Annotated in this window: 213 protein-coding genes, 9 tRNA genes and 3 riboswitches (1 of these 225 cut by a window edge); of the genes, 124 read left to right on the top strand and 98 right to left on the bottom strand. The window is 62.7% G+C overall.

What is annotated here, in order from left to right:
- Positions 1-91: 91 nt before the first annotated feature.
- Positions 92-310 (top strand): DUF1127 domain-containing protein, encoded by a 219-nt coding sequence (locus VWY34_RS08975; protein ID WP_340545031.1) that lies wholly within the window; start codon positions 92-94, stop codon positions 308-310.
- Between the two features lie 335 nt (positions 311-645).
- Here the strand turns inward: VWY34_RS08975 and VWY34_RS08970 are convergent, their stop codons facing one another.
- On the bottom strand, positions 646-3006 hold the full coding sequence (locus tag VWY34_RS08970; RefSeq protein ID WP_340545030.1) for an ATP-dependent helicase: 2361 nt from the start codon (positions 3004-3006) through the stop codon (positions 646-648).
- A 230-nt stretch (positions 3007-3236) separates the two neighbouring features.
- Here VWY34_RS08970 and VWY34_RS08965 point away from each other — a divergent pair, with 230 nt between their 5' ends.
- From VWY34_RS08965 to VWY34_RS08955, 3 genes are all read left to right on the top strand, one after another.
- Positions 3237-5033: a diguanylate cyclase gene (locus tag VWY34_RS08965; RefSeq protein ID WP_416536749.1), complete on the top strand. Its 1797-nt coding sequence runs from the start codon at positions 3237-3239 to the stop codon at positions 5031-5033.
- A gap of 584 nt (positions 5034-5617) precedes the next feature.
- Positions 5618-6823 carry an alpha-hydroxy acid oxidase gene (locus VWY34_RS08960; RefSeq protein ID WP_416545348.1) on the top strand — a complete coding sequence of 402 codons (1206 nt, stop codon included), beginning with the start codon at positions 5618-5620 and terminating at the stop codon, positions 6821-6823.
- Between the two features lie 126 nt (positions 6824-6949).
- Positions 6950-10390 (top strand): pyruvate carboxylase, encoded by a 3441-nt coding sequence (locus tag VWY34_RS08955; protein ID WP_416545346.1) that lies wholly within the window; start codon positions 6950-6952, stop codon positions 10388-10390.
- Positions 10391-10505: 115 nt separating this feature from the next.
- Here the strand turns inward: VWY34_RS08955 and VWY34_RS08950 are convergent, their stop codons facing one another.
- Entirely contained in the window at positions 10506-10712 is a 207-nt protein-coding gene (locus VWY34_RS08950) for a hypothetical protein (protein WP_416539190.1), read from the bottom strand.
- A 233-nt stretch (positions 10713-10945) separates the two neighbouring features.
- On the opposite strand from VWY34_RS08950, the gene VWY34_RS08945 reads away from it, so the two are divergent.
- The 6 genes from VWY34_RS08945 (at position 10946) to VWY34_RS08920 (ending at position 15168) form a co-directional block, all read left to right on the top strand.
- Positions 10946-11020, top strand: a tRNA-Gly gene (locus VWY34_RS08945).
- Positions 11021-11178: 158 nt separating this feature from the next.
- On the top strand, positions 11179-12153 hold the full coding sequence (locus tag VWY34_RS08940) for a DNA cytosine methyltransferase (RefSeq protein ID WP_340545025.1): 975 nt from the start codon (positions 11179-11181) through the stop codon (positions 12151-12153).
- A 102-nt stretch (positions 12154-12255) separates the two neighbouring features.
- Complete coding sequence (locus VWY34_RS08935; protein ID WP_416545344.1) at positions 12256-13167, top strand: NaeI family type II restriction endonuclease; 912 nt, start codon at positions 12256-12258, stop codon at positions 13165-13167.
- 67 nt (positions 13168-13234) lie between these two features.
- Positions 13235-13309, top strand: a tRNA-Gly gene (locus VWY34_RS08930).
- A 230-nt stretch (positions 13310-13539) separates the two neighbouring features.
- A tRNA-Gly gene (locus VWY34_RS08925) sits at positions 13540-13614 on the top strand.
- A 201-nt stretch (positions 13615-13815) separates the two neighbouring features.
- The gene (locus VWY34_RS08920) at positions 13816-15168 is read left to right on the top strand and encodes an aminotransferase (RefSeq protein WP_416545342.1); all 1353 of its coding nucleotides are present in this window, start codon (positions 13816-13818) and stop codon (positions 15166-15168) included.
- 508 nt (positions 15169-15676) lie between these two features.
- On the opposite strand, the gene VWY34_RS08915 is transcribed toward VWY34_RS08920, so the two are convergent.
- Entirely contained in the window at positions 15677-15916 is a 240-nt protein-coding gene (locus tag VWY34_RS08915; protein ID WP_340545022.1) for an Lrp/AsnC family transcriptional regulator, read from the bottom strand.
- 203 nt (positions 15917-16119) lie between these two features.
- Here VWY34_RS08915 and hisB point away from each other — a divergent pair, with 203 nt between their 5' ends.
- Together hisB and hisH are read left to right on the top strand one after the other, a co-directional pair.
- Positions 16120-16707 carry an imidazoleglycerol-phosphate dehydratase HisB gene (gene hisB / locus VWY34_RS08910; RefSeq protein ID WP_416545431.1) on the top strand — a complete coding sequence of 196 codons (588 nt, stop codon included), beginning with the start codon at positions 16120-16122 and terminating at the stop codon, positions 16705-16707.
- Complete coding sequence (hisH, locus tag VWY34_RS08905; RefSeq protein ID WP_340545020.1) at positions 16708-17346, top strand: imidazole glycerol phosphate synthase subunit HisH; 639 nt, start codon at positions 16708-16710, stop codon at positions 17344-17346.
- A 94-nt stretch (positions 17347-17440) separates the two neighbouring features.
- Here hisH and VWY34_RS08900 read toward each other — a convergent pair whose 3' ends face one another.
- Positions 17441-18172: an AraC family transcriptional regulator gene (locus VWY34_RS08900; RefSeq protein ID WP_416536741.1), complete on the bottom strand. Its 732-nt coding sequence runs from the start codon at positions 18170-18172 to the stop codon at positions 17441-17443.
- Positions 18173-18274: 102 nt separating this feature from the next.
- Here VWY34_RS08900 and VWY34_RS08895 point away from each other — a divergent pair, with 102 nt between their 5' ends.
- Both VWY34_RS08895 and VWY34_RS08890 read left to right on the top strand, forming a co-directional pair.
- Complete coding sequence (locus tag VWY34_RS08895; RefSeq protein ID WP_416539187.1) at positions 18275-18811, top strand: peroxiredoxin-like family protein; 537 nt, start codon at positions 18275-18277, stop codon at positions 18809-18811.
- 171 nt (positions 18812-18982) lie between these two features.
- Positions 18983-19234, top strand: coding sequence for a WGR domain-containing protein (locus tag VWY34_RS08890; protein ID WP_416536740.1), 252 nt, complete (start codon positions 18983-18985; stop codon positions 19232-19234).
- 77 nt (positions 19235-19311) lie between these two features.
- Here VWY34_RS08890 and VWY34_RS08885 read toward each other — a convergent pair whose 3' ends face one another.
- Positions 19312-19698, bottom strand: coding sequence for a DUF2147 domain-containing protein (locus VWY34_RS08885; protein ID WP_340545016.1), 387 nt, complete (start codon positions 19696-19698; stop codon positions 19312-19314).
- Positions 19699-19892: 194 nt separating this feature from the next.
- Here VWY34_RS08885 and hisA point away from each other — a divergent pair, with 194 nt between their 5' ends.
- Positions 19893-20615 (top strand): 1-(5-phosphoribosyl)-5-[(5-phosphoribosylamino)methylideneamino]imidazole-4-carboxamide isomerase, encoded by a 723-nt coding sequence (gene hisA, locus VWY34_RS08880; RefSeq protein WP_340545015.1) that lies wholly within the window; start codon positions 19893-19895, stop codon positions 20613-20615.
- 125 nt (positions 20616-20740) lie between these two features.
- Here the strand turns inward: hisA and VWY34_RS08875 are convergent, their stop codons facing one another.
- Positions 20741-21187, bottom strand: coding sequence for a DUF302 domain-containing protein (locus VWY34_RS08875; RefSeq protein ID WP_416544474.1), 447 nt, complete (start codon positions 21185-21187; stop codon positions 20741-20743).
- Between the two features lie 273 nt (positions 21188-21460).
- Here VWY34_RS08875 and VWY34_RS08870 point away from each other — a divergent pair, with 273 nt between their 5' ends.
- From VWY34_RS08870 to VWY34_RS08860, 3 genes are read left to right on the top strand one after another with little or no spacing between them, the layout of a single operon-like run.
- Positions 21461-21943 (top strand): DUF2867 domain-containing protein, encoded by a 483-nt coding sequence (locus tag VWY34_RS08870; protein ID WP_416544473.1) that lies wholly within the window; start codon positions 21461-21463, stop codon positions 21941-21943.
- Between the two features lie 35 nt (positions 21944-21978).
- Positions 21979-22740 carry an imidazole glycerol phosphate synthase subunit HisF gene (gene hisF / locus VWY34_RS08865; protein WP_340545012.1) on the top strand — a complete coding sequence of 254 codons (762 nt, stop codon included), beginning with the start codon at positions 21979-21981 and terminating at the stop codon, positions 22738-22740.
- The gene (locus VWY34_RS08860) at positions 22737-23054 is read left to right on the top strand and encodes a phosphoribosyl-ATP diphosphatase (protein WP_416544472.1); all 318 of its coding nucleotides are present in this window, start codon (positions 22737-22739) and stop codon (positions 23052-23054) included. The genes hisF and VWY34_RS08860 overlap by 4 nt, the downstream gene beginning before the upstream one ends.
- A gap of 212 nt (positions 23055-23266) precedes the next feature.
- Here the strand turns inward: VWY34_RS08860 and VWY34_RS08855 are convergent, their stop codons facing one another.
- From VWY34_RS08855 to rlmB, 3 genes are all read right to left on the bottom strand, one after another.
- On the bottom strand, positions 23267-23737 hold the full coding sequence (locus tag VWY34_RS08855) for a CoA-binding protein (RefSeq protein ID WP_416535524.1): 471 nt from the start codon (positions 23735-23737) through the stop codon (positions 23267-23269).
- A 367-nt stretch (positions 23738-24104) separates the two neighbouring features.
- Complete coding sequence (locus tag VWY34_RS08850) at positions 24105-24719, bottom strand: YHS domain-containing (seleno)protein (protein ID WP_416544471.1); 615 nt, start codon at positions 24717-24719, stop codon at positions 24105-24107.
- Between the two features lie 218 nt (positions 24720-24937).
- Positions 24938-25714, bottom strand: coding sequence for a 23S rRNA (guanosine(2251)-2'-O)-methyltransferase RlmB (gene rlmB / locus VWY34_RS08845; protein WP_340545008.1), 777 nt, complete (start codon positions 25712-25714; stop codon positions 24938-24940).
- A 120-nt stretch (positions 25715-25834) separates the two neighbouring features.
- Between rlmB and VWY34_RS08840 the strand changes: the two genes are divergently transcribed.
- A tRNA-Tyr gene (locus tag VWY34_RS08840) sits at positions 25835-25918 on the top strand.
- A gap of 224 nt (positions 25919-26142) precedes the next feature.
- Here the strand turns inward: VWY34_RS08840 and VWY34_RS08835 are convergent.
- From VWY34_RS08835 to bioB, 7 genes are all read right to left on the bottom strand, one after another.
- Complete coding sequence (locus VWY34_RS08835) at positions 26143-26670, bottom strand: DUF2478 domain-containing protein (protein ID WP_416538100.1); 528 nt, start codon at positions 26668-26670, stop codon at positions 26143-26145.
- A gap of 96 nt (positions 26671-26766) precedes the next feature.
- Positions 26767-27555 carry a methyltransferase gene (locus VWY34_RS08830; RefSeq protein ID WP_416549146.1) on the bottom strand — a complete coding sequence of 263 codons (789 nt, stop codon included), beginning with the start codon at positions 27553-27555 and terminating at the stop codon, positions 26767-26769.
- Positions 27552-28172: a pimeloyl-ACP methyl esterase BioG family protein gene (locus VWY34_RS08825; RefSeq protein ID WP_416544469.1), complete on the bottom strand. Its 621-nt coding sequence runs from the start codon at positions 28170-28172 to the stop codon at positions 27552-27554. Before VWY34_RS08825 ends, VWY34_RS08830 begins: the two co-directional genes overlap by 4 nt.
- A gap of 3 nt (positions 28173-28175) precedes the next feature.
- Positions 28176-29474: an adenosylmethionine--8-amino-7-oxononanoate transaminase gene (gene bioA, locus VWY34_RS08820; RefSeq protein WP_416544468.1), complete on the bottom strand. Its 1299-nt coding sequence runs from the start codon at positions 29472-29474 to the stop codon at positions 28176-28178.
- Positions 29471-30190 carry a dethiobiotin synthase gene (gene bioD, locus VWY34_RS08815; protein ID WP_416544467.1) on the bottom strand — a complete coding sequence of 240 codons (720 nt, stop codon included), beginning with the start codon at positions 30188-30190 and terminating at the stop codon, positions 29471-29473. Before bioD ends, bioA begins: the two co-directional genes overlap by 4 nt.
- Positions 30187-31326 carry an 8-amino-7-oxononanoate synthase gene (locus VWY34_RS08810; protein ID WP_416544466.1) on the bottom strand — a complete coding sequence of 380 codons (1140 nt, stop codon included), beginning with the start codon at positions 31324-31326 and terminating at the stop codon, positions 30187-30189. The genes bioD and VWY34_RS08810 overlap by 4 nt, the downstream gene beginning before the upstream one ends.
- Complete coding sequence (bioB, locus tag VWY34_RS08805; RefSeq protein ID WP_416535518.1) at positions 31326-32303, bottom strand: biotin synthase BioB; 978 nt, start codon at positions 32301-32303, stop codon at positions 31326-31328. Before bioB ends, VWY34_RS08810 begins: the two co-directional genes overlap by 1 nt.
- Positions 32304-32512: 209 nt before the next feature.
- Positions 32513-32641: riboswitch (TPP riboswitch) on the top strand.
- Positions 32642-32762: 121 nt separating this feature from the next.
- Between bioB and thiC the strand changes: the two genes are divergently transcribed.
- Genes thiC through thiD form a run of 7 tightly spaced genes read left to right on the top strand, consistent with a single transcriptional unit; the run spans position 32763 to position 38865 of the window.
- Entirely contained in the window at positions 32763-34577 is a 1815-nt protein-coding gene (thiC, locus tag VWY34_RS08800; RefSeq protein WP_340545000.1) for a phosphomethylpyrimidine synthase ThiC, read from the top strand.
- Entirely contained in the window at positions 34574-35548 is a 975-nt protein-coding gene (locus VWY34_RS08795) for an FAD-dependent oxidoreductase (protein ID WP_416544465.1), read from the top strand. The genes thiC and VWY34_RS08795 overlap by 4 nt, the downstream gene beginning before the upstream one ends.
- The gene (thiS, locus tag VWY34_RS08790; RefSeq protein ID WP_340544998.1) at positions 35517-35714 is read left to right on the top strand and encodes a sulfur carrier protein ThiS; all 198 of its coding nucleotides are present in this window, start codon (positions 35517-35519) and stop codon (positions 35712-35714) included. Before VWY34_RS08795 ends, thiS begins: the two co-directional genes overlap by 32 nt.
- A gap of 2 nt (positions 35715-35716) precedes the next feature.
- Entirely contained in the window at positions 35717-36484 is a 768-nt protein-coding gene (locus VWY34_RS08785; protein ID WP_416535515.1) for a thiazole synthase, read from the top strand.
- Between the two features lie 31 nt (positions 36485-36515).
- Complete coding sequence (locus VWY34_RS08780; RefSeq protein ID WP_416535514.1) at positions 36516-37109, top strand: thiamine phosphate synthase; 594 nt, start codon at positions 36516-36518, stop codon at positions 37107-37109.
- Entirely contained in the window at positions 37085-38074 is a 990-nt protein-coding gene (locus tag VWY34_RS08775) for a ThiF family adenylyltransferase (RefSeq protein WP_416544464.1), read from the top strand. The genes VWY34_RS08780 and VWY34_RS08775 overlap by 25 nt, the downstream gene beginning before the upstream one ends.
- Positions 38071-38865: a bifunctional hydroxymethylpyrimidine kinase/phosphomethylpyrimidine kinase gene (gene thiD / locus VWY34_RS08770; protein ID WP_416544463.1), complete on the top strand. Its 795-nt coding sequence runs from the start codon at positions 38071-38073 to the stop codon at positions 38863-38865. Before VWY34_RS08775 ends, thiD begins: the two co-directional genes overlap by 4 nt.
- A gap of 294 nt (positions 38866-39159) precedes the next feature.
- On the opposite strand, the gene VWY34_RS08765 is transcribed toward thiD, so the two are convergent.
- The 3 genes from VWY34_RS08765 to VWY34_RS08755 all read right to left on the bottom strand — a co-directional run bounded on the left by VWY34_RS08765 (position 39160) and on the right by VWY34_RS08755 (position 43508).
- On the bottom strand, positions 39160-41094 hold the full coding sequence (locus tag VWY34_RS08765) for a methyl-accepting chemotaxis protein (RefSeq protein WP_416549145.1): 1935 nt from the start codon (positions 41092-41094) through the stop codon (positions 39160-39162).
- 262 nt (positions 41095-41356) lie between these two features.
- Complete coding sequence (gene rpoH / locus VWY34_RS08760) at positions 41357-42253, bottom strand: RNA polymerase sigma factor RpoH (protein WP_340544992.1); 897 nt, start codon at positions 42251-42253, stop codon at positions 41357-41359.
- 220 nt (positions 42254-42473) lie between these two features.
- Entirely contained in the window at positions 42474-43508 is a 1035-nt protein-coding gene (locus VWY34_RS08755) for an RluA family pseudouridine synthase (protein ID WP_416538356.1), read from the bottom strand.
- Between VWY34_RS08755 and VWY34_RS08750 the strand changes: the two genes are divergently transcribed.
- Positions 43507-43821 carry a DUF6476 family protein gene (locus VWY34_RS08750; RefSeq protein ID WP_416538355.1) on the top strand — a complete coding sequence of 105 codons (315 nt, stop codon included), beginning with the start codon at positions 43507-43509 and terminating at the stop codon, positions 43819-43821. The genes VWY34_RS08755 and VWY34_RS08750 overlap by 2 nt on opposite strands.
- A 116-nt stretch (positions 43822-43937) precedes the next feature.
- Here the strand turns inward: VWY34_RS08750 and VWY34_RS08745 are convergent.
- A tRNA-His gene (locus tag VWY34_RS08745) sits at positions 43938-44014 on the bottom strand.
- Positions 44015-44218: 204 nt separating this feature from the next.
- Between VWY34_RS08745 and VWY34_RS08740 the strand changes: the two genes are divergently transcribed.
- Complete coding sequence (locus tag VWY34_RS08740; protein WP_340544989.1) at positions 44219-44407, top strand: DUF6324 family protein; 189 nt, start codon at positions 44219-44221, stop codon at positions 44405-44407.
- Between the two features lie 63 nt (positions 44408-44470).
- Here the strand turns inward: VWY34_RS08740 and VWY34_RS08735 are convergent, their stop codons facing one another.
- The 6 genes from VWY34_RS08735 to VWY34_RS08710 form a co-directional block, all read right to left on the bottom strand.
- Positions 44471-44941, bottom strand: coding sequence for an MmcB family DNA repair protein (locus VWY34_RS08735; RefSeq protein ID WP_416538354.1), 471 nt, complete (start codon positions 44939-44941; stop codon positions 44471-44473).
- A 447-nt stretch (positions 44942-45388) separates the two neighbouring features.
- Positions 45389-45718, bottom strand: coding sequence for a hypothetical protein (locus VWY34_RS08730; protein ID WP_416544098.1), 330 nt, complete (start codon positions 45716-45718; stop codon positions 45389-45391).
- 237 nt (positions 45719-45955) lie between these two features.
- Positions 45956-46447, bottom strand: coding sequence for a transcription antitermination factor NusB (gene nusB, locus VWY34_RS08725; RefSeq protein ID WP_416538353.1), 492 nt, complete (start codon positions 46445-46447; stop codon positions 45956-45958).
- Positions 46444-46995 (bottom strand): 6,7-dimethyl-8-ribityllumazine synthase, encoded by a 552-nt coding sequence (locus VWY34_RS08720; RefSeq protein ID WP_416538352.1) that lies wholly within the window; start codon positions 46993-46995, stop codon positions 46444-46446. The genes nusB and VWY34_RS08720 overlap by 4 nt, the downstream gene beginning before the upstream one ends.
- Position 46996: 1 nt before the next feature.
- Positions 46997-48118, bottom strand: a complete 1122-nt coding sequence (gene ribB / locus VWY34_RS08715) for a 3,4-dihydroxy-2-butanone-4-phosphate synthase (RefSeq protein WP_416544097.1) — start codon at positions 48116-48118, stop codon at positions 46997-46999.
- 427 nt (positions 48119-48545) lie between these two features.
- Complete coding sequence (locus VWY34_RS08710) at positions 48546-49139, bottom strand: riboflavin synthase (protein WP_416539322.1); 594 nt, start codon at positions 49137-49139, stop codon at positions 48546-48548.
- A 254-nt stretch (positions 49140-49393) separates the two neighbouring features.
- Here VWY34_RS08710 and VWY34_RS08705 point away from each other — a divergent pair, with 254 nt between their 5' ends.
- The 3 genes from VWY34_RS08705 (at position 49394) to VWY34_RS08695 (ending at position 53954) form a co-directional block, all read left to right on the top strand.
- Positions 49394-50686, top strand: coding sequence for a capsule biosynthesis protein (locus tag VWY34_RS08705; RefSeq protein ID WP_416544096.1), 1293 nt, complete (start codon positions 49394-49396; stop codon positions 50684-50686).
- 96 nt (positions 50687-50782) lie between these two features.
- The gene (locus VWY34_RS08700; protein ID WP_340544981.1) at positions 50783-51919 is read left to right on the top strand and encodes a polysaccharide biosynthesis/export family protein; all 1137 of its coding nucleotides are present in this window, start codon (positions 50783-50785) and stop codon (positions 51917-51919) included.
- A gap of 4 nt (positions 51920-51923) precedes the next feature.
- Positions 51924-53954, top strand: coding sequence for a capsular polysaccharide biosynthesis protein (locus VWY34_RS08695; RefSeq protein ID WP_416544095.1), 2031 nt, complete (start codon positions 51924-51926; stop codon positions 53952-53954).
- 19 nt (positions 53955-53973) lie between these two features.
- Here VWY34_RS08695 and ribD read toward each other — a convergent pair whose 3' ends face one another.
- From ribD to VWY34_RS08670, 5 genes are all read right to left on the bottom strand, one after another.
- Positions 53974-55050: a bifunctional diaminohydroxyphosphoribosylaminopyrimidine deaminase/5-amino-6-(5-phosphoribosylamino)uracil reductase RibD gene (gene ribD, locus VWY34_RS08690; protein WP_416540797.1), complete on the bottom strand. Its 1077-nt coding sequence runs from the start codon at positions 55048-55050 to the stop codon at positions 53974-53976.
- 38 nt (positions 55051-55088) lie between these two features.
- Entirely contained in the window at positions 55089-55556 is a 468-nt protein-coding gene (gene nrdR, locus VWY34_RS08685; protein ID WP_340544979.1) for a transcriptional regulator NrdR, read from the bottom strand.
- Between the two features lie 120 nt (positions 55557-55676).
- Positions 55677-56093, bottom strand: coding sequence for a secondary thiamine-phosphate synthase enzyme YjbQ (locus tag VWY34_RS08680; RefSeq protein ID WP_416540467.1), 417 nt, complete (start codon positions 56091-56093; stop codon positions 55677-55679).
- A 34-nt stretch (positions 56094-56127) separates the two neighbouring features.
- Positions 56128-56619, bottom strand: coding sequence for a hypothetical protein (locus VWY34_RS08675; protein ID WP_416544094.1), 492 nt, complete (start codon positions 56617-56619; stop codon positions 56128-56130).
- 34 nt (positions 56620-56653) lie between these two features.
- Positions 56654-57064 (bottom strand): hypothetical protein, encoded by a 411-nt coding sequence (locus VWY34_RS08670; RefSeq protein WP_416544093.1) that lies wholly within the window; start codon positions 57062-57064, stop codon positions 56654-56656.
- 246 nt (positions 57065-57310) lie between these two features.
- On the opposite strand from VWY34_RS08670, the gene VWY34_RS08665 reads away from it, so the two are divergent.
- Positions 57311-57985, top strand: coding sequence for an SDR family oxidoreductase (locus VWY34_RS08665; protein ID WP_416544092.1), 675 nt, complete (start codon positions 57311-57313; stop codon positions 57983-57985).
- Positions 57986-58100: 115 nt separating this feature from the next.
- Here VWY34_RS08665 and VWY34_RS08660 read toward each other — a convergent pair whose 3' ends face one another.
- The 9 genes from VWY34_RS08660 to VWY34_RS08620 form a co-directional block, all read right to left on the bottom strand.
- On the bottom strand, positions 58101-58400 hold the full coding sequence (locus VWY34_RS08660) for a hypothetical protein (protein ID WP_416539316.1): 300 nt from the start codon (positions 58398-58400) through the stop codon (positions 58101-58103).
- A gap of 227 nt (positions 58401-58627) precedes the next feature.
- Entirely contained in the window at positions 58628-60616 is a 1989-nt protein-coding gene (gene rpoD, locus VWY34_RS08655) for an RNA polymerase sigma factor RpoD (protein WP_416544091.1), read from the bottom strand.
- A gap of 131 nt (positions 60617-60747) precedes the next feature.
- The gene (gene dnaG / locus VWY34_RS08650) at positions 60748-62973 is read right to left on the bottom strand and encodes a DNA primase (protein ID WP_416544090.1); all 2226 of its coding nucleotides are present in this window, start codon (positions 62971-62973) and stop codon (positions 60748-60750) included.
- Position 62974: 1 nt separating this feature from the next.
- On the bottom strand, positions 62975-63313 hold the full coding sequence (locus VWY34_RS08645) for a hypothetical protein (RefSeq protein ID WP_416534801.1): 339 nt from the start codon (positions 63311-63313) through the stop codon (positions 62975-62977).
- A 37-nt stretch (positions 63314-63350) separates the two neighbouring features.
- Positions 63351-63896 (bottom strand): sarcosine oxidase subunit gamma, encoded by a 546-nt coding sequence (locus VWY34_RS08640; RefSeq protein WP_340544970.1) that lies wholly within the window; start codon positions 63894-63896, stop codon positions 63351-63353.
- The gene (locus VWY34_RS08635) at positions 63889-66810 is read right to left on the bottom strand and encodes a sarcosine oxidase subunit alpha family protein (RefSeq protein WP_416544089.1); all 2922 of its coding nucleotides are present in this window, start codon (positions 66808-66810) and stop codon (positions 63889-63891) included. The genes VWY34_RS08640 and VWY34_RS08635 overlap by 8 nt, the downstream gene beginning before the upstream one ends.
- A complete protein-coding gene (locus tag VWY34_RS08630; protein WP_416544088.1) occupies positions 66810-67070 on the bottom strand; it encodes a sarcosine oxidase subunit delta in 261 nt (86 codons plus the stop codon). The genes VWY34_RS08635 and VWY34_RS08630 overlap by 1 nt, the downstream gene beginning before the upstream one ends.
- Before the next feature lie 81 nt (positions 67071-67151).
- Positions 67152-68405 carry a sarcosine oxidase subunit beta family protein gene (locus tag VWY34_RS08625; protein WP_416544087.1) on the bottom strand — a complete coding sequence of 418 codons (1254 nt, stop codon included), beginning with the start codon at positions 68403-68405 and terminating at the stop codon, positions 67152-67154.
- 527 nt (positions 68406-68932) lie between these two features.
- Complete coding sequence (locus tag VWY34_RS08620) at positions 68933-70363, bottom strand: Glu/Leu/Phe/Val family dehydrogenase (protein WP_340544963.1); 1431 nt, start codon at positions 70361-70363, stop codon at positions 68933-68935.
- Between the two features lie 359 nt (positions 70364-70722).
- Here VWY34_RS08620 and VWY34_RS08615 point away from each other — a divergent pair, with 359 nt between their 5' ends.
- The 3 genes from VWY34_RS08615 to VWY34_RS08605 are packed head-to-tail and all read left to right on the top strand — an operon-like array spanning position 70723 to position 73565.
- Positions 70723-72405: a pilus assembly protein TadG-related protein gene (locus VWY34_RS08615; protein WP_340544962.1), complete on the top strand. Its 1683-nt coding sequence runs from the start codon at positions 70723-70725 to the stop codon at positions 72403-72405.
- Positions 72402-72962 carry a TadE/TadG family type IV pilus assembly protein gene (locus VWY34_RS08610; RefSeq protein WP_416540471.1) on the top strand — a complete coding sequence of 187 codons (561 nt, stop codon included), beginning with the start codon at positions 72402-72404 and terminating at the stop codon, positions 72960-72962. The genes VWY34_RS08615 and VWY34_RS08610 overlap by 4 nt, the downstream gene beginning before the upstream one ends.
- 3 nt (positions 72963-72965) lie before the next feature.
- Positions 72966-73565, top strand: coding sequence for a TadE/TadG family type IV pilus assembly protein (locus VWY34_RS08605; protein ID WP_416544086.1), 600 nt, complete (start codon positions 72966-72968; stop codon positions 73563-73565).
- Positions 73566-73655: 90 nt separating this feature from the next.
- Here the strand turns inward: VWY34_RS08605 and VWY34_RS08600 are convergent, their stop codons facing one another.
- Positions 73656-74171, bottom strand: a complete 516-nt coding sequence (locus tag VWY34_RS08600) for a hypothetical protein (RefSeq protein WP_416544085.1) — start codon at positions 74169-74171, stop codon at positions 73656-73658.
- A 236-nt stretch (positions 74172-74407) separates the two neighbouring features.
- On the opposite strand from VWY34_RS08600, the gene VWY34_RS08595 reads away from it, so the two are divergent.
- Complete coding sequence (locus VWY34_RS08595) at positions 74408-75319, top strand: pirin family protein (RefSeq protein WP_416544084.1); 912 nt, start codon at positions 74408-74410, stop codon at positions 75317-75319.
- Positions 75320-75381: 62 nt separating this feature from the next.
- On the opposite strand, the gene VWY34_RS08590 is transcribed toward VWY34_RS08595, so the two are convergent.
- Positions 75382-75999: a TetR/AcrR family transcriptional regulator gene (locus tag VWY34_RS08590; RefSeq protein ID WP_340544955.1), complete on the bottom strand. Its 618-nt coding sequence runs from the start codon at positions 75997-75999 to the stop codon at positions 75382-75384.
- Positions 76000-76096: 97 nt separating this feature from the next.
- On the opposite strand from VWY34_RS08590, the gene VWY34_RS08585 reads away from it, so the two are divergent.
- From VWY34_RS08585 to VWY34_RS08560, 6 genes are all read left to right on the top strand, one after another.
- A complete protein-coding gene (locus VWY34_RS08585; RefSeq protein ID WP_416539309.1) occupies positions 76097-76426 on the top strand; it encodes a hypothetical protein in 330 nt (109 codons plus the stop codon).
- Between the two features lie 213 nt (positions 76427-76639).
- The gene (locus tag VWY34_RS08580; RefSeq protein ID WP_340544952.1) at positions 76640-77926 is read left to right on the top strand and encodes a homoserine dehydrogenase; all 1287 of its coding nucleotides are present in this window, start codon (positions 76640-76642) and stop codon (positions 77924-77926) included.
- Between the two features lie 133 nt (positions 77927-78059).
- A complete protein-coding gene (gene glpX / locus VWY34_RS08575; RefSeq protein WP_416540475.1) occupies positions 78060-79043 on the top strand; it encodes a class II fructose-bisphosphatase in 984 nt (327 codons plus the stop codon).
- A gap of 142 nt (positions 79044-79185) precedes the next feature.
- Complete coding sequence (gene recJ / locus VWY34_RS08570) at positions 79186-80928, top strand: single-stranded-DNA-specific exonuclease RecJ (RefSeq protein WP_416544083.1); 1743 nt, start codon at positions 79186-79188, stop codon at positions 80926-80928.
- A gap of 134 nt (positions 80929-81062) precedes the next feature.
- Positions 81063-81137 (top strand) — tRNA-Glu (locus tag VWY34_RS08565).
- Positions 81138-81408: 271 nt separating this feature from the next.
- Positions 81409-81483, top strand: a tRNA-Glu gene (locus VWY34_RS08560).
- A gap of 292 nt (positions 81484-81775) precedes the next feature.
- On the opposite strand, the gene VWY34_RS08555 is transcribed toward VWY34_RS08560, so the two are convergent.
- The 6 genes from VWY34_RS08555 to VWY34_RS08530 form a co-directional block, all read right to left on the bottom strand.
- The gene (locus VWY34_RS08555) at positions 81776-82786 is read right to left on the bottom strand and encodes a diguanylate cyclase domain-containing protein (RefSeq protein WP_416534817.1); all 1011 of its coding nucleotides are present in this window, start codon (positions 82784-82786) and stop codon (positions 81776-81778) included.
- Positions 82786-83373: a heme NO-binding domain-containing protein gene (locus VWY34_RS08550; RefSeq protein WP_416549144.1), complete on the bottom strand. Its 588-nt coding sequence runs from the start codon at positions 83371-83373 to the stop codon at positions 82786-82788. Before VWY34_RS08550 ends, VWY34_RS08555 begins: the two co-directional genes overlap by 1 nt.
- Before the next feature lie 94 nt (positions 83374-83467).
- The gene (locus tag VWY34_RS08545) at positions 83468-85255 is read right to left on the bottom strand and encodes a DUF4153 domain-containing protein (protein WP_416544082.1); all 1788 of its coding nucleotides are present in this window, start codon (positions 85253-85255) and stop codon (positions 83468-83470) included.
- 93 nt (positions 85256-85348) lie between these two features.
- On the bottom strand, positions 85349-86908 hold the full coding sequence (locus tag VWY34_RS08540) for a trimethylamine methyltransferase family protein (protein ID WP_416534791.1): 1560 nt from the start codon (positions 86906-86908) through the stop codon (positions 85349-85351).
- Between the two features lie 202 nt (positions 86909-87110).
- A complete protein-coding gene (locus VWY34_RS08535) occupies positions 87111-87800 on the bottom strand; it encodes an HAD family hydrolase (RefSeq protein ID WP_416544081.1) in 690 nt (229 codons plus the stop codon).
- Positions 87801-88097: 297 nt separating this feature from the next.
- On the bottom strand, positions 88098-88382 hold the full coding sequence (locus VWY34_RS08530) for a DUF3572 domain-containing protein (protein ID WP_416543093.1): 285 nt from the start codon (positions 88380-88382) through the stop codon (positions 88098-88100).
- Between the two features lie 115 nt (positions 88383-88497).
- Between VWY34_RS08530 and VWY34_RS08525 the strand changes: the two genes are divergently transcribed.
- On the top strand, positions 88498-89928 hold the full coding sequence (locus tag VWY34_RS08525; RefSeq protein WP_416540480.1) for a diguanylate cyclase domain-containing protein: 1431 nt from the start codon (positions 88498-88500) through the stop codon (positions 89926-89928).
- A 318-nt stretch (positions 89929-90246) separates the two neighbouring features.
- Here VWY34_RS08525 and VWY34_RS08520 read toward each other — a convergent pair whose 3' ends face one another.
- The 4 genes from VWY34_RS08520 to VWY34_RS08505 form a co-directional block, all read right to left on the bottom strand.
- Complete coding sequence (locus VWY34_RS08520) at positions 90247-90726, bottom strand: periplasmic heavy metal sensor (RefSeq protein WP_416534788.1); 480 nt, start codon at positions 90724-90726, stop codon at positions 90247-90249.
- Positions 90723-91199, bottom strand: a complete 477-nt coding sequence (locus VWY34_RS08515) for a hypothetical protein (protein WP_416544080.1) — start codon at positions 91197-91199, stop codon at positions 90723-90725. The genes VWY34_RS08520 and VWY34_RS08515 overlap by 4 nt, the downstream gene beginning before the upstream one ends.
- Positions 91192-91815, bottom strand: a complete 624-nt coding sequence (locus VWY34_RS08510; RefSeq protein WP_416539304.1) for an RNA polymerase sigma factor — start codon at positions 91813-91815, stop codon at positions 91192-91194. The genes VWY34_RS08515 and VWY34_RS08510 overlap by 8 nt, the downstream gene beginning before the upstream one ends.
- Before the next feature lie 64 nt (positions 91816-91879).
- On the bottom strand, positions 91880-92383 hold the full coding sequence (locus tag VWY34_RS08505) for an EF-hand domain-containing protein (protein WP_416544079.1): 504 nt from the start codon (positions 92381-92383) through the stop codon (positions 91880-91882).
- Between the two features lie 235 nt (positions 92384-92618).
- Here VWY34_RS08505 and VWY34_RS08500 point away from each other — a divergent pair, with 235 nt between their 5' ends.
- Positions 92619-93035: a DUF983 domain-containing protein gene (locus VWY34_RS08500; RefSeq protein WP_340544927.1), complete on the top strand. Its 417-nt coding sequence runs from the start codon at positions 92619-92621 to the stop codon at positions 93033-93035.
- A 28-nt stretch (positions 93036-93063) separates the two neighbouring features.
- Positions 93064-93831 carry an NUDIX hydrolase gene (locus tag VWY34_RS08495; RefSeq protein ID WP_416534784.1) on the top strand — a complete coding sequence of 256 codons (768 nt, stop codon included), beginning with the start codon at positions 93064-93066 and terminating at the stop codon, positions 93829-93831.
- A 32-nt stretch (positions 93832-93863) separates the two neighbouring features.
- Here VWY34_RS08495 and VWY34_RS08490 read toward each other — a convergent pair whose 3' ends face one another.
- Genes VWY34_RS08490 through VWY34_RS08480 form a run of 3 tightly spaced genes read right to left on the bottom strand, consistent with a single transcriptional unit; the run spans position 93864 to position 95924 of the window.
- Positions 93864-94766 carry a DMT family transporter gene (locus tag VWY34_RS08490; protein WP_340544924.1) on the bottom strand — a complete coding sequence of 301 codons (903 nt, stop codon included), beginning with the start codon at positions 94764-94766 and terminating at the stop codon, positions 93864-93866.
- Between the two features lie 17 nt (positions 94767-94783).
- The gene (locus VWY34_RS08485) at positions 94784-95725 is read right to left on the bottom strand and encodes a fatty acid desaturase (RefSeq protein WP_416544078.1); all 942 of its coding nucleotides are present in this window, start codon (positions 95723-95725) and stop codon (positions 94784-94786) included.
- Positions 95718-95924, bottom strand: coding sequence for a DUF2061 domain-containing protein (locus VWY34_RS08480; protein ID WP_340544921.1), 207 nt, complete (start codon positions 95922-95924; stop codon positions 95718-95720). Before VWY34_RS08480 ends, VWY34_RS08485 begins: the two co-directional genes overlap by 8 nt.
- 108 nt (positions 95925-96032) lie before the next feature.
- On the opposite strand from VWY34_RS08480, the gene VWY34_RS08475 reads away from it, so the two are divergent.
- Positions 96033-96905, top strand: a complete 873-nt coding sequence (locus VWY34_RS08475) for a helix-turn-helix domain-containing protein (protein ID WP_416544077.1) — start codon at positions 96033-96035, stop codon at positions 96903-96905.
- Between the two features lie 78 nt (positions 96906-96983).
- On the opposite strand, the gene VWY34_RS08470 is transcribed toward VWY34_RS08475, so the two are convergent.
- The 4 genes from VWY34_RS08470 to VWY34_RS08455 all read right to left on the bottom strand — a co-directional run bounded on the left by VWY34_RS08470 (position 96984) and on the right by VWY34_RS08455 (position 100603).
- Positions 96984-97742: an SDR family oxidoreductase gene (locus VWY34_RS08470; protein ID WP_416544076.1), complete on the bottom strand. Its 759-nt coding sequence runs from the start codon at positions 97740-97742 to the stop codon at positions 96984-96986.
- A 10-nt stretch (positions 97743-97752) separates the two neighbouring features.
- Positions 97753-99225, bottom strand: a complete 1473-nt coding sequence (locus VWY34_RS08465; protein ID WP_416544075.1) for a carnitine 3-dehydrogenase — start codon at positions 99223-99225, stop codon at positions 97753-97755.
- On the bottom strand, positions 99222-99557 hold the full coding sequence (locus VWY34_RS08460; RefSeq protein ID WP_416544074.1) for a hypothetical protein: 336 nt from the start codon (positions 99555-99557) through the stop codon (positions 99222-99224). Before VWY34_RS08460 ends, VWY34_RS08465 begins: the two co-directional genes overlap by 4 nt.
- Before the next feature lie 128 nt (positions 99558-99685).
- Complete coding sequence (locus tag VWY34_RS08455) at positions 99686-100603, bottom strand: 3-keto-5-aminohexanoate cleavage protein (RefSeq protein ID WP_416544073.1); 918 nt, start codon at positions 100601-100603, stop codon at positions 99686-99688.
- A gap of 132 nt (positions 100604-100735) precedes the next feature.
- On the opposite strand from VWY34_RS08455, the gene VWY34_RS08450 reads away from it, so the two are divergent.
- On the top strand, positions 100736-101827 hold the full coding sequence (locus VWY34_RS08450) for a GlxA family transcriptional regulator (protein WP_260114364.1): 1092 nt from the start codon (positions 100736-100738) through the stop codon (positions 101825-101827).
- Between the two features lie 68 nt (positions 101828-101895).
- On the opposite strand, the gene VWY34_RS08445 is transcribed toward VWY34_RS08450, so the two are convergent.
- On the bottom strand, positions 101896-102939 hold the full coding sequence (locus VWY34_RS08445; RefSeq protein WP_416544072.1) for an aldo/keto reductase: 1044 nt from the start codon (positions 102937-102939) through the stop codon (positions 101896-101898).
- Positions 102940-103119: 180 nt separating this feature from the next.
- Between VWY34_RS08445 and VWY34_RS08440 the strand changes: the two genes are divergently transcribed.
- The 12 genes from VWY34_RS08440 to glpD all read left to right on the top strand — a co-directional run bounded on the left by VWY34_RS08440 (position 103120) and on the right by glpD (position 116207).
- Entirely contained in the window at positions 103120-103521 is a 402-nt protein-coding gene (locus VWY34_RS08440) for a rhodanese-like domain-containing protein (protein WP_340544911.1), read from the top strand.
- Positions 103522-103607: 86 nt separating this feature from the next.
- Positions 103608-104009: a rhodanese-like domain-containing protein gene (locus VWY34_RS08435; protein ID WP_416539295.1), complete on the top strand. Its 402-nt coding sequence runs from the start codon at positions 103608-103610 to the stop codon at positions 104007-104009.
- 162 nt (positions 104010-104171) lie between these two features.
- On the top strand, positions 104172-105395 hold the full coding sequence (locus VWY34_RS08430) for an MFS transporter (protein ID WP_340544909.1): 1224 nt from the start codon (positions 104172-104174) through the stop codon (positions 105393-105395).
- 107 nt (positions 105396-105502) lie between these two features.
- The gene (metG, locus tag VWY34_RS08425; RefSeq protein WP_340544907.1) at positions 105503-107221 is read left to right on the top strand and encodes a methionine--tRNA ligase; all 1719 of its coding nucleotides are present in this window, start codon (positions 105503-105505) and stop codon (positions 107219-107221) included.
- A 427-nt stretch (positions 107222-107648) separates the two neighbouring features.
- Positions 107649-107816 carry a hemin uptake protein HemP gene (gene hemP / locus VWY34_RS08420; RefSeq protein WP_317961085.1) on the top strand — a complete coding sequence of 56 codons (168 nt, stop codon included), beginning with the start codon at positions 107649-107651 and terminating at the stop codon, positions 107814-107816.
- Entirely contained in the window at positions 107813-108319 is a 507-nt protein-coding gene (locus VWY34_RS08415) for a hypothetical protein (protein WP_416534777.1), read from the top strand. Before hemP ends, VWY34_RS08415 begins: the two co-directional genes overlap by 4 nt.
- 78 nt (positions 108320-108397) lie before the next feature.
- On the top strand, positions 108398-109666 hold the full coding sequence (locus VWY34_RS08410) for an imelysin family protein (RefSeq protein WP_416549143.1): 1269 nt from the start codon (positions 108398-108400) through the stop codon (positions 109664-109666).
- Between the two features lie 216 nt (positions 109667-109882).
- The gene (locus tag VWY34_RS08405) at positions 109883-111517 is read left to right on the top strand and encodes a di-heme oxidoredictase family protein (protein WP_416549142.1); all 1635 of its coding nucleotides are present in this window, start codon (positions 109883-109885) and stop codon (positions 111515-111517) included.
- Complete coding sequence (locus VWY34_RS08400) at positions 111517-112647, top strand: imelysin family protein (RefSeq protein ID WP_416549141.1); 1131 nt, start codon at positions 111517-111519, stop codon at positions 112645-112647. The genes VWY34_RS08405 and VWY34_RS08400 overlap by 1 nt, the downstream gene beginning before the upstream one ends.
- Before the next feature lie 3 nt (positions 112648-112650).
- Complete coding sequence (locus VWY34_RS08395; protein WP_416539290.1) at positions 112651-113745, top strand: DUF1513 domain-containing protein; 1095 nt, start codon at positions 112651-112653, stop codon at positions 113743-113745.
- Between the two features lie 94 nt (positions 113746-113839).
- Positions 113840-114625, top strand: a complete 786-nt coding sequence (locus VWY34_RS08390; RefSeq protein WP_416544068.1) for a DeoR/GlpR family DNA-binding transcription regulator — start codon at positions 113840-113842, stop codon at positions 114623-114625.
- Positions 114618-116207 (top strand): glycerol-3-phosphate dehydrogenase, encoded by a 1590-nt coding sequence (gene glpD / locus VWY34_RS08385; RefSeq protein ID WP_416544067.1) that lies wholly within the window; start codon positions 114618-114620, stop codon positions 116205-116207. Before VWY34_RS08390 ends, glpD begins: the two co-directional genes overlap by 8 nt.
- 306 nt (positions 116208-116513) lie before the next feature.
- Here glpD and VWY34_RS08380 read toward each other — a convergent pair whose 3' ends face one another.
- Both VWY34_RS08380 and cobO read right to left on the bottom strand, forming a co-directional pair.
- Positions 116514-117746: a PAS domain-containing protein gene (locus tag VWY34_RS08380; protein WP_416544066.1), complete on the bottom strand. Its 1233-nt coding sequence runs from the start codon at positions 117744-117746 to the stop codon at positions 116514-116516.
- 247 nt (positions 117747-117993) lie between these two features.
- On the bottom strand, positions 117994-118629 hold the full coding sequence (gene cobO / locus VWY34_RS08375) for a cob(I)yrinic acid a,c-diamide adenosyltransferase (protein WP_340544893.1): 636 nt from the start codon (positions 118627-118629) through the stop codon (positions 117994-117996).
- Between the two features lie 50 nt (positions 118630-118679).
- Positions 118680-118900, top strand: a riboswitch (cobalamin riboswitch).
- 97 nt (positions 118901-118997) lie between these two features.
- Here cobO and VWY34_RS08370 point away from each other — a divergent pair.
- The 7 genes from VWY34_RS08370 to cobJ all read left to right on the top strand — a co-directional run bounded on the left by VWY34_RS08370 (position 118998) and on the right by cobJ (position 127125).
- Positions 118998-119405 carry a DUF1636 family protein gene (locus VWY34_RS08370; RefSeq protein WP_416544065.1) on the top strand — a complete coding sequence of 136 codons (408 nt, stop codon included), beginning with the start codon at positions 118998-119000 and terminating at the stop codon, positions 119403-119405.
- A 4-nt stretch (positions 119406-119409) separates the two neighbouring features.
- Complete coding sequence (gene cobW, locus VWY34_RS08365; protein ID WP_416534771.1) at positions 119410-120489, top strand: cobalamin biosynthesis protein CobW; 1080 nt, start codon at positions 119410-119412, stop codon at positions 120487-120489.
- Positions 120490-120580: 91 nt separating this feature from the next.
- Complete coding sequence (gene cobN, locus VWY34_RS08360; protein WP_416544064.1) at positions 120581-123826, top strand: cobaltochelatase subunit CobN; 3246 nt, start codon at positions 120581-120583, stop codon at positions 123824-123826.
- Positions 123823-125001, top strand: a complete 1179-nt coding sequence (gene cobG / locus VWY34_RS08355) for a precorrin-3B synthase (protein ID WP_416544063.1) — start codon at positions 123823-123825, stop codon at positions 124999-125001. Before cobN ends, cobG begins: the two co-directional genes overlap by 4 nt.
- A gap of 1 nt (position 125002) precedes the next feature.
- Positions 125003-125632, top strand: a complete 630-nt coding sequence (locus VWY34_RS08350; RefSeq protein ID WP_416543116.1) for a precorrin-8X methylmutase — start codon at positions 125003-125005, stop codon at positions 125630-125632.
- A gap of 3 nt (positions 125633-125635) precedes the next feature.
- Entirely contained in the window at positions 125636-126364 is a 729-nt protein-coding gene (locus VWY34_RS08345; protein ID WP_260087413.1) for a precorrin-2 C(20)-methyltransferase, read from the top strand.
- Positions 126361-127125: a precorrin-3B C(17)-methyltransferase gene (gene cobJ, locus VWY34_RS08340; protein WP_416544062.1), complete on the top strand. Its 765-nt coding sequence runs from the start codon at positions 126361-126363 to the stop codon at positions 127123-127125. Before VWY34_RS08345 ends, cobJ begins: the two co-directional genes overlap by 4 nt.
- Here cobJ and VWY34_RS08335 read toward each other — a convergent pair.
- Positions 127122-127862: a cobalt-precorrin-6A reductase gene (locus tag VWY34_RS08335; RefSeq protein ID WP_416544061.1), complete on the bottom strand. Its 741-nt coding sequence runs from the start codon at positions 127860-127862 to the stop codon at positions 127122-127124. The genes cobJ and VWY34_RS08335 overlap by 4 nt on opposite strands.
- Here VWY34_RS08335 and cbiE point away from each other — a divergent pair.
- The 7 genes from cbiE to cobF all read left to right on the top strand — a co-directional run bounded on the left by cbiE (position 127861) and on the right by cobF (position 134253).
- Complete coding sequence (gene cbiE / locus VWY34_RS08330; RefSeq protein WP_416544060.1) at positions 127861-129057, top strand: precorrin-6y C5,15-methyltransferase (decarboxylating) subunit CbiE; 1197 nt, start codon at positions 127861-127863, stop codon at positions 129055-129057. The two genes, VWY34_RS08335 and cbiE, sit on opposite strands and share 2 nt — an antisense overlap.
- Entirely contained in the window at positions 129054-129431 is a 378-nt protein-coding gene (locus VWY34_RS08325) for a cobalamin biosynthesis protein (protein WP_416544059.1), read from the top strand. The genes cbiE and VWY34_RS08325 overlap by 4 nt, the downstream gene beginning before the upstream one ends.
- Entirely contained in the window at positions 129428-130222 is a 795-nt protein-coding gene (cobM, locus tag VWY34_RS08320; RefSeq protein WP_340544881.1) for a precorrin-4 C(11)-methyltransferase, read from the top strand. The genes VWY34_RS08325 and cobM overlap by 4 nt, the downstream gene beginning before the upstream one ends.
- A gap of 4 nt (positions 130223-130226) precedes the next feature.
- Positions 130227-131546 carry a cobyrinate a,c-diamide synthase gene (locus VWY34_RS08315; RefSeq protein WP_416544058.1) on the top strand — a complete coding sequence of 440 codons (1320 nt, stop codon included), beginning with the start codon at positions 130227-130229 and terminating at the stop codon, positions 131544-131546.
- A complete protein-coding gene (cobA, locus tag VWY34_RS08310; protein WP_416540507.1) occupies positions 131543-132307 on the top strand; it encodes a uroporphyrinogen-III C-methyltransferase in 765 nt (254 codons plus the stop codon). Before VWY34_RS08315 ends, cobA begins: the two co-directional genes overlap by 4 nt.
- A gap of 187 nt (positions 132308-132494) precedes the next feature.
- Positions 132495-132711, top strand: a riboswitch (cobalamin riboswitch).
- Positions 132712-132738: 27 nt separating this feature from the next.
- A complete protein-coding gene (locus VWY34_RS08305; protein ID WP_416534760.1) occupies positions 132739-133416 on the top strand; it encodes an energy-coupling factor ABC transporter permease in 678 nt (225 codons plus the stop codon).
- Between the two features lie 69 nt (positions 133417-133485).
- Complete coding sequence (gene cobF, locus VWY34_RS08300) at positions 133486-134253, top strand: precorrin-6A synthase (deacetylating) (RefSeq protein ID WP_416544057.1); 768 nt, start codon at positions 133486-133488, stop codon at positions 134251-134253.
- Between the two features lie 75 nt (positions 134254-134328).
- Here the strand turns inward: cobF and VWY34_RS08295 are convergent.
- Positions 134329-134418 (bottom strand) — tRNA-Ser (locus tag VWY34_RS08295).
- Between the two features lie 333 nt (positions 134419-134751).
- On the opposite strand from VWY34_RS08295, the gene VWY34_RS08290 reads away from it, so the two are divergent.
- The 7 genes from VWY34_RS08290 to VWY34_RS08260 are packed head-to-tail and all read left to right on the top strand — an operon-like array spanning position 134752 to position 141390.
- A complete protein-coding gene (locus VWY34_RS08290; RefSeq protein ID WP_416539276.1) occupies positions 134752-135681 on the top strand; it encodes an SPOR domain-containing protein in 930 nt (309 codons plus the stop codon).
- Between the two features lie 52 nt (positions 135682-135733).
- Positions 135734-136924, top strand: coding sequence for a D-alanyl-D-alanine carboxypeptidase family protein (locus VWY34_RS08285; protein ID WP_340544874.1), 1191 nt, complete (start codon positions 135734-135736; stop codon positions 136922-136924).
- On the top strand, positions 136921-137625 hold the full coding sequence (gene tmk, locus VWY34_RS08280) for a dTMP kinase (protein WP_416544056.1): 705 nt from the start codon (positions 136921-136923) through the stop codon (positions 137623-137625). The genes VWY34_RS08285 and tmk overlap by 4 nt, the downstream gene beginning before the upstream one ends.
- On the top strand, positions 137622-138743 hold the full coding sequence (locus tag VWY34_RS08275; RefSeq protein ID WP_416544055.1) for a DNA polymerase III subunit delta': 1122 nt from the start codon (positions 137622-137624) through the stop codon (positions 138741-138743). The genes tmk and VWY34_RS08275 overlap by 4 nt, the downstream gene beginning before the upstream one ends.
- Positions 138744-138787: 44 nt before the next feature.
- Positions 138788-139609, top strand: coding sequence for a TatD family hydrolase (locus VWY34_RS08270; RefSeq protein ID WP_340544871.1), 822 nt, complete (start codon positions 138788-138790; stop codon positions 139607-139609).
- Positions 139609-140406: an MBL fold metallo-hydrolase gene (locus VWY34_RS08265; RefSeq protein ID WP_340544870.1), complete on the top strand. Its 798-nt coding sequence runs from the start codon at positions 139609-139611 to the stop codon at positions 140404-140406. Before VWY34_RS08270 ends, VWY34_RS08265 begins: the two co-directional genes overlap by 1 nt.
- A 51-nt stretch (positions 140407-140457) precedes the next feature.
- Positions 140458-141390, top strand: coding sequence for an AEC family transporter (locus tag VWY34_RS08260; RefSeq protein ID WP_340544869.1), 933 nt, complete (start codon positions 140458-140460; stop codon positions 141388-141390).
- A 58-nt stretch (positions 141391-141448) separates the two neighbouring features.
- Here the strand turns inward: VWY34_RS08260 and VWY34_RS08255 are convergent, their stop codons facing one another.
- The 3 genes from VWY34_RS08255 to VWY34_RS08245 all read right to left on the bottom strand — a co-directional run bounded on the left by VWY34_RS08255 (position 141449) and on the right by VWY34_RS08245 (position 144588).
- A complete protein-coding gene (locus VWY34_RS08255; protein ID WP_340544868.1) occupies positions 141449-142966 on the bottom strand; it encodes a tripartite tricarboxylate transporter permease in 1518 nt (505 codons plus the stop codon).
- Position 142967: 1 nt separating this feature from the next.
- Positions 142968-143462, bottom strand: a complete 495-nt coding sequence (locus VWY34_RS08250) for a tripartite tricarboxylate transporter TctB family protein (RefSeq protein ID WP_416544054.1) — start codon at positions 143460-143462, stop codon at positions 142968-142970.
- A gap of 148 nt (positions 143463-143610) precedes the next feature.
- Positions 143611-144588: a Bug family tripartite tricarboxylate transporter substrate binding protein gene (locus tag VWY34_RS08245; RefSeq protein ID WP_260090143.1), complete on the bottom strand. Its 978-nt coding sequence runs from the start codon at positions 144586-144588 to the stop codon at positions 143611-143613.
- Between the two features lie 131 nt (positions 144589-144719).
- On the opposite strand from VWY34_RS08245, the gene VWY34_RS08240 reads away from it, so the two are divergent.
- Genes VWY34_RS08240 through VWY34_RS08230 form a run of 3 tightly spaced genes read left to right on the top strand, consistent with a single transcriptional unit; the run spans position 144720 to position 147846 of the window.
- Positions 144720-145385: a response regulator transcription factor gene (locus VWY34_RS08240; protein ID WP_260090142.1), complete on the top strand. Its 666-nt coding sequence runs from the start codon at positions 144720-144722 to the stop codon at positions 145383-145385.
- The gene (locus VWY34_RS08235) at positions 145382-146797 is read left to right on the top strand and encodes a sensor histidine kinase N-terminal domain-containing protein (protein ID WP_416534755.1); all 1416 of its coding nucleotides are present in this window, start codon (positions 145382-145384) and stop codon (positions 146795-146797) included. Before VWY34_RS08240 ends, VWY34_RS08235 begins: the two co-directional genes overlap by 4 nt.
- Positions 146767-147846, top strand: a complete 1080-nt coding sequence (locus VWY34_RS08230; protein WP_416544053.1) for an ABC transporter substrate-binding protein — start codon at positions 146767-146769, stop codon at positions 147844-147846. Before VWY34_RS08235 ends, VWY34_RS08230 begins: the two co-directional genes overlap by 31 nt.
- Positions 147847-147868: 22 nt before the next feature.
- Here VWY34_RS08230 and VWY34_RS08225 read toward each other — a convergent pair whose 3' ends face one another.
- The 5 genes from VWY34_RS08225 to VWY34_RS08205 form a co-directional block, all read right to left on the bottom strand.
- Positions 147869-148960, bottom strand: coding sequence for an ABC transporter ATP-binding protein (locus VWY34_RS08225; protein ID WP_340544861.1), 1092 nt, complete (start codon positions 148958-148960; stop codon positions 147869-147871).
- A 31-nt stretch (positions 148961-148991) separates the two neighbouring features.
- On the bottom strand, positions 148992-150650 hold the full coding sequence (locus tag VWY34_RS08220; protein WP_416539267.1) for an alpha-amylase family glycosyl hydrolase: 1659 nt from the start codon (positions 150648-150650) through the stop codon (positions 148992-148994).
- Between the two features lie 65 nt (positions 150651-150715).
- Entirely contained in the window at positions 150716-151864 is a 1149-nt protein-coding gene (locus tag VWY34_RS08215) for a carbohydrate ABC transporter permease (protein WP_416539266.1), read from the bottom strand.
- A 12-nt stretch (positions 151865-151876) separates the two neighbouring features.
- Positions 151877-152884 (bottom strand): carbohydrate ABC transporter permease, encoded by a 1008-nt coding sequence (locus tag VWY34_RS08210; RefSeq protein WP_260102984.1) that lies wholly within the window; start codon positions 152882-152884, stop codon positions 151877-151879.
- Between the two features lie 140 nt (positions 152885-153024).
- On the bottom strand, positions 153025-154377 hold the full coding sequence (locus VWY34_RS08205; protein ID WP_416544052.1) for an ABC transporter substrate-binding protein: 1353 nt from the start codon (positions 154375-154377) through the stop codon (positions 153025-153027).
- A gap of 247 nt (positions 154378-154624) precedes the next feature.
- On the opposite strand from VWY34_RS08205, the gene VWY34_RS08200 reads away from it, so the two are divergent.
- A complete protein-coding gene (locus VWY34_RS08200; RefSeq protein WP_340544854.1) occupies positions 154625-155653 on the top strand; it encodes a substrate-binding domain-containing protein in 1029 nt (342 codons plus the stop codon).
- Positions 155654-155692: 39 nt separating this feature from the next.
- Positions 155693-157024 carry a GH1 family beta-glucosidase gene (locus VWY34_RS08195; RefSeq protein WP_416544051.1) on the top strand — a complete coding sequence of 444 codons (1332 nt, stop codon included), beginning with the start codon at positions 155693-155695 and terminating at the stop codon, positions 157022-157024.
- Between the two features lie 27 nt (positions 157025-157051).
- Here the strand turns inward: VWY34_RS08195 and argE are convergent, their stop codons facing one another.
- The 4 genes from argE to VWY34_RS08175 all read right to left on the bottom strand — a co-directional run bounded on the left by argE (position 157052) and on the right by VWY34_RS08175 (position 162114).
- Entirely contained in the window at positions 157052-158206 is a 1155-nt protein-coding gene (gene argE, locus VWY34_RS08190) for an acetylornithine deacetylase (protein WP_416534750.1), read from the bottom strand.
- A gap of 4 nt (positions 158207-158210) precedes the next feature.
- A complete protein-coding gene (locus VWY34_RS08185) occupies positions 158211-159395 on the bottom strand; it encodes a M24 family metallopeptidase (RefSeq protein WP_416544050.1) in 1185 nt (394 codons plus the stop codon).
- Between the two features lie 21 nt (positions 159396-159416).
- Positions 159417-160790 carry an aspartate aminotransferase family protein gene (locus VWY34_RS08180; protein ID WP_416544049.1) on the bottom strand — a complete coding sequence of 458 codons (1374 nt, stop codon included), beginning with the start codon at positions 160788-160790 and terminating at the stop codon, positions 159417-159419.
- A gap of 298 nt (positions 160791-161088) precedes the next feature.
- On the bottom strand, positions 161089-162114 hold the full coding sequence (locus VWY34_RS08175; protein WP_416544048.1) for a LacI family DNA-binding transcriptional regulator: 1026 nt from the start codon (positions 162112-162114) through the stop codon (positions 161089-161091).
- Between the two features lie 128 nt (positions 162115-162242).
- Between VWY34_RS08175 and VWY34_RS08170 the strand changes: the two genes are divergently transcribed.
- The 11 genes from VWY34_RS08170 (at position 162243) to VWY34_RS08120 (ending at position 171261) form a co-directional block, all read left to right on the top strand.
- On the top strand, positions 162243-162428 hold the full coding sequence (locus tag VWY34_RS08170) for a hypothetical protein (protein ID WP_416544047.1): 186 nt from the start codon (positions 162243-162245) through the stop codon (positions 162426-162428).
- 23 nt (positions 162429-162451) lie between these two features.
- Positions 162452-163597, top strand: a complete 1146-nt coding sequence (locus VWY34_RS08165) for a TRAP transporter substrate-binding protein (RefSeq protein WP_416539260.1) — start codon at positions 162452-162454, stop codon at positions 163595-163597.
- Positions 163598-163709: 112 nt separating this feature from the next.
- The gene (locus VWY34_RS08160) at positions 163710-164222 is read left to right on the top strand and encodes a TRAP transporter small permease (protein WP_340544843.1); all 513 of its coding nucleotides are present in this window, start codon (positions 163710-163712) and stop codon (positions 164220-164222) included.
- Between the two features lie 13 nt (positions 164223-164235).
- The gene (locus tag VWY34_RS08155) at positions 164236-165564 is read left to right on the top strand and encodes a TRAP transporter large permease (RefSeq protein ID WP_340544842.1); all 1329 of its coding nucleotides are present in this window, start codon (positions 164236-164238) and stop codon (positions 165562-165564) included.
- Positions 165565-165575: 11 nt separating this feature from the next.
- On the top strand, positions 165576-166883 hold the full coding sequence (hisD, locus tag VWY34_RS08150; protein WP_416544046.1) for a histidinol dehydrogenase: 1308 nt from the start codon (positions 165576-165578) through the stop codon (positions 166881-166883).
- Positions 166876-167637 (top strand): SDR family NAD(P)-dependent oxidoreductase, encoded by a 762-nt coding sequence (locus tag VWY34_RS08145; RefSeq protein ID WP_416544045.1) that lies wholly within the window; start codon positions 166876-166878, stop codon positions 167635-167637. Before hisD ends, VWY34_RS08145 begins: the two co-directional genes overlap by 8 nt.
- Positions 167634-168614 (top strand): alcohol dehydrogenase catalytic domain-containing protein, encoded by a 981-nt coding sequence (locus tag VWY34_RS08140; protein ID WP_416544044.1) that lies wholly within the window; start codon positions 167634-167636, stop codon positions 168612-168614. The genes VWY34_RS08145 and VWY34_RS08140 overlap by 4 nt, the downstream gene beginning before the upstream one ends.
- Positions 168615-168644: 30 nt before the next feature.
- Positions 168645-169055 (top strand): universal stress protein, encoded by a 411-nt coding sequence (locus tag VWY34_RS08135; RefSeq protein WP_416544043.1) that lies wholly within the window; start codon positions 168645-168647, stop codon positions 169053-169055.
- Positions 169056-169094: 39 nt separating this feature from the next.
- Positions 169095-169601 carry a sulfopyruvate decarboxylase subunit alpha gene (gene comD, locus VWY34_RS08130; protein WP_027256510.1) on the top strand — a complete coding sequence of 169 codons (507 nt, stop codon included), beginning with the start codon at positions 169095-169097 and terminating at the stop codon, positions 169599-169601.
- Positions 169598-170152: a sulfopyruvate decarboxylase subunit beta gene (gene comE, locus VWY34_RS08125; protein ID WP_416534739.1), complete on the top strand. Its 555-nt coding sequence runs from the start codon at positions 169598-169600 to the stop codon at positions 170150-170152. Before comD ends, comE begins: the two co-directional genes overlap by 4 nt.
- Positions 170152-171261: an alpha-hydroxy acid oxidase gene (locus tag VWY34_RS08120; RefSeq protein WP_416544042.1), complete on the top strand. Its 1110-nt coding sequence runs from the start codon at positions 170152-170154 to the stop codon at positions 171259-171261. The genes comE and VWY34_RS08120 overlap by 1 nt, the downstream gene beginning before the upstream one ends.
- Before the next feature lie 35 nt (positions 171262-171296).
- Here the strand turns inward: VWY34_RS08120 and VWY34_RS08115 are convergent, their stop codons facing one another.
- From VWY34_RS08115 to VWY34_RS08105, 3 genes are all read right to left on the bottom strand, one after another.
- Positions 171297-171941 (bottom strand): acyl-homoserine-lactone synthase, encoded by a 645-nt coding sequence (locus tag VWY34_RS08115; RefSeq protein ID WP_416544041.1) that lies wholly within the window; start codon positions 171939-171941, stop codon positions 171297-171299.
- A 113-nt stretch (positions 171942-172054) separates the two neighbouring features.
- Positions 172055-173758 carry an ATP-binding protein gene (locus tag VWY34_RS08110; protein WP_416544040.1) on the bottom strand — a complete coding sequence of 568 codons (1704 nt, stop codon included), beginning with the start codon at positions 173756-173758 and terminating at the stop codon, positions 172055-172057.
- Positions 173759-174142: 384 nt separating this feature from the next.
- A tRNA-Thr gene (locus tag VWY34_RS08105) sits at positions 174143-174218 on the bottom strand.
- 379 nt (positions 174219-174597) lie between these two features.
- Between VWY34_RS08105 and VWY34_RS08100 the strand changes: the two genes are divergently transcribed.
- Positions 174598-175587 (top strand): hypothetical protein, encoded by a 990-nt coding sequence (locus tag VWY34_RS08100; RefSeq protein ID WP_416544039.1) that lies wholly within the window; start codon positions 174598-174600, stop codon positions 175585-175587.
- 172 nt (positions 175588-175759) lie between these two features.
- On the top strand, positions 175760-177052 hold the full coding sequence (locus VWY34_RS08095; RefSeq protein WP_416534734.1) for an O-acetylhomoserine aminocarboxypropyltransferase/cysteine synthase family protein: 1293 nt from the start codon (positions 175760-175762) through the stop codon (positions 177050-177052).
- Between the two features lie 60 nt (positions 177053-177112).
- On the opposite strand, the gene VWY34_RS08090 is transcribed toward VWY34_RS08095, so the two are convergent.
- Entirely contained in the window at positions 177113-177829 is a 717-nt protein-coding gene (locus VWY34_RS08090) for an SIMPL domain-containing protein (RefSeq protein WP_416544038.1), read from the bottom strand.
- Between the two features lie 169 nt (positions 177830-177998).
- Here VWY34_RS08090 and VWY34_RS08085 point away from each other — a divergent pair, with 169 nt between their 5' ends.
- Positions 177999-180680, top strand: a complete 2682-nt coding sequence (locus tag VWY34_RS08085) for a hypothetical protein (protein WP_416558542.1) — start codon at positions 177999-178001, stop codon at positions 180678-180680.
- A 111-nt stretch (positions 180681-180791) separates the two neighbouring features.
- On the opposite strand, the gene hppD is transcribed toward VWY34_RS08085, so the two are convergent.
- The gene (gene hppD, locus VWY34_RS08080) at positions 180792-181892 is read right to left on the bottom strand and encodes a 4-hydroxyphenylpyruvate dioxygenase (protein ID WP_340544789.1); all 1101 of its coding nucleotides are present in this window, start codon (positions 181890-181892) and stop codon (positions 180792-180794) included.
- A 144-nt stretch (positions 181893-182036) separates the two neighbouring features.
- Between hppD and VWY34_RS08075 the strand changes: the two genes are divergently transcribed.
- The 3 genes from VWY34_RS08075 to VWY34_RS08065 all read left to right on the top strand — a co-directional run bounded on the left by VWY34_RS08075 (position 182037) and on the right by VWY34_RS08065 (position 185915).
- Complete coding sequence (locus VWY34_RS08075; protein WP_416544036.1) at positions 182037-182492, top strand: Lrp/AsnC family transcriptional regulator; 456 nt, start codon at positions 182037-182039, stop codon at positions 182490-182492.
- A gap of 62 nt (positions 182493-182554) precedes the next feature.
- Complete coding sequence (locus tag VWY34_RS08070) at positions 182555-183775, top strand: PAS domain-containing protein (RefSeq protein WP_416534731.1); 1221 nt, start codon at positions 182555-182557, stop codon at positions 183773-183775.
- A 247-nt stretch (positions 183776-184022) separates the two neighbouring features.
- Complete coding sequence (locus tag VWY34_RS08065; protein ID WP_416544035.1) at positions 184023-185915, top strand: monovalent cation:proton antiporter-2 (CPA2) family protein; 1893 nt, start codon at positions 184023-184025, stop codon at positions 185913-185915.
- Positions 185916-185944: 29 nt separating this feature from the next.
- Here the strand turns inward: VWY34_RS08065 and cobT are convergent, their stop codons facing one another.
- The gene (gene cobT / locus VWY34_RS08060; protein ID WP_340544785.1) at positions 185945-186961 is read right to left on the bottom strand and encodes a nicotinate-nucleotide--dimethylbenzimidazole phosphoribosyltransferase; all 1017 of its coding nucleotides are present in this window, start codon (positions 186959-186961) and stop codon (positions 185945-185947) included.
- A gap of 99 nt (positions 186962-187060) precedes the next feature.
- Here cobT and VWY34_RS08055 point away from each other — a divergent pair, with 99 nt between their 5' ends.
- Complete coding sequence (locus VWY34_RS08055) at positions 187061-187819, top strand: adenosylcobinamide-GDP ribazoletransferase (protein WP_416544034.1); 759 nt, start codon at positions 187061-187063, stop codon at positions 187817-187819.
- Positions 187820-187839: 20 nt separating this feature from the next.
- Here the strand turns inward: VWY34_RS08055 and VWY34_RS08050 are convergent, their stop codons facing one another.
- The 6 genes from VWY34_RS08050 to VWY34_RS08025 form a co-directional block, all read right to left on the bottom strand.
- On the bottom strand, positions 187840-188613 hold the full coding sequence (locus tag VWY34_RS08050; protein ID WP_340544783.1) for an ion channel: 774 nt from the start codon (positions 188611-188613) through the stop codon (positions 187840-187842).
- A gap of 181 nt (positions 188614-188794) precedes the next feature.
- On the bottom strand, positions 188795-189304 hold the full coding sequence (locus VWY34_RS08045; RefSeq protein WP_340544782.1) for a CarD family transcriptional regulator: 510 nt from the start codon (positions 189302-189304) through the stop codon (positions 188795-188797).
- Positions 189305-189668: 364 nt separating this feature from the next.
- Positions 189669-190007 carry a ferredoxin FdxA gene (gene fdxA, locus VWY34_RS08040; protein ID WP_008559821.1) on the bottom strand — a complete coding sequence of 113 codons (339 nt, stop codon included), beginning with the start codon at positions 190005-190007 and terminating at the stop codon, positions 189669-189671.
- Positions 190008-190070: 63 nt separating this feature from the next.
- Positions 190071-190445: an RNA-binding S4 domain-containing protein gene (locus tag VWY34_RS08035; protein ID WP_340544781.1), complete on the bottom strand. Its 375-nt coding sequence runs from the start codon at positions 190443-190445 to the stop codon at positions 190071-190073.
- A gap of 19 nt (positions 190446-190464) precedes the next feature.
- On the bottom strand, positions 190465-193473 hold the full coding sequence (locus VWY34_RS08030; RefSeq protein ID WP_416544033.1) for a helicase-related protein: 3009 nt from the start codon (positions 193471-193473) through the stop codon (positions 190465-190467).
- A gap of 41 nt (positions 193474-193514) precedes the next feature.
- Positions 193515-194084: a tetratricopeptide repeat protein gene (locus VWY34_RS08025; RefSeq protein ID WP_416544032.1), complete on the bottom strand. Its 570-nt coding sequence runs from the start codon at positions 194082-194084 to the stop codon at positions 193515-193517.
- A 97-nt stretch (positions 194085-194181) separates the two neighbouring features.
- Here VWY34_RS08025 and VWY34_RS08020 point away from each other — a divergent pair, with 97 nt between their 5' ends.
- The 5 genes from VWY34_RS08020 to VWY34_RS08000 all read left to right on the top strand — a co-directional run bounded on the left by VWY34_RS08020 (position 194182) and on the right by VWY34_RS08000 (position 198511).
- Positions 194182-194469, top strand: a complete 288-nt coding sequence (locus VWY34_RS08020; RefSeq protein ID WP_340544777.1) for an SCP2 sterol-binding domain-containing protein — start codon at positions 194182-194184, stop codon at positions 194467-194469.
- Positions 194469-195431: an alpha/beta hydrolase gene (locus VWY34_RS08015; RefSeq protein ID WP_340544776.1), complete on the top strand. Its 963-nt coding sequence runs from the start codon at positions 194469-194471 to the stop codon at positions 195429-195431. Before VWY34_RS08020 ends, VWY34_RS08015 begins: the two co-directional genes overlap by 1 nt.
- Before the next feature lie 162 nt (positions 195432-195593).
- Positions 195594-197438, top strand: a complete 1845-nt coding sequence (locus tag VWY34_RS08010) for a M3 family oligoendopeptidase (RefSeq protein WP_416544031.1) — start codon at positions 195594-195596, stop codon at positions 197436-197438.
- Positions 197435-197629 (top strand): hypothetical protein, encoded by a 195-nt coding sequence (locus tag VWY34_RS08005; RefSeq protein WP_416544030.1) that lies wholly within the window; start codon positions 197435-197437, stop codon positions 197627-197629. The genes VWY34_RS08010 and VWY34_RS08005 overlap by 4 nt, the downstream gene beginning before the upstream one ends.
- Before the next feature lie 420 nt (positions 197630-198049).
- Positions 198050-198511, top strand: a complete 462-nt coding sequence (locus VWY34_RS08000; protein WP_340544773.1) for a DUF995 domain-containing protein — start codon at positions 198050-198052, stop codon at positions 198509-198511.
- A 162-nt stretch (positions 198512-198673) separates the two neighbouring features.
- Here VWY34_RS08000 and VWY34_RS07995 read toward each other — a convergent pair whose 3' ends face one another.
- Both VWY34_RS07995 and VWY34_RS07990 read right to left on the bottom strand, forming a co-directional pair.
- Entirely contained in the window at positions 198674-199795 is a 1122-nt protein-coding gene (locus VWY34_RS07995) for a serine/threonine protein kinase (RefSeq protein WP_416549002.1), read from the bottom strand.
- Between the two features lie 201 nt (positions 199796-199996).
- Positions 199997-200266 carry a DksA/TraR family C4-type zinc finger protein gene (locus VWY34_RS07990; RefSeq protein WP_340544771.1) on the bottom strand — a complete coding sequence of 90 codons (270 nt, stop codon included), beginning with the start codon at positions 200264-200266 and terminating at the stop codon, positions 199997-199999.
- Between the two features lie 266 nt (positions 200267-200532).
- Between VWY34_RS07990 and VWY34_RS07985 the strand changes: the two genes are divergently transcribed.
- A complete protein-coding gene (locus tag VWY34_RS07985; RefSeq protein ID WP_416545165.1) occupies positions 200533-201147 on the top strand; it encodes a glutathione S-transferase family protein in 615 nt (204 codons plus the stop codon).
- A 62-nt stretch (positions 201148-201209) separates the two neighbouring features.
- Positions 201210-201806, top strand: a complete 597-nt coding sequence (locus tag VWY34_RS07980) for an SDR family oxidoreductase (protein ID WP_416538451.1) — start codon at positions 201210-201212, stop codon at positions 201804-201806.
- Positions 201807-201837: 31 nt separating this feature from the next.
- On the opposite strand, the gene VWY34_RS07975 is transcribed toward VWY34_RS07980, so the two are convergent.
- Together VWY34_RS07975 and VWY34_RS07970 are read right to left on the bottom strand one after the other, a co-directional pair.
- Positions 201838-202899, bottom strand: a complete 1062-nt coding sequence (locus tag VWY34_RS07975; RefSeq protein ID WP_340544768.1) for an ABC transporter ATP-binding protein — start codon at positions 202897-202899, stop codon at positions 201838-201840.
- A gap of 17 nt (positions 202900-202916) precedes the next feature.
- Positions 202917-203708, bottom strand: a complete 792-nt coding sequence (locus tag VWY34_RS07970; RefSeq protein WP_340544767.1) for an IclR family transcriptional regulator — start codon at positions 203706-203708, stop codon at positions 202917-202919.
- A 134-nt stretch (positions 203709-203842) separates the two neighbouring features.
- Between VWY34_RS07970 and VWY34_RS07965 the strand changes: the two genes are divergently transcribed.
- The 10 genes from VWY34_RS07965 (at position 203843) to VWY34_RS07920 (ending at position 215987) form a co-directional block, all read left to right on the top strand.
- Positions 203843-205093, top strand: coding sequence for an ABC transporter substrate-binding protein (locus tag VWY34_RS07965; protein ID WP_416545163.1), 1251 nt, complete (start codon positions 203843-203845; stop codon positions 205091-205093).
- A gap of 160 nt (positions 205094-205253) precedes the next feature.
- Positions 205254-206192 carry a carbohydrate ABC transporter permease gene (locus VWY34_RS07960; RefSeq protein ID WP_340546288.1) on the top strand — a complete coding sequence of 313 codons (939 nt, stop codon included), beginning with the start codon at positions 205254-205256 and terminating at the stop codon, positions 206190-206192.
- Positions 206192-207040, top strand: coding sequence for a carbohydrate ABC transporter permease (locus VWY34_RS07955; RefSeq protein WP_340544765.1), 849 nt, complete (start codon positions 206192-206194; stop codon positions 207038-207040). The genes VWY34_RS07960 and VWY34_RS07955 overlap by 1 nt, the downstream gene beginning before the upstream one ends.
- Complete coding sequence (locus VWY34_RS07950) at positions 207037-209136, top strand: alpha-galactosidase (RefSeq protein ID WP_416545161.1); 2100 nt, start codon at positions 207037-207039, stop codon at positions 209134-209136. Before VWY34_RS07955 ends, VWY34_RS07950 begins: the two co-directional genes overlap by 4 nt.
- The gene (locus tag VWY34_RS07945) at positions 209133-210848 is read left to right on the top strand and encodes an IlvD/Edd family dehydratase (RefSeq protein ID WP_416545159.1); all 1716 of its coding nucleotides are present in this window, start codon (positions 209133-209135) and stop codon (positions 210846-210848) included. Before VWY34_RS07950 ends, VWY34_RS07945 begins: the two co-directional genes overlap by 4 nt.
- Positions 210848-211618, top strand: coding sequence for an SDR family NAD(P)-dependent oxidoreductase (locus VWY34_RS07940; protein ID WP_416538446.1), 771 nt, complete (start codon positions 210848-210850; stop codon positions 211616-211618). The genes VWY34_RS07945 and VWY34_RS07940 overlap by 1 nt, the downstream gene beginning before the upstream one ends.
- Entirely contained in the window at positions 211615-212592 is a 978-nt protein-coding gene (locus tag VWY34_RS07935) for a 2-dehydro-3-deoxygalactonokinase (protein ID WP_416545157.1), read from the top strand. The genes VWY34_RS07940 and VWY34_RS07935 overlap by 4 nt, the downstream gene beginning before the upstream one ends.
- Entirely contained in the window at positions 212589-213200 is a 612-nt protein-coding gene (locus tag VWY34_RS07930; protein WP_416545155.1) for a 2-dehydro-3-deoxy-6-phosphogalactonate aldolase, read from the top strand. The genes VWY34_RS07935 and VWY34_RS07930 overlap by 4 nt, the downstream gene beginning before the upstream one ends.
- 16 nt (positions 213201-213216) lie before the next feature.
- On the top strand, positions 213217-214062 hold the full coding sequence (locus VWY34_RS07925; protein WP_416545153.1) for an SMP-30/gluconolactonase/LRE family protein: 846 nt from the start codon (positions 213217-213219) through the stop codon (positions 214060-214062).
- An 8-nt stretch (positions 214063-214070) separates the two neighbouring features.
- Positions 214071-215987 carry a beta-galactosidase gene (locus VWY34_RS07920; protein WP_416545151.1) on the top strand — a complete coding sequence of 639 codons (1917 nt, stop codon included), beginning with the start codon at positions 214071-214073 and terminating at the stop codon, positions 215985-215987.
- A 63-nt stretch (positions 215988-216050) separates the two neighbouring features.
- On the opposite strand, the gene VWY34_RS07915 is transcribed toward VWY34_RS07920, so the two are convergent.
- The 3 genes from VWY34_RS07915 to VWY34_RS07905 form a co-directional block, all read right to left on the bottom strand.
- On the bottom strand, positions 216051-216836 hold the full coding sequence (locus VWY34_RS07915) for an ATP-binding cassette domain-containing protein (RefSeq protein WP_340544757.1): 786 nt from the start codon (positions 216834-216836) through the stop codon (positions 216051-216053).
- Between the two features lies 1 nt (position 216837).
- Positions 216838-217959: an ABC transporter permease gene (locus VWY34_RS07910; RefSeq protein ID WP_416545149.1), complete on the bottom strand. Its 1122-nt coding sequence runs from the start codon at positions 217957-217959 to the stop codon at positions 216838-216840.
- A 62-nt stretch (positions 217960-218021) separates the two neighbouring features.
- Entirely contained in the window at positions 218022-218972 is a 951-nt protein-coding gene (locus tag VWY34_RS07905) for a sugar ABC transporter substrate-binding protein (protein ID WP_416535867.1), read from the bottom strand.
- A 226-nt stretch (positions 218973-219198) separates the two neighbouring features.
- Between VWY34_RS07905 and VWY34_RS07900 the strand changes: the two genes are divergently transcribed.
- Positions 219199-220200: a LacI family DNA-binding transcriptional regulator gene (locus VWY34_RS07900; RefSeq protein ID WP_416535866.1), complete on the top strand. Its 1002-nt coding sequence runs from the start codon at positions 219199-219201 to the stop codon at positions 220198-220200.
- Positions 220201-220264: 64 nt separating this feature from the next.
- Here VWY34_RS07900 and VWY34_RS07895 read toward each other — a convergent pair whose 3' ends face one another.
- The 3 genes from VWY34_RS07895 to VWY34_RS07885 are packed head-to-tail and all read right to left on the bottom strand — an operon-like array spanning position 220265 to position 223453.
- On the bottom strand, positions 220265-221422 hold the full coding sequence (locus tag VWY34_RS07895) for a Gfo/Idh/MocA family protein (RefSeq protein ID WP_416545147.1): 1158 nt from the start codon (positions 221420-221422) through the stop codon (positions 220265-220267).
- Positions 221423-221433: 11 nt separating this feature from the next.
- The gene (locus VWY34_RS07890) at positions 221434-222327 is read right to left on the bottom strand and encodes a sugar phosphate isomerase/epimerase family protein (RefSeq protein ID WP_340544752.1); all 894 of its coding nucleotides are present in this window, start codon (positions 222325-222327) and stop codon (positions 221434-221436) included.
- Between the two features lie 22 nt (positions 222328-222349).
- Complete coding sequence (locus VWY34_RS07885; RefSeq protein ID WP_416545176.1) at positions 222350-223453, bottom strand: Gfo/Idh/MocA family protein; 1104 nt, start codon at positions 223451-223453, stop codon at positions 222350-222352.
- Between the two features lie 119 nt (positions 223454-223572).
- Between VWY34_RS07885 and iolD the strand changes: the two genes are divergently transcribed.
- The 3 genes in view from iolD to VWY34_RS07870 are tightly spaced (at most 11 nt apart) and all read left to right on the top strand, a layout consistent with a single transcriptional unit that may run on beyond the window.
- On the top strand, positions 223573-225447 hold the full coding sequence (gene iolD, locus VWY34_RS07880; protein WP_416545145.1) for a 3D-(3,5/4)-trihydroxycyclohexane-1,2-dione acylhydrolase (decyclizing): 1875 nt from the start codon (positions 223573-223575) through the stop codon (positions 225445-225447).
- The gene (gene iolC / locus VWY34_RS07875) at positions 225447-226439 is read left to right on the top strand and encodes a 5-dehydro-2-deoxygluconokinase (protein WP_416545143.1); all 993 of its coding nucleotides are present in this window, start codon (positions 225447-225449) and stop codon (positions 226437-226439) included. The genes iolD and iolC overlap by 1 nt, the downstream gene beginning before the upstream one ends.
- Before the next feature lie 11 nt (positions 226440-226450).
- Positions 226451-226692 carry the 5' portion of a 5-deoxy-glucuronate isomerase gene (locus VWY34_RS07870; protein WP_416535861.1) on the top strand. The gene runs 616 nt beyond the window's last position, so the window shows 242 of its 858 coding nt (coding positions 1-242); the start codon lies at positions 226451-226453; its stop codon lies off the right edge, out of view.

Genomic DNA, 226692 nt, shown 5'->3' with positions numbered 1-226692 from the left:
CAGGGATTGTGCGTGTGCAGCATTATCATATTTATGAGGCCAAGAGAGGCCGGGAACGGCCAGACATTCATAGACGTTAAGGACAACACCGATGGCCGCTGTTGACAATATCACAACCCGCAAAGGCGCTCTGGCCTTCAGCCCGCGCGCCATGTTCGACGAGCTGAAAGGCAAGATTGCACGCTACCGGCTGTATCGCCAGACCATGGATGAGCTGTCGACGCTCTCCGGTCGCGAGCTGGCTGACCTGGGGCTGAGCCGCTCCATGCTGCGCAGCGTCGCCTATGAGGCCGCATACGGCACGAAATAAAGAGATCAGGCTCTCTTCTCCTCCTCCCTTGGGAGCCTGCTATCGCGGTGACATCCTCCTCCTCCCTGATGTCACCGCACCCTATACCGGCGTCATAGCCGGACCCTGATACACCATGCCTCCTCCTCCCTGATGGTATGGTGTTGTACAGAACGGCGGTGCCCTCCTCCTCCCTGGCACCGCCGTTTTTTTGTGCCTGATTGCCTGATCGGCAGCGCCTCCCATTGATGACAGGACGCAAAAAAGGCGCCGGCAAACTGCCGACGCCCGAGCTGGTGCCCGCCTGCCGATGGCGGGGATCTATCGGTGCTGGATCAGACCCGCAGTCGGCGCGGTCAGAACGGCACGTCCTCTGCTGCGGTGACGAAACGGGCGACAACCTTTTTCGTGCCGGCCTTCTCGAATGCGACTTCCAGCTTGTCCCCCTCGATCGCGGTGATCGCGCCATAGCCGAATTTCTGGTGGAACACCCGTTCACCGGCAGTGAAGGCGGAGGTGGCGGTGAGGTCGATGACGCTGGACTTGCTTTCCTTGGGCTGGGACAGACCACGCTCTCCGGCGCGGGACTGCATGCGTTTCCAGCCCGGCGAGTTGTACCCATCGGCAGAAGCCATGCGATCCTCAATCGTGGAGCGCACGCCCCCGAAACCGCCCGGGGCCGCCGCACCGTAGCCGCCGCCGTAGAGACCGGGCGGGGTCAGCACCTCGACATGTTCTTCGGGCAGCTCATCAATGAAACGGGAGGGCAGCTGCGATTGCCACTGACCAAAGACACGGCGGTTGCCGGCAAAGGAGATCGTGCAGATGTCCTCGGCCCGCGTGATACCGACATAGGCCAGACGGCGTTCTTCCTCGAGGCCCTTCAGGCCACTTTCATCCATCGAGCGCTGCGAGGGAAAGAGACCATCCTCCCAGCCGGGTAGGAAGACGGCAGGAAATTCCAGCCCCTTGGCGGCGTGCAGCGTCATGATGGAGACCTTCTGCGCCGCATCCTGTTTGTCATTGTCCATGATCAGGCTGACATGTTCGAGGAAGCCCTGCAGGTTTTCAAACGCCTCCAGCGCCTTGACCAGTTCCTTGAGGTTTTCCAGACGGCCCGGCGAATCCGGGTTCTTGTCGGTCTGCCACATGGTGGTGTAGCCGCTCTCGTCGAGGATGGTTTCGGCCAGCTCCATATGGGTCATGTCGGCGTCGCCCGCCAGACGTCCCCAGCGGGAAAGATCGGTGACCAGCTGGCGCAGGGCATTGCCGCCCTTGCCCTTGATCTGGCCGCTCTCCACCGCAAGCCGCGCCCCCTCGACCAATGAGACGCCATTGCTGCGCGCCATGGTCTGGATGGTCTGCTGTGCCTTGTCGCCAAGACCACGTTTGGGGGTATTGACGATCCGCTCAAACGCCAGATCGTCCTCCGGGCTGACCACCAGCCGGAAATAGGCCATGGCATCGCGAATTTCGAGCCGCTCGTAGAAGCGCGGCCCGCCGATGACCCGGTACGGCAGACCAATGGTCAGAAAGCGGTCTTCAAAGGCGCGCATCTGATGCGAGGCCCGCACCAGAATCGCCATATTGTTGAGGTCGATGGGGGCAAGGCCACGGGTGCCGCGCTGCATCGCCTCGATCTCCTCGCCGATCCAGCGAGCCTCCTCCTCGCCGTCCCAATGGCCGATCAGACGCACCTTTTCGCCGCCGCGTGCCTCGGTCCAGAGTTCCTTGCCCAGACGTCCGCTGTTGCCCCGGATCACCCCGGAGGCGGCGCTGAGAATATGTTCGGTCGAGCGGTAGTTCTGTTCCAGCCGGACCACATTGGCGCCGGGAAAATCCTTTTCAAACCGCAGGATATTGCCCACCTCGGCCCCGCGCCAACCATAGATCGACTGATCGTCATCGCCAACGCAGCAGATGTTCTTATGCGCGCCCGCGAGAAGCCGCAGCCAGAGATACTGGGCCACGTTGGTATCCTGATATTCGTCCACCATGATAAAGCGGAACCAGCGCTGGTATTGTTCCAGCACATCCGGGTTGTCCTGAAAGATGGTGACCATGTGCAGCAGAAGATCGCCGAAATCGACCGCATTCAGATCCTTCAGCCGCACCTGATACTGCGCATAGAGGTCCACGCCACGGTGATTATAGGCGCTGGCATCCGCGACCGGCACCCGGGAAGGCGTCAGCGCGCGGTTTTTCCAATCGTCGATCACCCCCGCCAGCATCCGCGCAGGCCAGCGTTTGTCATCTATGCCTTCGGCCTTGATCAGCTGTTTCAGAAGCCGGATCTGATCGTCGGTGTCCAGAATGGTGAAATTGGATTTCAGCCCGACCAGTTCGGCGTGACGGCGCAGCAGTTTCACGCAGATCGAGTGGAAGGTGCCAAGCCAAGGCATCCCCTCAACCGCCTGCCCCAGCATTCCGGCGACGCGCTCCTTCATCTCGCGCGCGGCCTTGTTGGTGAAGGTCACGGCAAGGATCTCGTTTGGTTTGGCCGTGCCGGTGGTCAGCAGATGGACAATCCGCGCAGTCAGCGCCTTGGTCTTGCCGGTGCCGGCCCCTGCCAGCATCAGCACGGGACCTTCCAGACATTCGACGGCGGCGCGCTGTGCGGGGTTCAGCCCGTCAAGATAGGGCATCGGCCGCGCCGCCATGGCCCGCGCGGACAGCGAAATCCCCTCATAGGGGTCGATATCGTCAAAACTGCTCATGGGCAGGACATTAACGTGATTCAATCCCGGCGGAAAGAGGGCGTTCACAGTCTGTTCCGCAGACATCCGCAACAGGTCAACCGAGCAAATCCCGAAAATCTTCAGTAGTTTAAACCCCGAGACACCGGAATTTAGGTTAACGATTAACACAATTGAAAACTCAACCGACCAGCATGGACCAGCGGCCATAGCGCCGTGAGGGCACTCTCAATCGGACGGCAGACGGCACCATGAAACCTGATCTCAAAACCAGCGTCGCGGAGAAAATCCGCAGCATGTCACTCCTTTTCGTGCTGGTTGTGGCCGCGGCCGCCTCGGTCTGGGCCGTTTTTGCGGTGCCAACCCCCATCGTCGATCACATGCTGGAAGCCGATATCCGCAAACAGGCGGAACTCTGGCAGCGGCGGATCGTCCTGCATATGGCAAACCCGGAAGAGTCGTTCGAGGAGGGCATCATCCAGCCGCATGACGCCCATATGCTAGCGCTGTTCACCGAGGAAACCGATGTCTACCGCTATCGCCTGCTGACCAGCTCGGGCGAAATTTTCTGGTCCTCGCGCAGCGATGAAATCGGCGAGTTTGAGGCAAATGTCTTTTTCACCACCAAGGTCGCCAAAGGTGAGGTCTACTATATGCACGATGCCTTGCCCGCCTATGACGTCGACGGGCTGACCCTGGCAACCGGCAACTACAACAGCGAGGTCACGCGGGAGATCGCACAGGTATACATGCCCCTTATTCATAACGGGCATTTCGACGGTGCGATTGATTTCTATACCGATATCACCGAGCTGCGGAATATCTTCATCAACCGGGTGCGACTGTCGCTGATCGTGCTGACATCCATTGCGCTGCTGGCAATGACGATTGCTGTTTATGTCGTGTTCAAATCGAACCGATTCCGCATGAATCAGCTGCGCCAGCGCAACGAGACCGAGCGCGAGATCCTGGACGAACAGCTGCGGCTGGCCCGTGAAGTGCAGCTGCTGGGCGAGCTGAACGAATGGCTGCAATCCAGCCGTTCGCTCGACGAGCTGTTCGACATGGTGGCCCGTTTCATGACCCATATCCTGCCGACGGCTGAGGGCAGCGTCTATGTCTACTCCAACTCGCGCGATGTGCTCGACGGCTGTGCCAGCTGGAATGGCGGCAGTCACAAGGACCATATCCACCCGGAAGAATGCTGGGGTCTGCGTCGCGGCCGCAGCTATGAATTCGGCTCCTCCGAGATTGATTTTGTCTGCGAACATGCCGAGCCGCATGACGGCCGCGCCTATTACTGTTTCCCGATTCTGGCCCATGGCGAGACCGTCGGCCTGATGCATCTGCGCGCGCTGAGCGACGCCACCGAAGAGTTCCGCAGCAGCAAGAAACTGGCCCAGATGTGCGCCGAACAGATCTCCATGGCGATCGCCAATGTGCGGATGCGCGACCAGCTGCATGATCAGTCGGTGCGTGATCCGCTGACCGGTCTGTTCAACCGTCGCCACATGACGGAGACCCTGCGCAAGAGCATCTCCAGCAGCCAGAAGAGCGGCACACCGCTGAGCCTGATTGCGGTGGATGTGGATCACTTCAAGAAGTTCAATGACAATCACGGCCATGATGCCGGTGACATGGTCCTGCGGGCGGTCGGTTCGGTGCTGGAACAGGCCTGTGACGGCGATGAAGTGGCCTGCCGTCCGGGCGGAGAGGAATTCACGCTGATCCTTCCCGGGGTCAGCCAGCAGGATGTGATGACCAAGGCCGAGCTGCTGCGCCAGGCCGTGGAGGCGATTGTCGTCCGCTACGGCGAGAAGGCGCTGCCGGGGATTTCGATCTCGCTTGGCGTGGCCCATTACCCGCGCCACGGCACGATGCCACAGGACCTGCTGCGCGCCTCCGACGAGGCGCTCTACGATGCAAAAGCGAAAGGCCGCAACCAGGTCTGTGTCGCCTCCGCCGCAGAGCAGGCGCCACGCAACCCTGCCGCGCAGACAGGTCCCTCAAAGCCGTCGGATTCGGGCAGCTCGATCGCTGCGGAGTAGGCCGGAGACCCCTGCCCCCGCAGCAGGAACCGGGCCGATGGGCATTGACCAAAGCCCCGTCACAGCGACCAAACGATGCACCCGGCGCCAGCACCCCAGTCGCGGCGGCTGGATTGACGGCGTGACCGGGCAACTGGGCGCTTGGGCAGACCGCCCTCGACACGGGCTTCGCGCTCGCTGCGCGATCCTTCGGATCGATCATTGACCAGCCAGCAGGATGACACGCCCCGACGCCGACTGTTGGCCCATCGGGCGCGCGATTGCCCCCTTTTGCAATTGGCGGACACATCGCGCGCCCGATGGGTCTGGCTCTGGGTATGGCGCGGCACTACGACCCGGCGTGATCCCCGCAGGGCCGCGACAAGACACCGATCAGAAGGCTCGCAAGCAATAGAGGCCCGCACAATGCACCGGGGTGGTAACGGATGGCAGCGACCCGCGAGCGAGGCACCAGAACAGGCGCGCAGCGGGTGGCGGATACGGGCGACAACAGCGCCGGAGCTGGAACGGGTGCGGTCCAAATAGTTACAAAAATGTTTCAATGCTGCACTCCACACTAGACTTTTGCTGCAAGGCAGCGACAAATGCGCAGCATGGATCTGCACCAGCGTTACCCCGCTCTCAGTGACCTTCGCCAGCGCGCCCGGCGGCGCCTGCCCCGTTTCGTTTGGGAGTATCTGGACAGTGGCACCGGGCAGGAGGCGACCACCGCCCGCAACCGCAAAGCGCTGGATTGTATCGGCTTTGCCCCGTCGATTCTGCATGGGCCGCAACAGCCCTCGCTCAGCTCCGAGTTTCTGGGCGTGTCGCGCCCGCTGCCGTTTGGCATTGCGCCAGTTGGCATGTCGGGGCTGATCTGGCCCGACGCGGAACGCCAGCTGGCCCGCTGCGCCGCAGCGCAGGGCCTGCCCTACTGCCTGTCGACCGTTGCAAGCCAGTCCCCCGAAGATCTGGCCGATGACCTCGGGGCGGCGCCGTGGTTCCAGCTTTACCCGCCGAAGGATCCCGCCATCCGCCGCGATATGCTGCAGCGCGCCAAATCCGCAGGCTTTGCCGGTCTTGTGCTGACAGTTGATGTGCCCGTGGCCTCGCGCCGGGAACGGCAGACGCGCTCCGGGTTGACGCAGCCCCCCCGGCTGACGCCCCGGTTGCTGGCACAGGTGGCGATGCGACCGGCCTGGGCCCTGGGCATGGCGCGCCGGGGGATGCCGCATATGCGGACGCTGGATAAATATGTGACCGGCCAGAGCGGCAGCCTGTCGTCGACGGCCCATGTCGGCTATCTGCTGCGCACCTCGCCCGATTGGGACTATGTGAAATGGCTGCGCGACCATTGGGAGGGGCCGCTGATCATCAAGGGGGTGATGCGCGCCGAGGATGCCGCACCGCTGGAGGCGCTTGGCGTCGATGCGCTGTGGGTATCGAACCATGCCGGGCGCCAGTTCGATGCGGCCCGCGCCACCATCGAGGCCCTGCCGGATATCCGTGCGGCCACCACCCTGCCGCTGATTTTCGACAGCGGTATCGAAGGTGGTCTGGATATCCTGCGCGCCCTGGCGCTGGGGGCGGACTATGTCATGTTAGGCCGCGCGTTCCACTTTGCCCTGGCAGCGCTTGGCCCGCAGGGGCCGGACCATCTGATCGATCTTTTGCGCCTGGATCTGCTGGCAAACATGGGCCAGCTGGGGGCGGAGGACCTGACGATGCTGCCGCAACCGCTCCCACTTCAGCCGATTGCGCCGCCATTTGCGACATTTAAGACCGATACGGACCTAAAATCTCCGCCGTAATCGTATTTTTTGCCGGATTCTGGCCTCAGGTCAGCGCTATCACGCTGTCCATACCCAGAACTACGTCTATACCGGACCCTAATTTGCGCTTATCACTCCGCCAAACTGCACGACCCCGAGGAAGCCATGACTGACTTCAAGAAAATCCTGATCGCCAACCGCGGCGAAATCGCCATCCGCGTCATGCGGGCAGCCAATGAGATGGGCAAGAAGACGGTTGCCGTCTATGCCGAAGAGGACAAGCTGGGCCTGCACCGGTTCAAGGCGGATGAAGCCTATCGGATCGGCGAAGGTCTGGGACCGGTTGCCGCCTATCTGTCGATTGACGAGATCATCCGCGTGGCCAAGGAAAGTGGCGCCGATGCGATCCACCCCGGCTACGGCCTGCTGTCGGAGAACCCGGATTTCGTGGATGCCTGCGCCCGCAACGGCATCACCTTTATCGGTCCGAAGGCGGAAACCATGCGCGCGCTCGGCGACAAGGCCAGTGCCCGCCGCGTCGCAATCGAGGCCGGCGTGCCGGTGATCCCCGCCACCGAAGTGCTGGGCGATGACATGGATGCGATCCGCGCCGAAGCGGCTGAGGTCGGCTATCCCTTGATGCTGAAAGCCTCCTGGGGCGGCGGCGGTCGCGGTATGCGCCCGATCCACAGCGAATCCGAACTTGAGGAAAAGGTGCTGGAAGGCCGCCGCGAAGCGGAAGCGGCCTTTGGCAATGGCGAGGGCTATCTGGAAAAGATGATCACCCGCGCCCGCCACGTCGAGGTACAGATCCTGGGCGACAAACATGGGCAAATCTACCACCTTTATGAGCGGGACTGCTCGGTGCAGCGCCGCAACCAGAAAGTGGTCGAGCGTGCGCCCGCCCCCTATCTGACCGAGGAACAGCGCGCCGAAATCTGCGATCTGGGCCGCAAGATCTGCCAGCATGTGAACTATGAATGCGCAGGCACCGTCGAATTCCTGATGGATATGAACGACGGCAAATTCTACTTCATCGAGGTGAACCCGCGGGTGCAGGTGGAGCATACGGTGACCGAGGAAGTCACCGGCATCGACATCGTGCAGGCGCAGATCCTGATCGCCGAGGGCAAGACCATTGCCGAGGCCACCGGCAAGGCATCGCAGGACGAGATCCAGCTCAATGGTCATGCGCTACAGACCCGGGTGACCACCGAGGATCCGCTCAACAACTTCATCCCGGATTACGGTCGAATCACCGCCTACCGCTCGGCCACGGGCATGGGCATCCGTCTGGATGGCGGCACCGCCTATGCGGGCGGCGTGATCACCCGTTACTATGATTCGCTACTGACCAAGGTGACGGCCAAGGCCCCCACCCCGGAAAAGGCGATTGCACGCATGGACCGCGCGCTGCGTGAATTCCGGGTGCGCGGTGTCAGCACCAATATCGCCTTTGTCGAGAACCTGCTGAAACACCCGACCTTCCTGTCGAATGAATACACCACCAAATTCATCGACGAGACGCCGGAGCTGTTCCAATTCGCCAAGCGCCGCGACCGCGGCACCAAGGTGCTGACCTATATCGCTGATATCTCGGTGAACGGGCATCCCGAAACCGAAGGTCGCCCGGCGCCTCATCCCGATCTGAAAGAGCCGCGCGCGCCAAAGGCCGATGCCGCGACGCAGCCCTATGGCACCCGCAACCTGCTGGAGCAAAAGGGCGCGCAGGCGGTGGCCGACTGGATGAAGGCGCAGCGTCAGCTGCTGCTGACTGATACCACCATGCGCGACGGCCACCAGTCGCTGCTGGCCACCCGGATGCGCAGCCATGACATGATCAAGGTGGCCCCGGCCTATGCCCAGAACCTGAGCCAGCTGTTCTCGGTCGAGTGCTGGGGCGGTGCGACATTCGACGTGGCCTATCGCTTCCTTCAGGAATGCCCCTGGCAGCGCCTGCGCGACCTGCGCGAGCGGATGCCAAACCTGATGACCCAGATGCTGCTGCGCGCCTCCAATGGTGTCGGCTATACCAACTATCCCGACAATGTGGTGCAGAGCTTTGTGAAACAGGCGGCCACCGGCGTTGATGTGTTCCGCGTCTTTGACAGCCTGAACTGGGTCGAGAACATGCGCGTCGCCATGGATGCGGTCGTTGAAAGCGGCAAGATCTGCGAAGGCACCATCTGCTATACCGGCGATATCCTGGATCCGAACCGCGCCAAATACGACCTGAAGTATTATGTCGGCATGGCCAAGGAGCTGGAAGCGGCAGGCGCGCATATTCTGGGCCTGAAGGACATGGCGGGCCTGCTGAAGCCGGCCGCTGCCCGCCAGCTGGTCAAGGCGCTGAAAGAAGAGGTCGGCCTGCCGGTCCATTTCCACACCCATGACACCTCGGGTGTGGCTGGTGCCACCATCCTGGCGGCAGCGGATGCCGGCGTCGATGCGGTGGACGCCGCTATGGACGCCTTCAGTGGCGGCACCTCGCAGCCCTGCCTCGGCTCCATCGTCGAAGCGTTGCGCAACACCGACCGCGACACCGGGCTGGACATCGCCAAGATCCGCGAAATCTCGGACTATTGGGAACAGGTGCGGATGCAATATGCCGCCTTTGAATCCGGGTTGCAGGCGCCCGCCTCGGAGGTCTATCTGCACGAGATGCCCGGCGGCCAGTTCACCAACCTGAAGGCACAGGCGCGCAGCCTGGGGCTGGAGGATCGCTGGCATGAGGTCGCCCAGACCTATGCCGATGTGAACCAGATGTTCGGCGATATCGTGAAGGTGACGCCCTCGTCCAAAGTGGTTGGCGACATGGCACTGATGATGGTCAGCCAGGGTCTGAGCCGCGACGACGTCGAGGATCCGAAGAGTGATGTGGCCTTCCCGGACTCGGTTGTCGACATGATGCGCGGCAACCTCGGCCAGCCTCCGGGTGGCTTCCCTGAGGGGATCGTCTCCAAGGTGCTGAAAGGCGACGCGCCCAATCTGGATCGCCCCGGCGCCCATCTGGACCCGGTCGATCTGGAAGCGACCCGTGCGGAGCTCTCGCGGGAGCTGGAAGGCAAGGCCGTCGATGACGAGGATCTGAACGGCTACCTGATGTATCCCAAGGTGTTCCTCGACTACATGGGCCGCCATCGCCAATATGGTCCGGTCCGCAGCCTGCCCACCCGCACCTTCTTTTACGGGATGGAACCGGGCGAGGAGATCACCGCAGAAATCGACCCCGGCAAGACGCTGGAAATCCGCCTGCAGGCCATCGGCGATACCGATGACAAGGGCGAGGTGAAAGTCTTCTTTGAACTGAACGGCCAGCCCCGCGTCATCCGCGTGCCGAACCGTCTGGTCAAGGCGACGACGCAGGCCCGGCCAAAGGCCGAGCAGGGCAATGCCAACCATGTCGGAGCGCCGATGCCCGGCGTCGTGGCCACCGTTGCCGTGCAGGTTGGCCAGCCGGTGCATGAGGGCGACCTGCTGCTGACCATCGAGGCGATGAAGATGGAAACCGGCATTCATGCCGAGCGCGATGCGGTGGTGAAGGCCCTGCATGTGCAGGCAGGCGGGCAGATCGACGCCAAGGATCTGCTGATCGAGCTGGAGTGATCACAGCCCGCGCCTGTCACCGATGACAGGCACTGCGACTATCATATGAAGGCGTCCCCGCATTCCGGGGGCGCCTTTTCCTGTCAGGTGGCGCGGTCTGCCAGATGCGCGGTGGTCAGATCAGCGCCTGTGTCTCGATCTGTGGTGGCATCATCACCGGGGCCTCGGCGGTATGAAGACCCGCAGCCTGCCCATCCGTGGTGAGTTTGGCGCCGATCGCCAGACCAATGGCGACGGTCAGGCCAAGGATGCGCAATGTGTCCAGCCTGTCGTCCAAGGATTTACCCATCCGGTCGCGCAGCGGTTTGCTAAGCAGTGTCATCTCGGGGCTCCCTTTCGGTTTCGCAGATATCTCCGCGGGTTGGCCCGGCTCGTTGGCTCGCAAACCTCAGGTCGTCTTGGCCAGGCTCATGTCATCATCATAAGGGTAAAACGCCGCACGTGGCGGCTTCCGTCGCTCAAAACACCGTGACGGTCATTTTTTGCCGACGGCTTTGCGTTTTTCCCTTGCAGCCCTGCCTGTGAATGACTAAATCCGCTTCACCGAATGGCAGCGCGGGCGTAGCTCAGGGGTAGAGCATAACCTTGCCAAGGTTAGGGTCGGGCGTTCGAATCGCCTCGCCCGCTCCATTTGGACACATGAAAAGGCCACCGCTTGCAGACGCAACGGTGGCCTTTCGCGTTTGTGAAATACGACATAGCCTCTGGCTTGCGCGGAATCACTTCAGCGCCTAAGAACAGAGCGCGAACAGCTGCAACGGCAGCATGAGAACAGGTGATACGGCAGCATGCTCACATCGGTAGAACTCTGCGCTGGTGCAGGCGGCCAGGCACTGGGGCTTGAGAAAGCCGGCTTTGACCACACCGCGCTGGTCGAAATCGACAAACATTGCTGCGCCACCCTGCGCCACAACCGGCCCCAGTGGAATGTGCTGGAAGAGGATGTGCGCGCCTTCAAGGCGGATGCCGACGCCTATCGCGGCATTGACCTGCTGGCCGGCGGGCTGCCCTGCCCACCATTTTCGGTCGCCGGCAAACAGCTCGGCGAGAAGGACGAGCGCAACCTCTTTGACGATGCCATCGAAATCGTCGCCGCCACCCGCCCCCGCGCGGTGATGATCGAGAATGTGCGCGGCTTTCTGGATGCAGTATTCCATGACTACCGCGAGAAGCTGAAGAAACAGCTGGCCAAACTGGGCTATGAGACCGACTGGCGCCTGCTGAATGCTTCCGACTTCGGCGTGCCGCAGCTGCGCCCGCGGGTGGCCATCGTCGCCCTGCGCAAGGAATTCTCCGGCCAGTTCAACTGGCCCGAGCCGCTGCCGCATAATCCCCGCACCGTGGGCGAGACCCTGCTTGACCTGATGAAGGAACGCGGCTGGCGCGGGGCCGAGGAGTGGGCCGCCAGGGCCGATGAGATTGCGCCAACGATTGTGGGCGGCTCCAAGAAACATGGCGGGCCGGACCTCGGCCCCACCCGGGCGCGGCGCGCCTGGGCCGCCTTGGGCGTCGAGGGGCGCACCATCGCCTATGAGGCGCCGGATCCCTTTCACAACGACATGCCGCGCCTCACCGTGCGGATGGTGGCGCGCATTCAGGGCTTCCCCGACAGCTGGCATTTCACCGGGGCCAAGACCAACGCCTATCGCCAGGTCGGCAATGCCTTTCCGCCGCCGGTGGCCGAAGCCGTGGCCCGGCAGATCCGTCAGGCCATCGCACGCCCCAGCCTGAAGGTGGTGACCAGCCCTGCCACCGGGCGTTGATCGGGCCGTTGTGATGGCGCTGCGCGATGTAGGGCCACATCCTGCCCTGTCACCTTTCCCAAAATACTCAAGCCACGGCTGCAACCGGGAACAGGCTCTGCGATGAAACAGAAACTGCCGCCCAGCCGGATCCATCCCGGCCATGCCGATCACCTGCTGCTCAGCGCGCTGGCACAGGATATCACCAGCCGCGCAGGCGGCCCGATGGAGCTGGCGGCCGGCTTTCCGCTGATGCTGCGCACGTGCATCGACGATGTGATCCTGACCGCCAAGACCGGGCGGCGCGCCTATGAGGATCTGGAAAAAACCGAGAAGACCTATATCGGCACCCGCGTCGAGATTGAGCTGCGGGCGCTGCTGCGCCTGCCAAAGGGGCGGCTGGATACCGTGATCCTCGGCCATGATGTGGATATCAAACACACCATGGGCAGCAATTGGATGATCCCGACCGAAGCCGTCGACCAGCCCTGTATCCTGGTGGCGGCGGATGAGCCGCGGGCGCGCTGTTACCTCGGGCTGATCGTCGCGCGGCAGGCCTATCTGACCGCCGGTCAGAACAAGGACGCCAAACGCTCGATCTCGGCCGAGGGGTTTGGCAATATTCTCTGGCTGCTCTGTGATCAGCCCTATCCGGCCAATTTCTGGCGCCTGCTGCCGGAGCGGGTGGTGGCGCGTATCTTTGCCGGGGAGAGTGGCAATGCCCGGATGGCGACGCTGTTCCGGGAGGTGCAGCGTCAGCCGATTCCCCGTGACGTCGTCGAGGCGGTGGCCGCGCAGAAGGATTTCATGCGGCGGATCCGCTCGGATGGCGGCCATGGCACGCGGGACCTGCTGGGGCGGGAGGGCATCGTTATCCTCGAGGGGCGCAAGGATGCGCAGCTGATCCGCGCACTTGACCTGCCCCATTGCGGCGGCTCGGAGTTCATATCGGCGCAGCTCTCCAACCTGATGCAGGCGCGGCTGGCGGCCAGCGCTGGTCACACGATCCGCGAAGATTTTTTCGATCCGAGGTGAAAACCCGCTGTTTTTCGGTTGCAGCCCTGCGCGCAATTGCCTATTCACCGCCTCACCGGATGGCAGCGCGGGCGTAGCTCAGGGGTAGAGCATAACCTTGCCAAGGTTAGGGTCGGGCGTTCGAATCGCCTCGCCCGCTCCATCAGGATCACAAAGGCCGCTCTTTTGAGCGGCTTTTTGTTTTTCTACCAAAAACACAGGGTTAGCCGGCCATCTGCGGTGTCTTTACGGCGATGACGATTGCGGCGATCTGGATCTGCGCGCAGGGCTGACGTGCGGGTGGGCGTCCGATTAATTTCTTCACGCAGCTGTCATTTTTCCTCTTGCAAGTGCTGCGGCAATTTCCTAAACACCGCCTCACCAAATGGCAGCGCGGGCGTAGCTCAGGGGTAGAGCATAACCTTGCCAAGGTTAGGGTCGGGCGTTCGAATCGCCTCGCCCGCTCCATTTGGACTGCAAAGGCCGCTCTTTCCGAGCGGCCTTTTGCGTTTCCGCACCCGGATCAGCGCCACGATGCGCTTGCGCGAACATTTGATCAAATTCCTTTGACGCGACTCTCAAAACCCGCCAATGCTGTGCCAAAGGGGCCAGAGCCCCATCGCCTATGCGCCGCAGGTCTGGCGCTTCAGCTCAGGAGGACAACAGCCCATGGCCCCGGTCATCTATCCCACCACCAATTTCACCGCCACCGAACAGCTCTGCCTTGAGCGCGGCGAGGGCATCTATGTGTTCGACAGCGAGGGCAACAAATATATCGAAGGGCTGGCCGGGCTCTGGTGTACATCGCTGGGCTACAGCAATACCGAAGTGATGGATGCGATCACCGAGCAGCTGCATAAGCTGCCATTTTCGCACACCTTTGGCGGCAAGACCCATCAGCCGATCCAGGATCTGGCGAAGAAGCTGGCCGCGATGGTGCCGGTGGAGAACGCCTATATCTTCTTTGGCAACTCAGGCTCCGACGCCAATGACACCCATTACAAGATGCTGCGCTATTACTTCAACGCAATCGGCAAGCCGGAGAAGCGCAAGATCATCACCCGCGAGCGCGGCTATCACGGGGTCACGGTTGCAGCCGGTTCGCTGACCTCCCTGCCCGCGAATCTTGCGCATTTTGATGCCCCACTGGAGGCGCTGTCGATCCTGCGCGCCGACTCGCCGCATTATTACACCGCCCGCAAGGGCAATGAGACCGAGGCGCAATTTGTCGAGCGCATCCTTCAGAACCTCGAAGACCAGATCCTGGCGGAAGATCCCGACACGATTGCGGCGATGATCGTGGAGCCGATCACCGGCGCCTCTGGCGTGATCGTGCCGCCGGAGGGCTACTATGAGGGGCTACAGGCGCTGCTGCGCAAATATGGCATTCTGGTCTGGGCCGATGAGGTGATCTGTGGCTTTGGGCGCACCGGCGCCGATTTCGGCTGCACCACCATGGGCATCAAGCCGGATCTGATGACCTTTGCCAAGCAATTGTCCTCGGCCTATTTCCCGATCTCGGCCTCGGTCATTCCGGGCTGGATGTATGAGGCGATGGTGGATCAGACCAATCAGGTCGGCGTGTTTGGGCATGGCTATACCTACTCCGGGCACCCGGTCGCCTGTGCCGCCGCGCTGAAGACGCTCGAAATCTACGAGCGCGACAATCTGTTCGACCACGCCGCCGAGGTTGGCAGCTACATGCAGGCGCAGCTGCGCGAGATCTTCACCGATCATCCGCTGGTGGGCGAAGTGCGCGGCAAGGGGCTGATTGCGGCGCTGGAACTGGTGTCGAACAAGACCACCGGCGCAAGCTTTGACAGGGGTCTTGCCGGGGCCACCGCGCAAAGGCTGTGTCAGGACAATGGCCTGATCCTGCGGGCCGTGGCCGGGAATGCGGTCGCGCTCTGCCCGCCGCTGATCATCACGAAGGATGAGGTGGACGACATGCTGGCACGCCTGAAAACCGCGATCGACGCCAGTTTCGAAGAGCTGAAGGCAGCCGGTCACCTGGCGCATTGAGGCCGCAGACGCCCCAGTGTGCAACGACGGACCGACTGGAGCAGCGCCCCGGCTGAGGCGCTGCTTTTTTATCGCCCCCAAGACCTCCGCCTAGCCAGACAACAGGCTGATCGCGACACCCGCGAGATCTGTGCGATATCCGGTAATGTCACAATCTTGCGGTTTTTCCCCGTGAAAGGATCGCAAATTACTGCGAGGTTTGTCTTATCCCAAGGGTGTTCCAAACCTTGCATTTCAGCACCAGCGCATTTCGCGATCCCGCATGGCCCTGTGGTCGGATGGTTTCGGGGGGAACCTGATGGTCCGGGACCTGTGGGATACGGAGACCAATGGGTCCGGGGACCACTGTATCCGGTAGGTCGGGGGAACCGGGGCATGGGACGTGAGGCGGCACGGACCGCGTCACTCCCTGCCGCCGGACAGTCTGGCTGAAACTCTGCGTGAAGTTCTGCCTGACAGGCTGCGGGCCGCAGAGCTTCCTGTCTGAGCCTCTGAGCCGGATCCCAGGTCAGAACACCTTGAAGGTCATCGTTGTCAGCGAGCGTTCGATTCCCTCGATATCGAGCAGCTGATCGTTGATGTATTTGCCAACATCCTGGTCGCTGGGAATGTAGAGTTTCATCAGGAGATCATAATCGCCACTGGTGGAATAAAGCTCGGAGTGGATTTCACGCAGGGCAATCTCTTCGGCCACTTTGTAGGTGGTGCCGGGTTTGCAGCGGATCTGGATAAAGACGCAGGTGGACATGATGGCCCTCAACTGTTTGGGAATGCGTGGTTTGCGCGCCAAGCTGGCATGCGGGCGCAGCAGAGGCAATCCCCGGCGACGGGCATTGGGGGCTGGCCGCAGACAATTGGCGCAACAGTTTTGCGCCAATTGACGCGGCAGGCTTGAGCGCGGCCCCGCCCTGCCCCTATAAGCAGCGGCAGGATATCAAGGACATGCCGACCATGCGTACCGCTCAGATCACCCGCAAGACCGCCGAAACCGAGATCAGTGTCGAGATCAACCTCGATGGCACTGGTGCCTATGACAATCAGACCGGCGTCGGTTTCTTTGATCACATGCTGGACCAGCTGTCGCGCCACTCGCTGATCGACATGACCATCCGCGCCAAGGGTGACTATCACATCGACGACCACCACACGGTGGAGGACACCGGCATTGCACTGGGTCAGGCGCTGGTTGCCGCACTTGGCGACAAGAAAGGCATCACCCGTTATGGCGAATGCCACCTGCCGATGGATGACGCCCAGGTGCGCTGTGCGCTGGATCTGTCGGCACGCCCCTTCCTGATCTGGAACGTTGAGCTGCCAACCCAGAAGATCGGCAGCTTTGATACCGAGCTGGTGCGCGAGTTCTTTCAAGCCTTGAGCACCCATGGCGGCATCACCCTGCACATCGACCAGCTGCACGGATTCAACAGCCACCATATTGCCGAGGCCGCGTTCAAGGCGGTGGCGCGCGCGCTGCGCACCGCCGTTGAGACCGACCCGCGCAAGGCGGATGCGATCCCGTCCACCAAAGGCGCTCTGTAAATGCTGACCGCGATCATCGACTATGAATCGGGCAATCTCCACTCCGCCGAAAAAGCCTTTCAGCGCATGGCGCGGGAGGTGAATGGCGGCGAGGTGATCGTGACCTCTGACGCGGATGTGGTGGCGCGGGCCGATCGGCTGGTGCTGCCCGGCGACGGCGCCTTTCCGGCCTGCGCAGAAGAACTGCGCGGCCATCGCGGCATCTATGAGGCGATGGTGGAGGCGGTCGAGCAGAACGGCCGACCCTTCCTCGGCATCTGCGTCGGTATGCAGCTGATGGCCACCACCGGTCATGAGTATCGCGAGACGCCCGGCCTTGGCTGGGTTGAGGGCGATGTGGTCAAGATCACCCCAAGCGACCACAGTCTGAAAGTGCCGCATATGGGCTGGAACAATCTGGTGATTGACCATGACCACGCGATTTTTGATGGTATTTCCTCAGGCGATCACTGCTATTTCGTGCATTCCTATCATTTCCGCGTCACCGATCCGGCGGAACGGCTGGCGCATGTGGACTATGGCGGCGATGTCACGGCCGTCATCGGGCGCGACACCATGGTGGGGATGCAGTTTCACCCGGAGAAAAGCCAGGATATCGGCCTGCGGATGATCGGGAACTTTCTGACCTGGCGACCGTGACACAGCGGTTGGCCCGCAGCATATGAAAAGCCGCCTGCTGCACAGGCGGCTTTTGTTTTTGAGTATTTATGGAAAGATGACAGGCGGGGCGCGATCAGGCCGCTGCCCTGCGCAGCGAGAGCGGCGCCGCGCCATAGGCCTTGCGAAAGGCACGGCTGAAGCCTTCGGGGCTGGCATAGGCATAGCGGCGGGCCACGGCCTCCACCCGGTCGCCGCGCGTGAGATCCTGATGCGCCAGAATCAACCGCCAGCGGCGCAGGTACCCCATCGGGGTTTCGCCGACAGCGGCCCCGAACAGCTCGGCAAAGCGGGACAGCGACAGGCCGGCGACCTCGGCCAGATCGGCATTGCTCCAAAGGCGGCCGGGGTGATCGTGCATCGCCACAATCGCCCGGCTGAGACGCGGGTCGGACAGCCCTGCCAGCAGCCCCGGCTCCGTAGCACCTTCGCGGATCTGATGCCGCAGCAGCCGCACCATCAGCACCTCCCCCAGCCGGTTGATCACCGATTGCGCCCCGCAGCGCTGCGCATCAGCCTCGTCCCGCATCAACCGCAGCAGATCCCGGGCCTCCGGCTTGTCGGCGATGTCATAATCCACCAGCCCGGGCAGTGCGGCGATGAGCGGATTGCGGCGCCCTGACCAATCCACCCGTGCCGCCCACATCACCCTGTCGGGCGGTTGCGCCGGGGCATCATCACAACTGCTGTAGAGCAGCCGCACCGGCTCCCCCGACGCATCCGCCAGAGCGATAAGATTGGCCTCTCCCGGTGCGGCAGCGCGAACGGAGAGCTGGAAACGCTCCATCAATGTGGTCAGGCGGTCCATGGTATCGGTGTTTCCGTCAGGTTTTTCGGATTTATCTGACACTATGCTGCGTCATACTTCGAGACAAGCCCCCAGAGCTGACTTCGAACAAGGAGCGACAACATGTTGATGCCACGCCAAACCACGCCCGATCTGACCCTGCCAACGCTGGACCATGGACCGTTTGACCTGTCGCGGGAAGACAGCCAGCGCGGCACCGTGATCTGCTTCTATCGCGGACTGCACTGCCCGATCTGTGCCAACTACCTCAAGGAACTGGAAAAACGGGTGGCCGATTTCGCCAGCCGTGGCGTGAACTGCATTGCGGTCAGTTCGGACGGCGAAGAGCGCACCCGCGCTATGGCCGAGAAGATTGAGGCGAAGAACCTACGGTTTGGCTATGATCTGCCCCTGAATGTCGCCCGCCAATGGGGTCTGTACCTGTCGACCTCACGCGGGAAGACATCAATCGGGATCGAGGAGCCGGCGCTGTTCTCCGAACCGGGCCTGTTCATGGTGACCCCTGAGCAGACGCTCTACTATGGGTCGGTGCAGACCATGCCCTTTGTCCGGCCGCATTTTTCGGAACTGGTATCGGCGCTGGATTTCGCCATCGCCAACGACTATCCGGCGCGCGGCGAATACGACGGCGACGTCTGACGCGGGCTGCGCCAGGTCGCGACGCCTGTCGGCCACGGCGTGCTGTGGCCGGATCGCCACCTGCCTCAGGTCGACAGGTAGAAATCCGGGCAAGAATGGATGGACAGCGGTGCCGCACAAGGGCATACACCGCAGACCCAGATATCCCAGTCGCTTGCAGGTCACCGTCCGGTGCAGATCCGTCTTGAAAAATTCGACCACCAGGAAGGCCAGCACCGCTATTGCGTGCTGCATCTGAGCCGAACCCTGTTTGGCGAATGGTGTGTCGAGCAGACCAGCGGGCCCTTGGGTGAGGCCGGAGGGCAGCAGCGGCGCAGCTACTATGCCTCGCAGGAGATCGCGCTGGCCGCAGCGGCGCAGCAGCGCGACCGTCAGATCAAACGCGGCTTTGTCCCGATTCCGGTTCAGCTGGGGCTGTTCTAGACGGGCACAAAAAAGGCGGCGCAGACATACCGTTCACGCCGCCCGTCCGATCGCTCACAGCAATCCGGCTGTTTACTTCACTTCACGCGGCTCCAGGTCTGTTTGGAGCAGATCAGCCCGCCCGCGACACAGCCCCGCAGAGCCAGCGATGTGCCCGACAGGTTCATCTTGCCGATGTAGATCTTGTTGTTCGACGGCCGCCAGACCTTGCCCGCATAAGACCCGTCGCCATTGGCCACCATATCGATCACCAATGTCTTGCCGATATTGGGGGATTTATACTCTCCCTCGGCATTGAAGGTCCGGCTGATCTTGCCGCAGACCGCCGCGCCGCAGGGCGCCATGGTGACATGCGCATAAGAGCCGTCATCCGTCTGCGTCTTCCAGGTGCCCAGCACCGGATCCGCCGCGGCCATGCCCGCCAGCCCCAGTGCAAATGTCACGCCAAGTGCCAGTTTCTTCATGTGTCATCCTCCCTTTTGCAGCCAGTCTGGCCGCCAAGAGGCAATTCAGGCAAGCTTGACCTCGGGTCGCGTTGCAATCACGGGCCGCCTTGTGCAAAAAGAGGCGTCAGAGCAGGCCCGCCCCCGATCACCGGCGACCGGAGGCGGCGGCCCCGGCTCAGACAGTTCTGGCAGTACCGATAAGGGCACGCGATATGATCCTCTACCCCGCAATTGATCTCAAGGACGGGCAAGCCGTTCGCCTGCTGCATGGCGATATGGACAAGACAACGGTCTTCAACGACGATCCGGCAGCGCAGGCGCTGGAGTTTGTCGCCGCTGGCTGCGAATGGCTGCATCTGGTCGATCTCAACGGTGCCTTTGCAGGCGAGCCGGTCAATGCGGCCCCGGTCGAGGACATTCTGAAACGGTGCCAGGTGCCCGCACAGCTGGGCGGCGGTATTCGCGATATGGCGACCATCGAACGCTGGATCGACAAGGGGCTGGCGCGGGTGATCCTTGGCACCGTGGCGGTGGAAAATCCCGATCTGGTCCGCGAGGCGGCACGTGCATTCCCGGGCAAGGTTGCCGTCGGCATTGACGCGCGCAATGGCCGCGTAGCGACCAAAGGCTGGGCCGAGGAAACCGATGTGATGGTTACGGATCTGGCAAAATCCTTCGAAGACGCAGGTGTTGCCGCGATCATCTACACCGATATTCTGCGCGACGGCGCCATGAAGGGGCCGAATATCGAGGCAACGGCAGATCTGGCCAATGCCGTCAGCATCCCGGTGATCGCCTCGGGCGGCGTGTCCTCGCTCGACGATTTGCAGGCCCTGAAATCCTGTGGCGCGCCGCTCAATGGCGCGATTTCCGGCCGCGCCCTCTACGATGGGGCCATCGACCTCGCGCAGGCGCTGAAGATCCTGAAGGGCTGAGACCTGGTCTTCTTCTGGCCGAAAATATCCCGGGGGTGAATGGGCCAAAGGCCCAGAGGGGGCAGCGCCCCCGCCCCGGCCCCCGGCCCCCGCTCCCGGTTGGCTCCAGCTGCCCCCGCAGCGGATCAGCGCGCGGCGGCCGCCGTCAGTTTTGCCAGCGCGCCCTGCATCTTGGCGATGACATCGGCATCAGCCGCGATATCCAGACCCGCCAGCATCTCTGCCGGGTTTTCATAGGTCAGCCAGACCTGCCCCTCGGCATCCTCATGGACCAGAACCTTCAGCGGCAGGAAAAGCCCCGCCCGCATATCCGCCTGCATCGCGGGGGTCCCCAGCTTGGGATTGCCAAAGATCAGGAGTTGCGCCTCGGCGAGGGACATATCCACGGCTGCCGCACCCGCAGCGTGGTCCACCCGGGCAAAAACCGTAGCCCCGGCGCCTTCGACCGCCGCCTGTAGCGCATCCATGGTGTCAGACACGGAACTCGGGCTCGGAACCGTCATCAGTTCGGCTGCGGCCGGGATCGCGGAGAGGGCAGCAAGAGTTCCGGCAAGGGCGAGGGATTTGATCATGGCGATGGCTCCGAGAAAATGACAACATGCCAGCAGCACAGGCCAAGCGGGGCAAACAGGCAATTCACATCTCAGGCATCGGCAGAGTGTCGCTGACCTGACCGCCCCTCTGTGGCCCACCCTCTGCCAGGCAAGACCCGCGGTCGACACCCCAGGGCCACGCGCGGCCTGCGGCACCGCGCCTGCTTTCCATTCCTCACGTAATGGCGTCTATTGCGCGGCGACAGCGCAACCGGCGCCTCCGGTTGCGATCACAGACACGAAAGTTCTCCCATGCCCCGCGTCCGCAAGACCCGCCTCCCAGACAGCGCCCGTTTGTGGCAGATGGTATCGCCCGGTGATTTTGTCGATGGCTATGCGGTCGACAGTCCGCTCACCCCGCGTGAGGCCGCCGATATCGGCCTGTCGATGCCGGGCTGGGCAGCCGCACTCCTGCGGCTGCGCAATGCCTTGGTCCGCCCGCTCGGACTGAAGACCGAGGTGAGCGACACCGGCGAGGGCGCGATTTTTCCGGTGACATTCGAGGACAGCCGCGAGCTGATCCTGGGCGCCGATGATGCTCATCTCGATTTCCGGATCACCGTATTGCGGCACGAAGGACGGATTCACATGGCCACCTGGGTGCATCGTCACAATCTGCTGGGACGGATCTATCTGGCGCTGGTGATGCCGTTTCACATCCTGATCATCCGTGACAGCATGCGCCGCATCGCGCGGCACCGCCCGATGATTGCATCCCAACCACCCGCGCAGTAAAGACACAAGGCACCCCCAGCGGCAAAGGGATCGCCATGCTGAAGACCCGTATCATCCCCTGTCTCGACGTGGCTGACGGCCGCGTGGTCAAAGGTGTCAATTTTGTCGGCCTGCGCGATGCCGGAGACCCGGTTGAGGCAGCCAAGGCCTATGACGCGGCAGGCGCGGATGAAATCTGCTTTCTCGACATTCATGCAACCCACGAAAATCGCGGCACCATGTTCGATATGGTGCGACGCACCGCAGAGCAGTGTTTTGTGCCGCTGACCGTGGGCGGTGGGGTGCGCACAAAGGATGATGTGCGCGCGTTGCTGCTGGCAGGCGCCGATAAGGTGTCGTTCAATTCCGCAGCCGTGGCCAACCCGGATGTGATCCGCGAGGCGGCCGATCAGTTTGGCAGCCAGTGCATCGTCTGCGCCATCGACGCCAAGACCGTGGCCCCCGGCAAATGGGAGATCTTCACCCATGGCGGGCGCCGCGAAACCGGCATTGATGCGGTGGACTTCGCCCGGCTGGTCGTTGCCAAGGGCGCCGGGGAAATCCTGCTCACCTCGATGGATCGCGACGGCACGAAATCTGGCTTCAACCTGCCGCTCACCCGCGCCATTTCGGATGCGGTGGACGTGCCGGTGATTGCCTCTGGCGGGGTTGGCACGCTCGACCATCTGGTCGAGGGCGTCACCGAAGGCGGCGCCAGCGCGGTTCTGGCGGCGTCGATCTTCCACTTTGGCGAATACACCATCCAGGAGGCCAAAGAGCATATGGCCAAGGCCGGTATCCCGATGAGGCTGACATGAGCCTGCTGCACGATCTCGAAGCCACCATTCTGTCCCGCAAGGGGGCTGATCCGGAGAGCAGCTGGACCGCCAAACTGCTGTCCAAGGGTCCAGAGAAATGCGCCGAGAAATTCGGCGAGGAAGCCATTGAGGCCATCATCGAGGCGGTGAAGGGCAACACGGCCGGACTTGCCTCCGAGGGCGCCGATGTGCTGTATCATTTTCTGGTGATGCTGGCGGCCCGCGATGTGGCGCTGGATGATGTGCTACAGGTGCTGGCCGAGCGTCAGGGGCTGAGCGGCATCGCCGAGAAGGCCGCCCGCCCCAAGGGCTGAAATCCAGGCCATGCGGCGGATCAGGGGAGGCGCTGCCTCCGCGCGGCACGCGCGGCTTGCCCTTGACGCGCAAGGACCCCTTACAATCGTTAAGGCCCTTCGAGGGATCCCAATACATCGTCTGCGCCGCGCAGCGGCGCCCGGCCCAACCGTGTATGCCGCCCGTCAGGGCGGCGGGAATGGGCGGGAGCGCCCTGCCCGGCGGTCGGGCATCACAGTTTCGACGAGATGATTCCGGTGGCAAACCCACCCATGCGCAGCTCGCCAAACAGGCGCTGATATTCGATCTTGGGACATCGGTTCTGGATCACGGTAAGGCCTGCCGCTTCTGCCCGTTCAGCCGCTTCGGCATGTTCGACCCCGATCTGCATCCAGATCGTCTGCAGCCCCTCGCAGACCTCCAGCGCCTCCTCGACAATGGGTGGGACCGCCTCTGAGCGGCGAAAGATGTCGACCATATGCACCGGCTCGTCGATGTCCCGTAGACTGGCGTGAATGGTCTGGCCGAACAGGGTTTTGCCGGCATGACCGGGATTCACCGGCAGGACGCGATAGCCCTTGAGCCCGAGATAGCGGGCCACATAGTAGCTGGGACGCACCGGGTTCGTGGAGACCCCGACCACGGCAATGGTCTTGCTCCGTGTGAGCACGTCCTTCAGATGTCGATCGGAATAGTCTGGCATCGCTCCCCCGGCTGTTCTGGCCTTGTATCAAGGCGCCCTCATCGCGCTTCGATCTGCCTGACCCTATCGGCTGGGACACGAGGTGCAAGATGAATTGCAACGGCTCTGACGCCCGCTGGCGGACCAGCCTGTTGGTGCAAGAACGAGAGATAAAGCCCGGTCAGACAATAAAAAAGCGCCCAGGACAAACCTGGGCGCGAGGTATGGAACGAGGGACAGTGAAAAAGATCTGCGAAGGTTCCAATTCGCAGTCTGTTAATAATATGGGATGGTCATCGCGTTTTGAAAGGGATCCTCTCAAATTCGTGACATTTCTCCTGCGGGGCCAGTCACATAGGCCCATAGCACAAGCAGGCGTTCGAGGCGGTCATTTGCGCAGGACGGCTGGCCACTGCTGTTCGGCATCAGCGATCAACCTCAGCCGCTCCGCCTCCCAGGCGGCCAATGCGCTGGGGTTGTTCAGGAGATAGAGTCGCCCGTCGGAAATCACCCAGAGCGTCGGATTGCCGGGCGCCAGATATCCCTGCGACAGCGCATAGGCGCAATAGCCGCCAAATCGTGGTGCAAAAGCTCTGGGATTGCGTTCGAATTCTTCCTGATTCTGCGATGAGGCAAAGCGCCAGATCGCCCCGCGCCACAGGATCGCATGGTCTTGCTGACCGGGGATTGCCGCGCCATCCTGAAAGAACGCCACCACGTCATGGCCGCCCACCGCCAGCCCCCGCGGCGCGGAGACCAGTGCAACCTCCGCCCGTGCCGGCGTGGCTGTCAGCATCGCTGCGGCCAGGGTGATCAGCGCGCCCAGGCACAGGGCGGCGAGCCTGGATCCCGCCTTGGCATCGCTTCGCGTCGCGGCCCCGCCGACCACCAGACCGACCAGCAAACTGGCCAGCAAACCAGCCACCAGTCCTGCCGAGGCACCCAACACGGGCTGCGCGCAGGCGCGCCAGCTCCGGCAGATGATGGCAGTCGAAAACGTCACGGGCGTGCAGGTCCTTGTCAGGCAACTGGGGTTGAATTTAAAGCGCAGCAAGAACAGTCGCTCTTACCCGGCCAAGTCTGCCCGGCGCGCAGGCCGCTGCAAAGGGTGGATACGCATTTGTGATGGATCCGTGACCTTTGCACAGATGCGCCCAACCCCTGATCGGGGCTGGGCCGCCGCTAGCGGTTCAGCTGGCGGCATCGACAGGCAGGCAAGGCTTAGCGCGCAATGGAGGCATAAAGCGCAATCGCCGCGGCATTGGAGACGTTCAGCGATCCGAATCCGCCCGCCGCGTCAATCTTCACCAGATGATCCACAGTTTCCTTGGTCTTCTGGCGCAGGCCCGGCCCTTCTGCCCCCAGCACGAGGGCTACCGGATCCCCCTTGCGCCCCTCAAGCACGGTTTCGATGGTCTCTTCCGCCTCGCCATCAAGGCCGAGCACCAGAAACCCCATCCGCTGCAACTCGACGATGGTATCGGCGAGATTGCGCATCCGCAGATAGGGCTGGCGCTCAAGCGCGCCGCTGGCGGTTTTTGCAAGGGCGCCGGTTTCCGGTGCCGAGTTGTGCCGCGTGCCGATCACGGCGCTGGCGCCCAGCACCTCGGCCGAGCGCAGGATGGCACCGACGTTATGCGGATCAGTGACCCGGTCCAGGAGCACCACACGCGGGCGTTCGGCACCGATGCAGTTTTCCGCCAGACCGCCCCAGTTCAACGGCTTGACCTCCATCGCCGCGCCCTGATGGACGGATTGTTTGTCGATCGGCGGGTTGAACTTGCGCGGGTCGATCACCTCGGCTTCGATACCCGACTGGGCGATGGCATCGGCCAGTTTCGCCTCGGCGTTCTGGGTCACCATCAGACGCAGTTTTTCGCGCTTGGGATTGAGCAGCGCATCGCGCACCGCATGCAGACCGAACAACCATACTGTTTCCGCCGAGGCTGCCTTTTTGGACTGCTCTTTTTCGACGACCCATTTGGGTTTTTTAGACATTTTGCTCTCCAGCAGAAAGAAATCCGGACCCGTGTGAAAATCTGGCGATTTTCCTGTTGACGCCCCTTTGGCCTGCTTGTAATCACGCCTCCACATCAGGTGCAACACGCAACTGATTGTGGGCGACAGGCCGCAAGGTGTGGCAGGGGACTGTAACTCCCTCGCGGAGACGCACGCCTGGTTCGATTCCAGGGTCGCCCACCATCTTCTCTCTTTCAGTGACGGTAAGCAAGAAGATGGTGGCAGCCGCCCGGACCATGGGCGCATCTCGCAAGCCTCTGATACATATCACTATTCCGGCACATCAAGACGCTCAGCCGCTGAGCTGCTTTCCATGTCATCTGCTGATGATCCGTGGCTGCGGCAGAAGAAAACCGGCGCAGCAATCTGCGCCGGCCTCATCGAATTGGAGGTTGGACGCGAAGGCTTCAGCGCTCCTGTTCGGCCTGTGCGACGGCGGAATGGACCCAGCTTACCAACGCCTCAAGGTCCGGTTCGGCCTCCTGTGCCAGCCCGTCGGAAAAGCTCTGAAACGCCTCCACATTCATCCGGTTCACACCTGAAACCACGACCGCGCCGCGCGCCAGCGCTTCGCCGATAACGGGGCGCATCCCGCGCCCGTCAGCTTCGTGCTTGCCAAATTTATTGACCAGCAGAACCTGCGGCGCCGGGTCCTGCCCCAGCGCTGCCGTGACCTGTCCAACCGCGCGCTCCAGCGCCTCGGGGTTCAGGCGGCAGCCGCGTGCCTCGGGGCCGAGAGACTGTGAGATGCGGATGGTTTCGCCCGCGGGCAGAACGCGCACATCCATGTCACAGAGCTGGCTGTCGTAGCATTCGGTGTTGGTCTGGACGATGCCGGCCAACCGCAGCCCATCGGCCTGCAACCGCTCCGCCAGGGCGCTGAGTAGTTTATCGGTGGCACCGCGTTCCTGGGTCATCACGTAGGACAGATGCATTGTGGCCTCTTGCTAGGAAATTGCGTGCCCGCAGGCTAACCCCAAATGCACATGACAGCCAGAGGCCCGATTGCCGCGCGATACACGACTTTGGCATCAGACACGCTGTGCCAGCATCAGCACCGGATCATAGGTCAGCCGCACGCCCCCCTGATGGCCAAAGCGGCGACGATAGTCCTCCTCGAACTGGCGCAGTCTTCTGCGGGTCCAGCCTCCCCGAGACTGGCCATTCACGCCCGTTGCCCGCAGGTGGCGCAGCACGGCGCGCGGGGTCTCAAAGCAGAGCGCGATCGGAGCCTGCCGCAACTCGACCAGTCGCAGCCCCGGCGGCAGATGCTGCGCCCATTCGTGGTGATCCATGTAGTTGGGCGCCGCCGCCCCGGACCCCAGCGCGACCAATTCGTGGAAATGCGCGTGCCCAAAGCCAGAGAGCGCCAGCCAGCCACCGGGGCGCAGCGCGGTCTCAAACCCTTGCAGGAGGGAAGGCAGGTCGCCGATCCACTGCACAACCGAGGCAGCCGCGATCAGGTCCAGGTTTTCGGGCAGCGCGAGGGTTTCGATCCGTCCCGGCAGGAAGAGCGCCGATTGCCCATGCGCTGCCAGAACCGGCTGAAGGCCTGCCTCTGCCTCTGGCAAAAGGTCGTTGAGCGTGAGATGGCGGACCGACAGATCCCGCAACAGCGCATCGGTCAGATGGCCGGTCCCTGCCCCGAATTCAAACAGATGTGCGACGGGTGAGGTGCCGATATGTGCAGCGAGGAGCGCCGACAGCTCTGCCGCTATCTGTGCCTGCGCGCTGGCAGCAGCGTGGTAGCTCCCAAGCCCACGGCGAAAGGCGCGGGCCACGCGGGCGGCATCCACGGTTGGGGGGGGCAGATCCCTCATGACAGCAGGGCCTGCCAGCTGTCGAAGTGATCAAACGGCGCATGGGCGGCTGTGGGCAGCTCCCTCAGCGCCACGCCCGCCCAGGCCCGGTGCTGATTTGCGGGCGGAAAGATTCGGTCCCGCCCGGCGATCCAGACCAGATCAAAGCCGACAGCCGGCGCCGGTCCGCGCTGCGCGACCGCATGCAGCTCGGCCCGGCGGGCGTCGATGTCGATCTCATGGGGAGGCTGCGGCGCATTGAATGTCCGGCGCAGGAACTGGGCAAAGCTCTGCTCACTCAGCCCCTCTGCGGTCCTGGCCATCACCTCCGGCGGGATGCCGCGCGTCTCGTCCACAGGCGCAAGGGTGCCGTTGACCGCGACCTTGCGATCAAAGGGATCGCCGCGCCCCTGCTGCCAATGGGCATAACCCGCAACGCCGAAAGACCAGGCCAGCAGCGTGACATGATCGTAGCCAGACAGATCGGGGAGATCGGCATCAAGGCTGCGGAAATCGCTGACAAACAGAACATCCTCAGGGCCGGTGAGATGCGCAAAAACATCCGCCCCAATCGCCCAGCCGCCGAAGACCACGATGGCCTCGGCTGCCTCGTTCTGTTTGAGCCAGCGGAATTCCATCGCCTAGAGTTCCCGCGCCAGCCGCAGCATGCCTGCGGTGATTTCGCTCAGTTGCTCCGGCGATGTGATGAAGGGCGGCATCGTGTAGATGTTGGTGCCGAAGGGGCGCAGGAACACGCCCATCTCATGCGCGCGGGCGTGCGCCTCGTCTGCGGAAACCCGGTGCTTCATCTCAATCACACCGATGGCGCCCAGCACCCGCACGTCGGCCACATTGGGCAGATCGCGGGCCGGGGCCAGTTCGGCCTGCATCTGCTCACCGATGGCCGCAACCGTGCCGCGCCAGTCCTGCCCGGTCAGCAAGTCCAGCGAGGCCTTCGCGGCCGCACAGGCCAGCGGGTTGCCCATGTAGGTCGGCCCGTGCATGAACAGGCCGGGATTACCGCCGCCGATGCCTTCCGCCACACGGTCATTGGTCATGGTGCAGGCAAATGAGATATGGCCGCCGGTCAGCCCCTTGCCGAGGCAGATGATATCCGGCTCCACTGTGCAAAAATTGGTAGCAAACAGCTCCCCCGTGCGGCCAAAGCCGGTGGCGATTTCGTCGAAGATCAGGAGGATACCCAGCTCATCGCAGATGATACGGGCCTGATTGAGATATTCCGGGTGGTAGAAATACATACCGCCAGTACCCTGCACCACGGGTTCCAGGATGAAGGCAGCGATCCTTTCTGCGTTGGCCTCCAGCACATCGCGCAGTTCACCCAGACCGTTCCGAGCCGGGTCGTCCACCCAGTCCTCATGGATGCGGACCGGCGGGCGTGAGACGAAATGCTGCACGCTCAGCGCGCCCTGGAACAGGTGGTGCATGCCGGTGTCGGGGTCGCAGACGCTCATCGCCTTCCAGGTATCGCCGTGATAGCCGGCGCGGATGGTGGCGAACTGCTGGCGGTCCGGCTGGCCGATAGCGTGCTGGTACTGCACCGCCATCTTCATCGCGACCTCTACCGAGACCGAGCCGCTGTCGCAGTAAAAAATGCGCGTCAGGCTTTCGGGCGCGATCTCCAAGAGCTTGCGGCCCAGGTCGATGGCGGGGTCATGGGTCAGCCCGCCGAACATCACATGCGGCAGGGTGTCGAGCTGGGCGTGGATCGCCTTGGTGATTGCCGGGTTCCTGTGGCCGTGCATCATGCACCACCAGGACGACATGGCGTCGATCAGCCGGGTGCCGTCGTCCAGGGTGATGTACATGCCCTCGCTTTCCTTCACCACAAAGGTTGGGCCGGGCTTGGCGACGTTGGTGTAAGGGTGCCAGAGGTGCTGCTGGTCGAATTCCAGCTGGGTGAGGTCTGCCGCACTCATGCCATCTCTCCTTGGTCCAAGGCCTCCTTGATCAGGTCCACGTTGATGCTTTCGGCAAAGGTATCTTCGAGCACCGTTCTGGTCCGGTCGATAGACCGGGCCGCGCCCGACCCTCCCCCCGGGAGGGCGCTTCGCACCCGCCCAGGCTCGGGCGTGGCCCTCAGCTCTTCCATGAAGGGCAGCCGTCCCAAATGCGCGACCTGGCCGAACTGGCAGATGGTTTCCTCCACCGCCGGCTCCGCGTCGCCTATGAAGGCCACGCCGACCACCGGACAGCCTGCATCGCGCAGCGCCCTCAGCGACAGCAGCGTGTGGTTGATGGTCCCCAGCTGCGTCCGGGCGCAGAGGATCACCGGGGCGCGCCAGCGGGCGAACAGGTCGAGGTACAGCAGCTTGCGGTTCAAGGGCACCATCAGCCCGCCCGCGCCCTCGGCCACCAGCACGCCATCCACCTCGGGCAACGGCAGCGTATCCGGGTCGATCTCCACGCCCTCGGCCTCCGCCGACAAATGCGGCGAGGCGGGCAGTTGCAGCAGGTATCCCTCCGGCAGCGCCGGGCGGCCCGACAGGCGGGAGACGATCTGGCTGTCGGTCTCCTCCTCCAACCCCGACTGCACCGGTTTCCAGTAGGTGGCACCGAGCGCCTGCACCAGACCGGCGGAAAAGATGGTCTTGCCGATGCCGGTATCGGTTCCGGTCACGATCAGCGCGCTCATGCTGCACTCTCCATGTCTCGGGCGAGGTCTTCGAACATCCGGGTGATGACCTCTGCCCCTGTGTTCAATGTGATCGACAGCCGCAGCCGCGAGGTGCCGCGCGGCACCGTCGGCGGGCGGATGCCGCGGATGTCATAGCCGCAGGCCTGCATCCTCGCGGCCAGCGCCATGGTGCGCTTATCGTCGCCAATCACCACCGGCAGGATCTGGCTTTGGAATCCTTCCAGCCCGCAGAGGCGTTTGGCCTCATCATGCGCATGGGTGATCCCCTGCCACGCCAGTTCGCGGCGGGCGGGGTTCTGCTGCAGTTCCTGCAAAGCTGCGCGCACCAATGCCGCGTTCAAGGGCAACGGCGCAGTCGCGAAGATGAAGCCGCGCGCCTTGTTGATCAGCGTTTCGATCAGAACCCGCTGGCCGCAAATCAAAGCGCCGGAACCGCCCAGCGCCTTGCCGCAGGTGTGTAAGGACAACACGTTGGGGCGGTGTGCGATGTCATGTGCCAGTCCGCGACCCAGATCGCCGAACACGCCGGTCGAATGCGCCTCATCCACCACCAGCACTGCGCCCTCTGCATCCGCCAGCGCCATCAGCGCCCCCAGCGGCGCGAGGTCGCCGTCCATGGAATAGACCGCCTCAACCGCGATCCAGGCCTGGCCCGTGCCGCCCTCAGCGCGCCAGGTCTTCAGCACCCGTGCAGCATCCTCCGAATCGCCATGGGCAAAGCTGCGGGTCTCTGCCCGGCCCAGCCGCATCCCGTCATGGGTGCTGGCATGGATCAGCGCATCATAGAGCACCAGATCCCCCTGCTGCGGCAGGGTGGAGAAGATCGCCTGATTGGCGTTGAAGCCGCCGCCCATGAACAGCGCCGCCTCGGTGCCGAAAAACGCGGCCGCCTCCGTCTCCAGCAGCTGGTGCTCCGCATCGTTGCCGCGCAAAAGGCGCGAACCGCCCGCCCCCACCGGCACCCCGCGCGCCAGCGCATCTGAAGCGGCGGCGCGCAGCACATCGCTGCCTGCCAGCCCAAGGTAGTCGTTGGAGGCAAAGTCATGCCCGTCCCGCGGCATCAGTTGCCGGTAGCGTCCGCGTGTGCGCAGCGCTTCCAGCGATCTGTCATGCCTCGGGAAGGCGCCCGCCATCAGCGGCTGCCGTCGCAGCCCGCGGCCATGGCGGTGATGCCCAGACGGTCGAACAGCTGCTGATCCTTGTCTTCTTCGGGGTTGTCTGCGGTCAGCAGCGTGTCGCCCACAAAGATCGAGTTGGCACCGGCAAAGAAACACATCGCCTGCATCTCATCCGACATATCGGTGCGGCCTGCCGACAGGCGCACGTGGGATTTCGGCATCAGGATGCGGGCCAGCGCCACGGAGCGGACGAATTCGATCGGATCCAGTTTTTCGACATTGGCGAGCGGCGTGTCGGCGATCGGGATCAGCATGTTGACCGGCACCGAATCCGGATGCACCTCCAGCGTCGCCAGCGCCAGCATCATGTCGATGCGGTCCAGCTGCTGCTCGCCCATGCCGACGATGCCGCCGGAGCAGACCTTGATGCCCGCCTCGCGAACCCGGTTCAGGGTGTCGATCCGGTCGGCAAAGGTGCGGGTGGTGATGATCTCGGAGTAGTAGCGCTCCGAGGTGTCGATGTTGTGGTTGTAATAATCCAGCCCTGCATCGCGCAGGCGGAACACCTGTTCCTCGTCCAGCATGCCCAGCGTCATGCAGGTTTCCATGCCCAGATCCTTGACCCCCTGCACCATCGCCTCAAGTGCGGCCATGTCGCGGTCCTTGGGCGAGCGCCAGGCGGCCCCCATGCAGTAGCGCGTCGCGCCGCCTTCCTTGGCTTTCCTGGCCTCGGCAATCACCCGCTGCACCTCGATCAGCTTGGAGGCCGAGAGCTGCGCGCCGTTGCGCGCCGACTGCGAGCAATAGGCGCAATCCTCGGCGCAGCCGCCGGTCTTGATGCTCAGGAGCTTGGATTTCTGCACCTGATTGGGGTCGAAATACTGTCGGTGCACGCTGTGCGCCTCAAACAGCAGATCCATGAACGGCTTGTTGTAGATCGCTTCCGCTTCCTCGCGGGTCCAGTCGGTGCGGATGGGTGCAGCGTCCAGCATGCTGTCTCCTGTTCTTTATACCTGTCGGCCATGCGCGGATGGCGTTGCGGTTTTATAGATAACTTGCAGGGTTCCGATCAAGCGCAAAGCTGCAATGCAGCGATTTGCCCCACCGGAGGAGGCATCTTGGATTTAGTACATTGTTATTTATAGATATAAATAATCTATAAAATTACAGGTTGACGGGATGACAGCATCTCCCCTACCCCTAAGGCACGCAGGGGAGTCCCGCCAAGGGGACTGAGAGGCGTTTTGGTGCGGGGCAACCCAAACCGGCGGCGCGACCCTTTGAACCTGACCCAGTTGATACTGGCGTAGGAAGCTAGGCATGCACGGCGCCGGGACAAATACACCCCGACCACCCTGCGTTGACCGAACAAGAGGGCCGCGCGCCCTCTGTTTCCCGAGCCAAGCCTCATCTGGTGTCTTTTCTGAGTCTAGGCTTCGAGGAGCACCATAATGAACGTCCCCAACCCAAAGATCACCACAGGTGGCCTGCCCGCATCGCGCAAGATCTACGTTGCAGGCGAGGTCCATCAGGACATCCGCGTGCCGATGCGCGAGATCGCCACCCACCCCACAGCGGGCGAGGCACCGCTGCCGGTCTATGACAGCTCCGGCCCCTACACCGACCCTGACGTGCTGACCGATATCCGACAGGGCCTGCCCGCCCTGCGCCGCCAGTGGACCCTCGCGCGCGGCGACGTCGAGAGCTATCAGGGCCGCGATGTGAAACCAGAGGACAACGGTTTTGTCGAGGGCGACCGGCTGGTGCCTGAGTTCCCGGTGAAGCCTGCCCCGCTGCGCGGCAAGGACGGCGCCGCGCCAACCCAGCTGGCCTATGCCCGCGCCGGTATCATCACGCCGGAAATGGAATTCGTGGCGATCCGCGAAAACCAGCTGCGCGAGCTGTCGCCCTGCCACGGCAAACGCGACGGCAATGACTTTGGCGCCAATATCCCCGACTACGTGACGCCGGAATTCGTTCGCTCCGAAATCGCCGCCGGTCGCGCCATCATCCCGGCCAACATCAACCACCCCGAACTCGAGCCGATGATCATCGGCCGCAATTTCAAGGTGAAGATCAACGCCAATATGGGCACCTCTGCCGTCACCTCCTCGATGGAGGAAGAGGTGGACAAGCTGGTCTGGGCGATCCGCTGGGGTGCTGACACGGTGATGGACCTGTCAACGGGGCGCAACATCCACAACACCCGTGAATGGATCGTGCGCAACTCGCCGGTCCCGATCGGCACCGTGCCGATCTACCAGGCGCTGGAGAAGGTGAACGGCATCGCCGAGGACCTGACCTGGGAAGTGTTCCGCGACACGCTGATCGAGCAGGCGGAACAGGGCGTCGACTATTTCACCATCCATGCGGGTGTGCGGCTGCACATGGTGCCGATGACCGTGAACCGGGTGACCGGGATCGTCTCGCGCGGCGGCTCGATCATGGCGAAGTGGTGCCTGCATCACCACAAGGAAAGCTTCCTCTATGAGCATTTCGAGGAGATCTGCGACATCTGCCGCCAGTATGACGTCAGCTTCTCGCTGGGTGATGGCTTGCGCCCCGGCTCCATCGCCGATGCCAATGACGAGGCGCAGTTTGCCGAGCTGGAAACCCTTGGGGAACTCACCAAGATCGCCTGGGCAAAGGATTGCCAGGTGATGATCGAGGGGCCGGGCCATGTCGCCATGCACAAGATCAAGGAAAACATGGACAAGCAGCTGGAGTGCTGCCACGAGGCGCCGTTCTATACGCTGGGGCCGCTGACCACCGACATCGCGCCGGGCTATGACCACATCACCAGCGGCATCGGGGCGGCGATGATCGGCTGGTTCGGCTGCGCGATGCTGTGCTACGTGACGCCGAAGGAGCACCTGGGCCTGCCTGACCGGGACGACGTGAAAACCGGCGTGATCACCTATAAGATCGCAGCCCATGCCGCCGATCTGGCCAAGGGTCTGCCGGGGGCGCAGCGGCGTGATGATGCGCTCTCCCGCGCGCGGTTTGAGTTCCGCTGGGAGGATCAGTTCAACCTGTCGCTGGACCCGGATACTGCGCGCGAATTCCACGACCAGACTCTGCCGAAACAGGCCCATAAGGTGGCGCATTTCTGCTCCATGTGCGGGCCGAAGTTCTGCTCCATGCGGATCAGCCACGACATCCGCGCCGAAGCGCAGAAGGAAGGCATGGAGGCAATGGCGGCCAAGTTCCGCGAGGGCGGCGAGCTCTATGTGCCTGCACCTGAGGCTGCGGAACCGGCGGAATGATCACCATCGCAGGCGCAGGCCTCGCCGGTCTCGCCTGCGCCTATGAGCTGGCGCAGCGCGGGGCCGCCGTGCGGATCTACGAACGCGCGGCTGCGATCGGTGCAGGCAGTGTCGCGCGCTATGCCGGCGGCATGCTCGCCCCCTGGTGCGAACGCGAAAGCGCCGAGGAGGCCGTGATCACCCTCGGTGGCCGCGCCATCGACTGGTGGGCCAAGGTCACGAGCGTCCACAGGCGCGGCACGCTGATGGTGGCGCCTGCCCGCGACCGGGCCGAGCTGACCCGCTTTGCCCGCCGCACCACCGGCCACCGGGGCGTGGACGGGGCCGAGATTGCGGAGCTGGAACCGGCGCTGGCGGGGCGGTTTGCGCAGGGGCTGTTCTTTGAGCAGGAGGCACATCTGGACCCGCGACAGGCGATCCGGGATCTGGCGGCTGCGGTCTCTGCCCTTGGCGTTGAGATCTATCTGGGGGCTGATGCGCCGGGAAGCGTTGATATCGACTGCCGGGGCATCGCCGCCGCCGACCGGCTAACGGGCCTGCGGCCAGTGCGCGGAGAGATGGCGATACTGCACTGCCCGGAGGTCATGCTCAGCCGCACCCTGCGGCTGCTGCACCCGAGAATACCGCTGTACCTCGTCCCACGCGGCGACGGGCTGTTCATGATCGGCGGCACCATGGTTGAAAGCACATCCACCCGTGCCGTCACCCTGCGCTCGCTCAGCGAGCTGCTGAATGCAGCCTTCACCCTGCACCCGTGCTTTGCCGAGGCCAGCGTTGTGGAAACCGGCGCCGGGCTGCGCCCCGCCTTTGCCGACAATCTGCCCCGCCTTCATCAGGACGGCGGGACGCTATTCCTCAACGGGCTGTACCGCCACGGATTTCTGCTGGCGCCCGCGATGGCGCAGCAGGTGGCGGACCGCCTCAGACCGGAGACATCAGATGAACATCACCGTGAACGCCAAAGCGCATGAGGTGAGCGCCCGGACGCTGGAAGCTGCGCTGCGCGAGCTGGGCTATATCAGCCCGTCGGTCGCCACCGCGCTGAATGGCGCCTTTGTGGCCCGCACCCGACGCGCTGACACCGAGCTGAACGAGGGCGACCGCATCGAAGTGCTCGCCCCGATGCAGGGGGGATAACGATGCAGATCTATGGAGAAGAGATCACCTCGCGGCTGCTGCTGGGCACCGCCCAATACCCCTCGCCTGTGGTCCTGAGCGAAGCAATCAGAACCAGCGGCTGCGAGATCATCACCGTCTCCCTGCGGCGCGAGACCGCTGATGGCTCCGGCGCGGGATTCTGGGACGGCCTGCGCGATACCGGCTGCCGCATCCTGCCCAACACCGCAGGCTGCCACTCCGTGCAGGAAGCAGTGACCACCGCCCAGATGGCGCGCGAACTGTTCGGCACGCCCTGGATCAAGCTGGAAGTGATCGGCCATTGCGACACGCTGCAACCGGATGTGTTCGGGCTGGTCGAGGCCGCGCGTACGCTGTCTGACGATGGGTTTCAGGTCTTTCCCTACACCACCGACGATCTGGTGGTCGGAGAGAAACTCCTTGAGGCGGGCTGTGAGGTGCTGATGCCCTGGGGCGCGCCGATCGGATCCGGTCAGGGCTTGCGCAACCCGGATGGCCTGCGCGCGATGCGGGCCTATTTCCCTGAGGTGCCGCTGATCGTGGATGCGGGCATTGGCCGCCCGTCGGATGCGACGCAGGCGATGGAGCTGGGCATGGATGCCGTGCTGCTGAACACCGCTGTGGCCAAGGCCGGGGATCCTGCCGGAATGGCGCGCGCCATGGCGCTGGCGATTGAGGCCGGGCGCGCCGGATATCACGCAGACCCGATGGAGCGGCGCGATATGGCGGTGCCCTCCACCCCTGTTCTTGGCCTCGCAGCGCTAAGCTGAGCTGCGCCCCCCCTTATTCACGGAGACGACAATGGAGCGTTTTTACCTGATCGTTGGTCATGTCAGCCAATTGGAACTGCTGGTTCCCCATGGGGTGCGCCTTGTGCAGCTGCGGCTGAAAGACCTGCCGGAGCCGGAGATCCGCCGCCAGATTGCCCGCGCGCGGGATTTCTGCGCCGTGCATGGCGCGCAGCTGGTGGTCAATGACTATTGGCAGGCCGCACTGGATCTGAACTGCAGCTTTGTGCACCTGGGGCAGGAAGACATGGACACGGCCGATTTTGAGGCCCTGCGCCGCAAGGGCGTGCGGTTTGGCCTGTCGACCCATGACGAAGCGGAGCTGGAGCGCGCCCTCGCCCATGGCCCTGAGTATGTGGCGCTTGGTCCGGTTTATGAAACCCTGCTGAAACAGATGAAATGGGCCCCACAGGGGCTTGACCGGGTGCGCCGGTGGAAAGCCATGGCGGGAGACACACCGCTGGTTGCCATTGGCGGGCTGACGCCCGAACGCCTGCCCGGGGTCTTTGCCGCAGGTGCAGACAGCGCTGCCGTGGTGACGGATATCCAGCAGGCCGCCAACCCGGAGGCGCGGACCCTGGAATGGATCCGGGCCTGCGCGAGATGAGCCGCTTTGACCGCCAGACCGCTTTGCCGGAGGTGGGCGCCAAGGGACAGCAGAGGCTGGCCAGCGCCCATATTCTTGTTGTCGGGGCCGGCGGGCTTGGCTGTCCGGTTCTGCAATATCTTGCCGGTGCCGGTATTGGCGAAATCACGGTGATGGACGGGGACCGGGTTGAGGCAACCAACCTGCCACGCCAGCCACTCTATACATTTGCGGACGTTGGCCGCTACAAGGTCGAGGCCGCGCGCAGGCGGCTGATCGCAATGGCGCCGGAGCTGCGGCTGCACCCCCATGCACGCGACCTGACACCGGACAATGTCGCCGCTGCGGTCGGCCCCGCCGATCTGGTGATAGATGCTGCCGACAGCTATGCGGTGTCCTACACGCTTTCGGATTGCTGTCAGCAGCTGGGGCGTCCGCTGATCAGCGCGTCGGCACTGGCGCAATCGGGTTATGTCGGCGTCTTTTGCGGGGGCGGCCCCTCGCTGCGCGCCGTCTTCCCCGACCCGCCCGACAGGAGCGCTACCTGCGCCAGTGCCGGGATTATGGGGCCGGTTGTCGGGGTGATTGGCGCCCTGCAGGCACAGCTTGCCCTGAAGTTGCTACTGGGCCATCAGCCAACCCCGCTGGGGCGGATGTTCAGCCTCGACTTTGCCGGGCTTCAGATGGGCGGGTTTGATTTCGCCACGGCTGCAGAGCCTGCGCGGTCGCTGCCCTTTATCGGGGTGAACAGCGTGACCACCGCCGATTACGTGATAGAATTGCGCCCGGAGGATGAGGCCGCTGAACCGGCCACGACGACCGCTGTCCGCATCCTGCCGGATCGGTTGACGGCGGCTGATCTGCCGACGGACCGCCGGGTTGTGCTTGCCTGTCATAGTGGCCTGCGGGCCTGGCGCAAGGCGGCGGAGCTTGCGCCTGACTTTGCCGGAGATCTGGCGCTCTTGGCAGCGGGGCGGCGGCAATGAGCGCGCTGCTGATCATCGCAGGCACCGACAGCAGCGGCGGCGCCGGGCTGACCCGTGATATCGCCGCCGCCACGGCGATGGCCCGCATGATCCCGCAGTTCGCGGCTCGATCGCTGAGCCTGCGACCGGTGGTGACAGCCGTGACCGTGCAGACCAACCAGGCCTTGCAGGAGATCTACCCGACGCCGGTTGAAGGTATTCTGGGTCAGATACAGGCCGCTGTTGAGACCGGCCCGATCAGCGCGGTAAAGATCGGCATGGTCGGAAGCGCGGCAGCTGCCGAGGCAATTGCCGCAACTCTGGCGCGGTTGCTTCCGCCGAGTTGTCCGGTTGTGCTGGATCCGGTTCTGCGCAGCAGTTCAGGCGGTCGGCTGATGCACGCCGGTGATCTGGCACCGTTAATGGCCCGCGCCGATCTGATCACCCCCAACTTGCACGAAGCATCGCAGCTATGCCCAGGCTTGCACGGCGCAGTTCCGGCCGGTGGGAGCCGCGTTGCCCCGCAGCACTTCGGCATGGCAGCGCAGGCGGGCCAGATTCACCAGGCGGGCGCCGGAGCGGTTCTGATCAAAGGAGGACATGGGACCGACGCGATGGCAGTGGACCATCTTTTCTGCGACGCCACCCATGTCGCCTTCCCGCGGCCAAGACTGAAACAGACCAAGCGCGGCACCGGCTGCACCCTGGCCACCGCAATCGCAGTCCAGCTGATGGCCGCGCAACAGATCGAGACAGCCTGCCGGGCGGCTGGCGACTATGTGCATGAATGGCTGAAAGAGATCCCTGCCTGATTGGCGCATGGTCGGTTCCCCGCCGCCTCTTCCCGGTGCTCGCTGCCGTGATGTCGGTTTCCAGCCGCAGATTTCTGGCGCGCTTTGAGACCGACATTGGCCGTTGATCGCGACGATCGGCATCCGGCGCCACACCAGGGCCGATGGATCATGGCACTGGAGCACTGGGGAATCGCGGCATCATCGCGGCAGGCCGCCACCCAGACCGCTGGCATGGAAAAACCGCGCCGGGATGGTCCGGCGCGGTCTCTGTCTCGGTCGTTGAAGTTCTGGCTTTCAAGGCCCGTTTCCGGGTCAGAAATCCTGCCAGATATCCTTGGCCGCGTTGCCACTGGTGCTGGCTACCGCCGGTGCCGGGGTCGGTTTCACCGCCTCCAGATCCCAGTCATCGCCATGGGCACTGGGCGCCGCCGGTTTGGGGTCATTCCTGGTGACCCGCGGCGCCGGGGCCGCTGCTGGGGTCTTGCGGGCAGGTTCCGAGGCCGGTCTGCCCCCCGCCGCGACCCGGAAATGGGCGACCAGCTGGGCCAGCTTGGTGGCATCGGCATTGAGCATATGCCCGGCGGCAGTGGCCTCTTCGACCATGGCGGCGTTCTGCTGGGTGACCTGGTCAAGCTGGGTCACGCCGGTGTTGATCTCATGCAGACCGGTCGACTGTTCGCTGGCACCGGTTGCGATGCCCGAAACCAGTTTCGAGATATGCCCGACCCGCTCCACGATGCTTTGCAGCGCATCGCCGGTTTTGCCCACCAGATCAACGCCTCGCTCCACCTGCTTGGTGCTGTCGCCGATCAGCGTCTTGATCTCCATCGCCGCATCCGAGGACCGCTGCGCCAGGGCGCGCACCTCGCTGGCGACCACGGCAAAGCCCTTGCCCGCCTCGCCGGCCCGCGCGGCCTCGACACCGGCGTTCAGCGCCAGGAGATTGGTCTGGAAGGCGATGTCGTCAATCACCCCGATGATCTGCGAAATATGGGTCGAGGACTGCTCGATCTCGGTCATTGCAGAGACGGCGCTCTGCACCACGGTGCCACTTGTTTCGGCCTCCTGTTTGGCTTCCTGCATGATGCTTTCGACACTGCGGGCACCTTCGGCGGCGGATTTCACGCTGGCCGTCATCTCGTCCAGGGCGGCGGCGGTTTCCTCCAGCGTGGCGGCCTGGCTTTCGGTGCGGTTGGACAGGTCGTCGGAGGCCTGGCTGATCTCATTGGCGCCGTTGCGGATGCTTTCGGCGGTGTCGATCACCTGGGTCACAGTGGCGCTCAGCGTTTCCGCGGTGCGGTTGAAGTCACGCTGCAGCTGGGCGTAATCCTCCGGCAGGGTCTCGTTGATACGCACGGTCAGATCGCCCTGCGACAGTGCCGCGAGACGGCTGGAGATGATCGACACAACATCGGACCGCTCGGCGTCGCGGGTCTGCTGCTGGCCTTTCAGCACGTCTTGCTCCTGCAGCTTCCCGCGGAATGCCTCCAGCGTTCGGGCCATTTCGCCGATTTCGCTGCGCGCCCGAGTATAGGGTACATCCGTCGCCGTCTCGCCGTCGGCCATCGTGGCCATCCGCGCCTTCAGACCGTTGATCGGGCCGGTAACACTGCGCAGCAGGACCGTCGAGGCAATCACCAGAAGAATCAGGCTGATCGCGAGGGTGGCCATCGCTTCGGTCCGCATCTGGGCAAGATCCGCCCGAATGTCAGAGACATAGGAGCCGGTGCCAATGACCCAGCCCCAGGGTTCAAAGGCCTTCACATAGCCGATTTTCTGCTCTGGAGTGGTCTGACCCGGTTTCTGGAACCAATAGCGGACCGAGCCGGCACCATCAGCTGCGGCAACCTTGCCCAGCTCCTGGAACACCCTGATACCCTTCACGTCTTCGAAGCCGGACCGGTCAGTGCCGACCCAGTCTGGCACCATGGGGTGCGCACGCACGATAAGTTCCTTGTCGAATGCAAAGAGGTAGCCGGAGGTTTCGAAGCGAATTTTCTCGATCACTTCACGGCCCTGAGCGCGCGCCTCCTCGGCTGTCAGCTCACCAGACTGTACCCGCGCCTCAAGATCGGCAAGCAGGCTGATTGAGGTATCGATGATATTGCTGAGCTCACGGTCGCGCATGGCATAGGCGTTGTCGACTGCGCGTGACAGCAGCAGGACGGTCAGCAGCACAGAGAGCGCGAGTGCCATCGCCACCACAGCGTAGATACGGATGGGAAGACGAAAGAATATGGACGGCATCGGTTACTTGGTCCTTTGAGGAATTACATCCCCGAACACTAGGACCGGCGCCCCTAACAAAGCGTTAGGCAAAGACCCAAAATCGCAGGCTTCACGCCATTATTGCATAGAATTTCAATCTCTTATCTTAAGAGTTTGGAAACCTTCGCCCGCCTCGGGCCGCAGCTGGTCGCGGCGGCGCTGTGGCGGCCCTCGCGACACAGGAAAACGGCCCCGCAAAGGGGGCCGTTTAATCTGCGATTCGCTGGCCGCTCCGGACGGGTCAGCTCACCGGCAACATGCCCTTCTCGGACGCCAGCTCGCGCATCTTCTTTTGAAGTTTCTCGAAGGCGCGTACCTCGATCTGGCGGATACGCTCGCGGCTGACGCCATATTGCGTGCTGAGGTCCTCCAGCGTTTTCGCCTGATCGGCCAGTCGGCGCTGCGTCAGAATGTCCTTCTCGCGATCGTTGAGCACATCAAGCGCATTGGCGAGCAGCTCGCGGCGGGCCTCAAGCTCATCGCGCGCCTCGTAGTCGCCGGCCTGATCGGCATCCTCATCCTCCAGCCAGTCCTGCCACTGCATCGTGCCTTCGCCCTCGCTGCCGACGGTGGCATTGAGAGAGGCATCGCCGCCGGACATCCGCCGGTTCATCGAAATCACCTCCGTCTCGGTCACGCCGAGGTCGGTGGCGATCTTCTTGACGGTGTCGGGGTGCAGGTCGCCCTCCTCCAGCGCGCCGATACGGGCCTTGGCCTTGCGCAGATTGAAGAACAGCTTCTTCTGCGCCGACGTGGTGCCGAGTTTCACCAGCGACCAGGACCGCAGGATATATTCCTGGATCGAGGCGCGGATCCACCACATGGCATAGGTCGCCAGGCGAAAGCCCTTTTCGGGATCAAAGCGTTTGACCGCCTGCATCAAACCGACATTGGCTTCGGAGATCACCTCGGCCTGCGGCAGACCATAGCCGCGATAGCCCATGGCAATTTTCGCCGCCAGACGCAGGTGCGATGTCACCATCTTATGGGCCGAGGCACTGTCCTGCTCTTCGACCCAGCGCTTGGCCAGCATATATTCCTCTTCCGGTTCCAACAGCGGGAACTTGCGGATTTCCTGAAGGTACCGGTTCAGCCCGCCTTCGGGTGTCGGTGCGGGCAGATTTGCATAATTTGCCATTCTTTGTGTCCCTCCCAATGTATAAGGACTTAACATCTCGTCATATGGGTTAACGCACAGCCCCGTTCAAGAGTTGCCAAGTTTATCTCTTATAGGAATCATAAGAAAAGCGGTCTGTGACGAAGTTCACAGCAAGTTGCAGACCATCGACCCGCCGCAACGCGCGGCGGGACCTCGGTTTTTCTGCAATAAATCAGGAGCTCGCTGATCGCAGGCGTGATTATTCCGCAGGCGTTGCCAACATTTGCAGCAGATCTGTCATATCTTCTGGTACCGGCGCTTCAAATCGCATGTCGTCACCGGTGACAGGATGGACAAAGCCCAGAACCGCAGCATGCAGCGCCTGTCGCGGGAATGACTGGATGGCCGCCGCAGTGGCCTCAGGCAGCGATTTTGCGGCAAGTTTGCGCTTGCCGCCATAGACCGGATCGCCGACCAGCCCATGGCCTGCATGGGCCATATGCACCCGGATCTGATGGGTGCGGCCGGTTTCAAGCCAGCATTCGATCAGCGCCACCACCGGCGGCGTGCCATAGCTGTCGACGATACGGGCGCGGGTGACAGCATGGCGGCCGCCCTGGAACAGCACCGCCTGCCGCTGCCGGTCGGTTCTATGGCGCGCGAGTTGTGTGGTCAGTTTGAGGATATTGCCAGGTTCAAAGCTCGTCCCCTTTACCCCGCGCAGGCGGGGATCATTGGCATCCGGCACACCATAACAGATAGCGCGGTAATAGCGTTCGACCGTATGTTTCTCGAATTGAGCGGCCAAACCCTGATGGGCGACATCGGATTTCGCGACCACCAGCAGCCCGCTGGTCTCCTTGTCGATGCGGTGCACGATGCCGGGGCGTTTGACGCCACCAACGCCGGAGAGGTTATCGCCGCAATGGTGCAGCAATGCGTTGACCAGCGTGCCCGATGGTGTTCCGGGGGCCGGATGGACAACCATGCCTGCGGGTTTGTTGACAACGATCAGATCGTCATCCTCATAGATCACCTCAAGCGGGATATCCTCGGGGCCGATGTGGCTGTCCTCGGCCTCTTCCACGGTGATCTCGATCAGCGCACCTTCCTCGATCTTGGCCTTGGGGTCGGTCACGACCGTGCCATTGACCTGCAGCTGCCCAGCCTCGATCAGCCGCGCCAGACGGGTGCGCGACAGGGTGGCTTCCTCTGGCACATCACGCGAAACCGCTTTATCAAGCCGTTTAGGCGGGTTTTCCGCGATGACAAACTCGATCCGGCGGCGGGCCATGACACATCCTTCTGAGACAGATATTCAAAGTGAACCGCCCCAGCTGGTTTTCCTGCGGCGGATGGTGACCACATTGACGGTGATCATGATTTGCGGGTTCTTAGTGGTTCTGACCCTGCTTGTCATCCGTTTGTCTGCGTCAGGTCCAAAGCTGCCCGAAACGGTGACGCTGCCAGCGGGGGTCAGCGCGCGCGCCGTGACCTTTGGCGACGGCTGGATTGCTGTGGTCACCGATGGGGATGAGATCCTGATCCTGAACAATCTGAGCGGCGCAATCGAGCAACGCGTGGCGATCCAACCGGTCAGCGACTGATCTTCACCGGCTCGTTCATGCAGGCTAACCCAGGGTAAGCCGCTGAATTACCGACATGAAAACAGGCGTCGTGCCTCTGGCGGTCCAATGTGGTCATATCAATATCATCTGAAGGGTGGTACCACCTCCCCGGCTCGAACGGGGGACCTCCTGATCCACAATCAGGCGCTCTAACCAACTGAGCTAAGGCGGCACTGAGGGCGATTTAATACAGGGGCGATGAGAGCGCAAGAGGCAAGCGGCAAGTTTTTTACCCCGAATGTGAAGAGATTTGCCGTCATGCTTGCGATCTTCTGCCCCGCCCGCGAGGTCCATCTGGAAGCCGCGAGTGCTTGCCATTACAGTGGCAGCAGGCTAGCAGAACCCGTCACCGCAAGCCCCATGACAGGAGTGCCGCATGAGCATCAACACCGAGCGCGACATCGAAGCCAATATGCAGATCGGCCCCACCGACGCAGGCATGGTCCGCATCTTCATCGAAGCCGACGGGATCGAAATCCCGATGGATTTTGATCCGGATGAGGCCAATGAAATCGCCGAAGAAATCATGGCCGCAGCCCAGGCAGCGCGCAGCCTCGATACCTGAGCCTCACGAACACCCGGCGGCGGGCTGACGCGCCCGCCCTGCCAACCGACGCGCCGCCAGCAATCAGGCGCCGCGCGCCTCGCTGTCCCATATCCCATCCATCCCCGGTCGCGGGTCGCGCAGCCGATGCAGGCGGCTGGCGGCGTCCATTGCGAATTTCTGAATCAGTTTCTTGCGACGGGCGGCGGGCAGTTTCTGTTCCGGCGCCATGCGGATGATCTCCGCGTCATAGTCATCGGCGATGATCAAACCGCTGTCGTCAGGCAACAGCTCATTCGGAAACGCCAGATCCACCGCCCAGAAATAGCGATCGCACCATTCAAGATAGCCCCGCCATTTGCTGTCGGACTGATAGTCGGCGCGGCTGGATTTGCACTCGACCACCCATAGCTCACCCTTGGGGCCAAGCGCCATGACATCGACCCGCAGACCACGGGCGGGAACGAATTCTTCGACCGTGACAAAACCAAGCGCCGCCATATGGCGGGCCACACCACGCGCGAGGCGCTGACCGGGGGCAAGATCCTGCATCATGGGGTCAATGTGAACAATTCATGAACAAATGACAAGACCATGGCGCAGGCACCTTGCAAACGCACTGGTCAGATATTGTATCAAAACAGCCTGCGGCCATGCCACATCCGCCACGGTCAGAGGGCCATGTCGAAAAGACGGCGGACGCCCCTTGTCTCTGCCTGCCCCGACGCCTAGTTAGAACGGAGGCGGGTTCTGCCCTTCTCGTGACAGGTAGCATTCCAGTGGCCTTAAGCAATTCCGAGGGAGCTGGCTCTGTTTGGACCCTGGTCCTTTTACCTGGCGCCCACCTGTACATACAGGTCCTCGGGAATCATAACCGCACGGTTGCCTGGTGGTCCCGCCGCATTCCACCACTGTTCTGGCTGACAAAAGAAAAGCCGCGCCTGAGGGGCACGGCTGACTGGGGGCTTGCTGGTCTGGACGTTTTGCGTCCAGATCTGCGGATCAGCGGCGCGGCAGCTGCCGAGAGGTTTTCTTGGCCAGAACGCGCACCGGGACCATCTCAGAGTGCATATCGGGGGTGATCCGCATCCCGCCGCGCGGGGTGTCTTCTTTCTGCGCCAGCGACATCACCGCATAGCCGAACTGCACCCCGGCAAAAACGATACCGTTCATGAACCACAGGATCGCAACCGCCAGAACGCCACTGTCCGATGTGCTGACCAGATGCCAGAGGTTCATCACGTTGAACCACAACAGCAGCCCGACAAAAGCTGCGGCAATGGCAAAGCCGATCACCACGTTGCGAATATAAAGACTCACCAGCTCTGGCATGGCATACCCTCCTGCTTCGGCCAAAACGGTAGCACTCTTTGCGACATGGTCCAGCGGCAATTGCCGGATCGGCGGGATTTGACGCATGTCGACCAGCATTTTACGGCAGTGTGCCGGCAGCCCGGCGGCAGACGAAAAAAGCGCGCCCATCGGGCACGCTTCTCGATCCTCGTTGCGCCACAGCAGCTGGCGCCTGTCGCAAGCCCCGGTCAGAAGCTCCCAGTCAGATTGCCCTGGTCAGAAGGCTTCGGGGCATGCCTCACGCGCCATATGGTCCAGAACGGCATTCACGAATTTCGGCTCCTTGCCCTCTGGAAAGAAGGCCCGCGCGATGTCGACGAACTCATTGATCACCACCTTGGGCGGTGTCTTGCCTGCCAGCATCTCAGAACCCGCAGCCCGGAACAGGGCGCGCAGCGTCGGGTCGATCCGTGCAATCGGCCATTTGGCCACCAGTGCGCGGTCGGTCATCTGGTCGATCTTGGCCTGATTATTGACTGCGCCCTCGATCAGCTTGCGAAAGCTTTTCGGATCGCCTTCTGCCATCTCATCGCCTTCGTAGACCGCCCCAAAACGGTGGTCCTCAAATTCGACGATGACCTTGTCGAAAGACAGGTTGCTATGTTCCATCTGAAACAGCGCCTGCACGGCATAGAGCCGCGACGCTGATTTCATTTTATGCTTGTCGCTGCCCTTGCGAGCGGCGCCCTGGCTTTCCGAAGTGGTCATACGGTGGTGGGTCCATTGTCTGAGTCGGCCAGTCTGATGGCCTCGGAAGGGGCTTTGAAGCCGACTCCCTTGGTTTGGGCGCCCCATTTACGCGTCAGCGCGATCAGATGCAAGGCCGCAGCCGCAGCACCGCCACCTTTGTTCTGATCCTTCACATCGGCGCGGACCTCCGCCTGCTTGCGGTTTTCCACCGTCAGGATGCCATTGCCGATGCACAGCCCCTGTAGCCCCATCAACTGAATCGCGCGGCTGCTGTCGTTGCAGACGGTTTCATAATGGGTTGTTTCGCCACGGATCACGCAGCCCAGAGCCACGTAGCCGTCGAAGTTAGAGCTGCGGTCGGCAATCGCGATCGCGGTCGGCACCTCCAGCGCACCCGGCACTTCGATCAGTTCGCAGGTGCCGCCGACGGCTTCGATCTCGGCCTGGGCGCCGGCCACCAGATTGTCGGCGATATCCTTGTAATAAGGCGCGACCACGATCAGCAGCTTGACCGGTTTGTCGAATGTCGGACGGTCCAGCGTATAGTGAGTTTCATGTGCAGCCATATCAAGCGTCCTTCAGAAGAGGTTTGGTGCCAACGATGCTCAGGCCGTAGGCGTCTAGTCCAACATAGGTGGTCGAGGGCGAATCCGTCAGCAATACCAGCTCATGCAGACCCATTTTGGACAGGATCTGCGCGCCCAGCCCGGTCTGCTTGATGGTGCGAGGGCCTTCGTCGTCCTGCGCATAGAGCGAATTGCGCGGCTCGCGGAACAGGCAGACGACGCCGCGCCCCTCGGCCGCGATCAGTTCCATCGCGCGCGGCAGCTGCCGGCCCGGTTTGGGACCAAGTCCCAGAAGATCCGTTGCCTCATGCAGCGCATGGGTGCGGGTCAGGACCGGTTCAGGGGTGGTGATATCGCCCTTGGTCATCACCACATGTTCAATGCCGTGGGTCTGGTCGGTAAACAGGCGCAGTTCCCAATCGCCACCGATTTCAGACGTGACGGTCTTGCGCGAGGTCTCCACCACCAGATTGTCGTTGCGCGCGCGGTAGGCAATCAGATCACTGATGGTGCCGATTTTAAGCCCGTGCGTCCGGGCAAAATCGACCAGCTCCGGCAGCCGCGACATGGTGCCATCCTCATTCATGATCTCGCAGATCACGCCCGAGGGGTTCAGACCAGCCAGACGAGAGATATCAACCGCCGCCTCGGTATGGCCTGCGCGCACCAGCACCCCCCCGCGTTTGGCCCGCAGCGGAAACACATGCCCCGGTGTCGCCAGCGCGGCCATCGTGTTGCTCTCGTCGATGGCCGCCGCCACGGTCAGCGCACGGTCGGCGGCGGAAATCCCGGTCGAGACACCTTCGCGGGCTTCGATCGACACGGTGAAAGCTGTTTCATGGCGCGAAGAATTGTTCACCGCCATCATCGGCAGCCCCAGCGCATCGACCCGCTCCGCCGTCATCGGAAGACAGATCAGACCGCGTCCGTGAGTCGCCATAAAGTTGATCGCCGCAGCATCCGCAAATTCGGCGGCAATCACCAGATCGCCCTCATTTTCGCGGTCCTCGTGATCGACCAGGATGAACATCCGCCCCTGACGGGCCTCTTCGATGATCTCTTCAATAAGGCTGATTGCGTCACGCAACTGGGCTTCAATCGGCCCCGGTGTTTCAAAGCTCATTCAGGCAACCTTTCGGTGGGCAGTCGTGGACAATGGTCAGTGCGACCTCCACAACCCCGAGCAAGGCCGTGGATACCCCAGCGGGATAGACCAGCCGCAGCGTAAATACCAGCCCCGCTTGCGGCAGCCCATGTTCCGGACGCGGCGTCGCGGTGGCGCGTTCCCCTGTCAGAGGCTGTTTCAGGGTCAGCGGTTGCGGCGGCAGATGGCCCCTTGCACAGGCACGACGCAGCCACGGCGAAGGTCAAACTGCGCCGCAAGATCAGCTCCCCTCGTCGCGGGAGATCGCTGACGCGTGCCGCCCCTGCGGCGCGCCACGCCCAACGCCTGAGACGGCATCCTCGATGCCGGGGAACGGGGGCGGGAGCCTTTTGCGACGCCCCAGGCAGACAGCCCCAGATTGCACGGGGGCGCGCGTGAAAGAGGCTCAGCCCTGCTCGTTCAGCCGGGCCACGTAACGGGCCAGCGTGTCGATCTCAAGATTCACCGCATCGCCAATCGCGACATCCCCCCAGGTCGTCACTTCCTTAGTGTGCGGGATGAAGTTGATGCCGAAATCACATCCGTCGACATCGTTCACAGTCAGCGAGGTGCCATTCAGCGCCACCGATCCCTTTGGCGCGATAAAGCGCGCCAGCTCCTGTGGCGCGCGCAGGGTCACGCGGGTGCTGTCCCCTTCATCGCGGATCTCCACCACCTCGGCCACGCCATCGACATGCCCCGACACGATATGGCCGCCCAGCTCATCACCGACCTTCAGCGCGCGTTCCAGATTGACGCGCTTGCCCAGGGTCCAGCCGTTGCCGCCGATATTGGTCTTGGACACGGTCTCGGCAGAGATCTGCACATCATACCAATCCTCCCCCAGTGCGATCACCGTCAGGCAGACACCATCAGAGGCGATCGAGGCCCCGATGTCGATGGTTGCAGTGTCATAGCCGGTCTTGATCCGCGCCCGCAGGTCGCCCTGCTGCTCCAGCTCGGTGATGATGCCGATATCGGTGACGATGCCTGTGAACATGGGCGGGCTCCTGCAGGTTGCATATGCGGTTATGGCCGTCTTGGTCGGCCGGCGCCTCTCTGGTAGCCATTGGACCGCCGCGCGGCAAGCCCCGCTGTTGCCGGATAGGCGCGCCCGGGTCGCTGTGGCGCAGAACAGGCCGCCACTGGGCTTGCCTCGCCCAGCCGCGCCAGCCTACCCTTGCGCGGAAAGATGGTTAAATCCGATTAGGGGTTAAGCCATTGTTTGTACAATCGGGATATATTCGGCCCATTATGCACAAGACCGACCATCCACAACGCTGCTTTTTGTTTCTGCAAGGGCCTCATGGCCCGTTCTTTGCCAGCCTGGCAGAGATGTTGCAGGCTGCGGGCTCAGACGTGTGGCGGGTGGGGTTCAACGCCGGCGATCAGGCGTTCTGGCGCGACCGGGCCAGCTACCTGCCCTATCGCGGCGCCCCACAGGATTGGCCCGCCCATCTGGACACGATGCTGGACGACAAGAAGATCACCGATCTGGTGCTCTACGGCGATACCCGCCCGATCCACGCCAAGGCGGTGAGCATCGCGCGGGGCCGCGGCATCCAGGTACATGTCTTCGAGGAAGGCTATCTGCGCCCCTATTGGGTCACCTATGAGCGGGACGGCTCCAACGGCAACTCGCGGCTGATGGACATGCCCGTGGAGCAAATGACCGCAGCGCTTGCGCTCTCCGATATGGAGGCGCCGCTGCCCCCTTCACATTGGGGCGATACCCGGCAACATGTCTTCTACGGCGCGCTTTACCACGGCTGTGTCATGCTGCTCAATCAGGGGTACCGCCAGTTCCGCCCGCATCGGGCGCTGCCGGTCACCCGCGAATTTCAGCTCTATCTGCGCCGCCTGCTGCTGATGCCAATTCAGGCGCTGGAACGCAGATTGGCGACCCGGCGCATCCGCAACGGCGGCTTTCCCTATCATCTGGCCCTGCTGCAACTGGAACATGACAGCGCCTTTCAGGAGCATTCCCCCTTTGCCAGCCTCACGGATTTCCTGACCGAGGTGTTCCAGGGCTTTGCCGAGGGCGCGCCGCGCCATCACCATCTGGTGGTCAAGGCGCATCCGCTGGAAGATGGCCGTGTTCCGATCCGGCCCGCGGTGCGCCAGCTGGCAAAACACTATGGGCTGGAACACCGCGTCCACTACGTGCGTGGCGGCAAGCTCGCCGCCCTCCTGAACGAGGCCCGCACAGCGGTCACAGTGAATTCAACGGCCGGCCAGCAGGTACTCTGGCGCGGCATCCCGCTGAAGGTGTTTGGCAAGGCGGTCTACGACAAGCCCGAATTTGTCTCCACCCAACCCCTGCCGGAGTTCTTTGCCGCGCCCGCACGACCGGACAATCGCGCCTACAAGGATTATCGCCGCTATCTTCTGGAAACCTCGCAGCTCCCCGGTGGCTTCTATTCCCGCAAGGGCCGCCGCCAGCTCCTGCGGCAGGTGGTGGATATGATGCTGGCGCCGGAGGACCCCTATCAGGCGCTGATCCAGGGGACAGCGGCACCGCGGCAACAGTTGCGTGTGGTGAACTGACGAGCCAGACCTCCAAGGCTGGATTTTTCCAAAACACTGCGCTAGCTTGGCCTTAAAACTTGAGGCAGAACAATAATAGGTCGAGGAGACCGAGCAGTGAAAACCGTTCCCTTGCAATGGGCGCGCCCGGTTGCGATTCTGGCCGCAGTCACGCTGGCAGCATCCTGCGGCCTGCCCCAGGTCGGCCCGAACAAGCGTCAGATCTATGCCGGTTCCGTGCAAAAAGAAGGCGATGCCTTCATTGTATCGGTCAATGATCGCGTGACCCGCGCCACCGCCGTTGTCCCGGCGCTTGGCTTTTCCGAAAGCTTCCGCAGCGCCGGTCAGCTGACCTCCGACGTGATCCGCCCCGGTGACGTTCTGGGCCTCACCGTCTGGGAAAACGTCGATGACGGGCTCTTGGCGGCAGAGGCCACCAATGCCACGGTGCTGGAAGAGGTGCAGGTCGACAGCGCCGGCTTTATCTTCGTGCCCTATGCCGGTCGGCTGCGCGCCTCAGGCAATACGCCGGATCAGCTGCGCCGCACCATCACCAAGAAACTCGAAGATCAGACCCCCGACCCGCAGGTTCAGGTCCGCCGCCTCGCAGGCGATGGCGCCACTGTCAGCCTGACCGGGGCTGTCGGAGGACAGGGGGTTTACGCGATCGAACGTCCGACACGGACGCTGGCCACCATGCTGGCCCGCGCCGGCGGCGTCGCGATTGAGCCGGAAAACGCCCAGATCACCGTTATTCGTGGTGCGGAGCGCGGCACCATCTGGTTCCAGGATCTGTTCAAACACCCCGAGCTGGACATCGCCCTGCGCGGCGGTGACAAGATCCTTGTGGAAGAGGACAGTCGCTCCTTTACTGCTTTGGGCGCAACCAGCGCGCAGGCGCGTGTCCCGTTTGAAAGCCAGAACCTGTCCGCACTTGAGGCCATCGCCCAGGTCGGCGGTCTGGTCTCCACCGCATCAGATCCGACAGGCGTCTTCGTCTTGCGCAATGAGCCTGCGGAAATTGCCAATCAGGTGCTCGGGCGCAACGATCTGATCGGGGCGCAGCGGCTGGTCTACGTGCTGAACCTGACCAAGCCCAACGGGTTGTTCGTGGCGCGCGACTTCGTGATCCGCGATGCCGACACGCTCTATGTGACCGAGGCTCCCTACGCCCAGTGGACCAAGACCATCTCGCTTCTGGCCAGCCCGCTGGCGCCGATCGCCAGCGTCGAAAGTTTGGCCAGCGGCGGCTGATGACATGACGGGAACAGACCCGACGACAAGGGCCGGGGGCATTCGCTCCCGGCTTTACTATTTCAACGCCGGTTTCCTGCGCCAGCGGCGGCTGCGGCGCATCCTGTCACTGGCGGGCTATGACCTGCGGCTGGGCAAGCCGACGGCAGAGGATCTTGTCGCGGTCTGGGGCAATGCCGATACCGCTCATCGTGGTCTGGCCGTGGCGGCGGCACAGGGCTGTGGCCTGCTGCGGGTCGAAGACGCGTTTCTGCGCTCGATCCATCCCGGCCGTGAGGGAGAGCCGCCGCTGGGCTTGCTGCTCGACCGGTCAGGGTTGCATTTCGATCCCGCCTCCCCCTCGGATCTGGAGCAGCTGCTGGCCACGCACCCGCTGGATGACAGCGCGCTGATGCGCCGCGCCCGGCGCGCGATTGCCCGGCTCCAGGACGCCCATCTGAGCAAATACAACGCCTATTCGCCAAACGCGCCGGTGCCGGAACCGGGTTATGTTCTGGTGATTGATCAGGCCCGCGGCGACGCCTCCGTCCGCGCATCCACCCCTCATGAAGGAACCGATCACGCGCGCTTTCAGGAGATGCTTTACTATGCGCAGGACGAACATCCCGGCGCCCGCATCATCATCAAATCCCATCCGGAGGACCGCGCAGGCCATCGCCCCGGTTACTATACCGCCGCAGACGCGCAGAGACGGGTCGAGATCCTTGATGCGCCGGTCTCGCCCTGGGCGCTGCTGGAGGGCGCCATCGCCGTTTATACCGTGTCTTCGCAGATGGGGTTCGAGGCCATCCTCTGCGGTCACAAACCCCGCGTTTTTGGTCAGCCCTTCTACGCGGGCTGGGGCCTCAGCGAGGATGAATTCCCGATCACCCGGCGCCAGCGCCGCCTGACCCGCGCGCAGCTGTTTGCGGCGGCGATGATCCTCTATCCGACCTGGTACAGCCCCTATCACGACCGGCTCTGCGAGCTGGAGGAGGTGATCGACGCGCTGGAGGCCGAAGCCCGCGCTTGGCAGCAGGATCGCGCAGGCTGGATCGCCTCAGGAATGCGGCTGTGGAAACGACGGCCGCTGCAACAGTTCTTTGGCCGCTACCGACGTCTGCGGTTTAGCGACCGCCCCAAGGTCGCGCGCGCCAGCGGGCGCAACTGGATGATCTGGGCCGGGCGCACCGGCACCGGGCAATCTCCGGGCGCCCATCGTGTCGAGGACGGGTTTCTGCGGTCCCGCGGGCTGGGGGCGGCGCTGGTGCCGCCACTGTCGCTGGTCGTCGACCGGCAGGGTATCTACTACGATCCGCATCAGCCCAGCGACCTGGAAGACCTGATCGCCGCCCGCGCGACCCTGACCGCCCAGCAGCAACAGCGCGCCGAGAACCTGACCCGGCGGCTGGTGCAGGACAGCCTGTCGAAATACAACCTCGGCGGAACGGTCCCGAACCTGCCCGAGGGGCACCGCATTCTCGTGGTCGGACAGGTGGCAGATGATGCCTCGGTCCGTCTGGGATGTGAGAAAATCGCAACCAATGCCGACCTGCTGCGGGCGGCCCGTGCGGCCAACCCGGACGCCGTGCTGATCTACAAGCCGCACCCGGATGTGGAGGCCGGGCTGCGCGACGGCAGCATCGCCGCCGAGGGGCTGGCGGATGTGGTCGTGCCCGACAGTGACCCGATGGCGCTTCTTGACATGGTGCATGAGGTCTGGACGATGACCTCGCTTCTGGGCTTTGAAGCGCTGCTGCGTGGGGTCAAGGTGACCACGGTTGGCGCACCGTTCTATGCGGGCTGGGGGCTGACCCGGGATCTGGGCGCGGTGCCCGTTGCCCGACGGCAGGCCCGCCCCTCCCTGATGGGGTTGGTCCATGCCGCGCTGATTGATTATCCGCGCTATGTGGATCCGGTCAGCGGCCTGCCCTGTCAGGTCGAACTGGTGGTGGAGCGGCTGGCGAAGGGCGATATTCCTGCCCCGGGCACCGCCACCCGGTCCCTGGCAAAGCTTCAGGGGCTATTCTCCACCTATGCGCATCTCTGGCGCTAGGCTGCTGCCATTAGGCAGCCTAGCCCAGTGAACGGGCCCAACGGTGCTGGATATCCGCCCCAACGGGACGCATGTCGATCAGATCAAAGCGCGGCGCATCGGCCAAACCCTTTAGGCCCATGCTGCCAATTGAGGACAGACCATCACCCCCGATGGCCAGCCCGGCAGTGAAGCCAATCAGCTCATCCACCAGATCCTGCGCCAGAAGCGAGGCTGCAAGCGCGCTGCCGCCTTCGCAGAAGACGCGTGTCAGACCCGCCTGCCCCAGCTGCTGCAAGACATCAGCCGCATCCAGCTGCTGACCCTCTGCGGCGCAGGGCAGCAACCGCGCGCCCAGCCCTTCCCAGGCGCGCAGGCGCTCAGCATCGGCGCCGGTCCCATGGCAGATCCAGACCGGGATATTGCGTGCACTGCGTGCCAGCTGCCCCATCAGCGGCAGGTCGAGATGTCGCGAAATCACCACCCGCACGGGCTGACGGCTCACCCCAAGATCCCGCACGGTCAGTGACGGGTCATCCGCACGGGCAGTCCCACCACCCACCATCACCGCATCATGGCGTGCCCGCATCGCGTGGACGGCACGGCGGGCCTCGGGTCCGGTGATCCATTTGCTCTCGCCCGCAGCGGTGGCAATACGGCCATCAAAGCTGCTCGCAAGCTTCAGCGTCACAAAGGGGCGGCCTTGTTCCGTCTTCAGAAAAAACCCGGCATGATCCCGCGCTGCCGCGTCCGAGCACACCCCGGTGGTGACCTCGATACCGGCATCGCGCAGCATCGCAAACCCGTGGCCTGAAACCCGTGGATCACTATCTTCCATGGCCGCCACCACCCGCGCCACGCCAGCGTCGATCAGGGCCTGAGCACAGGGAGGTGTCTTACCGGTATGGGAACAGGGTTCCAGCGAGACATAGGCGGTAGCGCCGCGCGCCAGTGCACCGGCCTGGCGCAATGCCTCGGTCTCCGCATGAGGGCGGCCCCCCGGCTGGGTCCAGCCCCGGCCGACAATGCGGCCTTTGCGCACGATCACACAGCCGACAGCCGGGTTCGGCCAGCATTGCCCCTGCCCCCGTCGTCCCAGCGACAGGGCCAGCGACATATAGCGCGTATCCCCAGCCCGCATCCGTCCGGAGGCGTTCACTCTTCCGGCGCCTCCGGCGGGCGCAGCTCGTGAACGAAATCCTCAAAATCATCCGCCGCCTGAAAGTTCTTGTAAACACTGGCAAAGCGGACGTAGGCCACGGTATCTATACGGGCCAGCGCCTCCATCACGATTTCACCGATCTTCTTGGACGGGATATCGGTCTCACCCATGCTCTCCAAGCGCCGCACGATGCCCGAGATCATCTGATCTATGCGTTCCGGTTCAATCGGGCGTTTCTGCATGGAAATGCGGATCGAGCGCTCCAGCTTGTCGCGGTCGAAATCTTCACGTTTGCCATTGGTCTTGATCACCACGAGGTCACGCAGCTGCACCCGCTCATAGGTGGTGAAACGGCCACCACAGGCCGGGCAGAACCGGCGCCGCCGGATCGAAACGTGATCCTCAGCAGGGCGCGAGTCCTTTACTTGGGTGTCGATATTTCCGCAAAACGGGCAGCGCATCAGCTGTCCCCCCTGTTCCAGTCCGCCGGTCAACCGGACGCCGCTGCGCCCTTATCCACAACTATATGGCAGCCTCTAGGGTTTGGGTAGAGGTGAATTAAGACCACAAGATGCCGGGGCTTAAACCAAATGCGCGATCACCCTGCGGCTGTGCGCTGCGTCGCGATGCTCGAACAGGTAGATGCCCTGCCAGGTGCCCAAGGCAGGCCGCCCGGCGGTCACCGGGATCGACAGGCTGACAGGCAGGATCGCCGCCTTGATATGGGCAGGCATATCGTCTGGCCCCTCATAGGTGTGGCGCAGATAGGCCATCGACGGATCGGACGCGGGCGGCACCAGACGCGACAGATAAGCGAGGAGATCGCCCTGCACCTCCGGATCGGCGTTTTCCTGGATCAGCAGCGAACAGGAGGTGTGCCGGACAAAAAGCGTCAGCAGCCCGGCGTCGCAGTGTGCGCGCGATACCCAGTCCACAATCTGATCGGTGATTTCATACAGCCCCTGCCCGCGGGTGGAGACCGTGAACTCTGCCTGCATGGATCACCTCGATGCCCAAACTTCTGCCCGGCTATCAGTTACGGCTGCGAAAGGGGAAAATCCAGTCTTCGCATTTGCCATAGGCCGCATTGGCACGAAACGCATAGCCGGGCGTCAGGATATCACCGGTCCAGTTGCCGGTGAATGGCGTCACCCCGGCGGCGGCCGGATCCAAGGTGAACCGCACGGCGGAGCGTGCACCGGTGGTGCTGCTGGCCCCGATGCCGTCGACGGCGTAGATCTTTGTCTGCCAGGGCAATCCGAGCGATTTGCGCACATAATCTCCGGCGGCACACCAGTAGTCGGATTTCAGCGCCCCGGCCCGTCCGATCACCTCAAACTGACTCGCCCCCGCGGGCACGACCTCCAGCCGGTTAATCGCACGAAAGGCGGATGCCGGCACCGCCAGCGCCAGAAGGCCAAGTCCAACACCCACAACGGCGAGTGCCGTCCGGCGTGGTCCAGCCCGACGGCCCCTGGAGATCTGACGCGCTCTGCGGGATTTGAAACTGCGAAAGCCGGTCATGATGAACCTCGCCGATTGCGAATGAGGGCACCGGTCAAAAGCGAACAAAGGCGGTAGTGCACTGGTGATCGGCCTCCTGAACGCTGAGCCGGTCACCAACGCGATAGGCATTTGTCCGTTTCAGCCAACTGTCGGGACGATCACTTGCAACCGGGCTCAGGCTGAAATGCACGGTGGATTTACGGTTCACGGCGACGCCCTCGCCGACACCCCGCGCGACATAGATGCTCTGCCCCCAGTCGGCACCAAGCGCGCGGCGCGCGTAGTCCGCCGCGCCACACCAGAATGCCGAGCGCACTGCGCCCTGCGGCGGGACCACTTCGAAACTGCCGTCAGGAAGAGCAAAGACACGCGCCTGATCGACGGTCACATGACCGGTCGGGGTTGCTTCGGCGCAGGCTGACAGCGCAAGCGCCGCCGCAATAGTCACAGAAAATAGTCGCATGATGCCTATCCTTGATGAGTAATTCAGCCCGCGGCTCTGAGGATGCGCGCGCAAGCTGACCTGCGATCTGCGCGAAGCCCACAGGTTAGAGATAGAGGGCCACCGGCAGGATTCCAGATACCGCCGACCACGGCCAGTCACAACTGTTCACATTCAACGCTGCCGAAACAGGCCCATCACCTGCGCAACCAATCGGGCACTCGCCGCGTTGAGCGGTCAAACAACCACAAGACAGAGGATCCTCCCATGGCTCAGAAAACCCTGTTCATCACCGGCGCATCCAGCGGCATCGGCGCAGCAACCGCGCGTGCGGCCCACAAGGCAGGCTGGAACGTCGGCCTGTTCGCCCGGTCCGAAGACAAGCTCAACAGCCTCGCCGAGGAACTGGGCGACGGCGCCCTGGCCTTGCCGGGAGATGCCACCAAATTCGAGGATCAGGTCGCCGCCCTACAGCATCTGCGCGACAGTTTCGGCCAGATCGACGCAGCCTTTGCCAATGCCGGGACCGGTCTCAACACTCCCGGGACGGAAAACGGCGCCCCCTCAGAATGGCATGACATGGTTCATATCAACATCATGGCCCTGCTCTACACGGCAAAAGCCGCTATCCCGCATCTGAAACCGCAGAAAGGACACATCGTGCTAACCGGTTCGGCGGCAGGGCGGGTGCATATCCCCGGCTCCATCTATGGCGCCTCAAAATGGTTCGTCCATGGCTATGGCGGCAATCTGGCCGAAGAGATGAAGGACTGGGGCGGGCGCTGTACCGTGGTTGCGCCGGGGATGGTGGACACCGCGTTCTTCGACGAAGCCAAGCCCGACAAGCTCCAGCCCGAAGACGTGGCCGATGCCGTTGTCTTTGCGCTGGAGGCCGACCCGCGTAATGCCGTGCGGGAGGTCTTCCTGATGCCGACCGGCTGAGGCCGCACGCGCCGCAGCACTGCCGGGAAGTAACGCCCATAAAAACATCCGGAAGGGTCACCCCTTCCGGATGTGTCACCTCAGGCGCGGTGACGCGGCGGTGCCTATGGCCCGCTCAATGACGTCGGTCGGTGGGAAACGGAATAATTTCAGCTGTTTGCCCTTCGGTTAGGGCGGTCGCCAGCACCTCCAGAACATCTGGATCTGCGGCATCTCCTGCGCCCTCACCAAAGCACTGGCAGGCGCGGTCCATCAACATCGCCCGGGCAGCAGGGGCTTCCATCTGTTCCAGCAGGGCGCGATCTTTGCGCATGATTTCGACAAGAAAGGCATTCGCCTTGGTCAGCGCGCTGAGCGAGCGGAGCTTGTCGTCCAGCACATTAAGTGCCTCGTTCAAATTCGAATGATGCGCCATTGGACCCCTCCGATCTCGCAAAGTTAACATATTGGTAACTTAGGTATTCGCGGCCCAAAAACAATTGCTGACTGTTAGGAATGGTTAACAACGCCACCCAGACAGGCGGGCCGGTCTGCGACGGGCTGGACCCGCAAAATCCATGCCGAACCGCCCCCTGCTGCAAGGCACACAGCAAAAAGGCGCCCCACCGGGGCGCCTGTTCGGTTCGGATATCAACTGCCGCATTACTGGTCGAGGAAGCTGCGCAGTTTGCGAGACCGGCTCGGGTGCTTGAGCTTGCGCAGCGCCTTCGCCTCGATCTGGCGGATCCGCTCGCGGGTCACGCTGAACTGCTGGCCCACCTCTTCCAGCGTGTGGTCGGTGTTCATGCCGATGCCAAAACGCATCCGCAGAACCCGCTCCTCACGCGGGGTGAGCGAAGCCAGCACGCGGGTGGTGGTTTCCTTGAGGTTTTCCTGAATGGCGCTGTCGAGCGGCAGCACGGCATTCTTGTCCTCGATGAAATCGCCCAGCTGGCTGTCTTCCTCGTCCCCGATCGGGGTTTCGAGAGAGATCGGCTCCTTGGCGATTTTCATCACCTTGCGGACCTTTTCCAGCGGCATCTGGAGCTTTTCTGCCAGTTCTTCCGGCGTCGGCTCGCGGCCGATTTCATGCAGCATCTGGCGGCCGGTGCGGACCAGCTTGTTGATCGTCTCGATCATATGGACCGGAATACGAATGGTCCGGGCCTGATCCGCGATGGAGCGGGTGATCGCCTGACGGATCCACCAGGTCGCATAGGTCGAGAACTTGTAACCGCGGCGGTATTCGAATTTATCCACCGCCTTCATCAGGCCGATGTTGCCTTCCTGAATGAGGTCAAGGAACTGCAGGCCGCGGTTGGTGTATTTCTTGGCGATCGAGATCACCAGACGCAGGTTGGCCTCAACCATTTCCTTCTTCGCCTGACGGGCTTCTTTCTCACCCTTCTGGACCTGCTGCACGATGCGGCGGAATTCAGAGATGTCGAGACCGACATACTGACCGACCTGCGCCATATCGGCGCGCAGCTCTTCGACCTTGTCGGTGGAACGTTCGACAAACATCTGCCAGCCCCGTCCCGGCTTGTCCGCCATATCGGCCAGCCAGTTCGGATCCAGCTCGCGGCCACGGTAGGCATCCACGAACTCGCGACGGTTGATACGGGCCTGATCCGCCAGTTTCACCATCGAGCTGTCGATCTGCATGACACGGCGGTTGATGCCATAAAGCTGGTCGATCAGCGCTTCGATCCGGTTGTTGTGCAGGTGCAACTCGTTGACCAGCAGAACAATTTCAGACCGCAGAGACTGATAGATCTGCTCATCCTGCGCGCTGAAAGAGCCATCTTCGTTCAGGGTGGCCGAAATTCGGCTGTCCTGCATTTCGCTCAGCTGTGCATAGTCGGAGGAGATCTGTTCCAGCGTGGTCAGCACCTTGTCCTTCAGCGCTGCTTCCATCGCGGCAAGGGACATGTTGGCCTGATCGTCCTCGTCCTCGTCGTCGTCCGATGCAATCGGGTTGCCGTCAGCGTCGAGCTCTGGACCGGTGTCTTTCGCCACAGGTTTGCTCGCGGCAACGACAGAGGTATCCACCACCGGCTCGCCAACTTCACCGTCTTCGTCCAGCTGGTTGCCGAACGTCGCCTCGAGGTCGATCACATCGCGCAGCAGAATGTCTTCGGACAGAAGTTCGTCATGCCAGATGGTGATCGCCTGAAAGGTCAGCGGGCTCTCGCAGAGACCGGCGATCATCGTGTTGCGGCCAGCTTCGATCCGCTTGGCGATGGCGATCTCGCCTTCGCGGCTCAGCAGTTCGACCGATCCCATTTCGCGCAGATACATGCGCACAGGGTCGTCGGTGCGGTCCAGCTTTTCAGCTGCCGCGCCAGCCACCGCCACTTCGCGGTTGCTGTCGGTGGTCACCAGATCGGTCGAGCCCTTCTGCTCTTCCTCTTCGGCTTCCTCATCTTCGATGATGTTGATGCCCATTTCGGAGAGCATCGACATCACGTCCTCGATCTGCTCCGAGCTTACCTGATCCGGCGGCAGGACCTGATTGAGCTGATCATAGGTGATGTAACCCTTCTCGCGCGCTTCGGCGATCATCTTCTTGACCTGAGCCTGGCTCATGTCGAGAGAGATTTCGGGCTCCTGATCGTCAGGTTTGCGGTCGTCGGTATCTTTGGCGGCCATTCAATGCTCCTCGTCGGGGCTGGGGCGATTCGGTTTCGCGAATCATTATCGCGATCCGCTGATTCGTCACCCGGTTTACCCGTTTTTCTTTCGCTCTTCCTTAGCAAAACGACCTGACTGCGGCGCAGCGGTCACTTCTTGGAGTAGCCAATTCGTTCCAAAAGGGCTCCGAAAGCGTCGCGCTCCTCACGGTTCAGACGCGCTCCGTTCTCCCCCACATCATATTGCGCTCGGTCTTCGTTCTCACTGCGCACGGCTTTGTTGCGCGCTTCGGCAGCCTGTCCCAGCCGCCATGTCACAGCCTCATCAGCCAGCCCGTCCAGATCCTCTTCCGCCTCGGCCAGCTCTGCATCCAGGCCCCGGCTTGCCTCCAGCTTGGCAAATTCCTCCGCCAGGGTCAGGCTGGCGATTTCCACATCGCCGGGACGACGCAGACAGGGGCTGATTGCCACATGGCGAAGCGCAAAGAGGTTTTCAAGGGCATGGCTGCCGGCAGCCTGTGCAATTTCCTCTTTCAGCCGTTCAGGCGCATCGACACCATGACGCAGCACCAGATCGCGCATCAGCGCGTGATCCGAGCCGACACAGGCCATACGTTCCAGATTGACCTCATATTTTGCAATCACCGCCGGTGTGGTGATCACCGTCGCCAGAATCACTGCCTCACGGACGCGCACCAGCGCTTCCTCGCTGCCGCCAGCAAGCAGCGAATTACGGGTCGTCTCCAGCGGCTGTGGTGGGGCGTTCTTGCCGCGCCAGGGCATCCGGGCACCATCGCGGAAACCACCAGCCTTGCGGAATTTTCCAGCGCTGTAATTGCCCTGATTGCCCGCCTGAGCCGGGGTGACGGGCGGCGGCGGCGCCTCATAACCGGGATCAAATCCACTGTCGTAGCCCGGATCGTAGCCGCTATCATAATCGCCATAATCGCCGCCAAAGTCGGGATCGCCCGCAGCTCCAAAGCCCGGATCAAAGCTTGGCCCCGGATCAAAACCGGTATCAAACCCCGGATCCGGCAGCGCATCGAACCCGGCGTCCAGCCCCGGTGCCGCTGTCGCTTCGCGCGGGCGGCCGCCGCGAAACAGCTGCCAGCGCAGATCCTGCAGATCCTCGCCATAGTGGCGGCGGATCGAGGGATCGCGGATCAGCCGGATCTTGTCGCGCAGCGCCTTGTCCAGCGCGGCCTTGCGCTCGGGGCTGTCGAAAACCTTGCCTTCCGTTTCGCGCTGCCACAGCAGCCGCACCATCGGCATCGCCTGATCAAGCACCCTCTGCACCGCCTCCGGCCCTTCGGCTCGGATCAGGTCATCGGGGTCCTTGCCCTCGGGCATCAGCGCAAACCGCAGGGATTTCCCCGCCTCAAGCAAGGGCAATGCCAGATCAATCAGCCGCATCGCCGCGCGCAGACCAGCAGTATCGCCGTCCAGCGCGATGATCGGCTCATCCGCAATGCGCCACAGCATCTGGAGCTGGTTTTCGGTGATCGCAGTGCCCAGAGGCGCCACCGCCGCCTCAAATCCGCCCTCTGCAAGGGCGATCACATCCATGTAGCCTTCGGCGACCAGCAGCTGGCCGGATTTCCCCGACGCGGTGCGCGCAGGCCCGTGATTGTAAAGGCTGCGCCCCTTGTCAAACAGCGCGGTCTCCGGCGAGTTCAGATATTTTGCATTGTCGCGCGGATCCATGGCTCGGCCGCCAAAGGCGATCGCCCGCCCGCGCGCATCGCGGATTGGAAACATGATCCGGTTGCGAAAGGTGTCATAGGGCTTGCCGCCTTTGTTCGAGGGTTTGGCCAGCCCCGCACCCATGATCAGCTCTTCCGGCACACCCTTGCCGCGCAGCGCGTCCCATAGGTTCTGCCAGCCGTCAGGGGCGAAGCCGATCTCCCAGCGTTCCAGGGCCTGACCCGTCAGCCCGCGCCGCGCCAGATAGCTGCGCGCAGCCTCACCCGACCGCGTGTTGAGCTGAAGGCGGAAAAACCGCACCGCCTGTTCCATCACCTCGGCCAACTGGGCCCGGTGGTCCTGCTTCTGCTGGGCCTTGGGGTCGCGGGCGGGCATTTCCATCCCCGCCTCCTGCGCCAGGATCTGCACCGCCTCCATGAAGCCGACGTTCTCGGTCTCCTGCACGAATTTCAGCGCATCCCCTTTGGCATGACAGCCAAAGCAGTAATAGAACCCCTTGCGGTCATCGACATGGAAACTGGCGGATTTTTCATGGTGGAAGGGGCATGGCGCCCACATGTCGCCCTTGCCCTGGTTCGATTTTCGCTGATCCCACATGACCTTGCGCCCGACAACCTGAGAGAGGCTGACGCGAGTGCGCAATTCATCAAGGAAACCGGGGGGAAGCGACATCTCAGTTGCTCTGCAACTGCTTCTGCATCTTCTGGATCTGATCCCAATTCGCCAGACATTGCTGCTCCAGCAGCGCGCCGAAGTCATTGTCGCGCAGATCGCGCTTGCGCAGACTGTAGATATGCGCGGTCAGCTGCGGAATGGCTTTGCTGTACTGCTCGGGCCAGGCGGGATCACTGTCCAGAATCGTCTGGGCAACATCGGCCTGTTTCACACGGTCCAGCCGCGCCTGCTGCACGGCCGCCATGACCTGCCCTTGATACTTGCAGCTTTCTTCTTTTTTTTCAGCAGCATAGGCTGGCGCGGCCAGCAAAGCTGCAACAAGGGCAAGACGGATCATACACTTGGCTCCCGGAATCAGTTGGTGATCCCCGAGATTACCCCCGTGCCGCAACAGCTTCCATCGCTGTTTTCAGATCATCCACAAGTGTCTCCGCCATGGAGCGGAACACCATGATCTGCAGGCTCTTTGGCCCGAGCCGGGTGACCGAGGCCGCCATGTGCTTCAGCTCGCATCGGACGGTATGGCCGCGTTTGAACACGGCGGGCCGCAAATCCACCGGGCAGAGCCGTGCCAACACCGCGTCGCCCTGCGCACCTTCCAGAAGCACCACGGCCCAGCCATCGCTCTGATCGGTCAGCGCGGCATGATCTGCCAGCGCAGGATCCGGCCGCACGCCGGACAGCAGCGCCAGCTCACGGCCAAACCAGATAATCCGCGCCCCGGCCTTGCTGTTGCTTCGGTTCGGCATCGGCCAGCGCAGCCCATGCGCGGCCGACAGCACTTCGGAGAGCGCGGCTTCTTGACCGGCGTAGGGCGCGAGGGTGGTCATTTCCTCCAGCGTCGCCTCCCTCAGCGACAGATCCCCCACCTGCACAGGCAGCAGCCCCGCACAGGGCGATTTTGCAATCAGCTTAACCACGCGCACGCTCCCCCTCTGGATCAAAGAACACCGGCTCGACAATCTCGCAGAGCACGTCCAGCCCTGCCGTGTGATCCACCATGCGGATCGGATCGCCAATCCGGTCTGGACCGGCCTTTATCAGCGCCAGACCAATCATATGCCCCAAGGTCGGCGAATAGCAGACCGAGGTGACATAACCCTGATCATGTGGCCGGTCGACCGGATCCTCCGGGTCAAACAGATGCGCCCCGGCGGTCAGCTGCTGCACCGCGCCGGTCGGTCTGATCCCGACCAGCCGCATCCGCGCCTTGTCGACCAACCCCTCGCGCAGGGCCATCGCGCGACCGACACAGGGTTTGCCGGAGCGGAGCATCCCGCCGAATCCCAGGTCATGCAGCGTGGCGGTGCCGTTGATCTCGGCATGGGTCAGAAACCCTTTTTCAATGCGCAGCACATTCAATGCCTCCAGCCCATAGGCCCCACCGCCAAGCGCTTCCGCCCGGCGCAGCAATTCGCCAAACAGGCTCTCGCCATAGCGCGCAGGAACCGCCAGCTCATAGGCCTCCTCGCCCGAGAAAGAGATGCGGAACAGCCGGGCCGTGACCTCTCCCAGCGCCACTGCGCCACAGGCCATGAACGGCCAGTCCTCGCTAACAAATGCCGCGCCGAGGAGATCCTGCAACAGCCTCCGCGCCTTCGGGCCTGCGATGGAAAACTGCGCCCACTGCTCGGTCACAGAATGGATCCGCACGTCCCACTCCGGGTGCAGCGCCTGGCTCACGAATTCCAGATGCGCCATCACCTGCCCGGCCGCTGCGGTCGTGGTGGTCATCACATAGTGGTCTGGCGCCAGACAGGCGGTGGTACCGTCATCCATGACAAACCCGTCTTCGCGCAGCATCAGCCCATAGCGCACCCGACCGGGTTGCAGCGTGGCAAACCCATTGGCATAGACATAGTCCAGCAACCGGGCGGCATCCGGCCCCTGAATGTCGATCTTGCCAAGGGTGGAGACATCCGCCACCCCAACCGCATTGCGCACATACCCGACCTCGCGATCGCAGGATTGCCGCCAGCTGGTTTCACCCTGTTTTGGAAAATAGCTGGCGCGATACCACAGCCCCACCTCCATCATATGCGCGCCCATATCCTCGGCCAGCGCATTGGATGTCAGCATCCGACGCGGCGCAAAGCCGTGATCCTGCGCGCCTGCCCCCATCACCCCGATCGGCACCGGCACATAAGGCGGGCGAAAGGTGGTGGTGCCGGTCTCGGGAATGCTGCGGCCCGTGGCCTCGGCCAGCACCGCCAGAGCCACCACATTGGAGCTCTTGCCCTGATCGGTGGCCATGCCTTGCGTGGTATACCGCTTCATATGCTCGACCGAGCGGAAATTCTCGCGCCCCGCCTGACAGATGTCCTTGACCGTCACATCGTTCTGGAAATCCACCCAGGCCCGCCCGCGCCCCGGCACCGACCACAGCGGCGTCACCCGGCAGGGCGCATCCTCGGCCTCCGGCAGCTCCACGGGCACAGCGCGCCTGCCCAGCGCCTCCAGCGCGCGCGCGCCCGCTTCCGCCCCATCCCGCAAGGCCGCCGCAGTAGAGAAAGCTCCGCCACAGGCCCCGGCAACCGCCAGCCCCGGCACCGCGCCCTCCTGCGGCACAAAACAGGCCAGATCGCGCCGCCAGCGCGACCGCCCGTTCATGTGACAGGTCAGATGCAGCGTCGGATTCCAGCCACCGGACATGGCCAGACAGTCGGTCTGCAGCTTTTCCTCCCCCGCAACGGAGCGCAGCGTCAGGCTTTCCAGTCGCTGACGGCCTGAGGCATTGCAGACCTGAGCGCCCCGGATCACCCGGAACTCATCGCTCTGTGGTGCGTCATGGCGGCTGTCGATGACCGCCGCAACATGAACACCCGCCGCCGCCAGATCCCGTGCCGTCCGATGAGCATCGTCATTGTTGGCAAACACCGTCACCCGCTCTCCGGGCGCCACCCCCCACCGATTGAGGTAGCTTCGCACCGCACCTGCCATCATGATGCCGGGTCGGTCGTTATTGGCAAAGGCCACCGGCCGCTCCAGCGCGCCGGATGCCAGGATCGCGCGTTTTGCCACCAGCCGCCAGAAACAGCTGCGCGCAGCCTTGCCGGACCCGGCAGCTGCGGTTTCAAGCGCACCATAGGTGCCCTGATCATAGACCCCGGTCACCGTGGTCGAGGCCATGCGCCGCACATTGTCCAGACTGTCCAGCTCCGCAACCACAGCCGCCACCCAGTCCCGTGCAGGCTGCCCTGCGATGGTCTCGCGCTCGCTCAGCAGGCGACCACCGGGCGCGCTATCTTCGTCACAAAGGATCACATCCGCACCACCCCGCGCCGCCGTCAGCGCCGCCATCAGACCCGCAGGTCCCGCGCCGATGACCAGAAGATCACAGAACCCAAATGCCTTTTCGTAGGTCCCGTCATCCGGCGCCCCGGACAACGCCCCCAGCCCTGCTGCACGACGAATGACCGGCTCGTAGATCTTTTCCCAGAAGACCGCAGGCCACATGAAGGTCTTGTAGTAGAACCCCGCCCCCAGAAACGGGGCCGCCAGATCATTGACGGCCATCACATCAAAGCCCACCGAGGGCCAGCAGTTCTGGCTCCGCGCCGCCAACCCCTGGTAGACCGGCAGGGTGGTGGCGCGCAGATTGGGTTCCTGCGCCGCCCCCTCGCCCCGGGTAACCAGCGCATTGGGCTCCTCACTGCCAGCGGTCAGGATGCCGCGTGGCCGATGATATTTGAACGAGCGCCCGACAAGGTGAATGTCATTGGCCAACAGCGCCGCCGCCAGCGGCTCACCTTCATGCCCCCGCAACACACGCCCATTGAAACTGAAATCGACCTCGCGCGGCTCTGCCATGCCGCCCCAACCTGCAACCCGCATCAGCCCGCCTCCCCGGTTGCCGCAGGCGCGGCGGCGAGCATCTCGTGATTTGAGGTGTCGCGCCGCACCCTGATCCAGCTGCCACAGCCGTGCTGATGATACCACCATTCCTCCAGCGGGCCTGCCGGGTTGAGCCGCAGATGGACATGAGCATGCCAGAGCTCGAGGGGCGCGCCCTCCTCCGGCGCCTCCAGCACCGCCCCGCGATAATAGAACTCGCGACGATCACGCTCACCGCAGAGCGGACAGGTAATCCTCATGACGGGCGCCCTTTCACCTTTCCAGAAATACTCAAATACGCCGTCACGCCAGCCACGACGCCGGCGCGGACCACGCGACGGTCAATGCAGGTTATGCTGCGCACCGGTCGCCTCCTCATCCATCAGGCCCCGACCGGTCTCAAACCGGTCCAGCCGGAACGCTGCCGCCGCCTGATGCGGGCGATCCGTGGCGATCAGATGCGCATAACACTGCCCCGAGGCAGGGGTTGCCTTGAAGCCGCCATAACACCAGCCCGCATTGAGATAGAGACCCTCAATCGGCGTGCGATCAATGATCGGCGATCCGTCCGGCGTCATATCCATGATGCCGCCCCAGCTGCGCAGCAGCCGCGCCTTGCCGATGGCCGGCAGCATCGCCATGCAGGCCTCCATCGTGTGTTCCACCATCGGCAGATTGCCTCGCGCCGCATAAGAGGCATAGAGGTCGAGATAGCTGCCAAACACCAGCCCCCCCTTGTCGGACTGGCTGATATAGAGATGCCCCTCCGCAAAGGTGATGACGTGGTCGATAATCGGCTTCAGCCCTTCGGAGACAAAGGCCTGGAGCACATGGCTCTCGATCGGCAGGGTCAGCCCCGCCATGGCCGCCACCTGGCTGGAGCGCCCGGCGGCGGCCATCGCAACCTTGCCCGCGCGGATCAGGCCACGGGGGGTTTCCACCCCGATGACCTTGCCGCCCTCGGTCCGAATGCCGGTGACCTCGCAATTCTGCAGGATATCGACACCGCGCTGATCCGCCCCCCGCGCAAAGCCCCAGGCGACCGCATCATGGCGCGCCGTGCCCGCCCGCCGCTGCAACAGCGCCCCCTGGATGGGAAACCGGTTATTGTCATAGTTCAGCAGCGGCACCATTTCGCGCAGCTGGTCACGGGACAGGATCTCGGCATCATCGCCCTGATTGATGATCGCATTCGCCCGCCGCACCGCGCTGTCGCGCTGCGCGTCATTGTGGAACACGTTCAGGATCCCCCGCTGCGACATCATCGCATTGTAGTTCAGATCCTGCTCCAGCCCCTCCCAGAGCTTCAACGAATGGGAATAGAACTCCGAATTGCCGGGCAGATAGTAATTCGCCCGCACGATGGTGGTGTTCCGTCCGACATTGCCACCGCCGATATAACCGCGCTCCAGCACGGCGATATTGCGCATCCCGTGGTCCTTGGCCAGGTAATAGGCCGTGGCCAGCCCGTGACCACCGCCGCCGATGATCACCGCATCATATTCGGGTTTGGGATCCGGGTCGCGCCAATGGGCCTGCCAGCCCCGGTTGCCTGTCAGCCCTTCGCGCAGCACACGCCAGCCAGTAAATCGCATCCCCGCTCCCCCTTTGTATCCCGGTTGATCCCCCGGTCGTCCGCAGGCCAGACCACCTGCACCCGCGGTGATCTCATGCCAGCCGCCGCGCCCTCTTGGGCGACAGTCTGGCGCGTTCCGCATCCCGATACCAGCCCTGATGCACCGATTGGCCCGCGCCCTGTTCCCGGTTCCAGCCCTGGCCGGGACACCCGTGCCGACCGGCGCTGCACCTGCCCTGATCCGCCCTGGCAAACGACACCGCCCGCTATCAGCAGCACATTCAATACACATGTGTCCAGAGCAAATAAGTCAGCGTTGCCGGATCGCGCCTCGGACCTGGCCAGCGGGCCGCCTTGATCGCAGCGCTACTGCTTTATCGGGGTTTCCGAAGGGCATCGGCGGCATTCCAACGCGTCGCAGCGGACATCCAAAACGCAAGAAACCCCGCCAAGCTGGCGAGGTTTCCTGTAGGTCGGGCGCAAAACCGCGTCAGCGCCCGGTGTGTTTGCGGGGACCCGATCCGGTTCGGGTCCTTCGCGTGACGATCAAAGCCCCTTGGCGCGGTAGCTCTTGGCGACCTTGTCGATGGACACCAGATAAGCGGCGGTGCGCAGATCGGTGACATCGTCGCGGCCATGCCAGACCTCGCGCATGGACTGATAAGCCGTGCGCATAGTGTCATCGAGCCCCGACCGCACCAGCTCCAGCTCATCGGCGCCCCGCAGGTAGCGTTCCTTGAACTTCGGGTCCAGCGTCCAGGTCTTGCCCAGGCTTTCCGACAGCGCTTCCAGCTCATCCACGACCAGCTGATGGCGTGCCTCTTCCTGGCGGCGCTGCATCCGGCCAAAACGGATATGGCTGAGGTTCTTCACCCACTCGAAGTAGGAAACCGTCACACCACCCGCGTTGGCATACATGTCGGGAATGATCACCACGCCCTTCTTGCGCAGGATCTCGTCAGCGCCTGCAGTGATTGGACCGTTGGCCGCCTCGATGATCAGGTTCGCTTTCACGTTTGCCGCGTTGGAGAGGTTGATCACCCCTTCCAGCGCCGCCGGAATCAGGATGTCACAGGCCTCCTCCAGCAGAACCGCGCCGTTTTCGACGTAGCGGGCATCCGGGTAACCGGTGACTCCGCCATGGTTGGCAATCCAATGGGACACCGCTTCGATGTCCAGACCGTTTTCATCGACCAGACCGCCATCGCGTTCGATCACTGCGGTGATTTTGGCACCGTCTTCGGACATCAGGAACTTTGCCGCGTGGTAGCCCACGTTGCCCAGACCCTGAACGATGACCCGCTTGCCGTCCAGCTTCCCTTCGAGACCGGCCGCAGCCACGTCCTCGGGGTTGCGGAAAAACTCGCGCAGAGCGTATTGCACGCCACGGCCGGTGGCCTCCACACGGCCGGCAATCCCGCCGGCATTCAGCGGCTTGCCGGTAACACAGGCCTTGGCGTTGATGTCGGTGGTGTTCATCCGCGCATATTGGTCGGCGATCCAGGCCATCTCGCGTTCGCCGGTGCCCATATCGGGGGCCGGAACGTTCTGCGATGGGTTGATCAGGTCGCGCTTGGCCAGCTCATAGGCAAAACGGCGGGTGATGAGTTCAAGCTCATGTTCTTCATACTGGCGCGGATCAATGCAGAGCCCGCCCTTCGAGCCGCCAAACGGCGCTTCGACCAGCGCACATTTATAGGTCATCAGCGCCGCCAGCGCCTCGACCTCATCCTGGTTCACGCCCATCGAATAGCGGATACCGCCTTTGACGGGTTCCATATGTTCGGAATGAACCGAGCGATAGCCGGTGAAGGTCTGGATGCCTCCACGCAGGCGAACGCCAAAACGCACCGTATAGGTCGCGTTGCAAACCCTGATTTTCTCTTCCAGGCCTGGTGGCAGGTCCATCAGGGCAACTGCCCTGTTGAACATCAGGTCCACACTCTGGCGAAAACTGGGTTCTGTTGCACTGCTCATCAGGCTGTACTCCGTGCTTCTGCGTCGACTCAGTGAGATAGTGTTCGGACACTATGACTCTTGGATTAAGAAGGTGCGACCTTTTTGACCATTCCCATGCAAAAAGATTTATTTTTAGGCAATTTGAAAACAGTGGGCATTTGACTGAGTCGCCTCCAACTCGCAGCTACCGTCGATTTGTTCGCAGCGCCCGAACAACCGGCGCGCCGAGACCTCATTGGGCCTGGAATTGACGACAATTCGCGCGATTTGGTCCGGTATACGCCCCAATTCCGCCACCTTCATAAAGCATTAATAAGTGTGAAATTCCATTTCTGATGGCGCTGTGCCGGGGGGTTAAGCGGCTGGGGGTTCGACTTATGACTACGCGTTTTGACAAGATATCCATCGCGGCCCGCAAGGCCTGCCTGACCGCCTGTGTCCGTGGCGATGCGCGGCTGCGGGCGTTCCGCGCGGATGAATCGGGCGTGCTGCTGAAACCCATGGTGGGATTTCTGCTGTCGATGCTGGCCGTCGGCGGGATCGGCGTCGATCTGATGCGCATGGAGCGCGACCGGACCATCTTGCAATATACGCTCGACCGTGCGGTTCTGGCAGCAGCTGACCTCGATCAGCCACTGCCGCCTGCAGTGGTTGTTCAGGATTATCTCAACAAGGCCGGGCTGAACAAATATTACACCCCACCGGTGGCCGAAACCGGGATCGGTTTCAAAAAGGTGCAGAGCACCATCGACACCACATTTGAAACCCATATGCTGAAATTCTCCAGCGGTCAGGACATGCCTCTCTATGCGACCTCGCGCGCAGAAGAGAGCATTGACGGGCTGGAGATTTCACTGGTGCTGGATGTCTCCGGCTCGATGAACTCCAACAGCCGCCTGACCAACCTCAAGGTTGCGGCCAAAGACTTCATCGACACGATGGTCGCCAATACCATCGACAACAAGATGTCGATCTCGATCATCCCCTACGCCACTCAGGTCAGCCTCCCGGCGGATTTGATGGACCAATACACAACGACCGATGAACACGAATACTCCAACTGTGTGAATTTCACCGGCGCCCATTTCCAGAGCACCGCCCTGTCGACCGGGATCGAGCTGCAGCGCACAATGCACTTCAGCCCATGGTCCAGCGGTGATTACCGTCGCAGCTCGGACCTCGTCGCAAGCCCCGTCTGCGAAGATCGCGCAGACCGCGAGACGCTGCCGCTCCAGAAAGATGCAAACACACTGAAAACCTTCATCGACAACCTCTACGCAAGAGGCAATACGTCGATTGACGTCGGTATGAAATGGGGGACCGCCCTGCTCGATCCCTCCGCCCGCCCGGCCATCAGCGCGCTGGCCTCGGGGGGCGCTTCTATGGTTCCGGCAACCTTTGCCAACCGGCCTGCGAATTTCAACGACAGTGAAACCGTCAAGGTCATCGTCCTGATGACCGACGGTCAGAACACTGCGCAGTATTATGTGGAGCAGGATCACCGCGAGGGGCCATCCGACGTCTGGTACAATTCGGCGGCGACCGGATCCAATCCGCGCTATTCGCTCTATGACCCGCAGCGCGACAAATACTGGTGGGATCGCCTCAACCGCTGGGAAGACCACGCCTATGGTCAGGGCAGCTACCGCAAATGCGACAGCTATAGCTGCTGGTGGCAGGACGAACAGGGCGAGCCTGCCAATGTGCAACGGCTGAGCTACGCGGATCTCTTTGCCGACACGTCGCTGAAGTATCTCTATTCCAACCTCTATGGCGACTGGATGGGGCAGTCCTCGGCGCGCAGCGTCTGGTACTACGGTGTCTATGACTACTGGAACACCAGCGTCAAAAACGCCCGCACCAGCGCCATCTGCACCGCTGCCAAGAATCAGGGCATCGTGGTCTATACCATCGGCTTTGAAGCGCCCAGCGGCGGCACTGCGGTGCTGAAGGACTGTGCCAGCTCGGATGCCCATCACTTTGACGTCAACGGGCTGGAGATCAACGACGCTTTTGCCTCGATCGCCACGTCGATCCGCCAGCTGAGGCTGACCCAATGACCTGTCACCTCCCGCATAAGGGCCTCCATCGGCTGCGCCGGGCGCTGCGCCTGTTTCGCGATCGCGAAGACGGCAATGCCACGGTTGAATTTGCAATCGTGATCCCGGCCTTTCTGTTCCTGCTGATGAATACGGTGGAACTGGGCATGATCACCATCCAGCAGTCGATGCTGGAGCGGGCGCTGGATCAGACCGTGCGCGGCCTGCGCCTGTCGACCGGCGTGCCCAAACAGCACAATGAAATCCGCGATGAGGTCTGTAGCCGGTCCGGGTTTATTCGCGACTGCGGCACATCGCTCAGGCTGGAAATGGTCCAGGTCGACCCCTACGCCTGGATGCCCGTCGATCCCGAGCCCGATTGCATCAACCGGGTCGAGGACGTGCAGCCGGTCCGAACCTTCGTGACAGGGGCGTCAAACGAGCTGATGTTCATCCGCGCCTGCATGGCGTTCAAGCCGGTCTTTCCCCACTGGGGCCTGGCCGATGACATGGACAATGACGCCGACGGCCGAATCCGCCTCTATGCGACCTCCGCCTTTGTTCAGGAGCCTCGGTAAGCCATGTTGACCAATATCCGCGCCCTGTTTCGCCGCTACAAGCGAGAGACCGACGGTTCCGTCTCGGTGGAATTCGCCTTTTACATGCCACTGCTGCTCGGTGTCTTTGCGGCGATCTACACCTATTTCGATGCTTTCCGGCAGGAAGGTGTGAACCTCAAGGCCGCCTATACGATCTCGGACCTCATCTCGCGGGAGACCTCCACGCTCAACGAGGACTATATCGACAGTATGCACGAGCTGGCCAAGCTGCTGATCCGCGTGGATTCGTCGATCTCCCTGCGGATTTCGGTGATCCGCTGGGACGAGACGGACAACCGCTACTACGTTGACTGGTCCAAGGTGCGCGGCGGACAGTTCGCGGAATGGCAGGACGCCACGATCCAGCAGGTAAAAGCCAACCTGCCAAACATGCCCGATCAGGAACGGGTCATTCTGGTGGAAACCCGCAACGACATCGATCCTGCGTTCAACATCGGCCTGCCAGCCATGGACATCGAGAACTTCGTCTTCACCCGACCCCGCTTTGCACCACAGGTAAAATTCGAAGGTCAGGATGGCAGCGGCGGCGGCCATGACGACAGCACACCGTCAACAGACTGACACCCTACGGACCACCCAAGAGTGGATCGAACAACAAAGGCGCCTCCGGTAACGGTGGCGCCTTACTATGTTCGTCGAATAAATTCGGTCTCAGACCTGTGGTTGTCCCGCCTCACGCCGTGCAATCATGATGGCGAGGATCTCGGCCATGGATTTGCTCTGCGCCCCCGGCGTCACACCCCCAATGCCAATGCGATGTCCCAAGCGCCACCATAGTCCGGGCCGCCAGCTGCGGTCGCCCTTTGAGGCGGTGCGGATCAGAAACCCGTTTGACGGCTTGAACGCAAATACGCCGCGGTCCACCGCGACGACATCTGCGACCTCGGCGATCACTGCCCCGTCAGAGCTACGCAGCACCTGTTCTGTCAGCTCGATCCGCAACGCTGTCGCCTGCCACAGACGCATCGCCAGCCACAGGCAGAAACCGCCGATGGCCAGCAGGAACACCAGCCAATGCGCGGCAGGCGGCGTGGCCAGTGCAACATAGATCACCAGCGCCCCCACCACGACCAGCATCACTGTCGCCAGCAGCCGTCGCGGCGCCGAGGCATTGACGATTGCCAAAATCTCATCGCTCATCTCGCCCGATCCAGTCATCTCGCCCATCACCTGCTCCCTCAGCCTGTTCGTCGCACCCCGCCTGCATCATGGGGTCGGTCCGGGCGGATGTACCCTGATTGCGTCTGACCGCATAGCCCCCCTGTTGTCGCGGCACCGCTGCACCAGGGGCCGTGCCGCATGCGGCTGTGCGCTCACGCACATCAGCCGTTAACCGGAAGGGCTTTTCGACACACTCGCACAAGCCTATTTATGACGGAGCAATCAGCAACCGGAGACCCGCCATGTCGATCCGCCCTATCCTAGAGACCCGCCCCGCCACTCCGGCGCTGGAGGGCGCAGGCGTCAAACTGCATCGCGCTTTCGGCTTCCACGACCCCAGTGAACTGGACCCGTTCCTGCTGTTCGACGACTTCCGCAATGACCACCCTGCGGATTTCGAAGCGGGGTTTCCCTGGCATCCGCACCGCGGGATCGAGACCATCACCTATGTTCTGGACGGCACCGTTCAGCATGGCGACTCACTCGGCAACAACGGTGTCCTGGGCGCAGGTGACGTGCAGTGGATGACCGCAGGGTCAGGCATCCTGCATCAGGAAATGCCAAAGGGCAACGCAAAGGGTCAGATGCACGGCTTCCAGCTCTGGGGCAATCTTCCCGCCAGCCAGAAGATGACGGCGCCGCGCTATCAGGACATCACCGCCGAGGACATTCCCGAGGTCATCGACGATGACGGCACCCGCGTAAAGGTCATCGTGGGCGAATTCTGGGGCAAGCGCGGCCCGGTGGACGGAATTGCCGCCGACCCGCAGTATCTGGATGTCTCGGTGCCGCCCGGCGTGAAAAAGACCTTCTCCATCGACACCTATCGACGGGCCTTTGCCTATGTCTTTGCCGGTCAGGGCGCTTTTGTCGATGCCGCCCCGCCACAGGGGGTCCTGCTGGAAAAAGAGGTCGCAGGCGAAGAGCTGCATATCCGCGACATGTCAGGCGATCGCACATTGGTGCGTTTTGGCAGCGGCGAGGAAATTACCGTGCAGGCAGGCCCCGATGGCCTACGCTTCCTGCTGATCTCAGGCGCGCCGATCGAGGAACCCGTGGCCTGGCACGGCCCGATCGTGATGAACACCCAGGAAGAGCTGCGGCAGGCCTTCAGGGATCTGCGCAACGGCAGCTTTATCCGTCCGGCGCATTAGACCTCAAACACCACCGCCCCGGCGGGTGCGACGCAAACAGCGCCGCGCCCGCTGTCGGGCTGTCAGGCGCGCACGGATTTCTGCACCATATCCCAGTAAATCGCCTCGACCTCATCCAGCGACAGACGTCCACCGCTGCGATACCAGGTCATCACACCGTTCAGCATCGCAATCACCGCCAGCGTCGCGATCTTGGTATCGGGGATGTGAAACACCCCCAACCGCACGCCATCCTTCAAGATGGTCTCCAGCGTATTTTCATATTCGCGGCGCAGGGATTCGATGGCTGCGAAATTGTCCTCTGACAAGTTTCTCAGCTCCATATAGGCGATGAACACCGCATCGGGCCGTTCTAGGTGAAAGCGAATGTGAAACCGGGTAAAGGCCTCAAGCCGCGCCACCACATGGTCCTCGGCACTGCCGGTTGTAACCGCCTGATCGGGGCTGCGCTGATCCTGCCAGGCCTGCAACAGCTCGGTCATGTGACCTTCCATCAGGCTGAACAGCAGGCTCTGCTTGTCTGGCGTATAGTTATAGAGCGCCCCCGCCTGCACCCCGACTTCTGATGCGATCTGGCGCATTGAAACAGCCGCATACCCATGCTGGGCAAACAGCTGCAGGGCGGCGGCACGGATGCGTGGGCCTGTGATATCGGAATGTGAACCTTGGGTACGTGCCATGCCTCAACAATATCTGAACAGATGTTCAGATAAAAGCCCCGCTTGTGCCTTTTCATCAATATGTGCATCAAGGGAACAGCGAACAAGGATGGTTTTGATGCAGTTGACCGCAGAGCCCGAGAACCGGCCGCAGATGCCCGCAACTGATAACGAGCGGGCGGCATGGATCAGCCACGGGACCACCATGCGCCTGACCTTGCTGACCGCGGCCGTGCTGCTCTGCGGCTGCGCGCGGGTGCCGGAGCTGGAAGACCGGCTGACCCCAGACCTGCGCGGTGCCGATTATCCGGCCCTTGTTCCGCTGGAGCAGGCCCTGAACCCCGAGACGCCCCCCGCCGAGGAGAGCAAAGCGCTCGAGCAGACGCTGGAGGCCCGCGCTGCCCGCCTTCAGGCCCGCGCCGATGCGCTGCGCGCTGCCCAGCCCTAAGCGGCACCTGCCTTGGGCGCCGGTCGAGATCCCCCTGCGCGTGGATCCTCCGCGCTGGTCCCAGCCCCTGCTGATCCGTCTCATGCGGCTGCATTGCTGCCGCCAAAACCCGCTCTTCGGAATTGTCCGCCCGGAGCCGCCGCTGCCGTTGCACCGCTGCGCCGAACCCGCTAAGGCGGGGAGACGTCTTTCGGAATTAAAGGATCCCCAGCTATGACAGAGCCGCTTCGCCTTGGTATCGCAGGTTTGGGCACGGTTGGCACCGGCGTGGTCAAGATCGTCCGTCGGCAGGCGGCCATGCTGGAGGCCCGCACCGGACGCCGCATCGAGATCACCGCGGTTTCGGCGCGCGACGCAAGCAAGGATCGCGGCGTCCCGCTCGGCGACTACGCCTGGGAAACCGATCCCGTGGCGCTGGCAACCCGCGACGATGTGGATGTCTTTGTCGAGCTGATGGGCGGCCATGAAGGCGCCGCAAAAGCCGCCACCGAGGCCGCGCTGGCTGCCGGCAAGGATGTGGTCACCGCCAATAAGGCGCTCCTGGCGATCCACGGTCAGGCTTTGGCCGAACAGGCCGAGGCCGCAGGCCGCGTGATCCGTTTCGAGGCCGCTGTGGCCGGTGGCATTCCGGTGATCAAATCCCTGACCGAAGGTCTGGCCGGTAATCAGATCACCCGCGTCATGGGCGTGATGAACGGCACCTGCAACTACATCCTGACCCAGATGGAAGCCACCGGTCAGGGCTACAATGCCCTGTTCGAGGAATGCGGCCGCCTGGGCTATCTTGAGGCCGATCCGAACCTTGATGTGGGCGGCATTGATGCCGGGCACAAGCTTGCGATCCTTTCGGCCATCGCCTTTGGCACCAAGCCCGCCTTCGACGACGTGCAGCTGGAAGGCATCCAGCGCATCAGCCTGGATGATATCCGCCACGCCGCCGACATGGGCTACCGCATCAAGCTTCTCGGCGTTGCACAGCGCACCGGGCGTGGGTTGGAACAGCGCATGACCCCCTGTCTGGTGCCGGCGGATTCACCGCTTGGCCAGCTGGAAGGCGGCACCAATATGGTCGTGATCGAAGGTGACGCAGTTGAACAGATCGTTCTGCGCGGCCCCGGCGCCGGCGAGGGCCCAACCGCCAGCGCGGTCCTGGGCGATATCTGCGATCTGGCCCGTGGCACTCGTCTGGCCACCTTTGGTCAGCCTGCCACCTCGCTGGAGGATGCCCCCGCCGCCCGCACCAGCCTGGCCGCACCGCATTACCTGCGCCTGGCGCTGCTGGACAAACCCGGCGCGCTGGCCAAGGTGGCGGCGGCCCTCGGCAATGCCGGCATCTCGATCGACCGGATGCGCCAATACGGCCATACCGAACCGACCGCTCCTGTGCTGATCGTCACTCACAAATGCACCTCCAGCACCCTGCAGACCGCGCTGGAAGACCTCGCCAAGACCGATGTGGTGGCAAGCGAACCCGTTGCCCTGCGGATTGAAGAGGTCTGACAGGCCCAAACGCAGAAAAACACCGGTAGCGGCGTCGATTGCAGCGCGCCGTTACCGCCAACTGCCCTTGCCCGCGCTGCCAGATGCAGGGTATGCGACGGCACCGACCCGGGATTGAGATAGGACATTGGCTATGACTTCTGACACCAACGACGCCGCATTCAACGACCGCCTGCTGTCGCTCGGCCTGGCCCGTGTGGCCGAACAGGCCGCTCTGGCCTCGGCACCGCTGATCGGCCGCGGCGATGAGAAAGCCGCCGATCAGGCCGCCGTCAACGCCATGCGCGAGCAGCTGAACCTGCTGGACATCGCAGGTGTCGTGGTCATCGGCGAAGGCGAGCGTGACGAGGCGCCGATGCTTTATATCGGCGAGGAAGTCGGCACCGGCAACGGCCCCGGCGTCGATATCGCTCTGGACCCGCTGGAAGGCACCACGCTGACCGCCAAGGACATGCCCAATGCGCTGACCGTCATTGCCATGGGACCGCGCGGCTCCATGCTACACGCACCTGACACCTATATGGACAAGCTGGCTGTCGGCCCAGGCCTGCCCGAGAATGTCGTCTCCCTCGACATGAGCCCACGTGAACGGGTCGAAGCCCTCGCCAAGGCCAAGAACTGCGCGCCCGGCGACATCACCGTCTGCATTCTGGAACGGCCGCGTCATGAGTCCATGATCGCCGAGGTCCGCGAAACCGGGGCCTCGATCCGCCTGATCACCGATGGCGACGTTGCGGGCGTCATGCATTGCGCCGAAAGCGAGATCACCGGCATCGACATGTATATGGGCCAGGGTGGCGCGCCTGAGGGCGTACTGGCCGCCGCTGCGCTGAAATGTATGGGCGGGCAGATCTTTGGCCGTCTTCTGTTCCGCAACGACGATGAGAAAGCCCGCGCCGCCAAGGCTGGCATCACCGATCTGGACCGGGTCTACAGCCGTGATGAAATGGTGACCAGCGATGTGATCTTTGCCGCGACCGGCGTCACCGGCGGTTCGCTGCTGCCGTCGATCAAGCGCCAGCCGGGCTGGGTTGAGACCACCACCTTGCTGATGCGATCCAAGACAGGCTCGGTCCGCCGGATGAGCTATCGCACTCCGCTGAGCGCGCATCAGTAAGCTCTGACCGTGCGGCTTGCAGCACCGGTCGGGATTTGAGTATTTGAAGAAAGGTGAAAGGCCGGGTCCGCGCAGATCCGGCCTTTGCCATGGTCAGCCCGGTATCGGACTAGGGGCGGGCACGCAGGAAAGGGGCGCAGATATGAGCTTTCTGGGAGTTGAGACCTCGCTCACCGGTCGTCGCTGGATCGGTCCCGACGTGGACACCGCCCGCGCCGCCGAAATGATGGAACAGCAGACCACCCTGCCCCCGGCCGTCTGTCAGGTGCTGGCCCGACGCGGCGTCCCGGCGCATGAGGCCAGCGGCTTTCTGACCCCGCAGCTGAAGGAGCTGCTGCCGGACCCGCGCCGGATGAAAGATATGGAAAAGGCCGCCGCCCGGTTTCTGCAAGCGGTGGAGCGGCGCGAGCGGATTGCGGTCTTTGCCGACTATGATGTGGATGGCGGGTCTTCTGCCGCACTGCTTCTGGTCTGGCTGAACCAGGTCGGCCTGAGCGCCACGCTCTATGTCCCGGACCGCATCGACGAAGGCTATGGCCCCAATGACGAGGCGATGGCCGCCCTGGCGCGAGATCACGATCTGATCGTCTGCGTCGATTGCGGCACGCTGTCTCATGGCCCGATTGCCGCCGCCAAAGGCGCCGATGTGGTGGTTCTGGACCACCATCTGGGCGGCGAAACCCTTCCCGACTGCGTGGCGGTGGTGAACCCCAACCGTCAGGATGAGGACGGCGATCTGGGCTATTTCTGCGCCGCGGGTGTGGTGTTCCTGATGCTGGTCGAGCTGCGCCGCCAGATGCGCGACAAGGGACTTGGCACCGGGCCGGACCTGATGGCGCTGCTGGATCTGGTGGCGCTGGCCACCGTTGCGGACGTGGCGCCGCTGATCGAGGCCAACCGGGCGCTGGTCCGTCAGGGGTTGAAGGTGATGGCCGCCCGCCAGCGCCCCGGCCTGGTGGCGCTGGCCGATGTCTCGCGGATGGATTCGGCCCCTTCGACCTATCACCTCGGCTTCCTGCTTGGGCCTCGGGTCAATGCAGGTGGCCGCATCGGCAAGGCCGATCTGGGCGCGCGCCTGCTGGCGACCACGAATCCTGCCGAGGCCGAGGCAATCGCGGCCCGGCTGGATGAGCTGAACACCGAGCGTCGTGATATTGAAAACGCCGTTCGCGCCGCGGCGCTGGAACAGGCGGAGGCGCGCGGACTGGATGCACCGCTGGTCTGGGCCGCAGGCGAGGGCTGGCATCCGGGCGTTGTCGGCATTGTCGCCTCGCGCCTGAAAGAGGCCGCAGGTCGCCCCGCCATTGTCATCGGCCTTGACGGCGACGAGGGCAAGGGGTCGGGCCGCTCTGTCAGCGGCATCGACCTTGGCGCCGCGATCCAGCGGGTCGCCGCCGAAGGGCTGCTGATCAAGGGCGGCGGTCACAAGATGGCCGCTGGTCTGACTGTCGCGCGCGACCAGCTGGAGCCCGCCATGGCACGGCTGAGCGAGCTGTTGGCGAAGCAAGGCGCCGGTGATCTGGGGCCAAGCGCCCTGAAGCTCGACGGAATGCTGATGCCGGGTGCCGCCACGGTATCGCTGATCGAACAGATTGAACAGGCGGGCCCCTTCGGCGCGGGCGCACCGGCCCCGCGCTACGGGTTCCCCGATCTGCAGGTACGCTTTGCCAAACGGGTTGGTGAAAGCCATCTGAAACTCTCGCTCAGCGACGGGCTGAGCAGCGGGATTGACGCCATCTGCTTTGGTGCCTTTGACACTCCATTGGGACAGCGCCTGCTGGACCACGGCGGCGCGCGGTTCCATTTTGCCGGGCGCCTTGAAATCAACACCTGGGGCGGCCGACAGTCGGTGCAGCTGCGACTGGAGGATGCGGCAGAGGCCTGACCGCGCGCCGCCAGCAGAGCCAGGGAGAGCACAACAATCTCCAGCTATTGGCGGGGACAAAATAAATCGCGATGCCGGTGTTTTTTGGCTTGCGGCTTCCGGCCTGAGCCACTAAACACCCGCTCACACCAAGTGGCCCGTTCGTCTATCGGTTAGGACGCCAGGTTTTCAACCTGGAAAGAGGGGTTCGATTCCCCTACGGGCTGCCACTTTTCCTCCTCTTGCATATCCCGCTGATCGTGACGCCCCTGTTGCCTTTTGCGCGTCTGCGTGGCCTGCCTGCGGGTCTCCCCCCGTCATGTTCCCTTGCAACACCGGCAAACGGCCCGTTCGGATAAATCCGAAAGGCTCCGATTATATTCTGAGGTTTTTCAGAAGCTTGCAGAGATTTTTGCGATTTGGAAAAAAACTGGTCTTCTTGTGAAAATCCCTCTTGCACCGGGGCAGCGTACTCAGTAAACACCCCCTCACAGACCAAGTGGCCCGTTCGTCTATCGGTTAGGACGCCAGGTTTTCAACCTGGAAAGAGGGGTTCGATTCCCCTACGGGCTGCCACTGTATCTCCCCAGATTTTGCTTCGAGTTGCCTACGCGCTTGAGACCCGATTGGTCCTGTTGGTGGGTTCAAAGGGTATCAGGGTCTCGAATATATCAACCGTTTTCCCCGCAGATGCTGAGCCCCTGCGCAACGGGTGATCTGGCAAATCCATCTGAAAAACTGCCTCCGATGCGCCTCCAGCGACGTCTGCCGATGAGACAGGTCCAACTCGCCGGTCGCGAAATCAGGCCGCAGGGAGCATCAGACGCCTGAAGGCCGCGCGCAGGTCGCGCCGCCGCGGAACAGCCGCTTAAATCGGCTTGACGGTGTCTTTGTCTTCCATACCCGGTTGGTAAAAGAAATGGCGCGCCCGCCCGGCGTTTTTCGCCGCATAGAGCGCCACATCGGCCTGATTGAGCAGTGTCGCGGCATCCAGCCCGGCAGAAAACATCGTAGAAAGCGCGGTGCCTGCGCTTGCCGAGATCTTGCAGGTCTTGTCGCCAAAAGGGATCGGCTCTTCAATGCTGGCGATCAGACGGCGCGCGATGCCCGATAATTGGATCCGGTCAATAAGCCCCTCGAAGATCAGAACAAACTCATCCCCGCCGACCCGGGCAACGGTGTCGTTCTGGCGGGTACATTGCACCATAAGCTTTGCCACCCGCTGTAGCACGGTATCGCCGGCGGCGTGACCAAGCGTGTCGTTGACCTCTTTGAAGAAATCCAGATCCACATGCATCAACGAGAAATCCCGGCCCGAGGCGATCAGCCGGTTGAGGATATGGTCCATCGCGCGGCGGTTCTTGACCCCGGTCAGCGTATCAGTGAAGGCCTGTTCCTCGGCGGCGATTTTTGCCCCCTGCAGGCGCAGGTTCAGCTGGCGTGACGCCTCCATCGCGGCCGATTTGGCCTCAACCAGATAGAGCATCTCGATGGTCAGATCGGTGGGGGAGAAATCGGCGCTGGTCAGGTCATAATCACGCACGGCCTCAAGCACGGAAATACCAAAAGACAGGTTGATGAACCCACCCTTCCCCTCTGGAAACGGTGCCAGAACCCCCTTCAGGCCGGTCTGCGGCGCATCGCGGAAATTGAGGTGCAGTTTGGCCCCCGCCGTCTTCATCAGATCCTCGGTCGAGCGCACCCGGCGCGGCCGCGCCAGATCAAAGATCCGAAAGAACCTGCTGCCAAGCCATTCCGTATCCGGGCGCAGCTTTCGCAGCGTCGGTCCGACCCCGGTAATCCGACCGTCATGGTTAATGACCACATGCATCGGGCAGATTTCATTGGCGATGGAGGAGATTTCCTGCATGCTCAGCATCATAGCGAATGGGCCCCAAGATCGAAGGCCCGGCCTTCGGCAAATTCGGTTTCGACCAATGTGATCGATATCACCTCGGCATTGTCCTGCGTGCCGGAGTGGTCAAGGAAGACCAGATCGCCGTAGTCATCCGCCATCGCCCGAAGCACGCCCATCAAAACATGGGCATAGCCCGGCAAACCCGGCTGGCAATGCAGTTCGAATTGCCCCGGTGCCTGTTCGATCAGTTCCAGTCCGGGCAGGTTCACATCCGATACCGCAAGCCGCGCACGATCCGGCAGATCGTCCAGAGAATGCAGGAATTCCACATAGTTAACCCCGCCAAACCGCAGCAATCTGCGCAGCGACTCCAACTGCGGGTTCGACACCAGAAACGTGCCCATATCCTCAAGCATTTCAGGCAGCGGACGCCTCAGTAGCTCTTCGGCGGTGCGCAGCATGGTCTGGGATTGTTCATCCGTGTAGGTGAGCATGGCTTCGAACTCGCTGAAGCCGAGCTCTGCCGAATCCATAATCGCCTGCCAGCTCTCCGTTCCGAAGGTGGTGCTGACAAACGCCTGGAATGCCCTGTTGATCAGACCGTGCATCACTGGCCCCTTGCTACATGTCTCTACTTTTGGCCCAGCCTGGTTAATAAAGGGCCAACAATTAAAATTGCTACGGTTTTCCCTCAACCGTCGATCAGGGGGTTATCAGAACCTCCAAATCGCCCAGTTTCAACGTATTTTGCCGCGCGGGCGAGATTTCGAAACGACCCGCCTGAGCCGCCGCCAGCAGGGCCTCGACCTGCGCTATAGTCTGCTCTGTCCGGGCCGCCTCTCCAAGCAGAACGCTGCCCAGCATCTCGGCCCCATCCGGGCCAAACCGCAGGGCCAGACTCTCAAGCTGGGCACCGTTGCGGCCCTCTCTGAACAACAGCAGCGCCTGATCGTCGGCCGCATCAGCACTCACCCCGAGTGGCCCGCGAACCAGCACACATCCGGCGGCGCCATCCGGCAACAGCTGTTTGCAGCCCCGGATCCAGCGGACCAGCTGATAACGTCTCAGCCCCCTGAAATCCTCAGGAGTCGGCGCCGCTCCGGCTGGCTGCACCGGCATCACCTCGAGCAGGTCCCGGCGCAGATCATCGGTGACATCCTGCACATCCGCCGCCAGTTCCCAATAGGTCGCGGCACTGCGCGCCTCTTGCAGCCGCATCGTCAGATCCGTGTTGCCCGAAGCCTCGGCATAGGCCGCCAGCTGCTCCAGCCCGTCGCGCCCGGCCGTCCCCCACCGATGCGCCATCTGCCACAGGGGCAATTCCGCCGCATCGGCCTCGCCCGCCAGCACCCGCGCCACCTGGCTCTTGGCGGCAATGCGCCCGGCATCCACAACCGGTGTCAGGATCAGGGCCAAGGCGGCCCCGGTCACCAGCGCAAGGCCAACAGCCGCCCGGCGCAGCCGACCGGGCCACGCTGACCCGCCAAAGACGGCACAGCCGGCATAGGCCAGCCCATGCAGCAGCAAGACCGCCGCGAACCACAGCGCATAGACCCGATCCGGGGTCCAGCCATATTGCCGCACGCGCATCAGCACCGCCCATACGGCAAGCCCGGTCACCAGCATCAGCGCACCCGCCAGCAGGCGCGCGGCAGCCCCGTTGACCCCGCTCGGGTGCTGTTGCCAAGTCAGCGCCACGCAGACCAGCATCATCATCACAAGAGCCATCGCCATCAGGGTTCCCGCCGACGACAGCTGGCCAAAGGCGCTGGACAACCCCTGCACAGGGATAGCGGCCAGGAACAGGCCGACCACCAGCGCCACCGGGATCAACAGCAGGCTGAGCAGCCGGAACAGCAGCTGAGGCGCACCGCTGCCACCCAGATCCTGCACCACCGCCAGCCCCAGCCCAAAGACAGCGCCGCTCAGCATCAGCGCCAGCCAGTCGATCTCGGCGATATCCTCAAGCAGGGTGATGTTCACCAGATCAAGAAGCGCATGGGACAGAAATCCCAGGATCCAGAACACCAGAACAAACCCGGCGCCACAGGACAGGCGGAACAGCATCCCCCAGCTGGCCGACGACAGATCAGCAAAACGCATCCAGCGCCCCGGCTGCGCCATCCGCAACAGAACAAAGGGGCAGGCGATCGCCACCAGCACCACGGCCACCAGGACCAGAACTTCGTTGTCAAAGAGACCTGTTGCGACCTCGTACCGCGTTCCCGCCAGCAACATCAGACCCGTGATCGGCAGCGCGATCCACAGCGCCCCCCGCAGCGCCCGCGCCAGCGATACCGGGCCAATCATCGCAAGCGCCGCACCGCAAAAGCTGGAGAGAAAGGCAAATACCGCCAGGAACCCGGCCTCCGGCAGGACCGTCTGATCCCAGGACCGCGCCAGCAGCCAGAAGGCAAACCCGCTGCCAGCCCCCAACGCCACCATCGGCAAGCGGGCCCGTAGCAAGGTCGCGGTATCCGGATCAGTCATGGTTGCGATTCTCTCGTTAGACCGCCCTGATTTATACAATCGCATCAATTAATGGCAGAGGTCCGAACAGGCGAAACTTCCCCTCAACCGGGATTAGAAGTCCGTCGGGGCACCTCCCTCGGATTTTCGCCGCGCGACAAACTCCGCCAGCTCCTCGCGCAGAGCGGGATCCAGCGGTGGAGCCTCAAACCGGGCGATGATCTCCTTGAACAGATTATGGGCGCGCTGCGGGGTCCAGATGGCGCCGGCCGCCTCCCAGGCCTCGTAATTGCGCCAGTCGCTCAGATAGGGCTGGTAAAACGCGGTGCTGTAGCGGTCCTGCGTGTGCTGGATGCCAAAGAAATGGCCGTCGTTCCCGACCTCGCGAATGGCGTCCAGCGCGATATCCTCAGGGCCGGTCCCAATGATCTCAGGCTGCATATAGCGCTGTATCTGCTGGAGAATTTCGCAATCCATGATGAATTTCTCGGGGCTGGCGATCAGCCCGCCTTCCAGCCAGCCCGCCGCGTGATAGACCATATTGGTGCCGGACTGCACCGCCGCCCAGAGCGAATTGGAGGTCTCCCACATCGCCTGCCCATCAGGCACATTCGCCGCGCAGACACCGGAGGATCGCATCGGCAGCCCATAGTAGCGCGCCATCTGCCCGGTCATCTGGGTCGAGCGCATATATTCCGGCGTGCCAAAGGCCGGGGCGCCGGACTTCATATCCACATTGGAGGTAAAGGTGCCGATCACGCAGGGCGTCCCCGGGCGCACATATTGAAACAGGGCAATGGCCGACAGCGCCTCCGCGATGGATTGCGCAACAGCACCGGCCATGGTCACCGGCGCCATCGCCCCCGCCAGGGTAAAGGGCGTCACGACAATCGCCTGACCACGGCGCGCCAGCCGCAGACAGCCGTCGATCATCGGCTGATCATGTTTCAGCGGCGAGGTGGAGTTGATGTTGGTATACATATGCGGACGGGCCTCGAACTCCTCATGAGTAAGCCCTGCGGCGATGCGCACCATCTCCATCACATCCTCGACCCGCTCCTTGCCCAGCGAATAGGCGTGCATCGCCTTGTCGGTCAGCGTCAGCTTGTCATAAACCACGTCCAGATGCCGCACCGAGGCATGGATATCCACGGGTTCCACCGGGTAGCCACCGGCAAAATGAATGCAGTTGAAATACTGGGTCAGCTTCAGCAGGTTCTGGCACTGCTCGCGGGTGCCTGCCACCTTCGCATTGAGCGACATGTCCCAGTAGTTCGGTGGCGAGGAGACATTGCCGAACAGCAGGTGATTGCCGCCCACCGGCAGGCTATGGTTCGGGTTGCGCGGGGTGATGGTGAACTCAGATGGTGCCTTGGCGATCATCTCCATCACGAACTCACGATCCAGATGCACGCGGTCGCCGACCACCTTGCAACCCGCTTCCCTGAAGATCGCAAGCGCCTCATCGTTGAGGAACACGATGCCGATCTCTTCCAGGATCCGCATCGCGCCATCATGGATCGCCGCAACCCCCTCAGGCCCCAGCGGTTCCACCGGGCGGTCGATGTTGCGCGGAATCGACCAGGGCATCTGTTCGATCACCGCATCGCCGCGCCGGGCAGCTGCCCCCGCGCGCCCACCACCGCGCCGTCTGGATCTGGTCTCGGATGTCATGGCGGCCCTCCCCTGCTGTCATCCAGCCGCAGCAGACACATTGAGATGCGCCCGACCGCCGGCTCATGTCTCTCAGCAGGCCCTGTTCACACCGGGCAGGAATGCCTGTTCCCGACAGGTTTTGTCGCTTTTCAGCGCCAAACCGTCTCAGAACACATATTTCTGGGCATATGTGTCCAGTCCGTCAAACCCTGACCGCTGGTCAGCGATCCAGCCAGGCCGGGATATGGCCAATATCCGGCAGGACCACATCGGCATGCGCTTCCAGCTCCGCCGCCCCGGCAAGGCCGGTCAGAACCGCGATCCGTCGCATCCCCGCCGCCGCACCGGCCTCCAGATCGTGCAGGCTGTCGCCCACCATCGCCGTCCGCTCAGGTGCGATCCCGGTGGCGGCGCAGAAGGCCAGCAGCGGATCGGCATCCGGCTTTGCGCCATGGCCGCTGTCGAACCCCGCCACAAAGGCAAAGCGATCCAGCACACCGACGCGGCTCAGCTGCGATTTGGCCGAGAGTTCCGCATCATTGGTCATCACCCCAAGCACCTTGCCCCGCGCCAGCAGATCATCAAGGAAGGCCGCCAGCGGCACCGCCTCTGCAAGCTCTGCCGCCCCGGCGCTTTCAGCCATGTAAAGCTCCAGCGTATCCAGATCCATCGTCGACACATATGGCGCCAGAGCCTCGGCAACCTGTCGATTGGTCGAGGCAATCACCAGGCTGCTGGGCAGGATCTCTCCGGTCTGAAGATCAAAGTCGATGGCCGCCGCCATCGCCTGCAACCGCTCGGCATCGCCGTCCGACAGCAGCTCCAGCATCCGCCGGGTCCAGCGGTTCCAGGTCTCGGCAAAGTCGAACAGGGTTCCGTCCTTGTCGAACAACAGGGCATCAACGGGCATGGGCTCTCCTAGATCAAAGCTCTGTTTCATCCCGCGCCCTGACATCAGCGCAACGGGTCAGACGCGGAACGGTTGCCCGCAGGCTGCCGGAGACGTCGCCCGAGTCATAGGCGATTGCCACGCCCCACGCCAGAGCGCGGCAGCACCGCCCAGATCGCCTGGTTCAGAGAGGTTAATCAAACCGGTTAACACCGCGCCCACCGGCTGCGCACGTCAGCGTCACATTCCCGCCATCACAGCCGTTGCAGACCTGCCGTCCCGGCTGGGAGTCGTGGCTGGGCGTCCCCGCCGCGTGGCTCAGGTCCAATGCACCTGCGAACCGCCGGGCAACGCCATCCGCGCCTGCATCGGTTGATCATAGGCCAGCCCGACACTGTCGCAGAACTGTATGACCCAGGCATCATCCATGGTCAGAAAATCAAGGACGGATCCCAGAAACTCGGGATTTGCGGCCTGATCGCGCAGATCCGCCTCGCTCGCTCCGGTTGCGCCCAGAAAAACCGGCAGCAACTCATCATTGCCCGCCAGCCAGGCAAGCGCTTTTAAGCCCAAAGTCTCGGCTGCATCGGCGGAAAATAGCATATGGGCACACATTCCTGACACTTCGCTGTCAAATTGATGAAAATACGAAAGGGTTTGTTAACCAGTCTCATTAAAACTTGAGTCAATTCCAATGCAAGGGGCGAAAGGGCACCACGTGCAGGGCACTATCCTCATCATCGACGGGGTTGCGACCAACCGGATCATGCTAAAGGTCCAGCTGTCCGCCGCCTATTACCGGGTGGTTCAGGCCGAAACGGTCGCCGATATTGCCAAGACCGCCAGACGCTGCCGCCCCGACCTGATCCTCAGCGCGATGTCACTGCCCGATGGCGAGGCGATGGATGTGAAACAGGCGCTGGCCGCAGATGACCAGCTTGCCGAAATCCCGATGATCGCCATTGATCGCGACAGCGACGCCGACCGCCGTCTGGCCGCTCTCAGCACCGGCATCGACGACGTGCTCTGCCAGCCGCTCGACGACACCATGCTTCAGGCCCGCATCCGCAGCCTGCTGCGCGCCAGCAGCACCCAGGAAGAGCTGCATCTGCAACAGGGCGGCTCGCATGGCTATGCCCTTCCCCTGTCCAGCCCGCATATCAGCGCCGGTCTGAGCGGTGCCCATGTCGCGCTGGTCACCGAACAGACCGCCACTGCGGTCTACTGGCAGGCGCAGCTCGCGCCGCGGGTTCCCTACCACCTGTGCAACCACCAGTTCAGCGCCGTGCATCCGCTGATGCGCGAACCGGTGCCGGATGCCATCGTGATCGAACTCGGCCGCAATACGCTGGCGCAGGGCCTGCGCCTGCTGGCCGACCTGCGCGCCCGCGCCGCCACCCGGAAATCCGTCGTCATCGCTGTCGTCCACCCCGCCGATCCCGCCATCGCCGCAGAAGCTCTGGACCGGGGCGCTCATGATGTGCTCCAGTCCGGGTTCGATGTCGCCGAACTGGCGCTGCGACTGGATAGCCAGCTGCGCAACAAGGCGCGGATCGACCAGCTGCGCGACAATCTGCGCAACGGGCTGCGCGCCGCCGTCGAAGACCCGATGACCGGCCTCTTCAACCGCCGCTATGCCAAGCCATTTCTGGAGCGCGTCGCGCAGACATCGGCCAAGACCGGCGAGACATTTGCCGTCATGCTGGCCGATCTGGACCACTTCAAGCAGATCAATGATCTCTACGGCCACCCGGTTGGTGACGCCGTGCTGATCGAAGCGGCCAAGCGCCTGCAGACCGCGCTGCGCCCGGTAGACCTGCTCGCCCGCATCGGCGGCGAGGAATTCATGATCGTGATGCCCGCGATCGGCGAGGCCATGGCCGAGGCCGCCGCCAGCGATCTCTGTAACCGGATCAACAGCAAGCCGTTTCACATCGCCGGAGTCGAGACACCGATCTATGTGACCATCAGCATCGGTGCGGTGATCGGCGGGCGATCGACCCCGGCAGATCAGCACAGCCGCACCGCGCTGTCGCCTCAGGATCAGGACAGCGCCGTCAGCGCCCTGATCACCAATGCCGACCGGGCGCTTTACGCGGCCAAACATGCCGGACGCAATCAGGTCTCGCTCGCGGAGCTTGCCGCCTGACGCAGTCCACCACGGCTCCGGGACTACTTACGGGGCAAACGGCTCAGAGATATCCGCGCGGACCATGGCGCGGCGCAGGACACAGACCACGACCACCAGACACGGGACAGTGTTATGGGCGCCAGCGGCCACAGACCGGGACAACCCGGCAGGCCACTGGCACAAACGCAGGCAGGACCGGCCGAGCAGCCAAAGGGTCCAGAAACATGAAACGGGGCAGCGATCCTCTCACTGCCCCGTTTGGTATGGTTACAATTCGACGAGGTGCCATATCCCGGTCATTCGCACCTCATGCCTGTTAGCCTGCGCAGCAATGGCTCAATGCGGCCACCGGCGCCGACGCGGATGTTTGATCCGCTGTTCCAGATTGTCGGCATAGGCCGCCCGTTCGAGCGGGCTCATCGCCACCACCTGATCCAGCCAGGCCGCCTGCACCGAGCGCTGGAACCCATGCCGCCGCTCGGCGTGTTCATCCAGCATTCCGCTCAGCGCCTCGGCATCAAAGGGGTCGGCCCGCAGCAGATCCACCACCTTGCGCCCCTCGGCCTGACGCCGTCCCTGATAGCTGCCGTGCTCGCCTTCTGCCGCTTTGCGCAGGCTACGGCGGGTCTCGACCTCCAGATCCCGGAACAATATCGCGCCCACCGGTGGTGGCATCCCGGCAGCGGCCCTGCCGCCCGCAAACCGCCAGGCGGCCCCGCCCACAATGCCGACAATCACCAGGTTCAGCGCCAGAGAGGCAATCAGAAGCCAGCGCATCCAGCGACGCCGCTCAGGTCTGGGGGGTTCGTTGGTCATTCCATCTCCTCGCTCAGCACCATCGCCAGATCGTAACTGTCATCCGGCAACGCATCCTCACTCATCTCCAGCCCGGCAAGGCTCACCGGGTCGGGCAGGAACGACGGCGGCGCCAGCCCGATCCACAGCCCCGCCGCGCCCGCCACGCTAAGGCCTCCTAGGGCAGGCCATCCGCCCAGCCCGGCCAGCAGATCCCGCAGCCCGGCAAAAATCCGGTCGCGCATATCAGCGGGCTCAGCCGCCAGATCCCCCACAGGCACGCTGCGCTGCAGGATCGCCGCCTGCGTCGCCTGTGCATCGCTCAGGATCGCGCGCTCCAATGCCGGGGGCAGCGCCATCGGTGCGGCGGTTCGCGCCTCGGCAAACAGATCGTCCAGCACCAGCTCCGCAGCTTCCAGCGCCGCCGGATCCAGCTCATGCAGCGCATCATCGCCCATATCCGCAGGCGCAGTTTTTCCAGTTTTTTCAACCATCACTATACCCCAGTTCAGCCCGCCGCCCGGCAAGAAGAGCCGCCAGCGCCCGCTTGCCCCGCGCGGTCAGACTTTCGACCGCCTCGACGCTGATGTCCATGATCCCGGCAATTTCCGGGTTCGGCAGATCCTCAATGTGGCGCAGCACCACCGCCTGCCGCTGACGCTCCGGCAGCTGCATCAAAGCGGCCTGCAAAGCATCCTGCCGCGCGCCATCCTGCATCTTCTCTGCGGCGGATTTCGACGGATCGGGCGGATCGGGTATCGCATCCAGATCCACATGCCCGCCGCGCAGGCGGCGCTTGTGATCGATACAGAGGTTCATCACCACACGGTAGACCCAGGTCGACAGCCGCGCCCGTCCGGGTTCCCAATGTTCCGCCTGTCGCCACAGACGCACCATTGCCTCCTGGGCGATATCCTCGGCCTCGGCCCGGTTGCCCAGAACCCGCATCGCGACCCCTAAGGCCCGAGGCGCCAGCCGCGAGGTCAGCAAACCGGCCGCATCGCGGTCGCCCGCCGCAAATCGGATCAGCAAGGCGCCATCGGGATCATCCAACACAGGACCATCCACAGCGCCCATATCAGCCGCCGCCTTGACGTCAGGCGGTGACATCAGCGGGCCCTCATCACGGGCCCGCTGCAGGGTATCGGCAGAATTATGCACCTCTCGTATCGGATCAGTTCTGTTCCGTCCCGCTGTCCTGCGCCCCGGCGCGTGGTCGGTGACCAGCGCCATGGCGGTCACGGAACTTTGCCCGGGCAGCTTCGAATTCATCCTTGCTGATTGCACCATCGTCATTGGCATCGGCGCGGTCAAACATCTTTCCGATCCGGCGCGGTTTCGGCAACTCATCCAGGCTTAGCGCGCCATCCTTGTTGGCGTCCATCCGCTCCAGCATCGCTGCGGCACGGGTCTTGGCACGGGCCTCGGCAGCCTTTTCCATCTCCGCCAGCGTCAGCTTGCCATCGCCATCCGCATCCGCCGCAGCAAAGCGCGCCTCGCGCAGACCTTCCATCTCGCTCCTGGTGACCTGACCATCACCATTGGTGTCCATCTCCTCAAAGCTCATCCTTGGACCATGCCCGCCCTTGCCCGCAAACCCCGGTTTGGCGATCGCACCGGTGGCCCCGATCAGAGCTCCGACAGCAACAACAGCTGCAATAAAATTGGTATGCTTCATATCTGCGCGTCCTCTTGCAGCAGGCAGCCCCATGCTGCCGATCACAGAAACAAAACGCAGCCCTATCCGGGTTCCGTCGCAAAAACTTCAAAACCGTCGCAGAAAGTTTCAACCGTCCATTGCACTGAAGCGCTTGGCAGCGCAGTCTTGCGGCATGCCGACGCACTGTGGCGCACTGCCTCTTTAAACTTATGGGAGAAACGCTCAGATAAGCGGACAAAAGATAGGATTTGTCATGACCGAGTCATCTGTGGCCCTTTCGGCCGATATTCAATCGAACGATCAGGAAGACCGCCCCACCATGCCCGCCGTTCTGCGCGGCTGGCGGTGCAAATGCCCCAACTGCGGCGAAGGCAAGCTGCTGCACTCCTATCTGAAGGTGAACGACAGCTGCTCCAACTGCGGGCTTGATCTCACCCATGCGCGCGCCGATGACGGCCCGGCCTATCTGACCATTCTGCTGGTCGGCCACATCATGGCCCCGCTGCTGCATGTGGTCTATTTCACCTGGCGGCCCGAGCCGATGGTCACCTTCACGGTGTTCTCGCTGGGCTGTTTGCTGTCCTCGCTGTTCCTTCTGCCACGGATGAAAGGCATCGTGATCGCCTATCAATGGGCACGCCGGATGCACGGCTTCGGCAAGGACAGCTGATCCCGAAAATCGACAGGAAGACCCAGACATGAGCAAATCGCCCAGCCCGGCCCAGGCAACCATGGACACCGGCTACGCCGATGCCGCCACTGCCCGCCGGGACACAACACCGATCCGCAACGCCGCGACAATTATCGCCGTGCGCGACCGGATGGGCGACGACCCTCAGGTGCTGATGGGGCAACGCGGGGCAAAGGCCGCCTTCATGCCCAACAAGGTGGTCTTTCCCGGCGGCGCCGTCGATCCGGGCGACGCCGATGTCCCGCTCGCCAGCGCCCTGCCGCCCCTCTGTCGCGAACGGCTGACGGAGCAGGCGCAGGAGGATCTGCATCACGCCCTTGCCGCCGCAGCCATCCGCGAGCTGTGGGAGGAAACCGGACTCATCCTCGGGCAGCCCGGCAGCTGGCCGACAGCCCCCACCCCCGACTGGGTCGATTTTGCCGCGACCGGTCATCTGCCTGCCGCCGAGGCGCTGCAATTTGTCTTTCGCGCCATCACGCCCCCCGGTCGCCCGCGCCGCTTTGATGCGCGGTTCTTTCTGGTGGATGCGGCACATGTCAGCAGCGATATCGACGATTTCTCCCGCGCCTCGGATGAGCTGTCGCACCTGCAATGGATCCCGCTCAGCCAGGTGCGCACCTATGATCTGCCCTTCATCACCGAGGTGGTGCTCGCCGAGGTCACCCGCCGCATCCGCCAGGAAGGCCCGCCCGCAAGCGTGCCGTTCTTTCGCAATGATGATGAATCGAGCCATTTTCTGCGGCTGAACGGCTATCCGATGCCGCAGGACGGCTGACCCCCGGCCAGTTGCCTTGCCCGCACGATCGCTCAGATCGCCAGCAGCAGTGCCAGAATGGACAGGATCAGCAAGCCCATGCCCAGGATTTCCCGGCGCGTGATCTGTTCCCTGAAAAACAGCACCGATGCCAGCAGGGACAACAGCAATTCGATCTGTCCCAGCGCCTTTACATAGGCCGCGTTCTGCAGGGTGAAGGCCCAGAACCAGCAGAAGGATCCCGCCATGCTGGTCAGGCCCACCCAGATTGCCACCCGCCGCGCCGCCCAGACCCGTGCGATTTCGCCCGGCTCCCGCCACTTCAGCCAGACCAGCATGAACAGCGTCTGCAGGCTCACCACGATGGCCAGCGTGACCCCGGCACGAAACGCAGGCGCCAGCGCGTCAAGCTCAAGCGAGGCGGCGCGGTAGCTCACCGCGGAAAAGGCAAACAGCACCCCCGATCCCAGCCCCAGCAGCGACGCCGGACTGGACAGATGCCGCCACCACGGCCCCTTGCTTTCGGGCGTCTTCGACAGCACCAGCACCGCGCAGAGCCCGATGACAATGGCCAGCCAGCCCAGCGGCGTGATCTGATCGCCCAGCACCACCAGCCCCACCAGCGCGGTCTGAATCACCTCGGTTTTCTTGAAGGTGATGCCCACGGCAAAATTGCGCTGGCGAAACAGCGCCACCACGCAGACGGTCGCAAGGATCTGCGCCGTCCCGCCAATGGTGGCAAACACCCAGAACCGCCCGGTCAGCGCGGGCATCCCCTGCCCCGATATCGCCAGATAGGCCAGCAATCCGGCCCAGATCACCGGCGCCGAATAGACAAACCGGGCAAAGGTCGCGCCGGCCGACGACAGCGTGACGCTGCTCAGCACTTTTTGCAGCATGAAGCGAACCGTCTGGAAACTGGCCGCGGCGATAGCGATGGGGATCCACAATGTCATACCGCCCTTATGGGGCGCTATCGGCGCTCTGACCAGATCGGATGTGCCACTGGATCCTTTGCGCGCAGCGCATATCGGCGCAGGACCGCGCCATAAGACGGATAGGCATAGCCTTCGTTGCGCCTGAGAAACTCCGCGCGCCGACTTCGGTACAGCTTCGGCAACGCGTACCAGGGCACCCCCGGATGGCTATGGTGCACCACATGCAGGTTGTTGTTCAGAAACAGAAACCCCAGAACACCGCCCCGCTCGATGATCACCGTGCGCGCCGCCGGGCTGACATGGGCGCGATGCTCCAGAAAGGTGCGGATCTTCAGGATCGCAAGCCCCAGATAGGCCGCCAGCAGATAGGCCCATAGCGGCAGCCCGCTCTGTCCCACCAGCCACAACGTCAGCCCAGCCCCCAAGATATGCAGCAGCCAGTCGCGCAGCACTGTCATGCTCCCGCCCCGGATCAGCCGCCAGTCCGCCACCATAAAACGGATCTGCCCCAGCAGCGGCCCCAGCAGCACCCGCCCCAGAAGCGTGTTGTTCACCCGCAGCAGCAGCCGCGCCGGCAGCCCCAGCCGCCGCCATCGCGCCGGATCCAGGTAATTGCTTTCGGGATCATCATAAGGATCGGTCAGCCGCTCATCCCGGTGATGCGCCAGATGGGTGTCGCGAAACCGGCCATAAGGAATGGCAAGGTTCAGTGGCAGCGCCATCAGCGCCTCGTTCAGCGCCCTCAGACCGAACGGATGCCCATGCAGCGCCTCATGACAAAGCGAGGAATGCAACGTGATCAGACAGGCCAGAACCGGCACCGCCAGCCAGACAGATAGAGGTGGCAGCCAGATCAGCGCCGCGCCCCAGACCGCGTAACAGCCGAGCATCAGCCCCAGCGTGCCCCATTCGACCCGCCCCGGATTAAGCACGAAACGGTCTAGGCCAGCGCTGCGGGCGGTATGCGGATCAGACATGCCGCCGCCCCCAGCCCACGCCTGCCCAGACCCGTTCATAGATCACATAGCACAGGAACCCGACGCAGCTGTTCAGGATCGCAAGCCTGCCGCCCAGCCCGGCAGATCCGGTCACCAGCCAGCCAACGCCCGCCATCATTATCAGGCCAAGCAGGTTCCAGATCACCGCCTTCGCCACGGATCGCGCCCGCGTTTCCATCCGCATCCTCCTGTCTTTCCGGCTCCCCTCAGGCCTACCCCGGCGCGACACGATGCAGAATTCGGAATATGATTAACAAAATTCAGCAATGGTGATAATAATCACCACATGATTGAAATTCTGGACAAACGGCTGCGCGCCGAACAGTTCCGCCTGCGTCTCAACCGCGCGCTCAGCGACAGCGGCCTCAGCCAGAGCGCGCTGGCCCGCGCTATCGGCGTCGACCGCTCCACCATCTCGCAACTGCTGACCGACGCCGGCGCGCGGCTGCCGAACGCCCATGTGGTCGGCGCCTGCGCCGCGGCCCTCGGCGTCTCTGCCGACTGGCTCCTCAGCCTGTCGGACCGCCCGGAGAACGCCGCCGATCTGGTGGCCGCCAGCCTGACGATGACCGCGGCCCCCCGCGCTCTGGTGGATGAACGTATCTTTGAATGGCACCAGGAGGCACAGGGCTACAAGATCCGCCATGTGCCCGCCGCCCTGCCCGACATGCTGAAAACCCGCGCCCTGCTGGAATGGGAATATGCCCCGCATCTGGGCCGCACCGCCGATCAGGCCATCGGCGCGTCGGAGGATCGTCTGACATGGATGCGCCAATCAGCCTCCGATTATGAAATCGCCATGCCCATCTATGAGCTGGAGAGCTTTGCTCAGGGCGTCGGCTACTATGAGGGGCTGTCGGCAGAGATCCGGCGGGAGCAGCTTACCCACTTTGAACGCCTCTGTGAGCAGCTCTACCCCCGCCTGCGCATCTATCTCTTTGATGCCAAGCGGCTTTATTCCTCACCGATCACCATCTTCGGCCCGCTCCTAGGGGTGTTCTATGCCGGCTCGCATTATCTGGCCTTCCGCGACAAGGAGCGGATTGCCACCTTCACCAGCCATTTCGACAATCTGGTGCGCGAGGCCGATATCACCGCCCGGCAGCTGCCGGGACGGCTCAGAGCGCTCAGCGCCGCGATCAGCAGCGGTTCCACCTAACACCGAGGGCTGCGCCTGCCTTGCAGCCGGGCAGAACATTTCACCGTTGGGCAGGCCTTTCCGCCCGCCGCTCCACCGTCACAGCTTCGGGTCCGGGTTCTCCGTGTGGCCATCAACCGCAATCACCTGCCCCGATACCAGCCGCGCCGCGTCCGACCCCAGAAAAACCGCCATATTGGCAATGTCGCTGGCCTCGACAAACCGTCCCATCGAGGTGCCGGAGGCATAGCCCGCATAGACCTCATCCCGGGTCATGCCCTTGGCCGCCGCCTCGCGCTCCAGCACCCCTTCCATCCGCGGGCCTTCCACCGCTCCGGGACAGATTACATTGGCGCGGATGCCAAAGGGGCCAAGCTCCATCGCCAGCGTCTTCATCAGGCCGATGACCGCCCATTTGGCCGAACAATAAGGTGCCCGGTTCGGATAACCGTACTGCCCGGCAGTTGAGGATGTCACGATGATCGACCCGGCATTTGCCGCCTTCATCAAAGGTGCTGCGTATTTGGCGGCCAGAAAGCAGCCCTCCAGATTGACGCTCACGCATTTGCGCCAGTCCTCCAGCGCAATGTCTTCGATCAGCGCGGTCGGCCCGGCGATGCCCGCATTGGCGCACAGAACATCCAGCCCGCCCCAGACGTCAGCGATTTCGGCAAACAGCGCCTTGACGCCCGCCTCATCGTTGGCATCCACTGCCGTCGCCCGCCAGCCCTCCGGCACGTCTGCCAGCGCCACGGCGCTCACATCCGTGACCCAGACCTGATGGCCGGCGGCGGCAAAGCCCTCGGCCATGGCGCGGCCAATTCCAGACCCGCCGGCGGTGATCAGAACCCGGCTCATGCCCGAAATCTCACCGTGGCGCGCCGATGGCGCGGCCCAGCCCGTCCGGCGCGGGCAGCGCCGCATGAGCCTCGGCCAGCTTCACCAGATTGGCCTCGATATGCGGCGCAGGCGGGGCAGAGCGGCGGGTCGCAAGGTCCACATGCAGCAGCATATGCTCGCCGGTCGCCAGCAGACGCTCGCCCGAATACATCTCGTGCCACAGGTGCATCTTCTTGCCCGCCCCCATGATCACCCGGGTGCGCACCTGGATCGGGTCGCCCGCATGGACCTCGTCGATGTGGCGGATATGGGTCTCGGCGGTGAAGTAGCTGCCGCCACTGGCGATATACTCCGCATCGCAGCCGATGATCATCATCAGCCGGTCGGTGGATTGCGCAAAGGCATCCAGATAGCGGCTCTCGGTCATATGGCCGTTGTAATCGGTCCAGTCCAGCGGCACCACGCGGCTCTGGGTCAAAACCGGCTGGCTCAGGTCTTTCAGGTCTTCGATCCGGCGCACCAGCCCGGCCTCGCCTTCGCGGTTCAGGTCATGACTGTTCTGCAGCGCGCCCGCACCCCAGTTGTTTGCGCCCAGCGCCCGCATCATGCCGACCAGGTTGTCGTCCCGGTGCCGCTCCAGCTCGCGGATCGAATACTGGCCGGACTGCGCGTCCGACTGGCCCGCGATCAGGTCTACCAGCTCATCGGTGAACTCCGGCACATCCATCAGCTTGGTCCAGGGCCAGCTGAGGCAGGGGCCGAACTGCGCCATGAAATGCTTCATGCCCGCCTCGCCGCCCGCAACCCGGTAGGTCTCAAAGAGGCCCATCTGCGCCCAGCGGATGCCAAAGCCGTAGCGGATCGCGTTGTCGATCTCCTCGGTGGTGGCGATGCCGTCCTTCACGAGCCACAGCGCCTCGCGCCAGACCGCCTCTAGGAACCGGTCGGCCACATGGGCGTCGATCTCTTTCTTCAGGTGCAGCGGGTACATGCCGATCTCGGTGATGATCGCCTTGGCCCGGTCGACAACACCCGCCGGGTTGGCCTCTGTTGTGACCAGCTCCGCCAGCGGCAGCAGGTAGACCGGGTTGAACGGATGCGCGACCACGATCTGGCCGGGATTCTCGCGCCCGTCCTGCAGCTGCGACGGCTTGAAGCCCGAGGTGGAGGAGCCGATCACCGCATCCGGCGCGCAATGCGCCTGCAGCTCGGCATAAACCTTCTGTTTCAGGTCCAGCCGCTCCGGCACGCTTTCCTGGATCCATGCCGCGCCGTCCACGGCATCCGCAATGGTGTCATGGAAGGTCAGGCTGCCCTCCGCAGGCAATGCCACATTGCCAAGGCCGGGCAAGCTCCGGCGGGCATTCCCCAGCACTTCGCCGATCTTGCGCTCCGCTTCCGGGTCCGGGTCGAACACCCGCACGTTCCAGCCATTCAGCAGGAACCGCGCGGCCCAGCCGCCGCCGATAACCCCGCCGCCGATGATTGCTGCTGTTTTCATGTCAGAATACTCATCCAAGTCCAGGTCCATAGCGTGGCAATACCGACAAGAAATGCCACGCCTCCTACTTTTCCCGCTGTACTGATTCGCTTGCCGATCAAACCGATCACTGCGCCAGCCAACACCAATGCACCTGCGTTGAAACCGCTTCCCACGAGAAACGCAATTTGCCCATTCTGTTGCCAGCCCTCATGAAGAAATGCCGGAGCGGCCAACGCTGCAGCCATCATGGCGACCGCGGCGGCAAAGTACCTCCATCCGCCATCGCTTGCCTGAAGAAAGGCAGAAAGACCAACAATCCCTGCAAACGGAAGCGCCATTACCAAAACCATGCTGAAATCCCCTTTTTGGTTATGATTCGCATCATTGGGTTTTCGCTGCCAAGTTCAAGCAGGGCCAATTGGCCGGTGCACAGGGGGTGCACAGAGGGTGCACGCATGTCACCCCCGGTTTTGAATGCTTACTTCGCCACCGGTGCGCGTTTCACCAGACCCAGCTGCTCCCGCACGTCCTTCGGCCCCATCACACGGGCCCCCATGTTCTCGATGATGGTGCCCGCCCGTTCGACCAACTGCCAGTTTTCCGCCAGCTGCCCCTTGCCGAGCCACAGGTTGTCCTCAAGACCCACCCGCACATTGCCGCCCGCCAACACGGAGGCCGCCACATAGGCCATCTGATCGCGCCCCAGCGAGAACGCCGACCAGTCCCAGTCACCCGGCACATTATTGACCATCGCCATGAAGGTGTTGAGGTCATTGGGCGCGCCCCAGGGGACCCCCATGCACAGCTGGACCAGCGCCGGGCTGTTCAGCACGCCTTCCTTCACCAGCTCCTTGGCGAACCACAGATGACCGGTGTCGAAGGCTTCGATCTCCGGCTTCACCCCCAGATCGGTCATCATCTGGCCCATGGCGCGCAACATGCCCGGCGTGTTGGTCATCACGTAATCGGCCTCGGCGAAGTTCATCGTGCCGCAATCCAGCGTGCAGATCTCCGGCAGGCACTCCGCCACATGCGCCATCCGGGCGGTGGCGCCGATCATATCGGTGCCAGCCTCGCTCAGCGGCAGCGGGTTTTCTGTGTCGCCAAACACCATGTCACCGCCCATGCCCGCTGTCAGGTTCAGCACCACATCGACATCCGCATTGCGGATCCGCTCGGTCACCTCGCGGTACAGATCCAGCCGTCGGCTGGGGGCACCGGTCTCGGGATCACGCACGTGGCAATGCACGATCGCCGCCCCGGCCTTGGCCGCCGCAATCGCGCTATCGGCAATCGCCTGGGGCGATCTGGGCACATGCGGGCTGCGATCCTGGGTGCTGCCAGAGCCGGTCACGGCGCAGGTGATAAAGACGTTTTTGGCCATATTCAGAGGCATTTTGGTTTTCCCCTCGATGTACAGGGTTGTGCCCGAGTTATCCCCAAGCCTGCCCCCAGATTCCTGTTTGTGTTGCTTTCAACAGTGCCGCAGCCTTGGTGCACCCACTAGTCAACATGCGAATCGAACTTGATGAAATCCGCAAAAAACATCCTCCAGCCCGAGAATCAGCCGCTAAAAACCGCTGTTTTGGTGCTTGATGAGAGCAATACGCTGTCCTTCGCCGCTGCCGTCGATCCTATGCGCGCGGCCAATCGGCTGGCAGGTCGCGGCGCATTCGACTGGGACTATGTCACCGCCACCAGCGAGCCTGCGATGCTGACCAGCGGCCTCTCGGTGCCCGGCATCCCGCTGGCCCGGCTGCAAAGCTGCGAATTGCTGATCGTGATCGCCGGCTTCCAGCTCGCGCGCCATGCGACCCCCAGCCTGCTCGCCGGTCTGCGCCGTCTGGCGGCAGGTGGCGCGACCATCGCCGGCATCGACGGCGGCCCCTGGCTTATGGCCGAGGCCGGTCTGCTGGACGGCCACCCCGCGACGACACATTGGGAAGATCTGGACAATTTCGCCAGCCGCTTTCCGGGCGTGCAAAGCCGCAACGACCGCTTCACCCTCTCCGAGGGGCGGATGACCTCCGGCGGGGCGACCCCGGCGATCGAGATGATGCTGCATATCATCGGCAGCCGTCATGGTGCGGGCTTTGCCTCACGCGTGGCCGGCCTGTTCCTCTACGATGGCCCCGGCTCGACCGAACGGCCACAAAGCCGCCTTGGCAGCTCCAGACATTCCTCGCTCACGGCACGGGCCAACGCCCTGATGGAGGCCGCGCTGGACGATCCCAAACCGCTCAGCGAGATTGCCGAGGAACTGGGAACCAGCACCCGCAGCCTGCAACAGCAGTTCCGCCTGCGGCTGAATACGACGCCGCAGGACCATTATCTGCAACTGCGTCTGGCCGAGGCGCGCCGACTGGTGACCGACACCGATCTGCCGATCATGGAGGTCGCGCTGGCCACCGGCTTCAACTCGCAGTCGAGCTTTGCCCGCGCCTTCCGCACCGCCCATGGCATCACCGCGCGCGAACTGCGCCAGACCAGCCTCGCAACCGCCGCAACGCCACGTCTGGCGGCAAGCAAACCGCTGTTCAGCCAAGCCCCCCTGTCGCAGGGCCAGACCTCGCTGCGCCAGAGCGGACCGCTGCCACGGCACTCAACCGGTTCTTACTGACTGAGCCTTTTGCAGATCAGAACGGGCGCCCCGGCGGGCGTGCCCGTCCTGCCAGCAGCACCGCCAGATCAATAAGGCATCGGATGGGCGCGATGGGCCGCGTCGATCTCGTCCATCACCTCCTGCGACAGCGTCAGATCATCGCCCGCCAGCGCGTGCTCCAGCTGCGGCAGCGTGGTGGCACCCAGAATGGCCGACGCCATGAACGGCCGGGTATGGCACCAGGCCAGCGCCATATGCACCGGGTCCAGACCATGGCGCGCGGCAATCTCCAGATAGGCAGCTACCGCCGGATAGACCCGCGGCGTATCACGCCCGCCCAGTTCCGGGTTCAGCGTCTTGCGGGAGGCCTCAGGCACCGCACCATCCTGATATTTCCCCGTGAGCAGGCCCGTTGCCAGCGGTGAAAATGCCAGCAGCCCGACGTCCTCATAGGCGCTCAGCTCCGCCAGATCGGTATCGTATAGACGGCACAGCAGCGAGTATTCATTCTGGATCGAGGCCACCCGTGGCCCGCCCATCTCCTCCGCCAGCCGCAGCCAGTGCGCCGTGCCCCAGGCGCTTTCGTTGGACAGACCAAAGGCGCGGATATTGCCCTTGTCCACCTGCGCTTTCAGCGCCTCCAGGCAGCCGGCCATATTGTCCAGCACCTCGGCCCGGTCATCGCCACCCGGATCATACTGCCAGTTCTTGCGGAACATGTAGCTGCCCCGATTGGGCCAGTGAAACTGATAGAGGTCGATGTAATCCGTCTGCAGCCGCCGCAGCGATCCCTCGATGGTGGCCGGAATGGTCTCTGTGGTGATCGCAGCGCCATCGCGCACCGCCTGCAACCCCTCGCCGGAATGTTTGGTCGCCAGGATGTAATCCCCGCGCCGCCCGCTGCGGGCATTCCAATTGCCGATGATCGCCTCGCTGTCCCCGATCGTCTCGGCGCTGATCGGATTCACCGGGTACATCTCGGCGGTATCCAGAAAATTCACCCCCGCCGCCAGCGCCAGGTCGATCTGCGCATGGGCGTCAGACTCATCCGTCTGGGTGCCAAAGGTCATGGTGCCAAGACAGATACGCGACACCTCCATACCGGTGCGGCCAAGCGGGTTCTTTTTCATTTCGCGCAGATCCTTCGTGTTGCAACTCGCAACAGACCCTAGCCCACCCGCGGCCCAGTGCAACCAGATCGCCTCCGTCGTGCATCAGGGCGTTAACCTTTCATGCACAATCCAGACGTGAAACGCGATGGATATGATATGATTAAAATTGTCGCAAATCTAGAAAAGGAGAGTGACAACATGACGTTCTCTATGTCCAAAAGCTACAAAGACCTGATCGCAGAAGCTGAAGCCATCGTGGTGTCGATTTCCCCGGCAGAGGCGGCAGATCTGCATGGCCGTGACGACAGCCTGTTTGTCGACCTGCGGGTAATCCGCGAAGTTGAACGCACCGGCGTCATCCCCGGCGCCCTGTCCTGCCCGCGCGGCCTGATGGAGTTCTGGATTGATCCTTCCAGCCCCTACCACAAACCGGTCTTTGCCGAGGATCGGGCCTTCATCTTCTATTGTGACAACGGATGGCGGTCGGCCCTGGCTGCCAGCACCGCGCTGGAAATGGGATTGCAGCGGGTGGTCTTTTTGAAAGGCGGCTTTGATGCCTGGATCGCCGACGGGGGCGATGCCATCCCTTACAAGTGGTAAATACCGGCTGATACCGGACAAGCGGTGCTTGTCACCCCGCGCAAAACCCGGCAGCCTGTGCCTCTGACAGCCAGAGGGAGCACAGCATGCCGCAAACCATCACAAAAGGCGTCAAGGCGCTCCTTGACGAGGCCAACGCCGTCGTGGACACCATGTCCGTGGAGACCGCAAAAGAGGCCATCCATGATGACGCCTATGCCTTCATCGACCTGCGCGATATCCGCGAATTGCAGGCCAGCGGCATGATTCCAGGCGCCTTTTCCTGCCCGCGCGGGATGCTGGAATTCTGGATCGACCCGGACAGCCCCTACCACAAACCGGTGTTCAATCAGGACAAGACCTATGTCTTCTACTGTGCCAGCGCCTGGCGCTCCGCGCTGGCCGCCAAGGCGGCGATGGAGATGGGGCTCGGACCGGTGATGCACCTTGAGGGCGGTTTTACCGCATGGAGCAAGGCCGGCGGCGAAATCGCCCAGCGCGACGACTGACCCGCACCCCACCTGCGCCGGAATGACCTGCACCGGAATAACCCGCGCCTGACAGGCCTGCGCGGCAAATCTGCCGCGCCGCTGCACAATACGACATTCCTGACCGGCAAATGTCGGAAACACCCGTGCAATCCCGCGGCGCAGCGGTCATGACTGGCCATTATGCGGATGATGATTTCCTTTGCGGCGCTGTTTCTTTCGGTGATCCTGTTGCAACTGTCGACCGGCGGCGTTGGCCCGCTGGACGCGATCTCTGGCCTGACGCTTGGCTTTGACAAGGAGCAGATCGGCTTTCTCGGCTCGGCGCATTTCCTTGGCTTTTTTGTCGGCTGCTGGTGGGTGCCGCGCCTGATGGGCAATGTCGGCCACAGCCGCGCCTTTGCCGTCTGTACCGCGCTCGGCGCCATGGGGCTGATCGGCCATACCCTGACCGAGGATCCAATGGCCTGGGCCGTGATGCGCATGGCCTCCGGCCTCTGCGTTGCGGGCTGCTACACGGTGATCGAAGCCTGGCTGAACGCCAAGGTCACCAATGAAAGCCGTGGCCGCGCCATGGGCACCTACCGGATCGCGGATCTCTCCGCCTCGCTCGCGGCGCAGCTGCTGATCGCGGTGCTGCCGCCAGCCTCCTACGTGTCCTACAACCTGCTGGCCATCCTCTGCTGTGCCGCGCTGCTGCCACTCACCATGACCAAGGCGAGCCAGCCGGAGATCCCCGACGCCCCGCGCCTGCGCCCGAAACTGGCCTGGGCCTGCTCGCCACTCGCCGTCGCGGGGGTGATCGTCGCCGCGCTCAGTTCAGCCTCCTTCCGTATGGTGGGGCCGATCTACGGTCAGGAGGTCGGTCTGGAGGTCGGCCAGATCGCCTTCTTCCTCGCCACCTTTGTCCTGGGCGGCGCGCTGGCGCAATATCCGCTCGGCTGGCTGGCCGACAAATACGACCGCCGCTGGGTTCTGATCTGGCTGTCGGTGGTGGCGATCCTGTCCTGTGGCGTCACCATGGCGGCCAGCGGCATGGGCACATTGGCGGTGATGGCCTCTGCCGCCTTCTTCGGTTTTACCACCATGCCGATCTTCTCGGTCTCGGCCGCACACGCTAACGACTTTGCCACCTCGCAGCAGCGTGTCGAACTCTCCGCCGCGCTGATGTTCTTCTACGCCCTTGGTGCCATCGCCTCGCCGCTGATCACCTCGGCGCTGATCGAAAACTACGGTCCCGGCGCGTTGTTTGCCTTTGTCGCCGTGGGCCACCTTGGGCTGATCGTCTTTGGCCTGCTGCGGATGCGCGCCCGCCCCGCCCCCGAGGATCGCACACGTTATGTCTATGCGCCGCGCACCTCCTTCACCATTGGCCGCCTGCTGAAACGCTCCCGCGAGCGCCGCTAGCCCACCGCGACCCGATACGGGAAAATGGCGGCAAAGCGCACCACGGGGTTTTCGGCGGCAGCGCCATGCGCTAGACGGGCCAGCAGAGCTTTAGTTGGATGGATGATATGGCGCGCTTTCTCATTACCTCGGCGATCCCCTATATCAACGGGATCAAGCATCTGGGCAATCTGGTCGGCAGTCAGCTGCCCGCAGATCTCTATGCTCGCTACCAGCGGGCGCGCGGCCATGAGGTGATGTTCCTCTGCGCCACCGACGAACACGGCACCCCCGCCGAACTGGCCGCCGCCAAGGCAGGCAAGCCGGTGGCGGAATACTGTGCCGAAATGCACGAGGTCCAGGCCGGTATTGCCAAGGGGTTTGGTCTCAGCTTTGACCACTTCGGCCGTTCCTCCAGCGCGCAGAACCATGCGCTGACCCAGCATTTCGCAGGCAAGCTGGCCGAACAGGGTCTGATCCGAGAAGTGACCGAAAAACAGGTCTATTCCCACGCCGACGGCCGCTTCCTGCCCGACCGCTATATCGAAGGCACCTGCCCCAACTGCGGCCATGAGAAGGCGCGCGGCGACCAATGCGAGGAATGCACCAAGCAGCTGGACCCGACCGATCTGATCGACCCGCGCTCCGCGATCTCCGGCTCCACCGATCTGGAAGTGCGCGAGACCAAGCACCTGTACCTCTGCCAGTCGCAGCTGAAGGACCAGCTGGATGCCTGGATCGACTCCAAGAAGGACTGGCCGGTCCTGACCACCTCGATTGCCAAGAAATGGCTGCATGACGGCGACGGCCTTCAGGACCGCGGCATTACCCGCGATCTCGACTGGGGCGTCCCGGTCAAGAAAGGCGATGAAGATTGGCCCGGCATGGAGGGCAAGGTGTTCTACGTCTGGTTCGATGCCCCCATCGAATACATCGCCTGCGCCAAGGAATGGGCCGACGCCAACGGCAAGACCGACGCCGATTGGGAACGCTGGTGGCGCACCGACAAGGGCGCTGAGGATGTGAAATACGTCCAGTTCATGGGCAAGGACAACGTCCCCTTCCACACCCTCTCCTTCCCGGCCACCATCCTTGGCTCGGGTGAGCCGTGGAAGATGGTCGACCACCTCAAATCCTTCAACTACCTGAACTATGACGGCGGCCAGTTCTCCACCTCGCAGGGGCGCGGTGTGTTCATGGATCAGGCGCTGGACATCCTGCCCGCCGATTACTGGCGCTGGTGGCTGCTGAGCCATGCGCCGGAAAGCAGTGATTCCGAATTCACCTGGGAGAATTTCCAGCAATCGGTGAACAAGGATCTGGCCGACGTGCTGGGCAACTTTGTCAGCCGCATCACCAAATTCTGCCGCTCCAAATACGGCGAGGCGGTCCCCGCAGGCAATGACTACGGCGAGGCCGAACAGGCGCTGATTGATGAGATCAGCACCCGCGTCACCGCCTATGAGGGCCATATGGCCGCCATGGATGTGCGCAAATCCGCGCAGGAGCTGCGGGCGATCTGGGTCGCAGGCAATGAATACCTGCAATCCGTAGCCCCCTGGTCCGTCTTCAAAACCGACCCCGATCAGGCCGCCGCTCAGGTGCGTCTGGGGCTGAACCTGATCCGGCTCTATGCGGTGCTGTCCGCCCCCTTCATCCCCGACGCGACCGAGCGTCTGCTGGCCGCCCTTCAGACCGAGGATCGCAGCTGGCCCGACGATGTGGCCGCCGCCCTCAGCGCGCTGCCCGCAGGTCATGCCTTCACCGTGCCGGAGGTGCTCTTTGCCAAGATCACCGACGAACAGCGCGAAGACTGGCAGGAGCGCTTCTCTGGCACCCGCGACTAATCTCAGGGCCGCGCCCCGTGACAAAGACCAAGGCCGCTCCACCGGGAGCGGCCTTTTTCGTCAGATGCGGGCCATTCCACCCGGCACCGCCACCACCCACACCTGCGCGCTGACAAAATATCAAGGCACGCAAAAAACCTTAATCTGACTAAAAAAGTCAGGTTGACGATTCCGATTAAATCGGTCAGGTTTAGCGCAGTTCAGCCAACCTGTGATTGTGCAGCCAGCCCGACTGATAGCAATTCAACCGAGATCGTCCAGTGTCGTTTCTTCTGCAATTCTTTTCCCTGCGCCACCGCCCCGCCGAGGGTCGGAGCATACCGCACAGCCTGAACGCCTACGGGCTGCCGCGCGGCGATCAGGGGTTTTGCCTGGAGTGGTATCTGGATCGGTCGGAAAACAGAAACGGGTGACCCTGATGAACCAGATGAATTTTGACCACGCCACCACCACGACAACTGCGGCCACCGAAGTCTTCCCAACCTACCACGCCGAGGAACTGGCCCGTGGCGGAAACCAGGCCCGCATTCTGCTCAACGGCCAGATCTACAGCCTGCGGATCACCCGCGCCGGAAAGCTGATCCTGACAAAATGATTTCCAATACTGCAACAGCCGCATCTGCGGTCTCACGGGGCGGGGCCACTGTTGGTCTGCTGACCGACTTGCCCGCCCTGGAAGCCATGGTCGTGCGCCATCTGCGCCACTGGTTCAGCGGGGCCGAAACCCGCATCGCGCTGCGCCACCAGCTGCAAGACCTGCTTGGCCCGGTTCTTGGCCGTCAGACCTATGAGAATTTTGGCCGCCTCTGCAACTTCTGCGTGACCGAAGGCCGCCGCCCGCTGGTGCGCCACGGGATGACCTGCACCTGCCTTGGCGCTGACGAAAACTGCTTTGCCAATCTGGTCGCCGCTGCCGCGCGTGGCGAATATGAGGATGCCAATCTCTTTGCCGCGCTGATCGTGCAGCCCCGACAGGCGCAGCGCGCCACCGTTCTCGCCGCCAAGATCGGCCTGGTACTCGACCAGCTCGCGGATCGGCAGGCCCGCCCCTCCGCGCATCCGGCACCGCTCACCCCGCTGTCGGCAACTCTTCACTGACGGTCCGGCGCCGACCGGCACCCGTCGCTTAACCCGTTCCACTTTACCCGTTTCGACGACCACCTAAGGACCAACCAGATGACATCGCATTTCCTCGCAGGCACCGCTGTTGCAGCGCTCGCCACAGTTGCGGCTCCCGCTTTTGCGGCCGACAAGGCTGAGGTGCTGACCACCTACGCAAATATTGCCCAGGCCAAATACCAGGACAGCCTTGAAACCGCCAAAACCCTGCAAACAGCCGTGGACAGCCTGATCGCGGAACCCTCCGCCGAGGCGCTGGAAGCCGCCCGCAAGGCCTGGCTCGCCGCCCGCGTGCCGTATCAGCAGTCCGAGGTGTTCCGCTTTGGCAATGCCATCGTTGACGACTGGGAAGGCAAGGTGAACGCCTGGCCGCTGGATGAAGGCCTGATTGATTATGTCGATGCCAGCTATGGCGGTCCGACCGATGAAAACACCCTCGCCGCGCTGAACATCATCGCCAATCCGAGCTTCGAGCTGTCCGGCACCACCATCGACGCCAGCACCATCACCCCCGAACTGCTGGAAACCACCCTGCATGAGGCCGACGGCGTCGAGGCCAATGTCGCCACCGGCTATCACGCGATCGAATTCCTGCTCTGGGGGCAGGACTTGAACGGCACCGACCATGGCGCAGGCACCCGCGCCTGGACCGATTTCGCCGCAGGCGAGGATTGCACCAACGGCAACTGCGACCGCCGGGGCGACTACCTGAAGGCGGCGACCGATCTGCTGATCTCCGATCTGCAATGGATGGCCGCGCAATGGGACAGCGAAGGCGAGGCCAGAACCACGCTTCTGTCGGACGAAAACGCAGGCATCACCGCCATGCTGACCGGCATGGGCTCACTCTCCTACGGCGAGACCGCAGGCGAACGTATGCGCCTTGGCCTGATGCTGAACGACCCCGAGGAAGAGCATGACTGCTTCTCCGACAATACCCACAACAGCCACTACTACGACGGTCTGGGCGTGCAGAATGTCTATCTCGGCGAATATATCCGCGCCGATGGCAGCCTGGTCTCCGGCGCCTCGCTCTCCGATCTGGTGCAGGATATCGACCCGGCGCTGGACGCTGAAATGCGCAGCAAGCTTGCGACCACCATGCGTGCGCTGGGTCAGATCAAAACCGCAGCCGAGGCTGGTTTCTCCTACGACCAGATGCTGGAACAGGGCAATGAGGCCGGCGAGGCGCTGATCATGGGCGGCGTCAACGGTCTGGTCGATCAGACCCGCTCCATCGAACGGGTGGTCACCGCGCTGGACCTCGACGGCGTCGCCATCGAAGGCTCCGACTCGCTCGACAACCCATCGGCGGTTTTCCAGTAACCCCGAAAACACTGCGCCAGCAGCACTGATCAGGCAGGGGCCGCGCATCGCGTGGCCCCTCTATCCGGGGGTCGGCCCGCCAGTCCGCTGCCCCCCGGACCCGCCCCGGCCCACCGGGGCACTTTAGTGCCCCGGCAAGAGTTGATGCCAGCTGCGGTTCCCCCTATCCATGGAAAGGAGGCACAGCGCCCGCCCAAGAAAAGTTGTCCTGCCCGTATGCGAGTTGTCCCGCCGCCCTGCCGTCCGCACCTGCCCTCCCTCGTGGTGGGGCTCAGCCTGATCGCACTGGCCGCGCCGCTTGCGCCCGCCTCGGCAAATCCGCAGGCCACCCCGCTGTCAAAGACCCTCACCGGGGATGTTGCCAATACCACGGCGCGCCAATCCTCCCCCTTTGACATTCTGACTGACGCGCATCTCGCCAGCCTTCCCCGCACCGCGCAGGAACAGACCCGCATCCGCGCCGTCACCCGCCCGGCAGATCAGTTCGACCGGACCGAACCCTATGAGGCCCTGCCCGCAGGGGCCGCCACCGTCCGCGCCCGCACCGATGACGAGGCGTTTTCGCAGCACAGCGCCAATCTCAGCTTCGAGGAAGAGCTGGAATTCAAGCTCGGCAACGGGCTGTTCAAGAAAATCTGGGTCTTCTCCCCCGCCTCCACCCTGGCCTCCGACGGGCTGGGCCCGCTCTACAATTCCCGCGCCTGCCAGCGCTGCCACCTGAAGGACGGACGCGGCCATGTGCCGGATAGGCCGGACTATGCCTCGACCACGATGTTCCTGCGCGTCTCTGTTCCCGGCCCGGTGCCAGAGCAGATGCAAACCATCGCCGACTATATCGGCACCGCGCCAGAGCCGACCTATGGCGGCCAGATGCAGGATTTCTCCGCCCCCGGCATCGCCCCGGAATACCGCCTCGGCGTCACCTACACCGAAGACACCATCGCGCTTGCAGGCGGCGAGACCGCCACCCTGCAACGCCCCGAGTACAGCGCCAATACCCTCGGCTATGGCCCGCTGCACCCCGATGCCATGCTCTCCCCCCGCGTCGCCCCCAGCATGATCGGCCTTGGCCTGCTGGAGGCGATCCCGGCCGCCGACATTCTGGCGGGCGCCGACGAGGATGACAGCAACGGCGACGGCATTTCCGGGCGCGCCAATCTGGTCTGGTCGGTGGAACACAACCGGATCATGCTCGGCCGCTTTGGCTACAAGGCCGGGCAGCCCACGGTGCATGAACAATCCGCCGCCGCTTTCTCCGGCGATATCGGCATCTCCACGCCGCTGTTTCCGGCCCATGCAGGCGATTGCACCACCGCGCAGACCAGCTGCCGCAGCGCGCCCCATGGCGGCGCGGACATCCGCGAGACCGAGATCGACCAGCCCAATATGGATCTGGTCACCTTCTACAGCCGCAACCTTGGCGTGCCAGCGCGCCGCACCCCGGACGACCCCGCCGTGCTGCGCGGCAAGGCGCAGTTCTACGGCGCAGGCTGCACCAGCTGTCATACACCGAAATTCGTCACCAACCGGCTGGAGGCGCAACCCGCGCAGAGCTTCCAGCTGATCTGGCCCTATAGCGACCTCTTGCTGCATGACATGGGCGACGGCCTTGCCGACAACCGCCCCGAAGCCCGCGCCACCGGGCGCGAATGGCGCACCGCGCCGCTCTGGGGGCTGGGGCTGGTGCAGCAGGTCAATCCCCGCGCAGGTTTCCTGCATGATGGTCGCGCCCGCACCCTGCTGGAGGCAATCCTCTGGCATGGCGGCGAAGCCCAATCCGCCCGAGACACCGTGGTGGGCCTTGCGCCCGAAGACCGCGCCGATCTGATCCGCTTTCTGGAGTCGCTCTGATGCCCGCATCCCCCAACGCCACCCCCGCGCCATCGCGCCGCTGCCGCGCGCTCCTCACCGGTCTCGCTCTGGCCGCAACCCTTGGCGCAATCCTCCCCGCGCCGCCGCTGCTGGCCCAGACCGCGCCGCCGCTTCAGATCACCGCGCCGGAGCTGCCGCCCGCGTCGCTCAGCCGCGCGCTTCAGGTGGACTGGATCCTGACCCACCACATCCTCCCCGGCTTTGACGAGCTGGCCGCCCGCAGCACCACCCTGGCCGAGGTCGGCGCCCGCCACTGCACCCCGGATGATCCGGCCCTGCGCGATGCCTTCAGCCGCGCCTTTGATGCCTGGATCAAAGTCAGCCATCTGCGCTTTGGTCCCACCGAAACCGACAATCGTGCCTTTGCCCTCGCCTTCTGGCCCGACAGCCGCAACAAGATCCCCGGCACCCTGCGCCGCGCCGTCACCGAAACCCCGCGCGAAGAGCTGACCACCCCCGAGATCTTTGCCAGCCAATCGGTGGCCCTGCGCGGGTTCTATGCGCTGGAATATCTGCTGTTCGATGCGGACATGCAGACCGAAGGCAGCGCCGCACAACGCTGCGCGTTGGTGGCCGCCATCACCAGCGATATCGCCCGCACCAGTGCCGCGATCCGCAACGACTGGCACAACAGCTATGCCGCAACGCTGGTGACCGCCGGGCCGGGCTATCGCTACCGGTCCCAGGCGGAAATCCGGCAGGAGCTGTTCAAAACCCTCACCACCGGGTTTCAGGTGCTCTCCGACATGCGGCTGGGCCGTCCGCTGGGCCAGTTCGACGCCCCCCGCCCCAACCGCGCCGAGGCCCGCCGCTCCGCCCGCAGCCAGCGCCATATCGCGCTGAACCTCGCCGCGATGGAACCGCTTGCCCTTGCCCTTGCGGCGGGCGATCCCGCGCTGATGCAGGATATCGACACAGGCTTTGCCAAGGCGCTGAAACGCGCCTCCGCGCTGGACGATCCGTCCCTGGCCGGGGTTGCCGATCCCGCCCGCCGCTTTCGCATCGAAGCCCTACAGCAGGATATCAACGACCTGCGCGACCTGATCTCCACCCGGCTGGGCGCGGCCCTTGGCGTCACTGCCGGGTTCAACTCGCTCGACGGGGATTGATCCATGGCAGGCCCCTCCCGTCGCGGCTTTCTCGCCGGTCTACTCGCCGCAGGCATGGCCCCGCAGGCCAGCTGGGCCGACCTTGGCCATCCGGCCTATCTCGCCGCCGGTAAAACCCCCGATGGCAGCTTCCTCCTCGCCGGTCTGGACCGCGGCGGCGCCATCCTGTTCCGCCACGCCCTGCCCGCCCGCGGCCACGCCGCAGCCGCGCACCCCAGCCGCCCCGAAGCCGTCGCCTTTGCCCGCCGCCCCGGCCAGTTCGCGGATGTGATCGACTGCCGCAACGGCGCGGCGCTGGCGCGGCTGACGCCACCGACCGGGCATCATTTCTACGGCCACGGCGTCTTCTCACCGGACGGCGCCTATCTGTTCACCACCGAAAACGCCTATGAAAGTGGCGATGGTCGCATCGGGATCTGGGACGCCAGCGCGGGCTACCGCCGCATTGGCGATCATGCCTCCGGCGGGATCGGACCGCATGATATCCGCCTGCGCACCAGCCCTGACGGCCAGCACAATCTGGTGGTGGCCAACGGCGGCATCCAGACCCACCCCGACAGCGGCCGCGCAAAGCTGAACCTCGCCACCATGCAGCCCACCCTCAGCTACCTCAGCCTTGATGGCACCCTGGACGATCAGCTGATCCTGAACGCCGACATGCGCCTGAACTCGATCCGCCACCTTGCCATCAGCGCCTCCGGCACCGTCGGCTTTGCGATGCAGTGGCAGGGCGATGCCGGCGCCGATCTGCCAATCATCGGCCTGCACAATCCCGGCTCCGCCCCCCGCCTGATGGCCGAGGATGACCCCCGCCTGCGCAATCTTGATGGCTATGGCGGCTCCCTCGCCTTTTCCCGCGATGGAACACAGATCGCCGTCACCTCGCCACGCGGCGGCGTGGTGCAGATCGCCGACTGCGTCAGCGGCGCGCTGCGGCATGAGGTCCGGCTGGCCGACGTCTGCGGACTCACTGGCGCGGGCGCGGGCTTTATCGTGACCACCGGCGCCGGTGAGGTCAGCACGATCCGCAACGGCACGCTGACCCATCTGGGCCGGGCCGATCTCGCCTGGGACAATCATCTGGTTCCAATCCCCTGACGCGCCCTAGCAGAAAGCAAAACGAAAGCAAAACGAAAATAACTCGTGACTTTTCGCAATCGGAGGCCTAGATAAGCCTGCGAGAGGACGGGCTATGGACGCAACCGAAAGACAAACGGCAATTCTGGACCTGCTGACCCGGCAGGACCGGGTCGAGGTCGAGGACCTCGCCCAGAGCTTTGGCGTCTCATTACAAACCATCCGCACCGACCTGCGCGATCTGGCCGCCCGTGGCGCCCTCTCCCGCGTGCACGGCGGCGCGGTGCGCAGCAGCAGTGGCGCCAGCCGCGACTACGCCGAACGGCGCAAGCTGAACGCCCGCGGCAAACGCGCCATGGCGGCCCTTGCCGCTGATCTGATCCCTGACAACTGCGCCATCACCCTCAATATCGGCACCTCCACCGAACAGGTCGCGCGCGCGCTCTCCGGCCATCGCGGCCTCACGGTGCTCTCCAACAATATCAACATTATCAATATGATGATGGAGGATGAGAGCAAGGAACTGATACTTGTCGGCGGTGCCATCCGGCAAAGCGATGGCGCCATCGTGGGCGAGGACGCGCTGGAATTTATCGCCCGCTACAAGGTCGATATCGCCGTTATCGGCGCTTCGGCCATGGACGCCGACGGTGCCATTCTCGACCATGATGCACGCGAAGTCTCGGTTGCCCGCGCCATCCTGAAGAACGCCCGCAAACGGGTGCTGGTCTGCGACGGCAGCAAGTTCGAGCGCACCGCCCCGGTCCGCATCTGCGATGTTGCCGATCTTGACGTGGTGATCACCGACCGCCCCGTCCCCCCTGAATTCTCCCGCGCAGCGGAGGCTGCGGACACGCAAATCCTCTGGGTTGGCGAAAACGAAAGTAGCGAAAATGCCTGATACTTACGCGCAAGACCAGATCACCGATCTTTTCATCATCGGCGGCGGCATCAACGGCTGCGGCATCGCCCGCGACGCCGCAGGGCGCGGCCTGTCGGTGGCGCTGGCCGAAATGAACGACCTCGCCTCCGCCACCTCCTCGGCCTCCACCAAACTGTTCCACGGCGGCCTGCGCTACCTTGAATACTTCGAATTCCGTCTGGTCCGCGAAGCGCTGATCGAACGCGAGGTGCTGCTGAAGGCAATGCCGCATATCTCCTGGCCGATGCGTTTTGTCCTGCCGTTCCACAAGGACATGCGCTTTGACAACACCACACCGACGTCGAAACTGCTGACGACGATCATGCCGTGGATGAAGGGCCGCCGCCCCGCCTGGCTGATCCGCCTTGGCCTGTTCATGTACGACAGCCTCGGCAAACGCGGCATCCTGCCCGGCACCTCCAAACTGGATCTCGCCAGCGACCCCGCAGGCCGCCCGCTGGACCCGAAGTTCAAGACCGCCTTTGAATATTCCGACTGCTGGATTGAAGACGCCCGTCTTGTGGTGCTGAATGCCCGCGACGCCGAGGCCCGCGGCGCCGAGATCATGACCCGCACCAAGGTCACCGGCGCCCAGCGTCGCGATGACCACTGGGTGATCCAGCTTCAGGATATCGCCACCGGCGAGACCTTCGAACGGCGCGCAAAGATGCTGGTCAATGCCGGCGGCCCATGGGTTGCCGATGTGCTGCGCCAGAAACTGGGCCAGAACAGCCGCGAAAGCGTACGGCTGGTGCGCGGCAGCCATATCGTGGTCCCGAAACTCTACGATCACGGGCGCTGCTATTTCTTTCAGGGCACCGATGGCCGCATTATCTTCGCGATCCCCTACGAAGAGGACTACACGCTGATCGGCACCACCGATGCCGACCACCCGGATCCCGAAACCGCCCCGACCTGCACGCCCGAGGAACAGGATTACCTGATCAATTTCGCCTCGCAGTATTTCGCCAATCCGCTCAGCCGTGACGATATCGTCTGGACCTATTCCGGCGTGCGTCCGCTTTATGACGATGGTGCCAGCTCGGCCACCGCTGCCACGCGCGAATACGTGCTGACGCTGGACAACACTGCCGCGCCGCTGCTGAATGTCTTTGGCGGCAAGATCACCACCTACCGCAAACTGGCCGAGGCCGCGCTGGAGAAAATCGGCACCCAGTTTCCCGACCTTCCCCGCGACTGGACCGCAGGTGTCGCCCTGCCCGGCGGCGATTTCCCGGTCGGCGATGTGGCGAAACTCACCGCGAAACTGGCGCAGGACTATCCCTTCCTCAGCCCCTACGCGACCCGCCGCCTGATCCGCGCCTATGGCACCGAGGCCTGGGACGTATTGGGCGAGGCAACCTCAGCCGAGGATCTTGGCCAGGCTTTTGGCGCCACCATCACCGCGCGTGAACTCGACTGGACCATCGCCCGCGAATGGGTCCGCACCGGCGAGGATTACCTCCTGCGCCGCACCAAACTCGCCCTGCGCCTGACCGAGGAAGAGCGCGCCGCGGTTGACGGCTATATCCGTGCAAGGGCCGCCAATCTGACCGCCTGAGGTCCAGTTGCAGAGCAGGCGCGCCTCAGCTCGTTTCAGCCTGCGCGGCTTAACCCCGCGGCAACACATCCCAGCCCTATGCGCCCGCAACCTTCGCAACGCCTACAAAAAGTATCAGCCCCCCTGTCCGATTGTTTCGCACGCGAAACATTTGGTCAGAGGGGCTGACATTGTTGGCAACAAGAGCGGCAATGCCCGGGGTGAGCAAGCGTTGCCATATTCCTTCGGTCAACAATCCGCAGCGGCCTTCGTCCGGCGCGGCCTGCCGGTGCTATGTCCCGGCACGACCCAAGGATCTCCCGCGCCTCATGCGGTCTGATCTGCGGGCGACGGATCGTTGGAGCACAGCTTGCTGATGTGCTGAAGCCGCTGCGAGATACGCTGCTGGAATCGTCCCAGCTGGTCGATGATGTCAGACAGAGAATGACCATCCTCGGGAAGCCGCGCGCTTTCGATTTTGCACAGCACCCGCGTCGAGCTCAGCCCCAGCAGCTGGCGCTGCATGTTTTCGCAGATCTTGGTGATCCGCTCCGCCTCGCGGTTCACATCCGACAGCAACGTGCGGGCATGTTCTTCCCGCACGGCGGCCAGCGACCGCAACACCGATTGCTCATGCGCCCGGCCTTCCTCGTCCAGCACGGAATGGTTCTCACGCTGAAGCTGCTTGTTACAGTCGCTGAAAATACGCGCCATGCCTTCGACGAACAGGCTCTGGCTGACCTGCCCCTTGATCTTTGAAAAATTGCTGTCCTTGCCCAGAACATGGGTGGCGAACCAGTTCGACATCTCCTGCGAGATGGACCCGTAGTTCTGCGACAGCACGGTCACCGGGCCGCCCGACGGTTCGATCCGCGACGCAAGGACCCGCAGGTTGTGGGGAATGGTGCGCATCGCCGCAAAATCGTCGATCAGACCGCGGGTTTCTTCTGCCAGCACATCGGAATTCGCAAACATCGTCCGCAGCCGTTCAATCGCCAGATCCGGCGCCCGTTCCAGACCCTGATCGCGGGCCGCCAGCTCATCCGCCAGCGCGTTGGCGGCGAACTGCTGGTAGTTCTCAAATCCCAGATCAACACACCAGGCCATCAGCCTGTCGCGGCTTTCCTCAGGGCTGAGCCCGCCGTCCTGCTCGGCTTTCAGCAGATCCGCGTAGCCCTGCTTGACGCTGTCAAACAGCTTGCTGGTCGGTTTGATCCGCACCGAAAGGAACCCCTCTTCGCAGGGGACAACAACGGCATAGACCCAGTAGTGCAGCCCATCGCGGGACTTGTTCTTTATGTAGCCGCCAAAGAAGTCGCCGGCCTGGATCGTCTCCCAGAACAGCTGGAACACCCCATGCGGCATATCCTCATGGCGGATGATCTTATGTGGCGCTCCGATCAGATCGCCCCACGGGTAGTCTGACACCCGCCGGAAAATCTCGTTTCCGGTCTGAATAACCCCACGGCCATCCGTTCTGGAGTAGAATACTTCATTGAGCGCAAAGGGAGCCTCTCCCCTGAGCGGGCGCGCTTCGATCCGGCTGTCCATGAACGTCAAAGTGATTTCCCATCGCTACTTGTGTAGGTGACCTGCCTAAACCTGGTGCGTTACACAGCCGTAAATTTACCGTGGAAAATCGAGATAAATTTCAAGAATTCGGACTCTCCCGGCCCGGAGCCCGCCCTGCGGGTCCGCTTTCACCGCCTGCCACCGACCCCGCATCCGAACAACAACCGCCAACAAAAAAAGCCCCCGCAAAATAGTGCAGGAGCTTTCCGCCTCATGTCACGATCACGTCAGAAAATCAGAACTCCACACCCTTCTGGGCTTTGATGCCGTCGCGGAAAGGATGTTTGATCTGACCCATTTCGGTGACCAGATCGGCGATCTCGATCAGCTCTTCCTTGGCGTTGCGACCGGTCAGGACGACATGGGTCATCGGCGGTTTCTCGGTCTCAAGGAATTCCACCACATCGGCAATGTCGATGTAGTCATAGCGCAGCGCGATATTGATTTCATCGAGGAGCACCATGGCGTTGCGCTCGTCGCGGATCATCTCCTTGGCCTTCTCCCAGCCCTTCTGCGCGGCGGCAATATCGCGCGCCTTGTCCTGGGTCTCCCAGGTAAAGCCTTCGCCCATCGCGTAGAACTGGCACAGCTCGCTGAAGTTCTCCTCGATCAGGGTGCGTTCACCGGTCTGCCAGGCGCCTTTGATGAACTGCACCACTGCCGAGGGCATCCCATGGGCAATGCAGCGCATGATCATGCCAAATCCGGAGCTGGACTTGCCCTTGCCCGGACCGGTGTGGACGATGATCAGCCCCTTTTCGCCATCCTTGTTCTGCATCATGCGGTCGCGGGCGGCCTTCTTCTTGGCCATTTTCGCCGCATGGCGTGCCGCTTCTGCTTCGGAAATGTCGGTCTCGGGCGTATCGCTCATTGTGGCTCTCCTACTGGTTCGCCCATCTCTTGACAAAGACAGGGGCAATGGCGCAAGGGGGTTTTGTTGGTTCCTGCCATTTGGCAGGCGAAGAGGGAATGTGACAGTTGGGCCATCAGGGTCCGTCAAAGCACAGCCGCCCCCGCGACCGTGACCGGAGAGGTCTCCGACGCCACTGAGTACCACTCGGGAAGGCAGGATGACCGTCAGGACCCGAAAAAGGTCCTGGCATCCGCAAGCCGGGAGACCTGCCAACGCACGAAATGCAACGGGCGGACGGGGTGTTCCGCGACCGGCTGGGATCCGCGCGCGACCCTCGCGCCCCCGCTGGCCCGCAGCCCCCTCGCTGAACCAAGTGAAGGGCGCTCATGGCCGAGGTAACATTGACGATCTGCACCACCTGCCGTCGCGGCGAGGTGACCGACCCGGAGGCCCCCCGCCCCGGTGCCCGTATGCTGGCCGCCCTGCAAGAGGCCGATCTGCCCAAAGGCGTTGCGGTGCGCGGTGTCGAATGCCTCTCGGCCTGCACCCGTGGCTGTTCCATGGTGCTGAGCGGCGGCGACGCCCGCTGGAGCTACATCTACGGTGATCTTGATCCCGACGAACATGTGCCCGACATCCTGAGCGGCGCTGCCGCCTATGCCGCCACCACGGATGGTCTGGTGCCCTGGCGCGAACGCCCCGTGGTGTTCCGCAAGCAATCCATCGCCCGTATCCCGCCTGCGCCCGCACCTGCGGCGACCTCTCCCACTCCTCCCTCCTTATCCAAGGACTGACCCCATGAGCGATCTGAACAAAATCCCCGTCACCGTCATCACCGGCTTCCTTGGTGCGGGCAAAACCACCCTGATCCGCCATCTGATGCAGAACCCGCAGGGCAAGCGTCTGGCCGTGGTGGTCAATGAATTTGGCACCGCCGGTGTGGACGGTGAAATCCTGAAATCCTGCGCCGATGAGAACTGCCCGGCGGAGAACATCATGGAGCTCGCCAACGGGTGTATCTGCTGCACCGTGGCCGATGATTTCATCCCCACCATCGAACAGCTGATGAACCTGCCGGAAAAACCCGATCACATCGTGATCGAAACCTCCGGTCTGGCGCTGCCGAAACCGCTGTTGAAGGCCTTTGACTGGCCCGCGATCCGGTCGCGCATCACCGTGGATGGCGTGGTTGCGCTGGCCGACGCCGAAGCGGTCGCCAAGGGCCAGTTCGCCACCGATCTGGATGCGGTGCAGGCCCAGCGTGAAGCCGATGAGGGCATCGACCATGAAACCCCGTTGTCGGAGCTGTTCAAGGATCAGATCTCCTGCGCGGACATCATCCTGTTGTCGAAGGCCGATCTGGCCGGTGAAGAGGGCCTGGACAAGGCCCGCGCGATGATCGAGGCCGAAGCGCCGCGCAAACTGCCGATCCTGTCGATGTCCGAAGGCGTGATCGACCCGCGCGTCATTCTGGGGCTTGAGGCCGCGGCCGAAGACGATCTGGATGCGCGCCCGTCGCACCATGAGCATCATCACCACCATGACGATGATCACGACCACGATCACGATCATCACCACCATGATCACAGCCATGACGATTTTGATACAATCGTGGTCGACCTCGGCGAAGTTTCCGATCCGCAGGCATTGCAAGATGCCATCGTGAAACTCGCCCGCGAGCGCAATATCCTGCGCGTCAAAGGTTATGTGGCGGTGGAAGGAAAACCGATGCGGATGCTTGTTCAGGCCGTGGGCGAACGCCTGCGCGCGCAATATGACCAGCCCTGGGGTGACATGCCCCGGCGCACCCAGCTGGTGGTGATTGCCGAGCATGACAACATCGACGCCGCCGCCATCCGCGCCGAGCTGGGGGCCTGAGCCGATGCCGGTCGGGCGCATTCGCACCCTCCCAGGCTCGGACGCAGCCCACAGAGCGCCCGCCGCCTGCCAGAATACAAAGGCCTGACCCATGCATGTCGTCTTCCGCGAAAGCCACGGCCTCGACGAGAGTGATACACCACAGGATCTGGGGCAGACGCCTGCGGACCTTGTGGTGCTGTCGTTCTCCGACAGCGATCTCGGGGCCTTTGCGGCGGGCTGGCACCGGGCCGAGGGCAAGCTGCCCAGCCTGCGCCTTGCCAATCTGGTGGCGCTGAAACACCCGCTCTCGGTCGATGTCTATGCCGAACAGACACTGGAGGGCGCCAAGGGCGTTCTGGTACGTCTGATCGGCGGCGAAAGCTACTGGTCCTACGGGCTTGCCACGCTACAGGATCTGGCGCGGCGCAAGGGCATCGCGCTGGCGATCCTGCCGGCTGACGGGCGCGAAGATGCCCGTCTGGACGCCCTCTCGACCCTGCCGGTTTCAACTCTGCGCCGACTCCAGCATCTATGTGATGCCGGTGGTGCGGTGGCGGCACAGGCGGCACTTGCCCAGCTGTCGCTGGCGGCGGGGCTTTATGCCGGTCCGGTCCTTGGCCTCAAGAGCACGCCCGAACACGGGTTCTATGACCCGGAAAAAGGCGTGCTGGCGGATCTGCCGGCGCAGGACAAACCCCTCATATTGGTGAGTTTCTACCGCTCCTATCTGACGGCGGCCGATACCGCCCCGGTGGATGCGCTGATCAATGAGCTGCGCGGACGGGGTTATGCGGCCTATGGCGCCTTTGCTGCCAGCCTCAAGGCACCGGCCAGCGCGGACTGGCTGCGTGACAAACTGCCCGGACTGGCGCCGGCAGCCATCGTGAACGCCACCGCCTTCTCGGCGCAGGGCACCGATGGCAGCGCGTCGCCGCTCTCCACCACCGGCTGTCCGGTGTTCCAGGTCGCCTTGTCCACCGCGCGGCGCAAGGACTGGGCCGAGGCCGATCGCGGGCTGTCCCCGGCCGACCTCGCCATGCATGTGGTGCTACCCGAGGTGGATGGCCGCATTTTCGCCGGGCTGGTCAGCTTCAAGGCACCGGGCAAGAAAGACCCGGATCTGCAATATTCCCGCTTTGCCCATCGCGCCGATCCCGGCCGCATCACCGCAGCCGTTGACCGGATCGAGGGCTGGCTGCGGCTGGCGCAGCTGCCCAATCATGACAAACGTCTGGCGCTGGTGCTATCCACCTATCCGGGCCGCGATCACAATCTGGCTCATGCGGTGGGACTGGATGCGCTGGCCTCCTGCGATGAAATCCTGCGCGAGCTCTGGGATCAGGGCTATGTCGTGGAACCGCTGGAAAGCACCGGCCTGCGGCTGATGGCGGAGACGCAGACCATCTCGCTAGAGGGCTACCGGGCTGCGCTGGCGACCCTGCCGAAGGTGTTGCAGGACAGGCTGTCGGAGGCCTGGGGTGCCGCTGAGGAAGACCCGGATTGCCGCGATGGCGCCTTTCACTTCAAGGCGTTGCGGGCAGGCAAGGCGCTGGTCGCGCTGCAACCCGAACGCGGCGAGGTGAAAACCCGCGTCGATGATTACCACGATCTCGACCGCACCCCGCGCCATGCCTATGTGGCGTTCTACATGTGGCTGCGCAGCCAGTCCGACGCCATTGTCCACATCGGCGCCCATGGCACGCTGGAGTGGCTGCCGGGCAAGGCCGTCGCCCTGTCCGAGCACTGCTGGCCCGAGGTGCTGACCGGGCCGCTGCCTGTTGCCTATCCCTTTATCGTCAATGATCCGGGCGAGGCCGCACAGGCCAAGCGCCGCATTGGCGCCGTCACCCTAGGCCATCTGCCGCCGCCGCTGGCGCAGACCAATCTGCCCGCAGGCATGGCGCGGCTGGAAAGCCTGCTTGATGAATATTCCACCGCTGACGGACTGGATCCGGCCCGCCGCGACCGGCTGATCGACAGCATCCGGGCCGAGGCGCAGGGCACAGGCGTGGAGGCTGATCTGGGCCTCACGCCCGACACCTCGCCCGCCGAGGCGATCACCCGGATCGACGCCTTTGTCTGCGACATCAAGGAAAGCCAATACGGGGAAGGGCTGCATATCTTTGGCACCGGTCAATGCGGCGCTGAGGAACGCGCCGGGCTGGTGGCCGCGCTGAATGGCCAGATGGTGGCCCCCGGCCCCTCCGGCTCGCCGTTTCGCGGCCGTACGGATGTGATCCCGACCGGGCGCAACCTCTTCACCACGGATCCCCGCGCGGTGCCGTCGCGCGCGGCGCAGGCGCAAGGGGTCAAGCTGGCAGAAGAGCTGCTGCGCCGCCATCTTCAGGACCATGGCGACTGGCCACGCGGGCTGGTGATTGATCTCTGGGGCTCGGCCACCATGCGCACCGCGGGCGAGGAATTTGCCATGGCGCTGCATCTGGCGGGGCTGGCGCCCAAGTGGGACGAAGGCTCCGAGCGCGTCTCCGGTTTCGAGGTGCTGCCGCTCTCGATGCTGAACCGGCCACGCATTGATGTCACCCTGCGGGTCTCCGGTCTGTTCCGTGACGTCTTCCCCGGTCTGGCGCAGATGTTCGAGGCCGCCGCCGCCGCGCTGGCAGGCCGCGAGGAAAGCGCGAGCGACAATCCCTATCTGGCGCAGACGCCCCGCGTTTTTGGCCCGAAACCGGGTCAATACGGCCTGTCGATGAACCCGCATCTGGATGACTACAGCGACGCGGCCCGCGCGGCAGCGGGCGAGGCCTGGCTCAATGCGTCGTCGCACGCGATTGATGCCAAGGGCACCATCACCGATGCCCGCGAGGCCCTGGAGATCCGGCTGCAAACCACGGATAGTTTTGTGCACCTGCAGGATCTGCCGGAAACCGACCTGCTGGTGGCCTCGGATTATGCCGCGCATGAGGCCGGATTTGCCGCCGCCATGGCGCGCATCGGCCAAAAGGCACCGGCGCTCTACCACATGGATGCCACCCGGCCTGACAAACCGCAGGCGCGCAGCTTGGGCGAGGAGATCGCCCGCGTGACGCGCGCCCGCGCCGCCAATCCGGATTGGGCCACCTCGATGATGAACCACGGCTTTCGCGGCGCGGCGGAAATCGCGGCGACGCTGGATCATATGGCGGCCTTTGCCCATCTGGCGCAGGTGGTGCAGCCGCATCTCTTTGATCTCTATTTCGAGGCCACTTTGGGCCGCGAGGATCTGGTCGACTTCATGGAGCGCGAAAACCCCGACGCGCTGGCTGCCATGCGCGACCGCTTTCGCGCGCTGTTTGATGCCGGCCTGTGGAGCACGCGGCGCAACTCGATCATGGCCGAGCTGGAGGGCGCGGTGTGACTGAGCAAGCCGCCTCCCCAGCGCCCAAAGTCTATGGCTGGTGCCCCGGTGCGCTGCGTCCGATGATGTCGGGCGACGGGCTGGTGGTGCGGGTGCGCGCACCTTTGGGGCGGCTCACACCGGATCAGGCGCGTGGTCTGGCCGATCTGGCGCAGCGCTGTGGATCCGGCATTGTCGATATTTCCGCCCGCGCCAATCTGCAACTGCGCGGCATTCGCGAGGACGCCCATCTGCCACTGATCGCAGGTCTTGGCGATCTGGGTCTGGTCGATGAGGACGCAGAGGCCGAAGCGCGTCGCAATATCACCCTGACGCCGTTCTGGCGCGCAGGCGACGACAGCCACCAGATTGCGCAGACGCTGGCCGCCGCGCTGACGGCGGCCCGCGATCTTGCGCTTCCCGGCAAGTTCGGCTTTGCCGTGGACTGTGGTGACCTGCCGGTGCTGGCCGAGACAGCCGCAGATATCCGCATCGAACGTGGCCCTGACGGGCTGATCCTGCGCGCCGATGGTGCAGACAGGGGCCTGCCGGTCACGGCTGACGGTGCCGCAGGCGACGCCCTCGCGCTGGCGCGCTGGTTTCTTGACCAAGGCGGCGCGTCCGAGGGGCGTGGCAGAATGCACCGGCTGATTGCGCGCCGCGGCCCCCCTGCGGCGCATGCGGCAACGGTCGGTGCCGCAACGTCTTCCCTCCGGCCTCTCCCGGGCGCATCGGCGCAGGGGCTGTTGGTGGCTTTGGAATTTGGCCAGATGCCTGCCCGCACGTTGGCGGCGCTGGCCGATCACGGCGCGCTGCGGCTCACCCCCTGGCGGATGCTGCTTGTCGAAGGCGCCAGCACCCTGCCCCCCCTGCCCGACCTGATCCTGGATGCAACGGATCCCCGCCTGCGGGTGAGCGCCTGCACCGGGGCACCCGGCTGCCCGCAGGCGCGCGCGGCGACGCGCGCTCTGGCCCGCGATCTGGCCCCTGCGGTGCCTGCGGGCCTGCATCTGCATGTCTCCGGCTGCGCCAAAGGCTGTGCCCACCCCCGCCCCGCCGATCTGGTGCTGACCGCCACCGGTGACGACCAATTTGACCTGATCCGCAATGGCACTGCCGCCGATCACCCGCTAAACACCTCCCTGAGCGCCGCCCGCTTACGCGCCGCTCCAGACCTTATGACAGAGGGCAGCTGATATGCTCCACACCTATGAAACCAATGGCGCCGCTATCTATGCCGAAAGCTTTGCCACCATCCGCCGCGAGGCCGATCTGGCGCGCTTCAGCAAGGACGAGGAAGTTGTCGTCGTCCGCATGATCCACGCCGCAGGCATGGTGGGGCTGGAGGAGCATGTGCGGTTTTCCCAAGGCATGGCCGAGACCGCCCGCGCAGCCCTTGCCAAGGGCGCGCCGATCCTCTGCGATGCGTATATGGTCTCCGAGGGCATCACCCGCCCGCGCCTGCCCGCGGACAATGAGGTGATCTGTACCCTGCGCGACCCCAAGGTGCCGGAGCTGGCCAAGGAGATGTCCAACACCCGCTCCGCCGCCGCGCTGGAGCTTTGGCGCCCGAAACTGGAAGGTGCGGTCGTGGCCATCGGCAATGCCCCAACCGCGCTGTTTCACCTGTTGAACATGCTGAAAGACCCCGATTGCCCCCGCCCCGCCGCCATTATCGGCTGTCCCGTCGGTTTTGTCGGTGCGATGGAATCCAAAGAGGCGCTGATGGAAGATCTGCCAGTGCCGTCGATGATCGTCAAAGGGCGCCTCGGCGGGTCTGCAATCACTGTCGCTGCCGTAAACGCGCTGGCGAGCTGGAAAGAGTAAGCCATGACCATTGCGAAGGGCAAAGTCATCTGCGCGGGGCTCGGCCCCGGCGATCCCGATCTGATGAGCCTGCGCTCGCACCGGATGATTTCCGGCGCGCGCCACATCGCCTATTTCCGCAAGGCCGGCCGCAAGGGCCAGGCCCGCGCGATTGTCGAAGGCATGCTGGCAGACGGCGTCACCGAACACGCGATGGAATACCCGGTCACCACCGAGATCCATTTCTCCGATCCCGAATACAACCGGGTGCTGGCGGAGTTCTATGACCGCTGGGCCGATACATTGGCCGAGATTGCCCAGACCGAGGACGTGGTGGTGCTGTGCGAGGGCGACCCGTTCCTCTACGGCTCCTACATGCACCTATATACCCGCCTTCAGGGCCGGGCCGCGCAGGAGATTATTCCCGGCATCACCGGCATGTCCGGCTGCTGGACCGCCTCCGGCCAGCCGATCACCTGGGGCGATGATGTTCTGACCGTGGCGATGGCCACCCTCAGCGAGGATGAGCTGGCCAAACGCGCGGCAGAAACCGACGCGCTGGTCGTCATGAAAATCGGCCGCAACCTGCCCAAGCTGCGCCGCGCGCTGGAACGTGCGGGCCGCGCCGATGACGCCTGGCTGGTCGAACGCGGCACCATGCCCGGCCAGACAGTGCAGAAGCTGTCGGAGATCGACGGCGAGGTGCCTTACTTCTCTATCGTCTTGGTTCACGGACAGGGGCGCCGGCCATGACTGTATCGCAAAACGGCTGGGTTGTGATTGCGGGGCTTGGGCCCGGCAACGAGGCATTGGTAACGCAGGAAGTGCGCGACGCCATTGATGAGGCCACGGATATCGTTGGCTATATCCCTTACGTGAACCGGGTCGAGCCGCGTGAGGGGCTGACCCTCCACGCCACCGACAACCGCGTCGAAGTGGACCGCGCCACCCATGCGCTGGAAATGGCATCCGAGGGCAAGCGGGTTGTCGTTGTCTCCTCCGGTGATCCGGGGGTGTTCGCCATGGCCTCTGCTGTGTTTGAGGCGCTGGAGAATAACGCGGAAGCGCACCCGGAGTGGCTGGATCTGGAGATCAAGGTGCTGCCCGGCATCACCGCGATGCTGGCCGCCGCTGCTGCCATCGGGGCACCCTTGGGGCATGACTTTGCCGCCATCAACCTCAGCGACAATCTGAAGCCCTGGAGCCTCATTGAAAAACGCCTGCAACTGGTTGGCGAGGCCGGTCTGGCGATGGCGTTCTACAACCCGCGCTCCAAGTCGCGACCGCATCAGTTTGCCCGCGCGCTGGAGATCCTGCGCGAGGCCTGCGGCGCGGAGACGCTGATCACTTTCGCCCGCGACGTGACCAAGCCCGGGCAGGAGCTGCTGACCGTGCCGCTGAAGGACGCGACGCCCGAGATGGCCGACATGCGCACGGTGGTTATTGTCGGCAACCGCGACACGCGGCGGGTGGGCCATTACGTTTATACCCCCCGCTACGCGGCTGAGGGTTAATCTGCGGGATGCAACAGCCAGGCCATCACCTCTGCCACGCTGCCCATGACGGGGCGCTGAGGCACCTCGGGTCTGCCGATCATGATGACCGGCAGGCCGAGGGTGCGCGCGGCAGTGAGTTTGGCGGCTGCGCCTGCACCGCCGGCGTTCTTGGCCACGATATGGGTGATGGCGTGGCGCTGCATCAGATCTGTGTCGCCCGCCACGTCAAACGGCCCGCGGGCGATTTCGACCGTGGTGTTTGGCAGCGGCAAGTCGGCCTCAGGTTCGTCCACCAGCCGCAGCAGGTAGTGGTGCTGCGGTTTGGCGGCGAATTGCGCAAGGTTCTGTTTGCCGATCGCCAGAAACACCCGCGCGGGGGAATCCGGCAGAGCATTTACCGCGCCTTCGATGCTGTCCGTCTGAACCCACCGGTCGCCCTCCCCCGCCTGCCAGGCCGGGCGCTCAAAGGCACAGAGCGGCACGCCCGCCGCTTCGCAGGCGTGCACCGCATTGGTGCTCATCTGCGCCGCGAACGGGTGGGTCGCGTCGACCACATGGGTGATGTTTTCGGCCTGAAGGTATGCCGCCAGCCCCTCCACGCCACCAAAGCCGCCAATGCGGGTGGGCAGCGGCTGGCTGACCGGATTGGCGGTGCGGCCCGCGTAGGAAAACACTGCATCCGCGCCAGTTTCCGCAAGGGTTTTGGCCAATCGCGAGGCCTCGGTGGTGCCGCCCAGCAGGAGGATGCGTGTCATGTCTGATGGCCTTTCACAGCACTGGCTCACAATCATTGGTCTGGGCGAAAATGGACTGGATTCCTTAAGCGATGCAAGCCGGAAGGCGCTGGAGCAGGCCGAGGTGATCTTTGGCGGCCCGCGGCATCTGGAGCTGGTGGAGGCCGGCAGCAAGGGTCAGCCCTGGCCGGTGCCGTTTTCAACCGGGCCAGTGCTGGCGATGCGCGGGCGCAAAGTCGCTGTTCTCGCCTCCGGCGATCCGTTCTGGCATGGCGCCGGCGGCTCGCTGATGCGGGATCTGGAGGCGGGTGAATGGGTGTCGCACCCGGCGCCATCCTGTTTTGCGCTGGCCGCCAATCTTCTGGGCTGGAAGCTGGAGGAGGTTCTGTGCCTTGGCCTTCATGCCGCACCTTTTGCGCGGCTGCTGCCGCTTCTGGGCCGGGGCGTGCGGGTGATCTGCACCCTGCGCGATGGCAAGGCACCGGCGGAGCTGGCGCAATGGCTGGCTGCAAACGGCCAGCCCGACGCGCGGCTTCATCTGATGGAACGGCTGGGCGGGCCAAGGCTTCGGCTGCGCCAAGCAACAGCCGAAGCCTGGGATCTGCCGCAGGCAGAAGCGCCGGTCCTTATGGCCATCGAGGCCATGCGGCCCGGGCTGCCGCAGGCGTCGGGGCTGGCGGATGACCTCTTTGCCAGTGACGGGCAGATCACCAAACGCCCCATTCGGGCGCTGACCCTGTCGGCGCTGGCCCCGCGCGCAGGTGAGCTGCTGTGGGACATCGGCGGCGGGTCTGGGTCCGTCTCGGTCGAGTGGTGCCTGGCCGCACAGGGTGCGCGGGCGATCACCTTCGAGCCGCGCGAAAGCCGGCTGGAAAACATTCGCGCCAATGCCACAGCGTTCGGGCTGGATCACCGGATGACCGCTGTGCTGGGCAAGGCGCCGGAGGTGCTGGACGGGTTTGAGATGCCCGCCTGCGTGTTCATCGGCGGCGGCGGCTCGCAGGCGCTGCTGGATCATCTGTGGGACATCTTGCCCGCAGGCACCCGGCTGGTTGCCAATGGGGTGACGCTGGAAACCGAAACCCTCTTGATGCGCGCCCATGCGGACCGTGGCGGGCATCTCTTGAAAGCGGAGATCGCCGAGGCCGGACCGCTGGGCTCCATGCGCGACTGGCGCCGGGCGCGGCCTGTCATACAATGGAGTGTCACGCGATGAAGGTGGCAGGCATCGGGTTCCGCAGCACGGCCACGGCAGCGGATTTGCAGGCCGCACTGGCGCTGACCGGGGAGCGGGTGGATGCGCTGGCCTCCATCGCTCAGAAGGCCGACGCCCCCGCTATGCAGGAGTTTGCGCGCAGCCTTGGGCTGCCGGTGATTTCATTGCAGGAACAGGATATAACCGGGGAGCGGACATTGACCTGCTCGCCAAGGATAAAGGCGCGGTTCGGCACCGGGTCGCTGGCGGAAGCCGCGGCGCTGGCGGGCGCGCGCCATGGGGTGAAGGGCGCGCGCGCGCGCCTTGTTTCCCCGAGAGTTGTCACCGCGGATGGGCTTGCCACCGCGGCCATAGCAGAAAGACTTGAGCCATGACCGTTCACTTCATTGGCGCCGGACCGGGCGCTGCCGATCTTCTGACCTTACGCGGGCGCGACATCATCGCCGCCTGCCCGGTGTGCCTATACGCAGGCTCGCTGGTGCCGGAGGAGATCCTGAGCCATTGCCCCGAGGATGCAAAGATCGTGAACACCGCGGCGATGGATCTGGATGCCATCGTGGCGGAGATCAAGGCGGCGCATGAGGCGGGACAGGACGTGGCGCGGTTGCATTCGGGCGATCTGTCGGTGTGGTCGGCGATGGGCGAACAGCTGCGCCGATTGAAGGCGGAGGGCATTCCGGTGAGCGTCACCCCCGGTGTGCCATCCTTTGCCGCCGCTGCTGCCGCACTGGGCACCGAACTGACCCTGCCGGGCCTTGGCCAGTCGGTTGTGCTGACCCGCACGCCGGGGCGCGCGTCCTCGATGCCCGAGGGCGAGACGCTGGAGAATTTCGCCCGTACCGGTGCCACGCTGGCCATTCACCTGTCGATCGGCAATCTGGACCATGTGGTGGACAGCCTCGCGCCCCATTACGGCGCGGATTGTCCGGTGGCCGTGGTTTACCGCGCCAGCTGGCCGGATCAGCAGATCATCCGCGCCACGCTGGAGACCCTGAAGGATGCGCTGGACGAGAAAATCTCCCGCACCGCACTGATCCTTGTTGGACCGGTGCTGAAGGGCGAAGGCTTTGACGAAAGCTGCCTCTATTCCACCGAATACGATCGCCGCTACCGGCCGCAGAGCGCCGACAGCCCGTGGTCGAGCTGGAGCCATGGGGACGACTAAGGCCATGACAAATATGAACCCTCCCGGACTGATGATCTCGGCGCCCTCCTCGGGCACCGGCAAGACCACCGTGATGCTGGGCCTGCTCAGGGCGCTGGCCGAAGACGGGCTGGTGGTGCAGCCCTACAAGAGCGGGCCGGATTATATCGACCCGGCCTTTCACCTGGCGGCGGCGAAACGGCCCAGTTTCAACCTCGATACCTGGGCGATGGACGGCGGCCTGCTGGATGCAGTCACAGCGCAATCTGCGGGGGCGGAGATCTGCGTCGGAGAAGGCTCCATGGGCCTTTATGACGGTGTGGCGACGCGCGGGCAGTCGGGCTTTGGCTCCTCCGCCGAGACCGCCAAGCGGATGGGCTGGCCGGTGGTGCTGGTGGTAGACGTGGGCGGACAGGCGCAATCGGCGGCGGCCACGGCGCTGGGGTTCAAGAATTATGACACCGAAGTGCCCTTTGCCGGGGTGATCCTCAATCGTGTTGCCAGCCCGCGCCATGAGCGGCTGACCCGGCTGGGGATGGAGAAGGCGGGCATCAAGGTGCTCGGCTCCCTGCCCCGGCGCGGCGATCTGGCTTTGCCGGAGCGGCATCTGGGTCTGATCCAGGCGGTGGAGCATCCCGATCTGGAAGCCGCCATCGCGGGCTATGCGGCGTTCCTGCGCGAGAATGTCGACCTCGACGCGATCAAGGCGGCAGCGCTGGCGGGGCCTGCCCCCGCCCCGGCGCGCCTGCCCAAGCCACCTGCCCAGCGGATTGCGCTGGCGCGTGATGCGGCGTTTTCCTTCACCTATCCGCACCTGCTGGAAGGCTGGCGCGCGGCGGGGGCAGAGATCCTGCCGTTCTCGCCGCTGGCGGATGAGGCCCCCGCGGCAGATGCCGATCTGGTCTGGCTGCCCGGCGGCTACCCGGAATTGCACGGCGGCACGCTGGCGGCGGCGGAGACCTTCCGCGCCGGTGTCCGCAAGCACGCCGAGACCAAACCGGTGCACGGCGAATGCGGCGGCTACATGGCCCTGGGTGAGGCGCTGATCGACAAGGAGGGCAACCGCCACCGGATGCTGGGCCTCTTGGGCCTCGTGACCTCCTACGAGAAGCGCAAGTTCCACCTTGGCTACCGCCGTGCGGTGCTTCAGGCGGCGATGCCCGGATTTGACGCAGGCACAGCACTGCGCGGCCATGAGTTCCATTATTCGACCATTCTGGAAGAACCTGACGCGCCGCTGGCCAATGTCATGGATGCCGACGGCGGCCCGGTGCCAGAGACCGGCTCGATCAAGGGCCATGTTACCGGCACGTTCTTTCACCTGATCACGGGAGAGCGCGCATGAGCGGGTTTGTCTCCTTTGTCTCCTCCGGTCCGGGCGACCCGGAGCTCTTGACCGTGAAGGCTGTAAAGCGGCTGGAGGCTGCGGATGCGGTGCTGTTTGACGACCTGTCCTCGGGGCCGATCCTGACCCATGCCCGCGCCGACGCGGATCTGGTGGGCGTGGGCAAACGGGCCGGACGTCCCTCCCCCAAGCAGGACCATGTGAGCCAGCTTCTGGTGGATTATGCCCAAAGTGGGCTGCATGTGGTGCGGCTGAAATCGGGCGATTCCGGTGTCTTTGGTCGGCTGGAGGAAGAAATCACCGCGCTGCGGCAGGCGGGTATCGGGTTCGAGATCGTGCCCGGAGTTACCGCGGCCTCGGCAGCGGCGGCGGCGGCGAATATCCCGCTGACCCGGCGGCTGACGGCGCGGCGACTGCAATTCATCACCGGCCATGACGTGACCGGTGGCCTGCCCGATCAGCTGAACCTCGCCGCGCTGGCGGACCCGGATGCGACCACCGTGGTCTATATGGGCAAGCGGACCTTTGCGGCGCTGGCGGAAAAGCTGCTGGAGGCGGGGCTGCCCCCGCAGACCCATGCGCTGATTGCACTGGGGGTCTCGACGCCGGAGCAGGAGCTGCATTGCCACACGGTGGGCGAGCTGCCGGAGGTGCTGCGTGCGATGGAGACCACCGCGCCGGTGCTGATCCTCTATGGCCCGCTTGCCGATCAGCCTGCGGATCCGGCCCATGCCGCCGTGAAGGCCAAGGACGACCACTGACCCGCCGTCACCGCGCGGTCCCTACGCCCGGACCAGAGGTCATCCCGCTCTGAGCGCACCACACCCTGCCCGTGTTTCGCGGGTGGGGCATTTCCATTTTCGCGTGTTCGCCGCAGCTGACCCAAGGGCGCGTCGCAATCGCCTTCTCCGGGGCCGGATTCAAACTTGACCGAGTCGGGGCGCAGGGGCCACATAGGCGCCATATGGTGTCCAACGGCGCGAAGCGTCAGGACTGAAACGGGAATGAGGAACGGTGGACCCAATTGCGGCACCGAAGCCTCAACCGCCCCCGCGACTGTGAGCGGCGAGCAGCTTTCCAACACCCACTGGCCAACTGGCTGGGAAGGGGGAAAGCAAGCAGCGACCCGCGAGTCAGGAGACCGGCCATACCACATAATCAACCCGTCGGGTGAGACGGAGAGGAGACAGATATGCATATCGAACCGGGCATCGTTGATGCCACCAAAATTGGCTTGTCCTATGCCACCGCAGCCGGTGCCGCGACCTATGCTGCAAAAGAGACCTTTGTGGATCTGAAAAGGACCAATATCGCCTCCTACGCGATGCGCGCGATGATCGCGACCGTGGGTGTGCTGGTGTTCTTTGAGGTGCTGCCGCATTTCCCCGTTGGCGTGTCCGAGGTGCATTTCATTCTCGGCTCGACCCTGTTTCTGATCCTCGGGTCCGCGCCTGCGGCCTTTGGTCTGGCGATGGGTCTGCTGATCCAGGGCGTGTTCTTTGCGCCGTTTGATCTGCCGATGTACTTCATCAACCTGACCACGCTCTTGGTGCCACTGTTTGCACTGCAAGCGCTGGCCAGCCGCATCATCGCGCCGGGCACCGCCTATATCGACCTGAAATACAGCCAGGCGCTGGCATTGAGCACCGCCTATCAGGGCGGCGTGGTTGCCTGGGTGGCGTTCTGGGCCTTCTACGGTCAGGGATTTGGCAGCGCGACCGTGACCTCGGTGCTGAGCTTTGGCGGCGCCTATATGCTGGTCATCCTGATCGAGCCGATTGCCGATCTGGCCGTTCTGGCGGCGGCAAAGGCGACGCGTGGCCTCAATGGCAGCGCGCTGGTCACGCCGCGTCTTTACAACAACGCCTGATCCTTGGCACATGAGTGAACCGGCACGGCCCCGCCTTCGGGGCCGTGTTTTCGTCTGAAAGGCCCCGCAATGATTGACCTCACCCTGATCGGTATCGGCACCGGCAACCCGCAGCATTTGACCCTGCAGGCCATTGAGGCACTGAACGCGCAGGATCTGATCCTGATCCCCAACAAAGGGGCCGGCAAAGATGATCTGGCGGGACTGCGACAGGCGATCTGCGCCGAGGCGATCCGCAGTCGCGGACAGCAGGGCGATGGCCCCCGTATCGTGGAATTCGACCTGCCGGTGCGCGATGAGGCGACACAGGATTACCGCCAACGGGTGGATGACTGGCATGACGCCATTGCCGAAATCTGGTGGCAGACCATCACCAGCCACCTGCCCGAGGGCGGCGCGGTCGGGTTTCTGGTCTGGGGGGATCCGTCGCTCTATGACAGTACGATGCGGATTGCGGACCGGCTGAAAACACGGGCCGAGATTGCCCTGCGCGTCATTCCCGGCATCACCTCCATTCAGGCGCTGACGGCGGCCCATGCGATCCCGATCAATACGATCAACGGCCCCTTCACCATCACCACCGGACGACAGCTGCGCGATGCCGGCTGGCCTGCCACTGCGGATACCGTGGTTGTGATGCTGGATGGCGCCTGTTCGTTTCAGTCTCTTGAGGCTGATGGCATCGACATCTGGTGGACGGCCTATGCCGGCATGGCGAATGAGCTTTCGATCTCGGGTCCGCTGGCCGAGGTCACCGATCAGATCATCGAGACCCGTGCCAAGGCGCGTGCGGATCACGGCTGGATCATGGATATCTACCTGCTGCGGCGCAGCTGACAACAGCTGCGCAGATGTCCGGTCTCGCGCTCGGCGATGACTGTGGCCATGCGCTTGAGCTTAGGGCAGCTGGAGTGGCGGGGAGACAGGGATTCGAACCCTGGGAACGCTCTCACGTTCAACGGTTTTCAAGACCGCCGCATTCGACCACTCTGCCACCTCCCCGGTCGGCGCCGGGTTTAGGCGCTGGTTGCCGTTCTGGCAAGAGGGAATTGCAGCGGGCGGCATTTCTGCAGCGCCGTGCTCAGCCGCTGTTGGCCCCCTGCGGGGATGTGGAGGGCGGGCGGATCCGCGATCTTCGAAATCTTGCCGAGCGGGCGGCGGCAGGGTTTCCATGCGATTGCCTGACGGCTATGCTGCGCCCAGCATAAGGGCGCCGGAACAACCGGTACAGGAACAGCTGACGCCGGAGCAACCGGCTCGGGGTGGGTGACTGGTCATATGGCTGAGCACAAGACCGGGCGCAGAACGCCGTCAGATACAGGCAAGGAAGCACACATGGTTCACGCTATGTCGACACGGAAACACAGCGCGCGACGCCTCGGTGCGCCGCGTCGAGGGGCGCGGCTGGCTGCGGCATTGGCCGGGCTTATGATCCTTGGTGCCTGCGAGGATGGCCCCGGGCTGGCCTTTCTGAAACCAAAGGCGCAGGACACGGGCGCCGTCACGCCCTCAAGCAGCACCCGGCTGGTGGAACGCGAGGTCGAGGCGCCGGAAGTGTTCCAGGTGACCGAAGCGGGTCTCTGGGATGGTCGCCCGTCGCTGGGCGGGGTCTGGGTGGCGCATCCGGATGCCGAGGATCCCGAACAGGTGATCATCCGCAATCAGGCCAATGGCAAATTTGTGATCGGAGCGCTGTTCCGGCGCGAGCGGGAGATCCCCGGCCCCCGGTTGCAGGTCTCCTCAGATGCCGCCGAGGCGCTTGGCATGCTGGCGGGCGCGCCGGTTGAGCTGAATGTGACCGCCCTGCGCCGCGAAGCTGTGGCCGACCCGGATCAACCTGCGCCGGAGCTGCTGGATGACGCGGATATCGCAATCAGCGATGCCGCTGACATCGACATCCAGCCGCTTGATCCGATTGCCGATGCAGCCGCTGCGATTGATGCCGCAGCCCCCACCGCCATTGCCCCGGCGCCCGCCGCCGTGAGCGCAGCACCCGCTGCGACAGCCAAGGTGGCGGCGGCCAGCTCATCGCTGAGCAAACCCTATATCCAGATCGGCATCTTCAGCGTTGAGGCCAATGCCAAACGCACCGCCGATCAGATGCGCAACGCCGGACTTGTGCCCTCTGTCCTGGCCCAATCCAGCAACGGCAAGCCGTTCTGGAGGGTGCTTGTGGGTCCGGCTCAATCGAAATCAGAACGCAGTCAGCTGCTGAAGAGCGTAAAGGACGTCGGCTTCTCCGATGCCTATGCGGTCACCAATTGACCCTGCCTGTGCGGCGCTGCCTGACCTGACCAATCGGAAAGACGACCCTGTCATGACCTTTCTTCCCTCCCCGTTTCGCTCTGCCTTGAAACTGACCTGTGCGGCTGGCCTTCTGGTCAGCCTCTCGGCGCTGTCGGCGGCGGCTTTTGATACCCGCGCCCGCGCCGCCTATGTGCTGGATCAGGAAACCGACACGGTGCTGCTGGCCAAGAACGCCGATCTGGCGCTGCCGCCTGCGTCGATGTCGAAGCTGATGACGCTCTATGTGGCGTTTGAGGCGATCCGCGATGGCCGCCTGACGCTGGATGAGCGGCTGCCGGTCAGTGAACACGCGATGAGCTACAAGGGCTCGACCATGTTCCTCAACACCCAGGACCGGGTTCGGGTCGAGGATCTGTTGCGCGGGATCATCGTGCTGTCAGGCAATGATGCCTGTGTGGTGCTGGCCGAAGCGCTGAGCCCGGATGGCACCGAGGCGGGGTTTGCCCGCTACATGACCAAGCGGGCGCAGGAAATGGGGATGGAGAATTCCACCTTTGCCAATTCCAACGGCTGGCCCGCCGCCGGGCACCGTATGTCGGTGCAGGATCTGGCGATTCTGGCGGAAAAGCTGATCGAGGATTTCCCCCAGTATTATCCGCTGTTTGCCGAGCGGGAGTTTGAATTTGATGGCCGCGCGCCCTCCAATGTGCGCAACCGCAACCCGCTGCTGGGTCTTGGCATTGGCGCGGATGGTCTGAAGACCGGTCACACATCCGAGGCGGGGTATGGGCTGGTGGGCTCCGCGGCACAGGGTGACCGACGGGTGATTTTTGTGATCACCGGTCTGGACAGCACCACCGCCCGCGCAGAGGAGGCCGAGGCCATCGTTAACTGGTCGTTTCGCCAATTTGCCAAAAAAACGGTGGCTAAAGCGGGTGTTCCGGTCGCAGAAGCCGAGGTCTGGCGCGGGGCAGAGACAACCGTAGGGCTGGTGCCTGCCGAGGATCTGAATGTGTTGTTGCCTGCGCTTGCGGGCCGCGAAATCACCGGCGAGGTGGTCTATACCGGGCCGATTGATGCCCCCATCGAAAAGGGCCAGAAACTGGCCGAGCTGGTGCTGCAACCGGATGAGCTGCCCGAGGTGCGCCTGCCGCTGGTGGCGGAGAAGGACATTCCGACCGGCGGCTTTCCGGTGCGGGTGAAAACCGCAGCCCAGGTGCTGGTGAAACGCTTCCTCAGCGGTCCCGAGGTCAGCCAGTGACAGCAACCAAACCTGCCGCTGGCTCCGGCGGTGCCTCTGCTTACCCCGGCCTGTTCGTGACCTTTGAGGGCATCGACGGGTCCGGCAAATCGACACAATGCCGGCTGCTGGCCGAGGCGCTGGAGGCGCGTGGCCATGAGGTGGTGCTGACCCGTGAGCCGGGAGGCTCCGATGGTGCCGAGGAAATCCGCCGTCTGGTGCTGGAGGGGGATCCTGACCGCTGGTCTGCGGAGACCGAGCTGCTGTTGTTCACGGCGGCACGGCGCGACCATATGGAACGGCGGATCCTGCCTGCGCTGGCGGCAGGCAAGGTCGTGGTCTGCGACCGCTTTGCCGATAGCACCCGGATGTATCAGGGGCTGTCGCGCGGCGATCTGCGCGCCAGCGTCGACCAGCTGCACGCGCTGATGATCGGGCAGGAACCGGATCTAACCGTGCTGATCGACATGGACCCGGCCAAGGGGCTGGCCCGCGCCAAGGGGCGTCAGGGCAGCGAGGAGCGGTTTGAGGATTTCGGTCTGAATCTGCAACAGCAGATGCGCGCAGGGTTTCTGGCGCTGGCGGAGGAGTTTGCCGACCGGTTTCGCGTCATTGACGGGGACCGCCCGATTGAGCTGGTGGCCGAGGATGTGCTGGCGACCGTCACCCCGTCGCTGCCCGGCGTGACCTCAGCCGCCGCAGAGAATGGCGCGGCGAGATGAGCAAGGATGACGCCCCCCTGCGCGCGGATCAGACAGTCGGCGCGCCGCACCCGCGCGAGACGGTTCAACTGTTCGGACAGGATCAGGCAGAGCAGGATTTCCTGACCGCCTTCAATTCGGACCGGCTGCATCACGGCTGGCTCGTGACCGGACCGCAGGGTGTGGGCAAGGCGACGCTGGCCTGGCGGATCGCGGCCTTTCTGCTGGCGCAGCCCCCGGCGGAGGATGCCGGTCTGTTTGGCGCGCCGCCGCCTGCCACCTCGCTGGAGATTGGCGCGGACCACCCGGTGAAGCATCGTATTCAGGCGCTGGCGGAGCCGGGGCTGGCCTCGATCACCCGCAGCATCAACGACAAGGGAAAGCTGCGCGATCAGATCGTTGTCGATGACATCCGCGCGCTGAACAAGTTCTTTGGCCTGTCGGCAACTGACGGCGGGCGCCGGGTGGTGATTGTCGATGCCGCCGACGAGATGAACACCAGCGCCGCCAACGCGCTGCTGAAGATGCTGGAGGAGCCGCCTGCCCGCACGACGCTCTTGCTGGTGTCGCATCAGCCCTCGCGGCTGTTGCCGACGATCCGGTCGCGCTGTCGCCTGCTGCGGCTCTCGCCGCTGGGGCCTGAGGATATGCTGGCCGCGCTCAATCAGGCGGGGGCCGAGCTGCCCGGTCAGGCCGATCATCTGGCCGCATTGGCCAATGGCTCTGTCGGGGCGGCGCTGCGGCTGCTGAACCTTGGCGGCCTACCGGCCTATAGCGATGTGGTGCGGCTGCTGGACAGTATGCCCCGGCTGGATCGGCAGCGCGCCATGGCGCTGGCGGAACAGGCCGCAGCGCGCGGTGCGGCCGACAAATTCGAGCTGCTGCTGACGCTGATCGACACCGCGCTAGCGCGGCTGGCGCACACCGGGGCCACCGGAATGGCGCCGCAGCCGGAGGCCGCCCCGCAGGAGGCCGCGGTGCTGTCGCGGCTTTCACCAACACCGCAGAAGGCGCGGGCCTGGGCGGATCTGGCAGCGCAGGTGACAGCCCGGATGCGCCACGGTCAGGCGGTGAACCTTGACCCCGCAGCACTTGTTCTAGATACGGTTTTCAAGATGCAGGACACTGCGGCGCGCTGATCCGGGCGACCGGACCGCCCCGCAGGACGCGACAGAGAGCACAGATGACCGAGAGCCTTTCCCCCATGCCCCCGTCCATCACGGACAGCCATTGCCATCTGGATTTCCCCGATTTCGAGGGCGAGCTGGACGCGCTGATCACGCGCGCGGCAGAGGCCGGTGTCACCCGGATGGTCACTATCTGCACCAAGCTGCGCAATGAACCCACCGTGCGCGCCATCGCCGAAGCGCATGCGCCGGTGTTCTATGCCGCCGGCACCCACCCGATGAGCGCCGCGGATGAGCCGCTGGTGTCGGTTGATGAGCTGGTGACGCTGGCCCAGCATCCCAAGTTTGTCGGCATCGGCGAGACCGGGCTGGACTATCACTATACCGCTGAGAGTGCGGAGGTGCAGAAGACCTCGCTCAGGACCCATATCACGGCAGCGCGGGAAACCGGCCTGCCGCTGATCATCCACGCCCGCGCGGCGGATGATGATATGGCGATGATCCTGCGCGATGAGATGGCCAAGGGCGCCTATAGCTGCGTCATGCACTGTTTCTCCTCCTCGCCCGAACTGGCACGGGCGGCGCTGGATCTGGGGTTCTACCTGTCGATGTCGGGCATCGCCGCCTTCCCCAAGAGCCAGGAGCTGCGCGATATTTTTGCCGCCGCCCCCTTGGAGCGTATTCTGGTGGAAACCGACGCGCCCTATCTGGCGCCGCCCCCCTATCGCGGCAAACGCAATGAGCCGGCCTATACCGCCCATACCGCCCGCGTGGGTGCCGAGGTGTTTGGTGTGGATTACGCCGATTTTGCCGCGCAGACGCAGGCAAATTTCGACCGGCTGTTCTGGAAAGTCGCCCAATATGAGGCTGCCGCCTGATGGGCGTGCTGCGCTTTACCATTCTGGGCTGCGGCTCCTCCGGTGGGGTGCCGCGTCTTGGCGGGCATTGGGGCGCCTGCGACCCGACCAATCCGCGCAACACCCGGCGGCGCTGTTCGCTGCTGGTGGAGCGTGAGGGGCCGGAGGGCACCACAACGGTGCTGATCGACACCTCCCCGGATATGCGCAGCCAGTTGCTGGACAGTGGTATCGGGCGGCTGGACGGGGTGGTCTACACCCATTCCCATGCCGACCATGTGCATGGCATCGACGATCTGCGCATGATCGTCTTCAACATGCGCGACCGCATTCCGGTCTATGCCGATGGCGAAACGCAGAACGCGCTGCTGTCGCGGTTCGGCTATGCCTTTGTGCAGCCCGAAGGCTCTCCCTACCCGCCCATTCTGGACCTGCGCAGCATTGATGGACCGCTGACCATCTCCGGCCCCGGTGGCGATATCACCCTGCGCCCGTTTGAGGTCAACCACGGCTCCATGGATGCGCTGGGGTTCCGCATTGGCGATCTGGCCTATCTGCCGGATGTTGCCAAGATCCCCGACAGCGCGCTGGTGGAATTGCAGGATCTGGACTGCTGGATTCTGGATGCGCTGCGCCGCAAGCCACATCCCACCCATCTGTCGCTGGACGAGGCGCTGGAGTGGATCGACCGGATGGCCCCAAAACGCGCGGTGCTGACCAATATGCACATTGATCTCGATTATGCCGAGGTCGCCGCAGAGACCCCCGATCACATCGACCCGGCCTATGACGGGATGGTGATCGAATACCCGATCTGATCCGCGTCCGCCGGTGGGCAGACCCCTCTCCCGCCGATAGGAAGGCACGTCATGTTTCAGAGCCTGATTGATGTCATCCTGCCGGTATTTCTGGTCATCGGTGCGGGGTATATCGCCACCCGGCGGGGGTATTTTCAGGCCAGTCATGTCGATGGGCTGATGAAATTCACCCAGAGCTTTGCCATCCCCTGCCTGTTGTTCCGCGCCATTGCGACGCTGGATCTGTCGGCGAGTTTCGATCCGCGCCTGCTGATCAGTTTCTACACCGGCGCCGCGGCCTGTTTCTGTCTGGGCATGGCGGGCGCGCGGCTGATTTTCAAACGCGACTGGGAAGATTGCGTGGCGATCGGGTTTTGCTGCCTGTTCTCCAATTCGGTCCTGCTGGGGCTGCCGATCACGGAACGGGCCTATGGTGCCGACAATCTGACCGGCAACTATGCGATCATCGCCTTTCACTCGCCGTTTTGCTACGGGCTGGGGATCACGGTGATGGAGATCGTGCGCAGCCGGGGCGCTGGCAGCAGCAAGACCGTGAAGGCCGTGCTGAGCGCGATGTTCAAGAATGTGCTGATCCTGGGCATCGCCCTGGGGTTTGTCGTCAATCTCTCGGGCCTGTGGATCCCGCAGGCGGTGGATGAGGCGCTGTCGCTGGTCATTCGCGCCGCCCTGCCTGCGGCGCTGTTTGCACTGGGGGGTGTGCTGGTGCAATACCGGCCAGAGGGCGATCTGCGCGCCATTGGCTTTGTCTGCGCGATCTCATTGATGGTGCATCCGGCAATTGTCTGGAGCATGGGCACGGCGCTGAAGGTGCAGCCGGATCTGTTCCGCTCCGGCGTGCTGAACGCGGCCATGGCGCCGGGGTTCAACGCCTATATCTTTGCCAATATGTATGGGCGCGCGAAACGGGTGGCGGCCTCCTCGGTGCTGATTGCGACCGGCAGCTGTATCCTGACAGTCTGGCTGTGGCTGCTGATCCTGGGCTGAGGGGGCAAACAAACAGGGGCGCCGCAGCGCCCCCGATGGTCTGTTTCCATGGTGCCGGTCAGTCGCCGTCCGCCACCCCGGCCTGACGCAGCCGCGCGCGGCGGGCGCGGTAGCTGGGCAGGATCACCAGAATGGCTGCCAGCCCCAGCAGGCCGATGGTCATCGGGCGTTCCATCAGGAAGCCCAGCCCATCATAGAGCTGCATCGAGCGGGAGAAATTATCCTCCAGCATCGACCCCAGGATGAAGCCGATCAGCAAGGGCGCAAGCGGATAGTCGGCAAAGCGCAGCACCGTGGCACAGATCCCCAGACCCACAAGGATCAGCAACTCTGTCGCATTGTTCTGCCCGATATAGGCCCCCATCAGCGTAAAGAAGAAGATGAAGGGGATCAGGTAGTTGCGCGGGACCGCCAGCACCTTGGCGATATAGGGGATCAGCGGAAGATTGAGGATCAGCAGGACCAGATTGCCGACATACATCGAGATGATCACGGCCCAGAAGATCTCCGGCTCATCCACCATCAGGCGCGGACCGGGCGAAACATTGAGCGCAATCAGCGCCCCCAGAAGGATCGCAGTGGTGCCGGAGCCAGGAATGCCCAGCGTCAGCAGTGGCACAAAGGAGCCGGTGCAGGCCGCGTTATTGGCGCTTTCGGGCGCGGCGAGGCCTTTGATCGAGCCTTTGCCGAACTCTTTCTGTTCGTCCTTAGGCGCGATATTGCGCTCCACCGCGTAGCCCAGGAAGGAAGCGATGGTGGCTCCGGCCCCCGGCAGGACGCCGATCAGAAAGCCCTGGATCGACTGACGGCCAATCACCGGCGCGATGGACTTGGCCTCCGCTCTGGTGATGCGCAGATCCTTGATCTCGCTGCTGCCGCCTTCGCTGGCAGAGCGGCTGGGATCAAGCACCAGATAAAGCGCCTCCGGCAGGGCGAACATCGCCATCGCCAGCGTGATGAAACCGAAGCCCGACTGAAGATCCATGATGCCCATGGTAAAGCGGGGCATGTTGAACAGCGCGCCCTCGCCCACAGTGGCCATGATCAGGCCAAGCACGGTCATCAGCAGCGCCTTCACCACCTGGCCGGTCCCCGCAAAGGCGGCGATGGCCGACAGCCCCACCACCATCAAGGCGAAGTATTCGGCGGAGTGGAACAGCAGCGCGACGCTGGCCAGTGCAGGCGCGAAAATCATCAGCAGGACGGCACCAATGGTGCCGCCGCAGAAGGAGGAGATCGCGGCCACGGTCAGCGCCTTGCCGGCCTTGCCCTGCCGCGCCAGCGGGTAACCATCGAAGGACGTTGCCACTGTCGAGGCCACACCCGGCGCGTTGATCAGGATTGACGAGGTGGAGCCGCCAAAGATGGCGCCATAATAGACCCCGGCCAGCAGGATCAGCGCCGCCGAAGGATCGCCGATGGAAATCGCCACCGGGATCATGATGGAAATGATGCTCATCGGGCCGAGACCCGGCAACATGCCGATGAAGGTGCCGATGAGGCAGCCACCGATGACCATCAGCAGGTTGCTGAGGGAAAAGGCGGTGCCGAGGCCGATCAGAATACCGTCCAGCATATCAGACTCCATTGCCAAGGAAGAGCGGCAGCGGGCGCAGGTAGATGCCCAGCACCCCCTGCACGAGATACCAGACCACGCCTGCCGCAAGGACGGCGATGGGGATCAGGATATGCAGTTTGCGTTCGCCCAGGATCATGGCGCTGATCACCAGAAAGCCGACGGTTGCGATCAGGAACCCAACCGGGCGCAGCGCCAGTGCATAGATCACCATCATCGCCAGCAGTGCAACGGCCTGCCCCAGCTTGTAATCCAGCAGGCGGCGGTAGTCGATGTCACCCGTCTTTGGGCCTGCATCGGATTTCTGCGGCGACAGCAGGATGATCAAAGCACAGATCACCGCCAGAACCGACAACCCCTTGGGGAAGGTGCTGGGCCAGATGGCATTGAATTTCATGAACGGCGGCAGCCCTTCGTCCATGGTGAAAAAGGCCGTGTAGCCATAGGCGATGCTGATCATGAGGATGACCAGCGCGATCCATCGGTCGAGCGCCATGAGGCTCTCCCCCCCTTTGGTGAGATATGTTCAGAATGAAACCTGAGAGGCAGCGCGGCTCCTCCCGAAGATCTGCGCCGCCGGTTTCTGTCGTCAGAGGCGGGCGCCCGACACCTCTCGGACCGGACGCCTGTCTGCTCTGCCAGACTTAGAGGAAGCCGAGTTCCTGCATCAGGCTCTTGATAACTTCTTCCTGACCTTCCAGGAAGCTGACGAAATCATCGCCGCTGTTGTGGATGTTGACCCACCCGTTGCGGGCGCGGACCTCTTCCCATTCGGGGGTGTCATACATCTTGGCCAGGGCCGCGCGATAGGCGTCGACCTTTTCCTGCGGAAGGCCGGGGGCGCCAAAGAAACCGCGCCAGTTGACGAAGGTTGCGTCGATCCCCTGTTCTTTCATCGTGGGGGCGTCTGCATAGGCCGGCACGCGGTCCTCGGCGGTGACGCCGATGATTTTCACCTCGCCTGCGTTGGCCAGATCAATCGCCTCGGAGAAACCGGTGGAGAGTGCTGCGATTTCACCGGACAGCAGCGCCGCCATGGCAACCCCGCCTGCATCATAGGGGATGTATTTCACCGCCGTCGGCTCTTCGCCTGCGGCCTTCATCACCATTGCGGCAACCAGATGGTCCATGCCACCGGGTACCGAGCCACCGCCGATGGCGGTCTTGCGCGGATCGGCCTGATAGGCGGCGATCAGATCGGACATGGAGTTGATCGGGCTGTCCTTGCCCACCACGATGGCCGCGTAATCGCCAATGGTGCCTGCGACCATGGTGAGGTCACGGAAGTTATGCGGGAAGACACCGGTCAGCGAGCGGATCACAATCGGGGTGGAGTTCACCATCAGGGTGCCGTGGTTGCTCTCGGCGTTTTCGATCAGATAGCCGATCGCCTTGCCACCGCCGCCGCCGGACATGTTCTCGTAGGAGGCATTGCCCACAAGCCCCGCCTTGGTCAGCGCCTCACCGGTGCCGCGCGCGGTGCCGTCCCAGCCGCCGCCTGCGCCGCCGGGGATCAGAAAGTGGATGCTGTCCACCATCTCATCTGCGGAAACCGGCGCCGCAAAGGCCAGTGTCGCAGCGGTCACCGCCATCAGGGCGCGCCGGGTCAAAGTCGTTTTCATCTGTTTGTCCTCCCATTTGACAAATGGCGGCTTGGCCGCTCATGACTGGAAGGGAACACGTTAAGCTGACACAAACCTGTCACACCCGATGCAGCCGCCACCTGCCCGGCCACCTGGATGAATGGACTCCCATGCGCTTCTTGCTGGTTGAAGACAATCTGAGCCTTGCGGCCGCCGTCGAGGACCGGCTGCGGATGGATGGCCATGTGGTGGACCATGCCCCGGATCTGGCGGTGGCGGATGACTATGCGGCGACCGCGGATTACGATTTGATTTTACTGGATATTATGTTGCCAGACGGGGATGGCCGCAGCTTCTTGAAATCCCATCGCAACCGTCAGGGCACAACGCCGGTGATTGTGCTGACGGCACGTTCCGAGGTGTCGGACAGGGTTGGTGTGCTGGATCTGGGGGCGGATGACTACATCACCAAACCCTTTGATTTTTCCGAGCTGGAGGCGCGCTGCCGGGCGGTGCTGCGGCGCCATGGTGGCGGCAGTTCCAACCAGAAACGATTCGGTGCGCTGATCTTTGATCCGCTTGCCGGAACCCTGACGGTGGGCGGCAGAACCGTATCGCTGCGCAACAAGGAGCTGCGGCTGCTGGAGATTTTCATCAACGCGCCGGACCGTATCTTTTCCAAGTCGAAACTGGTGGACCGGTTGTTCTCCTATGAGGAGGACGTTTCGGAAAATGCGATCGAGGTCTATGTGGCGCGGCTGCGCAAGCATCTGGCCGGATCTGAGGTGGAGATCACCACGGTACGCGGCCTTGGCTACCGGATGTCGCTTGCATGAGCGAGGCCATCCGCACCAGTGGGTCGATCCGGCGGCGTCTGACGCTGCAACTGGTGGGGAGTGCGGCCTTTCTGGCGTCGCTCTTGTTCTTTATCGTGCTGGTCTTCACCCGCGATGTGTCGCAGCAGACCCATGACAGCATTCTACAGGCCTCGGCTACCTCGATCATGGATTCCGTTTCGGTCCGCTCGGGCGATGTGACAGTGGATATCCCCTATGCGGCGCTGTCGATGCTGGGCAACGTCAGCAATGACCGGGTATTTTATCGCGTCGCGCAGGATCAGCTGGTGCTGACCGGTTACGACGACCTGCCCCGACCCGACCCGTTGCCGCGACAGGGGGCGCCCCGGTTTCAAACGCTGAGCTACAAGGGCGACAGCATTCGGATGGTGACGCTGGCGCGGCGGGTTTCGCTGGGCGGGCAGGCATCCGACCTGATTATTTCGGTGGCGCAGACCCGCGAGGGGCAATCGGCGCAGCTGGCGCAGCTGACACGCCGCGCCTTGCAGCTGGGGGTCGGTTTCTTTGTCATTGCCGCAGTCCTCGCGATCTGGGCGGCGCAATCCAGTGTGCGGCCGCTGGCCGAACTTGCCGGGGCGGTGTCGCGGCGCGGGCCCAAGGATCTGCGCCCGGTGCGCAGGCCCGTGCCCTCGGAGATGATCCCGCTGGTGTCCTCGCTCAACCGGTTTATCGACCGACTGCGGATTTCGCTGTCTCGGTCGGAGGATTTCATCGCCGAGGCCGCGCACCGGGTGCGCACGCCGCTGGCCACTGTGCGCACGCAGGCGGAGATCACGCTGCGCCGGGTTGAGCGGGACGAAAACCGCGCCTCGCTGCGCGAGATGATCCGCGCAATTGACGAAAGTTCGCGCGCGGCGGGTCAGCTGCTGGATCATGCGATGGTGACCTTTCGCACTGACAGCCTCTTGCGCGAAGAGGTGGATCTGGGGGCCCTCTGCCGGGAGCTTCTGAACCGGCTTCGTCCGATTGCCGAGCTGAAGGACATCGCGCTGCATTGCGACCTGCCGCAGACACCGGCCCTGTCGGGTGATCCGATCCTGATCCAGAACGCGGTGCGCAACCTCTTGGACAATGCAATCAAATATGCGCCGGGCGAAAGCGATGTGCAGGTGATCCTGCGCCGGGAGGGACAGGCGCTGCGGCTGAGCATCATCGATGAGGCTGGTGGGTTTCCGGATGGCGACACCGACGCGCTGACCGCGCGGTTTGCCCGTGGCACAAACGCCGAAGGCACCATCGGCTCCGGTCTTGGCCTTACCATCGCGCGCGAGGTGGTTGAGGCCCATGGCGGACGGCTGAGCATTGCCCCCAGCGACGCCACCACCGGCCCGCCAGCGGCGGCCCCAAGACGGGAGGGATCATGCGTATCCTTGTATTTTCCGCTATCGTGAGCCGCCCGGTGCGGGGTCTGTGTCTGGCGCTACTGGCGCTTGTTCAGCTGGGGATCGCAGCGCAGGCGTTTGAGATCGAAGATCGCCGTCGCTTTGGGCCTGCCGCAGCCGAGGCGGCACCGGATCTGCTGCGGGTTCTGTCAACCACAGACACCGATCTGCTGGCGCCGCTTGTCGATAGCTTCCTGCGGACGCGACCGACCGTGGTGGTGGACTATGTCGCTGTCAGCAGTGCCGAGCTGATGCGGGCGGTCGTGGAGGAGAACGCGCCGTTTGATCTGGCCGTTTCCTCGGCGCTGGATTTGCAGACCAAACTGGCCAATGACGGCTATACGCTGGCGCACCGCTCCACCACGACGGCGCAGCTGCCGGTCTGGGGCAACTGGCGCGACCATGTCTTTGCCTTCTCGCAGGAGCCTGCGTCGATTGTGCTGTCGCCGGCGGCCTTTGAGGGGCTGGAGATGCCGCGCAGCCGGCAGGCGCTGATGTCGTTCTTACGGCGATACCCCAACCGGTTCCGGGGCCGCATCGGCACCTATGATGTCGAAACCAGCGGCCTTGGCTATCTGTTTGCGACGCAGGATCTGCGCACCTCAGAGAGTTTCTGGCGGATGATGGAGATTTTCGGCAGTCTTGACCTGCGGCTCTATTGCTGTTCCGGCGAGATGATCGAGGCGGTCGCGCGGGGAGATCTGGCGATTGCCTATAACGTGCTGGGCAGCTACGCCCGCGCGCGGGATGATCTGGCGGATCGGATCGAAATCGTGGATCCGCAGGATTACACCAACATGATGCTGCGCACCGCCGTGGTGCTGAAGGGGGCTGAGCGGCCGGATCTGGCCGGCGCCTTTATCGACCATCTGCTGCGCGCGGCCTGGGGAAGCAGCCGCGATCCGGCCTATCCGTTCCCAAGGTATCCAACCGGGGCCGCCAGCCCCGAGGCGGCGCTGCGCCCGATCCAGATGGGACCGGGGCTGCTGGTGTTTCTGGACCGGCTGAAACGGGCGCGTTTTATCGAAGAATGGCGCAGCACCGTGTTGCAGAAATAAGCCCGCCTGCCGCCCGCACCGCTCAACGATAGAGCAGCGACTGGCCGTTGTGGAACAGATGCAGCTTGGCCGGGTCGGCATAGAGCCGCACAGAGGAGCCGCGCAACCCCTTGTGAATGCCGGGGAGTTTCGCAATCAGGGGATCCTTGCCCTCGCCTGCGGCGATGTAGAGCACCGTCACCTCACCCAGAGCCTCCACAATATCGACGCGGCTGTCGATCAGCGCGCCGCCTGTGCCGGTTTCGACCAGATCCTCGGGCCGGACGCCGACATTCACCGCGAGCCCCTGATCGGCGTCGGTCGTGGGGATATCGGCGATGACCTCTTCGCCGCTGTTGAGCCGCACGGTGGTGCGTGGGCCAGTGGCGATCACAGTGCCGGGAATGAGGTTCATTGCGGGCGAGCCGATGAACTGGGCGACAAATTCATTCTCCGGGCGCTGGTACAGCTCCAGTGGCGTGCCGACCTGTGCGATGCCTTTGTCGGCCAGAACCACAATGCGGCTGGCCAGCGTCATCGCCTCCACCTGATCATGGGTCACATAGATCATGGTGCTGTCCGGCATCGCCTCTTTCAGCTGGGCGATTTCGATCCTTGTGGCGACCCGCAGGGCCGCGTCCAGATTGGAGAGTGGCTCGTCAAAGAGATAAACCTTCGGATCACGCACGATGGAGCGACCGATGGCGACCCGCTGGCGCTGCCCGCCCGACAGCGCCTTGGGCAGGCGGTCGAGATAAGGCTCCAGCTGCAGGATCTTGGCGGCGCGGTCGATGGCGGCGTCGATCTCAGGCTTGCTTTTCTTGGCGATTTTCAGCGCAAAGGCCATGTTGTCGCGAACGGTCATATGCGGATAGAGCGCATAGGACTGGAACACCATCGCGATGCCCCGCTGGGCGGGCGGGATATCATTCATCACCGCATCGTCGATTTCCAGCGTGCCGCCGCTGATCCGCTCCAGCCCCGCGATCATCCGCAGCAGGGTGGATTTGCCGCAGCCGGAGGGGCCGACAAAGACGATCAGCTCCCCCTGTTTGATATCGAGATTGATATCTCTCAGGACCTCGACGCCGCCCCCGTAGGTCTTGGCGACATTGGTCAATTTCAGGTTTGCCATCTACTGGTCCCTCCCCTGCTCGTCGTTTCTGTCAGACCCGCACCGCAAGGCAGGCCTGCCACGGTGCCAGCGCGACACGGGCGCCGCTTTGCGGCAGGTCGGCCAGGGCGATGTCGGTGTCGGGCCTGCGCCATGTGCCCTCCGGCAGGGTGATCTCTGCCGGGGTGTCCCCCAGATTGAAAGCGCAGAAGATCACCTCGTCGCGGTCCTGACGGGTGAAGAAGGCGACATTGCCCTCTGCCCGCAGCTGATCATGAGTGCCCACCGCGAGCGCCGGATGTGCCTTGCGCAGGGCGATGGCGCGGCGGTAGTGGTGCAGCATGGCCTGCGGGTCGGCTTCCTGACTGGCGACGCTCAGGCTGAGATGCTCGGGCGAGACGGGCAGCCATGGCTTGCCTTCGCTGAAGCCGCCTGCGCTGTTTGACGGTTCCCAGACCATTGGCGTACGGCAGCCGTCGCGGCCCTTGAATTCGGGCCAGAACTCAATGCCATAGGGGTCCTGCAGATCTTCAAAGGCGATGTCTGCCTCTGGCAGGCCCAGCTCCTCGCCCTGATAGATGCAGGTGGTGCCGCGCAGGCACATCATCATGGTGGTGAACAGGCGCTGCGCCTCCGGGCTGAGATCCCAGCGGCTGCTGTGGCGGATCACATCGTGGTTGGAAAACGCCCAGCAGGCCCAGCCATTTGCGGCCACACGGTCCACCTCGGCAAAGACTTCGGCCAGCCGGGAGGCGGTCAGCACATCCTTGGCCAGGAGCTCAAAGGCGTAGCACATGTGAACGCCGCTGTTGCCTGCCGTGTAGCTGCCCATGATCTCAAGACCGCGCTGCGCGTCGCCCACCTCGCCCACGGCCGCCTTGGCCGGGTATTCATCCAGAAGCGCGCGGAACCGGCCAAGGAAGGCCAGGTTTTCCGGCTGGTTCTTTGAGTAGAGATGTTCCTGGTGATTATAGGGGTTCACCGAGGGCGCGATGGTGGCATTGCGCTGCTCTGGCGGCAGGGCCGGGTTCGACCGTAGCTCAGCGTCGTGGAAATAGAAGTTGATGGTATCCAAACGGAAGCCATCAACGCCGCGCTCCAGCCAGAAGCGGGTCACATCCAACAGCGCGTCCTGCACGGCGGGGCAGTGAAAATTCAGATCCGGCTGCGAGACAAGGAAGTTGTGCAGGTAATACTGCTCCCGCCGGGGATCCCATTGCCAGGCAGAGCCGCCAAAGATCGACAGCCAGTTGTTCGGCGGCGTGCCATCGGGCTGCGGGTCGGCCCAGACGTACCAGTCAGCGCGGGCATTGTCGCGGCTCTGGCGGCTTTCGCCGAACCACGGGTGCTGGTCAGAGGTATGCGACAGCACAAGATCAATCATCACCCGCAGGCCCAGGCCGTGCGCCGTCGCGACCAGCTGGTCAAAGTCGGACAGGCTGCCGAACATCGGATCAACGTCGCAGTAGTCGGAGACGTCATAGCCGAAATCCTTCATCGGGGATGTGAAGAATGGCGAGATCCAGATCGCATCCACCCCAAGCGAAGCAATATGCGGCAGGCGCTGGGTGATGCCTCTGAGGTCACCGATGCCATCGCCGTTGCTGTCCTGATAGCTGCGCGGGTAAATCTGATAGATCACTGCACCGCGCCACCAATCGGGGTCAGCGGCGAGAACCTGTGCCGGGTCGAGTTGAGCTTGAGCGTTCATATCAGCTGTTTCCATAGTCTGTAGAGTAAGAGGCAGGACCGGTGTGATCCGGCCTGCGGATCACGTCACTTGACCGAGCCTGCAAGGAGGCCACGGACGAGGTATTTCTGCATGGCAAAGAAGACACCGAGCGGCACCGCAATCGAGACAAAGGCGGAGGTTGCGAGGATCTCCCAATTGCCGCCACGGGTGCCCAGCAGCTCAACGATCTGTTTGGTCATCACGGTGGTTTCCCCGGTGGCGTCGATCAGGAACACCATGGCCACCAGAAGGTCGTTCCAGGTCCACAGGAACTGGAAGATCGCAAATGAGGCCAGCGCCGGAAAGGACAGCGGCAGGATGATGCGGGTGAAGATCATGAAATCGGTCGCGCCATCGACACGGGCATTTTCGATGATATCGCGTGGGATGCCTACCATGTAGTTGCGCAAGAGGTAGATGGCGAGCGGCAGGCCAAAGCCGGTGTGGGCCATCCAGACGCCGATGTAGCCCTTGCCGATGCCGATCTCATTGTGGAATTTCAGCAGCGGGATCAGCGCCAGTTGCAATGGCACCACCAGCAGGCCAACGATGGCCGCCACCAGCAGGGCGCGGCCCGGAAATTCCATCCACGCCAGCGCATAGGCCGCGAAGGCGGCAACAAGGATCGGGATGATGGTTGCCGGAATGGTGACGGTCAGCGTGTTGAAAAATGCCTTGGCCATATTGTCGGTTGAATTGCCGGAGATGAGCACTGTTTCATAGTTCTCCAGCGTGAATTCCGGCGGCACGGTTGCGGTGACAAACACCCGGGGACCGCGTTTGCCGCTGATTTCCTCGGTGCTTTCCAACCGGTAGGCGCCATCTGCCGCAACCGACAGGGTGCCGCCACGGCGCAGCTCGGCCGTTTCACCGGGCTGATAGGCGGCAGGCTCGCGCGCCGAGGTGCCCCAGGCGGAAATCTCGCTGCTGGTGTCTTCGGCAAAGAGGCGGCCCTCAATCACAAAGAGATCTCCCTGTCGCAGCTGTTCGCTGGGCGGGTCAATGCGCAGGGTCAGGTTCTGTTCACTGGGGAACATCGCGCGCCACCAGCCGCTGGTCGCGATCTGATCGGCGGTGCGGAAGGAGGACACCAAGAGGCCCAGCGTCGGGAACAGCCACAGCCCTACGAGCAGCACCACAGAAAGGCGTAAGGCCCAGGTCAGCGCAGGTTTTTGTCCGGCAATCATTGTCATGGCGGTCTCTCCTCAGCGCATTTCGCGGCGGGCGTTGTAGACGTTCCAGACCAGGATCGGCAGGACCAGAAGCATGATGACCATGGCGCTGGCGGAGCCGACGCCCCAGTCATTGGCGCGGAACAGTTTGTCGTACATGTAATTGGCCAGAACCTGCGTCTCCCACTGGCCGTTGGTCATGGCAAAGACGATGTCAAAGACCTTGAGCACAACGATGGTGATGGTGGTCCAGACGACGACGATCGTGTCCATGATCTGCGGCACCTTGATCTTGAAGAAGATCTGAAACGGCCCGGCCCCATCCACGATGGCGGCTTCAACGGTTTCTTCGGGGATGCCGCGCAGGGCGGCGGAGAGGATCACCATGGCAAAACCGGTCTGGATCCAGATCAGCACCATCATCAGGAAGAAGTTGTTCCAGAACGGGATGGTCAGCCACTGCATCGGCCCGTCGCCGCCGAAATAGATGTAGAGCGCGTTCAGAACGCCTATCTGCTCGGTGCCCTCGGGGCGGGCGTCATAGACCAGTTTCCAGATCACCGCAGCCCCGACAAAGGAGATCGCCATCGGCATGAAGATCAGCGACTTCGCGATATTGCCCCAGGCCAACCGGTCCGTCAGCTGTGCGGCCAGCAGGCCGAAGGCGGTCGAGGCGGCAGGCACCACGAGAAGCCACAGGAAATTGTTCTTGAGCGCTTCCCAGAATTTCGCCTCGGCCAGCATCTGCTGGTAGTTGGCAAGGCCGACGAATTCAGATCCGCCACCGGGCAGGCGTTCGCTGACAGAAAGGCGCAGCGTCTCGACCACCGGATAGGCCAGATAAAGCCCCAGCGCCAGCAAGGCGGGCAACAGGAACAGCCAGGGTCGGATCATGTTGGCGCGGCGGATATTGCGGGCGATATGCGCACCGCGTGCCGGAAAGATCACCCGGTCCAGCACCAGATTGGAGAAGTAGAAATAGCCGACACACCCTCCGACGCCAAAGGCGATTGTGAGCAGGCCCTGAATGGCTGGGTGCATGGGAAACTCCCTTCGCGGTGGGGTGGAGTGGGCAGATCAGCCCCCGGCAGCAACGCAGGCGGGCAGATCGGCGCGGATCTTCGATGGGAAAACTGCAAATGGTGCGGGCCGACCGGGTAGAGGCAGCCCGCACCTGTGACTTATTTCAAAGCATCCCAGGAGGACTGGATCTCGGCCGCGACCTCTTCTGCCGGGGTGCCGCCAGCGTAACCGACCATGCCTGTCCAGAAGGAACCCGCGCCGACCGCGCCGGGCATCAGATCCGATGCGTCAAAGCGGAAGGTGTCTGCGGACAACAGGATATCGCCCATCTTTTTCAGCGTATCAGTGGCATAAAGGTCGGTGTTGACGCCCTTGTGCGGGGTCAGGAAGCCCTGTTGCGCCATCCAGACCTCATGTCCGATGGGGGATTTCAGGAATTCCATCAAGGCGCGCGCGCCCTTGCTGTCGTTGGTGATCGACCACAGGGTACCTGCCCCCAGAACCGGGCTGCCCAGATCCTTTTCCTCATAGGCCGGGAAGTAGAAGAAATCCGCATCCAGCCCCACCTCGATGCCTTCGGGGAAGAAGGCCGGGATGAAGGACGCCTGACGGTGCATCAGACATTGCGGCGGGCTGGCGAAAAGGCCCTTGGGGCTGTCGCGGAAATCTGTGGAGGCCACCGCCCCTGCCCCGCCCGAAACATAGGCGTCATTGCGGGCGAAATGCCCAAATTCCTCAATCGCACCGATGACGCGGGGATCGGTGAAGGGGATTTCGTTGCTGACCCACTGGTCATAGACGGACGGGTCCTGGGTGCGCAGCATCATATCCTCGACCCAGTCAGTCGCAGGCCAGCCTGTGGCGCCACCGGACCCCAGACCAATGCACCAGGGCGTATTGCCATCCTCGACCATCTGATCGGTCAGCGCCTTCAGCTCTTCCATCGACTGCGGCACGTCGTAGCCGAAATCCTCAAAGGTCTCAGGCACGTACCAGACAAGGGATTTCACATCGACCTTGTAGAACAGGCCAAAGAGATCCTCGTTGCCATCCGGCCCCTTGAAGGTGCTGAGATCGACCCAGGAGTCGCCAGCGGCGTAGTTTTCACGCACCCAGTCAGCGGTGTCGCTGCCCAGAGGCGAGATAAAGCCGCGCCGCGCCATGTCCGCCACCAGTCCCGGCTGCGGGAAGACGGCGATGTTGGGTGCGGAGCCGGCCTCGGCGTCCACGACGATCTGCTGTTCGAAACTGTCGGAGCCGGTGTAACGCACATCGGCGCCGGTAGCCTCGGCAAAATAGGCCAGCACTTTCTCGACCAGTGCCTGATCGGGGCCAAGCCAGGGTCCGAAGACGGTGAGCTGTTCACCGGCAAGATCGGTCGCCTTTAGCGCCTCGAAGCTGTCCCAGTTGAACTCTCCCTCACCGACCGGAAAGGTCAGCGCCCCGTCGGCCTGCGCAAGTCCGGCTGTCAATGCCAACACGCCCGCAGCGGCAGTAAGCCTGCGTTTCATGATATTTCCTCCCGATAATCACAACGCCCTGCCAGATCCTGTTTGATCCGGTTATCCAAAGCGCTTTGGATTTCGCTACACTTCTAGATTCGCGCGGCGCTGTCAACAATTTACCAAGAAACACCTCTTATCTCTTAATTCAAACGACCCTTGCCAGCCTCACCTCACCCCTGCCATAACTACCTGAGCATGAGCACTGCGTTGCGATATGCGCCCGAAATATCAAAGCGCTTTGGAGACTTTCCGTATGAATCTGAAGGAACTGGCCGCCCATCTGAACCTGTCACAGACAACGGTCAGCCGTGCGTTGAATGGGTTTCCCGAAGTAAGCGAAGCCACCCGCAGGCGGGTTGCGGCGGCGGCGGAGCAGCACAACTACCGCCCCAACACCCGCGCCAAGGCGCTGGCAACCGGGCGGGCAATGGCCATCGGCCATGTGATTCCGCTGTCATCGCAGCATGAGATGGTGAACCCGATCTTTGGCGATTTCATCGCCGGAGCGGGCGAGAGCTACGCCAAGGCCGGCTATGACATGGTGCTGTCGCTGGTCGAGGACAGCAAACAGGAAAAGGCCTATCGCGAGATGGCGGCGAAGCGGAACGTCGATGGCATCGTGCTGCATGCGCCGCGCATGTCGGACCCGCGGATTGCACTGTTGCGCGATATTGGCCTGCCTTTTGCGGTGCATGGCCGGGCCTCCGATCTGGAGGGGCCGTACAGCTGGCTGGATGTGAACAACAAAAGCGCCTTTGAACGGGCGACGCAATTCCTGCTCGATCTCGGGCATCGGCGGATCTGTCTGGTCAATGGTCTGGAGAGCATGGATTTCGCATGGCGTCGTCGCGCAGGCTACGAATGCGCGCTGACCGCAGCGGGCATCCCCCTGGATCCCGCGCTGATGTTTGCCGAGGAAATGACCGAGAGCTACGGTCACCGCACCGTCGTACACACTCAGGCCATGGCCGATCCGCCCACCGCCTATCTGGTGTCGTCGATCATCCCGGCGATGGGTGTGCGCCGCGCAATTGAGGATTCGGGGCGCCAGATGGGGCGCGATATTTCGGTGATCACCCATGACGATGATCTCTCCTATCTGCGAAATGGCGATGAGCTGCCGCAATTCACCGCGACGCTTTCTTCTGTGCAGGAGGCCGGCCGACAGCTGGCCGACCTGCTGCTGGCGCAGATCCGCGATCCGGGTGACGCCCCTTTGACACGCCTGCTGGAAGCGCAGCTGACGGTTGGCCGCTCCACCGGGCCTGCGCCGTCGCGCTAGGCTCACCGCTGCCCGCACCATCCAATCAGGAGAGCCGCCATGTTACGCAACAGCCGCCAGGACTTCCCCGAGGGTTTTCTCTTTGGCGCGGCAACCTCGGCCTATCAGATCGAAGGACACGGGTTTGGCGGCGCCGGGGCGACCCATTGGGACAGTTTCGCCGCCACCCCCGGCAATGTAGTGCGAGCCGAGCACGGCCAGCGCGCCTGCGATCATTACCACCGCTACGCTGAGGATCTGGATCTGGCGGCGGCTGCCGGGTTTGACTGCTACCGGTTCTCCACCAGCTGGGCGCGGGTTCTGCCCGAGGGGCGTGGCACACCCAACCCCGACGGGCTGGATTTCTACGACCGGCTGACGGATGCGATGCTGGAGCGGGGGCTGAAACCCTGCGTGACGCTCTACCACTGGGAATTGCCTCAGGCGCTGGCCGATATGGGAGGCTGGCGCAACGCCGATATCGCCAAATGGTTTGGCGACTTTACCGCGGTCATCATGGGCCGCATTGGCGACCGGATGTATTCCGCGGCGCCGATCAATGAACCATGGTGCGTAGGCTGGCTGTCGCATTTCCTTGGCCATCATGCGCCCGGCCTGCGTGATATCCGGGCAACGGCGCGGGCGATGCACCATGTGATGGTAGCCCATGGCACCGCCATCGAAACGATGCGCGGCCTTGGCATGGAGAACCTTGGCGCCGTGTTCAATCTGGAATGGGCAGCCCCCGCCGACAACAGCGAGGTCGCCCGGCAGGCCGCTGCGCGCTATGATGCGATCTACAATGGCTTTTTCCTTGGCGGTGCCTTTCACGGGCGCTACCCGGATCTGGCACTGGAAGGGCTGGAACCGCATCTGCCGCACGGCTGGCAGGATGATTTTGCCACCATCTCAGCCCCCGTCGACTGGTGCGGCCTCAACTACTATACCCGTAAGCTGATTGCTCCGGGCAGCGGCGCCTGGCCCCATTACGCCGAGGTCGATGGCCCGCTGCCCAAGACCCAGATGGGATGGGAGATCTATCCGCAGGGGCTTTATGATTTTCTGACCCGGACGGCTCGCGACTATACGGGAGATCTGCCGCTGATCGTGACCGAAAACGGCATGGCCAACGCGGATATGGTGACAGATGGCACCGTGCCGGACGACGCCCGGATTGCCTTTGTCGATGACCATCTGGACGCGGTGCGCCGTGCCATTGCGGATGGCGTGCCGGTGCAGGGCTATTTCCTGTGGTCGCTTCTGGACAATTACGAATGGGCGCTGGGGTATGAGAAACGGTTCGGGCTGATACATGTGGATTTCGACACGCTAACCCGCACCCCCAAGGCATCATACCGCGCGCTGCAATCGGCGTTGGCACCCCCGCCGTGATGCCGGTGCTTCGATCGCGGGCTGGCGTCAGTCCGCCAGCCGCGCTGCCAGCTGGTCCAGCACGCTGAGGCATTGCCCGAGCTGGTCAATGGCGAGGTATTCATCCGCCTTATGCGCCTGCGCGATGGACCCTGGCCCGCAGACGACCACATCCATACCCAGCGCCTGAAACAAGCCCGCCTCGGTGCCGAAGGGCACCAGATCCGCGCTCTTGCTGCCCAGCAGCTCCGCCATGATGTCGCGGGCCTCATTCCGCGTGGTGGGGACCAGCCCTGCCACCTCTCCCACCACCTCGGTGTCGATGCTGGCCTCGGGGTAGACCGCGCGCATGGCAGGCAGCAGAACATCGTGGCAATAGCGTGCCATCGTGTCCTTCACATGGTCGGCGTCGGCCTGCTGGACCGGACGCATCTCCCAATCGACCTGCGCCTTTGATGCGATGACATTATGCGCGCTGCCACCGTTGAGCGCACCGATGTTCAGCGTGGTCCAGGGCGGATCAAATCGACTGTCCGGCGGGGTACGCTGCTGCAAATCCAGGCGCAGATCGAGCAGGCGGCTGACATAGCGCACCGCGTATTCCACCGCATTGACCCCTCGTGACGGATCCGACCCGTGACCCTCAAGTCCCTGAAAACGTGTGGTGTATTCGTGGCAGCCCTTATGGCCCTCAATGATGCGCATACTTGTCGGTTCACCGATCAGGGCCAGTCGTGGCCTGATCTCGCGGTCGCGCAGCGTCTGAACCAGATGACCGGCACCGACGCAGCCCACCTCCTCGTCGTAGGTAAAGGCGAAATGCAGGGGACGCTTGCCGATCTGCCCGGCGAACTGCGGCGCCATGGCGAGGGTCGCCGCGATGAAACCTTTCATGTCGCAGGTGCCGCGTCCGTAGAGCCGCCCGTCGCGCTCCACCATCGTGAAGGGGTCACTGCTCCAGTCCTGATCGGTCACCGGCACCACATCGCTATGGCCTGACAGCACGATCCCGCCATCGGCGTCCGGGCCAAGCGTGGCGAAGAGGTTTGCCTTCTGACCGCTGGCATCAAACAGCACATCAACACTGGCGCCGCAGTCCTCAAGCCGGTTGGCAAGATAGGCAATCATCTCCAGATTGCTGTCAGCCGAGACCGTTGGAAAGGCAATGAGATCCGACAGGATCCGGGTGGTCTCATCAATCACCGGCTCATCCTTTTATGAACAGTTTCCGCTCCACTGTGCAGAGCGGTTCGGCGGCGCCGGTGTCGCGGATCAGCAGGGTTTCGGTGGTCTCAAGCCCCCAGCTGTCCATCCAAAGCGCCGGCATAAAGTGGAACACCATGCCCGGTTGCAGCACGGTGGTGTCTTCGCTGCGGATCGACGCCGTTCGTTCGCCCCAGTCCGGCGGGTAGGACAGGCCAACCGGGTAGCCCATGCGGCCAGAGCGTTCGATGCCGTGTCTGGCCATCACCGCCATAAAGGCATCGGCAATGTCGCAGGTGCGATTGCCTGCGCGCGCCGCCTCGATTCCGGCGGCGATGCCTTCGATCTGGGCAGCCTCGGTTCGCAGCATCTCCGCCGGAGGAGTGCCGAGGAAGACCGTGCGCGACAGTGGCGCATGGTAGCGGCGATAGCAGCCGGAGAGTTCAAAGAACGTCGCCTCGCCCGCGCGCATCGGGGTGCCGTCCCAGGTCAGATGCGCTGCGGTGGCATCCAACCCCGAAGGGGTCAGCGGCACGATGGCGGGATAATCCCCCCAGTCGTCGCCCACGCCGGTGATGCCCGCATGAATAATATCCGCGACCAGATCATTTTTGCGCACCCCGGGTTCGGCGCGGTCGATGGCGGTCTGGATCACCCGATCGGTGATCCGCGCGGCCTTGCGCATGAAGGTCAGCTCAGCCTCGGTTTTGATCAGCCGTTGCCAGTTGACCACTCCGGTTGCGTCCTGAAGGTCGGCCTGAGGCAGCTCTGCCGCCAGTACCGCATGTGCCTTGGCTGAATAGTAGTAATTCTCCATCTCGACACCGATGCGGGCGCCCTCAAGCCCCTGCGCGCGCAGCCGCTCGGCCAGATCCTGCATCGGATGGCGGTCGATTGATTGAACATAGTGATCGCCGTAGCCGAGAAGCCTGTCCTGAGCCATCCAGCAGGTGCGGCGGGCCCCCATCATGTCCATATGCCGCCCCCACCAGATCGGATCATCGTTATGGGTGACGATCACCCCCTGATGAACATAGAAGGACCAGCCGTCATAGCCGGTGAGCCAGGCCTGATTGGAGGGATCGGTGACAAAGAGCGCATCCAGACCGGCGGCAGCCATGGCGGCCCGGGTCTTGGCCAGCCGCTGCTGGTATTCGGATTGCTCAAACGGGGTATTTGGCTTGACCATTTTGTATCTCCCTTCCTGCCCTCAGCCCAGAACCGCAGTGACGGCCCGGTGCGTTGCCGCGACCACCTGATCTGCCTCCTGCCGGGTCAGGCAGAACGGCGGCGCAAAGCCGAGGATATCCCCCTGCGGCATCGCCCGCGCAATCACGCTGTCCTGCTCTAACAGTTTGGCCGCGATCTGCGGTCCGATCTTGTCACTGGCGTCAAAGAAACGGCGATCATCGCGGTCGGCCACGAATTCCACCGCGCAGAGCATCCCCTCGCCGCGCACGTCGCCCACATTGGGATGGTCTCCCAGCGCCTTGCGCATCTCATCATTGAGGTAGGCGCCGATGGCACCGGCGTTTTCGACAAGTCCGAGCTGGTCGATCAGATTGAGGTTGGCCACGCCAGCGGCGGCGCCGATGGGATGCGCCGAATAGGTCCAGCCATGACCAATCGGGCCGTTCTCATCTGTGCCGCGCTCCAGAACCTGCCACATCTTGTCTGACACGATAGAGCCCGACAGCGGCGCATAGGCCGAGGTCAACCCCTTGGCGATGGTGATAAGATCGGGTCGCATGCCGTAGTGATCAGAGCCGAACATCGTGCCCAACCGGCCAAAACCTGTCACCACCTCATCCGCGACCAACAGGATATCGTGGCGCTCCAGTACCGCCTGAATGGCGGGCCAGTACCCGGCAGGCGGCGGCACGATGCCCCCGGTGCCCAGCACCGGCTCACCGATAAAGGCCGCGATGGTGTCGGCCCCCTCACGCTCGATCAGCGCCTCAAGCTCAGCTACGCAATGGGCGACAAAATCGGCCTCGCTCTGGCTGCGATCCGCACGGCGGAAGTAATATGGCGCCTCGGTATGCACCACCTGCGCCAGCGGCAGATCGAATTTGTTGTGAAACAGCTCCAACCCGGTCAACGACCCCGTCATCAGCCCGGATCCGTGATAGCCCCGCCAGCGGGAGATGATCTTTTTCTTTTCCGGGCGGCCGAGGATGTTGTTGTAATACCAGATCAGCTTGATGTTGGTTTCATTCGCGTCGGACCCGGAAAGGCCGAAATAGACTTTCGACATGTGATCGGGCGCCCGGTCCATGATCATCTTGGCGAGGGTGATCGAGGCCTCGGTGCCATGGCCGACATAGGAGTGGTAATAGGCCAGATCGCGGGCCTGGGTGGCGATGGCCTCGGCAATCTCAGGGCGCCCATAACCGACGTTGACGCAGTAAAGCCCCGCAAAGGCGTCCAGCATCCGATTGCCATCGCGATCCTCGATATGGCAGCCACTGCCGCCGGTCACCACCCGCTGCGGCAGGTTTCCACGGGCAAATTCGGCAAGATGCGTGGAAGGGTGGAAAAAACTGTCGCGGTCCCATTGGTCCAGTTGATCGTTGTGCAGCATGGCTCTGTCCTTGGCTATGGCGGCGCGCCGCCTTTGGTCACATGAAGGGAGCCAGTTGCACGCGACAGGCCAGCGGGGCGGCCTGTTTTTGAGCAGAAGAAGGCTCCGCTCACCCGGACAGCAGCGCGCAATGCCTTTATTGCCAGGGTCGTGCAGCAGTTGGACCATGAGAGACCGGCCGATGGCAACAGATTTTTTTGCGCCGTCGCTAGGACCGGTGGTCGCCGGCCCCTGCCCCGATGGTCGACGCCGCAGATCTGTTTCCAAACCGCGCGGTATCACAGATTCGACGGCAGCCCTATTCGGCAGGCGGCGGCGCCAGGGAGTTCCGTCTGACAACAGCTGTGTTGATGCAGATCGACTGACCGTCGGAGCGGCCTTCAACCATGGCGATCAGCTGTTGAGCCGCCTTGCGCCCCATTTCACGGTGCGGAACATGCACCGTCGTCAGCGGTGGGCTGACGATCTCCGCCAGTTCAATATCATCAAAGCCGGTTATCGAGACATCCTGCGGCACCGCGATGCCAAGGCGATGCGCCTCGCCCAGCGCACCGACTGCAAGAACGTCATTGCCACACATGACCACGGTCGGACGAGGATCACGGGCCATCAACTCAGCAAATGCCCTGGCGCCTTTTTCAATTTCATAGGGGGTTTCGATCAATGTCAGCGCCTGCGGATCGCAGCCCTGCGCCTGGAGGGCATCGCGGACCCCGCTGACGCGGTTCTGTGCCCGGTCATTGCCTTGCCGGATACCCGAGATCATGGCGATGCGACGGTGGCCCGCCGTTAGCACCGCCTGCGCCAGCTCATACATGGCCCCGGTATTGCTGAAGCCGACGGAGATCTGAGGCAGGTCGGGCGCATATGACCAGGCCACCAGAACCGGCACCTGATGTTTCGCAAGATACTGGTAGATCTTCTCGTCCCGTTCATGGCCAATCAGCAGCAGACCGTCGGCCCCGCGCGCAACCAAAGCCCGGATCTGCTCCTCCTCCACGTCTGGGCTGTAGGCGGAGCTGGAGACGAGAAGCGTATAGCCATCCTCGCGCAGCTGGTCCTGAAATGCCTGCAGGCCGCGGGCAAAGATCGCGTTGTCCATGGTGGGAATGATCGCCCCGATGGTGAAGCTGCGTTTGGCAGCCATCACCCGCGCGGCGAAATTTGGCGTGTACCCCAGCGATTCGACCGCTTCCATCACCCGGTCGCGGGTTGCCTTGATCACCCGATCAGGTGAATTCAGGCAGCGCGACACCGTCGCGGTGGAAACGCCCGCCGCCTTGGCAACATCGTTAAGTGTTGGAGCTGAGGGGATTTTTCCCATGTCTTACCTGCCATGTCTTTGGCGTATGTTAGCATAAATCGGGGCAGCTGCCAGCCGCCAATGTAAGCGCTTGCATTATTGATGTAAGCGCTTACAAATGATGTTGAGATACAAACCGGGATCTTGCGATGTTTCTGATGGCGTCTGTTTGCGTATTTGTCGTGTTCTTTGCCAATGTAGCCCTCGGCGCGTTTGGCGGCGGCGGCTTCCTGAGCGATGTCGGCGAAATGGTGGTCCTGTTTGCAGCTTCCATTCTGTTTGTGGCGGCAATTCTCAAACGAGAGGCTGACCAGAAAAATCAAAACGGCAGCTGACGGATTTCCAAGGGAGGAAGACAATGACCAATGGCAAGGATGGCCTCAAATCTGCGGAGCGCCGCAATTTTCTGAAACTGGCCTCGACCGGCTCTTTTACTGCGGCGATGGTCGCAGGTGCTGGCGGTGTGCTCTGGTCCACTGAGGCGGTTGCGCAAACCGCCAAGGAGGAAAAGGAACGTGAGGGTGCGGCCGAGCATATCATGACCGTGGCAACCGCCTATGTGCTGGGGGCGTCGCGCAGCTATCCGATCATGCAGCTGGATCTGAAGGAAAACATCCAGAACGCCACCAACGGCAAGGTCTACGTGAAGCTAGCCCCCGGCGGGCAGCTCGGCGCAGGCGGCGCTTTGGTGCAGAAGGTACAGGGCGGCACCATCCAGGCGGCGCAGCATTCGCTGTCAAATTTCGCGCCCTTTGCCTCTACCGTAGACCTGATCAACATGCCCTATCTCTGCGGTTCCAACCAGCGGTTCACCAATCTGGTGACCTCAGATTTCTGGAACTCGGAGGTGCATCCGAAAGTGGAGGCCGCAGGGTTCAAGGCGCTGTTCTATGTGAACATCGACCCCCGTGTGGTGGCGGTGCGCAAGGGTGGCAACGCGGTGATGTCACCCGGTGACATGGCCGGGGTGAAATTCCGGGTGCCAGGCTCGAAGATGCTTCAGCAGTATTACCGCATGGTCGGTGCCAATCCGACGCCAGTGGCCTGGGGCGAGACGCCATCGGCCATCAAACAGGGTGTGGCGGATGCGCTCGATCCATCGGTCGGGGCGCTCTATGTCTTTGGCTTCAAGGATATTCTCAGCCATGTAACCTTTACCCAGGCGGTGCCGGACAGCCAAGTTTATTCCTGTAATCTGGAATGGTTCAATTCACTGCCCGCCGATGTGCAGGAGGGCGTGATGTGGGGGTCTGAAATGACCGCGCATCAGAACCTGTCCAAAGTGCCCTCCGCCCGCGCCTATGCGATGGCGGAACTGACCAAGGCCGGTGTCGAATTCCATAGCCTCAGCGACGATCAGCTGGGCGAATGGCAAGAGGCCGGCGGCTATCAGCGCAGCGAATGGGATTCCTTCAAGACCGAGCTGGCAGGCTCAATGGACAATTTCGCCAAGCTGGAGGAGGCCGCAGGCACCCAGGGCAAATACTTCGTCCACGACGCCTGAGCCGGACCGGGCGGGCATCGCGTAGCCCCCCGCCCGTCCTTATTCCAACAGCCGCCGCCGCAACAGTCTCCCGGGCTGGTTGCGGGGGTGCGCCTGAACCACGGGAACAGCAATGCAGATCCTGCGAACGATCGACAAGAACGCGGAGCGCTGGCTGCTTCTGGTGTTCTATGTGATGCTGGTCATCACAATGGCAATCGAGGTGATCCGGCGCGAGCTGTTTGCCTTCTCCTCGATCTGGGGCGAGGAGATCGTCCGCTATTCCTTCATCTACCTGGCCTGGATCGGTGCCGCCGCCGCGGTCAAGGAACGTGCGCATATCCGCATTGATGTGCTGATGCACTACCTCGGCCCACGGCCCAAGGCGCTGCTCTATATCTTTGGCGATCTGGTGATGTTCATCGTGGCGCTGGTGGCGCTCTACTGGTCATTCGAGACGGTTCTGGTCTCCGCCAAGTTCGGATCGGTCAGCCACGGGCTGCGGATTTCGATGGTCTGGTTCCTGATGGCGGTGCCTGTGGGCTTTGCGCTGATGGTCTGGCGGCTCTTGCAATCCTTCCTGCGCGACTGGCGCAGCCTTCGCGACGGCACCCCCGTCTTCGAAGGCGACAAGCTGTTTGATTGAGGGGCGTTAAGCGATGCTGTGGAATTCACTCAATCAAACGGTCGAACTTGGATGGGACTTCTACCTGCCGGTGATCATGTTCGTGGCGCTGATTGCGCTGGCGGTACCGGTCTGGGCCGCCATCGGCGCGGCGGCGATCACCATGCTGGTGATGTCGGGCGACCTGCCGCTGAGCGCCATAGGCGAAAGCCTGTTCACCGGCATTGATGCCTTTGCGCTGACCGCGGTGCCTTTGTTCATCCTGACCGGCGACGTGCTGGTGCGCACCGGCCTCAGCAAGAAATTTCTGGATGTGGCAGAGGCGCTGACCTGCTGGACGCGGGGCGGCTTCGGCTCGGCCACGGTGCTGGTCTGCGGCATGTTCGCGGCGATCTCCGGCTCCGATGCGGCCGGTGCTGCCGCCGTTGGACGGATGACCATCAACCGGCTGGTCGAAAGCGGCTACCCCCGCCCCTATGCCTGCGCGCTGGTGGCTGCGGGTGCCTGCACCGGCATCCTCATCCCGCCCTCCATCGCCTATATCATCATCGGTCTGGTGCTGGGCATTTCCGCCTCCACCCTGTTCCTGGCGGCGCTGATCCCGGGGATTGCCATTCTGGTGTCGATCCTGGTCACCAATATCATCATGAACCGGCTTTACACTTATGAGACCGGCGGCAACATGGGGTTCGGTGAATGGCTGGGCAATCTGGGCCAGTCGCTGAAATCCGGCTGGTATGCCTTCATCGTGCCGGGGATCATCTTCTATGGCATCTTCTCAGGCCGCCTGACCCCGACAGAGGCCGGCGCCACGGCAGTGGTCGTCACCATCCTGATGGGCTTTGTCCTCGGCACCCTGAAACTGGCGGATTTCCCCGCGATGCTGGTCAGCTCTGCGAAGGTCAACGGGGTGATCCTGCCGATCATCGCCTTCTCCGCGCCGCTGGCAGAGGCGCTGGCGATCATGGGTGTGCCGCAGGGGTTTGTGACGGCTGTGACCGGGCTGACCGATGACCCCTCTGTGCTGATCCTGCTGATGATCTGCATCCTGATTGCGGCCGGCTGCGTGATGGAGACAACCCCCAACATCGTGATCCTGGCGCCGATCCTGAAGCCGCTCGCCGACAACATCGGCATGAACGAAATCCAGTTCTGCATCATGATGATCACCGCGCTGGGGGTCGGCTTTATCACCCCGCCCCTGGGCCTGAACCTCTTTGTCGTCTCCGGCATCACCGGCGAGTCCATCCTCAAGATCGCCGCCCGCGCCATCCCCTTTGTGCTGACCATGCTGATCGTGGTGCTGCTGATCGCCTATATCCCCGCGATTTCGACCACGCTGCTTCCTGATATTTACAAGTAGGACCCTCTGACATGACCCGTGAATACCTGAAAAAGGCGGCCCTGACCCCCAAGTCGGACGCGTCCGAGACCCATAAGATCGTGCAAGGCATCCTGGACGACATTGAGGCCGGCGGCGATGCCAAGGCGCTGGAGTATGCCGCGAAGTTCGACAAATACGAGGGTAACGTCCTGCTGACGGCAGAGGAGATCGAAGCCGCCTGCGCGCAGGTACCGGAGAAGCTCAAGGCCGACATCCGGTTTTCCCACGACAACGTGCGCCGCTTTGCCGAGCTGCAGAAAAGCACGATGCAGAACGTGGAGACCGAAATCTGCCCCGGCTTCATCACCGGGCAAAAGGTGATCCCGGTGGATGCGGCGGGCTGCTATGTGCCGGGCGGGCGCTACAGCCATATCGCCAGCGCCATCATGACGGTGACCACCGCCAAGGTGGCGGGCTGCAAGCACATCACCGCCTGCTCGCCGCCGCGCCCCGGCGTGGGCGTGGCCCCCGCCATCGTCTATGCCGCCCATATCTGCGGCGCCGACAAGATCATGGCGATGGGCGGCGTGCAGGGGGTTGCGGCGATGACCTTTGGCCTGTTCGGCCTGCCCAAGGCCAATATCCTGGTCGGCCCCGGCAACCAGTTCGTGGCGGAGGCCAAGCGCATCCTGTTCGGCCGCGTCGGCATCGACATGATTGCTGGCCCGACCGACAGCCTGATCCTGGCCGACAGCACCGCCGACGCCCATATCGTCGCCACCGATCTGGTGAGCCAGGCCGAGCATGGCTATAACTCGCCGGTCTGGCTGGTGACCGACGATCGCGCCCTGGCCGAGGACGTCATGCGGCTGGTGCCGGGGCTGATCGACGACCTGCCGGAGGTGAACCGCGAGAACGCCGCCGCTGCCTGGCGCGACTATGCCGAGGTGATCCTGTGCAAAGACCGCGAGGATATGGCGGCCTGCTCCGACGAATACGCGCCCGAGCATCTGACCGTGCAGGCAGAGGATCTGGACTGGTGGCTGGAGCAGCTGACCTGCTACGGCTCGCTGTTTCTGGGTGAGGAGACCACGGTCTCTTACGGCGACAAGGCGGCGGGCACCAACCACGTGCTGCCGACCTCGCGCGCGGCCAGCTATACCGGCGGGTTGTCAGTTCACAAATACATGAAGATCGTCACCTGGCAGCGCGCCACCCGCGAAGGCTCGAAACCGGTGGCGGAGGCCACCGCGCGCATTGCCCGGCTGGAAGGGATGGAAGGCCACGCCCGCGCCGCTGATGTGCGGCTGGCCAAGTATTTCCCGGACGAAACCTTTGACCTGACCGCCAATGGCTGACCCGCGCGCCCTGTTCGATCTGTCAGGCCGCACCGCCTGCATCACCGGCGCCAGCTCCGGGCTGGGGCGGCGCGCGGCCATCGCGCTGGCCGCCGCCGGGGCGCAGGTGGTCGCGGTGGCGCGCCGGGCGGAGGCTTTGGAAAGCCTTTGTGCAGAGATCGGACCAAGCGCGGCTTACGCGGTCGCGGATGTGGCGGACCGCAGCGCGCTGGAGGCACTGCGGGACACCGTCACCGACCCTTTTGGCGCGCCGGACATCCTGATCCACGCGGCCGGCGTCAACACGCGGCAGCCTGCGGATGAGGTGACCACGGAAGGCTGGGACCGCACCCTGGCGCTGAACCTCTCGGCGCCCTTCTTCCTTAGCCAAACGTTTGTGCCTGTGATGAAGGACAGGGGCTGGGGGCGGATCGTCAATTTCGCCTCGCTCCAGACCTCCCGCGCCTTTCCCGGCGGCATCGCCTATGGCGCCAGCAAGGGCGGGATCGGCCAGCTGACCCGCGCCATGGCAGAGGCCTGGTCGCCCCACGGCATCACCGCCAACGCGATCGGGCCGGGGTTCTTCCCGACCGAGCTGACCCAATCAGTATTCGAGGATGACGCCCGCGCCGCCCGCAATGCCGCGCAGACCTGCATCGGCCGCAACGGGCGGCTGGAGGATCTCGACGGGCCGCTCTTGTTCCTGTGCTCGGAGGCCTCGGCCTATGTCACCGGGCAAATCCTGATGGTTGACGGGGGGTTCACCGCGAAATGAAAGCCTTGGTTTATGAAGGGGTTGAGACGCTTGCCGTCCGCGATGTGCCGATGGCCGCGGGCCAGCCGGGCGAGCATCTGATCCGCATCCATGCCTCCGGCATCTGCGGGTCGGACATGCACGCCTATCTGGGCCATGACGACCGCCGGCCCGCACCGCTGATCCTCGGGCACGAAGCCGCGGGGGTGGTCGAGGACGGGCCGCAGGCAGGCCGCCGCGTCACCATCAACCCGCTGGTCACCTGCGGCAGCTGCGCGGCCTGCGCATCGGGGCGCGAAAACCTCTGCGCCAGCCGCCAGATCATCTCCATGCCGCCGCGCGAGGGCGCCTTTGCCCAGTTCGTGGCGATGCCGGAACGCAATCTGGTGACCGTGCCGGACGCGGTCCCGCTGGCAAAGGCTGCGCTGGCAGAACCGCTGGCGGTCAGCTGGCACGCCGCCCGGCTGGCGCTGGAGGCGCTGCACCCGGACACCGAACGCCGCGCGCTGGTGATCGGCGGCGGTGCCATCGGGCTGGCGGCGGCGCTGGCGCTGCGCGCGATGGGGGTGGAGGACGTCACGATCCAGGAATCCAACGCCGCGCGCCGTGCCTTTCTGACAGATCGCTGCGGCCAGCAGGCGGTGGCGGAGTTTCAGGGCATGGTGCCGCTGGTGGTGGACGCGGTGGGCTATGCCGCCACCCGCACTGCCGCCTCTGCCACTGCCGCGCCCGGCGGGGTGATTGCTCATGTTGGCTTGGGCGAGGACACCGGCGGCTTGGATATCCGCCGCATGACGCTGCAGGAAATCACCTTCATCGGCACCTACACCTATACCGCGCAGGATTTCCGCGACACCGCGCAGGCGATCTTTGACGGCCGTCTCGGGCCGCTGGGCTGGTCTGAGCTGCGTCCGCTGTCAGAGGGCGCCGCTGCCTTTCGCGATCTGCGCAGCGGCGCGGTGGCGGCGCCCAAGATCATCCTCGACCCCTGGGCCTGAGCCCGCGCCCCTAACAAACGGAGAGCAACGATGTATGACAAAATCCTGGTTCCCATGGCTCTGGATCACGGGGTGTCGGGGACAACGCTGAAGGCCGCCGCCACCCTGTGCAACCCCGGCGGGCAGATCACGGCGCTGCATGTCTATGAGGCACCACAGGGATCCGTCAGCACCTACCTCGACGAGGACGCCCTGCGCGAAGGCCTGGCCAACGCCCGTCTGCAGCTGACAAAGAAAACCGCAGGTCATGGCGATGTATCGACAGAAATCGTCAAGGGCCGGTCCTACCGCGCCATTGTCGAATACGCGCAGCAGCATGGCATGGACTGCATCGTCGTCGGCTCCCACAAACCGGGTCTCAGCGACTTTTTCCTCGGCTCGACGGCTGCCCGCGTGGTCCGCCACGCGCCCTGCGCGGTGCATGTCTGCCGCACCTCCTGACCCAGCGAAACAAGACCCCCGAAGCAAAGGCAACCAACCATGAATATCGACAAGAGGATCGCTGACGATCTGGCGGCCAACGGCGTCTCCTTCGTCACCACCGTGCCCTGCAAGCAGCTGGCCGGGGTGATCGAGGAGATCGACCAGCGCGACGACATCTTCCATATCCCCTCCAACAAGGAGGATGAGGGCATGGGGCTGTGCGCCGGCGCCTGGATGGGCGGCAAGCGCCCGGCCATAATCATGCAGAACACTGCCATCGGGGTGACCATCAACACGCTGGCGACGCTGATCCAGTATTACCGGATGCCGCTGCCGATGCTGATCTCCTACCGCGGCGAGCTGCGCGAGCCGGTGGCCTGCCAGGTCGAAATGGCGGTGCATACCAAAGCGCTCTTGGCGCAGCTCAACATCCCGACATACCACTTCCACTGGCAGAAAGATGTCGAGGAGCTGGACAACATCCTGAAATACACCTTCATGTGCAACAAACCCGTTGCCATCCTGACCGACGCCAATTTCTGGGGAGGCTATGGCGACCAATGATCCGTTCCGAAATCCTGAAAGAGATCGCGCCGATCCTACGCAACGAACTGGTGGTCTGCAACATCGGCATTCCGTCGCAAGAGCTGCACGCCATCGACGACCAGCCCAGCAATTTCTACATGCTGGGCACCATGGGGCTGGCGTCCTCCATCGGGCTGGGGCTGGCGCTGGCGCAGCCGAAGCCTGTGATCGTGATCGACGGGGACGGCTCGATCCTGACCAACCTCGGCACCCTGCCCACCATCGGCAACAACGCGCCCGGCAACTATATCCTGATGATTATCGACAACGGCTCCTATGGCTCCACCGGCGATCAGCCGACCTATACCAGCCAGCGCACCGATCTGGCCGGCATGGCACGCGCCGCCGGCTGCGCCCGGGTGGTGGAGGTGCAGGACAAGGACACCGGCCCTGCGCTGGAGGAGGCTTTGGCCAGCGGCGAGGCCACGGTACTGGTCGTCAAATGCGACAGCGGCAACGCCAAGATGCCGGTGATCACGATGGACCCGGTGGTAATCCGCGACCGCTTCATGAAGGCCGTGGCCGACTGATGGGTGCAGGCGCCATCCATTCGGCCGAGGACGCCCGCCGCCTGGCCCGGCGGCGGCTGCCCAGGATGGTGTTTGACTATATCGACGGGGCCGCCGGGCAGGAAACCGGGGCGGCGCGCAACCGTGCGGCCCTGGATGCCATCACCCTGCGGCCCCGCATCCTGCGCGATGTCAGCCGGCGCTCGCTGGCGGTCCGCATCTTCGGCGCCGAGGCGGACCGGCCCTTCGGGATTGCCCCCATGGGCATGTGCAACCTCGCCGCCCCCGGCGCCGACCTGATGCTGGCCCGGCTGGCCGCCCGCCACCGGGTGCCGCATGGGGTCTCGACCGTTGCCTCGACCCCCTTGGAGACTATCCTGGAGGCGGCGGAGGGCTATGCCTGGTTCCAGCTCTATTTCAGCGGCGACGGCACCGGCACCTTCAAACTGGCGGAGCGCGCCCGCGCAGCCGGGTACCAGACGCTGGTGCTGACGGTGGATGTGCCCGAGGTGGGCCGCCGCCCGCGCGAGTTGCGCCATGGCTTCAAAATGCCGTTCCGCATCGGCCCGCGGCAGTTCCTCGATTTTGCCCTGCACCCGCGCTGGTCGCTGACGGCGCTGCTGAAGGGCAAGCCGGTGATGGCGAATTTTCTGATGGAAGGCTATGACTTCGACCGCACCGAAAGCCGGGCGCGCGCCACATGGGACACGCTGGCACGGCTGCGCGACCTCTGGCCCGGCAAACTGGTGATAAAGGGCGTGCTGGACGTTGAAGACGCCCGCGCGCTGGTGTCCGCGGGCGTCGATGCCATTCAAGTCTCCAGCCACGGCGCCCGGCAACTTGAGGCAGCCCCTACCCCGATCGAGATGCTCGCGAAGATCCGGGCCGCGCTGGGGCCGGAATTCCCGGTGTTCTACGACAGCGGCCTCCGGTCGGGTGAAGACGTCCTGAAAGCTTTGTCCATGGGGGCTGATTTTGTATTTCTGGGCCGCATTTTGCAGTTTGCGATTGCTGCAAAAGGAGAATCCGGACTGACCCAGCTTTGGCAGGCGCTCAGCGACGAGTTGAGTATTGCCATGGCACAGACCGGGCGCAACTCACTGGATCGCCGTGACCATCAGATCTGCTAAGATAACGGAATACCCACGCGTGACGCCCTGCGCATTCACGCCGCATCGCTGCGCTGGCTTTTTGCAACGACGCTAAGGTGGTAGGCTTGGCAGACTTCTCCACCCGCTTCGAACCGGGGGCCTGCCGAGCTTATCGAGAGGCTGGCCCTGCGCATGAGCAGCGCCGCCGTCACCGAGGTGATACACAAGAACGTATCAATATTCCAATCCCGGGCGAAACGGGCAAACCCCTGTTCCAGCAGCCGCCGCACCCGCATTCTCTCACGGGCTCCCAGAGTGTCTTCGACAAAGAACCGGCTGACCTCCCAGATCCCCGGATCCTGTGGCGCGGCGTCATCCAGCACATTGGAGGGCAGCCCCGGCAGCAGGCCCAGCTGCGCATCCCGCAACATATAGCTGGTGTTCATACATTGCGCTGTTGTGGGGGTCAGCCTAAAGCCGCCGAGAACAGCCATCCCGTCGTGAACTGCACAGTAGATACTCTCGGGCGTGTCATATTGGTCGAACTCCAATCCACGCACATTGGGCAGATCCCAGCGCCGTAACTTGACGAAATGACGGTAGCGCGCACGCAAAAGCTCGGTAAAGAGCGCGCCGGTCTCCCCAAAATTATCAAATGTAATATCTGTCGACTGCATCCGCGATCCGGCCAGCTGTTCCTGCCGCCCGCGGGCGTGCATTCTGCAAATTTATCGAAAATTTGACTCAACCTATCCGGCAATCGTAAATTTTGAATTAATTCCTGTGGGTTGAACTTCTTTTTACGAACGGTTCTTGTCGGTGTGAGAGCCGATCAGACCGTGCGAGTTAACGACGGCATCGCTATCTTGCGAATTTCCGACAGTAGAACCGATTTCTTGACAGGTTTGGCAAGGTAACTGGCCGCACCCAGCTGCAAAAACAGCTCCTGCTCCTCAGGGGCCGCATTCGCTGTCAGCATGATCACCGGAGTGGCCCCGATCCGTCCACCACGCCGCAGCATTTCGGTCAGTGTTTCGCGACCGTCCATGACCGGCATCTTCATGTCCAACAGCACAAGATCAACCGGGTTCTGCTCAAGCCAGGCAAGCGCCTCGACGCCATTTTCGGCATCTGTGATCTGGACGTTGCTGTTTTTGAGGAAGGCGCGAACGACCATTCTATTGGAGGCGGTATCATCCACCACGAGGATCGACAGCCCCCCGAGATCGCTGATCTCGCTACCGGTTGTCGGCTGTTGAAGGGTCTCAACCTCCGCAGGGTCGAGGCTTTTTATCGGACAGAAAAAGGTAAAGCAGCTGCCCCAGTCGGGGCTGGTCCGAACGGTGATATCGCCCCCCATGATGCGTGCCAGATGGCGGGCGATCGCCAGGCCCAGACCGGTGCCCGGCACATTTGGTGCAGCCTTGTCGATGGCACGATAGAAATCCGTGAACAGCTTGGCGCTCTGCTCGGGTGTCATGCCACGTCCGGTATCAGACACCGCGACACGCAGCATCGCACGCCCCTCGAACTCTTCGATATCGGCGACGACCTCGACATGGCCAGCCTCGGTGTATTTCACGGCATTCGAAACAAGGTTTCCGATCACCTGACGCAGGCGCAGCGCATCACATTCGGCATAGTCGGGAATACCCGGCTCCAATCTGATATGAAGCCTGAGCCCCTTCTCATCCGCCCGTGCGCGATACATTTCAACGGCACTGGAGATTTCTTCGCCCGGGACCGCTGTCGCGAGGTTCAGCTCGAACTGACCGGACTCGATCTTGGCGTGATCCAATACGTCATCAAGAATGCCGGTCAACGCCTGCGACGATTTGCGCAGAAGCTGCGTCTGCTCCCTCAGCGTTTCAGAGCCGGAGTTTTCCTCCTCGATCAGCTCGGACATGCCGCAGATCGCGTTCAAAGGTGTGCGGATCTCATGGCTCATCGCTGCGAGGAAACGGCTCTTCGCGCGGCTTGCAGCTTCTGCCGCACGCAGGGCCTCTTGCAGGCGGGCGGTCAGCCGGTGCTGCACCCACATGGCATGAAGCATGTAGGCGGCCCCCAGCAGGGCGACCACCGCTGCTATGACCATCTCTCCCGCACTGGCAAACCGGGACAGCGTCGCGCTGATCATATAGCCAACCGTGCAGATGATCGGCACCGCCGTGATGATACCGAAATGAAGCCAGGCTGACCGCGCAACAACACAGTGGTTGAGCGCGATGATCAGCAGCATTGCGCCCATCAGTTTCGGAAAGGGTTCCGGGTGCAGAAACAACAGCAATGACAGGGAGTTAAAGACGCAGACTCCGACGAATGCGGAGCCGGCAAACAGCAGCGTGTTGCGGACCGTCACCTCAGATATCAGCCTGCGATAGACCCGCAGCCCAACAACTTCGACAAGGACATAGGCGCCATAGACCACCGCGACGGCCTGAAACGACAGGAAGTAGAGCGACAACAGCGAGACCAGGCTGATGGAGGCAAACCGCGACGGAAGATCCGAGCGCACAAGCTGGTTTTGACTGGACACGGAGTTCACGAGGTCTGGCGATAAAGAAAACAAACGCATCCTCCTTCCCGTGTTTCTTTGGCGCTGTCCCTTCGGTTACGCCCAAGCGTGAAAACAAGCCTCACCTGACTGCATCACTGCTAACCGATTCGTCCCTACCGTTAAATTGCAGTCAAATAATGACGGATGACTTAATACAGTCACGCTGGCCTCTTGACACAGTCAGGTCGATTACCCTGCGCGGTGGCGGTGGATCGGATAGGTCCTGTACCAAAAAGGCCAGCCCGCAGTGCAAGGGCCGGAAAGACCCACGTCATGACCGAAGGTCGCCTGAGAGCACCCCATCAGCTGATTGCGACTGCAAAGAGCGCAAATCAATCGATCATACCAGCGATGTCAGGTAAATGGTGCCCCCACACGGACTCGAACCGCGGACCTACTGATTACAAATCAGTTGCTCTACCAGCTGAGCTATAGGGGCCTTGCGCAGCGAAATAGCGTCTCTGGATGGAGGGTGCAAGACGAAAAATTCGTCACCCACCCGAGAATTTCGCGGCGTCAATTTCGCAGCAGAGCCCGTGCCCTCTCGTAGCGATCGGCGCAGTGTTCGTCGTGGTCAGACAGGAGGCCGCTGAAGCCCTGCCTTGCAGGCGCATTGACGAAATAGTAGCGCTCAGGCGAAACCTGCGCCTGCTGGTTCGACAGGCAGGCGGTCAGGCAGCAAATGCCAATCTCTCCAGAGACCTACTGGCAGCGGTGGTGGAAATATATGATCATGGCCGCAACCGCATTGCAGGGGATGTCGCATACGTGTCGAAAGTATATGAACACCGCATCGCCAGAAAACCGGACGCCACAACATGACCGATCCCCATTTCAACATCATGATCATCGGACAGGCCGGACGGTTGCAATATGAGGCGGTGCTGTTTGCCGCCTCTCTGCGACACTATGCTCCCGATTTTGCCGGGCGGCTCTATGTGGCGGTTCCGCAGCCTGGACCCAAGTGGCACAAGGACCCGAGCATCCGCAGCCAGCCGGTCTTGCAGGCGCTGGATATGCTTGGGGCGCAACTCCTGCCATTTCAGTCCGACGTCTTTGGTCAGGCCTACCCCTATGGGAACAAGATCGAGGCGCTTCTGGCGCTTCCTGAGGGGCAGCCTTTTGTCTTCTTTGACAGTGATACGCTGATCACCGGTCCGATTGATCAGCTGCCGTTTGATTTTGGTCGGCCCTCGGCATCGCTGCGGCGCGAAGGCACCTGGCCGAAGCCCACGCTCTATGGGCCCGACATGACAGGAATCTGGCGGGCGCTCTATGCCCGTTTCGATCTGGATTTTGACAGCAGCCTCGATCTCAGCCAGCCTGAAAATTTCTGGCGCCGCTATCTCTACTTCAATGCCGGCTATTTCTATGGTGCCTGTCCGCAGGTCTTTGGGCGCCGGTTTCTCGACTATGCGACATCAATCCGCGACGACCTGCCCATGGCGCTGATCGGGCAGTCACTTGACCCCTGGCTGGACCAGATCGCCCTGCCCCTTGTCATCCACAGCCTGGGCGGTGGCCGCGACACGCTGCCGGAGGGATATCTCGACGGGGTGACCAGCTGCCATTACCGCAGCTTCCCGCTGCTATATGCGCGCGAGAGCGACGCCGTTGTCGACGCGCTGGAGACCGTGGCAAGCCCAAACAAAATCAAGAAAGTTCTGAAGCAATATGAGCCGATGAAACGGATGATCTACCAGGGGCGCGGTGCCAAGCTGCGCGCGATGTTTGACCGCGACAACCTGCCTCGCAAGGAGCAGGCCCTGCGCAATCGGATCAAATCCGCAGGCTTCTGGATGCGATAACCGGCGCCGCCGCTGGCAGCCCCGGATCAGGACCAAGGGCCAGGCAGCGCTGTTTCAATCGGCCCCGGCGTCACCGATCAAGAGGCGCGTCCAAATTGCGCCTTGCCTTACGCGCCGTGGCGGAGTGTTCTTACGCGCGAGACGTATTCGACCATCCAAGGGGAGCACATCCATGTCTGAAGCGCCAAGCTACGGGTTCGACACATTGCAGATTCACGCGGGCGCCAAGCCCGATCCGGCCACCGGTGCGCGGCAGACACCGATCTACCAGACCACGGCCTATGTGTTCCGCGATGCAGATCACGCCGCCGCCCTGTTCAATCTGCAGGAAGTTGGCTTTATCTATTCGCGCCTGACCAACCCCACGGTCGCCGTACTTCAGGAGCGCATTGCGACCCTGGAAGGCGGCGTCGGCGCGGTCTGCTGCTCTTCCGGCCACGCAGCACAGATCATGGCGCTGTTCCCGCTGATGGGCCCGGGCCGTAACGTCGTTGCATCGACGCGCCTTTATGGAGGCACCGTCACCCAGTTCAGCCAGACCATCAAACGCTTTGGCTGGTCAGCGAAATTTGTCGATTTTGACGACCCGGATGCGGTTGCTGCCGCAATTGATGACGATACACGGGCCGTATTCGGGGAATCGGTCGCCAACCCCGGCGGCTATGTGACCGATATCCGCTCGATTGCGGATGTTGCAGATGCGGCGGGCGTGCCGCTGATCATCGACAACACATCTGCCACGCCATACCTCTGCAATCCAATTGCCCATGGTGCGACGCTGGTGGTGCATTCCACCACGAAATACCTGACCGGCAATGGTACCGTCACCGGCGGCGTGATTGTCGATTCCGGCAAATTCGACTGGTCGGCAAATGACAAATTCCCGTCGCTGTCGCAGCCCGAACCGGCCTATCACGGGCTGAAGTTCCACGAGACCTTTGGCGGGCTGGCCTTTACCTTCCACGGGATTGCCATCGGTCTGCGTGACCTCGGCATGACGATGAACCCACAGGCCGCGCATTACACCTTGATGGGGGTCGAAACCCTTAGCCTGCGGATGGAACGCCACTGCGAGAACGCCAAAACCGTTGCGTCCTGGCTCGAACAGGATCCGCGGGTTGATTATGTGACCTATGCGGGGCTGCCCTCGTCGCCATATCACGCCCGTGCCAAGGAGCACTATCCCAAGGGCACCGGCGGGCTGTTCACCTTTGCGGTCAAGGGCGGCTATGACGCCTGTGTCAAACTGGTGAACTCTCTCGAGATTTTCAGCCATGTCGCGAACCTTGGCGATACCCGGTCGCTGATCATTCACTCGGCCTCCACCACCCACCGTCAGCTGACGCCGGAACAGCAGGAAGCCGCCGGCGCCGGGGCCAATGTCGTGCGTGTCTCGATCGGGATCGAAAATGCTGAAGACCTGATCGCCGATCTGGATCAGGCGCTGACCGCCGCCACCAGCTAGGGCAACGGCACTGCCAAAACATGAAAAAGGCCGGGTTACCCCGGCCTTTTTGTTATGTGGTTAGTCGGCGTCGGTGGATGTGATATCGTAGACAACCGACACGCTGTGACTAAAGCTCAGCTCGCCGGCCTCGATCGGCATAGGGGCGCTGCGGGCCATCTCCATCGCCATCATCGGCTGGCCACCGCCGGTCTCGCGGTCATGGATCGACCGTACCGGCCCCAGTTCGACCCCAGCGGCTTCGGCGAGCTGGGTCGCCTTGCGCAGGGCATCCTTTACCGCTGCCCCCCGGATCTGGTCCTGCACCTTGGCTGGATCGGCCACACCAAAGCTAAGCCCGCGGAAATCATTGGCGCCGACCCTCAGCACCTGATCAAGCACCTCGCCCAGGCGATCCAGATCGCGGATCCTGAGGGCCAGGGTATTTGACGCCGAGAACCCGGTTATCTTGCGGCGCCCGTCATCATAGCTGCGATCCTGCGACCAGACCGGGTTGAGCGAGATCTGCTGGGTCTGCATATCCTCAGCCGCGATGCCGGCCGCTCTCAACTCATCGACGACCTCCACCATCTTGGTCGAGACGGCCGACATGGCCAGCGCGGCCTCATCAGCTTCTTCGGTCACGCCAAGCGTGATTGTTGCCAGCGTGGGCGTGACCGCGATACGTGCGTCCCCGGTGACGGCAATCTGCCGGTCGATGCGGGTTTCATCGGCACTTGCCAGACCTGTTGCCAGCACGACGGCCAGGGCCGAGGCCAAAATATGTGTCGCTTTCATAGAACTGCTCCCTTTCTGAGGTGTTACATGGGGATGGCAATTGACCGCCTGCAAGGGGGAAATGGTGTCTTTTCCTTTCCCTTGCGCCCGCTCTGCCGTATGGTCTGCGCCAAGATCGCCTTGCCACACTGGGGTATGGGCACATTAGAGCTGAAGGCGTGTTTGCATCATGAAACCGGGGTTTGCACTCTCTCTGTCCTCCACCGGCGTTTGCCTGTTGCAGCGAGCCGCTGGTGGCTGGCGTCAGATTGGCACGGTTGCGCTGGATGTGGAGGATCTGGGTGAGGCATTGGCAGACCTGCGCCGACTGGGCGAACGGTACGCCCAGGGGCCGATCGCCTGCAAGCTCATCATTCCCAATGATCAGATCCGTTATCTGACCCTTCAGACCGGCGTCACTGACACTGCGGATCGTCGTGCCGCCGCCGAACGGGGACTGGACGGGGCGACCCCGTATCGGGTCGATGAACTGGCCTTTGACCTCAGCGAGGATGGATCGCAGACGCATGTGGCCGCAGTGGCCCGGGAGACACTGCAGGAAGCCGAAGATTTTGCTCTGATGCACGGGTTTCTGCCGGTTGGTTTCGTGGCGGTACCGGGCGATATGGATTTTCTGGGAGAGCCCTACTTTGGTGCCTCGCAGACGTTGCTGCAATCAGGGGAAGAACCGGCTGAGCCTGATGGAATTGCGGTCGTCAACATAGGCCCCGCCGCGCCGCCTGAGCCTGAGCCTGAGCCTGAGCCTGAGCCTGAGCCTGAGCCTGTGGAAAGCACGTCTGACGGCACCGAGGCCAGACCCGGCGAGCAACCGGATGCCCTGCCGACCGATGCCGCTGCTGCCGCCAAGGACGCAACGGCGGACGAAGCGGTTGTGGACACGGCTACAACCGCGCCTGAAGCGAGCGACACTGTCGAAGCCTCTGCGGTAGAGACCGCACCGTCAGCGACAGCCGACACCCCAAGCGACCCCGCCGAACCCGCTGCCGCGACCGGGTTTTCCACGCGCAGGCGCAAGGAGGGCGCAGTCCGGAGCGAACCAACGCTGCGCGCCACGACTGCCGCGGCGGATGTGGCGTCGAGCCCGGCTGGAACTTCCACGGACGCGGCGCAACCGTCAGATAAACCGTCGGGCAAGGTCGCTGCTACAACACCAGGGCTGACTGCGAATGGCAAATCCCCTGATGCTGGTCGCGTGGTCCCGCATGCGGCGTTTGGCACGATCGCCCTGGCAGATAGCCCTGTCGGGTCTGGTGGTGGTCTGGGCAAGGCCCCGGCCATAGTTTCGCCGCCCGCAGCCGCCAAGGCCATCATCCCCCCGGCGCCAAAACCATCGGGTCCAGCGCCTGTCCTGCCCCGCGATGAAATGGTTGAGATTTCCCTGACGGACACCCCGAAGGATAAGAAATCCCTGCATGAAGCAGGCAAGGCTGCTCTGCTGGTCGGCGTCAGAAAGAAAAAAATCGGCGGCAAACCACGTTTCCTGGGGCTTGCTCTGGTGACGGCTCTGCTCCTATTCATGGCAATCGTGGCCGCCTGGGCCATACTTGCGGAAAAGCAGACGCGCAACGCCGTGACTGATGGCACCGCGGTCCCTCTGGACACGCCCGAGACCGCTGAGGCTGGCGACATTGCCCCACAGGTAAGCGCCATTCCCGATCAGCCGGACGATGGTTCCCTGCTGCCGCTGGACAACATCACCGATGACGCCGCCGCCGTGCCCTCCGACCCGGCAGAGAGCGACGTGGATGGGCTTTCCAGTACCGATACGGCGGTTCTGGATGCCCTGCGGCTTGAACAGGAGGGACCCGAAGCGGCGGAGCAGACGCTGACCGAAGACCTCGATCTGGCAGAGCTGGCACCTGAGGCGGACCCAGAAATGGGCGACGCCGAACAGGATACACCGCTGACCCGCGCCGCCCAATATGCGGCCACAGGTATCTGGCAGCACGCCCCCGAAACGCCGGAGGCACCGGGGGCGGAGAACCTCGAGACGCTTTACGTGGCCTCGATTGACCCGACAGATATTTCCGAAGATGCCATCGCGCTGCCGGATCCGGATCTCTACGCGACCGACCTGCAACTTGGTTCGGTCAGCACGCCAACGGCCGCCGGGCAGCAGTTTGAACTGGATGAGCGCGGCTTGGTCAAAGCGACTCCGGAAGGCAGCCTGAACCCGGATGGGGTCATGGTGTTCCTCGGTCGCCCGGAAAAAATCCCTCCGCCGACACCGGCCCGCCCCGACCCCGAAGTTGCAGCGGCAGCAGAGGAAGCCGCGCGACAGGCGATCCTGTCGGAACTCCGGCCGAAGCAACGCCCCAGAGATCTGGTTGAGCAGAACGAACGGGCCCAGCTCGGCGGGTTGAGCCGCGCCGAGCTGGGCGCCTTACGTCCCCGCCCGCGCCCGCCCGGACTGAAACCCGCTGAAGAGAACAGCCTGCCTGCAACCGCACAGGCCATTGCGCGCTCCGTGGTTCCGCGCGCGCGGCCGGCCAATTTTGCCAATCTGGTCGATCGTGCCCAACGCAACCCGCAGCGCAACGCGGAGCCGAGCATTGCCGAAGCCGTTGCCAGCAGCCCGCCGCAGACCGTGACGCCCCGGATCCCGTCCAGTGCGTCCGTGGCCCGTCAGGCCACGATCGACAACGCGATCAACCTGCGGCGCGTGAACCTGATTGGTGTCTATGGCACCCCTTCAAATCGCCGGGCGCTGATCCTGATGCCCAATGGGCGGTACAAGAAGGTGAAGGTCGGAGACCGGATCGACGGTGGCCGCGTTGTCGCTATCGGCGACAGCCAACTGCAATACCAGAAAGGCAATCGAAATCTGACGCTGAAAATTCCGAGTGGCTAATTCCGAGTGGCTAGGGGCCGCATCTTAACTGAAGACGCTCATTCGAAGCTGACTTGTCAAAGCCGGACCTGCATAGGCCCGGCTTCTTTGGTTCAGTGGGGTAAGGGGCAGTTATTCTACCCCTGTAAGCTCTCCATTGGCGATCTGCTCGCGCTCGATCGATTCAAACAGAGCCTTGAAGTTCCCCTCGCCGAAACCATCGTCGCCCTTGCGCTGAATGAACTCAAAGAAGATCGGCCCGATCACGGTCTTGGAGAAGATCTGTAGCAGGATCTTGGTTTCGCCCCCGTCAACGACCCCTTCGCCGTCGATCAGGATGCCGTGTTTCTGCATCCGGTCCAGAGGCTCGTCATGACCGACGACACGATCATGGCTCATCTCATAATAGCTCGCGGGCGGCGCCGGCATGAAGGTGATCCCGCGTTCGGAGATTTCGTCGGTCGCCCCATAGATGTCCTCGGTCCCGACAGCAATGTGCTGGATACCTTCACCGTTGTATTTCTTCAGATAGGACACGATCTGCCCGGTTTCGCCACGATCTTCGTTGATCGGAATGCGGATCCGGCCACAGGGGGAGGTCAGCGCGCGGCTCAACAGGCCGGTGAACTTGCCCTCGATATCAAAGAAGCGGATTTCCTTGAAGTTGAACAGTTCACCGTAGAACTTGAACCACTTGTCCATATTGCCCTTGTAGACATTGTGGGTCAGGTGATCGAGGTAGTAGAAGCCGACGCCGCGTGGTTTGGACTGCTTCAGCCACTCGAACTCTTCGTTATAGGGCGAGGTGTCATAGTACTGGTCGATGAAGTAGATCAGAGAGCCGCCGATCCCTTTGATCGCGGGCACATCCATGGTCTTGTCGTCGCCCTCATAGGCTTCGGCGCCTTTGGACAGGGCATGTTCGAACGCTTTTTGCGCGTCAACCACCCGCCAGCCCATCGAGGGTGCGCAGGGACCATGCTCGGCCACGAATTTCTCGGCAAAGCTACCGGCCTCGGCATTCAGGATATAGGTGATATCGCCCTGCTGCCACAGCTCCACGCCGGGCTTTGCCTTATGATGACCAACCAGCTCATAGCCCATGCGCGTAAACAGATCGCGCAGCTCCTGAGGCTCGGGGTGAGCGAATTCGACAAATTCAAAACCATCGGTGCCGGCCGGGTTTTCGGCGCTGATGACGGACTTCGGGGCATTATGCGGGAATGGACCCATGCGGCTTCCTCCAGATCGGGAATGGTGTAGCTGCATCCAGAATACCGCAATTCCGATGCTTGTTTTGCGCATAGTTTAGGTTACACCTAGGGCCAGATGCGGAGAACGCGCATTCATCGAGTGATTTACGTGAAAGTTCCGCACATGTTGGACGCAACCGATCAGAAACTGCTGGCAGCCTTGCAGAAGGATGCCCATCTTACCGCACAGCAGCTGGGAGAATTGCTGAATCTCTCTGCCAGTCAGGCGGGGCGACGCAGGCAGCGACTGGAGGTCGATGGCTATATCCGCAGCTACGAGGCGCGGCTTGATCCTGACAAGTTGGGGTTGAGCGTACAGGGGTTTGTTCAGGTTCACCTGGAGAGCCACGGACCCGAACAATCTGAGCGATTTTCCCGGTTGGTCAGATCGCGCCCGGAAATCACCTCCGCCTGGACGATGACGGGCGAAGCGGACTATTTACTTAGGGTATTTTGCACTGATTTGGCCGCCCTGAATCGACTTTTGCATGAAATTTTACTGCCACATCCCACTGTTGCGCGGGTCCAAAGTCAGATCGTCATGGCACAATTAAAAAGCGATGGCCCCCTGCCAACTTAAGGTTCCGTGAACACTCGTGCGATATACAAACACGGTACAGACTCAGAGATTGGATAGAGACCGTGTCCTTTGTAGATCGTCGCATTGAAAGCCGCCCCTCCCGCGGAGAAGCCCCATTTGGGCTGAACGAAGTATTTTTCTCGCGCACTGACAGCCGCGGGGTCATTCTTGCCGGTAACTATGTATTTCGAAGGGTGTCCAATTACGACTGGGAAGAGCTGCTGGGCGCGCCGCATCGCACCATTCGCCACCCGGACATGCCCAAGGGCGTGTTTCAACTGTTCTGGGACACGATCAAAAGCGGCCAGACCATGGGCGCCTACGTCAAAAACAAATCGAAGGATGGCCTGTATTACTGGGTCTATGCGGTTGTCGTGCCCTGCGGCGATGGCTATCTGTCGGCCCGCCTCAAACCCAGCAGCAAGATCTTTGACAACGTGCGCGCCCTATATACCAAGCTGTTGGCTGCTGAAAAAGACGAAGGTCTGTCGCCAGAGGAAAGCGCCGAACGGCTGAAGAGCTGGATCGTCGAACATGGTTACGAAAACTACCGCCAATTCGCCACAAAAGCGATGAGCGAAGAACTGATCGCACGAGACATCGGGCTGGAGAACGAGCCGGATCAGATGATCGTCGATCTGTGCAAGATGCTGGCCAACGCCAAGACGCTTGTTGCGGAAACCGAAGGTCTGATCAAAGATTTCGACGCCATGCACACGATCCCGCATAACCTGCGGGTCATCGCGTCGCGCATTGAGCCGTCAGGCGGTCCGGTCACCGTGCTCTCGCAGAACTACGGTGCTATGTCGCGCGAGATGTCGGATTGGTTCGCGGCCCATGTAATGGGGAAAGACAGCAATTTTGCGGTGATTGAAACCGCCGTCGATGATTCACTGTTTGTCGAATGTATGGTTCGCGTTCTGAAGGAATGCGACATCCAGCTTCAGAAAGAGCGGCGCAGCCTTGGCGATGTCGACATGCAGGGCGAGCGTGAGGTACTGGCCGAACTGGTGGCTGCGCAGCTTGAGCGCGCCGGCAAAGGACTGGATCAGGTGGACCGCGAGGCCTCGCGCATCATGCATGCCTGTCAGGTCATGCACCGACATTTTCTTGGCCTCAGCTCAACCCGTGTCCTGTGTAAGATTGAAAGCGCCCGCCTGCCGGAATCGGGCGAGACACTTGCCGATATCATCGACCAGCTCGGCGTGTTTCAGGAACGTATTTCCCATCGCCTGGAACGTATCGCCAAATTGAGCAATGAAATCCGCTCGCTGGAACGCTGACACTGACCAAGCTGTTATGCGGCTCATTCTTTCGCATGGCGCTTTCGCGCGCCTGACCGGGGGCACTCCTTGCTGTGGAGCGCCTCCGGGGTTCGTTGATCCCTCCGTATTTTGACATCCACGGCCGTGTCTCTGCCCGGTCTCATGATCGGTGGTGTGAAAGGCCGACCGGCGGCAACGCTCCGCTATCGGGACGGCGGCATGTTAGACGTTGCCAACACGCCCTACGCTTGCGATATCAAAGCCTATGGACGCATTTCTTTATCAGGCGACAATTTACCTAGCAGCCGCTGTAATTGCGGTGCCCATCGCGGCGCGGTTGGGCCTCGGTTCCGTGCTTGGCTATCTGGCGGCCGGGATTATCATCGGACCGGTTTTTGGCTTCGTCGGAAGCGAAGCAGAAGACCTGCGGCATTTCGCCGAATTCGGCGTCGTCATGATGCTGTTCCTGATCGGATTGGAGCTTGAGCCGCGCGCGCTTTGGGCAATGCGGAACAAACTGCTTGGCCTTGGGGGGGTACAGATCCTTCTCAGCACTGTGGCCCTGATGGGCGCGGCCATGCTGGCGGGGGAGACCTGGCAGGTCAGCCTGGCCGTTGGTCTGGCGCTCTCGCTCTCGTCAACTGCGATCGTCTTGCAGACCCTCTCGGAGAAAGGCCTGATGCGTACCGGTGGCGGGCGGGCGACATTCTCGGTGCTGCTGACACAGGATATCGCGGTCATCCCGATTCTTGCACTGCTGCCCCTGCTCGCTGCCCAGCATGGCGCTCAGATCATTGGCGATGGATCCATTGCGCGCAGCGCCGAGGAAGCCCATGCGGCCTCCGGCCACGCAACGCTTTCTCTGGTCGAAGGGCTGCCCGGCTGGGCCGTGACGCTGGTCACCATTGGCGCGATTGCGTCCATTGTGCTGGCCGGTGTCTATCTTGCCCGCCCGGTCTTCCGCTTCATCCACGCATCGAATCTACGGGAGATGTACACCGCCCTGGCGCTGATGATCGTCGTCGGCATTTCCTTCCTGATGACGCTGGTTGGTCTCTCGCCTGCGCTTGGCGCCTTTCTGGCCGGGGTTGTTCTGGCCAACAGCGAATTTCGCCATGAACTCGAAAGCGATCTCAACCCTTTCAAGGGGCTGCTGCTGGGGCTGTTCTTCATCACGGTCGGGGCTGGCATCAACTACCGCCTGTTCCTGGCCGAGCCGGGCGATCTGATCGGCCTTGCGCTTCTCGTCATCCTTGCAAAAGGCATAGTGCTTTATTTTGTCGGCAAGGCCTTCGGCCTGAAGAAACGAAATCACTGGCTGTTTACGCTGGGCCTTGCACAGGCGGGGGAGTTTGGCTTTGTCCTGCTGGCATTTTCGCGGCAGCTCAATGTCGTGCCGCCCGAGCTGTCGGAAAAGCTGCTTCTGGTGATTGCATTGTCGATGCTGATCACCCCGCTTCTGTTCATCCTTTATGACGTGCTGTCGAAATACAGCAAGGACAACCCCAAGGAACAGGCCGCCGACGAAATCGATGAAGAAGGTCCCGTCATCATAGCCGGGATTGGCCGCTTTGGTCAGATTGTCAATCGTCTGGTGCGCGCCAGCGGGTTCAACACGGTTGTGCTCGATAGCAATATGGCCTCGGTACAGCTGATGCGCCGGTTCGGGGTGAAGAGCTTCCTCGGCGATCCGACCCGGCCAGAGCTGCTAAAAGCCGCGGGGATTGCCAAGGCCAAGGTTCTGGTTGTCGCATTGGATGATCGCGAGGCCGCGCTGAGGCTGGTCGCCCATGCCCGTCGCGGCCATCCGGAGCTGCATATCGTTGCGCGCGCCTTCGACCGCAACCACGTGTTTGAGCTCTATAAGGCGGGGGCGAATGATATCGTCCGCGAGATGTTCGACAGCTCGCTTCGCGCGGGGCGCTACGTTCTTGAGCAGATCGGCCTAAGCGAATATGAGGCCGCACAGGCTGAACAGACCTTTTATGCGCATGACCGCCATACTGTGCGGGAACTGGCGAGCCTCTGGATCCCGGGCACGCCGGCCAGTGAAAACCCAGCCTACATCGCCCGCGCCCGCGAGTTGGAAAAAGATCTGGAAACAGCGCTGCTGGAGCTTGCCGAAGCCAAGAAGTCCACTGACCAGAAGTCAGCCTGAGCGCCGATCCTGCCCCGTCGCGCCCCGGCCTAGCTGACGGAGACGCCCGCCTCTTCAAATGTCGCCATACCGCTGTGGCAGGCAACGGCGGCCCGCAGGACCTGGATCGCCAAAGCCGCACCCGATCCCTCGCCAAGGCGCAGGTCAAGCGAGAGAAACGGCGGCTTGCCCAGGTGGGTCAACAGCGCGGCATGGGCGCTTTCGGCGCTCTGGTGACCCGCGACCGCATGATCCAGCGCCGCCGGATGGGTCCGCATCAAGCAGGCCGCAGCGGCACAGCAGATAAAGCCATCAAGAATAACCGGGATGCGCATCATGCGGGCCGCAGTCATCGCCCCGGCCATGGCTGCAATCTCGCGCCCGCCCAAACGGCGCAGCGCCTCGACACCGTCGGTGATGGCAGGGCCATGCAAGGCCACTCCTTCGGCCACGACCCGGGTTTTGTTGGCAAGCCCGGTATCATCAATACCGGTCCCCCGGCCGGTCCAATCCGCAGCGTCGCCGCCAAACAGCGCGCAGGCCAGCGCTGCGGCGGGTGTCGTATTGCCGATGCCCATTTCGCCGACAACAAGCAAATCCGCAGCCGGATCCACCGACTTCCACCCGGTCTGAAGCGCGCTGAGCAGCTCGACGCTGTCCATGGCGGCGCCTTTGGTGAAATCCTGAGTGGGTTTTTCAAGATCAAGGCTGTGAACATCCAGCCGGGCGCCTGCCAGCTTGGCCAGCTGATTGATCGCCGCGCCGCCGTGTTTGAAGTTCGCGACCATCTGCGCTGTCACTTCACTGGGAAAGGCAGACACCCCCTGCTCCACAATCCCGTGGTTGCCGGCAAAGACGATCACCTGCGGCGCGCGGATCACCGGGCGCTCGCTTCCGCGCCAGCTGCCGTACCAGATTGCCAGATCCTCAAGCCGCCCCAGCGAACCAGGCGGTTTGGTCAGTTGACTGTTGCGCTCGGCGGCAGCGGTCTCAGCCTGTTCGTCCACCCCCGGGGCCTGCGCAAGCTGCGCACGAAAGTGATCAAGCGAAAAGAGCGGTGACAGCATTGAAAGCCTCATTGCATCGAAGGGGTCGTCGCAGGTAAAGCGGATCATCCGTATGTACCCGTTCATCTTGACACCGCAAGCCCTCTGTGAGGCCCGCAAATGCGAAAAAACGACATATCTGGCATAGATTTTCTACTCGTGTTGATCTTGTTGACACGTTTGCCGATGCCAAAGTTGCAAAAACAACAGTTTGCGCGCCATGCGCACGCGGTCTGGGCCTTCCCCTTTGCCGGGGTTGCCGTTGCGTTACCTGCCTGCATTCTGTCGATGATGGTGCTGGCCTTCGGGCTCAGCCCGATGGTCGCGGCGGGGATTGCGCTGCTGACGCAGACAGTGCTGACCGGGGCGATGCATGAGGACGGGCTGGCCGATACAGCTGATGGGTTCTGGGGTGGCTTCACGCGGGAGCGGCGGCTGGAGATCATGAAGGACAGCCATATCGGCACCTATGGCGTTCTGGCCCTGATCCTGAGCGTTGGCCTACGCTGGATGGCGTACGCCAGCATTCTGACGGCGGCCGCCCCCTGGGCCCTACTGCCTGTTGCAATGCTGAGCCGGGCCATGATGCCACTGGTGATGGCCGCGCTTGCGAATGCGCGCGGCTCGGGTCTGTCATCCTCCGTCGGCCGACCGCCTTGGCGTGCCTGCGGGCTGGGGCTGGCGATTGCGGGTCTGGTGGCGCTGCTGATACTGGGCTGGTCAGGCTGGGGCGTATTGCTGGCCATGCTTGCCGCGACAGCCGTGATCGCGGCAACCGCGCGTACCAAGATTCGCGGACAAACCGGGGATGTGCTGGGGGCGACGCAACAGCTGAGCGAGCTTTCCGGGTTGCTGGTCCTTGCGGCGGCGCTTGGCTGAACAGCCACGCCTGGTTCCGGTCACTCCACCCCGCTGGTGCGGATTTTCAGCTGCCCGCCGCAATGTTTACAATGCACCGCGTCGATATCGTGGCGCGTCAATCCGCATTGGCTGCAGGTGTAGCGCACCCGCTGGGGGTTAAAGATCGCCTGCGCCAGCCGCACGAACAAAGTCACCCCCACAACCATGACAAAAACCGAAAATGTCTTGCCAGCTGGTGTGGCCATGGTGATGTCGCCGAAGCCGGTCGTGGTCAGTGTCGCCACGGTAAAATACAGCGCGTCAATGTAAGGATAATCGCTGCCGGATGTATCCATGAAGAACACCAGAGCCGTCATCGAGGTTGCGAAGACAAAGATGAAGAGGTTGATCCCCGCGATGATTGCATCTTCATGGCGGCGGAAAAACCGGCTGTCGCGCCGCAGGTCCTGTAGCAGATGATAGGAGTGGATCAGCCGCAGCCCTCGTAGGATACGTAGGAAAGCCAGCCCTCCCGGCAGGATCGTCTCCAGCAGCAGTGAGATCAGCACCACTATGTCGGCCAGCGTATAGATGCGCCAGAGCAGTTTGCGGCGGTTGCCGCTGATCCAGAACCGCGCCGCCAGATCCAAAGCGATGACGACACCGGCCATCCAGCTCAGCCCGATCAGCCAGGGACCGTGGGGAATATGGGCCGTCGACATGAAAAATAGAATTGTAACCGCATCAAATCCGATCAGCCCGTAGCGAAACCGGACCGACGCGCTGTCGGTCCCGCGATAGAGATCGGTCAGGCGAGTCTTTAGGTCCGTCATGGTGTTCTCTGCTCGTTTTTGGGGTCTTGGCTCGACGTGTCACATACGAACGCCGTCACGATCCACATGTCCAGCGCCTAAAGCATAGCGCAGAAACGAAAAAGGCCACGCCCTGGAGCGCGGCCTAGGTTTCTTTGTTCGTATATCCGATGGATCGGACCCTGCGGCGATCAGATCTGGATCAGGCCGCGCGGGAGGTCAGCACCTCGTCCACCTGCTTGGCGGCGGAGATTTCGTCACCACCTGAAACCGCCGCAACCTCGCGCGTCAGACGCTCAAGTGCCGCTTCATAGAGCTGACGCTCGGAATAGCTTTGTTCACGCTGGTCATCAGTGCGGTGCAGGTCACGGACCACTTCAGCAATGGAGATCAGGTCACCGGAATTGATCTTCTGCTCATACTCCTGGGCGCGACGCGACCACATGGCGCGTTTGACTTTCGCCTTGCCTTTGAGCGTGGTCATGGCTTTGGCGATCACATCGGGGGAGCTGAGCGACCGCATGCCGATTTCGGTGGCTTTATTGGTCGGCACCCGCAGTGTCATCTTGTCCTTCTCAAAGGTGATCACAAACAGTTCCAGCGTGAAGCCGGCCACTTCCTGCTCTTCGATCGAGATGATCTGGCCAACGCCATGGGCAGGGTACACAACATAGTCGTCAGGGCGGAATTCAGGCTTCTTCGATTTAGTCATACAGGTCTTTCCTCGCTCTGTGCCGACCTTCGGGTCGGCTGGGCTGCCACACATCCACGCGCGCGGTGATCCGAATACCCGCACCCACAGAAATGCCGCAGAAAAACCGCCATAGGACCCGTGCGTCGCAGGGCGCACAGTCAAGGCGGACATCCGTGGTTGGTCATTTACTGAAAGAGTATATCATATTTTCTGCCCCACAAAAAGGCAGCGCTCCGTGAAACATCATGGTCCCAATGGATCCAGACCCGAAAAATGCCATAAAACGGCGGGTCTCCGGTGCGGCCCGTTCCCGGACCGCGCAGTCTTGCAAAGGTGAGTCGCGAAGCAACCAGCCAGCTGGAGCCGCAGACACCTGCTGTTATCAGCCGCCTTCGCCGGGAGCTTCGGAGAAGTACTTCTCCAACTTGCCTTCTTCTCCGTCGCGTTCCTCTGCATCTGGCAGTGGATCTTTCTTGGAGACGATGACTGGCCACATTTCGGAGTATTTCCGATTGAACTCAACCCATTTGTCCATATCCGGCTCGGTATCCGGGCGGATCGCATCGGCGGGGCATTCCGGTTCGCAGACGCCGCAGTCGATACATTCATCCGGGTGAATCACCAGGGTATTCTCGCCCTCGTAGAAACAATCGACCGGACAGACTTCGACGCAGTCGGTGTATTTGCAGGCGATGCAGTTATCCGTAACGACATAAGTCATGGTGGCCGAGTCCCGTAGCTGTTTGGCTTGTAGCTAATTCACCCGAGCGCCGGCTTCAAGATGTCAAAACGCGCCATCCCGGCGACTAAGATCAAGCGCCCTGCGCTCTTTCTTATCCGGGCGACCTTTTCCTTCGTAGCGCGGATTACGCGGCACGGGGTCCTGTTTTTCGGTCAAATCAAAGTACAGCGCCTGTGCCTCTGGAGCAGGTCCGCGCCGTGTTCCAAGTGCTTCGACCCGGACGGTCCGGATGATGCGCCCTTGAGGGAAGGTCAGAACGTCCCCAAGAGAGACGTTCTGAGCCGGTTTTGCAATCTTGTTGCCATTGAGACGGAGATGGCCCGCGCTGACCATCTTGGCGGACAGGCTACGGGTCTTGAAGAACCGCGCCTGCCACAACCATTTGTCGATCCTGATCTTTTCAGAGACCTGCGTCATCCATGGCACCAGCAGCCGATCAATCGGATTGTTTCAGTCCCATCAGCGCCGCTGCAAAGGGATTGTCGGGATCAATCTGCTTTTCCTTCTTCGGCGGGCGGGCCGAATAGGTTTTGCTGCCCTGATCCTGACGGCCACCCTTCTTGCCGGGCTTGCCATCGCGGCCAGGCTTGCCGCCACGTGGTTTGCCCTTGCCGCGCACAGCGTCGCCGCCACGCTTTGCACCGCTCTCGCCAGCGTCCTGACCGCGACGGCCACCGCCGCGGTGGCCGCCCGTCTTCCGGGCGCGCCCCCAGGTGAAGGTGTAGAACACCTCCATCTCAAGCTCGTCTACATTGGCATCGGCAGCTTCGCCAACCGGGGTCTCGATCTCGGCGGTCTCGGGGATCGGATCAACTGCTGCCGGGTCGGCCATGGTTTCTGCAACCGGTGCCACCCCTGCGTCCTCAATCGCCGCAACATCACCCGGAACATCGGCTGGCGCATCAGGATCAGCGGTAACTGTTTCAGTGACGGCAGCGGTATCGGTCTCATCCGGGGCGGCGGCAGGCGTGTTTTCAACCTGTTGCGCCGCGTCCATCACCGGGATATCCGCATCAGGCGTGCTGGTTTCGGTGACCACGGTGTCAACCGCCTTGGCCTTGATCCGCTCGCCCTTGTCGGCCTGATAGCCAAGCCCCTGCATCAAATCTGCAAACTGCTCCAGCGTCATGCCGGTGATCGACAGCATGTCGGCCTTGGCCTCGAACCCGCCACGGCTGTCTTCGGCGCGCAGCATGTCTGCAAGACGTTCGAGCATGTCGATACGGATCATGCGTTCGCCCGCGTTGCGATACCCGCACATGGTATCATAGCCCTGCGGAGCATCCTTGATCACAGGAACGGTCACCAGACCGGCAGGCGGTGCATCGGGGAATTCGCCAAGACCCTCGGACAGAGCCCAGAGCACCAGCCGCAGGCGGGTCGGCGCCGGCTTCAGAAGCAGCGGCATGAAGATGGTGAACTGGCCAAAGCGGATGCCATGTTTGCGCAACGCGCCACGTGCATCCTGGTCCAGATCTTTCACTTCCTGCGCGACACTGCCGCGCGGCAGCAGACCCAGACCCTCGACCATACGGAAGGCAAAGCCACGGGCCAGGCCGGTCAGCTCCTCGTCGCGCTGCAGGTTGAGCAGCGGCTCAAACAGCGCGTTGATCTTGCGTGAGATGAAATGTTGCAGGCGGCGTTCGACCTTCTGGGCCACATCTGGGCCCGCAGTATCGTCGACAAACACCTCGATGCGCGGATTCAGCGGGTCAGCGCCGGCCACCAATTTGCCGACAGCATATTCACCCCACATCAGGCCGCCCTGATCGGTAAAATCAATTTCGGTATCCGGCGCGTTGTAAAAACGGTCAGCCCGGAGATGGAAATGCGGTGCGAGTGCTTGCAGGGAGGCGGATTTCAACGCCTTTGCCTCGGCGCCTTGTGCGCCCTTGTCCGGCGAGAACCGGAACCCTTCAAGACGACCAACGAATTCACCTTCGACGGTCACTTCACCCTTATCATTCACTTCGGCCAAAAGGGCCTCCTTCTGTTTGAGCCGGCGCAAAAGCACGGATGTGCGCCGGTCCACAAATCGCTGAGTCAGACGTTCGTGCAAGGCGTCCGACAATCTGTCTTCTACAGCGCGCGTCTCCCCGCGCCAATGACTTTCATCACGGACCCAGCCGTTCCTTTGTGCGACATAGGTCCATGTACGTATAAAGGCCAAACGTTTCGACAATGCGTCAATGTCGCCATCAACCCGATCAATCCGTTTGACCTGCCGCGCCAGCCAGTCGTCCGGGACAACGCCTGAGTCGTGCAAATACTGGAACAAAACGCCCAAGAGCCCCGAATGTTCCGATTGCGAGATACCGCGAAAATCCGGGATGCGACAGATATCCCAGAGCAATCGTACCGAGGGCGCGTTGGTTGTGCGCGCCAGAATTTCATCCTGCTGGGACAACGATTTCAAGGCGATAAGATCGTCCGCTTCGCGGGCGCGGATCAGGTTCTGATCGTCAGGCGCTGATTCGAGAGAGCGGATCAGTGCCTCTACCGTGCCGAATTGCAGCGCCGAGGAACGCCAGTTCAATTTCTTCAACGGCGTGAACCGGTGTTCCATGATCGCCTGCGCGACGCCATCCTCCAGCGGCGGGGCATCGCCGGTAACCCCAAAGCTGCCGTGACTCATCCCGCGCCCTGCCCGCCCCGCGATCTGGGCCAGTTCATTCGGGGCCAATTGCCGCATCCGGCGACCGTCAAATTTGCTGAGCGAAGAAAAGGCGACGTGATCGATATCCAGATTGAGACCCATGCCGATGGCATCGGTCGCGACCAGATAGTCCACCTCGCCATTCTGGTAGAGCTCGACCTGGGCGTTGCGGGTCCGGGGGCTGAGCGCGCCCATCACAACGGCTGCCCCGCCCTTCTGTCGGCGCAACAGTTCGGCGATGGCATAGACATTGTCGATGGAGAACCCGACGATAGCGGTGCGCGCAGGCATCCGGCTGAGCTTCTTGGATCCGGCATAGACCAGATCCGAAAGCCGTTCGCGGCGCATAAACTGCACGCCCGGAACCAACGCAGCAATCGGCCCGCGCATGGTGTCAGCGCCAAGAAACAGCGTCTCATGAGTGCCACGCGCCCTTAGCAGACGGTCGGTAAAGACATGGCCCCGTTCCGGGTCGGCGCAGAGCTGGATTTCATCCACCGCAAGGAAATCGCAGCCCATCCCCTCGGGCATCGCCTCAACAGTGCAGATCCAGTATTGTGCGCGCGGCGGCACGATACGCTCTTCACCGGTGATCAGTGCCACCACCGACGGGCCACGGGCGGCGACGACCTTGTCATAGACCTCGCGCGCCAGAAGCCGCAACGGGAATCCCATGACACCCGTGCGATGCCCCAGCATACGTTCAATCGCATAGTGCGTCTTGCCGGTATTGGTCGGCCCCAAAACCGCCAGGACCCGGGCGCTCCCGGAACTCTGCGTGCCTGTCATGATATTGCCCTCAACGCCCGAACCGAGCTCAACTGTCCGCCCTAAAGCTCTTTGCCCTCGACTTCGGTCTTCAGCCGGTCGAGCGCGCTGGTTATCGCCTCGTGGTGCGGATGTATAGCCTGCGCCCTTTTATAGGCCTCATAGGCGTTTTGCGGGTCATTGAACTGTTCGAACATCGCCCCCAGCGCAAAAATCGCATTGTAGTCGTTGGGGTTCAGCATCAGCGTCTGCTCCAGATCGCCCACGGCAGGGCCATAGAGGCCCGCGGTGAAATACGCCCGTGCGCGCTCGTACCAGCCCATGGCAAATTCTGGCGCATGATCGGTCAGCGCAGTCAGATGCTCGATGGCAATCCGGGTATCGCCGCGGTCCAGCGCGTCCTTGCCACGTTTCAAAAGCAGGTCCATCGCAGGCGAGCCGCTACTGTTCCAGAGCGCCTGCAGGGATCTGTCCAGACCGATGGCTTCCTGCGGGTCGGCATCGGACAAAGCGGCCAGCAGGTCCGCCTCGCCCTGAACCTCCTGAGCGTGACCTTGCAAAGGCACGGAAAACAGGACTGTCAAAGACGTTGCCGCCACGATAGCTTTGAGATTGGAGAATTTTGCAACCATGATGGGTTAAGTGTAACCGCGCAGACTGCGTTTTCCAGAGTGGGAAGGACATCCTTCACATAAATTTGCAGGCTGCGGACCAAAATGAGGACTGAACATGAGCGAAACGCTGACCCAAGCAGCAGAAACGCTGAACGCAAAAATGGATGGTGGCTTTGACGGCTCCGCCAAATTCGACATCACCGGCATGGGTACCATCATGCTGGATCAGAACGGGGCCCGCGTCGCCGACGAAGAGGCAGAGGTCACCATGACCGCCGACGCAGAGACGTTTCAGTCCATCATCGAGGGTGAACTGAATCCGACCACCGCGTTCATGAGCGGCAAGCTGACCATCGACGGTGACATGGGCACCGCGATGAAACTGGCATCGGCGATGGCCTGATGGACGCGCGCCCGATGGATCTGACCCCCGCTCCCTTCTTTGCCGATATCGCGCGAGGACCAGACGGCGGGCAGGCCCATTGGGTGAGCACCAGCGATGGCCTGCGCATCCGCGTGGGCCATTGGCGCCCTGCGGGCGCTGAGAAGGGCACGTTACTGCTGTTTCCCGGGCGCACCGAATATATCGAAAAATACGGCGGAGCTGCCCAGGATCTGGCAAGCCGAGGCTATGCAACGCTGGCAATCGACTGGCGCGGCCAGGGGCTGGCGGACAGGATGCTGCCGGAGCGGCTTCTGGGTCACGTCGTCGCCTTTCGCGATTTTCAGAAAGACGTCCAAGCGGCGGTCGAGCTGGCCGATCGGCTCGCTCTGCCGAAACCATGGTTCGTCCTCGGCCATTCTATGGGCGGCGCCATCGGTCTGCGCGCAGTCATGGAAGGGCTTCCGGTCAAAGCCTGCATTTTTTCCGCGCCGATGTGGGGAATTCAGATCCCGCCCGCGCTGCGGCCCGTGGCGCGGCTGCTCAGTTCTATGGGTGACCGGTTCGGCATCGGCGCAATGCGGACCCCGACGACAACCCTAGCCCCATATGTGCAGGCCAGCCCGTTCGAGGGCAATTCGCTCACCAATGATCCTGAGATGTACCGCCTGATGCAGGATCAGCTTGCGGCACAGCCCGATCTGTCGCTTGGCGGGCCGACCGTCCGATGGCTGGGCGAAAGCCTGCGAGAATGTGCAGCCCTTGCGAAAATGCCCTCACCCGCACTGCCCTGCATCACCTTCCTCGGCACACAGGAACAGATCGTCAATACGGCAGCCATTCATGACCGGATGGCGCGCTGGCCGGGCGGCGAACTGGATCTGGTCGAGGGGGCGCAGCATGAGGTGATGATGGAAGGGGCTGAAACCCGCCGCGCCATTTTTGACAAGATCACCCGTTTATTCGATCAATACGCAGACTAGGTTCACCCCGGACAGGCTGACGCGATCAGCGTTCTTAAAATCTCGCGCGCAGTGCCCCCTGCCCGGCCAATAAATCGCCGCCCGACGCGGGCCGCTTGCTTGTGATCCCCAGCCCTCGCGCTTAGATGTCGGAGAAGACACACAACAGCCCGAGGTGCCCTGATGTTCAACGCTCCCTTCCTTGACCGCGACCTGATGCGAGACGCCAACGCCAATACTGCGGGCGGTGCCGGGCCGGATGGGCTGGGCAATCTGCCTGAGTGGGATCTGAGCGACCTCTACACCTCTGAGGATGCGGCAGAGTTGGACCGCGACCTCAACTGGCTGGAGAAAGAATGCGCCAGTTTCGCCAGTGACTACGAAGGCAAACTGGCCGATCTGGATGCCGACGGTCTGCTGGCCTGCGTCTTGCGCAACGAGAAGATCAACGCCATCGCCGGGCGGATCATGTCCTTTGCTGGTCTGCGCTATTATCAGCTGACCACCGATGCCGGTCGCGCCAAATTCATGTCCGACATGCAGGAGAAGGTAACGATCTTCACCACGCCGCTGGTGTTCTTCTCGCTTGAAATCAACCGGATTGAAGACGCGGCACTGGAGGCCCATTTCGCCGCCAACAGCGATCTCGCCCGCTACAAACCGATTTTTGACCGTATTCGCGCGATGAAGCCTTATCAGCTGTCTGACGAGCTGGAGAAATTCCTGCATGATCTGGGCGTTGTAGGCGACGCCTGGGAGCGGCTTTTTGACGAAACGATTGCCGGCCTCACCTTCACCGTTGACGGCGAAGAGTTGAACATCGAAGGCACGCTGAACCTGTTGACCGAACAAGACCGCACCAAGCGGGAAGCCGCGGCGCGCGAACTTGCCCGGGTGTTCTCCGACAACATCAAGATCTTTGCCCGTGTCCACAATACCCAGGCCAAGGAAAAGGAAATCCTGGACCGCTGGCGCGGGATGCCCTCTCCGCAGATGGGACGCCATCTCTCCAACCACGTCGAGCCGGAGGTCGTCGAGGCCCTGCGAGAAGCTGTGGTGGCCGCCTACCCCAAGCTGTCGCATCGCTATTACGAGCTGAAGCGCAAATGGCTGGGGCTGGACCGGATGCAGGTCTGGGACCGCAATGCGCCGCTGCCAATGGAGACCTCCCGCACCGTCAAATGGGAGGAAGCACGCAAGATGGTGATGGATGCCTATAGCGCTTTTGATCCGCGCATGGGCGATCTGGCAGAGCCGTTCTTTGACAAGGGCTGGATCGACGCCGCCGTGAAACCGGGCAAGGCGCCGGGGGCATTTGCTCACCCGACCGTCACCGATGTGCACCCCTATGTGATGCTGAACTACCTCGGCAAACCGCGCGATGTGATGACGCTCGCGCATGAGCTGGGCCACGGCGTGCACCAGGTACTTGCAGCCGAGCAGGGCGAAATGTTGTCGTCAACGCCGCTGACGCTAGCGGAAACCGCATCTGTGTTCGGCGAGATGCTGACCTTCCGCAAGATGCTGGAAAACGCCAAGGACCAGAACGAGCGCAAGATCCTCTTGGCAGGCAAGGTCGAGGACATGATCAACACGGTTGTGCGCCAGATCGCGTTCTATGACTTTGAATGCAAATTGCATGCCGCCCGCGCCGAAGGCGAGCTGACCCCTGATGACATCAACGCGCTGTGGATGTCGGTACAGGCCGAGAGCCTTGGTGAAGCCTTTGATTTCATGGAGGGCTACGAGACCTTCTGGACCTATGTGCCGCATTTTGTCCACTCCCCCTTCTACGTCTACGCCTATGCTTTCGGCGACGGGCTGGTGAACGCGCTCTACTCCGTCTACGCCGAGGGGGCCGAAGGGTTCGAGGACAAGTATTTCGACATGCTGAAGGCAGGCGGCTCCAAACACCACAAGGAACTTTTGGCGCCCTTTGGCCTGGATGCTTCTGATCCCACCTTCTGGGACAAGGGCCTAAGCATGATCTCCGAGATGATTGATGAGCTGGAAGCGATGGAGGGGTGAAGCCCATTACCCTGCGCTCGGTGGCGTGCAGCGAGTTTGATCTGGTCACCCATATAAGTGTGGAACCGGATCAGGTCCGCTTCTCTGGCACCGTGGCGCAGGCCTTTGAAGAAGATGAGGACGGCGTGGATTTTCACGCCATCCTCGACGGCCCCCGCGCGCTGGGGTTCTTGAAGATCGACCGCCTTTAACACGAAACCTATGATTTCGCCTCGGCAGATGAGCTGGGCCTGCGCGCGCTTATGATCGACCGCGGCGCGTAGGGTAAAGGTTATGCCCCCACAGCCGTCTCTGCTTTACAGAGCAATCTGCCGACCCAGTACCCGGCCAGCCATGCAGTGGTGCTGAGGGTGAATTTGCAAAACTCTCCGGCGGTTCGCTGCTATCAGAAAGGCGGGTTTCAGGACACCGGCGGCATCTATCCCCATGGCCTTGCCGGCCCCCGGCACATCCTGCGGATGGCCCTACCGCGCGAATAAACCATCATCAATCGCCGCCAGTTGGCGGTCACCCCAGGCAGCAAAAGCCTTTACACTCCTGGAACCGCACTGTCGGATTTTCGGACAATTTATGGTATAGTTTCGCCGTTCACCAGTTTGAGGGGATGAGTAATGTTTATTTTCAAAAAAATTTGTGTTTTGGCGATTGTGTCAGCCCTGGCAGCGACGCCGGTTTTCGCAGCGGGCCCTGACCGGAAAAACCGCGTAAGCGGACAAACGGTTGTCGAGCTTTATTCCGGCAAGACATGGATCTGGAGCAAAGGGGGCTCGTATTGGGCGCCTGACGGGAGCTTCCAAGCCGTTTGGGAAGACAGCGTTGGCTTGGGAAAATGGTACGCAACCTCAAAGGGCCAGCTGTGCTATGAGGCGCTCTGGTACAGCAGCGAAGGCGGGTCCGGGGATCAGAACAAAGAATGCTTCCGCCATGTAGCAGACAGCAAGGGCCAGCTGTGGAAGTACAGCGACAAGGACCAATCATGGTACAAGCCGACGAAGGAGTTCGCCGAACGCGTGAAGCCCGGGAACAAGATCTCGTCACAGGTCCGCAAGCTGCGCAAGAAATACGGCATCTGACAGCCTCAGACAGCGAGCCGGACCGACTGAGTAGCGACGGTTAGCAACGCATGCGAAACTGGTCCGCAGGATACCTGCACTGGAGACCTGCTCCCGGTAGACAAGTACGGTCAAGATTAACCGTCGAAGAGTGGCGCGCCGTAGCTGACGGCGCGCCACTGCTCACTGATGCGGGAAGTAATCTTCGCAGTCGCCGTCGCGGTAGACATCTGCCGTACAGCAGTGCAACCCGCCGCCAAAGGCATAGGCGTCGCGCAACTCGACCTCGACCACCTCCATGCCCAGCTTGTCCATCTGCTCGGCCTGATAGACCTCGGATTTCTCGACGCAGACGGTTTTCGGATCCAGCACCAGCACGTTCATGCTGAGCCATGTGGAAGAATAACACAGTGGCGGCGGGGTGTTATGGGCGGGCTGCGCCGCGTCAACGATGTCCCAGCCGTTCTTGTTGAACATCTCGCGCTGCTCTTCCGGCAGACGGCGCTGCGGGTTGTTCAGGATCAGCCCCGGGCGCAGCGGTGTGAAAGTGGCGTCGATGTGGATCGGGTACGGATCGCCCGGGAAGTTCACCGTATGCACCCGGTGGTCCGGGAAGTGGCGGCGCAGCCACTCAATGCCCTTGAGGTTCGTTGTGAAGCCGTGCTGCACCACCAGATCCTTGCCAAAGCGCAACACGTCGGCGGCGTCAAACAGCGGCTCTTCCTCGGTGGTGACAAAGAATTTCTCCGCCGCCCATTCCAGCCGCTTGGCCACGCCGATCTTCTCGCTGAGGTAATCCGGGTGGTAATCTGCGTCCGTGAGGCGCGGCTTGGGGGCGGCTTCGTGGCGGAACCTGGGGTCTTCTTCCCAGTATTTCTGCAAAAGCGGGCGGTAGTTCAGGTATTCGAACCAGCGGCAGCGGTAGGACATCGTCGCTTCCAGCATCTCACGGCCGACAGTCAGCAGCACGTCACGCGGCGGCATGCAGCCGAACTGGCTGTCGGTGTGGAAGTCCGGGGTGGTTATCGGCTGGGAATGATCAATCGAAACCGGCCGGTCCACCCGGATACCGCGGTTCTGCAGCAGGCTGGCAAAATTGTCCAATAGCTCATTGGCACGGTCGATGGTTTCCTGCGGGCGGCGACCCCACTGGCCGCGCATGTCGCTGTCTTCCGGCACCTTGGCATCCAGCGCGGGCTCTTCCGGCGGGATGTGGCAATCATCGGCACGGCCCACGATCACATGGCGCAGCGTGTCCCATTCATTCCAGCTTTTGACTTCAGTTTTTTCCGGCGACCAGGCCATGGATGCCTCCCTTGATCTCGGGAGGCAAAGGCGGGGCCTTCAATCTCCCGATTGAAAGTCCCGGCGTACAGGAGCGTGGTTTTGGGCCAGAGCAGTCTGCCTGCGGCGACGCCATCGCCTGTGAGCCCGGCTCGGGATATAGCATCCGCAGATGGCGCGAGGAAGATACTTCGGCGCGATCAAATCGGCGAAAGGACCATGTTACTTCAGCTGGCTGTCCTTGGAGCCGCGCCGATTGATCCCGCCACGCGCCTGCTGGGCGCCGTCGCGTTCCTGCTGACACTCGATACAGAGTTTGACGCCAGGGATCGCCTTACGCCGCGGTTCGGGGATCGGCTCCTCGCAATCGGCGCAATGTGTCAGGCTTTCACCGACAGGAGCGCGCCTCGACCTGAGACGCGCCAGCTCGTCACTGATTGACGCTTCGATCTGTTCACTCACCGCACCATCGCGGGTCCATCCTCCGGCCATACTGTTTCTCCTCCTGTCCTGCGATTTGCTGGTTTCGTCCTGCTGCCCCCCTGGCTGCGAAACGCCCTCCGCACCGCTCGGGTTCCGATATCCGCCGGATCGCAGTCTACAATGCGGGCGCTTTATCGGGAACGAAATCGCGATCCGGGCTGTTGAGTATTCGACGACGGCACCGATGCCGTCTTTCTTTTGTGACCGCGCATCACTGGCATGACAAGTATCTGAGCCGAGCGCGGAATTGACCCACTCTGAAGGAAACGCTGCTCATGCTGAAGATCCACTGCCTCGCCTACTCCCGCGCCATTCGCCTGATCTGGTTGATGGAAGACCTCGGGCAACCCTATGATGTCACAACCTACGACCGCACGGATAACTTCAGGGCGCCTGAAAGCCTTGCCAAGATTCATCCGCTCGGCAAATCGCCTGTGATTGAGGACGCCGACATGAAGATAGCGGAATCGGCGACCTGCCTGCGGTATCTTTCTGATCGCTATGGTGACAGCCGCCATCAACCAGCTCCGGGGACAGCAGACGCATTGCGCCACGACGAGCTGCTCGACTACGTCGAGAGCTCCTTCGCCGACGTTGCGATGGGCGTGCTCCTGCCGGCCCTGAAGGGAGATGATGCTGGCGATGAGGCCAAGAAAGCTCTGGACCTTCATCTGGACTACATCGCCCAGCAGCTTCCTGAAACGGGTTTGCTGTTTGGCGATCAGGCCGCGCTCGCCGATATCCAGTTCTCGTACATCCTCGCCAATCTGGCGGCGATTGGCGCGCTGAAGGATGCGCCGCGCGTCGCGCGCTACTGGACCGATCTGCAGGCACAGGATGGCTACAAGGCCGCAGTGGCGAAGGTGGGACCGATGGCTCCGTCGTTCTGACACGTGGCCCTGCTGTGTCCCCCCAATTGTCCCAATCCCATTATCGAAATGAGGAGACCGTTATGAAAGTTCTTGTCGCAGGTGCTACTGGCAATACAGGCCGCCGTGTGGTGGAAAAACTCCAGCGCCTGGGCCATCAGCCCATCGCATTGATCCGGGAGGGGTCGGATACCAGCACGCTTCCACCCGGGACTGGCACGCGGCGCGGCGACCTTACCGACCTGCCTACGGATGTCTGCGAGGGGTGCGACGGTGTGATCTTTGCAGCAGGATCTGGCGGCGACACCTCTCGCGAGATGACGGACAAGGTTGATCGTGATGGCGCGAAGGCGCTTGTGGATCTTGCAAAATCATCGGGCGTGACCCGGTTTGTCATGCTTAGTTCGATAGGAGCCGGCGATCCCGATCCCGAAAGCGAACTTGCCCATTACCTGCAGGCCAAACACGACGCGGATGTTTATCTGGAACAGTCGGGACTGGACTACGCGATCCTGCGCCCAGTACGTCTGACTGATGGCGACGGCAGCGGAGACCTGCTGTTCGGCGAGCAGGTCGATCCCGAAGGCGTCGCCGCACGAGGCGATGTCGCCGCAACCCTCGCAGATGCCGTCAGCAACCCGGCATGGTCGGGAAAGACAAAGCGGATGCAGTCACTGTAGCCGCGGACCATCGCTGACAGCCCTCCTCCTTCTAGCGCAGACGCAGCTCTGTCGTCCCGTCAAAGAAATAGGCGTCAGCATCGTCAAAATCCAAGGCGACGGCGCTTCCTTCGGGCAGCGCCTCGTCCCCCCGTGTTTCGACAATGATCTTCTCGCCTGTTGGGGTGCGTAGATAGTCGTAGGACACACCGCCCAGCCGCTCGCGCAGATCAAGGATCAGATCGCTGTCACGGGCGACGACAGAGAGATGCTGCGGGCGCAATCCCACAAGGACCGATGCACCCTCTTCAGGCAGCGTGACAGAGGCCGCGATCCGGCGGCCGCCAAGAGCGGGTACTGTGACCGCGCCGCCGGAAACGGTCGCTTGAAGGAAATTCATGCTCGGCGAGCCGATAAATCCCGCGACGAAGCGGTTGTCGGGATCGGCGTATAGCTTCATCGGGCTGCCAACCTGTTCGACGCGACCGGCCCGAAGCACGACGATCTTGTCTGCCAGCGTCATCGCCTCCACCTGATCATGGGTCACATAGATCATGGTGGCGCCAATTTCCTTGTGTAGCCGAGCGATCTCGACCCGCATATCCACGCGCAGCTCGGCATCGAGATTTGACAGCGGCTCATCGAAGAGAAAGACATCCGGCCCGCGCACGATCGCACGTCCGATGGCGACGCGCTGGCGCTGCCCGCCCGACAGCGCCTTGGGTTTGCGTTTAAGGTATTGATCCAGCTTCAGGATCCGGCTGGCCTCTGCCACCTTTTCCCGGATCGCATCCTTGGGATGACCGGTCATCTTAAGCCCGAACCCCATATTATCCTCAACCGTCATATGCGGATATAGCGCGTAGGACTGGAAAACCATCGCAACCCCACGGTCAGCCGCATCCAGTCGTGTGACATCCCGCTCACCGATATGGATGCTGCCGCTGCTGGTCTCCTCCAACCCGGCGATCATCCGCAGCAGCGTCGACTTTCCGCACCCGGACGGGCCGACAAAGACGCAGAACTCACCGTCCTCAATGGTGAGGTCCACGTCGTGGATCACCTGAACGTCACCATATTTCTTGACGGCCTTGGCCAGAGTGACCCCTGTCATGTGTTCTCTCCCTCGGGTTAATTTGGAAATTGCCAGGTCTCGGCCGCTGCCGCGATTTCCTTGGCGGTTGTCATCAGGGCTGGTCGAAGCGTCTCCAGCTCCTCCAGCGAGCGACGCTGCACGGAGGAGGTGATCGACAGCCCGCCCATCACTTTGCCCGCCTCCGACAGGATCGGAACGGCAATGCAGATGATGCCCGGTTCATGCTCTTCACGGTCGAAGGCAACGCCGTCTTTGCGGATCTGCTGCAACTCGTCCATCAGCGCCTCTGGCGTGGCCAACGTGTTGGGCGTATGGGCAAAAAACGCCTGCCTGCGGATCGCATCCTGCTGCGCCTCCCGCGACAGATACGCGATCATCGCCTTACCCACCCCGGTACAGTAGCCCGGCCCTATTTTGCCCGCCTGGCTGAACATCTCAATCGGTGTGGCCGCATTACGCTTGTCGACGTAGAGTACCTGCCCCCGATCCAGCTGCGCCAGATGTATGGTCTCGCCGATATCCTGTGACAGCTTGTCCAGATAGGGCCGCGCCACCGGAGCCAGCGCGCTTTGCCGCCAGGCAGCATGAGCCAATCGCACCAGGCGCAAACCCGGAGCATAGGTCTGATGGGTCTCATCATAGGACAGCATCCCCTGATTGGTCAGCGTCTGCACCAGCCGGTACAGCGTCGCCTTTGGGTGATCCGAGGCCGCCAGCACCTCGCCGAACCGCATTGGGCGGCCCGCTTCAGCGATCTGATCCAACACGGCCAGAGCCTTGCCAACGGTGCCATCTGTCTCTCGCGATTGGGGCGCAGCTTTCGCCATTACTGTCCTTTCTCTGATCGGGCGGGGCCGATGTAACTGTTGACATCCTTAGCCGAGCGCGGTCATAGTTTCAATAGTTGGAATTTGGTTCCAATATATGAAACCAAACGACACACGTCAACAGGGAGGACGTCATGAAGACTTTGAAAGGAACAGTTGCGGGCCTGGCTCTCAGCCTCGGCCTGGCCACTGCGGCACAGGCTGAATTGAGCGGCACGCTCAAGATTTTCTCAGATATGTCCAATCCTGCGCCGCGCGCAGTAATGGAGGGGATGGCGGCTGAGTTCGACGCGATGCACCCGAACCTGACCGTTGAGCTGACGGTGATCGACCGCGAGGCCTACAAGACGCAGATTCGCAACTTCCTATCTGCCAACCCACCGGACGTGGCCAACTGGTATGCGGCAAACCGGATGCGGCCCTACGTCTCTGCCGGGTTGTTCGAAGACATCTCCGACCTTTGGGCAGAGCCGGAAATCGCTGATGCGCTGGCCTCCACCAAGGGCGCAATGACATTGGACGGCAAGCAATGGGGCGTGCCCTACACCTACTACCAGTGGGGCGTCTACTACCGCGAGGACATCTACAACGAGCTTGGCCTCGAAGAGCCCAAGGACTGGGAGACCTTCAAAGCGAACTGCCAGAAGATTCTCGATTCAGGTCGCAAGTGTTTCACCATCGGCACCAAGTTCCTGTGGACGGCCGGCGGCTGGTTTGACTACCTGAACATGCGCACCAACGGCTATGATTTTCATATGGCGCTGACCAATGGTGAAGTCGCCTGGACCGATGACCGTGTAAAGCAGACCTTTGCCAACTGGCGGGAACTGATCGACATGGGGGCCTTTATCGACAACCATCAGTCCTACAGCTGGCAGGAGGCCCTGCCCTTCATGGTCAAAGGTGAAGCCGCCGCCTATCTGATGGGCAACTTTGCCGTGGCACCGCTGCGCGAAGCCGGTCTTGGCACCGATCAGCTGGATTTCTACCAGTTCCCGACCATCAATCCCGATGTCGAGCTGGCTGAAGACGCACCAACCGACACCTTCCACATTCCATCCGGCGCCCAGAACAAAGAAGCCGCGCGCGAGTTCCTGCGTTTCGTCGTCTCGGCGGACAATCAGACCAAGATCAACGGCGGCGCAGCACTCGGCCAGCTGCCTGTGAACTCAAAGTCCTCCGTCGATGATGACGAAATGCTCAATCAGGGCTTCGAGATGCTGTCCGCCAACGCGCCCGGTGGTATCGCGCAGTTCTTTGACCGCGATGCACCAGCGGAAATGGCCTCCGTTGCCATGGAGGGCTTCCAGGAGTTCATGGTCTTCCCGGACAATCTGGATGATATCCTGAACCGTTTGGAAAAGACCCGCGAGCGCGTCTACTGATCACTGCTGCTGGCCAATACAACGCGCAAGGCCGATCTGCCTATCGGCCCTGCGCAGCCCGGTCACGGACCGGAGCGCGCAATATGCTGAACCGTATCGGCCCTTCCCAGTCGACAGGCTGATATCAATCGACAAACAAGGGAGAATTCCCGTGGCTGAGATGAACCTTGCTCCAGAAACCAGATCGTCTGCCAGCGCATCAGGCAGCCGTGACAGCTGGCTAAGGCGCAATCGTCAGACCCTCGCGCCCTGGCTCTTTCTGGCGCCCGGCGTGATTTTCTTTCTCTTCTACGTGATTTTCCCGATCGTACAGAGCTTCAACCTGTCGTTCTACCGCTGGGACGGGCTCGGTGATCCACAGTTCGTCGGCATGGAAAACTACCGGGAGCTGATGGATGATCGCGCGTTTGAGGTCTCGCTCTGGAATAACCTGAAATGGCTTCTGCTGTATTTGCTGGCAATCCCGGCAGGCCTGTTCATCGCGCTGTTCCTCAATCAGACAGTAACCGGCATTCGCCTATACAAGTCTCTGTTCTTCTTTCCATTTGTGATCAGTCAAGTTGTTGTCGGCCTGGTGTTCAGCTGGTTCTATGACCCGACCTTTGGCCTGCTCAATCAAGTGTTGGGCTGGGTTGGCCTTGGGCCGTTGAATGTGCTGGGGGATCCGACGCTGGTGACCTATGGCATCATCGCGGCAGGCCTGTGGCCGCAGACGGCCTATTGCATGATCCTCTACCTCACGGGCCTCAATGCGGTTGATCCCGAACAGGTCGAGGCGGCGCGGCTGGACGGTGCCAAAGGCGCCAAGATGCTGTGGTATGTGATCATCCCGCAACTGCGGCCGGCGACCTTTGTCGCCTTTGTCGTGACAATCATCGGCGCACTGCGCAGCTTTGATCTGATCTCCATCATGACCAACGGCGGCCCGTTCGGCTCCAGCCGGGTGCTGTCGTTCTACATGTTTGAAAAGGCCCTGTCGGAATATGGCTTCCGCATGGGTTATGGCGCAGCAATTGCAGTGGTGCTGTTCCTTATCATGCTGTGCTTCATCGCCTACTTCCTGTGGTCCATGTACCAAGACGACAAAGGGGGCCGCTGATGTTTCCGAAACCCATTCAGAACAGTTCTCGCGGATGGCAGGCCACCTATCAGGCCCTGGTTCCGACTGCGCTCGTCCTTTGGCTGTTGCCGCTGATCGCGGTGGCCATCTTCTCGATCAAACCGGATGTGGACTTTACCACCGGCAACTACTGGGGAATGCCGAGCTCGTTTGAAGGCGCCAGCAATTACGGCAAGGTTTTCTTTGGCTCCGACATGCCACGCTACCTACTGAACTCCGTCCTGATCACGGTGCCGACGGTGATCGGTGCCGTAGCACTCTCCTGCATGACAGGCTTTGCACTTGGCGTGTATAAATTCCGTGGCAACCTGCTGCTGTTTTTCATGTTTGTGGCAGGCAACTTCGTGCCGTTTCAGATCCTGATGGTTCCGGTACGCGATCTGACGCTGGACATGGGGCTCTACAACACCAAAACTGGCCTTGTGCTGTTTCATATCGCCTTTCAGACCGGGTTTTGCACGCTCTTTATGCGCAACTTCATCCGCGCCCTGCCTTTTGAGCTGATCGAAGCCGCCCGCGTCGAAGGGGTCGCGGAATGGCGGATCTTCTGGTTCGTGGTATTGCCGCTGATGAAACCCGCAATTGCGGCGCTCAGCGTGCTGATCTTTACCTTCATCTGGAATGATTATTTTTGGGCAGTTGTTCTGACCCAGGGCGCCGAGAGCCAGCCGGTGACCGCAGGCATCACCTCCTTCAACGCGCAATACCGGGCAGCGTACCATCTGATGAGCGCGGGCAGCATCGTGGCGGCCCTGCCGCCGGTTGCGATGTTCTTCCTGATGCAGCGCCACTTTATCGCCGGTCTGACGCTGGGAGCCGTGAAGTGAGCACGGTGAGAGACATCCGCTGCTGGGCGCTTCAGGATCAGTGCCAAAGCTTGATCCTCGCCGCCCGTGGCACCGATCTGGCAGAGGTCATCTACTGGGGACCGCGGCTGCCCGATGGAACCGATCTGGACATGCTCGCCGCCGCCTCGCGCATGGATGTGACGGGGGGGATGCTGGATCAGGTGCCACCGCTGTCGATCTGCCCCGAGGCACGCCGCACCTTCCCCGGCCAGCCCGGTCTGTCGCTGACGGATGGCGCGGGCAAGGCACTGCTGCCACGCTTCACCTTCGAGCGGGCGGAGGAAGGCACTCGGACCCTCACACTCCACTACCGCGATGCCAAAAATGGCCTGCACTATCAGGCACAGTTTGAGCTGACGCCCGCAACCAGCATGATCACTGCGCAGGCCGCTCTCACCTCGGAGCAGCCCGTCAGCGTGAACTGGCTCTCCGCTCCGGTCTTTCCGGCACCTCAGAACAGTCATGAGATGATCGACTTCCATGGCCGCTGGATCGGTGAATTTCAGACCAGCCGCACCGCCTGGAGCGCAGGCGCGCGGCTAAGGGACAACCCCACAGGGCGCACCGGGCATGAGCATTTCCCCGGTCTGATTGTGCCCTGCAGTGGTGCCACGAACAGCCAAGGATCCGCCTATGCCTTCCACTACGGCTGGTCAGGGGGCCATAGAATGCTGGCAGAGGAACTCCCCGACGGGCGTCGCCAAATCCAGTGGGGACACGCCACCGGCAGCCGCCGCACATCCGGCACGCGTTTTGAGACGGCGCCACTCTATGCGGTGTTCTCGGATCGGGGGATCAATGGCTGCGCTGTCACCTTCCAACGCCACCTGCGCGATGAGATCCTGCGACCACCTGAGCCTGTGCGCGCGCGTCCGGTACATTTCAACTGCTGGGAAGCGGTCTATTTCGAGCACGATCACGCCATGCTCTGCGAGATCGCAACCCGTGCGGCCGACCTTGGCGCGGAACGTTTCGTGCTGGACGATGGATGGTTCGGCAAACGTGATGACGATACCACATCCCTCGGCGACTGGACGATCGACAGGCGCAAATACCCCGATGGGCTGATGCCACTGATCGACCATGTCCACGCCGAAGGCATGGCATTTGGCATCTGGTTTGAACCGGAAATGATCAATCCTGAAAGCGATCTGTTCCGCGCCCATCCCGACTGGGTTCTGGGCGACTTGGATCAGGTGCTTGGTCGCCAGCAAATGGTACTGAATATCGCCCTGCCGGAGGTACAGGCCTATCTCTACGACCGCATTGCAGCGGTTCTGGCAGATCACCCGATCGACTATGTGAAATGGGACCACAACCGTGTCCTGCCCGAGCCGGACAGCGCCCAGGCCGAGGCAGCCTATGCGCTCTTTGACCGCCTGCGGGCAGACTTCCCCAAGGTGGAATTCGAGAGCTGCTCCTCGGGTGGCGGGCGTATAGACTTTGGGATCCTATCGCGCACCCATCGCGTCTGGCTTTCGGACAGCAACGATCCGCTGGAACGGCTGCGGATCCAGCATGAAGCGGCGCTTTTCCTGCCGATGGTGGTCACCGGCAGCCACGTAGGTCCCCGAAAATGCCACACCTCTGGCCGGGTGACAGACATCCGCCTGCGCGCCTGGGTCGCGGCGCAGCGCCACATGGGGTTTGAAATGGACCCGAGCGAGCTGACCGAGGAAGAGGCAGACATCCTGCGCAAGGTAACTTCCTGGTGGAAAGACAACCGCCACTGGATGCAGCGGGCCGATATTCTGCGGCTCGACAGTGACGATCCGGCGGTAATCGCAGAGCTACAGCGCGCAGAGGATGGCAGTCGGTTTGTCGTCTTTGCCGGGGTTTGTGAGGCCAGCGCACAGATCCTGCCCCGCCCGCTTCGCCTGACCGGGCTGGAGCCGGATACACTATATGAAATCAGCCTGCTGAACCGCGAGGATGCCCCCGGCCTGTCACGCGGTTCACCTCTTTTGAAAACCGGCACCGCCCCCCTTAGCGGCCAATATCTGATGCACCAAGGGATCACCCTGCCCTGGACATTCCCACAGTCGATCTGGGTGATTGAAGGAACACGCCTATGACCAAAGACAGACGAAATCGCGCCTGGTACGGCAAACTGGACAAAGACGGATTTATCCACCGCAGCTGGATGAAAAATCAGGGCTTTCCCGATCATGCCTTTGACGGCCGACCAATCATCGGGATCTGCAATACCTGGTCCGAACTGACGCCCTGCAACTCCGGTCTTCGCGATCTCGCCGAGGGGGTGAAGCGCGGGGTCTGGGAGGCTGGCGGCTTCCCGGTTGAGTTCCCGGTCATGTCGCTTGGTGAAACCCAGATGAAACCGACGGCGATGCTGTTCCGCAACCTTCTGGCCATGGATGTGGAAGAGTCGATCCGGGCCTATGGGATTGACGGCGTTGTCCTGCTTGGCGGTTGTGACAAGACCACACCGGGCCAGCTGATGGGAGCGGCCTCGGTCGATCTGCCTGCCATCGTGGTCAGCTCGGGCCCAATGCTGAACGGCAAATGGCAGGGTAAGGATATCGGTTCCGGCACAGACGTCTGGAAATTCTCCGAAGCGGTGCGCGCGGGTGAGATGACCTTGCAGGACTTCATGGCGGCTGAATCCGGGATGAGCCGATCCAAGGGCGTGTGCATGACCATGGGCACGGCCTCCACTATGGCATCCCTCGTCGAAGCGATGGGGATGAGCTTGCCCACCAACGCCGCCCTGCCAGCAGTGGACGCCCGCCGCATGGCGCTGGCGCATCTCACCGGAAAGCGGATTGTCGAAATGGTGGAGGAAGATCTCAAACCCTCCGACATTCTGACCCGCGATGCGTTCATCAACGCGATCATGGCCAATGCAGCGGTTGGCGGCTCGACCAATGCGGTTGTCCATCTTCTGGCACTGGCTGGCCGTGTCGGGGTGGAGCTGACCCTGGATGATTTTGGTCTGGGGAGCGACATCCCCCTCTTGGTGAACTGCATGCCCTCTGGCAAATACCTGATGGAAGATTTCTGCTATGCGGGCGGCATGCCTGTCGTGCTGAAGCAACTTGCCGATAATGGGCACCTGCGCAGCAACACCACCGTTCTGGGGGGCGACATCACAGCATATGCCGAGGGCGCCGCATGTTTCAACGATGATGTCATCAAGAGCTTTGACACCCCAGTCAAACCGGCCGCGGGCCTGCGTGTCCTGCGCGGCAACCTCGCCCCCAATGGCGCCATCGTCAAACCCTCAGCCGCGACCGACCATTTGCTGGAGCACGAAGGTGTCGCCCATGTTTTCGAGACCATCGAAGAGATGAAGGCCAACATCGACCGGGACGATCTGCCGGTGACCAAGGACAGTATCCTGGTGCTGAAAGGCGTCGGTCCCAAGGGCTATCCGGGTATGCCGGAGGTCGGCAACATGCCGATCCCGCGCAAACTGGTGCGCGACGGGGTACGCGATATGATCCGCATTTCCGATGGTCGAATGTCCGGCACGGCATTTGGCACCGTGATCCTGCATGTCTCGCCAGAATCGCAGGCTGGTGGTCCCCTTGGTCTGGTCCAGACCGGCGACCGGATCCGGGTCAGCGCAAAGAACGGCACGCTTGACCTTCTGGTTTCGGAGGAAGAGCTGACCGCGCGCCGGGAGGCCTGGCGACCAGAGCCGCCGCATTACACGCGCGGCTATGCAAAACTCTATGTCGACAGCGTCCTTCAGGCTGAAAAAGGCGCTGATCTTGATTTTCTCGTGGGCAAAGACACCCGCCCCGTCACACGGGAGAGCCACTGATGAGCAATACTGCAATCTTTCCGGACCTGAAGGGCACATCGGTTTTCATCACCGGCGGCGGTTCCGGCATTGGGGCCGCGCTGAGCGAGGGGTTTCTGCGTCAGGGCGCCAAGGTCGCCTTTGTCGGACGCTCCGATGCCTCCGCATTTGTTCAACGGATGGAAGCCGAGACCGGCAACCGCCCCTTGTTCATCCAATGCGACATCACCGATATCCCGGCGCTGAAATCCGCGATTGAGCAGGCGGCAGAGGCACATGGCCCGATCACCACGCTGGTGAACAACGCCGCCAACGATCAGCGCCACGCCACGCTGGATGTGGACGAAGAGTTTTGGGACTGGGCGCAGGCGATCAATCTCAAGGCCTATTTCTTTGCCTGTCAGGCTGTGCTGCCAGGGATGCAGGCCGCCGGTGGCGGGTCAATCGTGAACTTCACCTCCATCAGCTATATGATGGGCAATAGCGGCTACCCGGCCTATACGACTGCAAATGCAGGCATCAATGGCCTGACCCGCAGCCTTGCCCGCGAGTTCGGGCCGGATCATGTGCGGGTGAATGCGCTGGCGCCCGGGTGGGTGCTGACCGACAAGCAGCTTGATAAATGGGCCACGCCCGAGGCGCTTGCGGCCCATCTCGATCGCCAATGCCTGAAGGATCATCTCACCCCTCAGGATATCGTCGGCTCCACGCTTTTTCTGGCCTCGGCAACAAGCCGCATGATCACAGGACAGACGCTGGTGGTGGATGGCGGGGTTGTGGTGACAGGATGACGGCCGATCCCAACCGTTCCTTTGACATGATGCCAGCTGGCCCGACGCCTGCATGGATTGCGGCGGACTGGGGGACGAGCCAGCTGCGGCTGTGGGTGATGGACAACCGTAATCAGGTCCTCGACCGCATCTCCTCTGACCGCGGCATGTCGCGGCTTGGCCCGCAGGACTATGAACCGACACTGCTGGGCCTGCTTGGCGATCGTCTGGCGCCCGGCAGCAACAGCGATGTCCGGGCGGTCCCGGTCATCTGCTGCGGAATGGCAGGTTCGCGTCAGGGCTGGGCCGAGGCCCCTTATGCCACCGCGCCCTGCCCCCCGCCGGGAATAGCCGAGGCGACCCGACCGCTGATACAGGACAAACGCCTGACCGTTTACCTGCTGCCCGGCATCAAGACGACCGATCCGGCGGATGTGATGCGCGGGGAAGAAACCCAGATTGCGGGGTACCTCGCACAAGACAGCAATCAGACCGCGCCTCAGGTCATTTGCCTGCCCGGCACCCATAGCAAATGGGTCAAACTGGATCGGGGCCAGGTCAGCAGCTTCTCGACCTTCATGACCGGCGAGATGTTCGCACTGCTGCAAGGCCAATCCGTACTTCGACACTGCGTCTCTGAGGATGGCTGGGACGAAAAGGCGTTCAAACAGGCCGTGGCCAAGGCGCTCTCCTCGCCGGCTGCGATCTCGGCACAGCTGTTTCGTATCCGTGCGGATGCGCTGTTGTCCGGGCAGAACGCGGAGACCGGAAGAGCGCGCCTGTCAGGGCTTTTGATCGGTGCGGAGCTTGCCGCGACCCGGGGCTACTGGTCCCACCAATCCGTCACCATACTCGGCACAGATGCGCTGGCCCGCTGCTATGAAACAGCCCTATCCGCGCTGGGGTGCAAGCCCCGTCGCGTTGACGCCGAATCTCTGACACTCGCGGGCCTATGCGCCGCATATGACCAACTGCAAAAAGGCCAAACCCAATGAGCCGTAACATCATCGCCATCCTGCGCGGTCTGCGCCCCAAAGAGGCGCGCGCCATGACCGATGCCCTGATGGATGCAGGTATCACCAAGATCGAAGTGCCGCTGAACTCTCCCCAGCCTTATGACAGCATCGCCGCCATGCTGGATCAGGCAAAGGGGCGCGCCACAGTCGGCGCTGGAACGGTGCTCAACACCGGCGCAGTGGCTCAACTCGCGGCCATGGGGGCGCAGATGGTGGTTTCGCCAGACTGCAACCCTGATGTGATCCGTGCAACCAAAGCCGCAGGAATGTTGTCCTATCCGGGTGTCTTCACCGCGTCAGAGTGTTTTTCGGCTCTCCGAGCCGGTGCTGATGGTCTGAAGTTCTTCCCTGCCTTCAAACTGGGACTGGACGGTTTTTCGGCGCTGAAAGCGGTCCTGCCCGCTGATGCTGAAACCTACGCGGTAGGCGGTGTCGGGCCTGCGGATTTTGCTGATTGGCACAGGGCAGGCATCACCGGTTTTGGCATGGGGTCCTCTCTCTACAAACCCGGCCGCCCTGTCGAAGATGTCGCCCTCCTCGCTGCAGAAACCGTCGCGGCCTACGACGAGGCCTTCGATGGCACATGATCCGGCGCTCCATCCCATGACAGCGCAGATCTTCAGCGAAACGCGCTGCACGCTGGGGGAAGGTCCGCTGTGGCATCCGACACGCAAACAGTTGTTCTGGTTCGACATCCTTGAAAAACAACTGCTGAGCGTTGCCGGAGAAACGGAGATCCGCTGGCAGTTCGACGACTGCGTTTCCGCCGCAGGCTGGGTCGATGATCAGACCCTGATCATGGCCAGCGCCCGTGCGCTATGGCGGTTTGACATCGAAACCGGCACCCGCACGCATCTGATTGATCTGGAGGCCGATCAGCCGCTAACCCGCTCCAACGATGGGCGCGCAGATCCCTGGGGCGGGTTCTGGATTGGCACGATGGGCTACAAAGCGGAACCCGGCCTTGGCGCCATCTACCGCTACTATCGGGGCGAATTGCGCCAGCTGGTCGCACAGCAAACCATCACCAATGCCATCTGTTTTGCCCCTGACAAATCCTGCGCGTATTTCACCGATACAACGACCGGCAAGATCATGCGCCAGCCTCTGGCGACCAAAGACGGCTGGCCGGTTGGCGCGGCATCGGTCTTCCTCGACCTCAGCAACCAGAATTTTGGCCCTGATGGCGCGATTGTCGACGCCGAAGGCCGCTTCTGGAATGCCCAATGGGGGGGCGGCCGTGTCGCTGTCTATACCTCGACTGGCGCGCTGTCAGAGATCTATCCGATCCCAACCTCCCAGGCCTCCTGCCCTTCGCTTGGCGGGGACACCCTGTCAGAGCTGTTCGTTACCACCGCCGCAGACGGGCTGAATGATACGGCTGCAGGTAGGACCTATCGCATTCAAACAACGGCCAAAGGCCAGCGCGAACACCGCGTCATTCTCTGAGGATCTCCATGCAGCGCACACTTGGCACCTGCTACTACCCCGAACATTGGCCCGAAGACATCTGGCAGGAGGACGCCGCGCGCATGGTTGCGGCCGGGCTCACCTGGGTTCGCATTGGCGAGTTTTCATGGTCGCGCATTGAACCCAGCCCCGGCGATCTGCAGTGGGGCTGGCTTGATCGCGCCATTGATGTGCTGGTGTCGGCCGGACTGAAGGTGGTGCTGGGCACCCCCACCGCTACGCCACCCCGCTGGATGGTGGACCGCCACCCCGATATGTTTGCGCTGGACGCCGACGGCAAACCGCGCGGTTTTGGCTCGCGCCGCCACTATTGTTTCAGTCACGAGGGCTACCGCGCCGAAGCCCGGCGGATGGTCTCCCTGATGGCGGAACGTTATGGCCCAGGTGACCGTATCGCCGCCTGGCAGACCGACAATGAATACGGTTGCCACGACACAACAATCAGCTATTCCCCGGCGGCACAGATCGCCTTTGTCCGCTGGCTAGAGGCGCGTTATGACGGCGATATTCATGCGTTGAACAGTGCCTGGGGCAATGTTTTCTGGTCGATGAACTATGATCGCTTTGATCAGATCGGCCTGCCCAACCTGACCGTGACCGAACCGAACCCGGCGCATGTGCAGGCCTTCCGGCGGTTTTCTTCGGATCAGGTGGTGAGCTTCAACCGCGATCAGGTCGAGATTCTGCGTGCCCATTCCGATGCGCCGATTGCCCATAACTACATGGGGCGGGTGACCGATTTCGATCACTACAAGGTTGGCGAGGATCTCGACATCGCCAGTTGGGACAGCTACCCTTTGGGCTTTCTCGAAGATCGAGTGGGCGCCAACCCCGAGGACCAGCGCCGCTACGCGCGTCAGGGCGACCCTGATTTTCAGGCCTTCCATCATGATCTCTATCGCGCCGTCGGGCGCGGACGCTGGTGGGTGATGGAACAGCAACCCGGACCGGTGAACTGGGCCCCCTACAATCCCGCACCGCTGCCCGGCATGGTCAGGTTCTGGACCTGGGAGGCCTTTGCCCATGGTGCGGAGGCGGTCTGCTATTTCCGCTGGCGCCAGGCGCCGTTTGCGCAGGAACAACTTCACGCCGGTCTGCTGCGTCCCGATAGCCAAGATGCCCCTGCCATCGTCGAGGCGCGTCTGGTTGCCGATGAACTGGCCGCAGCGGGCGCGGTGGCACCGGCTCAAGCTCCCGTGGCGCTGATCTTCGACTATGACGCCGAATGGGCCTGGCACGTGCAGCCACATGGCCAGGGTCTGAGCTATTTCTACCTTGTGCTGGCGCATTACCGTGCACTGCGACGGGCCGGCCTGTCTGTGGACATCGTTCCCCCGACACAGAGCGATTTTGCAGGATACGCCCTGATCCTTGCACCCGGTCTGATGCACCTCCCCGACCATTTGCGCGCAGCCTTGGCAACAGCGGCGGCTCAGGTGCTCTATGGGCCGCGAACAGGCGCGCGGGATGCGGACTTCAACATCCCGACCAGCCCCCTGCCCCCAGCATTGGACGGGCTAGATATTGTCGTTGCCGCAGTCGAGAGCCTGCGACCGGATATGCCGCTGCCGCTGGCGCAGGTCGACGGGGCCGTCACCGGTTACCTGGAAACACTGGATGGTCAGGGAGAGACTCTGATCGAGACGGACAACGGTCAGCCCGTGGCTGTTGCCGCAGGAAACAAAGTCTACTGCGCGGGCTGGCTGGACGCGGCGGGTCTGGATCACCTTGTCGCAATGCTTTGCAAACGTGCGAAGCTGCGCATCTGCAAGATGCCGCTGGGCGTGCGTCGGCGCCAGACCGCGACCGAAGAGTTCTGGTTCAATCATCTGGCTGAAGCGGTAGAGACCGAGGTTGGCACTCTGCCACCTGCGGGCGTTCTGCGCAGAGCAAGAGGCAACTGACCGTACAACCACCCGCCCGGGCAGAAGCCCCGGCGGGTGGTTATCTTCTGAGCCGACATCGGTTCAGACCGTACCGCCGAGGCTCCCCTCCAGTGTCGCCAGCTCTTGCCCGCCGGCCATCATGTCCTGCAATTCCTCTGGCGTGATTTCGCCGCGTTTTGCAGTACCAAGGGTCTGCCCGCGATTGAGAACGGTAAACCGATCACCAACGGCCATGGCATGGCGGACGTTATGGGTGATGAAGACAACCGCAACACCTTGCTTGCGGACTTTGTCGATGGTGGCCAGAACATTCGCCGTCTGGCGCACCCCAAGTGCCGAGGTCGGTTCATCCAGGATCAGCACTTTGGCCCCGAAATGCACCGCACGGGCGATGGCAACCGTTTGACGCTCCCCTCCCGACAGGGTTCCAACCGCCTGATCCGGGCCGCGCAGGTTGATGCCCATCTTGCGCATTTCTTCCATGGTGACCCGGTTGGCATATTCATGGTCAAACAGTTTCAGCGGGCCGATCTTGCGGATCGGCTCATTGCCCATGAAGAAGTTGCGACTGACCGACATCAGCGGGATCATCGCCAGATGCTGGTGTACTGTGGCGATTCCTGCGGCAATCGCGTCGCGAGGATCCGCGAAATGAAGTGGCTGACCCTCAAACAGGATCTCGCCTCTGGTCGGTTTATGCACACCGGACATGGTCTTGATAAAGGTCGATTTCCCGGCGCCATTGTCGCCAAGCAGGCAGTGACATTCGCCCGGAAAGACATCGACCGAAACCCCGGCAAGCGCAATGACGCTGCCAAAATGCTTCTCGATGCCCTGCATCCGGATCAAGGGTTGAGACATGGACATATCAGCGCTCCCCCGTGATGACGCGACGAATGTAGGTGTTGAGGATCACGGCAAATAGCAGGATCAGCCCCAGGAAAACGCGGAACAGCGAACTTTCGACGCCAGCAAAGAACAGCCCCTGCTGCACGACGCCAAAGATCAGCGCACCCAGGGCGGCGCCAAGCACAGACCCGTAACCGCCAGTCAGAAGGGCACCGCCAATCACCACCGCAATAATCGCTTCGAACTCTTTCAGCAGGCCCCGGTCCGATCCCGCGCCACCAAATTCCATAACCTGACAGGTCGCAAAGACCGTCGCGCAGAAGGCGGTGAACATGAACATCAGGATTTTCACGCGGTTCACTGGCACGCCGGAATTGCGCGCGGCCTCGGCATCGCCGCCGGCCGCGAAAATCCAGTTCCCGAACCGTGTCTTGGTCAGGATGATATGTCCGACGAAAACCAGCAGAATGGCCCAGACGATCAACATCGGCAGCCCGTCGACCACCGGCTGTCCCTTGCGGGTGCCGCGTTCAAAAACGGCGATCCAACCATTGTCACCCAGCCACTGGAACAATCCCGTCAGGATCTTGCCACCAAACAGAGCGGCCAGCCAATCACCCTCAGCTGCGTCTGCCACGCCACCGATAATGGTTTTGCGTTCAATGCTTTGCGGCAGGTAGATCGCAAACCCACGCAGAATGAACAGAAACGCCAGCGTGACGATGAAACTGGGCAACCCCGTCCGCACTACGATAAAGCCGTTCAATGCCCCGATCGCCATCGCCAGCACAAAAGTCACCAGGATCGCAAGCCAGACCGGCCAGCCCAGCGTCACGCTGAAGATTGCGATCAACATGCCGGTAAAACCGATCATGGAGCCGACAGACAGGTCGAACTCGCCTGCGATCATCAGCAGGCAGGCACCAACCGCAATGATCATGAACTGGGCAGAGATCTGGCTCCAGTTCAGCACGCCCTGACTGTTGAACATGCCGCTGTCACCGGCAAAAATAATAAACATCGTAAAGACGGCGATGGTGCCGATAATGCCGCCGAGTTCTGGTCGGATCATGGCTTCGCGGAACTTCGAACGGCTCTTGATCCGTTCGTCCTCCGCAAATTGGGTATGTGCGTCAGACATTGTACTCTCTCTAAAAAAAGGGCGGCCAAATTGCTTCGGCCGCCCGCACCTGGGGGAGATTGTCAGCGGTACTCGCCCGCGAACTCCTCGACCTTTTCCAGGCCGTCCTTGGTGACAAAACCAGGGCCAGAGTTGATGTTGTTGCCCGGCAGAACGCCGTAGCGGTGGTAATTGGTCAGAACCACCACGGGCAGATAGGCCTGCAGGAAGGGCTGCTGATCAATACCCCAGTTGATAACACCGGATTTCAGACCTTTGACGATTTCCTCGCCCAGATCAAAGGTGCCGAAATAGATGTCGCCGGCCATACCGTTTTCTTCCAGTGCCAGCATTGTCGGATCAGCCGATGTCGGCCCCAATGTCAGGATCGCGTCAGTTTCCGGGTTGGTATTCAGATAGGCAAGAACCCGGTTCTTGATCTCAGCCGGATCCTGACCGCTGTCGATCATCTGGTCGCCCAGTTCGATCCCAAGACCATCTGCAAACCCCTGGCAGCGCTCTGTCGAAGAGGGCGAGCTGATATAATGGTTCACACAGAGGAAGCTGCCAACACCGTCGGATTTGGCGCGCAGGCCGGCCGCGTGACCGGCGTCATATTCTGGCTGACCAACATACATCAGAGCCCCCACCTCGCGGGCCTGTTCCGGGGTGCCGGAGTTCATGATGATCACATCCACACCACTGTCGACAGCTGCTCTGATAGGACCGGACAGGACGTCGTAATCGGACAGGGTGGTGATGATGCCATTGGGCCCGGAAGCCGCCGCCTGTTCGATGATCCGCGCCATATCGGCAAGGTCACCGGTCGGCGGGTTGCGATATTCCACCTCCACATTCATCTGCTCACCCGCGAGGGCGATGCCGTTCTTGATGGTGTTCCACCAGCTGTCGCTATCGGGCGCGTGGCTGACAAGGATGTATTTTTCGCCTTCTGCCGAGGCGGTGGTTGCCAGCATCATCGGCGCCGCTGCAACCGTTGTCGCCAGCAGGAATGTCTTGAAAATTGACGTCATTCTTTCCTCCCAAAGTTTTACCGTCACGATCGCGTCCGGGCGGTCCCATCCGCGTCGGGGATCAGCATAACCACGAATCGATTTTTTTTGCAACCGGTTGCAAATTGTGGCAGCATTTTTTCTGCTGAACTTGAATTCGATCCGCGATAGATAGTCTGATCCGGTGCGCAGCCGGTTGCACAGGCGGATGGGCCCGGCCGGGCCCTGACAAAGGGAAAGACCAAGAATGGCTGTTACGTTAAAAGATGTGGCTGAACGGGCGCAGGTCTCGCGTTCGGCGGTCTCGCGCACATTCACCGATGGCGCGTCGGTATCGGAGAAGATGCGCCGCAAGGTTGAGAAAGCCGCCCAGGAGCTCGGCTATAGTCCGAACGCGCTGGCCTCCTCCCTGACAACCGGGCGGACCAAATTGATTGGCCTGGTGTCCAACAACTTTCACAACCCGATTTTTCTCGAAGTCTTCGACCGGTTTACGCGACGGCTTCAGGACAAGGGGTTGCGCCCGCTGCTGGTCAACCTCTCTGACGAAACCGACCCCGAGAACTCGGTTCGTATGTTGCGGCAATATTCCGTTGACGGCGTTGTTGTCGCCTCGTCGACCCTGCCGCCGGGGTTTGCCAAGGCCTTTCGAGATGCAGGCGTGCCTGTAGTTCACAGTTTCGGCCGCTCCTCCTCCACGCCGCAGGTGCATGTGGTTGGGATCGACAACGTCGAATGCGGACGAATGGCGGCGCGAACGCTGATTGATCGCGGCTATGGCAAACTGGCCTTCATGGGCGGCCCCCAGAGCGCGACCTCGACTCAGGATCGCTGGAAGGGATTCACGCTGGAAATGGAAGCTCATCCGGATATCGTCTCCTCCTACAGTTTTGCGGATGATTACTCCTTTGAGGCCGGTCGCCGGGAAATGCTGCGCCTGTTGCAGGACGACCCGGCCGAAGCCTATTTCTGTGGGGATGACGTGTTGTCAATCGGGGCGCTCAGCGCGATCCGCGAACAGGGCCTAAAGGTGCCAGGTGACATCGGGGTCATCGGTCTCAACGATATGGAAATGGCCCGTTGGGAGAACATAGACCTGACCACCATCCACCAGCCGATCGAACAGATCGTCAATTCATCAATCGAGCTGGTTGTTGCCATGCTCGACGAGCCGGATCGCTATCCTGAAGCCCGCATCTTTCCCTGCCATGTGGTGGATCGCGGCACATTGCGACCGCTGACATCCTGAAGCGATCCTAGGCATGAAAAGGACACCCGCTGCCGGGTGCCCTGCGATTGCTTAGACCACGGTGTCAGCGAAACATCGGCGGCCGGGCATCAACCCAGGCGCCATCTGTTGCGCCGCTTTCGGCGACGGCAAAAACAGCCGCCATGGACCGCAGCCCATCTTCGGCCCGTGGATAAAGATCCGCCGCCGGGTCCATGGATCGCCCGGCTTTCCGCGCGCCGATGGCTTCGGCCAAATCGCTGTATATATTGGCAAAAGCCAGAGGCATCCCCTCGGCATGGCCGATTGTCACGCGGCTGGTGCGATCCGCTTCGGGGCTGAGGTTGGCTTCACCACGTTCGATTACCTGCAAGCGGCCGCCCAGCGGCATCCAATAGAGCTGGTTCGGCTGCTCCTGCGACCAGCGCAGACCGCCCTTTTCACCAAACACCTGCAAGGTCAGCCCATGCTGGCGTCCGATTGCCACAGACGAGGTCCAGAGCCGCCCGACGGTGCCGCCATCAAAGCGCATATTGACCATGGCGTCGTCTTCCAGAACCCGGCTCTCAATACAGCTGACCGTATCCGCAGAAAGGCGTTCCAGTTCCTGCCCGATCACAAAACTGGCCATATGCAGCGCGTGGATGCCGCAATCGGCAAACTGCGCAGAAACCCCGGCCTGAGCCGGATCATAGCGCCAGCGCACCCGCGGATTGTCCGCATCAGCCGCATCAGCATGATGCCCATGGGCAAACTCGGCCTTCACAAGGCGGATCTTTCCAAGATCACCACGCGCCACCATCGCCTTCATGTGGCGGACCAGCGAATAGCCGGAATAGCCATAGTTCACCGCGCAGATCTTGCTCTGCGCCTTGGCGATTTTGACGATTTCCTCGCCTTCCTCCACGGTCATTGTCATCGGTTTTTCGCACAGCACATGAAAACCGGCTTCAAGGAAGCTCTTGGTGATTTCAAAATGGGTGGCATTGGGTGTGGCAACGGTGACAAGATCAACGCGGTCGTCGCGATGACGTTCCCCCTCCAGCATCTCCTGCCAGTCGCCATAGGCGCGGTCTGCGGCCAGCCCCAGCCGCTGACCGTAGGCGCGCCCTTCGTCGGGACGGTGATCCAATGCCGCTGCGGCGAATTCAAACGCCCCGTCAAGCCCTGCTCCCAGACGATGGGCCGGTCCGATCTGGCTGCCTTCACCACCGCCGATCATGCCCCAATTCAGCTTTGCCATGGTGTTACCCCCTAGTTGAAACCAATGGATTCAAGATATTCACGGTTGGCCCGCGCATCCCCCACCGGGTCGGGATCCAGCGTTGGATCGCAATCCTGCTCCACCGTACACCAGCCGGAAAATCCAGCGTCTAAAAGCAGTTGCCTCACCGCTGGAAAATCCACATCACCCTCGCCGAGATTGCAGAAAATCCCCTGCCCGCAGGCATCATAGAAGTTCGTCCGCTTGGCGATCACATCGGCTTTCACCTTCGGGTCGATATCCTTGAAATGCATATAGCTGATACGATCCATGTGCCGTTTCATGAAAGCGACGGGATCAAAACCGGCGTAGGAATGGTGGCCGGTGTCAAAACAGATCTTCAGGATCCTGTCGTCGACCTCATCCAGCAGCCGCTCCAGCTCCGGCTCGAAATCCATGAACCCCGCCGCATGGGCGTGGATGCCGACGGTGAGACCGTAGTCCTCGGTGCCAATCCGCGCGACGGTGGCGAGCCGGTCACGGAATGCCGACCATTCGTCGCGATCCATCTGCTCGGCTTCATCAGCGCGGCCAGCAGTCGGAGCACGGCGCGGCGAGATCGAATCGATCAGCACCAGATGCTCGGCTCCATGGGCTTTCAACGCCTTGCAGGTGCGGTGCGCCCCGTCCAGCACATCCTCCCATTGGGCCGGATCGTGGAAGGCACGGAAGACGACGCCACCGATCAGTTCCAGATCATGCTCGGCGAGCGCGTCCCTCAGGATCGCAGGGTCCTCAGGCATATACCCAACTGGTCCTAATTCGATCCCCTTGTAGCCAGCATCGGCGCAGTCCTTCAGAACGCTGCGCCATTCCGGATTGCGGGGATCCTGTGCAAATTCCACCCCCCAGGAGCATGGGGCATTGCCAATTCTGATCGTCATTTTGCAGTGCTTTCTTAGATGCTTAGAACTTTGATACGGTTTGCCACGACCGGGCCTTGGACGACGCCATGGCAGCGGCAATCACCTGATTTACGGCCACGCCATCCTCGAATGTCGGCCAAATCGGTGTCTGTGTCTCAATCGCGCGCAGGAAGTCGCGCGCCTCGATCAGGATCTGATCCTGATAGCCAGTGCCATGTCCAGGGCCCTGGCAGAACGGCAGATAGTCGGGATGCGCGGGACCGGTCAGGATCTTGCGGAAGCCACGGGTAGCGTCCTCGCCCTCGCTGAGGTAGAGCCAAAGTGCGTTCTGATCCTCCTGGTCAAACCTGATCGCACCTTTTGTTCCCGTAATTTCGTAGGCATAGCCCATCTTGCGGCCCGTCGCGATCCGGCTGAAAAACATCTGCCCCATTGCCCCACCGGCAAAGCGGCACATCATCTGGCCCTGATCGTCATTGGTGACAAGGCCACCGGGGCGGTCGCTATGGACGGTCTCAACCTCAGCAATCAGCTCTGCTATCGGCCCGATCAGCGCTATCGCTGCATTGATCATATGCGGGGCAAGATCCCCCATCGTGCCATTCGCCTCTCCTTTGGTCCGCCAGCTCGCCGGGGTATGGGGATCGGCATAGAAATCCTCGGTATGTTCGCCACGAAACCAGGTGACCTCGCCGATCACGCCATCTGCAATCAGCTGGCGGGCAAATTGGCTAGCCGGTGTACGGATGTAATTAAAGCCTACCATGTTGGGACAGCCCGAAACCCGGGCCGCCTCGACCATCGCACGGCTGTCCGCCAGCGAAGCGCCGAGAGGTTTTTCACAGAAAACCGGTTTACCCAGCGCAAAGGCCGCCTCTGCCACCGCACGATGTGTCTGCTGCGGGGTCGCAATCACAATCGCCTCAACCTTTGGGTCATTGACCAATACCTGCCAGTCATCCGTCGCACGACGAAAACCATAGGCCCGCCGATATCGCTCTGCACTGGTGGGGGTGGAGGCACAGACCATCTCCAGCCGTGGGCGCAAAGACGTATCGAACACCGCCCCCACTGCGGCCATCGCGACGGCATGAGCCTTGCCCATGTACCCACCGCCTAGAATTCCGATACCGATTTCGGTCATGCAGGCCTCCCAATCCATGAAATTCGATTTGCAACCGGTTGCAAAACTTGTATCTTGGGATTCGATATCTCGCAAGATCAAATCGACCCGACCACCGACCATCCCAGGGATCCCTGCCTATGACGACGCCGCCGAAAACGATAAGATTGACCACCGCCCAGGCCATCATCCGATGGCTCTCCAATCAGTTCATTGTGATCGACGGGGAGGAAATGCGCCTCTGCGGCGGCGGCTTCGGGATCTTTGGCCATGGCAACGTAACCTGCCTCGGAGAAGCCCTTTATGAAGCGCGCGAGGCGCTACCGCTCTATCGCGGTCAGAATGAACAGAGCATGGGATTTGCCGCCGCGGGATACGCCAAACAATGGCTGCGCCAACGCTTCATGTTCTGCACGGCAAGTGCCGGTCCCGGCACATCGAATCTGGTGACCTCGGCGGCGCTGGCGCACGCCAACCGGCTGCCGATGTTGATGCTCTGCGGCGATACCTTCCTAACCCGCCTGCCCGATCCGGTGTTGCAGCAGATGGAGAACTTCGACGATCCGACCTTTGGCGTGAATGATGCGTTCAAGCCCGTGTCGCGCTACTGGGACCGCATCACCCATCCGGCGCAGATCATCCAATCTCTGCCCGCCGCGATTGCCACGATGCTGGATCCCGGCGACTGTGGCCCGGCCTTCCTCGGCCTGCCACAGGACGTCCAGGGCTGGACCTATGATTACCCGGAGGTTTTCTTTGAAAAGAAGACCCATCGCATTCGCCGTGTCACACCGGACACCGCCGAGATTGCCGAAGCCGCAGCAGCGCTGCGCGGTGCCAAACGCCCGATGATCATCGCAGGCGGTGGCGTGCAATACAGCCGCGCGGTGGCTGAGCTGACCGCCTTTGCCGAGGCCCATCAGATCCCCGTCGTGGAAACCATCGCAGGCCGCGCCAACCTGCGCGACACCCATCCGCTGAACATCGGCCCGATTGGCGTGACCGGGTCGGACAGCGCCAATGCCATCGCGGCAGAGGCGGATGTGATCCTCGCAGTGGGCACAAGGTTGCAGGACTTTACCACCGGTTCCTGGACCGCATTTGCGCAGGATGCCCAGTTCATCTCGATCAATGCGGCACGCCATGATGCAGGCAAGCACCGTGCATTGCCGGTTGTCGGTGACGCCCAGCGCGCGCTGCTCGACCTCGGCTCCGCTTGCCAAGGCTACAGCGCCCCGCAGGACTGGGTGGCCCGCGCACAGGAGGAACGACGCAGCTGGGTCGCCTATGTGGCTGACAATACATCCTATGGCGACAACCGGCCCAATTCCTATGCCCAGGCCATCGGCGTGGTGAACGCGCTCTGCGACCCGCGCGACCGCGTCGTGGCAGCGGCGGGCGGCCTACCCGCCGAGGTCACCGCCAACTGGCGCACGCTGGAACCTGGCACGGTCGATGTCGAGTTCGGATTTTCCTGCATGGGCTATGAAATCTCCGGTGCCTGGGGAGCTCGCATCGCCCAAACCGAGCGTGAGCCGGAGCGTGACACCATCGTCTTTGTCGGCGATGGCTCATATATGATGCTGAACTCTGATATCTACTCCAGCGTACTGAGCCGAAAGAAACTGATCATCCTCGTGCTCGACAATGGCGGTTTCGCCGTCATCAACAAGCTGCAGAACAATACGGGCAACACCAGTTTCAACAACCTTCTCGCCGATTGCCCGACCATCCCTGAGGCCTTTGGCGTGGACTTCGCCGCGCATTCAGCCGCTATGGGCGCGATTGCGGAAACGGTCGCCAATCCGGGCGAGCTGGCAGAGGCCTTCAAGCGTGCTCAGGGCAACGACCGAACCACCGTCATCGTGATGAACGTCGATGCCTACGAGGGCTGGACGACGGAAGGTCACGCCTGGTGGGAAGTCGGCACGCCGCATATCACCAACAATCCCGATGTGCAGGAGGCCCATGTCGAATGGGAATCCAGCCGCAGCAAACAACGGCGGGGGGTCTGATGAACACCCCATCCAAAGCCCATGGCGATCTGTCAGGGCGCAACTTCCTGGTCATCGGGCGGGTGGGCATGGATCTTTGTCCAACCCCGGCAGGCACCGCAACAAAAGATGCCCAAGACATGATGGTGGCGATGGGCGGCAGCAGCGCAAATATCGCCGCTGGACTGGTCAAAATGGGATGCCGTGCCGCGCTGGTCACCAGCGTCTCAGACGATGCCGTGGGTTGGTATTGCCTGAACCAGCTGGATCACTACGGGATCGGCAGGACTCACGTGAAACGCATCACCGGCGAATATCGGACATCGCTTGCGATCTACGAAAGCCGTGTGGAAGACCACCAGAGCGTGATCTACCGCAACAACGCCGCCGACTTTCAGATGACCATCGCTGATGTCGAGGCGGTGGATTACAGCCAATACAGCGCGCTGATCACCGCAGGCACGGTCTTTGCTGCCGAACCATCGCGCAGCGCGACCTTCCGCGCCTTTGAACTGGCGCGCGCTGCGGGCTTACCAATCATTTTTGACGTCGATTACCGGCCCTACAGCTGGCCCTCGGCCGAGGTGGCCGCTGATGTTCTGTCGCGTGCTGGTGAGTTGTCCGACATCATCGTCGGCAACGACGAAGAATTCGGGTTCATGGCCGGTGGCGCTGACATGGGGCTCGCCAAGGCGCGCAGCCTTGCGCAAACCACCGCCTCCGTCGTGGTTTACAAGATGGGTCCAGAGGGCGCCATCACCTTTGCCGACGGGCAGGAAATCCGCACCGGCATCTACCCTGTTGATGCGCTGAAACCAACCGGCGCGGGCGACAGCTTCATGGCCGGCTTCCTCGCCGCGCTTTCCGAAGGACGCCATACGAAAGAGGCCATTCTACGCGGCTCCGCCTGTGCCTCCATCGTTGTAGCCAAACCCGGGTGCGCCCCGGCGATGCCCGATCTTGCTGCGCTGGAGGCGTTCCTCGCAACGCACCCCGGCGCCACCGAAATCTGAAAGGACCCCCCATGCATATCGCCCCCCATGACAACCAGAACAAAGCCATCGTCGATGCCGACAACGATCTGGTGCCGCTCAACTATTTCAACATCGTCAAGCTGACCAAGGGCCAGACATTCGAATATCAGGTCCCCGGATATGAGACCTGCATCGTTCCCGCCACCGGTACCGTGGATATCGAAGTGGAAGGTCTGAGCTATGCCGGGATCGGCAACAGAACCGCGGACGTCTGGGATGGCGAACCAGAAGG

This window comes from Phaeobacter sp. JH20_02 (genome assembly GCF_048056915.1).
In the GTDB taxonomy this organism is placed as follows: domain Bacteria; phylum Pseudomonadota; class Alphaproteobacteria; order Rhodobacterales; family Rhodobacteraceae; genus Phaeobacter; species Phaeobacter bryozoorum.
Note: the sequence above shows the minus strand (reverse complement) of the source record. Positions and strands in the feature narration are given on the sequence as shown.

Coding starts and splice junctions, on each gene's coding strand:
- VWY34_RS08730 (WP_416544098.1), bottom strand. CDS start 45,718: ATGCCAGAGCTGGTGAGTCTTTATATTCGCAACGTGGTGATCGGCTTT.
- rlmB (WP_340545008.1), bottom strand. CDS start 25,714: ATGTCTAAAAAACCCAAATGGGTCGTCGAAAAAGAGCAGTCCAAAAAG.
- cobW (WP_416534771.1), top strand. CDS start 119,410: ATGAGCGATCTGAACAAAATCCCCGTCACCGTCATCACCGGCTTCCTT.
- VWY34_RS08170 (WP_416544047.1), top strand. CDS start 162,243: ATGTTTCTGATGGCGTCTGTTTGCGTATTTGTCGTGTTCTTTGCCAAT.
- VWY34_RS07930 (WP_416545155.1), top strand. CDS start 212,589: ATGAGCCGTAACATCATCGCCATCCTGCGCGGTCTGCGCCCCAAAGAG.
- VWY34_RS08100 (WP_416544039.1), top strand. CDS start 174,598: ATGACCGATCCCCATTTCAACATCATGATCATCGGACAGGCCGGACGG.
- VWY34_RS08710 (WP_416539322.1), bottom strand. CDS start 49,139: ATGTTCACAGGCATCGTCACCGATATCGGCATCATCACCGAGCTGGAG.
- VWY34_RS08325 (WP_416544059.1), top strand. CDS start 129,054: ATGAAGGTGGCAGGCATCGGGTTCCGCAGCACGGCCACGGCAGCGGAT.
- VWY34_RS08485 (WP_416544078.1), bottom strand. CDS start 95,725: ATGTCTGATCCGCATACCGCCCGCAGCGCTGGCCTAGACCGTTTCGTG.
- VWY34_RS08780 (WP_416535514.1), top strand. CDS start 36,516: ATGGAGCGTTTTTACCTGATCGTTGGTCATGTCAGCCAATTGGAACTG.
- VWY34_RS07925 (WP_416545153.1), top strand. CDS start 213,217: ATGACAGCGCAGATCTTCAGCGAAACGCGCTGCACGCTGGGGGAAGGT.
- VWY34_RS08185 (WP_416544050.1), bottom strand. CDS start 159,395: ATGGTCAAGCCAAATACCCCGTTTGAGCAATCCGAATACCAGCAGCGG.
- VWY34_RS08635 (WP_416544089.1), bottom strand. CDS start 66,810: ATGCGGGTTGCAGGTTGGGGCGGCATGGCAGAGCCGCGCGAGGTCGAT.
- bioD (WP_416544467.1), bottom strand. CDS start 30,190: ATGAGCGCGCTGATCGTGACCGGAACCGATACCGGCATCGGCAAGACC.
- VWY34_RS08405 (WP_416549142.1), top strand. CDS start 109,883: ATGCGAGTTGTCCCGCCGCCCTGCCGTCCGCACCTGCCCTCCCTCGTG.
- VWY34_RS08620 (WP_340544963.1), bottom strand. CDS start 70,363: ATGAGCAGTGCAACAGAACCCAGTTTTCGCCAGAGTGTGGACCTGATG.
- hemP (WP_317961085.1), top strand. CDS start 107,649: ATGAATTTTGACCACGCCACCACCACGACAACTGCGGCCACCGAAGTC.
- VWY34_RS08970 (WP_340545030.1), bottom strand. CDS start 3,006: ATGAGCAGTTTTGACGATATCGACCCCTATGAGGGGATTTCGCTGTCC.
- VWY34_RS08955 (WP_416545346.1), top strand. CDS start 6,950: ATGACTGACTTCAAGAAAATCCTGATCGCCAACCGCGGCGAAATCGCC.
- VWY34_RS08180 (WP_416544049.1), bottom strand. CDS start 160,790: ATGCTGCACAACGATCAACTGGACCAATGGGACCGCGACAGTTTTTTC.
- VWY34_RS08660 (WP_416539316.1), bottom strand. CDS start 58,400: ATGGCGCATCATTCGAATTTGAACGAGGCACTTAATGTGCTGGACGAC.
- rpoD (WP_416544091.1), bottom strand. CDS start 60,616: ATGGCCGCCAAAGATACCGACGACCGCAAACCTGACGATCAGGAGCCC.
- VWY34_RS08900 (WP_416536741.1), bottom strand. CDS start 18,172: ATGGACCGCCTGACCACATTGATGGAGCGTTTCCAGCTCTCCGTTCGC.
- VWY34_RS08285 (WP_340544874.1), top strand. CDS start 135,734: ATGACCTTTCTTCCCTCCCCGTTTCGCTCTGCCTTGAAACTGACCTGT.
- VWY34_RS07915 (WP_340544757.1), bottom strand. CDS start 216,836: ATGTCCATGTCTCAACCCTTGATCCGGATGCAGGGCATCGAGAAGCAT.
- VWY34_RS08400 (WP_416549141.1), top strand. CDS start 111,517: ATGCCCGCATCCCCCAACGCCACCCCCGCGCCATCGCGCCGCTGCCGC.
- VWY34_RS08665 (WP_416544092.1), top strand. CDS start 57,311: ATGGCTCAGAAAACCCTGTTCATCACCGGCGCATCCAGCGGCATCGGC.
- VWY34_RS08390 (WP_416544068.1), top strand. CDS start 113,840: ATGGACGCAACCGAAAGACAAACGGCAATTCTGGACCTGCTGACCCGG.
- VWY34_RS08630 (WP_416544088.1), bottom strand. CDS start 67,070: ATGAGGATTACCTGTCCGCTCTGCGGTGAGCGTGATCGTCGCGAGTTC.
- hisD (WP_416544046.1), top strand. CDS start 165,576: ATGACCCGTGAATACCTGAAAAAGGCGGCCCTGACCCCCAAGTCGGAC.
- VWY34_RS08430 (WP_340544909.1), top strand. CDS start 104,172: ATGCGGATGATGATTTCCTTTGCGGCGCTGTTTCTTTCGGTGATCCTG.
- VWY34_RS08045 (WP_340544782.1), bottom strand. CDS start 189,304: ATGACTAAATCGAAGAAGCCTGAATTCCGCCCTGACGACTATGTTGTG.
- VWY34_RS08475 (WP_416544077.1), top strand. CDS start 96,033: ATGATTGAAATTCTGGACAAACGGCTGCGCGCCGAACAGTTCCGCCTG.
- VWY34_RS08645 (WP_416534801.1), bottom strand. CDS start 63,313: ATGATCCGTCTTGCCCTTGTTGCAGCTTTGCTGGCCGCGCCAGCCTAT.
- VWY34_RS08610 (WP_416540471.1), top strand. CDS start 72,402: ATGACCTGTCACCTCCCGCATAAGGGCCTCCATCGGCTGCGCCGGGCG.
- VWY34_RS08705 (WP_416544096.1), top strand. CDS start 49,394: ATGCACAAGACCGACCATCCACAACGCTGCTTTTTGTTTCTGCAAGGG.
- VWY34_RS07905 (WP_416535867.1), bottom strand. CDS start 218,972: ATGACGTCAATTTTCAAGACATTCCTGCTGGCGACAACGGTTGCAGCG.
- VWY34_RS08735 (WP_416538354.1), bottom strand. CDS start 44,941: ATGATGCAGGATCTTGCCCCCGGTCAGCGCCTCGCGCGTGGTGTGGCC.
- VWY34_RS07940 (WP_416538446.1), top strand. CDS start 210,848: ATGAGCAATACTGCAATCTTTCCGGACCTGAAGGGCACATCGGTTTTC.
- VWY34_RS08545 (WP_416544082.1), bottom strand. CDS start 85,255: ATGACTGATCCGGATACCGCGACCTTGCTACGGGCCCGCTTGCCGATG.
- VWY34_RS08965 (WP_416536749.1), top strand. CDS start 3,237: ATGAAACCTGATCTCAAAACCAGCGTCGCGGAGAAAATCCGCAGCATG.
- VWY34_RS08210 (WP_260102984.1), bottom strand. CDS start 152,884: ATGCACCCAGCCATTCAGGGCCTGCTCACAATCGCCTTTGGCGTCGGA.
- VWY34_RS08885 (WP_340545016.1), bottom strand. CDS start 19,698: ATGAAGAAACTGGCACTTGGCGTGACATTTGCACTGGGGCTGGCGGGC.
- metG (WP_340544907.1), top strand. CDS start 105,503: ATGGCGCGCTTTCTCATTACCTCGGCGATCCCCTATATCAACGGGATC.
- recJ (WP_416544083.1), top strand. CDS start 79,186: ATGAGCTTTCTGGGAGTTGAGACCTCGCTCACCGGTCGTCGCTGGATC.
- VWY34_RS08795 (WP_416544465.1), top strand. CDS start 34,574: ATGATCACCATCGCAGGCGCAGGCCTCGCCGGTCTCGCCTGCGCCTAT.
- VWY34_RS08515 (WP_416544080.1), bottom strand. CDS start 91,199: ATGGTTGAAAAAACTGGAAAAACTGCGCCTGCGGATATGGGCGATGAT.
- VWY34_RS08415 (WP_416534777.1), top strand. CDS start 107,813: ATGATTTCCAATACTGCAACAGCCGCATCTGCGGTCTCACGGGGCGGG.
- VWY34_RS07885 (WP_416545176.1), bottom strand. CDS start 223,453: ATGACCGAAATCGGTATCGGAATTCTAGGCGGTGGGTACATGGGCAAG.
- cobM (WP_340544881.1), top strand. CDS start 129,428: ATGACCGTTCACTTCATTGGCGCCGGACCGGGCGCTGCCGATCTTCTG.
- VWY34_RS08740 (WP_340544989.1), top strand. CDS start 44,219: ATGAGCATCAACACCGAGCGCGACATCGAAGCCAATATGCAGATCGGC.
- VWY34_RS08290 (WP_416539276.1), top strand. CDS start 134,752: ATGGTTCACGCTATGTCGACACGGAAACACAGCGCGCGACGCCTCGGT.
- VWY34_RS08530 (WP_416543093.1), bottom strand. CDS start 88,382: ATGCTATTTTCCGCCGATGCAGCCGAGACTTTGGGCTTAAAAGCGCTT.
- VWY34_RS08075 (WP_416544036.1), top strand. CDS start 182,037: ATGTTGGACGCAACCGATCAGAAACTGCTGGCAGCCTTGCAGAAGGAT.
- VWY34_RS08275 (WP_416544055.1), top strand. CDS start 137,622: ATGAGCAAGGATGACGCCCCCCTGCGCGCGGATCAGACAGTCGGCGCG.
- VWY34_RS08975 (WP_340545031.1), top strand. CDS start 92: ATGGCCGCTGTTGACAATATCACAACCCGCAAAGGCGCTCTGGCCTTC.
- VWY34_RS08090 (WP_416544038.1), bottom strand. CDS start 177,829: ATGAAAGCGACACATATTTTGGCCTCGGCCCTGGCCGTCGTGCTGGCA.
- VWY34_RS08440 (WP_340544911.1), top strand. CDS start 103,120: ATGACGTTCTCTATGTCCAAAAGCTACAAAGACCTGATCGCAGAAGCT.
- ribD (WP_416540797.1), bottom strand. CDS start 55,050: ATGTCGCTGGCCCTGTCGCTGGGACGACGGGGGCAGGGGCAATGCTGG.
- VWY34_RS08255 (WP_340544868.1), bottom strand. CDS start 142,966: ATGCTGGACGGTATTCTGATCGGCCTCGGCACCGCCTTTTCCCTCAGC.
- VWY34_RS08585 (WP_416539309.1), top strand. CDS start 76,097: ATGCAGTTGACCGCAGAGCCCGAGAACCGGCCGCAGATGCCCGCAACT.
- VWY34_RS08450 (WP_260114364.1), top strand. CDS start 100,736: ATGAAATCCGCAAAAAACATCCTCCAGCCCGAGAATCAGCCGCTAAAA.
- iolD (WP_416545145.1), top strand. CDS start 223,573: ATGACGACGCCGCCGAAAACGATAAGATTGACCACCGCCCAGGCCATC.
- thiD (WP_416544463.1), top strand. CDS start 38,071: ATGAGCGCGCTGCTGATCATCGCAGGCACCGACAGCAGCGGCGGCGCC.
- VWY34_RS07975 (WP_340544768.1), bottom strand. CDS start 202,899: ATGACAGGGGTCACTCTGGCCAAGGCCGTCAAGAAATATGGTGACGTT.
- VWY34_RS08055 (WP_416544034.1), top strand. CDS start 187,061: ATGCGAAAAAACGACATATCTGGCATAGATTTTCTACTCGTGTTGATC.
- VWY34_RS08140 (WP_416544044.1), top strand. CDS start 167,634: ATGAAAGCCTTGGTTTATGAAGGGGTTGAGACGCTTGCCGTCCGCGAT.
- VWY34_RS08465 (WP_416544075.1), bottom strand. CDS start 99,225: ATGAAAACAGCAGCAATCATCGGCGGCGGGGTTATCGGCGGCGGCTGG.
- VWY34_RS08225 (WP_340544861.1), bottom strand. CDS start 148,960: ATGGCAAACCTGAAATTGACCAATGTCGCCAAGACCTACGGGGGCGGC.
- VWY34_RS08680 (WP_416540467.1), bottom strand. CDS start 56,093: ATGCAGGCAGAGTTCACGGTCTCCACCCGCGGGCAGGGGCTGTATGAA.
- VWY34_RS08915 (WP_340545022.1), bottom strand. CDS start 15,916: ATGTCCACCTGCGTCTTTATCCAGATCCGCTGCAAACCCGGCACCACC.
- VWY34_RS08490 (WP_340544924.1), bottom strand. CDS start 94,766: ATGACATTGTGGATCCCCATCGCTATCGCCGCGGCCAGTTTCCAGACG.
- VWY34_RS08050 (WP_340544783.1), bottom strand. CDS start 188,613: ATGACGGACCTAAAGACTCGCCTGACCGATCTCTATCGCGGGACCGAC.
- VWY34_RS08350 (WP_416543116.1), top strand. CDS start 125,003: ATGCTCCACACCTATGAAACCAATGGCGCCGCTATCTATGCCGAAAGC.
- VWY34_RS08625 (WP_416544087.1), bottom strand. CDS start 68,405: ATGCGATTTACTGGCTGGCGTGTGCTGCGCGAAGGGCTGACAGGCAAC.
- VWY34_RS08435 (WP_416539295.1), top strand. CDS start 103,608: ATGCCGCAAACCATCACAAAAGGCGTCAAGGCGCTCCTTGACGAGGCC.
- dnaG (WP_416544090.1), bottom strand. CDS start 62,973: ATGTCGCTTCCCCCCGGTTTCCTTGATGAATTGCGCACTCGCGTCAGC.
- hisH (WP_340545020.1), top strand. CDS start 16,708: ATGCTGACCGCGATCATCGACTATGAATCGGGCAATCTCCACTCCGCC.
- glpX (WP_416540475.1), top strand. CDS start 78,060: ATGACTTCTGACACCAACGACGCCGCATTCAACGACCGCCTGCTGTCG.
- comD (WP_027256510.1), top strand. CDS start 169,095: ATGAATATCGACAAGAGGATCGCTGACGATCTGGCGGCCAACGGCGTC.
- cbiE (WP_416544060.1), top strand. CDS start 127,861: ATGTCTGATGGCCTTTCACAGCACTGGCTCACAATCATTGGTCTGGGC.
- VWY34_RS08265 (WP_340544870.1), top strand. CDS start 139,609: ATGGGCGTGCTGCGCTTTACCATTCTGGGCTGCGGCTCCTCCGGTGGG.
- comE (WP_416534739.1), top strand. CDS start 169,598: ATGATCCGTTCCGAAATCCTGAAAGAGATCGCGCCGATCCTACGCAAC.
- VWY34_RS08835 (WP_416538100.1), bottom strand. CDS start 26,670: ATGCATCTGTCCTACGTGATGACCCAGGAACGCGGTGCCACCGATAAA.
- VWY34_RS08750 (WP_416538355.1), top strand. CDS start 43,507: ATGACACATCCTTCTGAGACAGATATTCAAAGTGAACCGCCCCAGCTG.
- VWY34_RS08605 (WP_416544086.1), top strand. CDS start 72,966: ATGTTGACCAATATCCGCGCCCTGTTTCGCCGCTACAAGCGAGAGACC.
- VWY34_RS08370 (WP_416544065.1), top strand. CDS start 118,998: ATGGCCGAGGTAACATTGACGATCTGCACCACCTGCCGTCGCGGCGAG.
- VWY34_RS07960 (WP_340546288.1), top strand. CDS start 205,254: ATGAACCTTGCTCCAGAAACCAGATCGTCTGCCAGCGCATCAGGCAGC.
- VWY34_RS08600 (WP_416544085.1), bottom strand. CDS start 74,171: ATGGGCGAGATGACTGGATCGGGCGAGATGAGCGATGAGATTTTGGCA.
- VWY34_RS07910 (WP_416545149.1), bottom strand. CDS start 217,959: ATGTCTGACGCACATACCCAATTTGCGGAGGACGAACGGATCAAGAGC.
- VWY34_RS08455 (WP_416544073.1), bottom strand. CDS start 100,603: ATGCCTCTGAATATGGCCAAAAACGTCTTTATCACCTGCGCCGTGACC.
- VWY34_RS08065 (WP_416544035.1), top strand. CDS start 184,023: ATGGACGCATTTCTTTATCAGGCGACAATTTACCTAGCAGCCGCTGTA.
- VWY34_RS08500 (WP_340544927.1), top strand. CDS start 92,619: ATGACCGAGTCATCTGTGGCCCTTTCGGCCGATATTCAATCGAACGAT.
- VWY34_RS07890 (WP_340544752.1), bottom strand. CDS start 222,327: ATGACGATCAGAATTGGCAATGCCCCATGCTCCTGGGGGGTGGAATTT.
- VWY34_RS08220 (WP_416539267.1), bottom strand. CDS start 150,650: ATGAACGCTCAAGCTCAACTCGACCCGGCACAGGTTCTCGCCGCTGAC.
- hisA (WP_340545015.1), top strand. CDS start 19,893: ATGATCCTCTACCCCGCAATTGATCTCAAGGACGGGCAAGCCGTTCGC.
- VWY34_RS08535 (WP_416544081.1), bottom strand. CDS start 87,800: ATGCCCGTTGATGCCCTGTTGTTCGACAAGGACGGAACCCTGTTCGAC.
- VWY34_RS08240 (WP_260090142.1), top strand. CDS start 144,720: ATGCGCTTCTTGCTGGTTGAAGACAATCTGAGCCTTGCGGCCGCCGTC.
- VWY34_RS07990 (WP_340544771.1), bottom strand. CDS start 200,266: ATGGCCGGAGGATGGACCCGCGATGGTGCGGTGAGTGAACAGATCGAA.
- VWY34_RS08480 (WP_340544921.1), bottom strand. CDS start 95,924: ATGGAAACGCGGGCGCGATCCGTGGCGAAGGCGGTGATCTGGAACCTG.
- VWY34_RS08305 (WP_416534760.1), top strand. CDS start 132,739: ATGCATATCGAACCGGGCATCGTTGATGCCACCAAAATTGGCTTGTCC.
- VWY34_RS08200 (WP_340544854.1), top strand. CDS start 154,625: ATGAATCTGAAGGAACTGGCCGCCCATCTGAACCTGTCACAGACAACG.
- VWY34_RS07945 (WP_416545159.1), top strand. CDS start 209,133: ATGACCAAAGACAGACGAAATCGCGCCTGGTACGGCAAACTGGACAAA.
- cobO (WP_340544893.1), bottom strand. CDS start 118,629: ATGAGCGATACGCCCGAGACCGACATTTCCGAAGCAGAAGCGGCACGC.
- VWY34_RS08775 (WP_416544464.1), top strand. CDS start 37,085: ATGGATCCGGGCCTGCGCGAGATGAGCCGCTTTGACCGCCAGACCGCT.
- cobN (WP_416544064.1), top strand. CDS start 120,581: ATGCATGTCGTCTTCCGCGAAAGCCACGGCCTCGACGAGAGTGATACA.
- VWY34_RS08860 (WP_416544472.1), top strand. CDS start 22,737: ATGAGCCTGCTGCACGATCTCGAAGCCACCATTCTGTCCCGCAAGGGG.
- VWY34_RS08010 (WP_416544031.1), top strand. CDS start 195,594: ATGTTCAACGCTCCCTTCCTTGACCGCGACCTGATGCGAGACGCCAAC.
- VWY34_RS08335 (WP_416544061.1), bottom strand. CDS start 127,862: ATGACACGCATCCTCCTGCTGGGCGGCACCACCGAGGCCTCGCGATTG.
- VWY34_RS08410 (WP_416549143.1), top strand. CDS start 108,398: ATGACATCGCATTTCCTCGCAGGCACCGCTGTTGCAGCGCTCGCCACA.
- VWY34_RS08120 (WP_416544042.1), top strand. CDS start 170,152: ATGGGTGCAGGCGCCATCCATTCGGCCGAGGACGCCCGCCGCCTGGCC.
- VWY34_RS08160 (WP_340544843.1), top strand. CDS start 163,710: ATGCAGATCCTGCGAACGATCGACAAGAACGCGGAGCGCTGGCTGCTT.
- VWY34_RS08495 (WP_416534784.1), top strand. CDS start 93,064: ATGAGCAAATCGCCCAGCCCGGCCCAGGCAACCATGGACACCGGCTAC.
- VWY34_RS08550 (WP_416549144.1), bottom strand. CDS start 83,373: ATGCACGGTCTGATCAACAGGGCATTCCAGGCGTTTGTCAGCACCACC.
- VWY34_RS08315 (WP_416544058.1), top strand. CDS start 130,227: ATGACAAATATGAACCCTCCCGGACTGATGATCTCGGCGCCCTCCTCG.
- VWY34_RS08555 (WP_416534817.1), bottom strand. CDS start 82,786: ATGCTGAGCATGCAGGAAATCTCCTCCATCGCCAATGAAATCTGCCCG.
- VWY34_RS08940 (WP_340545025.1), top strand. CDS start 11,179: ATGCTCACATCGGTAGAACTCTGCGCTGGTGCAGGCGGCCAGGCACTG.
- VWY34_RS08615 (WP_340544962.1), top strand. CDS start 70,723: ATGACTACGCGTTTTGACAAGATATCCATCGCGGCCCGCAAGGCCTGC.
- bioB (WP_416535518.1), bottom strand. CDS start 32,303: ATGCTGGACGCTGCACCCATCCGCACCGACTGGACCCGCGAGGAAGCG.
- bioA (WP_416544468.1), bottom strand. CDS start 29,474: ATGAGTGCGGCAGACCTCACCCAGCTGGAATTCGACCAGCAGCACCTC.
- VWY34_RS08470 (WP_416544076.1), bottom strand. CDS start 97,742: ATGAGCCGGGTTCTGATCACCGCCGGCGGGTCTGGAATTGGCCGCGCC.
- VWY34_RS08595 (WP_416544084.1), top strand. CDS start 74,408: ATGTCGATCCGCCCTATCCTAGAGACCCGCCCCGCCACTCCGGCGCTG.
- VWY34_RS08175 (WP_416544048.1), bottom strand. CDS start 162,114: ATGGGAAAAATCCCCTCAGCTCCAACACTTAACGATGTTGCCAAGGCG.
- VWY34_RS08895 (WP_416539187.1), top strand. CDS start 18,275: ATGTTGATGCCACGCCAAACCACGCCCGATCTGACCCTGCCAACGCTG.
- VWY34_RS08035 (WP_340544781.1), bottom strand. CDS start 190,445: ATGACGCAGGTCTCTGAAAAGATCAGGATCGACAAATGGTTGTGGCAG.
- VWY34_RS08145 (WP_416544045.1), top strand. CDS start 166,876: ATGGCTGACCCGCGCGCCCTGTTCGATCTGTCAGGCCGCACCGCCTGC.
- cobT (WP_340544785.1), bottom strand. CDS start 186,961: ATGCTGTCACCGCTCTTTTCGCTTGATCACTTTCGTGCGCAGCTTGCG.
- rpoH (WP_340544992.1), bottom strand. CDS start 42,253: ATGGCAAATTATGCAAATCTGCCCGCACCGACACCCGAAGGCGGGCTG.
- VWY34_RS08510 (WP_416539304.1), bottom strand. CDS start 91,815: ATGTCACCGCCTGACGTCAAGGCGGCGGCTGATATGGGCGCTGTGGAT.
- VWY34_RS08115 (WP_416544041.1), bottom strand. CDS start 171,941: ATGCACGCCCGCGGGCGGCAGGAACAGCTGGCCGGATCGCGGATGCAG.
- VWY34_RS08270 (WP_340544871.1), top strand. CDS start 138,788: ATGACCGAGAGCCTTTCCCCCATGCCCCCGTCCATCACGGACAGCCAT.
- nrdR (WP_340544979.1), bottom strand. CDS start 55,556: ATGCGCTGCCCGTTTTGCGGAAATATCGACACCCAAGTAAAGGACTCG.
- VWY34_RS08260 (WP_340544869.1), top strand. CDS start 140,458: ATGTTTCAGAGCCTGATTGATGTCATCCTGCCGGTATTTCTGGTCATC.
- VWY34_RS07920 (WP_416545151.1), top strand. CDS start 214,071: ATGCAGCGCACACTTGGCACCTGCTACTACCCCGAACATTGGCCCGAA.
- VWY34_RS08960 (WP_416545348.1), top strand. CDS start 5,618: ATGCGCAGCATGGATCTGCACCAGCGTTACCCCGCTCTCAGTGACCTT.
- VWY34_RS08505 (WP_416544079.1), bottom strand. CDS start 92,383: ATGAAGCATACCAATTTTATTGCAGCTGTTGTTGCTGTCGGAGCTCTG.
- VWY34_RS08030 (WP_416544033.1), bottom strand. CDS start 193,473: ATGACAGGCACGCAGAGTTCCGGGAGCGCCCGGGTCCTGGCGGTTTTG.
- VWY34_RS08720 (WP_416538352.1), bottom strand. CDS start 46,995: ATGGCTGCACATGAAACTCACTATACGCTGGACCGTCCGACATTCGAC.
- VWY34_RS08935 (WP_416545344.1), top strand. CDS start 12,256: ATGAAACAGAAACTGCCGCCCAGCCGGATCCATCCCGGCCATGCCGAT.
- VWY34_RS08165 (WP_416539260.1), top strand. CDS start 162,452: ATGACCAATGGCAAGGATGGCCTCAAATCTGCGGAGCGCCGCAATTTT.
- hisF (WP_340545012.1), top strand. CDS start 21,979: ATGCTGAAGACCCGTATCATCCCCTGTCTCGACGTGGCTGACGGCCGC.
- VWY34_RS08540 (WP_416534791.1), bottom strand. CDS start 86,908: ATGACATCCGAGACCAGATCCAGACGGCGCGGTGGTGGGCGCGCGGGG.
- VWY34_RS08020 (WP_340544777.1), top strand. CDS start 194,182: ATGAGCGAAACGCTGACCCAAGCAGCAGAAACGCTGAACGCAAAAATG.
- VWY34_RS08235 (WP_416534755.1), top strand. CDS start 145,382: ATGAGCGAGGCCATCCGCACCAGTGGGTCGATCCGGCGGCGTCTGACG.
- VWY34_RS08205 (WP_416544052.1), bottom strand. CDS start 154,377: ATGAAACGCAGGCTTACTGCCGCTGCGGGCGTGTTGGCATTGACAGCC.
- VWY34_RS08395 (WP_416539290.1), top strand. CDS start 112,651: ATGGCAGGCCCCTCCCGTCGCGGCTTTCTCGCCGGTCTACTCGCCGCA.
- hisB (WP_416545431.1), top strand. CDS start 16,120: ATGCGTACCGCTCAGATCACCCGCAAGACCGCCGAAACCGAGATCAGT.
- hppD (WP_340544789.1), bottom strand. CDS start 181,892: ATGGGTCCATTCCCGCATAATGCCCCGAAGTCCGTCATCAGCGCCGAA.
- VWY34_RS08825 (WP_416544469.1), bottom strand. CDS start 28,172: ATGGAATTCCGCTGGCTCAAACAGAACGAGGCAGCCGAGGCCATCGTG.
- VWY34_RS08155 (WP_340544842.1), top strand. CDS start 164,236: ATGCTGTGGAATTCACTCAATCAAACGGTCGAACTTGGATGGGACTTC.
- VWY34_RS08785 (WP_416535515.1), top strand. CDS start 35,717: ATGCAGATCTATGGAGAAGAGATCACCTCGCGGCTGCTGCTGGGCACC.
- glpD (WP_416544067.1), top strand. CDS start 114,618: ATGCCTGATACTTACGCGCAAGACCAGATCACCGATCTTTTCATCATC.
- VWY34_RS07970 (WP_340544767.1), bottom strand. CDS start 203,708: ATGGCGAAAGCTGCGCCCCAATCGCGAGAGACAGATGGCACCGTTGGC.
- VWY34_RS08590 (WP_340544955.1), bottom strand. CDS start 75,999: ATGGCACGTACCCAAGGTTCACATTCCGATATCACAGGCCCACGCATC.
- VWY34_RS08015 (WP_340544776.1), top strand. CDS start 194,469: ATGGACGCGCGCCCGATGGATCTGACCCCCGCTCCCTTCTTTGCCGAT.
- VWY34_RS08870 (WP_416544473.1), top strand. CDS start 21,461: ATGCCCCGCGTCCGCAAGACCCGCCTCCCAGACAGCGCCCGTTTGTGG.
- VWY34_RS08000 (WP_340544773.1), top strand. CDS start 198,050: ATGTTTATTTTCAAAAAAATTTGTGTTTTGGCGATTGTGTCAGCCCTG.
- VWY34_RS08580 (WP_340544952.1), top strand. CDS start 76,640: ATGACAGAGCCGCTTCGCCTTGGTATCGCAGGTTTGGGCACGGTTGGC.
- VWY34_RS08755 (WP_416538356.1), bottom strand. CDS start 43,508: ATGGCCCGCCGCCGGATCGAGTTTGTCATCGCGGAAAACCCGCCTAAA.
- VWY34_RS08085 (WP_416558542.1), top strand. CDS start 177,999: ATGAAACCGGGGTTTGCACTCTCTCTGTCCTCCACCGGCGTTTGCCTG.
- VWY34_RS08095 (WP_416534734.1), top strand. CDS start 175,760: ATGTCTGAAGCGCCAAGCTACGGGTTCGACACATTGCAGATTCACGCG.
- VWY34_RS08195 (WP_416544051.1), top strand. CDS start 155,693: ATGTTACGCAACAGCCGCCAGGACTTCCCCGAGGGTTTTCTCTTTGGC.
- nusB (WP_416538353.1), bottom strand. CDS start 46,447: ATGACCACTTCGGAAAGCCAGGGCGCCGCTCGCAAGGGCAGCGACAAG.
- VWY34_RS08670 (WP_416544093.1), bottom strand. CDS start 57,064: ATGCGACTATTTTCTGTGACTATTGCGGCGGCGCTTGCGCTGTCAGCC.
- ribB (WP_416544097.1), bottom strand. CDS start 48,118: ATGAGCTTTGAAACACCGGGGCCGATTGAAGCCCAGTTGCGTGACGCA.
- VWY34_RS08215 (WP_416539266.1), bottom strand. CDS start 151,864: ATGACAATGATTGCCGGACAAAAACCTGCGCTGACCTGGGCCTTACGC.
- VWY34_RS07985 (WP_416545165.1), top strand. CDS start 200,533: ATGCTGAAGATCCACTGCCTCGCCTACTCCCGCGCCATTCGCCTGATC.
- cobJ (WP_416544062.1), top strand. CDS start 126,361: ATGACTGTATCGCAAAACGGCTGGGTTGTGATTGCGGGGCTTGGGCCC.
- VWY34_RS08810 (WP_416544466.1), bottom strand. CDS start 31,326: ATGGCGGGCGCCTTCCCGAGGCATGACAGATCGCTGGAAGCGCTGCGC.
- VWY34_RS08445 (WP_416544072.1), bottom strand. CDS start 102,939: ATGAAAAAGAACCCGCTTGGCCGCACCGGTATGGAGGTGTCGCGTATC.
- VWY34_RS08520 (WP_416534788.1), bottom strand. CDS start 90,726: ATGACCAACGAACCCCCCAGACCTGAGCGGCGTCGCTGGATGCGCTGG.
- VWY34_RS08345 (WP_260087413.1), top strand. CDS start 125,636: ATGACCATTGCGAAGGGCAAAGTCATCTGCGCGGGGCTCGGCCCCGGC.
- VWY34_RS07965 (WP_416545163.1), top strand. CDS start 203,843: ATGAAGACTTTGAAAGGAACAGTTGCGGGCCTGGCTCTCAGCCTCGGC.
- VWY34_RS07980 (WP_416538451.1), top strand. CDS start 201,210: ATGAAAGTTCTTGTCGCAGGTGCTACTGGCAATACAGGCCGCCGTGTG.
- VWY34_RS07935 (WP_416545157.1), top strand. CDS start 211,615: ATGACGGCCGATCCCAACCGTTCCTTTGACATGATGCCAGCTGGCCCG.
- VWY34_RS08920 (WP_416545342.1), top strand. CDS start 13,816: ATGGCCCCGGTCATCTATCCCACCACCAATTTCACCGCCACCGAACAG.
- VWY34_RS08695 (WP_416544095.1), top strand. CDS start 51,924: ATGACGGGAACAGACCCGACGACAAGGGCCGGGGGCATTCGCTCCCGG.
- VWY34_RS08765 (WP_416549145.1), bottom strand. CDS start 41,094: ATGCCGTCCATATTCTTTCGTCTTCCCATCCGTATCTACGCTGTGGTG.
- VWY34_RS07900 (WP_416535866.1), top strand. CDS start 219,199: ATGGCTGTTACGTTAAAAGATGTGGCTGAACGGGCGCAGGTCTCGCGT.
- VWY34_RS07895 (WP_416545147.1), bottom strand. CDS start 221,422: ATGGCAAAGCTGAATTGGGGCATGATCGGCGGTGGTGAAGGCAGCCAG.
- VWY34_RS08245 (WP_260090143.1), bottom strand. CDS start 144,588: ATGAAAACGACTTTGACCCGGCGCGCCCTGATGGCGGTGACCGCTGCG.
- VWY34_RS08855 (WP_416535524.1), bottom strand. CDS start 23,737: ATGCCAGACTATTCCGATCGACATCTGAAGGACGTGCTCACACGGAGC.
- VWY34_RS08950 (WP_416539190.1), bottom strand. CDS start 10,712: ATGACACTGCTTAGCAAACCGCTGCGCGACCGGATGGGTAAATCCTTG.
- fdxA (WP_008559821.1), bottom strand. CDS start 190,007: ATGACTTATGTCGTTACGGATAACTGCATCGCCTGCAAATACACCGAC.
- VWY34_RS08460 (WP_416544074.1), bottom strand. CDS start 99,557: ATGGTTTTGGTAATGGCGCTTCCGTTTGCAGGGATTGTTGGTCTTTCT.
- VWY34_RS08250 (WP_416544054.1), bottom strand. CDS start 143,462: ATGGCGCTCGACCGATGGATCGCGCTGGTCATCCTCATGATCAGCATC.
- cobF (WP_416544057.1), top strand. CDS start 133,486: ATGATTGACCTCACCCTGATCGGTATCGGCACCGGCAACCCGCAGCAT.
- VWY34_RS08230 (WP_416544053.1), top strand. CDS start 146,767: ATGCGTATCCTTGTATTTTCCGCTATCGTGAGCCGCCCGGTGCGGGGT.
- VWY34_RS07995 (WP_416549002.1), bottom strand. CDS start 199,795: ATGGCCTGGTCGCCGGAAAAAACTGAAGTCAAAAGCTGGAATGAATGG.
- VWY34_RS07955 (WP_340544765.1), top strand. CDS start 206,192: ATGTTTCCGAAACCCATTCAGAACAGTTCTCGCGGATGGCAGGCCACC.
- thiS (WP_340544998.1), top strand. CDS start 35,517: ATGAACATCACCGTGAACGCCAAAGCGCATGAGGTGAGCGCCCGGACG.
- VWY34_RS08135 (WP_416544043.1), top strand. CDS start 168,645: ATGTATGACAAAATCCTGGTTCCCATGGCTCTGGATCACGGGGTGTCG.
- cobA (WP_416540507.1), top strand. CDS start 131,543: ATGAGCGGGTTTGTCTCCTTTGTCTCCTCCGGTCCGGGCGACCCGGAG.
- iolC (WP_416545143.1), top strand. CDS start 225,447: ATGAACACCCCATCCAAAGCCCATGGCGATCTGTCAGGGCGCAACTTC.
- VWY34_RS08875 (WP_416544474.1), bottom strand. CDS start 21,187: ATGATCAAATCCCTCGCCCTTGCCGGAACTCTTGCTGCCCTCTCCGCG.
- VWY34_RS08675 (WP_416544094.1), bottom strand. CDS start 56,619: ATGACCGGCTTTCGCAGTTTCAAATCCCGCAGAGCGCGTCAGATCTCC.
- VWY34_RS08025 (WP_416544032.1), bottom strand. CDS start 194,084: ATGGTTGCAAAATTCTCCAATCTCAAAGCTATCGTGGCGGCAACGTCT.
- thiC (WP_340545000.1), top strand. CDS start 32,763: ATGAACGTCCCCAACCCAAAGATCACCACAGGTGGCCTGCCCGCATCG.
- VWY34_RS08830 (WP_416549146.1), bottom strand. CDS start 27,555: ATGAGGGATCTGCCCCCCCCAACCGTGGATGCCGCCCGCGTGGCCCGC.